Here is a 230,686-nt window from a genome sequence, read left to right as displayed (position 1 = left end):
GCGGCGTACGACGCGCTGGGACTCAGTCCGACAGGCGGCGGAGTGATTGTGTTTTTGCTACTTTTTTCGCCGATATTCGGATTTTTATTTTCGCCGGTTAGCTCGTATTTTAGCCGTACAAACGAATTTGGCGCCGATAAATTCGCAGGCGACGTCTCAAACAAAGCCGACATGATAAGCGCGCTAAAAAAGCTAGGCTCCGAAAACAAGGCCTTCCCGAAGGCTCATCCGCTCTATGCGTTCGTCTATCACTCACATCCAAGCCTCTTTGAGCGTATAAACGAGCTGGAAAATGAAAATTGAAGAGGCTCTTAAAGAGGCTAGTTTAAGGCTAAGCCCGCTTTGTCAAAATCCAAGCAGAGTGGCTAAAATTTTGCTTATGAACTATCTTGACGTAAGCATTGAATGGATATTTTTAAATCAAAAAAATGAATTTGATGAGAGCGGCTATTTTGCTCTAGTTAAAAGGTATGAAAACTACGAGCCTCTTGAACATATAACTGGTAAAGCTAGCTTTTATGGGCTTGATTTTTACGTGGAAAGCGGAGTGCTGATCCCAAGACCTGAAACAGAAATTTTAGTGGATAAAGTAATAGAAATTTCACGCGAATATAATGAACCAAAGATCGCAGAAATAGGCACAGGAAGCGGAATTATTAGTATAATGCTAGCTCTAAAAACAAAGGCAAATATCGTAGCGACAGACATCAATGAAAAAGCTTTGATGCTTGCTAAAAAAAATGCAGATAAATTTGATGTAGGTGGGAGGATCAAATTTTTAAACTGCTCTTATGTGGATGAAATTTTAGAAGATATTGATATTTTGGTTTCAAATCCACCATATATTGCAAGAAGCTATAAACTTAGTAAATTTGTGTTAAATGAACCAGAAAGTGCACTCTTTGGAGGCGAAGTAGGAGATGAAATCTTAAAAGACATTATTCTTATAGCCAAAGATCGCAATATCAAAAACGTTGCTTGTGAGATGGGATACGATCAAAAAGCAAGTATGCAAAAATTTTTAGAGGCCAATGGTTTTGAGTATAGTTTTTACAAAGATTTGGCTGGCTTTGATAGAGGCTTTTGTGCGAAGTTAAAAATATAAAGGAGAGAGTTTGAGAGGAGTTTATTTTTTGCTTTTGGCAGTACTTATAGGAGCTGAGCTAACGCTTGGTATTTTAGTGGCGCCAGTCATATTTTTCCCACAAAGCATCATAGGAGACGGCATACTTACGCATTTTATGAGTGGTCAAATGATGACAAAGATATTTTTGAAATTTAATTATATTTTGCTTTTTGTAAGCATAGTTGTAATGATTGGTGAGCTATTTGATCTTAGAAAAAAGCTTATTTTTTCACTAAAATTTAGCATGTTAATGCTTGCTTTTTTAAATTTAGCCTTAGCTTTTAGCTTTGTATTTTTCTTTACGCCTTTTATAGTTTATGCTCAAAATTTGGGTGTTGACGCGACACAGACGGCTGAATTTGCCAAAATGCATAGTGCGAGTGAATATGTGATGAAAATCATGCTTGTTTTACAAATTATTTTATTTTTTGTGAAATTTAAGATTAGCCAAAATGAACGCAAAGCCTGATATTCAAGTTTTAACAAATTTTCTAGCCGAATACACGACGGCGATGGTGAGTGCTGGCACCTACACCGCACGCGTAGAAAAGTGCGTAGATCGCATAGCTAGACACTACGGCTACGACGTTAGCGTGACGATTTTCGTGAAATATTTTACCATTAGCGTCATGGACTCGGCCGACAACTCCCTGCGCCGAACCTATGTGAAAAAGATCCCGTTTGGTCATGTGAGCTTTAACCGTATTTCCGAGCTTTCGTCGCTTAGCTGGCGGATTTTGGATGAAAATTTAAGCTTGGACGAGGCCAAAGAACAGTTTGAGGGGGTCATGCGAATAGGGGCGAATAAATTTGCAAGCTCGCTTATTTTGATCAGCCTTGCAAATGCGGCGTTTTGCAAGCTTTTTGGCGGTGATATGGGCTCGGTAGCTTGCGTATTTTTTGCGACGCTCGTGGGATATAGCCTTAGATTTGCGCTTGCTAAAATGGGCGTAAATTTAAAAATCCAGTACGTCCTAGTTTCGTTTGTCGTCTCTTTTATCGCCTATCTTGGCGTATTTTACGGCTTTACGCATACTAGCGACGTGGCGATCGGCTCGTCGATACTATTTTTGATGCCGGGCGTTTTTCTCATAAACTCGGTCTTTGATATCATAAACGACAACACGCTTGTGGGTATCAGCAGGGCCGTGAGCACGGGCATCCTGATACTTTGCATCGCGGTGGGCGTCTATATCACGCTCTCGCTTAGTAGCGCGGAGATTTTACATGTTTGAGCTTTTGACCGCGACTCTCATAGACGGCGCTTTTGCGGCAGTGGCGGGGCTTGGCTTTGCCTACGCTAGCTCTCCGCCTAAAAGGACTCTCGCATTTTGTGCGCTGCTTGCGGCGTTTGCGCACGCCAGCCGTTTTTGGATCATGCAGATGGGATTTTTTAACATCAGCGTCGCCACTCTCATAGTATCATTTTTAAGCGGGATTTTAGGTATGCTCTTTGCCAAACGGCTCAAAGTGCCCGCTGAGATCATCGCGTTTCCCGCACTTTTGCCGATGGTGCCTGGAGTTTACGCGTATAAGGGCATCTTGGCGCTATTTTCGTTTCTAAACGAGCCTGATATCGCTAAGAAAAACGAATATCTAATCATATTTTTCGATAACGCGATCACGACTACGACTGTCTCGTTAGCGCTTGGCGTCGGGGTTTCGGTTGTGCTTATTTTATTTTACGATCAGTCGCTGATGATTACTCGCGGCGCTAAGTGCGATCTGGCGACGATGAAGACGCACGAGTAATTTTAACTTTTGGCATAGAAATTTATATGGCTTTTTGATAGTTTTTATTATTTTTACTAGATATTTTTTCAATTTTGCCGATGTAGCTTAAAACTAAATTTCAAAAGGATTTGTGATGTTAAGCGGTATCGGTAGATTTTCTAGCATCGCTAAAAATTTTCAGCTAAATGAAAAAGATAGCATAAAGAGTCAAATCATATATAAAAATGAAATCTCGCAGCCTGACACAGTCGAGCACAAATTTAACGAAGTTTTAGGCTATAAAGTAGGTGCGGACGGATATTTTACGTCCGAATTTAACGAAGCCGCAGGTATCCCGAAGGACTACAAAATCCACTCAGATACCTTAAAATCGCTCGTGAACGTAAATGATAAGGCTATTGCATTTAATAAAATGTTTTCAAAAATTGACATAGCAAAAACCGTCGGCAATGCATATAAAATTCTCTCCCAAGTAGCGGGCGACGAGCTACTAAATTCAAAAGAGAGCTTTACTAAAGAAGACCTTGCCAAATTTCCTCAAGGATACGAATACGAGAAATCAAGTCTAAAAGTAACTAAAGTAAATAAAAACATCTACGACTATGCGTCGGCACGTAGCGCCTTTGACGATAAGTCCGGGAAAACCAACATGGAAACGCTATTTTTTAATAGCTCGTATCATGCGTTTACAACAACGCCGCAATATAAGCCGTCAACCAATATCTTTGATAACAATAACGGCGGCAAAGAGAGCGAAAATGTGAGCGTGTTTATAAATCCTCATGGCGAAAGATACACTAACTCTGACGGTAGTATAACCAAAGGAGGCTTGATAGCAGCCGTAATAAACTCAAATTTAGACGTACGAGAAGGCGAAACTACGGTTTGGGGTAAAATGCAAGGTTATGACAAAAACATAAGCGGCAAAGAATACAGACAAAAGCTGGACGCCTTTATTGATTCACGCAACATCTACGGCATCAAAGGAAGCGAGCTTGACGGGCTTAGCAAGGATTACCGAGAATATGTACTAACGTTTCAAAAAATGCAAGAGTCGCTTTTGCCCGGTAGCACTGCCTTAAGCGGCAACTCTAACATAACTTCTGACGGCAAAGAATCAAAAAGCCTTTTTGAAATAATGCAAGAGGATATGAAAGAGGCGCAAAAACGCCTAGAAAAGCTAATCGAGCAAGAAAAGCGAACACAAAAGATGCTGGATAAAAACAGAAAATACGACAAAGAGATAGAGCAAAATACTAGAAAAAATTTAGAAGAACTTGAGGCGATGATTAAATTTAACGCTAAGAGCGTGGATATAAAGGCTTAAAAGGATTAATATGGTAAGTGGCATAAACGGATTTAGCGCAAACGTAAATTATGATTTTAGTAGCGCTCATGGGCGAAATTTAAAAGCTCACGAGGAAAAAGAGGCGTATATAATGGGGCTTTTAAGAAAATTCAGTAAAATTGGGCTTAATGTAAAAGTCTAAGGAAATACCGTGAAAATACGAATCTACTACGAAGATACCGATGCTGGTGGCATAGTTTATCATACAAACTACATTAAATTTTGTGAGCGAGCTAGGAGTGAAGCATTTTTTCAGGCTGGATTAAATTTCACAAAAGAGGGTGGATACTTTGTAGTTTCATCGCTTGAGGCTAAATTTATCGCTTCTGCCGTACTTGGAGATGAAATTTTTGTGCGAAGCAAGGTATTGGAGATTAAAAAAGCAAGTATTGTTTTAGAGCAAGAAATTTATAAATTTGATGACAAAAATGCCGAAAAACTACTTTTTAGAGCAACAATTACTTTAGCTTTCATGAAAGAAGAAAAGCTTGCTAAGATAAATGACGAGATAAAGAAATTTTTGGAGAATTCTAAATTTTAGATCGTGGCTAAATTAAAAATTTAACTTTAGCCACTTTGTGCTTTTACATCGAGCTATTTTGATCGAGCAAAATTTCTTGATTTGCTTCGTCAAAGTGGTCGCCTTTTGCGTTATAAATTTTAACTCCATATAAAACTTGTGAGTTTTCAACCCTTTCGGTAAAAATTCTATCAGCACTTTTATCTATAAAATTTGTATATATATACTCGGCACCAAAAGCACTTGAATAGCCGATTTGCGAATATCTAAAATCTACATCAAAAAGATCACCAAGTCCTAAAAACAAGTCGTTAATAGGATTTAGTGAGTTCGCGATGAAAAGATTTTGTCTATCTCTTTGTGCGATGGCATTAAAGATATTTGGTAAAAAATTTATCTGTGTGCTTAAAAGCGCATAAGGCTTTATCTCAAAGCCCCTCATCTGCGTTGCTACAAGAGAAGCTTTGACGATTGGGATGTTTAAAAATATACTTGCGTCATCAAACTTGGATTTTTTACTTAAAGTGTCGTTTAAATTTATATCTTTGCCTACAATAGAGGCTTCATGATAATCGGTACTTTGCATGCGGACATATTCATTTAGCTTTTGCCCTAATGAACTGCCATCATCAAATGCAACTATCTTTTCATTCGAGTAAGCTAGCAAAGCTGAAATTTGCTCTTTATAATCAATGCCACCAAAGATCAAATTTGGCTTTGGATTTATGATAAAAGAGCTATGAACGCTTGGAATGTAGATAAGCTCATTTGATAGAACTAGTGAATTTATAATGTTTGCACCATTTGATGTAAGGACTGCGATAAAATAATTAAAGCCTTGGGCTCTAGCCATTTGCATAGCATTTGTAAGACTTTGTGGGCTTTCATCGTTGCTATTTATAAATTTGATCTCGATATCCGCATCTTGCTTTAAGACATAGCTTAAGACCGCGTTTGATACAACATTTGCATAAGATTTTATAATCTTTTGTGGGATGATTACAGCGATTTTGCCGCTTTTATTAATTTTTAAAATAGCTTCACCACCAAGAGAGATATAAAGCTCTAAAAGAGCGTTATCATCTATTTTTGCTGGCTCAAATCTCGCCATAAAGCTAGCCAGTAAATCAGACTTAATAAGCTCATTTAAGCAGGCATTATCACAAAATTCTGGTTCTAAATTTATATAAGTAATCTTTGCTGGAGGTATGCTTGATAGACTTTGGTTTTTTGTAATATTACTCTCAAAATTTATCTCATCTTGCGATGCAAAAATAGTCGAAAAAATGGCTAAAAAAAGTAAAATTTTTCTCATATCACTCCTTTGATCTTTCTTAAATCATCTATAAAAATATTTTCAAAACTAGGGTTTTTGCTGATCCACTCTGGCGAAAACGTTGGTAAAATAAGGCTATTTTCATTTTTTAAAATACTACCTCTTATACTTGAAAATCCGCCTTTTAGCAATAAATTTGGATATAAATGCATAAAAGCTTTTTCACCTAAAGTCACTATTATCTTTGGTTTTATCAGTCTAATCTCTTCAAACAAATAAGGACGACAAAGTTCAATAGAACGGCTTAAAATCGGACTTTTATCATCATTTTGTGAAATTTCACACCGAAGTAGAGAACTTATATAAATTTCTTTTATATCTAAATTTAAACTATTTTTTATAGCATTTTCTAAAAATTTTTTACTGTTATTTTCATAAGAATCATTTTTTTTAGAAAATAATATAAACATGATTTTGCTATTTTCATTGCCGATACCGGCTGTTACGCCTTTTGAGCTGTTTCGCAAAGAACAAAGAGAACATTTTTTTACTTCGCGGTTTAGCTCATCAATATTGTTGTAATCATGATAGTTGCTTAGACTAAGAAAATTTTTATCAATAAACTTATAGCCAATTAGTTTTAAGAAAAATAATTTTTTTAAAAGCCTATTGTCTTTATTAAAATTCATTTTTGGATTATAACTTGATTTGCTTAAAGTTTGAGTTATGGCTTTTTAAGCTAAGTTATTCAAAGGAATTTAAGTATTGCTTTGATAAAATCCCACTTTTTATATTAACTTTAAGGATAGAAATGAAAAGGACTTATCAACCTCATAAAACCCCTAAAAAACGCACTCATGGCTTTCGCTTAAGAATGAAAACTAAAAATGGCCGCAAGGTAATAAACGCTAGACGTGCCAAAGGTAGAAAAAGATTGGCTGCTTAGCTGGTTTTGAGTCGTTAAGCGGCTCAAAAGAATTCTCTCAAGTTTATAAAGAGGCTAGCAAGTGGCATTGTGATGCTTGCATTGTTTTTTATAAACCAACAAATGAAAAAAAAATAGCAGTAGTTGCTAGTAAAAAAGTAGGAAAAGCGGTAGTTAGAAATAGAGCTAAAAGACTTTTGAGAGCCGCTTTTTTTAACATTTCTAGTGAATTAAAAGATGGCACATATATTATGATCGCAAAAAATGGAATTACAGAAATTTCATTTGAAAAAATTTGTAAAAATTTAAGTTGGTCTACAAAAAAAATGGGATGTTTAAAATGAAAAAAATTGCGATTAAAGCTATCGCTTTTTATCAAAAATATATTTCCATACTTCTACCAAAAAGCTGTCGCTATTACCCGACTTGTTCACAATACGCGATTTGGGAATTTCAAACAAATAGTTTTTTTTCTGCTTTTTTTGCAACCTTCATGCGAATTTTAAAATGTAATCAGCTTTTTAAAGGTGGTATAAACTACCCAATTATCTACAAAAAATTTAACTTATGTTTTATATCTCAAAAAAGTGACACTAGAAATATAAATTTTTGGTTTGTCCCTTGTCAGAATAGTAAATTTTATGTTGTAAAAGTATTAGATAAATTAAAGGAAAAAAAATAAAATGGAACAGATGTCTATGCAAAAAAGGTTGCTTCTTGCAGCGCTTTTATCTATTGTTTTTTTTATAGTGTATGATTTTTTTATGCCAAAAAGGGTGATACCTGAGCAAAACCAAACTACAATGTCTCAAACAATAGATCAAAATAAAGCTCCAAATATAAATCAAAATACACCAGAATCAAATGAAAATTTGGCCTCAAATGAGATAATCGCTACTATCAAAGCTCAAAGCTACGAAGCAAAAATAGATAAGCTAGGAAGAATTTCAAAATTCTATCTAACTGAAGATAAGTATAAAACAGAAGATGGTAACAAAATTGAGCTTGTTTCACAAAATCCATTGCCACTTGAGCTTAGATTTAACGATAGTACTTTAAATACTGATGCTTTTAAGGTTGCATATAGCAGTGATGCTAGCGAGATAGATGCCAGCAGCGAGCCTAAAACTATAAAACTTACTCAAAATTTGGATGGAGTTACTGTCACAAAAAATATCAAATTTTACCCAAATGGTAGATATGAAGTTGAAGTAAATTTAAGTAAAAATGTTGATTATTTCATCACTCCTGGTTTTAGACCAAATATCGCGATAGATAGCTACACAGTTCATGGCGTTATGCTTAGAAACACAGACGATAGCCTAAATATCATAGAAGATGGCGATGCAAAAGAGGTTAAAAACTATGCAAATACCACAATAGCGGCCGCATCTGATAGATATTATACAACGCTATTTTACTCATTTGAAAAGCCATTTGAAGTAGCCGTAGATAAAGATTCTAACAATAATCCTATTCTTTTTGTAAAGGCAAATGATAATTTAAAATTAGGCGCATATATCGGACCAAAAGAGCATAAAATTTTAAGCTCAATGGACGAGAGACTAAACGACGTTATTGAGTATGGTTGGTTTACATTTATAGCAAAACCGATGTTTGCATTTTTGAATTTCTTACATAACTACATTGGCAACTGGGGTTGGGCGATAGTTGTGCTAACGCTTGTTATAAGGATAGTTTTATTCCCGCTTACATATAAGGGTATGTTATCCATGAACAAGCTTAAAGAGCTTGCTCCAAAGGTAAAAGAGCTTCAGACAAAATATAAAGATGATAAGCAAAAAATGCAAGTTCATATGATGGAGCTTTATAAAAAGCATGGTGCAAATCCGATGGGTGGCTGCTTACCGATCTTGCTCCAGATTCCGGTATTTTTTGCGATCTACCGCGTCTTACTAAATGCGATCGAGCTAAAAGGTGCTCCTTGGATACTTTGGATACACGATCTTTCGGTAATGGATCCATATTTTGTATTACCTATTTTGATGGGTCTTACGATGTTTTTACAGCAAAAGCTTACACCAACGACATTTACTGATCCTATGCAAGAAAAGGTGATGAAATTTTTACCTCTTATATTTACATTTTTCTTCGTGACATTCCCAGCCGGTCTTACACTTTACTGGTTTGTAAATAACGTTTGCTCGGTTGTTCAGCAAGTATTTGTAAACAAACTTTTTGAAAAACATAAAAAAGCTACGGAGGTAAAGGCTTAATGAAAATAGAAGCAAATACCCTTCAAGAGGCATTTCAAAAGGCAGCTGAGCAACTTAACTGCTCAGTAACTCAGCTTGATATAAAAGTTTTACAGCATCCAAGTAGTGGTTTTTTGGGATTTTTTAAAAGAAGTGCGATCATCGAAGCAAATTTAGAAAATCAACCAAAACCACAACACAAGCCAAAAAATGATAAAAATTTTATTAAAAAAAATGATGAGAACGAGGCTATAAAAGAAGATAAAAAGCAAGCTAAAAAACACGATCATGGTGATAAAAGGCGAGGCCCTAAAAAACATAGAGATGAAAAAAGCGAAACTAAATTTGAGCAAAAAGAACATAAAAATGAAAAGTCAAATTTAAGTGAAAAAAATGAAGCTCTAGCTAAAGATGCATTTGCTCAAAAGAGTGAAGAAGAAGCTGAACCAGGATATGTGATAAAGAGACTTGATGAGGCAAAAGAAATAAAGGAGCCACAAGCTAGCAAAAATGCTCCTAAAAATATTTTAGATAATTCTATTATTGAAAATTTTAACCAAACTGATGAAGAGAGTGCGGCTCAAGCTTTACAAAAAGAAAAAAAAGAAAAAGCAACAATCGACTTTGATAAAATTTTACCTGAGATCAAAGATGGCATGAACCGTCTTTTTAAGGCAAGTTGTTTTGATATTAGTAAAATTGAAGTTAGCAAATTTGACGATGAAACGGTGCTTATAGAGCTTGATGGAGCTGATGCGGCTCTACTTATAGGTAAAGAAGGTTATAGATATAAAGCGATATCTTATATGCTTTATAACTGGCTAAACTCAAAATATAATCTTGCTATCCGTCTTGAGATCGCACAATTTTTGCAAAATCAAGAAGCGATGATGGATCAATATTTAAATGGCGTGATCGAGCGTGTGCAAAATAGCGGTAGAGCCCAAACGAAGCCACTTGACGGGGTTTTGGTCAAGATCGCACTTGAGAAGCTCCGCGAAAAATTTCCAGATAAATATGTCGGCATAAAAAGTGGCAATGACGGCAAATTTGTCGTCGTAAATGACTTTTTTAAAAAATGAGTGAAACTATCGCAGCCCTTGCCACAGCTTATGGCATCGGCTCAGTTTCTATCGTAAGGCTTAGCGGCAAGGATGCTCTAGTCACCTCTTTAAAACTTCTTAAACTTTCAAATTTAGAGCCAAGATACGCAAAACTAGCCAAAATCTACTCCCTTGATGATGAAATTTTAGACGAGGGCATCGTTATATATTTTAAAGCTCCAGCAAGCTTTACGGGCGAGGATATCGTTGAGTTTCAAACTCATGGCGGCGTGATGGTGAGCGAGAGAATTTTAAACGAGCTAATAAGAGCTGGTGCGAGGCTTGCAATGCCGGGTGAGTTTAGTAAGCGAGCATTTTTAAATGGCAAGATGGATCTAGCTAAGGCTGAGGCTATGCAAGGGCTCATCACTTCAAAAAGCGAGATCGCTGCTAAAATTTTGACCCGCCAGATGCAGGGCGATCTTAGTAAATTTGTAGGCGAGATCAGAAGTGAAGTGGTCAAAACTCTTGCCTTTGTTGAGACGATGATTGATTATGCTGATGATGATCTGCCAGCAAATTTACTAGAGCAGACTAAGCAGATGCTTTTAAAAAATATCGAGAAGCTAGACCGCATAGCCACACTTAGCGAGCAAAGAAGAGGGCTAATAGATGGCTTTAAGATCGCTATCGTTGGTAAGCCAAATGTTGGCAAAAGCTCTATTTTAAACTCATTTTTGGCATACGAGAGGGCGATCGTTAGCGACGAAGCGGGCACTACTAGGGACAGGATAGAAGAAAATTTCAAGATCGGCTCACATCTAGTTTGTATAATAGATACCGCTGGCATCAGAAAAGATGCTGGGAAGATCGAGCAAATCGGTATAAACTATTCTATTTCTGCCATAAACGAAGCTGACATCATCCTGGCTGTCTTTGATTGCTCAAATCCAAGTGATGAGCAAGACAGAGAGATAATTAGACTCGTTTCCAGCTCAAACAAAAAAGCCTTTTTTATCTTAAACAAAAGCGATCTTGCATTTAAATTTGACATAGAGCTAGAGGGTGCTATCAAAATTTCAGCAAAAAATGACACGAGCATAGTTTTAAAAGAGCTTGAAGCTTATCTTAAGACACAGGATACTGATGAGATCATGCTAAGCTCAAACCGCCAAATTTTAAGCTGTAAAGAGGCTAGTGAGGCTTTAAAAAGAGCCTTTTTAAGACTCAGCGAAGAGGAGCTAGAAATTTTTGCTTATGAGCTAAATAGTGCGATAAAGGCGCTTGCAAGCATCACAAAGCCATTTGAGAGAAGTGAAATTTTAGACGAGATGTTTAGCCATTTTTGTTTAGGAAAATGATAGTTTTTTTGGTTAAAATTTTCGTTTTTTAAAGGAGATACGATGAAAATTTTACTTATAAATGGTGGTAAAAAATTTGCCCACTCAGATGGTAGACTAAATCAAACACTTCACGACCTTGCATGCGAGAAGCTCGCAAAAATGGGTCACGAGATAAAGCAAACCAAAATAGATCATGGCTATGATATAGAGGCTGAAGTCGATAAATTTATATGGATGGACGCAGTAGTTTGGCAGATGCCAGCTTGGTGGATGGGTGAGCCTTGGATAGTTAAAAAATATATCGATGAGGTCTTTACCGCAGGTCATGGCAAGCTTTATACGAGCGATGGCAGACACAGGGTCGATCCAACTAAAAACTACGGCAAGGGTGGCTTGCTAAATGGCAAGAATTTTATGCTAAGCCTTACTTGGAATGCCCCAGCTGAGGCATTTAGCGATCCAAATGAGTTTTTTGATGCGCGTGGGATTGATGGGGTTTATTATCATTTCAGAAAGGCAAATGAGTTTTTGGGCATGAAGCCACTTTCATACTTTGTCTGCTACGATGTTATCAAGATGCCAGATGTGCCAAGATATCTAAAAGAGTACGAAGCGCATCTTGAAAAAGTTTTTAAAAATACGAAATAGAAATTTAAAATAGAAACAAAACTGCAAATATAAATAAAAGTGGCAATAAAATAGCTACGAGCTAGGTTTGAAAATTTTGCCACTTTTTATTGCTATGCTAGTTAAAATAAAACACTGGCATAAATTTTAAAATGCTAATATAAAAAGGCCTTATCAAAGTAGGCAAATTTCTCTCAATAATGCTTTATTCTACTAAATTTCAAAAGGCTTTTTAGTAACTTTTTATAAGCAAGATTGTAAAATGGCTTAAAATTCTTAAAAGGTTACATCAATGGATAAAGCTACCATACAAGCACATAAAATCAGCGACGAAGAGTATGAGGAGATCTTAAAAATTTTAGGACGCGAGCCAAATTTACTAGAGCTTGGCATATTTTCAGCGATGTGGAGCGAGCACTGCAGCTACAAATCAAGCAAAAAATACCTAAACGGCTTTCCGACAAAGGCGCCTTGGGTCATCCAAGGACCTGGTGAAAATGCCGGCGTCATCGACGTTGGAGACGGGGTTGCTGCTGTGTTTAAGATGGAGAGTCACAACCATCCAAGCTTTATCGAGCCGTTTCAGGGCGCTGCAACTGGCGTTGGTGGAATTTTAAGAGATGTCTTTACGATGGGCGCAAGAGTCGTTGCGAATATGAACTCGCTTCGTTTTGGCGAGATAAGAGGCGATGGCGAGCTAGCCAAAAAGCATAGATATCTACTAAAAGGAAGCGTCGCTGGTATAGGACACTATGGCAACTGTATGGGTATCCCAACGATCGGTGGCGAAACTACCTTTGATCCTAGCTTTAATGGCAACATCCTAATCAACGCTTTTGCGCTTGGTCTTTGCAAAAGTGATGAAATTTTCTACGGCAAGGCTGAAGGTGTGGGCAACCCAGTCATTTACGTGGGTTCAAAGACCGGTAGAGACGGACTTGGTGGCGCTGTGATGGCGAGCGATAGCTTTAACGACGAGAACAAATCGCTTCGCCCAACGGTGCAAGTAGGCGACCCATTTGCTGAGAAACTGCTTATGGAAGCTTGCTTGGAGCTCTTTAAAAAAGACTACATCATCGGCATCCAAGATATGGGCGCGGCAGGACTTACAAGCTCTAGTTTCGAGATGGCTGGCAGAAGCGGCAGTGGCATGAAGATGTATTTAGAGCGCGTACCGATGCGTGAAGTTGGCATGACGCCTTATGAGCTAATGCTAAGCGAGTCTCAAGAGCGCATGCTAATATGTGCCAAAAAAGGCTATGAGCAAAAGGTGCTTGAAATTTTTAGAAAGTGGGACCTTGACGCTGAGATCATCGGCGAGGTCACAAGTAGCGGCGTGATGCAGCTTTACTGGCATGGTGAGCTTGCAGGCGAAATCCCTATCGGCCCACTTAGCGAGGCAGCTCCGGTGCTTGATCGCCCAGTTGCACGTCCAAAATATCTTGATGAGATAGCAAATTTAAAAATCCCAAATAATGTTGATAACAAAAGCGCATTTTTTAAGCTTTTAAAAGAGCCAGAAGTGCTAAATAAAAGCTTTATCTACGACCAATACGACGCAAATATCCAGACAAACACGATAAAACAGCCAGGGCACTTAGGCGCTGCAAGCATCAGAGTAAAAGGCACTAAAAAGGCTGTCTCTATGGCTGCGCAGTGCGATCCTAGAGCAAATTTTGTTGATCCAAAAATTGGCGCTGCAAGAGCAGTTGCTGCAGCTGGCAGAAAGGTAGCGATGAGTGGCGCTGTGCCACTTGCGATCACCGACTGCCTAAACTACGGCAACCCGCAAAATCCAGAGGTTATGTGGCAGTTTAAAGAGGGATGTGAAGGTATAAAAGAGGCTTGCCGTGAGCTAAATACACCAGTTGTTAGCGGCAATGTGAGCCTTTATAACGACACTGACGGCGTAAGCGTCTATCCAACGCCAGCCATCGTAACGGTTGGTGTAAATGAAGATGCAAATTTAAACCTAAAAAGCACATTTTTAAGCGAGGGCAGGGCGATTTACTTGCTTGGCGAGACAAGCGGGGAATTTGCTGCTTCACTTTACGCAAAGGCGCTATTTAACGTGGTTGGCGGAAAGCTAAAAGAGGTTGATTATAAAGTTGAGCGAGCTCTTTGGGACCTAGTGATAGAGGCAAATAAAGAGCAAAATTTAGAGTTTGCAAATAGCATAGGCGTAGGCGGTCTTGCTATCACGCTAGCAAAAATGGCTAGCATCTCAAACATCGGCGTAAATTGCGAAATAAAATTTAAAGAGCCAAATTTCATCTTTGATGAAAGCTTTTCAAGAGCAGTCGTAGGAGTGAAAGACGAGGCTAAATTTGAAGCACTTGCGGCCAAATTTGGTGTGAAATTTGAAAAGATTGGCGTTAGTGGTGGCAAGAGATTTAAACTAAATGATATCGATGAGAGCGTGGATGAGATAAGAGAAATTTATCTAAATGAGTTTGCAAAAATAGTTAGAAAAGAGGATTAAGAAATGGCTTTAAAAAAGAGCAAGGTCGCTGAGGCTGAAAATGAGCAAAAGGAAACAGAACAAGTTGAAAAACGAGGCGTAGCAAAGCCGCCAGTACTTTTTAGTAAGACACAAAATTTAATAAAATCAATCGAAAAAAGACTAAACGCTACTTTGATAACTTACTATAATTCAAACGCTGGTAGCGTTTGCGGTAACGATGCAAGTGCTATGTATGAAATTTTAAAGGGTAAAAAGATAGATACTGCCTATCTTTTTATAAAAAGTGACGGCGGAAGTGGTATCGCCGCTCTTAGGATCATCACTACACTTAGAAATTACTGCAAAAATTTAATAGCTCTAATACCTGCAAACTGCGCCTCAGCTGCTACCATGATGGCACTTGGCGCAAATGAGATCGTCATGGGCCCACTTGCCTATCTAACGCCTGTTGATACTTCACTCAAACACGAGCTTAGTCCGACAAACAAAGGCAATGAGCTTGTGAGCGTTTCGATGGACGAACTTAGTCGTGTTGTTAAGCTTTGGAAAGAGCAAGACAAAGATAGGCCAAACGACACAAACCCTTATAACTCGCTTTATGAGTATATTCATCCGCTAGTCTTTGGTGCAGTTGATCGTGCTAGCTCACTATCGCTTAAGATTTGCACCGAGCTTCTTAGGTATCACATCGATGATGATAAAAAGATCGCAGAAATTTCTGAAAGGCTAAATGGCGACTATCCAGCTCATGAATATCCAATCCTATTTAGAGAGGCGCATGAGATCGGCCTTCATGTAAAAAAGATGGATGATGATCTAAATGAAATGCTTCAAGAGCTAACGCTACTTTACTCTGAGATGGGTCAGCGGGCTTTTACTGACTACGATGAAAATAGCTACCACGATAACAATATCGCAAACATCATCGAAACAAATGGCAAGCAAATTTATTATCAGATAGATAAAGACTGGTTCTACCGCCCTGAAGAGCGTCGCTGGAATGTGATGAACGACGAGAGCTCTTGGCGTAAAAACGAACTAGTAAATGGCAAAATAAAAAATACTATCTATCACTTGTGGTAATATGTCTGGAGTCCTGTTTTTACTGATATTAGGCGGTGCGATATTTCTCTTTATGAATGTCCAAATAGGTAGTAACCGCAAGAAACAAGCAGATGTAGATGAGGCTAAATTTCTAGTCTCACTGCTTGCAAAAGTAGCTAAAAGTGACGGCAGAGTTAGCGAGCTAGAGGCTAGGCTGATCACTCAAGTGCTAGATGATCTAAGCCAGAAAGTTAGCGGCGTTAGCGGTGTGCGTGAGTATCTAAAAGAGATTTATAAGAGCCAAAAAGAAAATGTAGATAACGCCTATGAAACCGCTAGAAACTACAAGAGTGCATTTAATCTAAACTACGATATATGCGTCGCTAGGCTCACATTTTTTCTAAATTTAGCCTACATCGATGGAGAATTTAACAAAAATGAGCAAGATGTTATAAGAAATATCGCTTATGGATTTGGCATTGATAAAGAAACGCTTGATGAGATCATCTCAAAATTTGATGGCTTTTATGGCTCAAGATTTGAGGCAAATCCCGATGAAATGGTCCAAGAAAAAGATGCGTTTGAGGTTTTAGGGCTTAGTAAAAATGCAAGTCTTGAAGAGGTAAAAGCTCGTTATAAAGAGCTTGTAAGGCAGTATCATCCCGACATTTTAATGGGCAGGGGAGAGAGTAAAGAGGTGATCGAACGCTCAACTAAAAAGCTTCAGGAGATAAACGAGGCTTATGGGCGATTAAAAGAGAAATTTGGAGTTTAGATGAAGAAATTTATTATTTTGCTGCTAGCGGTGGCTGGCTTTTGTAATGATTTTAAAGTGGTAAATGTCGATGGAAAAGAGATAAAATTTAAGCTTACGCAAAGTGAGCTTTATCAAGATCAAAAGTTAGTCATCAGCAACTACGATGTTAAAGATAGCAATGTGAGCATAATATTTATCGATAAAGATGGCAACAAGAGCGACATTATGTCAGTTCAAGCAAAAAAATTAAATGAAATTAGTGAGTATATCTTTTCGTATGATCGCGGCATAAAGGTGATGAAATTTAGCTCGAAAAAGCCGATATGCGAGGCACTTGAGAAAGAGGAACCTGTAAATTTAAGCGTATTAGATGCGAGATATTTTGATGGCAATCAAATTTCAAGCTATGCCTTTAGCGTTGATATTGTTGGTCAAAAGCGTGAAAACTTTGTAGAGAGAAAAGACTATTATATAGATGCAGCTGCAAATGTTATGGTTACGCTAGAAGCCTTATCGATAAAGAATATCGCAAAGGATATAAAAATGGGGCAGCTTCTGCTTGTAAAAGGTATGTGTTTAACAAAAAGATAAAAATTTAATAAAGGAGAAAAAATGAGAGCATTGCTTAGCGTTAGCGATAAAGAGGGCATTGTAGAGTTTGCAAAGGGGCTAGAAGAGCTTGGCTGGCAGATACTTTCAACTGGCGGTACATTTAAGCTTTTAAAAGAAAATGGTGTCAAAGCGACTGAAGTTAGCGAATTTACGGCGTCGCCTGAGATGTTTGAGGGCAGAGTAAAGACGCTTCATCCAAAGATCCATGGTGGCATCTTGCACAAACGTGACGACGCTACGCACGTGGCGCAGGCAAAGGAGTATGGCATCGAGGGCATAGACTTGGTTTGCGTAAATTTATATCCATTTAAAGAGACTACCATCAGGACCGATGACTTTGCTGAGATCATCGAAAATATCGATATCGGCGGCCCAGCTATGGTAAGAAGTGCAGCTAAAAATTTTAAAGACGTGCTTATCGTTACAAGCGTGCTTGACTACGATGAAATTTTAAAGCGCCTAAGAGAAAAAAGTGATGATTACGAGTTTAGAAGATCGCTGATGATAAAGGCTTACGAGCACACAGCGGCTTATGACAGCACGATAGCAAACTATATGAATGATAGATTTAATGGTGGTTTTGGCGATGCTAGATTTATCGTTGGAAGCAAGGTTTTTGACACGAGATACGGCGAAAATCCACACCAAAAAGGGGCACTTTACGAGTTTGATTATTTCTTTTCAAACAACTTTAGAGCCCTAAAAGGCGAGGCAAGTTTTAATAATATGACCGACATAAATGGCGCGCTAATGCTTGCAACTAGCTTTGAGGATGCGCCAGCAGTGGCTATCATCAAACATGCTAATCCTTGCGGCTTTGCGGTAAAAGATACGTTACTAGAGAGCTACGTGGCAGCGCTTAAGTGCGACCCGATCTCAGCATACGGCGGCGTGGTGGCGATAAATGGCACGCTTGATGAGGAGCTTGCTAAAAAGATAAATGAAATTTATGTTGAGGTCATCATCGCTGCAAATGTCGATGAAGCAGCGCTTAAGGTCTTTGAAGCTAAAAAACGTATCAAAATTTTCACTCAAGACAATAAATTTTTAGTTCGCTCAAATGATAAATTTGACTTTAAGCACGTTGATGGTGGATTTGTATTTCAAGAAAGAGACTATGTAAAGGACGAAGAGCTTGAAAATATGAAGCAAATGAGCAAAAAATTTGCAACTGGTAGTGAGCTAAAAGATGCCCAGATCGCGTGGAAAGTGGCTGCACTAACGAAGAGCAACTGCGTAGTTTATGTAAAAGATGGCGCAATGGTAGCTATTGGCATGGGTATGACAAGCCGCGTTGATGCTGCTCGTGCAGCCGTGGCAAAGGCAAAAGAACTAAAGATCGATCTAAGCGGTTGCGTACTTGCAAGCGAGGCGTTCTTTCCGTTTAGAGATAGCATCGATATCGCTAGCAAGGTTGGCGTAAAATGTGTCATCGAACCAGGTGGCAGCATCAGAGATGATGAGGTGATAGAGGCTGCTGATGAGCATGGCATGTCGCTATACTTTACTGGCGTTAGACACTTTTTACACTAAAATTTAGGGGCGCTTGCCCCTTTCTTCACACTTTATAACTTTAATTTTCGTATAATCTTTCAAAAATGAAAGGAGATAGAATGAAAAAGATCTTAAAATTTATCTTAATGGCAGCAGTGTTTTTTGGTTTAAATTTGATGGCAAAAGATGAGCTTATAAAGGAGCAGACGATGGCAGGGCAAAATTTAAAAGAAATTTATCTAGCAGGTGGTTGCTTTTGGGGTATGCAGGGATATTTTAAAAAGATATTTGGCGTAGTGGATACAAAGGTAGGCTACGCAAATGGTAAGAGCGAAAATACTAGCTACCGCGAGCTTCATGAGAGCGATCATGCTGAGACACTTTATGTAAAATACGACGAAAATAGAGTCGCTTTGGCTGAAATTTTGGCTCATTTTTTTAGAGTAATCGATCCGACCTCTCTAAATAAACAAGGCAATGACGTCGGTAGGCAGTATAGAAGCGGAATTTACTATGTGAGCGAAAGTGATCTGCCAACGATAGAGAGCTTTATGAAAATAGAGCAAAAGAAATTTAAAGATAAGATCGTGGTTGAGGTGGCGCCACTTAAAAATTTCGTCTTAGGCGAAGAGTATCATCAAGACTATCTTGATAAAAATCCTTTTGGATATTGTCACATTGACCTAGGTTTAGCCGATAAACCGCTTTACGATGAGGCGAAATTTAAGCCGCTTAGTAAAGATGAGCTAAAGAAAAATTTAAGTAGCGAGCAGTATGCCGTGACGCAAGAAGCTGCAACTGAGAGGCCATTTAGCAGTGAGTATGATAAATTTGATCAAAAAGGCATTTATGTAGATATAACGAGTGGAAAGCCACTTTTCTCAAGTGCAGATAAATTTGATGCAGGATGTGGCTGGCCAAGCTTTACAAAGCCTATAACGACAACAGCTCTTTCATATAAGGAGGATAACTCGTTTATGATGAAAAGGGTCGAAGTTAAGTCGCAAAATAGCGATGCGCACCTTGGGCATGTTTTTGACGATGGCCCAAGCGATAAGGGTGGGCTAAGATATTGCATAAACGGTGCGAGCCTTAAATTTATACCGCTTGAAGATATGGCAAGGCTGGGATACGAGGAATTTATACCTTATGTAAAATAGCTTTTGTTGAAGCAAATCAATAGTTTAAAAAGTTTAATCAGAGTATAATTCTCCAAAATTAAAAGGAGAAAAAATGAGTGATTTTTTTAAAAATGCGGAGCAGTTTAATGTCGATGGTGCAACCGTGCCATTTTATAAATTTAATGAAAATGGTGTAAATTTTGTTGGCTTTGACTCACGTCCTTGCGTGCCGCCAGAGCCAATGGTCAATGCATTAATCGCTATTAAATTTGCTGATAAAAACACAAAAATTATGATGCTAAATCATAAATTTCCAGCCGGTCTTATACCAAAGATAGATAAGAGCTTTGACATAGAGCGTGAAGATATAGATGGTGGGGCAGTAAAGATGATTTTTAGCCTAAAAGACGGTGCAAACATAGAAGACGTAGATATGAGTCTTTGCCACTAAGATGCTTTTAAATACTTACGCACCACCATTTAAGTTAGTCGGTGGATATTTTATTGCTGGAATTTTCTTTTTAGCATTAAGTGTGCCAGCATTTTTTTATGCAGATTTTGATGCTATCAGCTCACTAAATACAGCTGGTTTTTTGCATATATTTTTTGTTGGCTTTGTTATGAGTATTATTATCGGAGCACTCTATCAGCTAACCTCAGTCATCTTAGAAAAGCCGTTTTTTACAGCAAAAGGTGCTATTTTAAATTTGGCTATTTTTTGTCTATCATTGCTGAGCATGTGCTACGGGATGTTATTTGCTGAAGCTAAAATTTTACAAATTAGTGGAGTTTTGCTTTTTTGCTCACTTGCCTTTTTTGCTACGACTTACGCATTAAGCTTTATGGATAATGAAAAAAAGAGCTTTGCGGCCTTTACGCTTTTTGTTTCAGCTATCTTTTTGGTAATTGGAATAACGCTTGGTTTTTGCTTGCTTATGATACTTAGTGGCACGCTGATGCTTGATTTTGAGATGACGCTAAAATTTCACGTCTATTTTGTGCTGGGATTTGTATTTCTTGTGATACTTGGAGCTGCTAGCGTACTCTTGCCTATGTTTGCATTGGCTCACGATCTAAAATTTACACTTAGCAAGGCCTCACTAGCATGCTATATTTTGGGTGGTATCTTACTAGCTTTTAATGAAAATTTGTCTGTTTTGTCAATATGCGTGGCGGCTTTACTTTTTATAGCTCAAGCATTTTATATTTTAAAAAAGCGTGTTAGAAAGGCGTATGATTACTGGAATGTAAATATCGTGCTTTCATTGGTGGCTTTGCTTGGTGCTGCTATTTTTATAGCTTTGGGCAAATTAAATTTAGCTGCATATTTTTTAATATATGGCTTTTTATTTGCTTTTATCGTAGCTCATCTTTACAAGATCGCACCATTTCTAATATGGTATCACTACGTAGCACCTTTTGTCGGAAAGGTAAAAGTGCCACTTCTTGATGCCATGATACTAAAAAAGATAGCTTATTTTGGTATAGCTTTTAATGCTATCTCGCTTCTTTGCTATTTTCTCTCAACTTGCTTTGAACTAGAAATTTTAGTGCAAGCAGGTATGATTTTTATAGCTCTTAGTATAGTTTTGCTATCGATAAATATAATAAATATTTTTAGATTTACTGGTTTTAAAGGATAAAAAATGAAAGAAAAAATTTATAACGCACTGTCAAATATCGTTGATCCAGAAGTTGGCTTTGATATCGTTTCGCTTGGGCTTATATATGATGCGAGCTGCGATGAAAATGGCAAAGCAAAAGTTACTATGACGCTTTCAACTAAATCTTGCCCACTGCACGAAATGATACTTGGCTGGGTAGAAACTGCCGTGCTTGATATAGAAGGTGTCAAAGAGTGTGAGATCGATCTTGTCTGGGAGCCTGAGTGGAATATACAAATGGCAAGCGATTTTGTAAAAGCCCAACTTGGAGTTTAAATTTTAAGTTTTTAGATTTGAAAGTTTGTAAATTTCTAATAAGCTAGAGAGCAAAAGCTCTCTAGAAATTTTAAGGAGTTTGTTTTTTGTTAGTCCATTTGATGACGCATAAATGATGGCACATCAAGCTGTGACATATAGTCTTCGTCATATCCACCACTAACTTTTTTAAGTCTTAATATACGTTCTTTTTTTATGATATCGTTTACATTAGAAGTTTGCACTTCATCTTTTTTTTCAGTTTCTTTTTGTGAGCTTTGAAAACCTGTGGCTATTATTGTAACTTCAACCTTATTATCTTCTATTTTGTCATCAGTTGTTGTACCAAATATAATTTCAGCATCTTCATCTGCTGCCTCATGAATAATGCTCATCGCATTATTGATATCAGCTAGTGGGCAACTAGGGCTTATTCTAAAATGAACTAAAATACCAAATGCGCCATTTATTGTCATATTATCAAGAAGTGGTGATTGTATAGCATTTTTTATAGCTTCTTGTGCTGCATCTTCGCCACTTGCTTCGCCAACACCCATTAAAGCTAGTCCTCTATGGCTCATAATCGTTCTAACATCTGCAAAGTCTAGATTTATATCGCTTTTTCCTGAATCAAGCACGATCGTGCTCATACCATTGACGGCTCTTGCAAGTACTTCATCAACCATTTCAAAGCTTTCTTTTATGCCAGCATTTTTATCAATTAATGTTAGGAGCTTATCATTTGGAATGACAACAATAGAATCGCTTTCTTTTCTGAGCTCTTCAAGACCACAATCAGCCAGTTTTCTACGTTTTTTTCCTTCGAACATAAAAGGCATAGTAACAACCGCAACTGTTAGTGCGCCAATATCTTTTGCAGCTTGAGCAACTACTGGAGCAGCACCTGTACCAGTTCCACCACCAAGTCCTGTACCGATAAAAACTATATCTGATGTCTCAAGTGCACTTTTTACTTCATCGTAGCTCTCTTCAGCAGCAGCTTTTCCTATTTCAGGTCTCATGCCTGCACCTAGACCTTTTGTTGTTTTCTCACCTAGTTGAATTTTCGTATGTGCAAGAGAATTTTCAAGAGCCTTAGCATCTGTATTGGCAACAATAAGATCTATATTTAAATTCGGATTAACTCTTATTATATGGTTGACCATATTGCCACCACCTCCACCTACACCTACGACCTTTATCTTTGCACCATAGATGCTTTTATTTTCTTCTACTGTGAAGCTACTCATTTTTGAAATTCTCCTTAAAATAATTGTGTAATACTATACCAAAATTTTGCAAAAGCATTTGGCTTTTTTTCTTGTTTGCTAATATCTGCAATATTGGCAAGCTCTTCTTTATTTTTTGATTTATTTGCTATCTCTAATTCAAAATCTTTATCAGAAAAACTATCCTCTTTTTCATTTGGATCCTGCACCTCTTGTCCAAAATTTCGTACATTTTCTTCTTCTACAAAAACATTTCTAAAATTTGCTTTTGGTTTTGAGGCTATTTCCCCTTGGTATCTCATTTTTTTCTCAGAATCAATCTCGTATGGGCTAAAGTTGCCAGCACCATATAAACAAAGTCCTATAGCACAAGAATTTGCTGGATCTCTTAAAATTTCAAATAATCCATCCATTTCTTTTGGTTTTGCTATACGAACTGGCATTTTATCAAATATCGCAGATGCAAGATCCCTAATACCTTCTAGCTTAGTCATGCCGCCAGTAAGTATTATTCCAGCACCAATGCTATCTTTATAGCCGCTATCTTCTAGCATCTTAGCAAGTACCATAAGAGTTTCTTCTGCTCTGGCATATATAACATTTGATATTATGTCTAGTGAAACTTCGTGGCTTTTTGTTTCATCTCCAAGGATCGGGAGCTCTATTAAATCAACTGACTTATTTATTAAAGCACCATAACCTAATTTTATCTCTTCTGCCTTTGGAAGAGGTGTATGCAGAGCCATAGAAAGATCATTTGTAATGTTTGCTGAGCCAACAGGTAAAAATTCATTGTATCTTATAGAATTTCCAGAATGCACTACAAGATTACAAGTCGCACCACCCATATCAACAAGTGCAGCACCAAGTTCTTTCTCATCTTTTGTTAATGTTGCTATTGCAGAAGCATATCCTGAAAGGACTATGTTATCTAGTTGAACGCCTGCTAAATTTACAGCTTTTCTTAGGTTGCTAATAGATGACTTTTGTACTGTAACAATATGTGTTTGAACTTCTAGTCTACTACCATTCATGCCTATTGGATCTTCAATATGTTCTTGTCCATCTACTTTAAAGTTATAAGGAAGAACATGTAGTTTTTCATATTCATGAGGTATATCGGCTGTATGATCGGCCATTTGCATAGCACGTTCGATCTCTTTTATACCTATTTCATGATTTGGTATATTCACTACACCACTACTATCAACACTTTTTGTATACGCACCAGAAATAGAAACTATAACTTTTTCATAGCGTGTTCCTGCAACTCTTTGTGCTTCTATCAATGCATTTTTTATTGACTTTGCAGCTTGCTCAATATTGGTTATAACGCCTTTTCTTATTCCCTGCGTTTTTTCAGTTCCAATTCCAATTATCTTAATACCGTTTTCATCATGTTGTGCTATTACTGCACAAATCTGGAAAGAGCCGATATCTATACCTAAAATTTTTGTACTCAAGATAAATTACCTTTTGATATATTCTTTAATTTCATAGTATTTTTTAAGTTTGTTTGTTAAATCTTTTATTAACTCATTATTTTTAAGCATTGTAACGTTTTGCTGTGTTATTTGCTTATAGTTATTATCTATATTATCTACAAGCAACCTTTGTTCCAAAATGTCGTATATAACGGCCTTATCTTCTAATATAACATAATCTTTTTTGTTGTTAGTTTCAAAAAGTTGAGAAACAAAAGCTCTAGTTTCGCTTTCATTTAGTCCTGAGATAGAGCTATTTATATCTCTACTGATAAAGCCTATATCAGTTCCTTTGAAATTTTGTAAAGACTCTTTTGCTATGGTTGTTAAGTTTTCTTTTTTCTTTTTATCTTTGTAAATTTCAAGCACCATTGCTCTTGCTTGCTCAAAGCTCATAGGTTGTGGAGGAGTTATACTTTTTACTCTAACTATCAAATATCCATCTTTATATGTAAACGGTTTTATCACCTCACCAACTTTTGCCCCTTTTATTTCATCGAGCGAGAATGTCGCATTATCTTCATTTATACTAACAAATTCATTTGTTGCAAGCTCAGCTTTTTTGATAGAGGTATATTTTTTTAAAGCATCGGTCTTACTTTTCTCAATATTGTAGTCTTTGACAACTTCAGTCTTTACTTCGTCAAATGATTTGATTTTATCATCAGAGCCTTTGTATCTCTCCTTGTTTTCGTTATAGTAGTCACTCAAAGTAGTTTGATTTACATCATTTTTATTTGACTCTATAAAGTATGTTTCTAGACCGTATATAGTCTTTGTCATATAGTTGTTTTTATTTGTTTCCCAAAGATTCTTTAGCTCTTTTTCATCTATTTTTATATCGCTTTGATTAGCATTTATTATCTGTATTGCTAATTTGTCTTGCATAAAAAAGCTTGCTTCCATCATTGCAATGTCTTCTTTGCTAGCTGGTAAATTTAAAATAGTTCTAAGCTTATCAAGTAGTATTGTTAGTTTTAAATTTTCTTCAAAATCAGTTGGATTTATTCTAGCTCTTCTTAAAATATCGTAGTATAAATTTTTATCAAAAGCACCATCTTTTTGAAATGTTGGATCAGCGATTATATATTTTAAAATATCATCTTTACTAACACTAAGACCTATATCGTCTGCAAAATTTAATAGTAAATTCTCTTGAATTATAGCCTGAAGTGCAGCATTTTGTAAGCCTAACTCATTGGCCTTTTCTTGTGTTAATTTACCATCAAAAAGATTATTGTAGTATTGATACAAATTATCGTATTTTTGTTGTAGTTCTTGAATGCTTATATTTCTGTGTCCTACTTTTGCTACCGAAGTGGCTCGATTGCTGTTTAAATCATATGCTCCCCAGCCTACAAAGCCTGCTCCAACAAAGGCTATTGTACTTACCCAAATGGTAACAACTAGGTATTTTTTATGTTTTTGCATCCAAGACAACATTAAATTTTCCTTTAAAAGACTAACGAAATTTGTATGATATATTATATAAAATTGCCTTAAATAAGCTTAAAATAGGGGCTTTAAAAATATCTTTGTGGAGGATTTCGCTAACAATTTTTTAGTATTGTTAGCGAAATTTTTAAATACTATAATCGCTATAACCACTAGTTAAATGAAGCAATTTGCAGCTATTTTCTAGCAAAGCTATCTCTTTTGCAAGAAGCTGAGGGCTTCTACTGTAGGCATAAATGCCATATCCTTTAACGATAATAATATTTGTGTTTTTTTCTAACATATATCTATAAATTTCAGTTTCTGCACGTTCATACCAGTCATCATATTGTTTTGGATCATAGACTGAAATTTTATCAAATCTCATATACCCAAAATAATCTTTTGGTACTATTTTTTCATGTTTCATTGCGTAGGCAGTTGCGTATGGTGGCATTGCGTAGCAAACAAATCTCGCCTCATTTATATTTTTATAAATATTTAAGTGTATATCAGCATCAAGACTAGCTTCATTCCAACGATAGTCTTTTTTTGATGAAAGAAGCGTCAAGTCGTCATCTTTTAAATTATCAAAAATGGCATTTTGTTTATTGATTATAAATTGATTTTTTTCGACTCTTGCTGAAATTGAGCCGTGAAAGACGCCAAAAAAATTCTTTCTAAACATAGAAAGTGATATCGTTTTTATCTCATTTATTGAGTGCTCTAGCTCCATTTTTTCTCCTACGTTTAAGCGATTATATTTAAGCTATCTTAAAATTTATGTAAAATTTTGTGTAATGATAGCTTTTTAAGTAAAATTTCGATAAATTTTCCACACTATTTACTATAAAGAGGCAGTGTTGCAAAGTCCACATATCAGTGTTTTACTTGATGAAGTTCTATCCTTTTTTAAAAATCTAAATGGAAATTTTATAGATTGCACGCTTGGATATGCCGGACATTCTAGTACCATTTTGTCTCAAAATAAAAATTTAAATTTAATTGCCTGTGATAGAGATAACGAAGCTATAAATTTTTCACTAAAAAAACTTGAGCCATTTGGTAGTAGGGTTAAAATTTATAAAAGTAATTTCTCTGAATTGATTAGCAAGCTAAGCCAAGAAGAAATTTTAAGTGTTAGAGGAATTTTGGCTGACATCGGTGTTAGCTCACTTCAGATAGATAAAGATGATAGGGGCTTTAGTCTTGGCTCAAGCACGCTTGATATGAGAATGGATAAAGAGCAAAATTTTAGCGCATATGACGTTGTAAATGATTGCTCTTTTGATGAGTTGGTTAGAATTTTTAGAGATTATGGTGAACTAAAAAATGCTGCTGGGATTGCAAATAAAATTATAAATGCTAGAAATTTTGGCAAGATAACGAGTGCAAAAGAGCTTGCAAATTTAATAGGTACAGCCCAGATAAAAGGGCGCGGAGTTAGCCCTGCAATACTTGCCTTTCAAGCGATCAGGATAGAGGTAAATGGTGAGCTAGATGAGCTGACAAATTTACTTGATAGTATAGAAAAATGTGGGTTTAAAGATTGTCTTGTGGCGATTATTACATTTCACTCGCTTGAAGATAGGATCGTAAAAGAGCGCTTTAAAAAATGGGCAAATAGCTGTATCTGCCTACCTGGCGTCTATAGATGTGAATGCGGAAACAATCACGAACTAGGAGAAATTTTAACCAAAAAGCCACTAACAGCAAGCCAAAATGAGTTAAAGGTAAACTCACGAAGCAAGAGCGCAAAACTGCGAGTTTTTAAGATAAAGGGATAAAAATGCAAGAAAAAGAAGAGCTACTAACGCTTCACGACGAGGAGCAAAAACGTGAGGTAAATTTAAGCTTTAAGACATTAGTGATGGTCTATTTAGCTGTTTTTATAGCTCTAGCTATATTTTTGCCAAAAATTTACATAGCAAATCAAATTTATTATATAAGTAGAGATATAGCTGACATAAGCGGTAAACGAGATATGCTTTTAGAGGAAAATAGAGCTCTTAATATAAAGCTTGAAAATTTACGTTATAAAAATCAAATTTTAAATAATATGCAAGAGCGTCAATGGAAATAACGAAACATTTAAAGCTTTATTTATTCTCATCTAAATTTTTGCGATTCAATTATATTGGCAAATAATATAGCCATTTTGTATATAACTGCACAAAAATAAAATTAACTCAATAAATAAAGCCTATTTTTAACTTGCTAATTACTTTCTTTCTGAGAGATTAGCTTTTCATATATATATTGTTCTAAATCTTTTTTTGATACGTCATTTTTTATAGCAGTATTATAAATTTCTTCAACCTTGCTTGAGTATTTATCATAGCTAAAATAGGGAAAATGAACACTCCAAGCTTTCTTGATAAGATCGTGGCTTATCTCTCTTCTTGCCCAAACTTTAAACATATCAAAGCCAATGAAAACGGCCGAAGTAACGACAGCAGTCGCTATTATCGATATGTGTGCATCAGTTTTTGCTAAAAAATGATGCGTGATGATTAACAATGGAAATAAAATGACAAAACAGATAAGTACATAAATCTGGTAGAGCTTGATGTGATTAAATCTAAAATTTAGCTTTGCTCCATCTATTAGCATACCTTCGTTAAAAAGGGCATTTGCTTCAAGTAGATCCCTGAATAAAACTGGCTGTTTTGAAACAAAAAAAACGTTTTTTATGATTCTATCTTTTAAAGTTTCTTGCATTTTTTATAAACTTTTTACCTTTGAAATTTTGGCTCATTATATCTAAGAATCTATAAATTCAAACAAAATTAGATACAATTTGCCCAAAATTTAAGGAGCTAAAAATGGCAGATCAAGCTTTACAAACCGTCTTTTTAAATGGAGAATTTTTGCAAAAAGACGAGGCAAAAGTTAGTGCTTTTGATAGAGGATTTATATTTGGTGATGGAATTTATGAGGTTGTGCCTGTGATAAATTCAAAAATGGTTGATAAAGATGGATTTTGGGCGAGATTTGAAAGAAGCTTAAACGAGATAGATATAAGCTTGCCCTACGAAAAGGAAAAATTTGAAGCGATTTTAAACGAGATAATCGCTAAAAACACCTTAAAAGAGGGCGGAATTTACATGCAAATAACAAGAGGCGTGGCGTTTAGAAATTTCTATTTCATAGAAAATTTAACACCAAGTGTCTTTATTTTCTGTTACGAGAGTGAAATTTTAAACAATCCTGCTGCAAAAACTGGCATAAAGGTCGTAAGTGTCGAGGATATAAGGTGGAAAAGGCGTGACATCAAGTCTATCTCACTTCTGGCTCAGTGCTACGCTAAAAATGAAGCTCACAAAAAAGGCGCAGACGAGGGCTTTATGGTGGAAAATGGCTTTGTCACAGAGGGCTGTAGCTCAAGTGCTTTTATTATCAAGGATAAAACACTCATAACCAAACCACTTTCAAATGAAATTTTGCCAGGAATTCGCCGTATGAGACTTTTAAAGATCGCCAAAGATATCGGCCTTAAGATAGAGGAGCGAAAATTTAGCATGGATGAAGTTTATAATGCTGATGAAGTCTTTATCTCGGCCGCGACGCTCATACTCTTACCAGTTGTTTATGCTGATGGCAAGGCGATAAACGGTGCAAAAGTGGGAGAAATTTCAAGTAAACTTCGTGAAATTTATGCTGGTGAACTTTTAAAAGAAGCCGGGCTTTGAGAGAAAAAATCTTAATAAGCGCTTGCCTAGCTGGAATAAACTGCAAATTTAACGGCGAAAATAATCTCTTGGATAGAGCTATTTTAGATGAAATTTCAAAGAGATATCATCTGCTTTTTGTTTGTCCTGAAGTTTATGGTGGACTTAGCACACCAAGAGAGCCAGCCGAGATGAAAAATGGCTCAATCGTATGCAAATTTTCAGGCAAAGATGTGAGTAAAAATTTTAAAAGTGGAGCAGAAATTTGCCTAAAGATAGCTAAACTAAATGGTTGTAAAAAGGCTATTTTAAAATCAAAAAGTCCAAGTTGTGGAAGTGGGCAAATTTATGATGGAAGCTTTAGTAAGAGGCTTATTTCAGGCGATGGCATCACAGCAAAATTGTTAAAAGAAAATGAAATTTTAGTTTACAGCGAAGATGAGATAGTAGGGCTTGATGTTTGATAGGCTAAAAGACAACATTATGCTTGAGGTGATCTTTAAATATATCATCTTGTTGCTGCTTTTTATCTGTGTGGCTGGGCTTTTTGCAAGCGGCGTTCTATTTTTGAATGGAGAGATGAGTGAAAATTCGCTAAATTTACACATTTTCTTTGGCTTTAGTTTGGTTGTTTTGACGATTGTTCATAGTTATGTTAAGAAGAAAAAGTTAAAGAAACTAAGCCTTGAGTTTAAAAATATCTTAAACCACAAGCCAGTGCAGATGGACTGCAATACAACCAGGTTTTTAAATGCTTTAAATGATGTGAAAGTGGGCGAGCTTTCAAAGAAATTTGGCTCTGATATTGTAGAAATTTTAAGGTCAAATGACATAAAAGTAAAAAGCGAGAATGAGACTATGAAACAAATTTGTAAAAACAACGATGAAAAGATGTTTTACATTTTTGTTTTGATCGTCGAAGCTATTTTTAAGGATAAGGAAAAAAGTTGAAAAAAGGTATATTTTTAGCGTTTGGTGTTGCTTTGTTTTTGGGATGTTCGCAGACCCAGCCAAAGTCAAGTGTGCAAAATCCTTTACCAGATGAAAATGTATATAAGCCAAATGAACGCATTAGTTTGCTTGATTTTGAAATGAAGCAAGATGCCTCGTCGCTACCGCAAAATATACAAAGTGCAAGCTTTGACCAAGAGGAAATTTTAAAAAGAAGGTTTAAAGTTTTTACGTTAAGGGGCGTAAAATTTAATCCAAACGATGTCTTTTGGGCATTTAATATATATAAGCCAAGCGAAAAGAGAAAGTATTTTGGCTCAAATTTTAGAGAGATACCTCAAAGCTGGTTTGATGCACAAAAGGACAATGCAAATTTTTCAGCTCTTTCGAGTATCTCTGCTTATGCTCTAACTTCGGCAAACACAGCTTTAAGAAATTTTCCAACCGATGAGCCGATATTTTTAAATCCGCAAACTCCAGGCGAGGGCTATCCTTTTGATTATCTGCAAGAATCAACCCTAAGCATCGCTCATCCACTTTTTGTGTCACATCTTTCTAAAGATAGGGCATGGGCGTTTGTTAGCGATGATGCGGTTTGGGGCTGGGTAAAGGTCGAGGATATAAAATTTATAAGTGACGATGAGGCAAATGCCTATCAAAAGTCAAGTTTTGTGACTATAAAAACGGACAAGATGCCAGTTTATGACAAGGGTGGAAACTTTTTATTTTACTCACGTGTCGGCGTGATACTGCCAGTTTTGGCGCAAGACGACAAAAACTACTACGGCAAAATTTATGTAAGAAATATGCTTAGGGAGTTTGTCCTCCCAAAGTCTTTTAGCGCCCTTTTTCCACTTAAATTTAATGACTCAAATTTAAAGACAATTCTTAGTTCGCTTCTTACTCAGCCTTATGGCTGGGGCGGGGTGGATAAGCTAAGAGACTGCTCGCTTTTTACAAAAGACTTGCTAGCAAGCTTTGGCGTGTGGTTACCTAGGAACTCAAGGGCGCAAGCAAATATGGGAGAAAAGATCAATCTAAAAGGTCTTAGTAACGCTGCAAAGAGCAAAGAGATAAAAGAAAAGGGCGTACCATATCTCACGCTCGTGCATCTACCAGGTCACATCATGCTCTATGCTGGATATAAGGGCGATGATATCTACGTCGTGCATGATGCTTGGGGGCTAAAGACTGCAAACAACGGCCGCGCGCTTATCGGAGCGACTGCGATAACTACGCTAAACATCGGACAAAATAGAAGCGATATACAAAACTCAAATTTGCTCATTTCAAAGGTAGATTCTATAAATGTAATAAAGCCCGAAAATGTAATAAGCGACAAAGCGAGGAAAATTTCAGCTTTACAAAGGGCTTATGATGTTAAGGTTGAGGATAATTTGGTCAAATTCGGTGATGGAACAATATTTGTCTATGATGACTTTAAACAAAAAGATGGTGAGTGTAGCACTGGGGCCGACATAGAGGATATGAATGCGCTTGATTATGCTGCATTTTCGCCACTTAGCACTGCACTAAGTGATGCTGGCAGATGTAGAAATTATGAATTTTTAGGCAAAATTTATGGCTCAAGCGAGAGCGAGGTAAAAGCAAATTTGATAGATGTCGTTTGGCTAAAAGATAGCCTTGCGCTAAAGTTACCATTTAACTCTAAAAATGGCGCTGCGGCTGCCTTGCAGGATGTGAGCAATGAACTAAATGAGATGGCAAAGAGCGATCCAAATTTACTTGAATACCTAAAAGATCCTGGTGGGACATTTAAGTGGCGCATTATTGCTGACACAAACCGCTTAAGTGCGCACAGCTACGGCATCGCGATCGATATAAATGTGAAAAAGAGCCACTACTGGCAGTGGAGCAATGGCTACCAAAACCTCATCCCTGAAAAGATAGTGCGTGTTTTTGAAAAACATAAATTTATCTGGGGTGGACGCTGGAAGCACTTTGATACGATGCACTTTGAGTATCGCCCAGAGATGTTTGAGTAGATGCTAGATCAGATTTTAAAAATTTTATCTCGCTCAAACGTCTTTTTAACTGGTGGCGGAGGTGTTGGCAAGAGCTATCTAACTGCCTCCATCATCAGACACTACAAAGAAAATTTCAAAAACGTCATAATCCTTGGCTCAACTGGCATAAGCGCTGTTAGCCTTGGAGGAGTTAGCTTACATAGTTTTTTTAAATTTGGCTACTGCAAGGACTATGAGGAGCTAAGGCGCTTCGACTATCATCAAAAAGATAAACTAAGCAAGCTAAGAAATATGCTTAATGCATGTGATCTGCTTGTAATTGATGAAATTTCAATGGTGAGCTCAAATCTAATGGAGATGATAAGATACCGACTACTTACTTCCAAATTTAAAGGTAAGGTGCTTATAGTGGGTGATTTTTATCAGCTTCCACCAGTGCAAAAGGAGCAAAACGAAAATAGGCTTTTTAATTTTTTATACGCTTTTAACTCCAGTGCGTGGGAGGATATGAAATTTACAAATGTTGAGCTACTGGTCTCAAAACGTACAAACGATCTTAAATTTTATGAGATTCTCTCTCGTCTTAGAGTAGGCGAGCTAGATGATGAAATAATGGGCTATATAGAGAGTTTAAGAGTGACCAAGATAGAGCCAGATGATGATACGAGCGTGCTTTTTGGTAGAAACGCCGAGGCTGAAATGCTAAATCAAAAAAGGCTTTCAGAACTTGACACGCCACTTGAAATTTCAAACTCGGACGTGCTTGTTATGGATGAAAATTTAGATAAAAAAGAGTTTGAAAAATGGGCAAATACACTAAATATCTCAAGAGATTTGGAGATGAAGATAGGCGCTAAGATCATCTTTACGTCAAATAAATGGGGCGAGTATTATAACGGCGAGCAGGGCAAGATCATGCAAATTTTAAAAGAAAACGGAGTTATTTCAAGCGTGATTGTAAAAAAAGATAGTGGCGAAATTTGTGAGATAGAAAAAGCTGCTTATATATTTAGTTCGTTAAATTTAAACGAAGATGAGATCGAAGAAAATGTACAAGCCTCGCTCCATCAGTTTCCATTTAAGCTTGCTTACGCTCTAACCATCCATAAATCTCAAGGAATGAGCATAAACTCGCTCATTTGTAATATCAACCATATTTTTGCCAAAGGACAACTCTACGTCGCACTTTCTCGTGCAGTAAGTCCTAAAAATTTAAAACTTTTTTATGATAAAAAAAGTGATTTTAGGCAGCATTTAAGAAAAGTGGTTAAAATTGACGACGAAGTTAAGAAATTTTACCAAGAAAACGTATTTTTGCATATTAAGGAGAATTTATGAAAAAGCTATTTTTAAGCCTTACTTTTTGTATTTTTGCATTTGCAGACGTGCTTAAAGTAAGAGATTTTCAAACAGATATCTACTCAAAAGCTGGACAAAATTTAACAAAAAAGATAAATATGAACCTTGAAGTCGTCGGACGTGATGTTGAAGAAAATGAAGCGTATGTGCTTGATGCTTTAAACATAATAGTTGGCAGCTTTTACGTGGAAGATATTTTAACCTCAATGGGAAAAGAGAAATTTAAAGAGCTTTTCATAAAATATGCAGCCAAAAAGCACTCTCTTGATATTGATGATGTGCTTATCTTAAATATAAAAGTGATAAATAATCTTGAGCTAAGCGAGATCATAAAAGCAATAAAAAGCCAAAATTTATGCTCCGATCCAAGTGTTAATGAAGAGATTGTAACAAAACCAGAAAAGAAGAAAAAGGGCAATGAGATCATCATCTCGCCAGATCCAAATGACGTAGTTCAAAAGCCTATTGATCTAAATAACGTGCAGGAATTTGGAAAAGATTTTGGAGAGAAGTGAGTAAATTTGGCTAAAGCTAGCCAAATTTATTGATTTACTATATCGTAACCTTGCGGGATAACCGGAGTTAGCGTCTCTTGTGGTATGAGCGCGTCTTTTACTGGGTTGCTTAGAGTTATTTTTATCTTATTTGAAAGCTTGTCTTTGTAGTCAATCGTCGTTGGAAGTGTGTTTTTAATAGTTATAAAATATTCAACTCCATCATATATCGCTTTGTAAAGTGTTGGTTGAATTTGCTCTGCATGAGCCAAGATTTGTGTCAAATTTGGCGTATCATCAAGCTTTGAAATGATGGCTTGCTCAAGCTCGTCCTCAATCACGATCACACGCTCTTTGTTAAAATAAATTCTCTTTGGTGTTGGACTTTCATATATCCAAAGTGCAGTATTGTCGTTTTTTGCGTAAAATCTACCTTTGTAATTTATGCTTTTGCCTTCGCTAAATACAGTTTGTGTAAAGTCACTTTGCAAGCTTTTGAAATTTAATCCAGCACCAAATGAGCAAACTGCAACGAGAGATGCAACTAGAAATTTTCTCATTTTTTATCCTTTTTTGGCGTATTCTAGCCCAGTTTAATTAAATAAATAGTTAAACTATGCTAATATCCAAAGTTTAAAAATTTAGGAAGGTAAAATAATGATTTCATCGGTATTTAGAAAGATTTTTGGCACGAAAAACGATAGAGAAGTCAAAAAATACATAAAACGTGTGGCGCAGATAAATGCGCTTGAGCCAATGTATGAGAAGATGAGCGATGATGAGCTTAAGATCAAATTTAATGAGCTAAAAGCCCAAGTAGTAGAAGAGAAAGTCACTTTAGATCAAATTTTAAATGATGTCTTTGCGATCGTTAGAGAGGCTAGCAAAAGGGTGCTTAAGATGCGCCATTTTGACGTGCAGCTAATCGGCGGTATGGTGTTAAATGAGGGCAGGATCGCTGAGATGAAAACAGGCGAGGGCAAGACCTTGGTAGCAACTTTGCCAGTTATATTAAACGCGATGAGCGGCAAGGGTGTGCACGTAGTGACCGTAAATGACTACCTTGCAAAGCGTGACGCTACGCAAATGGGCGAGCTTTATAACTTTTTAGGCTTAAGCGTCGATGTGATACTAAGCGGTGGATACGATGATAACGTAAGACAAGCTGCTTATAATGCCGACATAACATACGGCACAAACTCAGAATTTGGCTTTGATTATTTACGTGATAATATGAAATTTGAAGCTGGTCAAAAGGTGCAAAGAGGTCATAACTTCGTTATCGTAGACGAGGTCGATAGTATCTTGATAGATGAAGCAAGAACACCACTTATAATATCAGGTCCAACAAATCGCACACTTGATGGCTACATAAGAGCCGATCAGGTTGCAAAACAGCTTACTAGAGGCACTCCAGCTGATCCAAATGTGCCAGGCTCAAAGCCAACAGGGGACTTTATAGTCGATGAAAAAAATAGAACGATAATGATCACAGAAGCTGGCATAAGCAAGGCTGAAAAATTATTTGGTGTTGAGAATTTATATAACCTTGAAAACGCCATATTAAGCCACCATCTAGATCAAGCTCTAAAGGCACACAACCTCTTTGAAAAAGACGTTCATTATGTCGTAAAAGATGGCGAGGTGGTTATTGTTGATGAATTTACTGGACGTCTAAGCGAAGGCAGACGCTTTAGCGAGGGGCTTCATCAAGCGCTCGAGGCAAAAGAGGGCGTGAAAATCCAAGAAGAGAGCCAAACGCTAGCCGATACAACCTACCAAAACTACTTTAGGATGTATAAAAAGCTTGCAGGTATGACTGGTACGGCTCAGACTGAGGCCACTGAGTTTTCTCAAATTTATAACCTTGAAGTTATCTCGATCCCTACAAATTTACCAGTTAAAAGGATAGATCAAAACGATCTTATCTATAAAACTCAAAATGAGAAATTTAAAGCAGTTATTGATGAGGTTAAAAAAGCTCACGAGAAAGGTCAGCCAGTGCTTGTGGGAACTGCAAGTATCGAGCGCAGTGAGGTGCTTCACGAGATGCTTAAAAAAGCTGGCATCCCACACTCTGTGCTAAATGCTAAAAATCATGAAAAAGAGGCTGAGATCATCGCGCAAGCTGGTGTAAAAGGCGCTGTGACTATCGCTACAAACATGGCAGGACGCGGTGTTGATATCAGGATCGATGATGAGGTTAGAAATTTAGGCGGACTTTATATCATAGGTACTGAAAGGCACGAGAGTAGAAGGATAGACAATCAGCTCCGTGGCCGTGCTGGACGTCAGGGTGATCCTGGTATGAGTAGATTTTATCTAAGCTTAGAGGATAATCTTTTAAGAATTTTTGGTAGTGACCGCATAAAAGCGATCATGGATAGGCTCGGTATCGACGAGGGCGAGAGTATCGAGAGTCGCATGGTGACAAGAGCTGTTGAAAATGCTCAAAAGAAAGTCGAGAGCTTGCACTTTGAGGCTAGAAAGCACTTGCTTGAGTATGATGACGTGGCAAATGAGCAAAGAAAGACTATCTACAAATACCGCGACGAGCTACTTGATAAAAACTATGATATGAGCGAAAAGATAGCTCAAAATAGAAAAGAGTATGCTGCAAATTTACTTGATACGGCTGAAATTTTCCATGGTGGCTTGAAAGATGACTTTGATATTAAAAATTTATGCTCTATCATCCTTGCAGACTGTGGTGAAGAGATGGACGAGAGTGAGTTGAAAGGTCTAGAGTATGATGAGCTAATAGAAAAGCTTGCGCAAATTTTTGAAGTAAGATATAACGAAAAAATGAGCGTGCTAAATGAAGATCAAAGAAAAGAGATAGAGAAAATTTTATACCTTCAAGTGCTTGATAATGCGTGGAGAGAGCACCTTTATCAAATGGATATCCTAAAAACTGGTATCGGCCTTAGAGGGTATAATCAAAAAGATCCGCTTGTTGAATACAAAAAAGAGAGCTATAACCTCTTTATGGAGCTAGTTAGCAGGCTAAAAAGTGAGAGTGTTAAGACGCTTCAGGTTGTAAGATTTAAGAGCCGTGAAGAGCAAGAAGAGCAAGCTAGAATGATGCTTGAAGCTAGTCAAAATGCTGAAAATGAAAATTTAAGCTACAACAACCAAGGTGAGGATGATAAATTTACACCTGAAAAAAAGATACCAAGAAACGCTCCATGCCCTTGTGGAAGCGGTAAAAAATATAAAGATTGCCACGGAAAAAGTGGCCCTAAAAAAGGCATATTTGCTTAAAATTTCTACTTTTAAGGCGCCAAAAGCGCCTTAATCTTTTAAAGGCTATTTGATGACAAGCTTACCAAAGTACCTACTTTTTAAATATTTAAGATTTGATAAAACTCAGCCATTTATCACTCTAAGTGCCTTGCTTGCCTTTCTTGGCGTTAGCATCGGACTTATGGTTTTGATCGTTGCAATGGCGATTATGAACGGGTTTGATAAAGAATTTGAGCGCAAACTTTTTACGATGAACTATCCAATAACCATTCAAAGTGCCTTTAAAGGCTCTATTGATGATGACTTTGTTGATGAGCTAAAGGCTAGATTTAGTGATCTTAAATTTAGTCCATTTATAAGCACACAGGTCATTTACCGCTCGGCAAATGCACTTGAGGGCGGACTGGTTTATGGCGTAAATTTTAAAGATGAAAAGCAGATAAACTCAGTCGTAAATGAAGCTTTAAAAGATAAAGAGCTAGATGGTTTTGAGATACTTGTGGGAAGTGGCATAATGAGCGAGTTTAGACTAAGAAACGATGAGAAATTAACGCTTATCTTTACAAAGGCCGATCCAGCTGGCTTTTCGCTAACGCCAAAGATGAAGCGCTTTGATATCGGTGGCTCATTTACATCTGGGCTAATCGCCTATGACAAGGCGTTTTCATACACTTCAGTCGATGCTTTGAGGAAAATTTTAGACTATCCAAAAGGCGTTTATGATGGAATTCATATCTTTTCAAGTAAGCCATTTGATGATATAAAAAGAGTGCGTGAGGGCCTGCCAACTGGCATGGTTGCTATTGGCTGGTGGGAGCAAAATGGTAACTTTTTCTCAGCACTCGCACTTGAAAAACGAGCACTTTTTATAGTTTTGATGCTAATTATCCTTGTGGCGTCGCTAAACATCATAAGCTCGCTGCTAATGACAGTGATGAACCGCAGGCAAGAAATTGCCTTGCTTCTTGCACTTGGTGCTAGCAAAGGCGAGATAAAAAGAAGCTTTTTCTATCAAGGGCTAGTAATCGGCGGTGGCGGCATTATATTTGGCTTAGCGCTTGGCTTTTTAGGGCTATTTTTACTTGGAAATTTCAACATTATAGACTTGCCAGCTGACGTTTATGGCTCAAGTAAACTTCCATTAGAACTTTCTTTGATTGACTTTGTGCTTATAATAGTTGGAGCTATTTTTATCGTGGCTATCTCGTCTTATTACCCAGCTAAAAAAGCCACAGAAGTAAATGTGCTTCAAACTTTAAGAAATGAGTAGAGCCTAGAGACTTAGGCTTACTCATTGCTTGTAAAAGTTATTTTTAAAAGATTATTTTAAAACTGAACATAAACTCGTAAAATTCTAGGATAAATTTATACTTTTACGCTCTTATATCATGATCGATTTTGCATTGAAGAGCCTCGTGTACGAGTGTTTTTGCCATGACGCGCTCTTCGTTTATTAGGTGGAAATTTTTACTTAACTCACCAAAAATATCTTTATTACCCTCACCATTTATTTTTATTATAGTTTGGGTATTTACGCCGTAGTCTTTTATCTTTTGCGCGATGAGCTCCACTCTTTGCTCATTGTTAACAGTTATAATAACAGCAGCTGCATCGCTTAGGCAGGCATTTTCAAGTGTGTGACTTTGAAGAACGTTACCTAAAAATACATTTTCCCCGCGGCTCCTACCAAGCTCAACTAGACTAATATCATTATCAAGCACAAGATATAAAAGCTTTGTCTCTTTTAGTCTCAAAACGACCTCTTGCCCAAGCCTTTCATAGCCAAAGACTACGATGTGATTTTTTATTTTTTGCGGCTTTAGAGTTTCATTCGGTTCAACAACGATCTCACGTTCTATGAGGTCTGCTATCGCGTCTAGTTTTTTAAGTATAAAAGGCGTAGCAAACATCGACACAACTGAGGCTGCGATAAAAATTTGAGCAGTTTGTATATCAAGTAAATTTCTAGTAGTCATTAGTCCAAAAACAGCTAGTGCAAATTCGCCTATTTGACAAACACTAAGCGCGGTTTTTGCAGCAACTCTTCGCTTTAAGTAGATGTTTAAGATAGCAAAAACGACAACTGCTTTTATCACCATGACACTAAATACTAGGCCAAGAACAAGCCAGATGTTTGAGACGACGACAGCAAAATTTATCTGCATACCAACGGTTATGAAAAATAGCCCAAGAAGTAAATCTCTAAAAGGTATGAGATCAACTTCGATTTGGTGTTTATACTGTGTCTCTGCCATCATCATACCGGCTAAAAACGCACCCAAAGAGTATGAGAAGCCAAAAAAGTGAGCCAAAGTGCTAGAGCCAACGACCATAAATAAAATCGTAGCTATAAAAACCTCTTGCGAATTTGTTTGAATAACTTTATAAAATATCCAGTTGATGACATATTTGCCAAGTAAAAATAGCACAACAATAAGAATAATCGCACTTGTAAATGTCTTTAGCAAAAGCTCATTTATTGAAGCATCTTGCGAGCTAAACATATCTATCATAAGCAAAATAGGAATGACTGCAATATCTTGAAATAGTAAAATTCCAAGTGCTTTTCTGCCGTAAATTTTACTCACATCGCCACTATCGTTTAGTGTCTTTAGCACGATCGCAGTTGATGAGAGTGCAAGCGCAAGACCTGCAATAAGTGCTGTTTCGTCTTTTAAGTGAAGGGCATAATAAAGCATCACACCCATTATAAAGCCACTTAAACAAACCTGTAAGCCGCCATTTAAAAAGACCTCTTTTTTCATACCCATTAAGTGTTTAAAACTAAACTCAAGCCCAATGGTAAACATCAAAAATGCGATACCAAATTCCGCGATATGGGAAATTTCATCATTGCTTTTTAGGTTGAAAAATTCTGATATAAGCGTACCTGTTACGATGTAGCCGATGATGGTTGGTATCTGAAATTTTTTAAAAATGACGTTTAATGCGACTGAGATCGCTGCAACAAGCAAGAAACCTTCTAAAATTTGTTCCATAAATTATTTTTTACCTTCATAAAAGACTAGATCAAAGCTATTTTTTCTCTTTACGAGCGATCTTTTTGTGCTAGTTTGGCTGGTAGCTTCGTGCAATTTTTTATTTAGCTCATCAATAGTTGATTCTAAATCGTCAATTTTTTCTTTCAACTGAAGTATCACATCAACGCCGGCTAAATTTACACCTAGTTCGCGGGTTAAATTTAGTATAGTTTTTACGCGATCAACGTCTTTTTGTGAGTAGAGCCTCATCTTGCCATCTGTTCTTGATGGCTCGATAAGTCCCTCTCTTTCATACTGTCTTAAAGTTTGTGGATGTATGCTTAAAACCTTTGCAACAACGCTTATTAAAAAAAGTGGTTCTTCATAATTTTGCATTTTTTTACTCCGGTAATTTCTCTTTTAACTCTTTTACTAAGCCTTCATCAAGCTCACTGATATTTGGAAGTTTTACCCTGGCTTTTAAGTAAAGATTCCCATAAATTCCGCTCTTTCTATTTTGCACACCATATCCTTTTAAGCGGATCTTTGTGCCTGTTTTTGAGTTCTCAGCGATTTTAATCGTGACATCTTTTTTGTAAGTATGTACATTGACTTTTCCGCCAAAAAGCATAGTTTTTAGTGGAATTTCTATATCTTTATAAAGATCGTCTCCGACTCTTTCATATTCGTCGCTTGGCTCAACGCTAATAGCAAGTATAAGATCGCCTTTTTGACCACCAGTACTCTTGCCTTTGCCTTTTACACGAAGCTTCTCGCCGCCTTCTATGCCGCTTGGAATTTTTATCTTAATGCTTTCGCCATTAAAATTTATCTTATGTTCACCGCCAGTTACAGCTACGTCAAATGGTATAGAAATTTTTGCATTTACGTCTAGATCAGCTCCGCCAAAGCCAAATCCACCACTACTAAATCCGTCAAATCCTCCAAAATTGCTACCAAATCCGCTGCTAAATTTAGCTCCACCGCCGCCAAAGCTACCTGAGAAGATATTCTTTAAAATTTCATTTAGATCGCCCATATCGGCTGAACTACTAGCAAAGTCGTGGAAATTTTGACCGCCAAACATAGTATCGCCGTACTGGTCGTATTGAGCTCGTTTTTTATCGTCGCTTAAAATTTCATAAGCAGCATTTATCTCTTTAAATTTATCTTCTGCTCCGGGGTCTTTGTTGATGTCTGGGTGATATTTTCTGGCAAGTTTTCTATAAGCTTTTTTTATCTCGTCGCTTGAGGCACCCTTTGAAACCCCTAAAGTCTCATATAAGCTTTCACTCATATATTCTCCTTATATTCTTTTGATACGGATTATATCATAAAGCTTTAGTCTATGCAAGTCAAGTTTATTTTTGTTTAATAACAAGAAAAAGTGTTAAGATTTTATTTTTTCACTATATTTATAATTTGCAAAAATTTTTAGATTAAAGGAAAAAAATGAAAAAGATTGTGCTAATTTCATTAGCAGCAGCTTCTTTTTTAGTGGGGGCTGATATTAAATTTAATGAAGCTAACTCTAATATCACGAGAGTCTCGCCACTTAGCGATAAAAATAGCGTACTTTCTTATTATGACTCGATCGCTCAGGCAAAGCTTTCAGTTGTAAATATTTCAACTACAAAAACGGTAAATAACGCTGGTATTGAGCAGATGTTTAATGACCCTTTCTTCAATGAATTTTTTGGATTTAACTTTGCAAAACCAAAAGAAAAAGAAAAAACTACTTCGCTTGGCTCTGGCGTTATTATCTCAAATGATGGATATATCGTTACAAATAATCACGTTATAGAAGACAGTGATCAAATAGTTGTAACTCTTGCAAATGGCGGCAAAGAGTATAAAGCAAAGCTAATAGGAAGTGATCCAAAAACCGATCTAGCCGTCGTAAAGATAGAGGCAAACGGACTAAATGTGATCACTTTTGCGGACTCATCAAAGCTGCTTGATGCAGACGTCGTATTTGCAATAGGTAATCCATTTGGCGTTGGTGAAAGTATCACTCAAGGTATCATTTCAGGGCTAAATAAAGATAATATCGGCCTTAATCAATATGAAAATTTTATCCAAACAGATGCTTCGATAAACCCAGGAAATTCAGGTGGAGCTTTGGTTGATAGTAGGGGATATTTAGTCGGAATAAACTCAGCCATACTTTCAAAAAGTGGTGGCAACAACGGCATTGGTTTTGCAATCCCATCAAATATGGTCAAAGATATCGCTAAAAAGCTGATAACTGACGGCAAGATCGAACGTGGCTTTATCGGAGTTACGATTGCAAATTTAACTGATGAGCAAAAAGAGCTTTACACAAATAAAGAGGGTGCTTTAATAAGCGGCGTAGAGCAAGGCATGCCAGCAGATGAGGCTGGGCTAAAAAGAGGCGATTTGGTTATATCAGCTAATGATAAAGCTATTAAAAACGCAAATGATCTTAAAAATTTCATCGGTTCACTAACTCCAAATAGTAGTGTTGATATAACTTACGAGCGATCAAATAAAATAATGAATGCAAAAATCAAGCTTGCAAACGCTGATCACAATTCAAAAGACATAGCAAAAAGCATTATAATCGAAGGACTTAGCGTTAGTAATCTAAGTGATGAGATAAGATATAAATACAAAATCAGCCCAGATACTCAAGGTGTGCTAGTAACTGATGTAAAATCAGGCTCAAAGGCTGAAGACTTTGGCTTTGAAAGAGGCGACGTGATCGTTCAAGTTGGTGAAGAGAGCATAAAAGATCTTCAAACATTTGCAAATACGGTCAAAAACACAAAAGGTAAAAAGACACTAGTGTGGATAAATCGCGGTGGTATTATACAAGGCCTTGTTATAAAATAATCATCTAAGAGCTGAAATTTCAGCTCTTAACCCTTTTAAATTTTTAAAATCTTAATCTGCTATAATCCTTAAAAATAAATTTACAACAGGAAAGATCATGACTAGAATTTTAATGATAGAAGATGATATGGAGCTTGCTGAAATTTTAACCGAATATCTAGAAAACTATGATATTGAAGTAGTGACTGCCGAAGAGCCATATATCGGACTATCTACGCTAAATACAAGTAAATTTGACCTAGTTATACTAGATCTTACATTGCCTGGTATGGACGGATTAGAAGTTTGTAAAGAGATCAGGAAAAATCACAATATTCCTATTATCATATCAAGTGCAAGACATGATATAACGGATAAGGTAAATGCTCTTGATAATGGAGCGGATGATTATTTGCCAAAGCCATATGACCCACAAGAGCTTTTGGCTCGTATCAAAAGTCATCTAAGAAGGCAGAGTATCACCCCAGCAATTGAGGCGAGAAATTTAAATAAGGACCTGGTTTTAAAAGAGTTTGAACATGAAATTTTATTTAAAGGAAACGTGCTAAATTTAACTGCCGCAGAATACGACATCTTAAAATATCTACTTTTAAAAGAGGGCGGAGCGGTTACTAGAGAGGAACTCATCTATAACTGCGAGAGCATAAATGAAGATAGCTCAAACAAAAGTATTGACGTCATCATCGGCAGGATTCGCCAAAAACTAAATGAAAATCCAAAAGAGCCAAAATACATCCACGCGATCCGTGGTATCGGCTATAAATTGGTTCTTTGATGCCAAGATCGTCTATTTTTATAACCATAACTTTTATCTTTGCCCTTGCGCTTGTTTCGATATTTCTAGCCTTTTTGTGGCTCATGGGCTTTGATAAGCAAAACTATACAAGAGAGCTAAATAACAAATACTCAAACGTCGCTAGGACAAATTTGTTTTATATGGGTGGCATCATAAATAAAACTCAGTACGACCGCCAACTTTCAAATATCGATATGCCAGAGATAAAAGACGAGAAGAAAAAGGATGAAATTTTAAAGCAAGCAACCGTTTTAGAAGAAATTTCAAGCGATCTAGGCTCAAGTGCGATCTTGCTTTATGACAAGCACCACTACTTAAGGATTGAGCATTTAGACGAGCTAAAGCTTTTAATGGATAAGGAATTTCAGCCTTACAGATACGAGGTGATAAAGGCTGTTTTTTTGGTGGTTGCGGTCATTTTGTTAGGTGCTTACATTTTTGTTATCTATAAGATAAAACCGCTTAGAAAGCTAAAGCGTCAGATCGTAAAATTTGCAAATGGTGAGCTTGACGGCGTACAAAATGTTGGCAACGGCAAGGATGAAATTTCTGAAGTTTCAGAGGCATTTTATGAGGCAGTTTGTCAGATCAAGGCGCTTAATGACTCAAGGCATCTTTTCTTAAGAAATATCATGCACGAGCTAAAAACTCCTATCACAAAAGGCCTAATAGCAGCTCAAATGATAGAAAAAAGTAAAAATCAAGAAAGGCTAATCTCTGTCTTTCACAAGCTTGAAAATTTAATAAACGAACTTGCAGCGATAGAGCAGATAACATCAAAAATAGGACTTAGCAATAAAACTCCATGTTTTATGAGGGATCTCATCGATGAGGCTATCGATATAGCCATGGTAGAAAAAGAGTGTGTTGGTATCAGTGAGCTTGATGAGGTTAGGGTGCTTGTTGATTTCAAGCTATTTTCAGTCGCTATAAAAAATATGATAGACAATGGCATAAAATATTCAACTGATAAGCATGTAAATATCGTTGTTAGCAAGGATCATATGAAATTTATAACTCAAGGTGAGAAGCTAAAAAATGATCTTGACTTTTATGTCCAGCCATTTATCAAAGGAGAGGATACTCAAAAGAGTTTTGGTCTTGGTTTATATATAGTTAGCAATATACTTGAAGCGCATGGGCTCAAATTTAGATATGAATACAAAAACGGAATGAATGTCTTTGTTTTTGAAAATTTACAAGATATAATAGTGACTTAAATAAAACATAATAAACAAAAGAGGGCTAAAAATGGCAGCAAAAATTTTCTCACCAGTTGATATCTTATCAATAATAGATCTTGAGATAGCTTTTATAAATCGTTATAAAAATGTAAAAGATTATGCAAAAAATTTATCTTTGATATATTTTTCTTTGCCAAGTACTAAAGAGTATAGTGAACTATTTGAAAAATTTTTAAGACAAACTGACGTCGTTGTAAGAGAGAATGAACATTATGTGGTCGTGCTTCATGGAACAAATGAAAGAGGAGCTAGCGAACTATTATCTGGTATTCAAGAGTTTTTAAACGCTGAGCCAATTGATTTGATAGTAAGCTATCCAAAAGACGGAAGAAACGCTAAAGAGCTTACTACTAAGCTTCAAGATGAGATAAAAGATAATTACGGTGTATTGCTTGAAATGCTTTCAAATCAAGAAAAATTTGAAGCTTTTGAAAGCATGATTTAATATAATTTTGTGGAGCTTGTTTGGAGAATTTACTACTATTTTTTGCAGTTTTGCTTATAACTAGTATTCTTCTTAGTAATATCTCTGATAAATTTGGAATTCCATCTTTAATAATATTTTTAGGTGTTGGCATGCTGGCTGGCTCAGACGGGCTGCTTGGTGTAAATTTTGACGACCAAGTAATCGCTCAAAATGTCGGCATGCTGGCACTCATATTTATACTTTATGCTGGTGGGCTAGATACTGATTTTGCAGCGATTAAACCGATTTTTGGTAGAGGTTTGGCTCTTGCAACACTAGGTGTTTTTTTAACTGCACTAGCTATCGCTCCAGTAGCAAAATATCTGCTTGATTTTACTTGGGCAGAGGCATTTTTGCTAGGTTCCATCATCTCTTCGACAGATGCAGCAGCAGTATTTGCCATACTAAGAGCCAAGAAAATTTCACTTAAAAATAGCATTGCGCCATTGCTTGAACTTGAATCTGGCTCAAACGATCCAATGGCAATATTTCTAACTATGACGATCATTCAAATGATCTCACTAAATACCACGCCGACAGTATCTGAGTGGGCTATTACACTAGTTAAGCAGTTTGGCATAGGTATCGCTATGGGCTATTTATTTGGCGTTGCTTTGCCAGCCATCTTTAATAGACTTCGCCTAAAAAGCTGGGGCCTTTATCCAGTTTTTTCTATCGCTTGGATATTGCTTTTATACACACTTTGCTTTAAGGTTGGTGGCAATGGCTATTTGGCTGTCTATATAGCTGGAATTTTTATAAATAAAAAAGAGTTTTCTCATAAGAAAAATTTAGTCGGTTTTCATGACGGTATCGCTTGGACGATGCAGATAGTTGTCTTTTTGACGCTTGGTCTTTTGGTAAATCCTTCCGAACTTCCAGCAACGGCACTAATGGCGCTTGTTTTGGCCTTATGGCTTATGTTTTTTGCAAGGCCACTTGGTGTTTTTGCATCGCTTGCTTTTTCAAAATTTAAGATAAATGAGCAAATTTTTATCTCTTGGGTTGGGCTAAGAGGCGTTGTGCCAGTTGTGCTAGCTACCTATGTTTATGTCGATGGCGTACGTGATGCGGATATGATTTTTAACATTATATTTTTTATGGTTTTGATTTCTATTTTGATACAAGGTATGTCACTTGGCTTTGCAGCTGATAAATTTAAGGTTAAAGAGAGTGAGCAAGAGGATACTAAACTGGTAGAAAACTCGCCGATCTTAAGCTACACACTTCACCAGCATACCATTCACTATGGCTCAAAACTAATTGGCAAAGATTTGGCTCAGCTTGAGCTTCCAACTGAGTTTTTAATAATCCTAATAAAGCGTAAAAACGAGTATCAAAAGCCGACTGGCTCAACAATCTTTGAAGAAAATGACTTGCTGCTGATACAATGTGAAAATCAAGTGCTTTACCAAGATACTATTAAGTATTTAACGTATTAATTTTTAAGTTTTGTCATCGTTTGATGCTGAATTTTGATTTTATAAATTTATAACACACGATAAATTTTAAAAAATAAAACTGCATGCAGTGCGAAGCACTAAAGCATGCACCTCTAACGTGTGAGGGGTTTGGGGGATTTAAAAAGGGGGATAAGGGGACGGCTTTGCTTCGCAAGCTCGCAACTGCAAGCAGACCGTAACTTGAGTCCCCTTGTCTCCCTTTTGATAAATTTACACCTCAAAGCAAATTTTAAAACTTTCATTCACTCACAAGAATTGACTACTGATTTTAGGCCTCGCAAAGCTTGCCACTAAAATCAGAGCCGAAATTGCTTGTTCATGAAATTTTAAAATTTGCCTGAGCTTCATATATGCAAAATTACCTACTAAAATTTAGCTTCGCTTATCGCTTAGCTCAAATTTTAAGGCCAAAACAAATCCGTTCAGTCTCATTTTATTTTGCTTTTTATAAAATCACTAAAACACTAGCAAAATGGGAGGCAAAATGCTTGATAGTATCATCCTTGCAGTCCTGGTATATTTTGCAACATTCTTATTTATGTTTTTTCTGCTCGCCTTTTTTGCCTTTTGGTATATAAGCGTGCCGCTACTTGTCATCTTTTTCGTTATAAAATTTATAAGGCAAGCAAAAGAGTGCGAGAGGATACATGGCAAGCTTGAGTAAAATTTAAATTTCTAGCCCAAATGAGCTAGAAATTTCTTTATTCTAAAGCTTGAGCCAGATCAGCTATCAGATCCTCAGCATTTTCAAGGCCTATGCTAACTCTTATCAGCTCTTTTGTGATGCCAGCTTTGATGAGCTCTTCACTGCTTAGCTGTTGGTGCGTAGTCGATGCTGGATGCGTGATGAGCGACTTTGTGTCGCCGATATTTACCACGATCTTAAAGAGTTTTACGCGCTCTAGCATCTTTTTTGCGCGCTCAAAGCTATCGGTTTCAAAGCAAAATAGCCCGCTAGCCATGCCGTCTTTAAAGTATTTTTGAGCCTTTGCGTGATCTACGTTGTCAGCAAGTCCTGGGTATGCTACGCTTTTTATATGCTTGTGAGAGTTTAGAAATTTGGCCACTTTTAGGGCATTTTGTGAGTGCCTCTCAACTCTAACAGCAAGCGTTTCGAGACCTTGTATGAGCTGCCAAGAGTTAAACGGAGATATCACAGCGCCGATGTCACGCACGATAGCAAGCCTCATTCTTAGTGTATAGATGTCGAAGTTGTCCGTCATATCGGCATAGACGATGTCGTGATAACTCGCGTCTGGCAGGTTAAAGTGCTCATATCGTTTGTTGCCTTTTAGCTTTTCGTTTAGGTGATTTGCGCTTACGACCACACCTGCTAGGCTAAGACCCTGACCGCTCATATATTTGCTAGCGCTATGCACGCAAACATCGACGCCGTGGCGAAGTGGCTGAAAGATGATAGGCGTTGGCACTGTGTTATCGGTGATGCTGATGATGCCATATTTGTTTGCGATTTCTACTATTTTCTCGATATTTGGGATGGAAATTTGCGGATTTGAGAGCGTTTCAAAAAATATAGCCCTCGTTTTATCATCTATAAAGCCCTCTAGATCATCAGCCGTGTCGCTGTCAAAGACTCTAGCCTCTATGCCAAATCTTTTTAGTGTGTGCGTAAAAAGCACCGTCGTGCCGCCATAAATTTTCTTAGCAATGATGATGTTATCGCCTGCTTGGGCTAAATTTATTATGCTGTAAAACAACGCTGCCTGACCGCTTGCAGTCGCTATCGCAGCGGCTCCACCCTCAAGTGCAGCTACTCTTTTTTCAAAGACGTCTGTCGTTGGGTTGGCAAGCCTAGTGTAGATGTGGCCGCCATCTTTTAGCTCAAACCTAGCAGCCGCAACCTCGGCGCTTCCAAAGTCATAAGCCGTGCTTTGAAAAATAGGCACAGCCATCGTGCCAAAGCCCTCGTTTGTGTCGTAGCCTACGTGGATCGCAGCGGTTTCTTGCTTCATTTTTGCTCCTTGTTTGGTAATTTTTACGTAAATTATACATTAGTAAAGCCAAAATTTAGGGGATAAAATCAAATTTTGATATAATTTCGCCAAAAAAAGGAAAAATTTGAACCAAGTTACGGACAAATTTAAACGCGTAAAGTATCTTCGTGCGCTAGAAAAATTTGCAAAATCAGCGATAAATGGTCTAAAAAGAGATGACTTTGACGAGGCTGAATTTCGCCAAAGAGTGGAGAAAAACGCAAAAGTCATCGAAAAAGTAGAGGCTGTCTATCTTGATCAGCCATACTCAAAGGCGCTAGAAAATTTTATAAATTTGCTTATCAAAAACGCCCCAAAAGAGGAGCTTTTAAAGGCGGCAAACCTGCTTGATAAGCTCAAAAATCAAAAGACATATAAAAAAGAAAAACATAAAAATAGATTTAAGGATGAGGATTGAAAGCAGTTATTTTCGATATGGATGGCACTGTAATCGATAGTGGCGAGGCGATATATAAAACGGTAAATGAAGTAAGAGATGAGCTAAATTTATCGCCACTTGAAAAAGAATTTATCATAAAAGCGATCAATGAACCAGGTAGAAATTTAGCCCTTGAGTTTTATGGCATCGACACGCCAAGCAGGAGCTTAAAAGAGGGCTTTGAAGAGAAATTTAAGAAATTTTACGATGAGTGTGCGACTACCTATGAGGGCGTAAAAGAGCTTTTACAAAAGTGCAAAGAGGCTCACTATAAGGTCGTTTTGGCAAGCAATGCACCGCACGATACGCTAGAGAAAATTTTAAAGAAAAATGAAATTTATGAGCTATTTGACGAGGTCATCGGCGCTAGCAAGGAGATACCGCAAAAGCCAGATCCTGCGATGCTTCACCTAGCTGTCAGTAAAACAGGAGCTGATAAGGCGATCTTTGTAGGAGATAGCCTAAAAGACGAGCTAGCGGCTAAAAATGCAAATATACCTTATGTGCAAGTTTGCTGGGGATTTGGCGAGGAGAGCAAAACTGCCACGTATAACGCCAAAAATGTTAGCGAGGCGTGGGAGATAATATTAAATTTTTAACTTAGTTTTAATTGGCTATAATCTTAATAAATTTTCAAAGAAACAGCGATGATAGATATATTTGAGGGCAGTGCGAGGGATAAATTTTATGACATTTTGTTTAACGCAAATGCCGTTTTAGTTAAAAACGAGATAGATAAAATTTTTGAGAAATTTGTGGCTATGAGCGAGCTTTGCGAAAAGCATGGCATTGGCGAAGATGAGATCAGAAATTTTATGGCCTTAGAGCAAGATAAAGTTTATAACGGAGTAAATGACCTATATATCGAGCTTAGCGGAGAAATTTTAAGCCAAAATGAGTAGAATTTTTGCGCTCATTGCTTTGCTTGCTGCTCTTGTTTTTGCAAAAGAGCCAAATTTTGACCCAAGCTCAGTGCATACATTTGAGCTTAAAAAAGATGAGTGGGCTAGGGTCTTTATAACTGAAAAGCGAACCCAAAGGGTTGAGACTTTTGACTTTCGCTGGACGCTGTTTGATAGCACAAATATCACTGTGCAAAGCTTTTTTAGGCGCTATCCAAGGCAGATAGTCTTTTCGCTAAGACAAGGACAAAACACCTACATGCAGCGAGTTTTGCCTGATTTTATGATGCCGCCAAACGAGAGCGTGAGCCTTTACATATCATTTATTGATTTTAGGGATAAAAAGGCGCATTTTAGGGTTGCGTTGCTAGATGAAAGCAAGCGCGTGGATGTGGGTTTTAGAGATCCAGATGAGGCTAAATAGAAGGATAAAAATGGATAAAATCGATGAAATAATGGGTAAATTTATAAGCGAGCTTGGCTACAAAGAGGCGTTTGAGATGTTTTTAAAGATAAGCTCAGGCAAGAAGCTACGCTCAAAACTTCTTTTAAAAATCGCAGGAGAGAGCGAAATTTCACTTAAACTTTGCGCTATCATCGAGCTCATCCACCTTGCAAGCTTACTGCACGACGACGTCATAGACGAGGCAAATATAAGGCGTGGCAAGCCAAGTATAAACGCACTTTTTGGTAGTAAAAACTCGGTTATGTTGGGCGACATCCTCTACTCAAAGGCTTATTTTGAGCTTACAAAATTTGATCCAAGTATCGCGGCTATCATCTCAGATGCAGTCAGCAAGCTAAGTATCGGCGAGATGATGGATGTGAAAATGGCTGAAAATTTTAATGAAAACGAGCAAGAATATTTAAAAATGATCTACTATAAAACAGCTGTTTTGATAGAAGCCACGGCTATTTGCGGGGCAAAGCTAGCTGGCAAAGATAGTGAGAAATTTGGAATTTATGGCAAAAATTTAGGTCTTGCGTTTCAGATCGTTGATGACATCTTAGACATAACTCAAGATGAGAAAACGCTTGGCAAGCCAGCACTCAATGACTTTGTCGAAGGCAAAACTACACTTCCTTACATTTATCTTTATAAGAGCTTAGACGAAGCTGGTAAGACAAAGCTTAGATCGCTTTGGTCAAAGAAGCTAAATGCTGGCGAAATTTCATGGCTAAAAGAGGAATTTATTAAGACAAATTCTCTTCAAAAAGCAGTAAATGAAGCAAAAAGGCTTGGAAATGAAGCGATAGAAGCGATAAAAGAGTATAAAAACGCTGAGCTTGAAGGGATCATAAAAAGCATGATAGATAGGGAATTTTGATGCACTATTTAGATATAAGTTTTACATATAAAAATACTGATATTTCAGTTAGAGAAAAGCTTGCATTTGATAGCGATGAGAAAAAAGAGCAAATTTTAAAACTACTAAGATCAAACAAAAGTATAAACGAATGCATGGTTTTAAATACATGCAACCGCGTCGAGATAATTGCAAGCGTTAGTGATCTAGAAAGTGCAACGACGCATGCATTTAGGTGTATGTCTGTATTTTCAGGTGTTTTTGAAGATGAGCTTTATGAAAGGGCTGATATTTATGAAGATAGCGGAGCCGTGCACCACCTCTTTGCCGTGGCAAGCTCGCTTGATAGCCTAGTTGTCGGCGAAACACAGATCGTTGGACAGCTAAAAAATGCCTTTAAATTTGCTTACGATAGCTCAGCTTGCGGCGAACAAATCAGTAAAATCATCCACTATGCATGTAAATGCGCTGCTAAAGTTAGAAATGAAACTCAAATTTCTAAAAACCCGATCTCTGTTTCAAGCGTAGCTGTGGCAAAAGCAAAAGAAATTTTTGGCACGCTTGAAGGTAAAACGGCTATCGTTATAGGCGCTGGCGAAATGGGCGAGCTGGCAGCAAAACACCTAATCTCAAGTGGCGCAGAGGTGATCATTATAAACAGAAGCTCCGAGCGTGTTGAGCAGCTAGTTGATAGCCTTGGTGACAACGCTAGCTGGGATAGCATTTTAAAATTAAAAGAGTATGTGAATAATTATGATCTAATATTTTCAAGCACCGCAGCCCCGCACGCTATCATCACAAACGCTATAATCGAACCAAGAGAATTTCACAGATACTTTTTTGATATTGCCGTACCAAGGGATATTGACCTTATAAATACGGAATTTATTAGCGTCTATACGGTCGATAGTTTAGAGGAGATAGTAAGGAAAAATTTAGCCCTAAGAGAGGAGCAAGCACAAAAGGCTTATTCGATCGTAGGTCAAGGCACAAGCGAATTTTTAAAAATTTTAAAAGAAGATATGAGTGTGCCACTCATAAAATCGATCCGCAAACAAGCTGAAATTTGTGCTAAAAACGAGCTAGAAAAGGCGATAAAAAAAGGATATTTAAAGCATAGTGATTATGAGGAGGCACAAAAGCTCATTCATCAAGTTTTTAAAGCCTTCTTACATCAGCCAACGATGAAGCTAAAAAGTCTTGCGGATGAGGAGAGATCTAGTGAGCTTTCAAATGGGGTTAGATTTTTATTTGATATAAAAGAAGAGCAAAATTTTCAAGTGGGAGATATAGATGAGATTTAGTAAATTTTATGCACCAACTACCAAAGAAGCACCAAAAGACGCCTCTTTACCAAGTCATAAATTTTTAATAAGAGGTGGATTTGTCGAGCAGATAGGCTCAGGGCTTTACAACTATCTACCGCTTGGAAAGATCATGCATGAGAAAATTTCTCGCATCGCGCGAGAGGAGATGGATGAGGCTGGTGCGCTAGAGGTGAGCTTTAGCGTGGTCACTTCAGGCGAGCTTTGGAAGCAAAGTGGACGTTACAATGTCTTTGGCAAGGAGCTTTTGCGTTTTAAAGATAGAAAGGATAATGACTTTGTTATAAGCCCGACAAACGAAGAGGCAGCCGTTGCTTTGGTACGTGGCAAGGTGACTAGCTACAAGCAGCTACCGCTAAATTTATACCAGATAAACACCAAATTTCGTGACGAGGCGAGACCACGCTTTGGCTTGCTAAGAGGGCGCGAATTTACGATGAAAGATGCTTATAGCTTTCACTCGAGCAAAGAGGATCTAAAGCGTGAGTTTGACCTTATGGAGGCAACTTATAGTAAGATTTTTACCCGTTTGGGGCTAAATTTTAGAGCTGTTGAGGCTGATAGCGGAGCCATTGGCGGTAGCGGCAGTAAAGAATTTATGGTGCTTGCAAGTAACGGCGAGGACGACATCCTTTGCTGTGAGGCTTGCAGATACGCTGCAAACGTTGAGGCTGCAAGACGCAAACCAAGAGTTAGCGAGGCTGAGGCGCCAGAGGCGGACGCGGCTAAATTTCTAACGCCAAATGCAAAAACGATAAAAGATGTGGCAGAGTTTTTCAAAGTTAGCGAGTTTTACTGCATAAAAGCTGTTATGAAAAAGGCGATCTATGAGGATAAAGAAGAAGTTGTGGTCTTTTTTGTAAGGGGCGATGATGAGCTTCAAGAGACAAAGGCACAAAATGCTTGCAAGGCGCTCGAACTTGTCGATGCTAGCGAAGAAGAGATTATAAAAGCTGGGCTTGTGGCTGGATTTTGCGGGCCAGTTGGGCTAAAAGATGTGAAATTTTACATAGACAACGAGCTAAAAGGCGCAAATAATATGATATGTGGTGCCAACGAAAAGGATTACCACTTTGTTGGCGTTAGTGTTAGCGGATTTAACGAAGAGAGATTTAAAGACCTTGTAAAGGTAAAAGAGGGTGATAAATGCCCAGAGTGTGGCGGAAATTTAAAACTTAGCAAGGGTATAGAAGTTGGTCATATCTTTCAACTAGGCGATAAATATTCAGCTGCTATGAATGCGACATATCTTGATGAAAACGGCAAGGCAAAGCCATTTTTGATGGGCTGCTACGGCATCGGTATCAGTAGGCTGATTGCCGTAATGATAGAGGCTAGCCACGATGAGAAGGGCTGCATCTGGAAAAAAGGGTGCGCACCGTTTGACGTGGAGATCATCATTTCAAATTTAAAAGATGAAGAGGGCGTAAAATTTGCATTTGAGCTTTATGAGAGCCTTAAAAAAGCTGGCGTTAGCGTCATCATCGATGATAGAAACGAGAGATTTGGCGTTAAGATGAATGACTTTGAACTCATCGGCTTCCCTTATGCGCTGCTTGTGGGTAAAGAATTTGCAAATGGCAAGGTTGAGTTTATAACAAGAGATGGTTTAAGCAAAGAAACGATCGGCGTAAACGAAGCCTTTAAAAAGATAAAAGAAAGCTTATGAGATTTTTTGCATTTTTGTTTTTTTTGATAGAAGCGATATTTATCTATCTTTTTGTTGATAAATTTGGCTTTTTAAACTACTTTCTTGAGGTGCTGGTCTCTGGATTTGTTGGCATCGCACTTCTTTTTAATGCTGGATTTTCTAGTTTAAATTCGCCTCAAGTGGCGTTTAAAAGCTTTCTTGGCGGAAATTTATTCAGCCAGTTAGGGCTTAGCTTTGGTGGAATGCTTTTATTTTTGCCAGGAATTTTAACAGATATTTTTGGCATAGCCGTAGTCGTTTTTTCTTTGATATTTAAGAAAAATGTAGCAAAAAACGAGAGTTATCAGGAGTTTAAATTTCAAAATTTTAGCGAGCAGAGTGCTAATAAAAAAGATGATGGCGAGATCATCGATGTTGAGGTCATAGAAGAGCCAAAAAGAGTAAATTAGGAGAGATGATGAAAGAGATAAAAATAGCAACTAGAAAGAGTATCTTAGCTCTTTGGCAAAGCGAGCATATCAAAGCTAGAATAGAATCAAAGCATAATGATATAAAAGTTGAGCTTGTTGGCATGAAGACAAAGGGCGACGTGATCCTTGATACGCCACTTGCGAAGATCGGTGGCAAAGGGCTTTTTACAAAAGAGCTTGAAGATAGCATGCTAAAAGGCGAGACTGACATCGCCGTGCATAGCCTAAAAGACGTCCCTGTAGTCTTTCCAGAAGGACTTAAACTTGCTGCCATTTGCTCACGTGAGGACACAAGAGATGCGATGATAAGTGAGAAATTTGCTAAATTTAGCGACTTGCCACACGGCGCAAAGGTTGGTACAACGAGCCTACGCCGCAAGATGCAGCTACTTATCATGAGGCCTGATCTTGAGATCATTTCGCTTCGTGGAAATGTGCAAACTAGACTTAGAAAGCTAAAAGAGGGTGAATTTGACGCGATCATTTTGGCGATGGCTGGCATAAATCGCTTAAATATCAAGGCTGAAGTGGCACATATCTACACATTTGGCTTTGACGAGATGATACCTGCGATGGGTCAGGGTGCTCTTGGTGTCGAGGCTAGAGATGAGAAGCAAATTTTAGATGAGATCTCTTTTCTAAACGACGAAAATGCAGTTATAGAAACGACTATCGAGCGTGATTTTGTAAGCGTTTTAGAGGGTGGCTGCCAGGTGCCAATAGGCATAAGTGCAAGGCTAAAAGGTGATGAAATTTCTATCGATGCGATCGTTGGCCTGCCTGATGGAAGCGAGTATATAAAAGATAGCTTAAAGACTAGCAAAGATAAATTTCAAAGCATCGGCAAAGAGCTAGCGCATAAATTTATAGAAAAAGGGGCGAGAGAGCTTTTAAAGCGCGCTGAAGAGATGGCGTAAGCGTGTTTTTGCTAAATTTTAAAGCAAAAGCCATAAGTGCTACAAAAAATAGCAAAGACAACTACTATATGATCGGTCTTGCAGACGACAAATATGACTACAAAAACTACATAATCTTTCAAAGACCGATCAAACTAAAAAAGGGCGACGACGAAAACGCCGAGATAAACGGCCTATACGCCGAGTGCAATGGCGACATTTGCTACAACGCTTGCAATCGGGTGAAGATCACTGATAAGAGTATCATTTTTGAGGTGCAAGATAGTCTTATTTGCGTAGATGTCGAGGGTGTAAAGCTTAATGAGCGCTTTATGAAATACTGCAAAGAGATATTTGGCGAACTACTAAAATGTAGCATATCGAAGTAATTAAAAAAATTACTGCCGTTTTCAAAACTACGATGGCATCAGTGTTTAACCTAACAAAAAATTTGCAATGAATTACTTTGAAAAGACGTAAGTATGCCGGCCATGTGCGGCTGTGTGTTGAGCGCAAGTTTGCGGACGTTATGACAATGGAGTATAACTTAGTGCTTGCGTCTATTTAAACGGCGAGCAACATCGTAAAGACTGCGTCCAAAACAGCGATTGATACTCTGATAGCTATCGGTGCGTGCGGTAAATAATAGCCATCCGCTTTGCTTCGCCTTTTTCAGCTATTTTTGGCTAAAATCGCCCAAAAATCAAAAAGGCGACATATGGACTACATCAAGCTTTTAAAAGAAAATAATCTACTTCGCGTCATCGACGAGCCAGCAGATATTGATCTTGAGATCGCGCACACAAGCTATATCGAGGTCAAGCGCGAGGGTTCGCAAGCGCTACTTTTTAAAAACCCAGTTTGCAAAAAAACTGGGCGTAAATTTGCCCCAGTGCTTACAAATATTTATGGCTCAAAACACGCACTTGAGCTGATATTTGGCGTGCAGCCTGATGAGATCGCAGCCGAGATAGAAAAGCTTTTAAAGCCCAAAAAACCTGAAAATTTCAAAGAAAAGCTTGATTTTTTAACCTATCTTTTTAATATGAGAAAAATTTTCACTAAGAGATTAAAAGGTGAGGGCGAGTGCCAGCAAGTAAAATTTATAGGCGAAGAGGCTGACCTTTTGAGCCTACCTGCGCTAAAGACATGGCCGCATGATGGCGGTGCTTTTATTACGATGGGACAGGTCTATACGCAAAGCTTGGATGGAAATTTGCAAAATTTAGGCATGTATAGACTGCAAATTTATGACAAAAATCGCCTTGGCATGCACTGGCAGATCCACAAAGACGGCGCAAATTTCTTTCACGAGTACAAGCGTGCAGGCAAAAAGATGCCAGTCTCTGTAGCCATTGGCGGCGATCCACTCTACATCTGGTGTGGGCAAGCACCGCTTCCAAAGGGGATTTTTGAACTTTTGCTTTATGGTTTTATCCGCAAAGAGCCAGCCAAACTTGTAAAATCCTTAACGAATGAAATTTACGTCCCGCACGATGCAGACTACGTGATAGAGGGCTTTGTGGATACGACTAAGTGCGAGCTTGAGGGGCCATTTGGCGATCATACCGGCTTTTATACGCCTATCGAGCCTTTTCCAGTGATGGATGTAACGGCGATAACTAGCAAGCATGAGCCGGTATTTCACGCGACTGTGGTTGGAAAGCCGCCACTTGAGGATAAATATATGGGCTGGGCGACTGAGCGGGTTTTTTTGCCACTTTTGCGAACGACCGTGCCTGAACTACTGGACTACAATATGCCTGAAAATGGCGTTTTTCACAACCTAATCTTAGCCAAGATAAATACGCTCTATCCAGCTCATGCAAAGCAGGCCATGCACGCATTTTGGGGCGTTGGGCAGATGAGCTTTGTAAAACATGCCATTTTTGTTGGAGCCGATGCGCCTGAGCTTAAAGACTATGATGAATTTACTAGCTTTGTTTTAAATTATTTTGGTAGTCAGAGTGTGCTAATAAGCCAAGGTGTGTGCGACCAGCTCGATCACGCCAGCCCAAACTCGTGTTTTGGTGGCAAACTCGGCGTAGATGCGACGCAGGATTTTTGTAAATTTAACCCTATGGTTTTAAGCGACAGCGAGCTTTTGGCTAAGTTTCAAAGTATAGCGCCAAATGTAAAAGAGCTTAAGCAGTTTAAATCGGATACTAAAACACCTATTTGTGTGGTGAAATTTGAAAAAGATTGTGTGGTAAAAGAGCTTTTTGACAAGCTTTTGACATTTAGAGAATTTTTCAAACTCCTTATCGTTGTAGATATGCAAAATCACCTTGAAAACCCATATATGCTACTTTGGCGTGTGACAAATAATATCGATGCTTTGCGTGATATTTTCATAGATGGTGAAAATTTCTGCGTAGATGCGACGAGCAAGGACGAGCTAGAGGGATATACGCGTGGCTGGCCGTTACAAACGGATTGTGACCGCGAAGTAGTTGCTGATCTAGTTAAGCGCGGTATAGTAAAAGATGACCCAGAATTATTTAAAAAATTTGAAATATTTGGTTAGCTTTAAAGTGCTCAAGTAAATTTATAAATTTTACTTTTTGCTGCGGATTTAAAATTTTTAATAAGACTTGCTTAATCAAATGCTAGTGTTTTTATGCTGATTAAAAAATAGCTTTTAGACTAGGTCTAAAAGCTTAATTTATTTTTAGCTCTCTTTTAAGAGCTTGCTTGCGAGCATATCGGCTTTTGCTTTATCTGTATCTTTTTTTACGGATTTGTAAATTTTAGATATATAATTTTCCAAAACTTCGTGGCAAGATATTACTTTTTCATTTTCACTTCTTGCTACTTTTACGTATTCGCCGCTATTTTGTAGCTCAAAAGCTAGGTCGTTATCGCTTAGCTGAAGCTCTAAAATTTCAAGTAGTCTCTCTTGAAGTCTTGGCTCAAAAATAGGCGTCATAAGCTCCAAGCGACGCTCTAAATTTCTTGGCATCCAGTCAGCACTTGAGATATAAATTTTTGGCTGAGCATGTTTAAAATATAAAATTCTAGCGTGCTCTAAGTATTTGCCAATTATTGAGCGAACTTTTATATTTTCGCTTTTGCCTTTTATGCCAGGCCTGAGTCCGCACACACCACGAACTATGAGATCGATCTTCACACCTGCGGTTGATGCGCGGCTAAGCTCATTTATCACATCTTCGTCGATTAGCGCATTCATTTTGGCAATGATCCTACCCTCGCTGCCTTTGCTTGCTTCTACTCTTATCTTTTCGATGATGCGCTCTTTTATCTGAAAAGGCGACATGCTAAGAGCGTTTAGACGGCGATTTTTATTATATCCTGAGAGGATGTGAAAAAACGAAGTCGTATCTTGGCTAAATTCTTCTTTACTTGTAAATAGGCTCACATCGGTGTAAATTTTAGCTGAACTGCCGTTATAGTTGCCTGTACCAAAGTGCATATAAAATTTAAGCTTATCGCCGATTTGGCGGATGACCTGGCTAACTTTTGCATGCACCTTAAAGCCTGTGATGCCATATATCACGTGCGCGCCTGCGTCTTCAAGCGCCTTTGCCCAGTGCAGGTTGTTTTCCTCATCAAACCTTGCCTTTAGCTCAACCATCACGGTTACTTGCTTGCCGTCACTTGCGGCGTCTATTAGACTTTGAATTATTGGTGAGCTTTTATCGACTCTATAAAGTGTCATTCGAATAGATATGACTTTTGGATCTTTACTAGCTTCTTTTATAAAGCTTACAACTGGATCAAAACTCTCAAATGGATGCACTAAGAGCACATCTTCTTTATCTATGGCGTCAAATACAGATATGCCATTGCCAAATGGTGGTAGCGTTTTTGGAACATAAGGTGCATTTGCCAGGTGGGTAAAATTTTTGCTTCCAGCTATCTCCCAAAGTGAGCTAAGAGTGAGCGGAATGCTTGAAAAATAGACATCTTTATGAAAAATTTTCATATGAAAATTTAAGAAGTCCAAGATGTCAGTATCTACGTTTTTATCGATTTGCATACGAACAAAAGCCCCTTTTCTGCGAAGCTTTAGCCCTTGCTCAAGTATCATCATAAAATCATCCGCTTCTTCTTCTTCGATGACGATATCAGCGTTTCTTGTCACTCTAAAAGCAGCCGAGCTAAGTAGCTTATACCCTGGAAAAATTTCTTCTGCGTGGCGATGTACGATCGTTTCAATCGGTACAAAAACATTGCTGCTTGGCTGTGTAAAACGTGGCAAGACTCTTGAAATTCTTATCATGCCGTATTTTAAAATTTCAGGATGCTCAATGTCAGCAAGCTTAACTGCAAGCGAGAAGCTAAGGTTGTTTAAGTGCGGAAACGGGTGAGTCGCATCGACAGCGATAGGCACGATGACTGGCAAGATATTTGAGAAAAAGTATTCGTCGCACTTTTGCTTCAAGCTATCATCAAGCTCGTCATAATTTTTTATAAAAAGTCCCTCTTTACTAAGAGTATTTACTGTTTTTTTATAGTGATCTTCTACTAAATTTTGCTCATTTTGTAAATATTTTCTAATCTCTCTTAGCTGATCAAGTGGGCTCATACCATCGCCACTGCTTGTAGTAGCTCCAGCTGCAAAAAGCTGCTTTAAGCCAGCGACTCTGATCATATAAAACTCGTCTAGATTTGTCATATAAATGGCTATAAATTTTAGCTTTTCAAGTAAAGGAATTTCCTTTTCACACTGAGCGAGCACCCTTGAATTAAAGCGTAGCCAGCTTAATTCTCGGTTTATAAAAAGAGTTTCATTTTCGCTCATCATCTTCTCCTTGTGCGTTTTTGAGTTATTTTACGATATGTGCGGTTATAAAGTTCTTACTTTATTTAAAATTTTGGTTACAATAAGCCAAAACTTAAATTTAAAGGCTTGTTATGTCTGATTATGTGATATTAGTTGGTATCTTTTTAGTGGCAGTCGTTGTTTTTGCGCTTATTAAAAAGATATCGTTTTAGCTTTTAAATTTCTCCCACCACAAATAAGCAAAGATGAGCCCAAAACCCTTGACTTTGCTCTCGTCGAAGGCAAATTTCATCATATCTTCTCGTTTTATGAAAACAAGCTCGATATCTTCGCCATCGACGCCACCGCCAGAATTTACCTTCATGCTCTCATCGATCTTTGCGTAAAACATAGTTTGCATGTTGCCTCCAAAGCCAAAAGCACCGTATGTCATCGTGATACGCTCTATCTCTTTTAGCTCATAGCCCACTTCTTCGATCGCTTCTTCTCTAGCTGTTTGCTCTTCGCTTAGTCCTTTATCCATAAGTCCTGCGCAAAGCTCGTAAGTAAAGCCTTGCTCATTTGTTTTGATGCCTTCTTTTTCTTGTGAGTACCAAACAGCCGGGCGAAACTGCTTTACGAACAAAAAGGCATCTTTTTGCTCGTGATATAAAAAAATACTAACGCTATTCATCACTTTTACGCAGTCCCAATCTCTTTGGACACCATTTTGCATAAATTTCATCTTAAATGGCTTTAGATATTTTGACTCACCAAGAGGCAGAATTTCTAAATTAGTTATAGTAGTATCCATTTTGCAAGTCCTAAAAAGCTAAAAAATCCTATCGCATCAGTAAAAGTAGTAAGAATGACGGCTGAGCCGACTGCAGGATCTATGTTGAAGCGCCTTAGCGTCAAAGGTATGATCGTGCCAAAAAAGCCAGCAAAAAATAAATTCGTAACCATGCTAAGCCCGATAACAACGCCAAGCATACCTTTGTCAAACCAAACAGAGGCGATTATGCCCATTACCACACCAAAGATTAGTCCATTTATGAGTGAAATACTAACCTCACGTTTTAGGACATTTTTGGCATCTTTAAACTCGATCTCACCAAGTGCCAGACGGCGAACCGTAACGGCAAGCGCTTGCGTGCCGGTATTCCCACCCATTGACGCAACTATTGGCATTAAAACAGCAAGAGCGACGTAGGCTGCGATTGTCTCGTCAAAAAGTCCGATTATAGACGAGCTAAAAAGAGCTGTTAGCAAATTTACACCAAGCCAAACCGCACGACCACGACCCGCTTTAAATAGCGTATCATCCTCTTCTGACTCGTCATCAACGCCGGCTAGGTTATAAATTTGCTCAGTTGCACTCTCTTGAATGTAGTCGTGGATGTCATCAGATGTGATACGACCAAGTAAAATCCCAGTACTACTAGTAACTGCAATAACGTTTAGATCGTACTCTTGAAACATATCAGCGACATTTTGCATAAGGTCCATATCATTTGCAACATGTGGCTTGTAATGATCGATCTGTGCTGACTCGATATTTTGCTTTAGCGTCTTTGTAAAATCAAAAAGTATAAGATCTTCAAGCGGGATAGCGTATTGTAAAACGCCATTTTTATCGATAATAAAAAGCTGCGAGATATTTTCTAGCTTGCCTTCTTGCTTTTCTCGTCTAAGCCTTGCTACTGCACTGCCAAGCTTTTCTTCAAGGTGAGCCGAGAAAAGCTCTGTTTGCATGTGAGCACCGGCTCTATCTTCTTCGTAACTTCTAAGTCTTAAAATTTCATTTTGGTTTTCTCTATCAAGCTCATTAAAGAGCTCTCTAGCTTTATCCTCGTCAATATCCTCGATATATTGAAGCAAGTCAGTCGCATCATCACTCTCTAGCTCTTCAAGCGCCTCTACTATCTTTTCGGCTGGTAGTGTGTCGATCACGTCTTTTAGCATGTGATCAGGTAGCTCGATAGCAACATCACCTAAAATTTCAGGATCTAGCTTCTCAAGATACTGAGCAAAAAGCTCTTCGTCATGCTTTTTAAGTGTTTTTAGGTGTTGGGCTAGCTCATAAGGTGAGAGTTCATTATCTTCTAAATTTTCATCTAAATGCTGGTCTATCAGCTCTTTTGCTTCTTCTAGTTCTTGGCTCAAGTTTTACCTTTAAAATTCTATTACGTTAGGGAAAAATTCCACTTTGTGATACTCTTTTTCATTACTTAAAGCATTTTTTATTAGCTCGTCATTTTTACTAACAACTGCTTTAAATTTAGCTGATTCTTTCTTGTCTTCTAGGCTTTTAACAACCTTTATTGCACTTTCTGGATTGATAGGTTTATTGTCTCTATAAAGACCAAAATGAAGGTGTGGTCCTGTGCTCATACCGCTTGTGCCAACGTAAGCTATAAGCGTGCCTTGCTTGACTTTTAAACCACCTTTTATGCCTTTAGCAAAGCCATTTAGGTGAGCATAAAGTGTCTCATAGCCACCAGCGTGAGAGATGATGACGGTTCTGCCATATCCACTTTTTTGTCCGACAAATTTAATCGTGCCATCGCCTGCGGCTTTGATTGGTGTTCCTTTTGGAGCACCGTAGTCAACGCCAAGGTGCGCTCTATATCTTTGTAAAATAGGGTGCCATCTTTTTAGGGTAAAAGCTGATGTGATTCTAGCGTTTGCAAGAGGGCGAACTAGTAAAAATTTATCATTTTTCTTACCATTTTTATCATAAAATTTGTCTTCAAATTTATACATAACATATCGTTTATTTTTTGTTTCTATCATCGCAGCATAAATTTCTGGAGTTCCAAAAGAGCGGCCCATGCGTATTTTTTGATTATAAACGATAGCGATCGTATCGCCTTTATTTATCTTTTTAAAATCAATGCCACTTCCTTTAAAAATTTCCTTAAAGCCAAGAGCTAATGTGCCAGAGCCAGTGTAGTCAAAAATGTCTTCTGAGACTGATTTGTCCACCTTTAAGGCTAAAAATTTATCTTCGCTTTGATAAGAGATGGGAAGAAATTCGAGCTTAAATTTATCATTATCATCTCTAAAAATATGCATTTGAAGCTCGTCACTAACAGGGATTAGCACTTGTTTGGTATTGCCGTTGTCGTCTTTATAAATTTGATACTTTGTGCCAGCGATGATCTCTTCTGTTAGTTCTTGATCTTCGGTTGCTAAGTTATAGTAAAGTGAAAGTGGGATTTTATTTGTCTCTAAGAAATTTAAGAAGTTACTTCCATTTGGCCAGCTAAGCTCGTCGACACTTGGCTTTATAGCGTATAAATTTATAGATAATATTGCAAAAATTATAAAAATACGAGGCATTAATGTCCTTTTAAAAAGCTGGTGGGATTTTAACTAAAACTTGCTTTAATTTTGCAAAAGATAAAGCATTTTAGGCTATAATCGCTCTAAAAATTTAAACTTAGGAGATATTTTTGAAACGTATATTTGTGATTTTATCGCTAGTTTTTGGCTTTGCTTTTGGGGCCGATTTTTCTTTAAATGAGTATAGAACTCCTATAATTAGTGTCGATAGTGATGGCACAGCGACGATAGTTGATAGTCCAGAAATTTTAATCGGCTCAAGCGGCGTTGTACTTCATAAATTTGATACTGATAGCTCTATCATCGCAAGAGTTAGTGTTATCTCAAAAAATTCTGGCTTTGCTAAGATTAGATTTGAGGTGTTTGATCTGCTTGAGCAAAAGGCGCTCCCACTTCCAGGCATTGCACCTGCAAATGGCGATATGGTCGTGCTAAACTATCTTTATAACCGCTCATTAATCATCGTGCCAAATAAAGAAATTTATGAAGAGATCACATCTGCGTTTCCAAATATGATATTTATCCACCCAGATATTATAGGAGCATATCTAAGCTACGAATACAAGCCAAATCCAAGCAGAGATGACTTTAGAAAAATGTGTGCTCAAAGTGCAGCTGGTCTAATTTTCGTAGCGATGGATGGCAGAAGCGTTTTTGCTGATTGCCAAAGCTTTAAAGTGCTAAAAGAATTTAAAAGTGGCGAGGTTGAGTACTATCAGCTACCATTTTATACAAGAGTTAGCGACATAGACACTGTGTTTTGGAAGCTAAATAGCGAGCACATCAACAACTACGACGCTCACTACGAAAAACTTTTCGAAGAAGACAACTGATAAATGAGCCGTTTGTCCTTAAGTAAGCAAAATTTAAAGGAGCTTTTAAATTTGCTCCCAACGCTTAAGGACAAAGAGCTCTTTCACTACGCAGCAAGCCTTAGTTTTCATACGATTTTATCGATCATACCTATACTTCTTATATCGTTTTCTATCTTTACAAAACTGCCTAGCTTTGAGGATTATTACGCCAAGATTCAAGATTTTATATTTTCAGCTCTTTTGCCAAGCAACCAAGAGATCATCTCAAACTACTTGCAAAATTTCTTACAAAATAGCGGAAATTTAGGCTTAGTTGGCTTTGTAGCGATGATATTTACATCGGCTATGTTTTTTAGCGACTATGAATATGTAGTTTTAAAAGTGACACGTGCAAGTAAGGCTAGAGGATTTTGGTCGGCACTTAGCTCGTATTGGACGCTTATCACGCTCGCGCCACTTGGTCTTGCTGGTAGTTTTTATCTTTCAAGCCTCATTCAAGAGATGCTAAACTCAAACGTGATCACAAACTCGATAAATTTTTTAAGCATATTCCCATATCTCATCATTTGGGCGATATTTTGCATCACATATCTCATCTCAGTAAATGACGAGATAAAGTTTAAAAATGCATTTTTTAGCTCATTTGTCGCCTCGCTTGTTTGGTATATTGGCAAGTCGGCCTTTGTCTATTATGTCCTTTATAATAAAACCTATCTAAGCGTTTATGGCTCGTTTTCAGCCGTACTTTTCTTTTTTGTCTGGATCTATATATCGTGGATCATCTTTTTATATGGGCTAAAGCTTTGTGCTTATCTCTCAAACAGCTCAAAATTTAAAAGATAAATTTAATAGTTAGTACCAGCTGGCAATCTATTTTTATAAAAATTTACCAGCTAGCGTGATTTGTATTATTTTATGTAAAATCTTATGTAAAATCAACGTTTAAACTCGCAAATTTCTATCTTTACGCCAAGCTCTTTACTAAATTCTTTAGCCTTTTTCTCTAGCTCATATTTGTCAAAGCAGATAAGATCTATATAAGATCTCATCTCGCCATTTGCTTCACCTATAATCTCGCAAATTTCACTCTCTTTTAGCGCATCTGAAATTTTGTTTTTGCTATCAACGCCAAATTGTATGTCGCCACTGTGAGATATGGCTAAAAAGCAAAAATTTATGCCAAGCTCAAAAGCTTCGTTATAAGTATCGCTTGCGCCGTCGTAGTACTCGTTTAGTAGCTCGCTAAGAGATGTAAATCCAGTGAAAATGTCGTCACGTAGCTTATTTGAGCGAGGCTCTAGCTCATAGACCATAAAATTCTTAAGCGGCTCATTTGAGGCTTCTTTACCAAATTTATCATCTATAAGATCGGCAAAGTCGATCAGTGGCACGCCTTTTTCTCTTGGCTCGTCTATTATCTCAAACTCTCCAAGCATATTTATCATGATCATCTCGCCAACTACGTTGTCACAAAGTATGAGCGATAATGTATAAGCCTTATTTTCATCTTCGCTTTTAAGCTTACTTAGAGTCTCGTTATATAGGCACATATCTACGCTTTTGTCGTTGAAATTTGCATAGACCATGACCTCATTTGCATCAACGCTTACGCCATACATTTGTATAGTGGCGACGTTTCGTGGTGCACGTGGCTTACCAAGTGTGCAAGTAAGCTTTGCCTCATACTCTTTTGGCATGCGCGATTTTATAAATTTAAGCCACAAAAGCCTATGTTTAAGTCCTTCTGGAGTGAGTACTAGATCGATCTTTCCATCAATAAGGCCTATCATAAAAGTTGGATCAACTAAACATAAATTTAGCGCTTCTTCGGTCATTTTGCTTGCAGCTTCAAAATTTTTATCTTCTAAATTTTGTTTGATGGTGTTTAAATTTTTGCCAAACTCGCTCCAAAATTTATCAACTCTGCTTGCAAAGCTAGAGCTCTTTTTAGAAAACCACATTTTTATCCTTGTTTATTAAAATTTTCAACATTTTTTTGCGTATAAATTTTCATCGATGGAAATTCTAAGGCACTTAGCTTATCATATCCTTCTTCGTTGAAAACACATCCTGTATCGATATTGGCGCTATTTGTATAGAGCTTAGCCTCACGCACTGGCGTGTGGCCATAGACATTAAATATGCCTTCTACTTGCATCGTATCGCCTCTGCCTGATAGTACATGCCTTCTAAACTCATCTCTTGAACTATCATCATCTCTTAAGCCCCAAAATTTACCAACAGCCGAGTGCGAAACGACCAAATGCTCGCCATTTTGGTTTTTATGGTCTTTAAACTCTAAATATACTGGGCTACTCTCTAAAAATTCTATGTGTCTTTGTTTAAAATTTAGGCTTTGAGCTAGGTATGATCCATATGTCGCCACGCCACCATTGTTGAAAAACCAACTCGTGTCAAATGGTGCTTGGTTGTTTAAAAATTCATATTTATTGCTTAGTAACCTTCTTTCGTGGTTTCCCATTACCATTTTATAGTTATTTTGCATGATAAGCTCGACTACATCGCAACTAAAAAGCCCCCGATCTATCACATCTCCGACAAAGCAAATTTGTGATTTTTCTTTATCTGGAAACTGCTTGATAAGCTCTAAAAGTGTGTTAAAACAGCCGTGCACATCGCCTATGATATAAATTTGCTCGCTCAATTTTTCTCCTTTATGTCAAATTTTAGTCTATTAAGCTTAAAAATGTAGTGTTAAGAAAACACTTTTGTATAGCTGTACTATATTGGCGTAATGCTAGCGATATATAAAGTTAAAACCTAGTAAAAGATATTTAAAATTTAAGGAATTTAAAGCAGAAGGGAGCCTAAGCTCCCTAAAATCATTGTGCGTAAAAGCCGCTAACCTTGCCGGTTAGGTCAATCATGATGTTTTTCATTTGAGTGTAGTGCTCAAGGATGATCTTGTGAGTTTCTCGGCCGATACCTGAGTTTTTATAGCCACCAAATGGGCTGCCTGCTGGGATTTGATTATAGGTGTTGATCCAGACTCTGCCAGTCTCCATAGACCTTGCAACGCGAAGTGCTTTTGTGATGTCTTGCGTGAAAATTCCGCCACCTAGGCCGTATTCGCTGTCATTTACCATTTTGATAAGCTCGGCTTCATCTTTAAATTTAATGACAACGCCAACCGGGCCAAAAATTTCTTCTTGCGCCACTCTCATATCATTTGTCACATCAACTAGCAACGTTGGCTCGACAAATGCGCCCTTGTCGCAACCATTTGCTGTGTAGGCTTTGCCACCGACTGCCACTTTTGCACCTTCTTTTTTGCCGATCTCGACGTAGTTTAGAATTTGCTCAGCTTGTTTTTTATTGATTTGTGAGCCCATTTGAGTGCTAGGATCGAGCGGATCGCCAACTTTTATGGTACTAAATTTCTTAACCGCAGCCTCTATAAATTTGTCATAAAAGCTCTCTTCTACGAAAATTCTTGAACCTGCGCAGCAAACTTGACCTTGGTTAAACAAAATTCCAAGCTGAAGGCCATCAAGCGCTTTGTCTAAATTTGCGTCGCTAAAGAAGATATTTGCGCTCTTTCCGCCAAGCTCAAGTGTGGCTGGGATGATACGACGAGCCGCAGCTATGGCGATATCTCGGCCGATCTCGGTTGAGCCAGTAAATGCTAGCTTGTCAAGGCCTGGATGGTTTTTGATCCACTCGCCGCTCTTGCTGCCTTTGCCGGTTATGATGTTTATTAAACCTTTTGGCAAAATTTTATCTATCAGCCTAAATAGCTCAAGCACGCTTAGGCTTGTCTCGCTTGATGGCTTAAATACACTCGCATCGCCTGCTGCGATCACTGGAGCTAGCTTCCAAGCTGCCATCAAAAATGGAAAATTCCAAGGCACTATCTGACCCACGACGCCTATTGGCTCGCGTAAAACGATAGAGAGTTGCTTCTCATCAAGCACGTTTGCGCTGCCTTCTTCGCCCATGATAACGCCAGCAAAGTATCTAAAATGCTCTGCTGCAAAAGGGATATCAACATTTAGCGTCTCGCGGATCGGCTTGCCGTTATCCATGCTCTCAACTTTTGCCAAGTGCTCTTTGTTTTCATCAATGATGTCAGCGATCTTATTTAAAAGCTTTGCACGCTCACTAACTGTGGTGTGTTTAAATTTCTTAAAAGCCTCACGTGCAGCACGAACTGCGTCATTTACATCTTCTTCAGTCGCATCTGCAATCTTTGCAAGGTGCTCGCCGTTTGCTGGATTTTTTGCATCAAGTGTAGCGCCGTCTTTTGCGTCACGCCACTCACCATTTATGAAAAGCCCATATTTTTCTAGTAGTTTCATACTTTTCTCCTTGATTAAGATTTTGTAAAAGGATTATAATATTAATAAAATTTATCAAAAATAAATTTTGGACATAAATTATCTTTTTTAATAAATTTTATTATTTAAAGTAGGATTATTTTAAAATTTAACTCTGCCAAGAGAGAGAAAACGTAGTCTCGCCATCAAGTTTGCTTTGGCATTTTACGACGATATCATTTTTCTTGCAGCACTCTTTAACTAAATTTAGCCCTATGCCAAAGCCGCCTTGATCGTCGTTAAATCTCGTGTAGCGATCAAAAATTTGTAGTTGTTGCTCTTTGCTGATACCGTGCCCAATATTGCTTATGCTAAAGAAATTTGGCTCTAAAGCGATGCGTACTTTTGAATTTGGCGCTGCATATTTGGAGGCGTTGCTAAGAAGGTTGTCTAAAATTTTACTCACATCCCCAAGATCTGCATTTATAAAGCTTGGCTTTAGGCTAGTATCTATCTCAAGCCCACGTTTGGCAAAAAATGGCGAGAAATAGTTCAGTCTTTGTGTGGTTAGTAAATTTAGGTCTATGAGCTCTTTTTTGCCAGGCTTATCTAGGTTGAAGCTTAGGTGAACGAGCGCGTCATAAATGTTATTTAGGCTCTTTGCGGCAAGGCTGATATTGTTAAAACGCTTTAAATTTCTCTCGTTTAAATTTTCAAGATCAGCTGTCTCAATACTCATAGAAATGACGCTTAGAGGCGTGTTTATCTCGTGTGTTGAGTCTTTTATAAAGCGGTTTAGCGTATCTATCTTTTCATAAAGCGGTCTTAGGCTTAGTTTTGCTAGGTAAAAGGCAATAAAGAGCAGGGCAAAAAAGAAAAAGAGTGCCTTTAGTGTGGTCGAAATTTGCAAGGATAAAATTTCGCCGTTGATATCTTTGCCAACTAGAAAAATATCTGCGTGTGAGAGTTCGTCTGTGGTGTTGTCCTCCATGTACTGGATCTTTTCAAATATCGCGACCTTGCCGCCGATCAAATTTACATTTTTGCTTTTGTCTATCTTTTGACAGTCAAAGTCTTTATAAATTTTCTCACCATTTTTTAGCACGATGCAAGCATGCACGCCTTTTTCTTTTGTTAGACTTGAGATTGAATCAAGTCCATTCATTCTAGCTTTCATGTAAATGCCCATTTTTATCTCTTTTAAAGACTTCACCTCGTTTAAAATGAGCGTTTCTTTTTTGTTTTTATAGTCATGTATGAAAAAATATCCTAAAAATAGCACAGTGCTAACAAGATAAAGGGATAAAATTTTAAATAAAATTTGTGTCTTTTCAGACATATACATAGCCGTCCCCACGCCTGTTTAATATGGCGTCTTTGCCTAAAATTTGACGTAAATTTTTGATATAGACACGAAGGCTAAGCTCGCTTGGCTCCTCGTCAAATTTCCAAATTTTATTAAAAATTTCATCTTTGGTTAAAATTTTGCCTTTGTTTTGCAAAAATAGCGCGAGTAGGTCGCTCTCTTTACTCGAGATATTTACATTTTTACCATCTTTGCTTAGTGTTTTGCTCTGTGGATGAAAGCTAAATTCGCTTGAAATTTTGATCGCATCTCCACTGTGATGTGAGAAATTTCTCTTTAGAAGTGCTTGTATACGTATGAGTAGTTCTTTTAGCTCAAATGGCTTTTTTAGATAGTCGTCGCAGCCACTTTTGTAGCCTTTTTCAAGATCGTCTATGGTATTTAGCGAGGTGGTAAAGATGCTAGGTGCGCTAACACCTAGCTCTCTTAAGGAAGAAAGAAGTGAAAAGCCATCTCCTTGTGGGAGTTTGACGTCAAGTATAAGCAGGTCGAAATTTTGCTCGTAGGCGAGATCAAGCGCTTCTTTGGCATTATCTGAAGTAGTGACCTCATAGCCATTTTCAACTAGATACTCACTGATGAGATCAAGTAAAATTTCATCATCTTCAACGAGCAAAATTCTAACCATTAAGCACCTTTACATGCCTTTTTTCATTTCGTCTTTCATGCCCATGTCATCTTTTTTCATTTCGTCTTTCATGCCCATGTCATCTTTTTTCATTTCATCTTTTTTTATCATGGGTTTTTTGCCCATGTCATCTTTCATCATCTGCTCTTTCTTCATCATCTCGTCTTTGCCCATGTCATCTTTTTTCATCATTTCAGTAGCATTTGCAAGACCACCAAGCATAAACATAGCACCAAGTGCAACTAGTAGTAATTTCTTCATAACGTCTCCTTTAAATGAAATATGATGAAATACTATCTCCTTAGTGTGAAGTGAGCGTGAATTTATGCAAATACAAAATAGATAACTGGAAGCGTGATAAATGAAAACAGCACGCCTATGGCCACTGATGAGATGGCTAGCGAGCTATCAAGCCCAGCTTTTATGACCATTGCACTTGCAAGGGCTGATGTTGGCATCGCACATTGAAAGAGACCAACGACCCAAGTTTTGCTCATCTGGATACCTGAGACTTTTAATATGATGAAAAATACGATCGCTGGCAAGATCATCTTACATAAAAGCACGACGCTAACGCCCTTATATGTGCTTGTGATGCTATTAAAATTTAATCCAACACCGATAGCAAAAAGTGCTACTGGAGTGACGCTGCCTTCAAACATCCTAAGTGGAGCAAAGATAAACTCAGGCAAAGGGACTTCTTTTAAGATAAGAGCCATAATAAGCGCGATAAATGGCGGAAATTTTAAAATTTTCATCGTATTTTGAAATAGTGAAACCTTCTCTGGTGCAGCAAAAGAGAGGATAAGTGGCCCAAGGATCGAAAGTGGGATACCAGTGGCTATTTGATCGTAAAAGATGACTTCATTTACCATCGCATCACCAAAGAAGCCTTGAATGACAGGCATACCGACAAATAGGGTATTACCAAAAAGGCTTAACATGACCATACTAACAGTTGTTACTTTAGTAAATTTAAAGATCTTACCAAGCACCAATGCCATGACAGCACTGATAGCTGTTGAGCCAAAGCCAATTAAAATTGTATTTATAAGCGAAACATCGACATTTACGTGATAAATTTTGTCAAAGATTAGCGCAGGCATTGCAAAACAAAGGACAAAATCCACAAAAGGGATCGAGTGCTTTTGCTCAACAATGCCGACTTTTTTAGCAAAAAAACCAGTTGCGATTATGAAAAAAATTGCAAAAAGTGGAGTGAAGTTCATAGCATTCTCTTTTAAATCTAAATTTTTACGGAAAATTGATTATAGGACCCATAAGATTAAATTACAATAAACCTTTTTTAAAATTTGCTCTCAAAATTTATGCCTTAATATCAACCTTTTTATAAAATTTATCTCTCTCATCTATCTTTTCTTTGCTCTTTAAATCATTTTCAAGATAGCTGATATTATAAATTTCTCTTGTAGATATGCTTTTGCCATTATTTAGACTGATTAAAAATTTACTCTCAAATTTATTAGATAGATTGGCAATAGCGATCGCTCCAGCATCTTTTAGACTTACGATTTTATCACCTTGCATGAAGCCAATATCTTTAAAATCCAAGCTATTTAGCTGCACATTATTCATCTCTTTTGCCTCTAAATTTGTGCTAGTTTTTAGCTCACTTGATGTATTTAGCTTGCCAGTATCGTTATAAAGCTCTTTTACGTCTATTTCTCTTCCACTATCAAATTTTAGCCTTATGGTGCCATCTTTGTTTAGCTTCATAGCTATGACGCTATCGCTATCTTGCAAAGATGCGGCAGCTGTGGCTTCATTTGTTATAAAAGCCTTTTTTACCTTTTTTAAATTTGAGATACTAAACTCAAGTCCAGTTGCTTGTTTAAATTCATTTTCCATCAAGATCATTTTGGCTGATTTTGTCTTCTCAAACTTTGATATATAAGCGTCCGCATTTTCATCAAATTTCTTTAAACTATCGCCAAGATTTTCTATCATCTTGTTGTATGCGTCAAACTCAGCGTTATAATCTTTGTAAAATTTCATAAAACTATCTTTTTGAAATTTTGTATATGAGAAATTTTCATCTTTTTTATAATCTTTGTCTGGCTCAATGATCGGATTAAACTCGCTTAGCCTTGCAGTATCATCAAAACCCACTTTAAGATAGGCAAAATTTTTAAAAGAGCTATCTTTGCCAAAGATATTATTGTGTCTTAGGTCGACCCAGCCATCTTTTTGGGCATATTTTTTAAAGAAATTATTTATATCATTTTTCTCTATCTTTTCATATCTGTTTTCTGCAGCGAACAAAGTATTTGGATCTGAGGCGTAGTAAGAGTGCCTATAATCAATATCTTTTGTATCCACGTAAAGATCGGGATTATTTGTGATCGTTGCTTTACGATTTAGCTCTTCTCTTTTTATTTGGTTGTGATTTATGACATTTGTGCTGATAAACTGCCTAAGGTCAACCCTTGGCATCACATCGCTTAAATTTGCTATTTTTTCATTTCCATCTTTGTCGTAACCCTTTACTTTTAGCTTATCAAAGAGTATATCTTTTTGATCTAGCACGCCGTCATTGTTGCTATCAAAGCTAAAAAGATAGCTATTATTTTCTAATTTTGTAGTGCCAAGTTTATCGTTATCGCCGTAAATATCTAAAAATACTTCTACTTCTCCATATTTTGTTTTTAGAGTGTTTGAATAAGCGTAATCGTTTAAATTTTTAAATTTTGTATTTTCTAAGTATCCACTTTTTAGTGTAGATAGCATGCTGCTACTATCTGAAGCTTTTATATTTTTAAAGTAGGCATTTTCACTAAAATGATAGCCTCTAGAAAGTTCATCGGAGTGAATTTTATTGTTGCTGTAGATGAGATTTTTTGAGTAGTTGTTTAAAATTTCTTCTACTTTTTGTAGGATTTTGTGTCTATTTTGCTCTTTTATCTCAGCATCAGTGATATTTATAACTTTGCTTACTTTGATACTTTCTTTTAAATTTGAAATTTGTTCGTTATTTATCTCTAAACCTTGTTTATCCTTAAAGGCATGGAGCATATCTGTAGGATTTTTTAAATCTTTTAAATTTATAAAGTTATATTTTAATGATGTGATATTCATCTAAAATCCTTTTTAAAGATGTTGCAGATAATATCGGATAAATTTAGAAAGTATTTAGGCGTATAATGGTGCCCGAGGTCGGACTCGAACCGACACAAGGTTGCCCTTACCAGATTTTGAGTCTGGCGCGTCTACCAGTTTCACCACTCGGGCTAAGTTAAGATTGAAATTTTAGATTTGTGAGAAGAAAGAAAAAAAAGGGAGACTTGCTCTCCCCCCTAAAAAGAAATTATTTCTTTTTACCTTTTTTAGCAGCACCAGCAGCAACCGCTTCTTTAAGTTTTTTGCCAACTTTGAATTTAACTGCTTTGCTAGCAGGAACGTCGATAACTTTTTTAGTTCCAGGAACTCTAGCTTTTCTTGCAGCTCTGTCAGCAGTACCGAAAGTACCAAAGCCTATAAAGCTAATTGTATCGCCTTTTTCAAGAACTGCTTGGATTGTCTCCAAAGTAGCATCAACAACTTTTAGAGTATCTTTTTTTGAAAGACCAGCCTTATCGGCAACAGCTTGAATAAATTCAGCTTTTTTCATGAACCATCCTTTTAAGAAGTTATGTGGCTATATTACACTCTTTTAAAAAAAAATACAATACTTTTTCCCTAAATTTAGCTCTTTTTTACGTTTTTTTAACAAAAAATGCTATTTTTTTAAAAATTTACTCGCAAATTTCAAATGTGATTTCATTTTTTAACCCCATCTTCTTCATATCAATAAGCTTTAAATTTTTAAAATTTAAGCTCATTAGTTCATCTTTATTTTTTATAAGTTTATTTGCTATCTGGCGCAAGACTTCGCCTCTATACGCTTTTGCGTGATGACTCACTATTTTTTTATTTTTTACAAAACAAAAAGTTATGTATTCTTTTTTTATAGTGTAAAATTTTTCATAAAACTTAGCTCTAAGGTCTAAGATCTCATCATTTTGCAAAAAATTATCAACCGCTTTACTAAAATTTTTTTCATAAAATTTTGAAATTTCAAAGCCACCCAGCTTTTCACCTTGCTTTAGTTTGTATTCTGGTATCTCATCTTTTGCTAAGATAGGCCCAAATAAATTTGAAAATATTAAAACATTATTATCTATATATTTTTGTGCCTTATTGTCTAAACCACGATAGTTTAGATGTTTATAAGCCACTCCATCATACCTTAAAATAGCTTTTATGCTGCCTTTTTGAGATAAGCTTTCTCGCAGCTGTTTACTCTCTTCAAGCTCTTTTAGTCCAAAAAGCTTTTTTATCTCGTCTAAATTTGCATTTTTTAAAAATTCATCGTATCTGTTTAAAATTTCAACTCTTTTGTCAAAAAGCTCTGGAAATATCAAATCCTTACCATTAAATTTATTATTCGTATTTAGAGAAATTTTACTTTCGCTTGGAGAAAAGAGAATTTTTAGTGCCATTTTTCTTACCTATTTTATATGTAAATTTTTGTTGGATTATACAATAAACTTTTTATGCTAAAAAAAATCAAATTTTTACCGATATAAAAACAAGCGGAATCATTTTTGCTTAGAGTGAATAAAAATTTAGGAAAAAATTATGAGAATAACAAACCAACTACGTTTTAGTCAGACTTTGCATGACTACCAAAAAAATATGACTGGTGTAAATAAAAGCTATAAGCAGCTCTCAAATGGTTTGAAAATTCAAGATCCATACGATGGTGCTGCGACTTATAATGATGCGATGAGGCTTGATTATGAAGCGACTACTCTCACTCAAGTAGTTGATGCCACTGGTAAATCTGTAAATTTCTCAAAAAATACAGATAATGCGTTGCAAGAGTTTGAAAAACAGCTTGAAAATTTTAAGACAAAAGTAGTCCAAGCGGCTAGCAGCGTGCATAGTAAGACATCGCTAGAGGCTTTGGCAAATGATCTTCAAGGCATAAAAAATCACCTTGTGAATATTGCAAACACTTCGGTTAATGGGCAGTTTTTGTTTTCTGGAAGCGCTGTTGATACAAAGCCAATAGATGGTGCAGGAAAATATCAAGGCAACCGTGATTATATGAAAACATCGGCTGGCGCTCAGGTTGAGCTTCCTTATAATATCCCAGGATATGATCTATTTCTAGGAAAAGATGGCGATTACAGTAAAATTTTGACAACAAATGTTCGTTTAGCTGATCAAACTAGAACCGATATCTCTTATGCGCCAAAATTTCTAAACGATAATAGCAAGATAAAAAATATGATCGGGCTAAATTACGCTAGTGATTCAGTGGTTAGAAGTGACGGCTCTTATAATGGCACAACAAATCCTGATTATGATTTTTTAGATAATTCAAATGTAAATTTTCCAGATACATATTTTTTCATGCAAGGCAAAAAGCCAGACGGCACGACATTTACCAGTAAATTTAAGATGAGTGCAAATACAACAATGGCTGGGCTTATGGAAAAAATCGGAATGGAATTTGGCAATACAAAAACAACAAAAGTTGTTGATGTAAGCATAAATAACGATGGACAATTTAATATAAAAGATCTTACTAAAGGCAACCAGACTATTGACTTTCATATGGTTGCGGCCACATCAGTAGCACCAAATCGCGGCGCAATCGCTCAAAACAACGCGCTTGATGCGGTAAATTCTCTTGAAGGTCTTGAAACAATGGCAAATAATGTTCCAAAAACGGTTCATATCACTGAGTTTGTAAAGAGCAAATATACTGATAAAGATGGAAATGCGACAAATGCATTTGACTATGATAAGGTTAGATTTGAAAGAAAGGATAATGAGCTAATCGCAAATTTACCTCAAGTAGCTAGAAGAACGGGCGAATATGCAACAGATCAGACAAAGCTAAGTGAAGTCTCTGGTACAAAGGAGAGCTACGATAGAAATTTATATCCAAAAGATGTTGATGCTAGAAAGAGAGAGCTCTTTAATATCGACAACCAAGAGATAAATTTACAAGTAAAGTCAATCACTGGTACAAAATATGATATAAAGGTAAAAATGGGTACAGCAGGGGGTACAAATACTCCAGTGCAATTTGAAATAACATCTACACCACCAGGTGGCACGCCTTCTGCACCTAGGACTTTAACTGTTTATAACTCAGATGAGTTTGGAAGTTACAGAACTTATGCTAGTGATTTTACTTATAGGCAGCTCATGGATATCGTTGCTATGGCAGCAAGCGATAATATTCCAAACCCTCCACATGCAGAAAACGCAAATTTTGATACAGATATAGAAAAAGTAAAAAGAGATCAAAACTATAATGCCTATAAAGAGGCTTTATCAAAAACAAAGGGCGCGGTAGAGACGACTTTGGATGATAAAGGCAGAATGGTTTTGACTGATAAGACAAAATCAGTAACAAACATAGAAGTAACTATGCATGATGCAAAAAATAGCGATAAATTTGATGGCGATAGTACTGGTAGAGATACAGCTGGTAATGCTGGCCACCCTCAAGGAAAGGGTTCTGTATTTAGTTTTAATGAAAATAATGCTTTAACTATTGATGAGCCAAGTACGAGCGTTTTTCAAGACCTTGATAATATGATCGAAGCTGTTAGAAAGGGATATTATAGAGCTGATGCAAATAGTAATGATCCACGAAATACTGGCATGCAAGGCGCATTACAAAGGCTTGATCATTTAATAGATCATGCAAATAAAGAGCTTACAAAGATCGGCTCTCAATCAAGACTTTTAACTGCTACAAAAGAGCGAGCCGAAGTAATGAAAGTGAATGTGCAAACTGTTAAAAATGATGTAATTGATGCAGACTATGCGGAGTCATATCTGAAATTTACGCAGCTTTCACTATCTTATCAAGCAACTCTACAAGCAAGCGCAAAGATAAATCAACTAAGCTTACTAAATTATTTAAATTAAAATTTAAATCAGCAGGCCACCTAGCTTGCTGATTTTTTAAAATTAAACTCAAGCGTGCTATAATAAGCCTTTTTTATAAAGGATCTAAAATTTTACGACATATCTTATTTACAATTTTTGTTTGCATTTTTATATATTTTGGTATCGCTACAGCTGCTCCAACTGCTGATTTTGTTGGCTCGCTTGGACAAAGCCTTGGTATTTTAAATATCAAATATTTTGGACTTATTGCGTATGTTTATCCATTTTTATTGATCATTTTGGGCTATTTTGTCTATAAAAATTTTAAGAAATTTGACTTTGATTTTGCTCAGTTTTTGGTAGGAATTTTTCTCTTTTTTATAGCTTTTTTGATGTTTCAAGCCTTGAGTGCTTCAAGTGCAAATGGCGGTATAATTGGAAATTTCATAGTTAGTGCCTTAAAAGAGGTGATCGGCTCTATCGGCACTGCGGTTGCTATACTTATGATGTTTATTATCTCACTTGGGCTTGCTTTTAGGGAAAATTTTATAATTGTTTTAAGAAAGGCATTTGTGGATAAAGAGATAAAAGTCCATGAAGAGAGAAATTTAAAAGAGATAAAACAAAAGCAACTTCCAAAAATCGAACGCAAAAGACAAAAGAATAATGATATAAAAGAAGAAGAGCTTATAGAAGCTCAGGTACTAAATGATGATGAACAGAATTTAGATGAAGAGATAGAGCCTGAGCCAGAAAAAGAGAGTAGGGCCTCAACTATAAACGGAGTTGAAATTTTAAACGAAGTGGCTGAGAATAAGAAGCTGCTTGATCAAATAGAACGAGGAAATGTGGAAAAGCCAAAGAATTTTGTCTTACCACCGCTTAAATTTTTAAACGATCCGCCAAAACGCTCGCATAGCGTAAATGAAACGGAAATCGATCAGCAAATTTCTAATTTGCTTGATAAACTCCGTAAGTTTAAAATAGACGGAGATGTGGTTAGAACTTATACTGGGCCTATCGTCACGACATTTGAGTTTCGTCCAGCTCCACATATCAAGGTAAGTAAAATTTTAACACTTCAAGATGACCTAGCGATGGCACTAAAGGCTCAAACGATCCGTATCCAAGCGCCGATCCCTGGTAAAGATGTGGTAGGCATCGAGGTGCCAAATCAAAATTTAGAAACAATATACCTAAAAGAAATTTTAGAGAGCGAAGTCTTTAAAAATGCAAGTAGCCCGCTAACTATGGCGCTTGGCAAAGATATCGTTGGTGCTCCTTTTGTGACTGACCTTAAAAAACTACCTCATTTACTTATCGCTGGAACTACAGGATCTGGCAAAAGTGTGGGTATAAACGCGATGCTTTTAAGCTTGCTTTATAGAAATAGCCCACAAACTTTGCGTCTAATGATGATCGATCCAAAAATGCTTGAATTTAGCATATATAACGATATCCCACATCTTCTAACTCCAGTTATTACAGAGGCTAAAAAGGCGATCACTGCACTTGCTAATATGGTCGCTGAGATGGAGCGAAGATATAAGATAATGAGCCAAACTCGCACAAAAAATATAGAGAGCTACAATGAAAAGATGAAAGAGGAGGGCGGTGAGCAGTTTCCGTATATCGTTGTGATCATCGACGAGCTTGCTGATCTGATGATGACTAGTGGCAAAGACGTGGAGCTTTATATCGGCCGTCTAGCACAGATGGCAAGGGCTAGCGGCATACACTTGATAGTGGCAACCCAGCGTCCAAGCGTTGATGTCGTGACTGGCCTCATAAAGGCAAATTTACCAAGTAGGATAAGCTATAGGGTAGGGCAGAGGATCGATAGTAAGGTCATCCTTGATCAAATGGGAGCTGAGAGCTTGCTTGGACGAGGAGATATGTTATTTACACCTCCTGGAAGTCCTGGTGTGATCAGACTTCATGCACCATTTGCTAGCGAAAAAGAGATAGAAACGGTTGTAAATTTCTTAAAAGAGCAACAAGATGTAGTTTATGATGAGAAATTTTTAATAGAAGAAGGTACAAGCGGAAGTGTGGCTGCTGGTAGTTTAGGAGAAGATGAACTTGATGAGCTTTACGAAGAGGCCAAAGAGATCATTTTAAGTGAGCAAAAAACGTCGATAAGTTATCTGCAAAGACGTCTAAAAATAGGTTACAACAAAGCTGCAAATATAATAGAGCAAATGGAAAAAATGGGTGTTTTAAGCCCAATGAATGCAAAAGGTCAAAGAGAAATTTTGTAGCTAAAGTCATAAATTGCTTTAATTTTAGAATTTTAATTTTTATTAAAATTCTAAAAAGTCTTGACAAAGCACATTAAAATCTATATAATTACAACTCTTAAAAACATTGGGGTATCGCCAAGCGGTAAGGCAACTGGTTTTGGTCCAGTCATTCAGAGGTTCGAATCCTCTTACCCCATCCACTTTTTAAATCCAAAATAATACTTATCGCGGAGTAGAGCAGTGGTAGCTCGTCGGGCTCATAACCCGAAGGTCGGCGGTTCAAATCCGTCCTCCGCAACCAAATGCCCATTTTATCGATATTTGAAACACTTTTTAAAATGCTTAAATTATTCTGAAATTGATTTTAGTAAATTTTCGATAGTTTCTTTAGATTTTTTAACGTTTGCAGTAATATATTTTTGTGTTGTAGTTATATTTGTATGCCCTAATGTAAATGATACTTGCTCGATGGGAATTTTTAAATAATTAATTGAATATGTGCCAATTAAATGCCTTATATCATGAAGCCTGATTTTAGGTAAGTTATTCTTTTTAAGAAGTGAAGCCCAGCTTTTACGCAAGTCTTTAAATTTATCGTTAGTCATAGGATTAATAAAGACATAATCGTTTAGCTTATTTTCTTTCTTAGCTATCAAAAATCTTTTATAAAGACGATTAAAAAGCTCATCGCTCATTTTATAAATCATATTTCTTTTGGCCTTATTAATTTTAAAGGGGATAATGTAAGTCCTGGTCTTAAAATTTATATCGCTAAATTTTAAGCTTAATACTTCATTCTTTCGTCTGCCGTGAAGTAGAAAAAAGAATATATCAGAGCTTGCATCGGTATTTTCACTAATGGCCTTAATAAAGCGTTTTTGAATAGCGATCGAGTAATCAAAATACCTTTTATTATCAAACTTTGGTAGCTCAATAAAATCGCAAGGATTTTTATTTATTAACTCCAGCTTTATACCTAGCTTGAAAATAACCTTTAGCTTTGCAACGATATTCTTAATAGTCTTTATCTTGTAATCTTGCTTGATAAGATCATTACAAAACTTTTGTATATCGATAAAATTTATATCTTGTATATCCTTTAAGCCAAGTGAGTTTTTAAAATGCTTATTATATGTAGCTATATCACTTCTTAGAGTGGTTGGACTTAAAATAAGCTCGTAAAAGCTAATGTAATTATTAAAAAGCTCATTTAAACACATTTTTAAAACTCATTACAAATCAAAAATCTATCTACAAAGCTATCAATATCAGGGGCATTTAAATCGTGCCTTTCATGATAGTGTGTAAAATTATCTAAATTTCTATCAAGCATTAAATTTTCAACATAGGCTAAATGCTGGGCATTTACATCACCGCCCAAGCTTTGATAGTAATTGACTAACTCGTAATCTTTCATTCTGCTTACTGGTTTAGGCTTTTCATCGCTTTTAAAAAGCTCATCGCAAAGCTTTAAAATTTGTCTTTGTTTTAAATTAGTGCCAAAGCTTTTTATTTCATCTTGTGCGTTTTCATCTTTTTGGCTATTAATTTTCAATCTATCGTAAAAATTCATAAGCCTACCACTTATATAATGCTCCAATCTGCCATTTAAATAAATAATCTCTTCTTTATTGAAAGGCAAATTTATATATATGTAATCATCTTTTTTATTCCACTCAAGTATTGCTCTATGATCGTTTGTTAAGTCGTTTAAGTGATAAAAGTCTTGCATCGTGCTAATAAAATTAATCTTCCTATATACCCATAATGGTACTTTAGTGCGTGAGCTTATAAATCTTCTTACTTTGTGCTTTACATACCAGGCTGAAAGCTCGTCAAAATCTTGCGTTTCTTTTAAATTAATGAAAGTCTTTTGGATATATTTCATAACATAGCCACTAGGATTATTAATACTAGTTTGAAAGCCATTTAATTCGCCATTTTTCTCTTGCTCGCTTGTAATAGCATTTGTTTTTAGGTTTTGCGGAGCATAAAAAATATCAGTATAAATTCTTTTCATAAAATCTATTGTGTGAGCTGGGACATAAAATAAAGCGTGAATGTGTGGCACGCCGTCTTTTTTGTGTGGCTCAAAGCACCTTATATAGCTTCTGTCGATATTTTTAAATTTTCTTGAATATCGCATAATAAATAAATTCCATTGATGATTAAGAACGGCTACTAAATCAGAAATACTTAAAGGCGCTGAATTTTTAGCCTTATACTTAACTTCATCAGGCAAATATCTATAATCAATCGGCATAAATTTAGAATAATCGCTATTTAATGCACCCCTAAAGCAGCCGTTAAGAGTGATAGTTAAAAATACTGGGACTTGAAAATAATCGATTGCAAAAGAGCTAAACACATTCACGCGATTAGACACTTCGGCGTAATATTTATCGCTAAAGTTAGCCGACATTGAAATATCTAGCAAATTTCTAACCTGGCCATTAACATTAACAAAAGAGAAAGAGCGCATATATTCCCTTTGGCTATCAAGCTTTGCTTGGCAAAGCTCAACGTCAAGGGGAGAAACACCATATAAATTTCTCGCTCGCATAATCGCTTCCTTAAACGTAAGAGTTTTTTATTAATTTGACAAGGGCAGCCATTGTGGCGGACTTCGTCCGCCCAAAGGCAGCCTTTTTTGGCTACGCCAAAACACATATAGGCGAAAGGAGTGTTTTAAACCCAAAAAGCATATTAGCTGCACGGCTCGATTAAGCAGAATGTGCCAATAAGCTTTATTTCTCGCCTTTTGTAGGGGGAAATCCCCTACACCCCTAAAACATTAAATAATTTGAATTGTGAGCGTTAGAACAGAGTTTATTTCGCTGTCTTGCTCAACTAAAAAAGATACTTTAAAAACCATATATCTTTAAGGATAGGCACGCCATTACGTTGCTTAGAAGTAGTCGTTTTATTAATACCGCTAAGAACTAGAACGTCACCACGCTTTAAAGAATACGAGCTTTTAAGCTCCTTTTTTGAAACAATGGGCGTTAATGATGTACTTTGAGAGAGAATATCTTCAAGTATTAAATGTAAGTCAAAATCAATGTGATCTGATAAGATGATAGGTTTTAAATTTATCTTTAGACCAATATCTTTATATTCATAACTATCAGTCTTTTGATAGTTTAAGTTTGATATATCAGTTTTTGAAACCAAATAAGGGATGTTTTGAACGGAACTAAAATAAACTTCAGTGTGATTTTTTGCCGTCAATACTGGCGATGAAATAATTTTTGTAATGCCGTTTGTATCAAGAAAATTTAATATGCCAAAAAAGGCTCTATCATCGTTTTTAATAATATTTGAATTAGAAATATAAGGGGAAGTAATCAGATTAATATAATAAGCTAAATCGCCGTGATTAAGTGGCTTAAGCAAGCCTTTTAAATTTGTGCCTAAATCTTTAATGTCTTTTAGATTTGTTTCGGTGATAGTCAGTTTAAATGTTACTTGCTCCAGGCTCTTATCAATCTTTGAAATGGCTTCTTTAATCTGATCAAATATATAGTCATCAGCTCTAAAGAAAACCGAATTAGAAGACGTCGAGTAAGTGGCATTTAAATCAAACTGGCTAAGAATTTTATTAACGTCATCATAAACATAATTCTTTAGCTCGATACGCCTAAGATCATAATCAGGCAATTTTTGAGAGCTTACGTAGTAGAAATTATCCTTTTTATAAAGATATAAATTCTTGGCTTCAAGCATTTTTCTAAACATTGCAATAGTGATCTTAACTTCGTCTTCATAAATGAAATAATATTCGCCCTGGTGTATGCTTTCATCGGTTACAATGGCTATATTATTAGCCCTACTAGTAAGACGTGCGAAATCTAAAAGATCAGTATAAATTTCAGCAGCAAACAAGCTATTTAAAAACAGCAGCGGAAGAATTAGAAATTTGATTAAGATTTTCATCGGAAACACCTTTGTTATTTTTTGAAATTAAATTTTGGAAAACTGGCTTGTCAAATACATAGTAATATTTGACAAGCTCGTGAGATTTTGGCTCATAATAAAAATATAATGGCGTATACATTGAAGATATGTAGCTAAGTAATGATAATGGATATAGATGATAATCTTCGTCAAAATGGCAAGATGAATTAACGCAAGTAATGTTATAAATATAAATTTCTGGAATATCGGAGCTAATTTTATTATTCTTTTTAGAAGTATCTTTAAATATATCTGGAAAATCAGAAATAGAATATTTTTGTGAACCAGGATCGGAAATTTTATTGGAAGTAGATAAATTATTTTCGGTTGGAGTATTGCTTTTAAAAATAGACATAACAATAAAATAAAAATAAAAAATAAGAACAATAAAAATAACAATAGCTAGAAAAAAGTAAAATCTTACAAATGATTTTTTATTTGAACTTTGTCCAGAGTGGTATAAATTAAATACTTCTTCAAGATATGGAATATTAATAATCTCTAATCTATCTTTTTTATAAAGCCTATAAGATGCAAAAACTTCATAACGAAATTTCTTTGAAAATAATCTTTTTGCGCTATCAACAGCCCTATAAAATTTCTCTGCTATACGTTTATATTCGTTATTGACTAAAGTTAAATCTTGGGTAATTAAATAAATATCCTGGTATAAATGGCGATGATAAGTAAGCCACCAAACTAAAATTTCGTCTTTTTTGTCTTTAAAAAAGTTATGGCACTCATCAAGAACAAATATGCAACCATATAAATTTAGCTCTTTAGCTTTTTCATTAACTTCGTTATCGGTTGCACCAGTCTTATATAAAGCATATAAATTTCTTAAGCCTAAATAGAACTCATCAAAATCGAACTTTTTAAATTTATCTGATAACTCAAACTTGAACTCATTTATATTTGTGTAGCAAAATGAATAACTAGGCTTTTCTTTTGGCTTTGCAAATTTAGATAAAAATGTTTTCTTTGGCTCAAATAAAAAGGTCTGATAAATCATATATACTGCGTAATATGTTTTACCACTTCCAGGGTTGCCAACTAAATAAGTAATCATTTTTAAAGCTTTGCAAGAATAAACGTAACAAGAGTTTCACGAACAAATCTAAAAACAGTAATACCGATTTTTGTCGCATAAATTACAAAGAAAGAAAGAAAAATAGGCGAAAATATAGAAAACACATCACAAAAGGCATTCCAAGCACCAAGAGATTTTAAAATAGAAAAAGCAATCGTAACGATCTTTTCATTGCCTACTGAAAGATTATTAACATAATCAATAATATAGTTAAATTTAGAATAGATGAAATTAATAATATAAATAACAGCAGCGGCATAAGATAAAACAAGAGCACCTAAAATTACGTTAATAACAACCATTTTAGAAAATGTAACTGCTTTAAAAACAAAATTAATAGCATTTTCCCATTTAAAAAAGCGAAAGAATAAAACAATAGTAGCTATAATTGCTTGCATATCTTACCACCCCATAAAAGTAAAAATAAATAGCTTGGCTATTAAAAATAAAAACAACAAAAAGAAAGCTACAAAGAAAAAGACATAAAGAGAAGAAGCAATAGGCGAAAGAATACTGCAAAAATCAAAGACAACTTTTTTACTGAAAAAAACCATATCTATATCAAAACTTAAAAGACAAGTATTAGGAATACCACCTTTTTTTAAGCTCATTAGATTGCCATCTTTGATTTTTGAGATAGTATCATTTAAGCTTTTTTTAATACCATCAATAGGCTCAAAAAGATTATTAACATTTTCCTTATACATATTTGCGAGATCAGCGGTTCTTTCTTCAAGCTCGCCATAATCTATATTGCCAGGTGTAGCATTTTCAGGGTCTTTGCCGTTACCTTGTCCGCCACCAGACGAACCGCCACCAGTGCCACCGCCTGAGCCACCACTCGAACCGCCATTATTGCCACCGCTTGAACCACCGCCAGATGAACCGCCATTATTGCCATTGCCTGGAGTAGAATTGTTATTGTCTTTGTCTTTATCCTTGTTTGGATCTTCTTTGTCTTTATCTTTATCTTTGTTTGGGTCTTGTTTGTTTTTATCCTTATCTTTGTCAGAATTTTCTTTACTTTTATCAAATTTGAAAGTAATTAATGTTTCATTTTTGCAATGTGCTTGAACAATATTAGGTTTGTTAGGATCCCAAGAATAACCAGGATTATAAGAAGAACCAATACCAGCGCAATAACACCTTGCAATATCATCTATTGTTAAAGCACTCGAGCAATCTATACAAGTATAATCAGAAGTAAAGAATTTATGATTATCTTCATCAGTGCAATCAACTACACAAGCATTAGTTTGAACATTCCATAATTGACCAGCTGGGCAAGAATCAACGCACTGCATTGTGTCAGTGTTAAATTCTTGATTTAGCTTACATCTTGCAACTTCTTTGGAATTAAAAACAATAAAATCATAATAATTAAAAACAGGGTCTTTAGGATAATCAGAAAAAACAAAATAATCAAAAATACCACCACCACCACGCTGGCCAAAGCGGCCAACTCTACGCTCGCCACCTATATAAACATGACCATAGCCAAACCCAACATAAAAACCAGGAGTTTTTGAGCCTAAAAAATAATAAGCTTCTTGAGTAATTGTAAAAGAATAGATATAGTAATAGCCAGTTTCTGGCGATCTAAGACCGTAATAATTATTACCTTTTAAAAATTTGCCATCGATAGGCTTAAAACCGCTATCAAAGTCTTTATCACGAATAACCGAACATAAGCCATCGCCAGCACAATTTTTAGAAAAAGCAAGAGAGCATAAAAGAGATAAGAAAATGAAAGATCTAATTAGAAATTTCATTACAAAGCCTTAAAAAAATCTTTTTGTTAAAAGAGTTAAAGCAGCACAAATCGGTAATGATAAGACCAAAAACCATATAAAGATAGAAAAGAAGTAATCAAAAGCAGGGATACCAATAACACTAAACATTTTAAACACCTTTTTTAAATTCTCGAAAGAATTAAGAGAATAAACAAACAAAGCAAGAAACCGCATAAAGTCCCAGTGGTAGACATCAAGAAGTTATATTGCTCTATTGTTAAGTTAAGAAAGACTTTATCCATAAATTTAAACCCCAAAAAACTACTGACGCACTTCGTTTGTCAGCTTAAAGCTTTGCTTTGCACTCTGCTTTAAGCTTTAAAATTTATGTGCTAATTTTTAAAAAGACTAAAAGCAGAAGTAATGGCAGTAACACAAGCAAAAAAGACAATTACAATAGCAAAGAAAGAATTTAGAAAAAATCCTAATTTAGTAACGTCTATAAAATCAAAATACACTTTTAACCTTTTTAAAAATTAGCCCCCAATAAAGGGGGAACAAGCTATTTTAAAAGAGAAAGACCTTTTTTAACAGCAAAAATTGCAGCTAAAACAACAATAACCGCACCAGCTACGCCCATAAATGGAGTAATATTAAGATCGCCAGTTACTGTGCCATCTGCACCCATTGTTATACCAGCTGCAAGAGCATTGCTTGACATTGCACCAACAGCAGCAACACCACCTAAAACCTTAGCCTTAGTAGAAGAAAGAAATTTTTTCATCTCTAACCCTTTTTGTTTAAATTTAGTAGCCTTTAACTACTTATTTAAGGAAACACGGACTTAAATAAGTAGTTAAAGGGGATAAACCCCTTTATTTATTTATTTTCAGGTTTTTTTGCAGGCTTTGTGTCGTATAGGAAGTATTCGATTGGATCAGCAATCGTAATTATTCTTTGATCGTTAGGGAAGCCACCTTGAACCGGTATTTCTTCGCCTTTTTTAAATTTTTCTTTTATTGCAGCCGCTACAAGTCCAGCGGTATTATTATCTGGGCAGATAATTTTAAAAACTACTTTTTGCTCTACTTCATCAGTAAAGCCAGTCTTTTCATTAACAACGTCATAGATATTTGATGAAGAAATACGAACAGAAGAAGAGTAATCATTACCTTCAAACTTACCAGAAGCCGAACTTCTAACAAGACCACCCCTAAGAACATACTTTAAATCATATTCAGATTTAACGATTTGCATTTTTAACACCTTTTTTAGTTTATTTTTTGTTTTTGAAACACCATTTAACTTGGCTCCGAAAAGGTGTTTCGTCCAAACGGAGCCAGAATAGTTTAATGCCATATTCAGGGCAAAACCTATGCAATTTTTGATATAATTTTGTTGCGAACAAAAAAACCAAAAAATTTATGCACAATTATTGTGCATTTGGATAGTGAAATGTTAAATAAAAAAACCTTAAAAATTAATAAAATGCAAAATAATTTGTCAAAAAGTATGAAAAATGACTAGACAAGAATTAGCAGACAAATTAAATATTACTAGAAATACACTCACAAATTGGGAAAAAGAAAAGCCAGAATTAATACGATTAATAAATCAAGGTTTAGCACTAGATGAACAAATTTTAGAAACCAAAAAATTTCTAGAAAGATTAGAAAAAATAAGAGAAAAAGCGAACAATGGAAAAATAAATACTAAGATAAATAAATCAGAGGAATAATGTTGGAACAAAATTTAAATCTAATTATTCCACTCATAAAAATTTTTATATCTGTAATGCCTATTTTATTATTTATATTTTTAATAAAATTAATAATAAATTTTATAGAAAAACAAGTAAGAAAAACAAAGTTTAAAAAAAGGAATTTTATGCAAATTATAACAGCAAAACAAATAGCAGAAGCATTTAATAAAAATTCAAAAGAGATAAACGAAGCTTTTGTAAATATAGGTTATGCCGAAAAATGTAGTAATGGATATACAGTAACACAACTTGGAAAAAGTAAAGGCGGAGAACAAAATTTTTATATGGGAAAAGCAAATATTAGATGGACAGAAGAAATACTAAAAGATGATATCTTTATAAACGAAATAAAAAAAGAACAAAAAGAAGAAAAAGAACAGAAAGAAGAAAAGCAAGAAAAGCAAGAAAATTTTAGAGATAAATTTAAGGCAGAGTATAGAACTAATGATGGACACTATGTAAGAAGCAGGGCTGAAGTAATTATATCAAACTGGCTATTTGGGGAGTGTATAGCACACGCTTATGAAAAAAGAGTTCCAATAGAAGAAGATATGTATTGCGATTTTTATATACCAAAAGGAAAAATTTATATAGAATTTTGGGGATACGAAGAAGATGAAAAATATTTAGCGAGAAAGGAAAAGAAGAAACACCTTTATAAAAAATATGGTTTAAATTTAATAGAAATAGATAATGAAATAATAAATAATATAGATGACTTTTTACCAAAAGAGCTTTTAAAATTTGGGATTAAATTAAACCTTGATTAAGATATATTAAGCATAAACGAGCTTAATATCAAGGGCATTTACAACCTTAAATATACTTTCAAATCTAGGTTTTGAATTTTCTTTAAACATCTTATAAAAGCTTTCCCTATTTAAATTTGCTTTTTTTGCAACTTTCTCAATACCTTTTGATTTTGCTATATAAAATAAAGCCCTTTTAAATTCTTCGATATCGCCATCAGACAAAACCTGATTTAAATACTCTTTTCTTAACTCATCGGTTGTTAAATAGTCTTCTAAATTAAATTTTGTAAATTCTTCTTTCATTTATAATCCTTTAATATCTCTTTTGCTTTTTTAATATCATCGCTTTGACTGTCTTTATCACCAGCATTTAACAATATAATTATTTCATCGCCATTAAAAGTAAAAAATATTCTTATTCCACCACGATTAAAAAACCTAAGCTCATATAAATCGGTATCAATAAATTTATAATCTCCTAAATGATCTTTAGTTTCTATTTGATCCAATCTTCTTAAAATGGAAATTTTAACAACCGGATTATTTAATTTATTTAACCATTTATCAAACGTAGTACTTTTCAATATTTTCATGAAATAGATTTTAAAAAAATGTAGCTTAATGGCTACTTATAAAAAGACCCTAACGCTCATAACCCGAAGGTCGGCGGTTCAAATCCGTCCTCCGCAACCAAATGCCCATTACTTTTATCATCTTTTCACTAAGCACCAATCCCCACACCATCACGTATACATCAACATTGAGATGAACGTAGTGTAAGCTACTTTTAATGTCCGTATGACCCATAAAAGCCATCAGTTTATGAGCATTAAATCCCTTCAAACTCACTAACCTAGAAGTACTGTATGGCGTAATACGTATAGTCCGTGAGTATTGTTTTCTCCCTTATATCCTAGATGGTTTCTTACAGCCCACCACATACGATTTGCTGTGTCGTGGTTTAGATGAGTTATAGGGCACTTGTTTAAGGGTAGGTCTTTGCAGTTGTCATAAGCCCCTTGAGATACCCAGTAGTAAGCCATGCGAAGCACTTGGTCGTCTTTTGTTTCAGTAAAGAGTTTGCGAGCCTCTATTTTACTTACACTCTTAGCTATCTCTAAGCGTTGTTTTATGGTTTTAAAGACCAGAATGGTTTTATTTTAATATGTAAAAAGGAAGATTGGTAAAAAATAGACATCATCTCTTTTAAATACAAAAAGTAAAATTTTGTATTAACTCTTGGCAAAATATTTCATAGAAATATAAATGAGAATTGTCACCTAGTATTGTTTTATGGATTATTGGTATAAATTTAAAAATACAGGAGGGGCGAATGCCCCTAATTATTATTTTAAAGTTTGGATGTATTCAGCTACTGCTTTTGCATCTTCGTCGCTCATTGGAGTAGCGATTGGTTTCATCATAGCACCAAGACCAAATTTATTTGCTCCTGTTTTATAACCCTTTAGTGCCTCTTCGATAGCTGCTACATCAAGAGATGTTAAAGCCGGAACTTTATTATTAAACACTTTTTCAGCTTTTGCACCATGACAGGCGATGCATTTTTTGTAGATAGCAGCACCATCTGCAGCAAAGGCAGCAGTTGAAAGTAGAGCCGCAACGCTAGAAACAATTAGTAATTTTTTCATTTTTCATCCTTTGTAAAAAAGTTTATGCATTATAGTACAAAAAGGTAAATTCGCAAGAAGCTATAGTTAAAATATTTTGGCTATAATCACCAAATGAACAAAAATGAGCCTATTAAAGCACTTTTTCTAGATCGAGATGGCGTAATAAACGAAGATGCTGGATATGTTTACGAGATAAAAGATTTTAAATTTATCGATGGTATTTTTGATGCGTTAAGAGAATTTGCCAAGGCCAGCTACAAGCTCTTTGTTGTGACAAATCAATCAGGTATTGGCAGAGGCTACTACACGCAGGAGCAGTTTGACGCTCTAAATAAATTTATGCTTGAAATTTTCAAAAAAGAGCAAATTTTCATCACTAAAGTCTATTTTTGCCCACATGCCCCAGAGGTGGATTGCGCTTGCAGAAAGCCAAATCCAAAGATGATACTTGATGCCTGCAAAGAATTTAACATAAATCCTAAAAACTCGCTCATGATAGGTGATAAGCCAAGCGACGTCGAGGCTGGCAAAAGGGCAGGGGTTGGTAGAAATTTCTTGCTTGATGGCATAAATTTTAAAGATGTAAGAGATGTTTTAAATAAGCTAAAAAAGGAAAAATCACTATGAATTTAAACGGAAAAAAGATAGTTATAACTGGCGGTGCTGGCTTTATCGGCTCAGCTTTGGCGCACTATTTTGATGAAAATTTTAAAGATGCTCACGTGCTTGTCGTGGATAAATTTAGAAACGACGAGACATTTAGCAACGGCAACCTAAAAAGCTTTGGTCATTTTAAAAATTTACTAGGCTTTAAGGGTGAAATTTACGCCGGCGACATCAACGATTCTAGTACGCTTGAAAAGATAAAGAGCTTTCGCCCAGACGTCATCTACCACGAGGCAGCGATCTCAGATACGACCGTAAAAGAGCAAGACGAGCTAATAAAAACAAATGTAAATGCCTTTGTAAATTTGCTCGATATCTGCGAGAGTTTGGCCGCAAAGATGATCTACGCTAGCTCTGGGGCAACTTATGGCAACGCAAAGAGCCCACAAACCGTTGGCGAGTGCGAAGCGCCAAATAACGTTTATGGCTTTAGCAAACTAAGCATGGATAATATCAATAAAATTTACGCAAAGCGTGGCGTGAGTGTGGTTGGACTAAGATATTTTAACGTCTTTGGTAAGGGCGAGTTTTTTAAAAACAAAACTGCCTCGATGGTGCTTCAGTTTGGCTTGCAAATTTTAGCTGACAAGACCCCAAGACTTTTTGAAGGTAGCGACCAGATCAAAAGAGATTTCGTCTATATAAAAGATATCATTGACGCAAACATAAAAGCGCTTGATGCGCCAAGTGGTGTCTATAATGCAGCTACTGGCAAGGCTAGAAGCTTTCAAGATATCGCTGACATCTTGCAGCGAGAGATCGGCGTAAACTTAGGCAACGAATATATCAAAAACCCATTTATCGGCTCATATCAGTTTCACACCGAGGCCGACGTTGCCCCAGCTCGCGAAGCATTTGGCTTTAGCGCGACTTGGAGCTTGGAAGAGGCGATAAAAGACTACTTACCAGAGATAAAGAGAATTTATAAGGAAGAGCTAAATGGCTAAGAGAGTTAAAATTTTAGTTGTCGGCGATCTCATGTTAGATCACTATATCTGGGGTAGCTGCGACCGTATCTCGCCAGAAGCGCCAGTGCAGGTTGTAAAGATAAATAACGAAACCTACACGCTTGGTGGCGCTGGCAACGTGGTGAGAAATTTGCTCTCACTTGGCGCAAACGTGAGCGTGGCTAGCGTTTTGGGAGATGATGAGGCTGGCAAAAAGATAAAAGAGAGGCTTGCTGAGCTAAACGTAAAAGATGAGTTCATACTCACCGAAAAAGGGCGTGAAAGCTCAATAAAAAGCCGTATCATGGCATCGCACCAGCAAGTTGTCAGGATCGATAAAGAGAGCGTTGTCAAGATAAATTTAGAAGATGAGCTCATCTTAAAAGTAAAAGAAAATCTTGCAAATTTTAAAGCCGTCTTGTTAAGCGACTACGGCAAGGGCGTGCTTAGCGAAAAGGTCTGCCAAGAGATCATAAACGAGTGCACAAGACTAAATATCCCAGTGCTTATCGATCCAAAAGGCAGTGACTACTCAAAATACAAAAACGCGACCCTTCTAACGCCAAATAAAAAAGAGGCGAGCGAGGCTACAAATTTAAAGATAAAAGACAAGGCCGAGCTTGAAAAGGCGATAAAACAGCTAAAAGACGAGCTAAATTTGACCTATTCGATCATCACAATCTCAGAAGAGGGTATCGCGCTATATGATGACAAATTGCACATCTTTGCCGCTAAGGCAAAAGAGGTCTTTGATGTCACTGGCGCTGGAGATACGGTGCTTGCCACACTTGGCTACATGCTAGCAACTGGGGCTGACGTAAAAGAGGCGATAAAGATAGCAAACCTCGCAGCAGCCGTCGTAGTGGCAAAGATAGGTAGTGCAACGGCTAGCTTTAGCGAGATCGAGCAGCTGCTAAATAGCTCGTTTGGGGCAAATTTCGAGCATAAGCTTAAAACTGTTGAAGAGTTAGAAGAAATTTTGAGTCAAAAGGATAAGAAAAAGGTTGTTTTCACAAATGGCTGCTTTGATATCTTGCACGCTGGGCACGTAAAATACCTAGCGCGCGCAAGGGAGCTTGGCGATCTTTTGGTTGTCGGGCTAAACTCAGACGCTTCAGTTAAGAGGCTAAAAGGCGAGGCTAGACCTATAAACTCGCAAGATGATAGAGCCTGCGTGCTAAGTGGGCTTGGGTTTGTCGATTATGTCGTGATATTTGATGAGGATACGCCATTAAATTTAATAACAAAGATAAAGCCTGACGTGCTTGTAAAAGGGGCTGACTACAAGGGCAAAGAGGTCGTTGGCAGCGAGATCGTAAAAGAGGTCAGGCTGATTGACTTTGTCGAGGGCAAAAGCACAACAGGGATAATAAAAAGGATAAAAGATGCTAAAAACGATGATAAAAAATGAGCTTGAGGCTCACCAAAAGACCTTTAGCGAGCATGTAAATTTGCTAGGTAACTTGGAGCGTGCTTGCCAGATGGTGGCTGATACACTAAAAAATGGCAAAAAGGTGCTGATATGTGGCAACGGTGGCTCTGCAGCGGACGCTCAGCACTTTGCAGCCGAGCTAACTGGCAGATATAAAAGCGAGCGCCAGCCACTACCTGGCGTCGCGCTAACCACTGATACTTCGGCACTTACGGCCATTGGCAACGACTACGGCTTTGACTATGTCTTTTCACGTCAGTTTGAGGCTTTAGCGCAGTCTGGCGACTTACTCGTGGCGATCTCAACAAGTGGCAACAGCAAAAATGTACTTGAAGCTATAAAAAGTGCCAAGAAAATGGGCACATCGGTACTTGGGCTTAGCGGCAAAGGCGGTGGTGCTATGAATGAGGGCTGCGATCTAAATTTAGTCGTTAGCTCAAGCGATACCGCAAGGATACAAGAGTCGCACATATTTTTTATTCACACGATCTGCCAGGCCGTAGATGAGGCTTTTAGGAGCTAAGATGCAAGAAGCGATGGATAAATTTTTAAGTGATCCAAGCCAGCAAAATGAGATAAATTTGATATCGGTTTTAAAAAAGGCTACTTTTTTTGCTCCGGTGCTTTTAAACCAAGCGCTTGCAAAGCCTGATGGTGGCGTAGTTTATGAGGAGGAGGGCTCAAATATCAAATTTATCCTTCTTGAAGATGAGGGCGAGAAGCTTAGTTATTTTCCAGCATTTACTAGCAAAGAGGCGATGAAGCTTTGGCGAAACGACAGTGAGCAAGAGAGCATTGAGATAGGGCTAAAAGAGTATCTTGCGATGCTAAAAGAGAGCAGTTATGCTGGCGTTGTGGTGGATGCTTTTAGCTATGATTTTATTCTTAAAAAAGAGCAGATAGCAAGAATTTTAGACTAAAATTTTCATAGCACTATTGCCAAAGTCGCTGATTTGCTATTTAGCAAGTTTTTATTAATTTTAAGCTAAAATCAGCCAAGCTAAATTTAAGGAAAAAAATGAAAGACAATCTACTTGAATTAACCCAAGATATCGCATCTGTTGATATCGAAGAGTCTATAAAAACTAGCTATCTTGACTACTCCATGAGCGTTATCGTCGGTCGTGCTTTGCCTGACGCTAGAGACGGATTAAAGCCAGTTCACAGAAGAATTTTATACGCTATGGATAATCTTGGCGTTGGTAGCAGAAGCGCCTATATGAAGTCAGCTCGTATCGTTGGTGAAGTCATCGGTAAGTATCACCCGCACGGCGATACGGCGGTTTATGACGCACTTGTTCGTATGGCTCAGAAATTTTCTATGCGTTATCCAGTCGTTGACGGACAAGGAAACTTTGGCTCGATAGATGGCGACAGCGCAGCTGCGATGCGTTATACCGAAGCTAGAATGACAATGCTTACTGAAGAGCTTTTAAAAGATATCGACAAAGACACGGTTGATTTTGTGCCAAACTACGATGATAGAGAGGTTGAGCCAGATGTACTTCCAAGCCGTGTGCCAAATTTATTGCTAAACGGCTCAAGCGGTATCGCTGTTGGTATGGCGACAAATATCCCACCACACAGCCTTGATGAGCTAATAGATGGTCTTTTGCTCCTTCTTGAAAACAAAGATGCGACGCTTGAAGAGGTGATGGAATTTATAAAAGGTCCAGACTTCCCAACTGGCGGTATCATCTTTGGTAAAAAAGGTATCATAGAGGCCTACCGCACAGGTCGTGGCAGGGTCAAACTAAGAGCCAAAACTCATATAGAAAAAAAGCCAAACAAAGACGTCATCGTCATCGACGAGCTACCATATCAAACAAACAAAGCTAGGCTCATTGAGCAGATCGCCGAGCTTGTAAAAGATAAGCAGATAGATGGCATCAGCGAGGTTAGAGATGAGTCTGACAAAGACGGCATCCGCGTAGTCATAGAGCTAAAACGCGACGCTATGAGCGACATCGTGCTAAATAATCTCTTTAAATCAACCACGATGGAGAGCACTTTTGGCGTTATTATGCTTGCTATTAATAACAAAGAGCCAAAGGTATTTAACCTTATCGAGCTACTTAAGCTATTTTTAAATCACAGAAAAACGGTCATTATTAGAAGGACGATATTTGAGCTTGAAAAAGCACGCGCAAGAGCCCACATTTTAGAGGGTTTAAAGATCGCACTTGATAATATCGACGAGGTGATCGAGCTTATTAGAAATAGTGCCGATACAGCGGTTGCTAGAGAAGGCTTGATGAGTAAATTTAACCTCTCAGAGCTTCAAGCAAACGCTATCCTTGATATGCGTCTAAGCAAGCTTACAGGCCTAGAGAGAGAAAAACTAGAGGCCGAGCTAGCTGAGCTTATGGCTGAGATCGCAAGACTTGATGAAATTTTAAAGAGCGAGACATTGCTTGAAAATTTGATCAAAGAAGAGCTTCTTGAGATCAAAAATAAATTTAAAGTACCAAGAGTTACTGAGATCGTTGATGACTACGATGATATCGATATCGAAGATCTCATACCAAATGAAAATATGGTCGTAACTATAACCCACCGAGGTTACATCAAGCGTGTGCCAAGCAAGCAGTACGAGAAGCAAAAGCGTGGCGGTAAGGGCAAAGTAGCGGTCACGACATACGATGATGACTTTATAGAGAGCTTCTTTACTTCAAATACCCACGATACGCTTATGTTTGTGACTGACCGCGGACAGCTATACTGGCTAAAAGTCTATAAGATTCCAGAGGGAAGCCGAACAGCAAAGGGCAAAGCGGTTGTAAATTTGATCCAGTTGCAGCCTGACGAGAAGATCAAAGCGATCATCCCAACGACTGATTTTGACGAGGGCAAATCGTTAGCGTTCTTTACTAAAAATGGCATCGTAAAACGCACAAATTTAAGCGAGTTTAAAAATATCCGCTCAGTTGGTGTAAGAGCTATAAGCCTCGATGAAAACGACGAGCTAGTAACTGCGCTCATCGCTCAAACATACGATGATATGCCAGTGACTGACCCTGAAAATGAGCTAAGCGTAGAGACAGAGGTGCTTGAAGTTGAAGAGCTTCAAAACGAGATCGATGAAGATAATGTAAATGCCGAGGAGGACGCAAACTCAAGTGATGAGACAATGCTATTTGTCGTTACTAAAAAGGGTATGTGCCTTAAATTTAAGATCAGCAAGGTTCGCCAAATGGGAAGAACTGCACGCGGCGTAACTGGTATTAAATTTAAAGAGCCAGGCGATGAGGTCGTAGGCGCAGCAGTCATCGAAAGCAATGACCAAGAAATTTTAAGCATATCTCAAAAAGGTATCGGCAAGCGCACAACTGCTGATGAGTACCGCTTGACAAACCGCGGTGGCAAAGGTGTCATCTGCATGAAGCTAACAAGCAGAACAGGCGATCTAGTGGGTGTTGTGATGGTTGATGAAGAGCAAGATCTTATGGCTCTAACATCAAGCGGCAAGATGATAAGAGTAGATATGCAAAGCATCCGCAAAGCAGGACGTAATACAAGCGGCGTGATCGTCGTAAATGTCGATGGCGATGATGTTGTAAGTATCGCAAGATGCCCTAAGGCAGATGATGGCGAGGACGAAGATGAAGCACCAAGCGAAGATATGGGGCTTTTGGAATAAATTTTGCTATTAAATTTTAAATAAAAGCATAAAAAAGGTTGTTTATGAAGGTTAAAATTTTATCTTTTGCTTTGATGATTGCTGTTTTTGGCGGTTGCTCATTTAACGGCTTTATGGGCGAGCCAACTAACACATCAAATCGCAACGTAGTCATCCAAAAAGTCGATAAAGACGATCTTAGAGAGGTGATGAAAAAAGAGAAGATGATATATGATAGTGCTCCAAAAGAGACCACTTTTAGAGCCACAGGCGAGGGCATAGCTCCGCTAAATTCGCTCTCATACGCTCAGTCAGTCACTCTTGCAAAAAGAGCAGCTATGGCTGATGCTTATTCTCAGCTTGCTGGTAAGCTTTATGGCGTAAAGATCAACGCTGAAGACACCGTAAGAGACGCTATGCTAAACGATTCATCTATCACTTCAAAGGTTCAAGGTCTTGTCAAAAACGCAAGGATCGTGAATGAAAATTTCAAAGACGGGCTTTATAAGGTAAATATGGAGCTTAAGATAGACGAAGATAAGTGGCGAGAAGTCTTTTCTTACTAACGATACTTTTAAATTTCGCCTTTTGCCTAGAGGAGTTTATCTTTTGGGCAAAGGTCGATACAAAAAACCAAATAGTTGCCTTTGAAGAAATTTCATTTTCAAAGGCGATGACCCTTTCGCCAAATCCAAAACCAAAATTTCTTTGCCAGATAGACGCTTTTAAAGATGAAAATACCACAACTCTTGGCTTTTTAAATTTGCACAAAGATGAAATTTTTGACTGCTTTGCTTTAAAAAAAGTGATGATAAAAAATGAGCTTAATATCAAAAACTCACAGATCTCAAACGCTTCAAATTTGAAAATTTTGCCAGTTAGGTTTATGGTGGAATTTAAGCCAAAATCCGCTATCATCGGCACACTTCAATAAAAAAGAGATCAAATGAATATCGTCATAGTAGAAGATGACATCAATATGCGAAAGTCGCTTGAGATCGCACTTGGCGAGTATGAAGAGCTAAATATAAAAAGCTATAAGAGCGCAGTTGAAGCCCTAAAAAAGCTAAGCGACGACACTGATCTAATAATCACCGACATAAACATGCCAAAGATGGATGGACTTGAGTTTATTAAAGAGCTAAACGGCAAATTTGACGTCATCATAATGACAGGAAATGCGACGCTTAATAAGGCGATCGAAAGCGTTAGGCTCGGCGTAAAGGACTTTTTAACCAAGCCATTTGACGTCTCAACGCTATATGAAGCGATAAAAAGGGTCGAGCTTCTTAGGCAAAAAACTCCAAAAACTATAAAAAAAATAGAAACAAAAAGCGAAAATAACGGCTTTTTAGTCACTTCAAAGGCGCTTGAAGCCACGCTAAATATCGCACTAAAAGCTGCAAGAACTGACGCCTCAATAATGCTTAGCGGAGAAAGTGGCGTTGGCAAGGAGGTCTTTGCTAAATTTATCCACGCAAACTCACCAAGAAAAGACGCTGCATTTATCGCTTTAAATATGGCTGCGATCCCTGAAAATTTGATAGAAAGTGAGCTTTTTGGCTTTGAAAAAGGCGCATTTACTGACGCAGCTACTACCAAAAAGGGGCAGTTTGAGCTGGCAAATGGCGGAACGCTATTTTTAGATGAGATCGGCGAGATGCCTATAAATTTACAGCCAAAATTGCTTCGTGCCTTGCAGGAGCGCGAGATAACAAGACTTGGCGCCACAAAGAGCGAAAAGATAGATGTTCGCATTATCTGCGCTACAAATGCAAATTTAGAGCTTGCGATGAGGGAGGGCAGATTTAGAGAGGATCTTTTCTACCGCTTAAATACGATCCCGCTTTTCATCCCGCCGCTTCGCGAGCGAAAAGATGAAATTTTACCTATCGCGCAGGATGCTTTGGACAAATGCTGCAAAGAGTATGGCTTTGAGGCTAAAAATTTCTCAAAAGCAGCCAAAGAGGAGCTTTTGGGCTACGACTACCCAGGCAACATAAGGGAGCTCATCTCGGTCGTGCAGCGTGCAGCGATACTAAGCGAGGGCGATGAAATTTTGCCAAAAGATCTATTTTTGCAAGCCAGAAGCAAAAAATAGCCATAAATTTAAGTAAAATTACGAAAATTAAAAAAGATAAGGAGAGCAGATGAGAAAATTTAACGTAGCAGTCGTTGGTGCTACTGGGGCCGTTGGCGAAGAGCTTTTTAGAGTGATGGAAGAGGTTGAGTTTCCAGTTGGAGAGCTTTTGCCGCTTGCTAGTGCAAAAAGTGCTGGTAGTGAGATCGAATTTAATGGCAGATATTACAAGGTAAAAGAGCTAACTGAAAAGGTTTTTAGCGAGCACGAGATAGATATCGCATTTTTTAGTGCGGGCGGTTCAGTCTCAGAGAAATTTGCCAAATTTGCAGCTGATAGTGGCGCAGTAGTTATCGATAACACCAGCCATTTTAGGATGGATAAAGACATCCCCCTTGTTGTGCCAGAGTGTAATCCAAGTGATATAGCTATGTGGAAAAATCGCGGTATCATCGCAAATCCAAACTGCTCAACCATCCAAATGGTGCAAATTTTAAAACCACTAAACGACGCTTTTAGTATCAACAGAGTTGATGTCTCTACTTACCAAGCAGCAAGCGGTGCTGGCAAAGAGGGTATGGAAGAGCTTGTCGTTCAGATGCAAAAATTCTTTGAGTTTAAACTTGATGAGTGCGAGCCAAAGGTATTTGCACACCGTCTAGCACTAAATGTAATCCCTCACATCGACATCTTTTTGGACAATGACTACACAAAAGAAGAGATGAAAATGGTCAATGAGACGCAAAAAATTCTTCACAAAGATATCGAAGTTAGCGCTACCTGTGTGCGTGTGCCAGTGCTTAGAAGCCACTCAGAGGCGATCACTATCCACTTTGATAAAGATGTAAGTGCGGATGCAGCAAGAGAAATTTTAAGTAAAGCTCCAAGCGTCGTTGTAGTCGATAATCCAGCAAATAAAGAGTATCCGATGCCTATCATTTCAAGCGATACAAATGAGACTTATGTTGGTAGGATCAGAGTTGATAATTATAGACCTAATGTGCTTCACCTTTGGTGCAGTGCCGATCAGATCCGCGTAGGGGCTGCTACAAATGCTGTCAGGATCGCACAAAAATGGATCGCGATGCAAGAGTAAATAAAAAGGATTTTTATTGCGTAAGATATTTGAAAAAATTTTGCTTGCTAGCAACAGCTTTACACTTTTTCCAGTAGTTTTTGGGCTTTTAGGTGCGATCGTGCTTTTTATCATCGCAAGTTACGACGTCGGCAAAGTACTTTTAGAGGTTTATAAATATTTTTTTGCCACAGATTTTCACATTGAAAATTTCCACTCAGAAGTCGTTGGCGAGATAGTTGGAGCGATCGATCTATACTTGATGGCACTTGTTCTTTATATATTTAGCTTTGGAATTTACGAGCTTTTCATCTCAGAGATCACTCAGCTAAAGCAGTCAAAGCAGAGCAAGGTGCTTGAAGTGCATTCGCTTGATGAGCTAAAAGACAAGCTTGGCAAAGTGATCGTCATGGTTTTAATCGTAAATTTCTTCCAAAGGGTGCTTCACGCAAACTTTACAACACCGCTTGAGATGGCATATCTTGCGGCTTCTATCCTAGCACTTTGCCTTGGACTTTACTTCCTTCACAAGGGAGATCACTAAAATTTTAAGCGTTTTTACGCTTAAAATTTCTCCTACATCTTTTCTTTAGCTATTTTTGGATAATATCCATTTAAAAATTTAAAGGAAAATTAATGATTTTCATAGACGCTTGCCTTAAAAAACCGACCCCATATACGCCTGTTTGGATGATGCGCCAAGCTGGTAGATATTTGCCAGAGTATATGCGAGTACGCGCGCAAGCAGGGGATTTTTTATCGCTTTGCAAAGACTACAAAAAGGCTAGCGAAGTCACACTTCAACCAGTTGAAATTCTTGGCGTTGATGCGGCGATTTTATTTAGCGATATCTTGGTTGTGCCTCTTGAAATGGGCATGGATCTACATTTTGAAAAGGGTGAGGGTCCAGTTTTTAGTGAGCCTTTACGTGATAAAGCCGCGCTTGACGCACTAAGTATCGAAAAATCGACTAAAAATTTAGCATACGTCTATGACACGATCAAACTTACAAGAGAAAATTTAACCAAAGATAAGGCGCTCATTGGCTTTTGCGGCGCACCTTGGACGATAGCTACATATATGATCGAGGGTTGTGGCAGTAAAACTTATGCGATCTGCAAAAAAATGCTCTATCAAAATCCAGAATTTTTACATCAAATTTTAGAAAAAGTGACGCAAGCTCTCATCCTTTACGTGAAAGAGCAGATAAAAGCTGGTGTAAATGCGGTGCAAATTTTTGACAGCTGGGCAGCTGCGCTTGAAGAGCAGGCATATTTTGAGTTTGGATTTAGCTATATAAATAAAATAGTTGATAGCGTCAAGGCTGAATTTCCAGAAATTCCGGTCATCGTTTTTCCAAAGGGGATAAGTGGCTATTTGGATAAAATTTCAGGCAAATTTGATGTTTTTGGCGTTGATTGGAGCACACCGATCGAGCTAGCCAAAGCAAAACTTAGCCCAAGATATGTCCTTCAAGGCAATATGGAGCCAACAAGGCTTTATAGTAAAAAGGCGATCGATGAGGGCGTGGATAAAATTTTAAGCACTATGAAAGGCGCGCCTCATATTTTCAATCTTGGTCATGGAATTTTGCCTGATGTGCCAGTTGAGAATGCAAAATATTTTATAAAACAGGTACAGACAAAAAGTGCAAGGTAACGAGCCTTGCATCGTCTTTGGACCGATAAATTCTCGCCGTTTTGGCATGAGCCTTGGCATAGATCTAAGCTCTAAACAAAAATCATGTAATTTTGACTGTGTTTATTGTGAGTTAGGTGGCGCAAAGACTGTTGAAACAATAGAAAATCCGCCAAGTGTTGACGAGATTATAAGCGATTTAAAAGAAGCTTTAAAAACTTATCAAAACATCGATGTCATCACGCTTACAGCAAATGGCGAACCAACTCTTTACCCACACCTAAAAGAGCTGATAGCAAAAGTAAATGAGCTAAAAGGTAGCGCAAAAACACTTATTTTGAGTAATGGCTCAGGTGTGTGTGATCCAAAAATTTGTGAAGCCTTGCAAGGGCTTGATATAGTGAAATTTAGCCTTGATAGCGCGGTGCAAAGCACATTTAAAAAGATAGACCGCAACAAAAGTGGCATAGAAGTAAATGAGCTTATAAAAGCAATGGCTAAATTTCGCAAGGAATTTACTGGCGAGCTTGTGCTTGAAATTTTGGTTGTGGCTGGATTTAACGACAAAGAAGAGGAATTTATAGCACTCAATGCAGCGATAAATGAGATAGCTCCGCACCGAGTGGATATTGGCACGATAGATCGTCCGCCAGCCTATAATGTAAAGGGTGTAGACGCTAAAAAACTAGAGGAACTAGCCAAGCAGATAAGTGGCGTACCGGTTAATATAGCTAAAGCTCACAAAATAGAACAAAAGTATAACTTTAGTGAGGATGAAATTTTAGAAATGCTAAGACGTCGTCCGCAAACTATCGCAAATGTCGAAGAAAATTTCTCAGAGCACTCAAGGCAAATTCTAAACAAGCTCTTGCAACAAGATATGGTTTATCTAGCCGATGTTGCTGGAGTAAAATTTTATAAATTAAGAGCATAAATGAAAAGAATCCTTACAATACAAGACATCTCGTGCGTTGGCAAATGTTCCCTTACTGTCGCACTTCCCATAATCAGCGCTCAAGGCATCGAGGCGTGTATCTTACCAACGGCACTGCTCTCAACTCATACTGGCTTTAAAAATTTCACATTTCGTGATCTGACTGATGAATTTGACGAGATAACACAAGTATGGCACAAGGAAAATATCGCATTTGATGGAATTTATACTGGATTTTTAGGCAGCTTTAGCCAGCTTGAGCTGATAGAGAAAATTTTTAATGAGTTTAATGACTCTGCTCCACTAATACTTGTAGATCCTTGCATGGGCGACAATGGCAAGCTCTATCACGGATTTGATGAAAAATTTGTTATGAAAATGCGTGAGCTTTGCACAAAGGCTCACGTCATCACACCAAACATAACAGAAGCAAGCTTTATGTGCGGGATGCCGTTTTTTGGCAGTGACTATACGCAAGATTATATTTTAGAGTTGCTTGAAGGCTTAGCTAGCTTTGGAGTTAGAAAGATTGTGCTAAAGGGCATTAGATACAAGCAAAATGAATGTGGCATCATAGCTTACGACGCAAAGACAAAAGAGAAAGTAGAGTATTTTCACGAATTTTTGCCATTTCACACGAGTGGAACCGGAGATATATTTGCTTCTGTGCTTTTTGGCTCGCTAGTAAATGGCGAAAGCATGCAAAATGCCATCAAAAAGGCAGCAAACTTTGTGCTTAGCAGCATTAAAATCACGCTAAAAGATAAGAGCCGCACATGGTATGGTGTGCAGTTTGAAAAGATACTTGGCACTCTTGCAAAATAGGCTGGCAAACTACTTATTTAAAATTTTTAATAACACAACGATATGGCAAAGATTTATATCTTTGCTAGCTGTTAGAAGTGCTATATCGCCATGCTCTTTTTCTAGTTTTTTTAGCATTTTAAAGCAAGATTGCGCTTTTTCATTATCAAGCTCGAGCTCAAATTTCTCACAAAACTCATCAAATCTAGCTTCTCTATCTTCATGAAACCACTCTCTTAAAGTAGTGCTTGGTGTAATATCTTTTAACCAAAGGAAATTTGAAAATATCTCTTTTTTTATACCTCTTGGATAGAGTCTATCAACAAAAGCCGCCTTCATATCCAAACTATCATCTTTGATAAAATCATAAATTCTATAAGCTTTAAACATGTTGTGATTGTAGTCCTATAATGTTTATAAATAAAAAAATATTCTTAGTTATCTTATATTTTTTATACTTGTTTAAATTTTAAGGTTTGTAAAATTAAAGTTCAAATTTTTGATTGTGGCGATAAGAATTAAACTAGGGCTAGAAATGGTCCTAAAAATAAATTTAAATTAAAGCTCGTTTTGATAAAATCCCAACATAAAAATCACTAAAAAGGTTATCATTATGAGAGGCTATAAAATTTTCTCAGGAACGGCTAATATTGAGCTTTCAAAGAAAATTTCGCAATATCTTTCACTTCCTCTTAGCGAGGCAAGTATAAAAAGATTTAGCGATGGAGAGATCAGCGTGCAAATCGGCGAGAGCGTGCGTGGAAAAGATGTTTTTGTCATTCAGCCAACATGTGCACCGACAAATACAAATTTAATGGAGCTACTTATCTTAACTGACGCTTTAAGACGCAGTAGTGCAAGCTCGATAACAGCGATCGTGCCGTATTTTGGCTACGCCAGACAAGATAGAAAAGCAGCTCCTAGAGTGCCGATCACTGCAAAACTAGTGGCAAACATGATGCAAACAGCAGGTATCGATAGAGTCGTCACCATGGATCTTCACGCAGGACAAATTCAAGGATTTTTTGATATTCCGGTTGATAACCTTTATGGAAGCATCATTTTTAATGACTATGTAAGAGCTAAAAATTTACCAAATCCAATCGTTGCAAGCCCTGATGTAGGCGGCGTGGCTCGTGCTAGAGCCTTGGCTAAAAATCTAAATCTTGACATGGTTATCGTAGATAAACGCCGCGAAAAAGCAAATGAAAGCGAAGTGATGAATATAATCGGTGACGTAAATGGTAAAGATGTGATTTTAGTCGATGATATGATCGATACAGCTGGTACGATCGTAAAGGCAGCTGAAATTTTTAAAGAGCGTGGTGCAACTAGCGTTATGGCATTTTGTACGCATCCAGTCCTTAGTGGACCAGCTTACGATAGGCTAAGACTAGGCTTTTTAGATGAGCTAGTGGTAACAGATACGATCCCTCTAGCTGAGGAGCTTCCTTGTATAAAAGTGCTAAGTGCAGCTTCTTTATTTGGCGAAGTGATACGCCGTGTATATCACAATGAAAGCGTAAATAGCTTATTTTAATTAATCTTGGCTTTTGTTTTGAGTGTTTCAGGCAAAAGCCAAATCTTTCAATATTTATTAGAATTTAATTTTTGATAAATCAAAATTTATAGCAAAAAGATAGCCTCTATTTATAGCTGGAATTTTTAAAATTCTAGCCTTCTCTTTAAAAATTTTTGGCATTATGGTTTTACAAAATGGAGTTATTAGAAGGTAAACATCTGCGTATCCGACAGCGATCTTACCACTTAGCACCACGCTTGTTTGTTTTGCTAAATTTGTGCTTAGCTCATCTTTTTGAGCTTTGCTTAGAAGCACGTTTAGCTCTTTTGCCGCCATATCAACGCCCCGTATCGCATTACTATCATTTTTTATGATAAAAATTTCATTACTTATTTTTGTGATATTTGGCATTAAAATTTGTCTATCGGCTTCTAAAAACTCAAAGCTTTTTTTTACGCCATTAAAATAATTATCTAAAAATGGCTCACTAAAATTTAGCCTCATGAAGCTTCTTTTAAACTCACCTTTTAAATTTGTCTCATCGATAAAATAGTGTAAATTTCTCTCGTCAAGATAGCTTTGAAGCTCTTTTTTGCGTAAATTTAAAAGCGGCCTAGCTAGCCAGAAGTGCTTTCTCTTTTCAAGCTCGCTCATACCAAAGAGCTCTTTTAGTCCAGCACCCTTGCTAAGCTGCATCAAAAACCACTCAAATTTATCATCAAACTGATGCGCTAGGATTAAATTTTCGTAGCCAAATTTTTGGCAAATTTCTCCAAAAAACTCATATCTTACCTCGCGCGCGTTTTTTTCAAAATTTGACTTATCTAAAAAAACGCTTTTAGTATAAATTTTTTTACCAAATTTATCTGCGAGCTCTTTTGCGCTTTTTATCTCGCTTTTACTTTGCTCTCGAACATTGTAATCAACCATCGCTAGATCAAATTTGATCCCAACCTCTTCTAAAATGTAAAAAAGTGCAGTACTGTCTATACCGTGCGAGAAGGCTAGTAGATTTGCACCTGAGCTTAGCTTTTCTCGCACATTTTGGCTTATCATTTTGCTTTTTTGATGATTTTAGCGATCAGTTTTTGATCGACCACATCGCTTACTTCACAAAGATAGAGCGAGCCTATCTCAAGCTCTTTTACATCGCTCTCGTTTATTAAAATTTCGCCGTCTATATCTTTATCCCAGATGTCTTTTTTGGCTGCGTAAAACATCTCGCCCTCGCTACTTTCGCCCTCAAGAGAAGCATAAATTTGCTTGCCAATCTCTTTTTGCAAGCTCTCATTTATCGATTTTTTAGTGATCTTTTCTATCTTGTTTAGTCTTTTTGAGATGATTTTAGCTGGGATTTGCTCCATTTCAAAAGATGCCGTATCTTCTTCTTTCGAGTAGGCAAAGGCTGAAATTCTATCAAATTTAAACTCTTCTAAAAATTCGCAAAGCTCCTCAAAATCCTCCTCGCTCTCTCCTGGATGACCCACGATGACACCGGTTCGTAAGAATGAATTCTCGGCATTTCTCATTAAATTTAAAAGCTCTTTTATCTTTTTAGCGCCACTTCCACGCTTCATTATCTTTAGCATGTCTTCGCTGATGTGTTGGATCGGCATGTCAAAGTAGTTGTGAAAGATAGGCGAGGCGATGATGCGTTCAATTAGCTCCTTGCCGGTCGTACTTGGATAGAGATAAAGTATCCTAGCACTCCTTACGCCTTTTATCTTTTCTATCTCATCTATCAAATTTATTAGCCCGTCGCTAACGCCTTGATCGCGCATATATGAGCTTGAGTCCTGAGATAAAAAGCTAAAGTCGTAGTAGCCTTTTTTGACTAAATTTCTGACCTCGTTTACGATGTTTTCAAGCGAGCGTGATTTTAGCTTGCCTTTAAAAGTTGGAATGGCACAAAAACTACATTTTTGGTTACAGCCTTCTGAAATTTTGATGTAGGCATGGTAGTTTGAGCCAGTTATCACACGCTCTTCATTTGCTTGCAGATAAGTTTGCGGGCTAAATAAATTTTGCTTTTTTAAGATGATCTCATCGATCTTGTCATAGTCAGCCACGCCGGTAAAGAGATCGACCTCTGGCAACTCTTTCATGAGTTCGTCTTTGTAACGCTGCATAAGACAGCCAGTTACTACTAGCAAAGAGCCATTTTTACGAGCTTCATGCATCTCAAGTATGGTTTGTATGCTCTCTTCTTTGGCGGATTTGATAAAGCCGCAAGTATTTACGATGATAACGTCAGCGTCGCTGATATCATCCGTGATATCGTAGTTTTGCAATCTACCAAGCATTATTTCTGAATCAACTAAATTTTTATTACAGCCAAGTGAAATTAAGTGAAGTTTTGGCATTTTTATATCCAGATATTATCTATTAGCCTAGTTTTGCCAACATAAGCTGCTACTAAAATGATGGTGTTATTTTTTTCTATTTTGGAAATTTCATTTAAATTTCTATCCGTAATAGCGACATAATCAACCTTTAACGGCTCTAGCACTTCAAGCATTTTTGTTTTGATCTCACTTGCGTCTTCCTCGCCGTTTTGGATCAAATTTTGTGCTTTATTTAGCGATCTTGAAAGCCTTAGAGCATTACATTTATCTTCGTCGCAGATATAGATGTTTCTGCTTGAAAGCGCTAAACCGTCTAGCTCTCTAACGATATCGCAGGCAACTAGCTCGATGTTTAAGAAAAATGTCTTTATCATATTTTGCACGATGATTAGTTGTTGCGTATCTTTTTTGCCCATATAGACGCTATTTGCATGAGTTAGGCGAAACAGCTTATTTAAAACTCTTAGCACGCCATCAAAGTGTCCTGGCCTAGTTTTGCCCTCTAAAATGGTTGAAAGCTTCTTTGGAGCGACTATGAGCGGCTCATCTTCAAAGTAAAGTTCATTAGCATCTGGGATAAAAATAGCACTAACGCCATTTTGCTCACAAATTTTAATGTCATTTTGCTCGTTTCTTGGATATTTGTCTAGATCTTCGCCTGGTAAAAATTGAGTTGGATTAACGAATGTTGAGACGATACTTATCTCATTTTCGCTCACACATTTTTTGATAAGGCTAACGTGTCCGTCATGAAGTGCGCCCATGGTTGGCACAAAACCGATCTTTGCGCTTGCGTTTGAGACGAAATTTTCAAGTTCTTTTATGGTTCTTATGATTTGCATTTTGACTCTTTTTGTTTGAAATTTTAACTTGGCATTGTAACAAAAAAGGATTAAAAGGGCGTAAATTTAAAAATGTAAGCAACTTTTGGCTAAAATCGGCAAAAATTTTTGGAGAAAAACTTGGATAGTTACGAATACAACGAGCTTTTAAAGAAGCTACAAACAAAAGTTGAAAACATAGGCTCTATCGTAAAGCCTGAAGATATTAAGGCTAGACTAAAAGAGATCGAGGCCACAGAGCAAGACCCTAGCTTTTGGCAAGATATCGCTAAAGCAGGGGCGCTAAATAAAGAAAAGACAAAAATTTCAAATATGCTTGCAAAATTTAACGACGCTAATCAGGCAGTAAGTGACGCAAAGGAGCTTTTTGAGCTAGCAAATTCTGAAAATGACGAAGAGACTATAAATTCTCTTTTTGATGACGCTAAAAATTTAGATGAAAAGATAGTAAATTTAGAAATTTCTATGCTTTTAAGTGGCGAGGATGACGGCAAAAACGCGATCGTATCGATCCATCCAGGAGCTGGTGGCACTGAGAGCAACGACTGGGCGAGTATGCTTTATAGGATGTATCTTAGATTTTGCGAGCGTGAGGGCTTTAAGGTCGAGACTCTTGACTTTCAAGAGGGTGATGAGGCTGGGCTAAAGGACGTGAGCTTTATCGTAAAAGGCGAAAACGCTTATGGGTACTTTAAAGCAGAAAATGGCATCCACAGGCTCGTTCGCACAAGTCCATTTGATAGTGCAGGGCGTCGACACACTAGCTTTTCAAGTGTTATGGTAAGCCCTGAAATAGATGATGACATAGAGATTGAGATCGAGGAAAAAGATCTAAAGATAGATACTTATAGAGCAAGCGGTGCAGGCGGTCAGCACGTGAATAAAACTGAATCTGCCATTCGCATCACGCACATACCAACTGGCATCGTCGTGCAGTGCCAAAACGACCGCAGTCAGCACAAAAATAGAGCCACAGCGATGAAAATGCTAAAGTCGCGCCTTTACGAGCTTGAGCTGATGAAACAACAAGAAGCGAGCAACAGCGTCGAAAAAAGCGAGATCGGCTGGGGTCATCAGATAAGATCGTACGTACTTTTCCCGTATCAGCAAGTAAAAGACAACCGCAGTGGCGAGGCATACTCACAAACTGATGCGATACTTGATGGGGATATCAAAAAGATGATAGAAGGCGTTTTGATCGCTCAAAAGGCTGAGGCGTAATAAATTTATGAAAAGAGATGAGAGTTAAAATTTCATCTCTTTTAGCTTTGTGCAGGCTTCTTCTTTGCCTTTAAAGCAAGCCTCATCAAGATAAATTCTCGCTTTTTTATAGTCATTTTTGCCTAGATAGATAAGTCCAAGATCGTAGCTGGCCTCGCTTGAGCCAAGGCTTGTGGCTTTTTCGTAAAAATATATCGCTTTTTCTAAATTTTTATTGACCCCAAGGCCGTACTCATAGATATATCCAGCGCTTCTTAGTCCGTCTATGTTGCCATATCTGCCAGCTGTTTCAAACCAAAAAAGTGCTCTTAAGATATCTTTGCTAAAGCCTTTGCCGTCACGAAAACAAACGCCAGTTTGTTGCATGGCAAGCACATTTCCATCTTTTGCGTAGTCGTAAAATCTCTTGCAAGCTTTTGGATAGTTGCCTTCATTGTATAGATAGATGGCGTCTGCTATTTGCTCGACCTCTGGATCAAGTGGTGGCTCACTAAGGCCAAAATTTTGTGAAATTTGATCTAGCGAACATCCCCAAAATAGCAAAATACTAAACACAAAAATGATAAATTTTTTCATATTTGTCCTTGAAAATTTAGGCGATTTTATCCAATTTTATCTTATAATGCCTGCAAATTTTAAGCAAAAGGAACGATATGGATCATAATGCACTTTTAATCCAGCTTGGCTATAACGTCAATGAAACGACCACTGCTCAAATGTGTAGAATTTTAAACAATACTGATGGTCTTTTGCCAAAGAGCATAATTGAACTAAACGATCATTTAAAGCCGCATCTTTGTTTTGTGGCGATGAGTGGAAGTGAAGATAGACTAAAGATAAAAAATGTAGCTACCGTTAATGAAATAAAAGAGCGAGTTGATGAGATTATAAAGAACTGGGCTAATAAATATAAAATGGAGCTAAAAAAGATAAATGAAACAACTTACTATCTAATGGGAAAGATAAAGGGCTAAAAAATGAAATATGATATTGTAATTATTGGTTTTGGAAAAGCTGGCAAAACACTAGCGGTTAAAGCTGCCGCACTTGGCAAAAAAGTGGCTCTTGTAGAGAGATCGCCAAAGATGTATGGAGGCACTTGCATAAATGTTGGCTGCATACCAACCAAACGTCTAATAACAGCCGCTAAAGAGGCAAAATTTGTAAATAATAGCGTTGAAAGCGAATATTACACGCTTAGTGTGGAAAATAAAAATAAGCTAATTTCAGCTTTGAATGCTAAAAACTATGCGATGCTAAATGATAAAGAAAATATCGATGTGATCGATGGTGTTGGCTCATTTGCTAGTGAAAATAGCGTACTTGTAACAACGCCAAGTGGTGAGAAAAAGATAATAGAGGGCGACTTTATCATCATAAATAGCGGCTCAAAAGAGGCAGATGCTCCTTTTGAGGTTGTAAGCTCAAATGTATTTTCAAGCCAAACTTTGCTTGATCTAAAAAATTTACCAAAGCATTTTGTCATTATCGGTAGTGGTTTTATCGGTATAGAGTTTGCATCGATGTTTGCAAATTTTGGCTCAAAAGTGACTATCGTAGGACGTTCAAAACTACTTAAAAACGAAGATGATGATATAGCTAATAGCGTAAAAGAAGCTCTTAGAGTCCAAGGCGTTGAAATTTTAGAGGGTTGCGAGATAGGGTGCATTAAAGAAAATGTATTAAATTTCAAGCAAAATGGTGAGCAAAGATGCCTTAGAGCTGATGCATTTTTGATCGCACTTGGCAGAGTAGCAAATGTAGATGATTTAAATTTAAAAGCTGCTGGAGTTGAGCTAAATGAAAAAGGCTTTATAAAGACAAATGAAAATCTTCAAACAAATATGCCAAACATCTATGCGGTAGGCGACGTGCGCGGCGGAGAGCTTTTTACTTATACGAGCTTAGATGATTTTAGGATAGTTTATTCACAAATTTTTGGTGATAAAAAGAGAAATACTAAAAATAGAAGTATTCACGCAAATGTGCTATTTACCGACACTCCACTTGCAAGAGTTGGAATGAGCGCCAAAGAAGCAAGTAAATTTGGGTTAAATTTTAAAGAGCTAAAGCTTAGCATGGCAACAGTACCAGGCGCAAAAGTACTAAATCACGATGTAGGTATGCTAAAAGCTATCGTTGATGCACAAAGCGGCGAAATTTTAGGTGCTAGCTTTCACTGCATCTATGCAAATGAGCTGATAAATGAAGTCGCAATTGCAATGAATTTAAAAGCAAATGCAAATTTCTTTAAAAATCAAATTTTCACTCATCCAAGCATCAGTGAAGCACTAAATGACTTATTTGGACAATTTTAAAAGGAAAAGAATGAAAAAATATTTATTGCTTTTATCGGCTTTATTTTTCACTGGCTGCTTAAACGTGATTGGTGTAGGACAAAAACAAGATGATTCGTGGCAGCAACCAAAGGATGAAAAAATAGTGCAAAATAAAGAGCAAATTTCAAGAAATGCGATCGAAATTTTAATACCAAAATGCGAAGAAGGTGATGCGGAAGCTTGCAACGATTTGGGTGTAAATTACGAGCTTTTAAAAGAATATGAAAATGCTTTAACAAATTATAAAAAAGCTTGCGATGCTAAGGTGCAAGTTGGTTGTGCAAATTTGGGCACTCTTTATGAGCTTGGACTCGGAGTTAAAAAAAATCCAAAAAAAGCAATTTCAATTTATAAAGAAAGCTGCAATGGCGGAGGTATGCAAGCTTGCTATCACTTAGGCAATGCTTACAGAAAAGGCGAGATCGTTAAGCGAGATTATTACTTAGCAATGCAAGCTTATACAAATGCATGCAATGCTGGCGATTTGCCAAGTTGCGCCAATATCGGAGCGATGTATGAGCTTGGTCTTGGTGTCAATAAAGACGAAAAAAGGGCTTATGGAATTTATAAAGTCGCTTGCTTTCGTGGGCTAAGTAAGGCATGCCCGCAGATGAAAAGACTAGGCACAAAGCTGGGAATGTAAGTGAAAAAGGTCTTAAATTTTGGTCTTATTTTGGCCATGGGTTTTATGCTTAGTGGTTGCTGGTCTTGGCAAAAGATGGTAAGCTTTGGCTTTTGGCAAAGTGATGAAGAGGCGAGGGCAGAGCGTCTTGAGCTTGAAAAAGAGAAGATGATGCAAAACTGCGAGGGTGGAAATAGCATCGACTGTAACAACCTAGCTGTAAATTTTAGCAACGAAAAAGACTTTGTAAAAGCAAAAGGCTACTACGAAAAAGCTTGCAATGCTGGGCTTGCAACGGCTTGTTCAAATTTGGGTCAAATTTATGAGCAAGGGCTGATTGATGAGCAAAAAGATATGGAAAAAGCTCTAAAACTTTATAAACTAGCTTGTGATAGTGGCGATGGTGTTGGCTGCTATAATGAGGCTATGGGGCTAAAATCCTACATCGAAAGTGAAAATTTAAAGACTCATAAGATAGATAGAACTAAGGCCGAGGCTAGAGTGCTAAGGCTTTTGGCAAAGAGTTGTGAGCTTGAGTATGCTCAGTCATGCTTTTTGCTTGCAAAGCTAAGCGGCAATGAAGCAAAGGCAGACGCACTTTACAAAAGAGCCTGCCAACTTGGCAAATGTGTGGATAAAAAGTAATACTAGTCAAAATACTGTTCTAAAAATTCGTAATAAATCAACAAAGGCTCTTCTTGAGTCTTTTAAAATTTGATGTTTTATTCGAGAAATTCTAAAAATACCTTCAAATGTGTGCAAATCCGGACAACATCTTGTTTGGAGCAGTCAGTTTCAAGACTCATATAGCTTACACCAGCTTCTTTACTGACTTCTTTTATCTTGTTTGTTTCTATTACGTAAGTGTAACAGCCACTTAAAACGATGTCTATTGCGCTATCTGTTTTATATTCATCTACAAATTTTTAATAACATCAGGTCTTACATTGTTTTTGTACATTACAGAAGAGGGAGTGTCTTTAAGTAACGTTTGGCGATATTTTCTACAAGGTCGCCTTATGTACTCATATTATTTTTAAATTTTTAGTTCCTATACAGTTTTCAAAAACTACTACATCCACTTCTACACTTACTCTTCCATACCCAGTGGCTGTGATTGAGGCATACTGATAGCCTTTTTGTTCTAAAATTTCTTTTATATCGCGTACTATTTTTATGGCACTAAAACTACTTGATAACAAAATAGATTACAAAAATTATCTTGATCATCTAGTATCACTACTTTTGTAGATGTTGAGCTTATATCAATACCGATGAAATACATAAATTTATGTCTATAAAAATATAATTTCTATAACTAAGAACTTTAGAGAAATGTTATCTATTTGTGGCTTTTTTAAATAAAATCTAAAATTTCACTTCAACCCAAAAACTTTTATATTAAAAGTAGTATGGATTTTATCCTTTTCGCCTTTCATGACGATAGGAAATTCGGTCTTTACGATACTGTCATAGCTGCTAAGCGCATCTAAAAAGTCATAAAATTTTTGTGGTGTCCTTAGAGAGCTAGTTACATTTAGGCGAAATCTAAAAAATTTCTCACTAGCGTTATTATCACTTTCTTCTATTTTACTAAGGCTCACTTCACTGAAAAATTTGGAGGCAAATTCTATAAATTTATCTTTATCAAATTTATTCTCAAAAGCTGAAATGATAGCTCCATCTTTTTGTTTGGTTGCTTCAAGGTTTTTAAATTTGGCTTCAAATTCATTTTTTACTTTTGTATAAGATGAGGTCTGTGAATAATTTTGTCTAGTTAAGCTTTTAAATTCTTTTATATTTGGCACGATAAAACCAAATATCATAATGAAGCAAACTACAATAAAAGCAAATATAAAAAGTAAAAGCTTGACAGGATCTATTTTTTCTAAGCTCGTATCTTTTTTACTCATTATATCCCTCAGAATTATCAATTTTATTTGTACTTATAAAGCCATACCAGCCGTTTTTACTTTGATAAAAGCTAGTATTTGAAGTTGTAAAAATAGATCTTAAAGGTGAAGCTAGAAGCTGATTAAATACATCTTTTGTCGGCGTTATACCACGAATGATGAGTGAGTTTTTATCCATAAAAACCTCTTCAAGCGTTATACTGTCAGGCACTAGATCAAAAAGATTGTGCAAGCTTTGCTTGAGAATAGAATTTGATGTGAAAATATCATTTGCAGATTCTATTTGTACGGCGAGTTTAGCTGAAATTTCATCTGTTGTGACTATTTTTTGACTAAGTTCTTTTTGCTCATTTGATAAAAAATTTATATTTTTTTCAATTGAATAGTTTTTGTAAAATATAAAGAAATTTGTTGCCAAAAGAACTACAAACACAAAGCTTATAAGGCTTAGCCAAATTTTGCTAAAGATAGATATAAGTGGTCTTGGTTCCGGAGCAATAAAACTAAATCTCATAATATTATCTCTTCTTGCATGATTTCATTCATAATATGATTTGTATTCACTGGATACACTGAAGTCTCCACTAAAAGCTCGGATTGCAGATATTGTAAAAAGGTTGCACTTGTTTTTGTATTTTCAAAAACAACTATCTGTTCAATAAAATCGCCGCCGTAGAGAGGATTTTCGTAAAATTCTTTTACAGCCTTTACGATGTAATCAAACATCTTCATGTCATACCCAAAAATAGCAACCGATTTTTCTACATTTGTAGAAACCGGCATGTTTAGTTCATAATTTAGGTCTTCAAATTCTTTTGGTTTATCATCACTTAAAAAATCGTCTAAACTTTTAAAATCATCAAGTGATGTTGCGTCATTTTCTTCTTTAATGATTAAGTTGTCAATATCTGTTATATCTTCTTCTTTTAGGCTTTCAGCTTCCTGGTTGGTTTCTTCAACGCCAGACATATTTAAAAAAGTAGATAATTTCATTTGCTTATCTTTAAAGATCGCAAGTGTAAACGAATGTGCATGGATATAAAGATAAAGTGTAGTTTTTGGAGAAATTCCGCGTTTTAAAAGCTCGTGAAAGAGCAGGGCGATAGGTGAGTAGATGAGATCTACACTATCTTGTCCAAATAAATTTTTATATTTTTTTATAGCATTTAAATTTGCATAAATACTCCAGCTATCCTGCATGATAAGGCTTGTAAGATTTTTAGTATTTATATTAAATTTTTTGTATTCATCGAAGCTAACACTAGGAAGCGCGCCTTGTGAGTCGTCGTTAAAAAAAACTGAAACATATACGCCAAAATATGTTTTTTCTTGCTCTTCTATGTATTTTATGATTTTTTCATCAATATTATCGATATTTATATCTGTAAATTTAGCGTTTATAGTTTTTAAAAGTTTGCCATTTCTAAAGACCTGACCGAAAAATATGCACTCATTGCCCTCCAACACGACGCTTAAAAAAAGGTTAGAAAAAAGCTTTTTGACGCTAAAAGACATAAATCTCCTAAATTTAGTGCATAATTTTCGTTATGGTAGCTAAAAAGGGATTAAATAAGTTTAAAACAGCTCATTTTTAAGCTTAACGAAAATCTCTTTTGTATTTAAAGCTTCATTTTTTAGCTCACTATCAAGTAGGGCCGAGTTTTTAAGGTCGTCAAAATCCTCTATCATCACATCACACATCATCTTAATGCGTTCGCTATCAGCCTTACTGACGCTACTTTGGCTCATTTTTTTGATACGCTCAAGATACTCTTTGCCATTTTTTATGTATGAACTAAATTTGATAGCAGCCTTGCTTTGGTTTAGTATAGTATTTGCCATTTTGTTATAAATATCTATATCAAGTGCTTTTTGGCTTAAATTTAAGGCCTTTTCGTATTCTTTGTTTTTGTATAAAAATTTCGCTTCAAGGGCGAGCTTGTAGGAGTTGTCGCTATAAAAAAATAGTCCAAATAAAATAATTAGAAAGATGGCTATAAAGATAGAGAGCTTATTTTTCATAAATTTCATCCAAAATTTCTTTTATCTCGTCGCTTATTTGTGGATTTTTATGCGCATACTTTTTCCACCAAATTTTTAAATTTGCTCTAAAGTCCTCTTTGTTTTGCAAAATGCTCTTGCCTCCGTCATTTTGTGAGGCTTGCCAAAGTTCGTTTTGTATCTTTTCTTTTGCCTCTTTTTGCTCTAAATTTGCCACGCTAAATGGGGCTGAGAGGCTAAAATTTATAGTTGAAAATGGCTTAGGAAGTATCATCTTATCCCAGCTTTTAAACTCCCAAAACGAGCTTGCTTCAAAATTTAGAGCATAAATTTCACAAGATGACTTTTGTGCGATCACTACTGCTCCGTCTGCTACGCTATGTCTTGGCCCTCTTGGACCATCTGGCGTGATGATGACGTCGTGACCTTGCTTTATCTCTCTTAGAGCTTCTATAAGTGCCCTTGCACCGCCTTTTGAGCTGCTACCTCTAATGGTGCCGATGCCAAAAAAATTAATTATTCTAGTGATTAGCTCGCCATCTTTGTGGTCGCTTATTATCACCTTGCCTTGTTTTCTATTTTGCTTGCTCCACCAGCGTCTATAAGCAAAGCTCATAAAGCTAAGTCTGCCGTGCCAAAAGACGACGACGCAGCCATTTTGCGGTAAGAAATTTGAAGTGTAGCTCTTTTTGCAGGTTAGAAAAATGAGCCACATCAAAATGTAGATGAAAAAGACGCCAACGCTTAGGGCGAGCTTTTCAAGGGTGTTTTTAAATTTGCAGCTCACCATACAAAACCATTCGTTTTGGGTTTGTGATCTTGATTTTTTGTGTAGTGCCAAGAAGCTCTTCACTGCCATCAACTTGAACTAAAAAGTTATTAAAACTTCGCCCAGCAACGCCGCCGTTTGCTCTTAGCTCTTCAAAATATACATCAAAAATTTTATCTTTTTGTACCGCCACGATCTCGTCTAAAATTTCATTATGGCGATTTTGTAGGCGCGTTAGCCTTGCTGAAGCGGTTTTATCATCTATTTGATTTGTGAAAGTAGCTGCCTTTGTAAGCGGACGAGGCGAATACTTAAAGCTAAAAATTTGCTCAAATCTAACTTGCTCAAGCACGTCCATCGTATCTTCAAATTCACTATCGCTCTCGCCTGGAAATGCGACGATGATATCAGTTGAGATGCTCACATCAGGACACATCTTTCTAAGCCTTAGCGCACGGTCTAAAAACCACTCTTTTGTGTATCCACGCTTCATTTCACGCAAAACTTTGGTATTTCCGCTTTGAAGTGGCATGTGCATAGACTTGCAAATTTTTGGATTATTAGTGAAAATTTCAAGAAATTTATCATCCATGTGAAGTGGGTGTGGGCTTGTAAATCTTATCCTCTCAACGCCCTCTATCTCGCTTATCTTTACTAGCAGGTCGCTAAAATCGATATTTTCTTGCACACCTGAAAATCTTTTGCCGTAGTTATTGACATTTTGTCCTAGTAAAAATATCTCTTTTGCGCCGCTTTTTGCAGCCTTTTCTACCTCTTTTAGGATGAGGCTTGAGGGGATAGAAATTTCATCGCCTCTGGTGTGTGGGACAATGCAGTAGGTGCATTTTTTATCACAGCCGATCGAGATGTTGATATGGCTTTTATATGGCGAGCCTCTAAATTCGCCAAATGCGTATTCGCTCTCGTCGTGATTGATGTCGGTTGAGATAAATTTAGGCGTATTTACCGCCTTTGTGATCTTGCTAACATTTCTTGCACCAAGGACAAAATCAACATAAGGCGCGCGCTTGAAAATTTCACTACCCAAATGGCTAGCAGTGCAGCCACAAACGCCTATCTTTGCCCCTCTTTTTTTAGCTTTTTCAAAGGCTCCGACCTCGCTAAAGAGCTTATGAACTGGCTTTTCACGAACCGAGCAAGTATTTATAAGGATTAAATCAGCTTCTTCTATATTTTGTGTTAAGGAGTAGTCTTCTTTTTGTGAGAGCTCAGCTATGATATGCTCGCTGTCACGAACATTCATAGCACAGCCTAAAGTTTGGATAAAGAGTTTTTTGCTCATTAAAGTATATGCACTTCATACATGTAGTCGCTATCATCAAGTCCGTATTTTACGGTTCTGTGATAGACGCTTAGCCCTTTTTCTTCAAAATGCTCGACTAAGGCGATTAGTTGTTTGTGTGTGTTTTCTTTATCAAAATAGAAAATTTTCTGACCCTCTTTTTCGACAGCCGCCTCTATTTTTTCTAGTGAAATCGTTTTTGGTTTTGCGTCTAATTCAGCTCTTGCAAGTTTTAGCTCCATTTTTAATCCTTTCAAAATCTTAAATTTTAATCGGTCAATATATCCAAAACATCATAAAAAAAGGATTAAATAAAAGTTAATAATAAGCTTAAAGTTATTAAAAGTATGGCTTATGTATAATTTCAAAACTTCACGAAAAATCCCCGAAATTTATCGTTACAATGGAGAAAAAATGGAAAGAATTTCAGATATCATCGAGTCAATTGCAAATGAGAAAAATTTAGAGATAGAAGATGTAAAAGAGCGTGTTATAAGAGCCTTGATAAATACTGCAAAAAGAGTTTATGGCGAAAATTATGAGTATGATGTGAGCATCGATGCAAATAAAAATTTAAAGCTTTATCAAAAAATTTCAATCGTAGCAAACGACGATGAGAGGCTTGAAGAGGATAATGAGCACTTTTTAAGCTTAAAAGAGGCTAAAAAGATAGATAGTGGCGTAGAGATCGGCGATGAGCTCACTTACGAACTAAGCCTTGATAACCTTGGCAGAACCGCAGCTCAAACGCTTCACAAGGAGCTTGAGTATCACATCCAGCGCCTAGTAGAAGAGAAAATTTTACAAAAATATAATGAGATGAGCGGTCACATGGTCTTTGGACCAGTTGTCAGAGTCGATAACGATGAAAACACATTTATCGAGATAGACGAGCTTCGTGCCATCTTACCACGAAAAAATCGCATAAAAGGCGAGAAATTTAAAGTGGGCGATGTGGTAAAAGCGGTCATTAGAAAAGTTTTTACAGATAAAAATTTAGGCATAAAGGTCGAACTTTCAAGGACTTCGCCTAAATTTCTTGAAGCGCTACTAACTTCAGAGGTGCCTGAGATAAAAGATGGTGGCATCATAATTCAAGGAAGTGCGAGAATTCCTGGCGAAAGAGCTAAAGTAGCGCTCATCTCAACCACTCCAAACATCGATCCAGTCGGTGCAACTGTTGGCACAAAGGGCGTTAGGATAAATGCCGTAAGCAAAGAGCTTCACGGTGAGAGCATCGATGCGATTGAATATACCACAGAGCCAGCAATCTTTGTGGCTCGCGCCATGGCGCCTGCGATTATTATATCTGTAAAGATCGAAGAAAATAAGGCGATCGTGACACTTGCTAGCGAACAAAAGAGCAAGGCGATCGGCAAAAACGGTATAAATATCCGCCTGGCAAGCATGCTAACTGGCTATGAGATCGAGCTAAATGAACTTGGCTCAAAAACTAGTAGTAATGCAGAAAATAATGAGCCAATCAAAGACTTAAAAGCACTTTTTGGTGATAACTAATGAAATTTCAAATAAGAAAAGCGACTATTGACGATATTGACGTGATATGCGAGCTTGTAAGAGAGCTAGCAAGCTATGAGAATTTAAGCGATCAAGTCACTTTTACAAATGAAATTTTTGCAGACTCCATCTTTAATAAAAAACACGCAAAAGCCCTTATCTGCGAGAGTGAGGGCAGGGCTATTGGCTATGCTATCTATTTTTATACATTTTCTACATTTTTGGGGCTTGGTGGGATCTATCTTGAGGACATTTACGTCAAAAAAGAGTTTAGAAATCAAGGTATCGGCAAGGCATTTTTTAAATTTTTAGCTCAAATTTGCAAGGATGAAAATTTAAAAAGGCTTGAGTGGTGCTGCCTAAACTGGAATGAGCCAAGTATTAAATTTTATGAAAGTATGGGTGCTAAAAATCAATCACTTGAGTGGAGAAACTACCGCTTGGACGGCGAAAATTTAGAAAAACTTTTAAATTTATAGTTCGTTTTTAAATAAAAAGCTCAAATTTACTCTTAAATTTGAGCTTGTGAGCGATTAAAATTTATATGTATATCCCATGTAAATACCAACGTTTGTCTCTTTTATTTTTGCATTATCATATTTTGCTATAGAGCAACATTTTGTTCTATTGGCTTTTAAACCAAATTCAACTGCATTGTTTTCGTTGATAGAGTATTCAACACCAATTCTTGCACCTAGCATCCAGCCATTTGTATTAGCTTTTTCCGAGCCATCATGAGTGTCAAATACATCCATTTTAAGCTTTGAGTAGCCAGTGTATCCACCAAAAACTAGCTTTATGTCTTTTGTCAATTCTGGTGTATAGTCTGCGCCTACTAGAAATTTGTGTGTACTCCATTTTATTACTGTACCACCTTCATCGCCAAGTGATTTCTTTGCTTGAAAGTCGTAAATGTAAGCTCCATATACTTTAAAACTATCAAAATTATAGCCAGCTTTTAGTCCGATACCTGGTCGAGCCTTTTTGACTTTTGATTTACCATTGTCGCTTTTTGCTGTTAATTTTGAATTAAAAGAGCAATCTCCTTCGATTCCAATAAACGCTCCTTGTGCTAAAGCAGCGGCATTAGCTAGGCTTAAGTCTAAAGCAACTTTTAAGACTACATTTTTCATTTTTACTTCTTATTTAAAAAATGTTTGACTGGTATTCTAAATTTTATTGGATTAAATAAAGTTTAAATATTCAATTAAATATATAAAAAACATAAAATAATTCAATTGTTTTCTTATCAGAATAAAATTTATAAAATTACTCGAAAAAAAGGAGTGTAAAGTGGCTAAGATGACAAAACGTGATATGGCTTATCATTTAGACGTTGATGTCGCAACGCTTTACAACTGGCGAAAACACAAGCCCAACCTTTATCGTATTGTGATGCTTGGATTTAAATTTGATGAGCTTATAGAGCAGAGCAAAAAGACTTGTAATGAGCTTTGCGAATATGAAAATTTGATCAATCAAGACATAGAAAAATTTAGTAAATAATCGTTTAAAAATCGTAAATTCTTTTATAATTGCAAGAGCTAGAAAATTTAAAATTTCTAAGATATTTTTAGCTGGATATTTTAAGTGAAGAAATTTGAGCTCAAAGCAAGCGCTTCAAGCTCAGTTAAATTTACTCGTTTAGGATAGAGAGAAGCTCTTTGTTATCTTTTGTTTTTAGCATTTTTGCATATAAGAATTTAAGCGCTTCAACATCATCCATTGTCGCAATCGCAGAGCGGATAGCCCAAATTTTTTGAAGCTCGTCAGGTTTTTGAAGTAGTTCTTCTTTTCTGGTACCTGATTTTAGTACGTTGATAGCTGGGTAAATTCTGCGGTCAGAGATGTTGCGGTCAAGCACGATCTCGCTGTTTCCAGTGCCTTTAAACTCTTCAAATATCACTTCGTCCATGCGTGAGCCAGTGTCGATTAGTGCGGTTGCAATGATGGTTAGTGAGCCGCCGTGTTCGATGTTTCTAGCTGCACCAAAGAAGCGTTTTGGCTTATGAAGTGCATTTGCATCAACACCGCCTGTTAGTACCTTACCGCTTGGTGGGGTTACTGTGTTGTAGGCACGTGCTAGACGGGTTATACTATCAAGCAAGATGATGACATCTTTGCCCATCTCAACTAGACGTTTTGCCTTTTCGATGACAAGCTCTGCTACGCGGACGTGATTAAGCGCTGGTAGATCAAATGTCGAGCTAAATACCTCGCCTTTTACGCAGCGCTGCATATCGGTAACTTCTTCTGGTCTCTCATCGACTAGAAGCACCATGAGCTGGGCTTCTGGGTGATTTTTAGCGATGCCGTGAGCTAACTCTTTCATAAGCTCGGTTTTACCACTTCTTGGAGGTGCGACGATTAGACCACGCTGACCTTTACCGATAGGCGTGAAAAGGTCAAGTACGCGGCCAGTTAGCTTCATTGGATCGTACTCTAAATTTAGCTTTTCAGTTGGAAAAAGCGGGGTTAGGTTGTCAAAGAGTGGCCTCTCTTTTGCGTCTGCTAGAGGCATATAATTTACCGCTTCGATCTTTAAAAGAGCGTAGTATTTTTCTTGATCTTTTGGCTCTCTCACTTGGCCGGTGATGATGTCGCCCACGCGAAGTGCAAATTTGCGGATCTGTGAGTTTGAGACGTATGCATCGTTTGAACTGTCGCTTAAATTCGCATCAACAGCTCTTAAAAAGCCGTAGCCCTCGTTTGTGATCTCTAAAATTCCAGTAAATAGTATAAAGCCGCCTTGTTTTGTCTGGGTTTTTAGTATCTCAAATATCAAATCCTGCCTACGAAATTCTCGTGGATTTTCGACACCAACGCTATTTGCGATCTGTACTAGCTCATCTAAACTAAGCGTTCTTAGCTCTTCGATCTTGTGTCCGTCTACTGGTATGTGTGTTCTTGATGCTTGATGTTTTTTTGTAGTTTTTGTGTTTTGAGCAGCACTTTGCTCGGTTTGGTTATTTTCCATTTTTCCTCTTTAAATGCGGGGATAATTTTGCAGAATTTCTAGGTTTCAAAAAGAAGTTTTTGAAAGTTTTGGCATTTTATAAAAATAAAACTTTGTTGTCAAGAAATGGTATAAAATAAAATTTTTGCTCAAAAATGGTTGATTTGCTATAATCTCGCCATTTTATAACGATAACAAAAGAAGAATTTGTGCCTATTTTTGCAGTTTGCCTACCATAAATTTATATGGTGTGTAATAGGCATGTGATGCAATAATATTGGTAAAAATTTTAGATAAAAGAAAGTAAAAATGCCACAAAGTAGATGTGCTCATTGTAGATTAAAATTTGATGAAAGCGTGATGATCTCAAATGAAGGCGGACTTAAATTTTGCTGTGTTGGTTGCAAAGGCGTTTATGAAATTTTAAATGAAAATGGGCTTAGCGAGTTTTATGAACGTCTTGGTAAAAATACACTTACACCGGCAAGCAACGGTGCAAATATCAAAAATTTAGCAGCAAATTTTAGCGAGCTTGTGACAAAAGAGGGCGACTTTAGTCAAATTTCATTTTTAATCGATGGCATCACTTGCTCAGCTTGCATCTGGCTACTTGAAAAGGCACTTTTTAACTTGCCTGGCGTCTTGGAGGTAAATATCAACTCGCTTAATCAAAAAGCGGTCATTGTTTTTGATGAGCAGGAGCTTTTGGTAGAGCAAATAATTGAAAAAATTTATGCCGTTGGCTACGTTCCAAAGCCTTATGCTACGAGTCAAAAAGAGGACGAGCTAGCCAAGAAAAGAAGAAATTTTTACACAAAAGCGCTAGTTGGTATCTTTGCTACGATGAATATTATGTGGCTAGCCATTGCTCAGTATAGTGGGTATTTTAGTGGCATAAGAGGCGACATAAAAGATATTTTAAGCTTTGCGCAGTTTGTATTAGCGACGCCTGTACTTTTTTATACTGGTAGCGAGTTTTTTAAAGGGGCGAAGATAGCCATAAAAAACGCTTCACCAAATATGGATTTGCTCGTTATCACCGGAGCTAGCATAACCTATATCTACTCCATTTTTGCGATGTTTACGAGGAGTGGCGAGAGCTATTTTGACTCGGTTGCGATGATCATTACCTTTGTTTTTATCGGTAAATTTTTAGAAATTTTGGGTAAGAAAAAGGCGCTTGAGACTTCAAATTTCTTAAATGATATGCTGCTTACAAAGGTGTGCGTTTTAGAAGATGGTAAGGATATTTTAAAAGAGCCAAGAGATGTAAATTTGGGCGAAAAGATCATGCTTAGATCAGGTGAGAGGGCGCTACTTGATGGAGTGGTGCTTAGTGGCGAGGCAAGCGTGGATAGCTCAAGTCTAACGGGAGAGAGCCTGCCTGTGACCTTGGGAGTGGGGCAAGAGGTTAAAAGTGGTGTCATTTGTCAAAATGGACAAATCATCTACGAAGCAAAGGAAATTTTTAAAAATTCTTATCTAAATCAGCTTATAAATTTACTCCAAAATGCAGAGCTAAAAAAGCCAAATATCGAGCTAGTAGTCAATAAAATCGTTTCTAAATTTTCTCTTAGCGTGCTGACTTTGGCATTTTTTACATTTTGGTTTTGGTACTTTAAATATGGCTTTTCAGAGGCTATTGTCACGGCTGTTAGCGTCATCGTGATCGCTTGCCCTTGTGCGCTTGCGCTTGCCACGCCAGTTAGTAGTGTCTGTGCCCTTGGTGTGGCCTTTAAAAATAGAGTACTTTTTAAAGAGGCTAAATTTTTTGAAAGCCTTGCAAAGTGCGATGTAGCGGTATTTGACAAGACTGGCACGCTCACAAAGGCAGAATTTGAAGTTAGTGATTTTTTCATAAAAGAGAGCATAAGTTTAGATGAAATTTATTCGCTAGCTCTTATATCAAATCATCAAATAAGCGTGGCAGTGGCTAAATTTCTAAAGCAAAAAGGCGCAAGGAAAATAGAGCTTAAAAATATAAATTTAAGCGTGGCAAAGGGTGTTGAGGCTGAAATTTCAGGTAAAAAATTTTATGCAGGAAGCAAGCGATTTTTAGTTGAAAATGGTATTAGCTTTGATGAAACTGAAGAAAATGTGAGCTTTTTTGTGGGGCTTAATGGTGAGTTAGTGGCGAAATTTTATCTAAAAGATAGTGTAAAGCCCGAGGCAAAGACCTTGATAGACGAGCTAAAGAGCGCTGGCATGAAAGTGTGTATCTTAAGTGGCGACGTGCAAAAAGTGGTAAAAAATGTGGCAGATGAGCTTGGCGTGAGTGAGTTTAGAGCAGAGATGTTGCCTGAAACGAAAGCTAAATTTATAAGCGAACTAAAAGAGCAGAGCAAAAAGGTTCTAATGGTAGGGGACGGCATAAACGACGCAGCAGCGCTTAGCCTTGCTCATGTTGCTATTTGTATGGGAAGCGGGGCGGCAATAAGCCTAGAAAAAAGCGATGTAGTGTTACTTGATGATAGTTTAAAAAGTCTAGCAAAGGCCATAAAAATCTCAAAATTTACTTACAAAACGATAAAGCAAAATTTGCTCTTTTGTCTTCTTTATAATGTTCTTGCTGTGCCATTTGCTGTGTGTGGCTATGTCATTCCGCTATTTGCTGCACTTTTTATGTCGCTTAGCTCGCTAAGTGTTATATTAAACTCGCTTTATATTGTTAGAAAATTTAAGGAAAAATAATGGATAGCGCGACACTTGCGATGCTGGTTTTTATCTCGGTTTTGATGGGGGCATTTTTGCTTTTTGGCGTGCTTTGGGGGATAAAAAATAAACAATTTGAGGACTACCGAAAATTTTTAGACGGAGCAAATTTGGACGATGAAGATGCACTAAATGAAGCTTATGAGCTAGAGCTTCGCAAAAAAGAAGCGCTAAAAAAGAGGCTAGAGGCTAGCAGTAAAGATAAGGCTAGCTCTCGATAGTTGGCTCGCCAAAGAGTCTATTTGCCTCTTTTAGAACCCCTTGTTCTCTTTGCCTTTGAAGCTCTTCTGGTGTTTTTGGCTCTTTATTTAGCATCAAAGAAAAGTTATTTTTCTCGTTTTGTAGCTCGCTTTTTATCTCAGTTTTTGGCTCATTTTTAGTTTCAATGTTATTTGCATTTAGTCTTGAAATTTCCTCATCAAGCTCGTCTAATTCGCTTTTTTCATTATTTTCTAAAGAGGCTTTAGGCATCTTAGTTTGTGCTTTTTGCTCATCACTCTTTGCATTTACTATCTTCGCATTTTGTCCAAAAAGCGTACGCAATATCTCGTTTAAAATTTTCCAATTTTTCTTAAAATATTCAAGATTTTCATCTTTTGCATTTACTATCAGTCCAAGCTCATTGTTATTAAAGAAGCTAAATTCTACAAATTCTTTAAAAAACTCGCCAAGATCGTAATTTCTATCATAAATTTTTGTTAAGAAGAGTTCGTATGGACCTTGCATTTTAGCAGGAGCTACTTGGCTTTTTTGAGTGATGACTTCTGTGATTTGAGTGGAATTTTCGCTATTTTTTGAGATCACTTCATTTATAGCGTCATCGATATCTTGTAAATTTAGCGCTTCTATCATCATAAAAAGCATTAGCATTAGTACAAAGCCATTGTCGCTACTTACGTTTAACATACCTTTAGCTTGTGCCAAAATCCTAAAAAATCTCTCATAAACAAGTAGTGAAATTTTTGAGTCGTTTTCTATAAATTTTTGCTTTAAATTTGCCAAAATTTCATCTATTATCATCTCTGGATCGTAGCTTTCAAGTTCGCTTACAAGCACTCTGATAGCATTTTTATCATGATTTAAAACATGAGTTATTATCTCTTCGATCTTTTCTGGATCAAGAAGTCCTAACATCGATGCTACGCCATTTGCCGTGACATTATTTGCCCCGTAAATGATAGCTTGATCAAGAAGTGTCAAAGTATCTCTTAGCGATCCTCCGCCACTTCTTGCTAAAATTTCAAGCGCCTCTTTTTCGTAGCTAATGCCTTCTTTGCTTAAAATAAACTCAAGATGTTTAATGATGCTGTATCTGCTTATTTGCTTAAACCTAAAATGCTGCGTTCTTGAAAGTACCGTTGTTGGGAGTTTTAATGGATCAGTCGTCGCTAGGATAAATTTTACATAGCTTGGCGGCTCTTCAAGCGTTTTTAAAAGAGCATTAAATGCCTCTTTGGTTAGCATGTGGACTTCATCGATTATAAAAATTTTGTATCTTGCCATTGCTGGAGCATATTTTGTTTGCTCTATTAGCTCTCTTATGTCATCTATCTTTCTGTGGCTAGCAGCGTCCATTTCGATGATGTCCATATGTCTTGACTCATTTGCCATTATGCATTGTGGGCATACTTCACATGGTTTTGAAGTAGGTCCTTTTTCGCACACTAAAGCTTTTGAAAATATCCTAGCACTTGAAGTTTTACCACTTCCTCTAAGCCCAGAAAATAGATATGCGTGGCTTATGCGACCCTCGTCAAGTGCGTGTATTAGGCTTTTGCTAACTGCTTCTTGACCTATGAGCTCGTCAAAATTTTTAGGGCGATATTTTAAAGCTAGTGCTTGCAATGCGGTATCCTTTTTATAAAGTTCAAGGATTTTATAAAAAAAGGCATAAATTTATGATTATTTATCCTTTTCATATAGTTAAAATTTTCGATCTTTTAGATTGCTTTTAGTTAAATTTTAGATAATTGGTAATTTAAAAAGGATGAAAATGTCTGCATTTTGGAGTGGATTTTTTACAAGTTTATCTTTAATATTGGCTATCGGCGCGCAAAATGCATTTGTTTTGAAGCAGGGTATAAAAAAGGAACATGTTTTCGCAGTTTGCTTAATATGCGCACTTGGTGATGCCTTGCTTATATTTGCTGGAGTTTTTGGTTTTGCAAAAGTGCTACAAAAATTTGAGTTTTTTAAACAGGTTGCCATATATGGTGGCTTTATCTTTTTATTTGTCTATAGTCTAAAGAGTTTGTATGGTGCATTTAAAAATCCCAAAAGCCTTCTTCCTAGTGCGCAACACGAGTCAAAATTTAGCAAAATAGTGCTTTTGACGCTTGCTTTTACTTGGCTAAATCCTCACACATCTATCTTGATACGATGCTTTTAATAGGATCTATTTCAACAAAATTTGGAGATGAAAATATAATTTTTGGCATCGGTGCTAGTCTTGCATCGCTATTTTTCTTCTTTTCTTTAGGATATGGAGCAAGAGTTCTCGCTCTAGTTTTTGCAAAAGAATTTTCATGGAAAATTTTAGAAATTTTTGTTGGGATTATTATGCTTCTAGTCGCTTTTAGTTTACTTTTTACTAAAGTATAGATAAGATACATAAAATTTTACGCTAAATATTTTGTATTTTTGTATGTATTAAAAATTTACATATTATCAATGTAAGATGCATTGATATGTACGACGGAGATTTTATATTTTAAATTTGATTAAAAAAGTTTCCAAGCCCAAAATGAGCTTGGAAATGCGTTTTAGCAAGAGAAGCAGGTTTTAAACTCATAAGCGGTTGGGCGTGCTTCGTAAGGCCAAACCTGAGTTTCAAATTTCATATGCTGATAAGTGTCGATGAAAAGATCGCTCATTATCGGTTTTAGATATTCGTTATCGCGGATAAGCGCTTCAAGGCTGCCACGAAGTGTGTGCGGTAGCTGCTCGATGCCACGCTCTCTGATCTCATCTAGGTGAAGTTTAAATAAATTTTCATCCATCGGACCAACTGGCTCGTATTTGTTTTTAACGCCGTCAAGGCCCGCCATTAGCATCGCTGAGAAGGCTAGATAAGGGTTTGCTGTGCTATCTGGAAATCTCATCTCAGCCCTAACTGACTTCTCGCCAGCTCCGTAAGGTATGCGGATGCTCGCTGAGCGGTTTTGGCTTGAGTAAGTTAGGATAGATGGCGCTTCAAAGCCTGGGATTAGGCGTTTGTAGCTGTTTGTGCTTGGGTTTGTGAAGGCTGCAACGCTTCTTGCGTGTTTTAAAACGCCGCCGATGTAGTGCCTTGCAAAGTCACTTAAATTTGCATAGTTGCCCTCTTTGTAGAATAAATTTTTGCCATCTTTCCAGACTGATTGATGCACGTGCATGCCGCTGCCGTTGTCGCCATAAAGCGGTTTTGGCATAAATGTAACTGTCTTGCCGTTTAGGTGAGCGACCATGCGAACGACGTATTTATAAATTTGGACATTATCGGCGGCTTCGACTAGATTGCCAAATTTCACGCCGATCTCACCTTGTCCTTGTGCGACTTCGTGGTGACCCAAAAATACTTCAAGGCCAACTTGCTCTAGAACTTGCATCATCTCGGCTCTTAGATCGACCATGCTGTCGATTGGCTGAGTCATCAAATAGCCGCCTTTTCTGCGTGGGCGATGACCTGTGTTGTAGCTATCTTTGAAGTCAGTAGCATCGTTCCATTCACCTTCCTCGCTATCTACTTGATACATCGCGCAGTTTGGGCTATCGATGATTTTGACGTTGTCAAAGACAAAAAATTCATTCTCAGGGCCAAAATACGCCTCGTCACCAAGACCGCTATCTTTTACGTACTGCATTGCTCTTTTGGCTATTGAGCGAGGGCATTTTTCATAAATTTGACCCTTGTAAATGTCGTAAATATCGCAAAAAACAACAACTGTAATATCGGAAGTAAATGGATCTAAAAATGCAGTTGTAGCTTCTGGCTTCATTATCATGTCGCTCTTATCAATTGGTTGCCAGCCATGCATAGAGCTAGCGTCCATTGGTATGCCATTTATAAAATTTTCTTTCGTAACAGCTTTTATGTTGTAGCTAATGCTATGCCAAGCACCACCTAAATCAGTAAATCTAAAATCTACAAATTTGACTTCATTTTCTTTACAAAAATCAAAAAAATGATCTATATTTTGGACGAATTTTCCCACTTTTTTCTCCTTTTAATTTTTAAATTTTTCGTATTCTATCATAAAACCTAATATTTAAGATTAAATTTATATTTTATTTGAACCCAATCTAAAATTTTACTAATTCTCTATCTCTGTTTTTAAAAATAGCACATTTTGAATAACCTAAATCTCTGGCTATTTGTTCGCAAATTTCGCCATTTTTACCGATATCTTCTTTTGTGTGAGCATCTGAGCCAAAGGTGATTGTTATATCTTTTTCGGCTATTAGTTCAAGTAAATTCAGGCTTGGATATTGCTCGCCGATAGGCTTTCTAAAGCCAGCAGCATTTATCTCAACAACTAAATCTGCTTCTTTTATCGCATTTACTGCATTTTTAGCTAAAATCCTAACATCCTTTTTTGGCAAAAATTTAAAAAGTTTTAAAAGATCAATATGCCCCATAATGTCAAATTTGCCAAGCTTGGCCGATCTTTCTACATGATCAAAATACTCTTGCCAAATTTGATCCAAGTCTTTGCCCTCGTAGCCACCGATAAATTCTGGATTGTCAAATGCCCAGCCATTAAAAAAATGCACAGAACCTATTAGATAATCAACCTTTCTAGCAAAAACTCGCTCATCCATAAATCCATCTAAAAAATCCATCTCATAGCCAAGCAAAATTTCTATTTCACCTCTAAATTCATCTCTTAAATGTAAAATTTTGTCTTCATAGCCTTGCATTTCATCAAAGCTCATTCTGTAAGCTTCATCGTAGTTCATCGGTGCGTGATCGCTAAAGCCAAAGTATTTTATGCCAGCTTTTATTGCATTTTGTACATACTCTCTTGGCTCTCCAACTGCGTGCTTGCAAAGTGGCGTGTGGTTGTGAAGATCGACGGTCATTTTTAGCCTTTTAAGGTCGTTTATTTTTAAAAATGCTATCTAAAAATTTATAAATTTAAAGATAAAAGCATTGCCTTTAAACTTACTTTTTATTTAAATCCTATATAATCAAGCCAAATTTTATTAGGAGCTTTTATGACTCAAGAGGAACTTGACGCACTTATGGCAGGTGGGCTAGATGATGCTAAAGAAGATGCTGGCCAAGAGGTTGCGGACGTCAAAGAGGAAACAGACGAGGTAACAGAAGTTGCAGAAGCAATTGATACTAAAGATGAGCCACAGTCAAAATCAGAAAGTAATTCAAAGAATGCAGAAAATTATAGAGTGAGTGCAGATGGCGTTTGGCCACCACCACCACCAACGGAAGATCACAAAATGGTTCATCAGCTTGACGATGTAACAAGAGATAGCGAAGAAAAAGCTACTCAGATGTTTGATAAGCTTGAGACGATAAATAACTTTTTTATGGACGCTGAGAGCGACTCAAATAGCCTAAAAGGCACAATAAACTCAAATATTGAGCTATTTACGACGCTAAGTGAGAAATTTCCAAATATTGCTGCATTTAGCGAGGCTTTGGAGAAAAATAACTCACTTCTTGGCACGATCGATAATATCATCGGAAATTTACAAATGGGACAAGATGAGATCATGATGGCTATGGATATGATGCAGTATCAAGACATCCATAGACAAAAGATCGAGCGTGTTATTAACGTTATGAGGGCACTTAGCAAATATATGAATACCTTGTTTGAAGGTAAAATTGACGATGATAAGCGTGTTAGCTCCGCTGTTCACATCGCTGGTGATACAACGACTGAAAATCTTGTGAGCAACGACGATATCGAAGCCTTGATAGAAAGTTTGGGTAAAAAATAGTGCTAAAAAGGCCTGAGCTTTTATCTCCAGCTGGAAATTTAACAAAACTTAAAATCGCCCTTGAGTATGGAGCTGACGCTGTTTATGGCTCGGTGGCTAGCTTTTCGCTAAGGACTAGATCGGCAAGGGAGTTTAACCTTGAAACATTCAAAGAGGCAATAGACTACACACATGCAAAGGGAAAGAAATTTTATGCGACCATAAATGCTTTTCCTTTTAACTCTCAGATCGAGCCACTAAAAAGGCACTTGCAAACCATCTCAGCGATGAAGCCAGATGCCTTTATTATCGCAACTCCAGGAGTCATGAGTCTAGCAAAAGCCATCGCTCCTGATATCGAGATACATCTCTCAACTCAGGCAAACGTTATGAACGTGCTTGATGCAAAAATTTATCATGATATGGGCGCAAAACGAATAGTTGTCGCTCGCGAGATGAATTTAAAAGATGTCATAAGGATAAAAGAAGAAATTCCAACTCTTGACATTGAAATTTTTGTCCATGGCTCGATGTGCTTTGCCTACTCTGGCAGGTGTTTGGTAAGCTCAGTGCAAAGTGGACGTATGTCAAATCGCGGCAGCTGTGCAAATGATTGTAGGTTTAAGTATGAACTTTACGCTAAAAACGAAGAGAGTGGCGTGCTTTTCCGCTTAGAAGAGGATGAAAACGGCACTCACATCATGAACTCAAAGGATCTTTGCCTCATCTCACACATCAAAGAGATCGTTGATAGCGGCGTAATAGATAGCCTAAAAATAGAAGGTCGCACAAAGAGCGAGTATTATGCAGCCTGCACAGCAAGAGCCTATAAAATGGCGATAGATGATGCCATGGATGATAAATTTGACGCACAAATTTATGAAAATGAGATAAATACACTAAAAAACCGCGGCTTTACGGATGGATATTTGGTGCATAGGCCTTATGAGAGAATAGATACACAAAATCACGTTATCAGCCTAGAAGAAGGCACACATCAGGTAAATGCAATAAGCGAAGATGGCGAATTTTTTAAGTGTAAATATAAAATTTTTCCAGGCAACAGCTATGAGATCGTGGCTCCTATTGGATCGGTTATAGAAGATAGTGAAAATGAAATCTCAAAGATTTATTCACAAGATGGTAAGAAATTTATCAAATTTAAACAGCTCATTACCAAAAAAGGCAAGGTTATGAGTGAAATTCATAGCGGCAATGAAAACGAGATAAGTCTTGGTATTAAGCTACCAAAATTTAGCTTTTTAAGGGAGAAAATATGAAATTTGTTTCTATTATAATGGGAAGTAAAAGCGACTATGAGATCGTTAGCGAGGCGGCAAAAACTCTTGAAAAATTTGGCGTAAAATATGAACTGATAATCAGCTCAGCTCACAGAAGTCCAAAAAGAACTAGTGAGTACGTCGCAAATGCTGAGAAAAAGGGTGCAAAAGTCTTTATTGCAGCTGCTGGTATGGCGGCTCACCTAGCTGGTGCGATCGCTGCAAATACAACAAAACCAGTAATAGGCATACCAATGGCAGGCTCGGCTCTAAGTGGCGTTGATGCACTTTACTCAACTGTGCAAATGCCAAGTGGCATGCCAGTGGCAACTCTAGCTATCGGCAAGGCTGGTGCTATAAATGCGGCCTATTTGGCGGTGCAAATTTTAGCTCTTGAAGATGATGGTCTGGCAAGTGCTCTAAAAGCTGACAGAGAGGCGAAAATAAAGGCTTTAGAGGAAGATTCTTCAAAGGTTGAAGTGATACTGTAAAAAGGAGAAGCGGTGCAGACCTATCTTGGAGTTGATGAATTTTGCAAACTTGTGCACTTGGAGCGTGAAGTTATCGAAGATATGATAAATCGTGGCGTTTTGAAAACCAAAGAGGAAAATGGAGAAATTTTGATAGAAGCGAGCGAAGGAACAATGAGTGTGGTGCCTAGTGTTTCGCAAAATTTATCCTTGCAGCCGCAAAGCCAAGATGGTATCAGCTTTGTTGAAAAGACGATTGGAACGATATTAAATTTACACGAAAAAGTGCTTGACGCAAAGGATGAGACGCTTGAAACCCTAAGAAATGAGAATAAATTTTTAAAAGAGGCGCTCATTTCGATGCAAGAGCTCTATGACGAGGATAGAAAAACAGTCGAGACGCTCACAAAACAGCTTAAAATTTCACAAGATGAAGTTGAATTTCTAAAACGAAAATACAAGCTCATGTGGAACCAAGCGGTTGAAAATTTTAACGGGCAAAAGTAGTTTATGAAGATTATAAATTTAGAGGATAGCTTTGAAATTTACGGAGTAAAAACTCGCACTAAAAATGAAGATGAGATAGGCGGCAAGGGTAAAATTCCAGCTTTATGGTCTAAATTTATGAGAGAGTACTATGATGGCAATAGTGAAATTTATAGCGTTTACTGCAACTATGAAAGCGATCTTAACGGACATTACGATAACTTCATCGGCACAAGATTAAGTCACAAAAGTGATGAAATTCTAGAGATAAAAAGTGGCAAATACGCCGTTTTTAGTTTTGCAAGAGAGCCACAAAATGTTGCAAAATTTTGGGGTGAAATTTGGAAGTATTTTGAAAGTAGTGAGTCAAAAAGAGCTTATAAAACGGATTTTGAGCTTTACGGCAGCGACGAGATAAAAATTTTTATATCTATTTTGGGTTAGGAAAAATGAATAAAAAAAATAATAGTTCAATCTTAAGTTTTATCGAAAATTTTGGTAACAAATTGCCAAATCCAACTATGCTTTTTATCTATCTTTCGATTATTACGATAATAATATCGTTTGTGTTAGAAAAGATGGGCGTTGGCGTAAGCTATCAGGCTATCAAAGATGGACAAATATCACAGCTTAATGCAAATGTTATAAATTTGCTTTCTGCTGATAGTCTTAGATCTTTTGTTTCATCTGTACTTAAAAATTTTACTAGTTTTTATCCTTTGGGAGTAGTCTTTGCGATTATTCTAGGTATTGGTATCGCAGACAAGTCCGGACTTTTATCAGCACTTATGACAAAGATTGCCTTAAAATCTTCCAAAATATGGGTAACTCCAATCGTTATTTTTCTTGGTGTAATGTCAAATGTTGCTTCCTCGGTTGGCTATGTTGTGCTAATCCCGCTTGGAGCTATTTTATTTGCTGGATTTGGTCGTCATCCAATTGCTGGACTAGCTGCTGCTTTTGCTGGTGTTAGCGGTGGCTGGTCGGCAAATTTATTAATCGGTACAAATGACCCTATGTTTGCGGCATTTTCTATGCAAGCAGCTAGCGTGTTAAATCCAGATTATGTGGTACTAGCAACTGCAAATTGGTACTTTATGATCGCTTCGACATTTTTGATCGTATTTGTTGGCTGGTTTGTAACGGATAAAATCGTAGAGCCTAGGCTTGGTAAATTTGATTTTTTAGGTGATTTTAGCCTAAAAGAGCATAGTGAGATAAGTGCAGAGCAAAAACGTGGCTTAAAATTTTCACTAATAGCATTGATCGTTTTTGTGATTTTACTGCTTGTGGCTATTTTGCCTTCTGGCTCTTTATTTGGAGCAAAAGGCAATGAAAGCTTTATGAAATCTACTTTTATGCATTCTATTGTCGTTTTTATGATGTTACTTTTTATAGTGGTAGGCGTAGCTTACGGTGTAGGCGCCAGGAGTATAAAAAGCAGTAATGATGCCATAAAATTTATGGAACAATCTATTTCTGAGCTATCAGGATTTTTGGTTTTGATATTTTTTGCAGCTCAGTTTACATATCTTTTTAATACCTCAAATATTGGGCTAGTACTTTCTATTAAAGGTTCTATTTTTCTAAAAGAGATCGGGTTGACTGGACTTAGCCTTATTATAGTTTTTATTTTCTTGATCGCTTTTATAAATTTATTTATAGCTGTTGATTCTGCAAAGTGGGCGATGATGGCTCCGATTTTTGTACCAATGTTTATGAATCTTGGACTTTCACCAGAGCTTACGCAGGCTGCTTTTAGAATAGGCGACTCTACTACAAATATCATAACGCCCTTGATGCCGTTTTTTGTTTTGATAGTAGCTTTTATGCAAAAATACAATAAAGAGTTAAAAATTGGATCAGTAGTTTCCATTATGCTTCCTTATACGGTTGCATTTTTAATTTCTTGGACAGTGCTAATGTCATTTTGGTACATTTTTGATCTACCACTAGGACCTGGCGCAGTTATACACTATGTAAAGTAAAATTTTAAAAGGAAAGCAATGACATTTTCACAAATAATATTAACCCTTCAAAACTATTGGCAAGAGCAAGGCTGCGTGATACTTCAACCATACGACATGCCAGCTGGTGCGGGCACATATCACCAAGCGACATTTTTAAGGAGCCTCGGACCAAAGCCGTGGGCGACTGCATATGTAGCTCCAAGCCGCCGTCCGACTGATGGCAGATACGGCGAAAATCCAAACCGCCTAGGCGCTTATTATCAGTTTCAGGTGCTCATTAAACCGAGCCCGGAAAATATCCAGGAGCTTTATCTAAAAAGCCTTGAAAAGCTTGGGTTAAATTTAAAAGATCACGACATCCGATTCGTCGAGGATAACTGGGAGAGCCCGACTCTGGGCGCTTGGGGGCTAGGCTGGGAGGTCTGGCTAGATGGCATGGAAGTGACGCAGTTTACCTATTTTCAACAAGTGGGTGGCATCGCATGCGAGTTGATTTCTGGTGAGATAACATACGGACTTGAGCGCTTAGCCATGTATCTCCAAGACGTAAATAGCGTCTATGACATCGTTTGGGACGACTCTAATGGCAACATCGTAACCTACGCCGACGTGCATAAACAAGGTGAGTATGAGTGGAGTAAATATAACTTTGAAGTAGCAAACGTCGATATGCTTTTTAACCAGTTCGAAAACGCATTTAACGAGTGCAAACGCTGCTTAGAGGCTAAAATTTCACTGCCAGCGTATGATTATTGCATGCTTGCGGCTCACACATTTAACGTCCTTGATGCGCGTGGGGCGATAAGTGTTACACAAAGGCAAGACTACATCCTAAAAATCCGCGAGCTGGCCAAAGAGTGTGCGCTAACTTATAAAGAGAGCCTAGGGCAAAAGTAAAATTTTATGAAAATAGCTGAAATTTATAAAATTTTAGATGAAATTTGCCCATTTGCGAGCCAAGAGTCCTGGGACAATAGTGGCCTACAAGTTGGCTCATTTGATAGCGAATTTGAGCGAATTTATCTAAGTCTTGATTTGGATAGCGAACTTTTGCAAAATGTCTTGCCAAATTCGCTCATCATCACTCACCATCCGCTCATTTTTAAGGGGTTAAAAAGCCTAGACTACAGCCTTTATCCAAGCTCACTCATAAGAGAGATGATGATAAAAAATATCTCGCTCATCTCGCTTCATACAAATGCCGACCTTGCTTTTTTAAATGAAAAATTTGTGATGCAGGTTTTGGAGCTTGAAATTTCGAACAAAGAGGGCTTTTTGATCTATGCTGATGTGAAGATGAAATTTAGCGAGCTTTGCAAATTTGTAAAAGAAAAACTTGGGCTAGAAAATTTAAGAGTGGTTCATGCAAAAGATGAAATTTCTAAAATTTGTATCTGCACCGGAAGTGGCGCAGATCTCATCCAAGATGTAAAAGCAGATGTCTTTTTAACGGGTGATCTAAAATATCACCAAGCCCTTTATGCGAAGGAAAATGGGCTAAATTTAATCGATATAAATCACTATGAAAGTGAACGTTGTTTTGGTGATTTTTTAGCAAAATATTTGCAAAATCTGAAAATTGAAGTTATAATACGCAATTCTAAAAATCCATTTACATATTGCTAACAAAAAAAGGAAACATTATGAATAAATACTTACAACAATTAGTTGAATTATCTGACCTTGATAAACAAATAGATGGCTTTATACCACGCATTCAGGATATAGAAAAGGCTTATAAAAATATAGAAGAAGAGTGCGAAACTATAACGGTTAATATAGAAAGACTAGATGAAGAGGTAAGTGACTTAAAGTCTCAAAAATCAGGTACAAATGCTCATATTGCCGAGTTTAGTGCAAAGATAAAAGATGTAGCTAAAAAAAGCTCAAGTGCAAAAAGCGAAAAGGAGATAAAAGCTCTAAGTCTTGAAGAGGATATTGCAAAAGAGCAACTTGAGGCTGCAAATGAAGAGATTGCTAGACTTGAGAAGCTAATAGATGGTAAAAATAGTCAAAAAGATGAGCTTGGTGCAAAAAAAGCTGAACTTGAAGAGAATTTAAAAAATATAAAAAGCAAAACTTCATCTGAACTTGAAAATATCGAAAAAGAACGTAAAGAAGTTTATGCTAAAAAAGACAAGCTTATCGCCACTATGAATCAAAAAATTCTCGCATTTTATGAAAAAATTAGAAAATGGGCTCATAATACGGCTGTTGTTCCTGTAAAAAAACAAGCTTGTTATGGTTGCTTTATGCAGATAAACGACAAAACTTTCTCTGCTGTTATCAAGGGCGAAGATATCGTTACATGTCCACATTGTGGCAGAATTTTGTATAAACAAGAGCAATAACACATTTCGTGATAATAATATATTACTTTCTAGCCTCAATACTCTATCTCTTTGGGGCTATATTTCTAATTATTTTAAGTTTTAAAAAAAAGTATCATAAATCAATTCCGGCACGTTTTTTCCTCTTTAATAATCCTAAATTTCAAGATGCAGATGTGCATTTTCACGCTTGTTCATTTGGCGAGGTGCAAGCACTCAAACCTTTGATGCAAAAATTTGATAGTAAAGCTATAAGTGTGGTGACAAATACGGGCTTTGAAGCGGCAAGTAAAATTTGCTCTAACACGAGATTTTTGCCATTTGAAATTTTCTTGCCATTTTGGCTAAAAAAGAGCAAAATTTTAGTTATTTTTGAGGCTGAGCTTTGGCTTATGCTAGTTTTAATGGCAAAGCTAAAGGGTAGCCGAGTGATATTAATAAATGCGAGAATTTCAGACAGAAGCTACAAAAGCTACCTGAAATTTGGCTTTTTTTATAGATATCTTTTTAAATTTATAGACAAAATTTACGCTCAAAGTGAGCTTGATAAAGAGCGGCTAAAGTCACTTGGTGCAGGTGAAACAGAGGTCGTTGGTAACATAAAAGCTGCATTTTTGCCAAGCGTGAGTAAAATTTATGAAAAGCCAAAAGCTAGAGTGATCGTGCTAGCAAGCACGCATACAGGCGAAGAAGAGATGATTTTGCAAAATTTAAATTTAAAAGAAAACGATCTCTTGATCATCGCTCCACGCCATCCTGAGAGGTTTACAGAGGTTGAGAAGATAGCAGGCGACTACGCTAAAAAGCATGATTTTAGCTTTGCGAAATTTAGTCAAACGTATAAATTTGAAGCTAAAGTAAATTTGCTTGACACTTTAGGCGAGCTTGTAAATGTCTATGCTATTAGCGATATAGTAGTGCTTGGAGGCAGTTTTGTACCAAATATCGGTGGGCATAATCCAATCGAGTGCGCACAATTTAACCCAGTAATAATAAGCGGTGAGTTTATATTTAACCAAAAGGCGTTATTTAGCCTAGTTGAAAACATCTACATCGCAAAAGCCAGCGAGATTGGCGGTATAATAGATAGTGATGCCAAAAAGAGCAAGATCACTGTGCAAGCAAGCTCTGATGCGATCATAGAAGATATAAGGAGCACTTTATGAGTGAAGAAAAAGCGTATAAAATTTTAGCCAAACAAAAAAATATCTCAAACAACGAGGCAAAGGAGCTAATTGACAGCGGCCTAGTTTATGCCAAAGGGCAAAAGGTGATGATAGCTCGTGCTTTGATGAGTGAAAATACTAAATTTAGCGTCGAGGAGATGCCAAAGCCAAGCATTATCTTTGAAGATGAAAATTTAATAGCCATTAGTAAACCAGCTGCCGTGACTAGCGAAAAAATCAGCCAAATTTATAAATTTCCACTCCTTCATAGACTCGATAAAGACACGAGTGGCGTGCTACTTCTTGTAAAAAATGACGAATTCGCAGCACTTGCGATAAATGAGTTTAAAAAGATGAAGGTTGAGAAAATTTATGTGGCCGCAGTTAGGGGTATCATGAGCGAAGAAGTGGTTGTAAATGAGCCGATCTTGACGATAAAAAATAAAAATGGTGCTTTTTCAAAGATATCAAAAGACGGCAAAGAGGCGATCAGTGAAATTTCACCACTCATGGTTGCAGGTAAAAAAACGCTTGTAAAAGTTGCAATAAAAACAGGCAGAACGCACCAGATAAGAGTGCATTTGGCTAGTTTAAATTTACCTATCGTTGGCGATGAGAAATACGGCAAAAATAGGGCAAATAGAATGTTCTTGCATGCCTATTCTATCGCTCTTTTAGACTATAAATTTAAAGCGCCGATCCCAAAAGAATTTAACTCTCTTGGATTTGAGCTATCTAATAAATTTGAAATTTAAAGAGCAATAAAGAAATTATTTAGTAATATACGCCCTTTAATAACAACTTAGAAAGGTGATTAGTGTTCGAACAAATTAGCGAGTCTTTTAGATTAGCCGTTAGCAAGATACGTTTTGTAGATGACGAAAAAGCTATAAAAAACGCACTTGACGTGTTAAAAAAAGCTCTTTTAAAAGCTGATGTTCACCACAAAGTCACTAAAGATCTACTCGCGTCTATTGAAAGCGAACTAAAGCAAACTGGCGTTGGCCAAAAGAATTTCCTAGATGCGATCAAGTCAAATTTAACGACTATCTTAACAGCTCCTGGCAATCAAGGCTTTGTCTATGCGCCAGTTGCACCGACAATTGTTTTGATGGCTGGTTTGCAAGGTAGCGGTAAAACAACAACAACTATCAAGCTTGCAAACTATCTAAAACTAAGAAAGAAAAAAGTTTTAGTTGCGGCTTGTGACTTGCAAAGATTAGCGGCAGTTGAGCAGCTAAGACAGCTCTGCGTTGCAAACGAGATCGATCTTTTTTATATAGAAAATGAAAACAACCCTATAAAAGTAGCAAAAGAAGCACTAGAAAAAGCAAAAAGTGGTCTTTATGATGTGCTTTTAGTGGATACTGCTGGTCGTCTTGCAATTGATGAGAAGTTGATGCAAGAGATAAAAGATATAAAAAATGCGATAAATCCACATGAAATTTTCTACGTAGCTGATGCTATGAGTGGTCAAGATGCTGTAAAAACAGCTACAAGTTTTAATGAAATTTTAGGAATTTCTGGAGTTATCCTTTCTAAATTTGATTCTGACTCGAAGGGTGGCGTAGCTATTAGTATTGCAAAACAGCTAAATATTCCACTTAGATTTGTCGGTACTGGCGAGAAAGTAGCTGATATTGAGAGTTTTATACCAGATCGTATTGTAAGTCGTATAATGGGTGAGGGTGACTTGGCCACTTTGGTTGAGAAAACATCGACAATTATTGATGAAAAAGAGGCAAAACGTCTAAATCAAAAGATAAAAAAAGGTCAGTTTAACTTTAATGACTTTTTAGATCAAATGGAAAGCGTTAAAAAGCTTGGTAGTATGAAGTCTTTAATGGGGATGATACCTGGTCTTTCAAATATTGCAAATCAGATAAAAGATATAGATCTTGATAATTCAAAAGAAATTTTGCATATTAAGGCTATGATAAACTCTATGACACAAAAAGAGCGTGAAAACCCAGACCTTTTAAATAATAGTAGAAAAAGACGTTTAGCGACTGGTTCTGGACTTTCTCAGGTAGAAGTAAATCGTTTTTTAAAGCAGTTTGAAAATGCCTCAAAACTTGCTAAGAAATTTTCAGGAAAAGGTGGAGCAAAAGGACTTGCAAATATGCTTTCTCAAGCAAATTTAAAAAGACCTGTTTGATAAAAGGGTTTAAATTTGGATATTTGTTATCTAAATTTAAGCTTTATTTAAAAACAAGAGGAGAAATATAATATGGCAACAGTAGTAAGACTAACAAGAATGGGACGTAAGAAAAGACCTTTTTATCGTATAGTTGTTACAGATAGCAGAAAAAGGCGTGATAGTGGCTGGATAGAAAGTATTGGCTATTACAATCCTATGGTTGAGCCAAATGTTATAAATTTCAACAAAGAGAGATTAGATTACTGGAAAAGCGTTGGTGCTAAACTTAGCGACAGAGTTGCACAAATTACAAAATAATGGTTGAAAATTTTTTATACGAATACGCCAAGTTAATAGCTGACTTTCCTGAAAAGGTAACTATAGAGCGTCAAGAGCTTGGTGAAAATTTTGTTGACATTATCATAAATGCTGACAAGATTGATACTGGAAAACTTATCGGTAAAGACGGCAAAATGATAAATGCTATAAAGACCGTTATTATTGGTTGTAAAGCCAAAGATAATACAAGCTATAGGGTAACGGTAAAAGCTATTGAATAGTGATATTGTTGAAGTCGCTACTATCGGAAGATGTGTTGGTTTAAGGGGTTATTTAAAACTTCACAACAAGAGCGACTTTCCAGAACAGTATAAAAAAGGTGCAACCTTTTTTGATAAAAACAATGATCAGCTGACCATAAAAGACTACGATAGACAAAAAGAGCTGGTTTTGTTTGAAAATTTTGATGACTTAGACCTTGCTAAAACACTTGTAAATAGAACTATATATACTACAAAAGAGCTCACTAGAAAAAACTGCAAATTAAGAAAAAATGAATTTTTTCAGTTTGATATTATTGGCTTAAAAGTTGTAGAAAACGGCGAATTTTTGGGGATCGTAGAAGATATTCAAGATAATTTTGCAAATTCACTTTTACATATAAAAACAGATGAAAAGCTTATTATAAGCGGCAATCCGAAGAATTTTTACATTCCATATTTAGAGCATTTTATCATAAGTGTAAATTTAGATAATGAAGAGATTTTGGTAAAAGGTGCTAGAGCCATTTTAGAAAATTCATGACATTTACGTTTATTACACTTTTTGAAAATTTAGTTAAACCTTATTTTTGTGATTCTATTTTAAAACGTGCAATTGGTAATAAATTTATTGAAATTGATTTTATAAATCCAAGAAATTTTACTAAAGATAAGCATAATAAAGTTGATGATTATATGATCGGAGGTGGAGCAGGGCTTTTGATGTTTCCACAGCCTTTGGATGATTCGATCAAATTTCTAAAAGAAAAAGATAAAAATACTCACGTGATATTTTTGACACCAGCTGGTAAAAAATTTAATCAAAATGATGCAAAGAGGCTTTCTAAAAAAGATCACATTTGTTTTGTTTGCAGTAGATATGAAGGCCTTGATGAACGAGTTGTTGAGCTTTGGGCAGATGAAGTTTTTTGTATAGGTGATTTTGTTTTAACTGGTGGAGAGCTTCCTGCGCTTTGTATGAGCGATGCAATATCAAGAAATATACCTGGAGTTTTAGGAAACAATATGAGCCTTGAAGTTGAGAGTTTTGAGGATAATTTGCTTGAAGCCCCATCTTTTACAAAGCCTGATAATTTTAGATCAATTTTTGTGGTTTCAGAGTTTTTAAAGGGTAACCATGCTAAAATCCACACTTTAAAAAATAAGATGGCTCACTGCAAAACAAGGTTCTTTCGCCCTGATTTATATCAAAAGCTTAAGCCACATAAATAAGGAAAAACATGAGAAATAAATACATTGAAGCATTTGAAAATGCTCAAATTGCTAGTAAAAATATTCCTGACTTTCGTGCAGGAGATACGTTGCGTGTTGCTACTCGTATTCACGAAGGCGATAAAACTAGAATTCAAAATTTTGAAGGTATTTGTATAGCTAGACGTGGTAGCGGTACTGGCGAAACATTTATCATTAGAAAAATTGGCGCTAATAGTGTTGGCGTTGAGAGAATTTTCCCAATTTTTAGTGACTCAATCGAAGAAATAAAAGTTCTTAGAAAAGGTCGTGTTAGAAGAGCTAAATTATTCTATCTACGTGATCTTCGTGGTAAAGCTGCTAAAATCCGCGAACTTAGAAAATAATCTTACTATCTGTCCTGAAGCCTATTCAGGACTTTTCAATTTTTCTTTAAATCTAATTTCTATTTTTTATTAAATATTTTTATCGTTTTAATATTAATAAAAATCTAATTATTTTTATTGTTTTTACCGCTAGGCTATAAAAATTTAAAATATGTAGAAAAATTTCTATATAGAATTTCAAATACCTTATATATCAGATATATTCGTTTTTCTACTTCTTCTTATTTGTATACCAAAATAAAAAAACAACACAACAAAGAATTACTCCAAGCATTATTGATACAACTATCATAGTGGCATTTTTAGTTTCATTAAATGGCAAACCTTGTGTATTCATACCAAAAAACCCAGTTATCAGATTTAGTGGCAGCATTACAGCTGATATCATTGTCAAAATGTAAATATTTTGATTGATTTTGTCGTTTTTTATACTTTGTATAAATGTATAAATATCATCGATTCTGCAGGCATATTCATTGGCCATTGTTCTAAAAACATTTGCCTCATGAGTACTATTTTTAAGCTCTTTTTTTAAATTTTGTTGCTCGCTTTGACAAATCGAAAGGGTTTCATAAAAGTGAGATATCTTATTTTGAAATTTTCTAATCTCATATTTTAAAAAGTGGTGTCTTTTGATAAATTTATTAAAGTTTTTTCGACTAGCGTAAATTTTTTCATACTCGTTTAGTTCTTCTTGATGTTCTAAAATTTTGTTTGCATATTCATTACATAGTTTTTTAAGAGCCGCTTCAAACTCGTTTTTATCGCATTCGTGATCAAAGTCTTCTTTGTAAATTTTGCCATTTTTAAATAAAAATTTATAGCTTTGCTTTTGTGTGAAAGAAACAAGCAAAATATAGTCGTATTCATCGCCATAAAAATATCCACAAACTGAACTTTTATAGCTCATTTTTTACCCTTTTAGCATAAAAATTTTTCTTAAATTTGGCAAATTCGTCTCTTTCTATCGCCTCTCTCATCTCTTTCATCAAATTTAGATAGTAGTGCAGGTTGTGAAGGCTTGCTAGTCTAAAAAACGTGAGCTCTCTTGCCTTAAAAAGGTGGTTTAGATAGCCTCTGGAGTAGCGCTTGCAGGTGTAGCACTGGCAAGCTGGGTCTATCGGCGCGTGGTCGTTTATAAATTTGGCTGATTTTATATTTATCTTGCCAAAGCTAGTAAATAGCGTGCCGTTTCTTGCGTTTCTAGTTGGCATGACGCAGTCAAACATATCAACGCCTCTCTCCACGTTTTCTACAAGATCTTCTGGTGTGCCAACGCCCATTAGATAGCGAGGTCTAAGCTCATCCATAAATGGCATAACTGCCTCAACCGTGTCATACATCGCCTCATTGCTCTCGCCAACGCTTAGCCCACCTATCGCAAGGCCGTCAAATGGCATCTCGTTTAGCGCCTGCGCGCAAAATTTACGTGCCTCATAGTCGGTGCCGCCTTGGACGATGCCAAAGATATTTTGCTGCAAGCCAACGCCCTTGCTTTGCATAAATTTGTGATAATCAATCGCCTCTTTTGCCCATTTTATCGTTCGTTTTATGCTTAGATCGATTCTTTTTGGCTCAGCAGGCAAGGCGACCAGATCATCAAGTATCATCATAATGTCGCTACCTAGATCGTACTGCGTATCAAGAACGGATCTTGGCGTAAAATAGTGCGTGCTGCCGTCGATATGGCTTTTAAATTTTATCCCACCATCGTCGTTTTTGGTGTTTGATCTAAGCGAGAATGCCTGAAATCCACCGCTATCTGTTAAAAAAGAGCGCTCAAACTTAGAAAATCCATGAAGTCCGCCAAACTCGCGCACGACCTTGCTTCCGGGGCGCAGATACATGTGGTAGGTGTTTGCTAAGATTATCTTTGCGTCTAAAATTTCACTCATATCAAAGGCGTCTAAGCTTTTAACCGCGCCAACCGTGCCAACTGGCATGAAAACTGGCGTTTGTATAACGCTATGGGCAGTTGTTAGGATACCACGCCTTGCATTTCCATCTTTTTTTATAACTTCAAATTTCATCTAAATCCTTAAAATTTTTGATTTTTTATTTTAACAAAATTTATAATATAATCCAGAAATTTTAAGGCAAAGGAACTTTTTGCAAAATAAAAATGATGTCATTTTTGTAGTGGCAAATGGCGCTCAGACTATAAAATTTATAGGTGAGTTTAGCTATAAAGACGCAAAAAATTTACAAAGCATTTTTAAAAAAATCCAAAAACTTAGCGGCAATGTTAAATTTGACTTTAGTGAGCTAAAAAGCATTGATTACGCTGTTTTGATACTTTTAAGAAATGCGCTAAATGGTAAGAAATTTGAGATCATTACAAATGATGAAAAGATAAAGGCAATGGGCGATCTTTTAAATGATGAAAAGATCGATTTTAACTACATGCCGCCGCACAATAGTCTAAATTTCTTCTCACGACTCGGTGAAAAAATTTGCGAGGGATTTGTAAATTTGCTTGAGTTTGGCTCGTTTTTGGGTGAATTTTTAATAAAAAGCGTAAAAATTTTATTTAATCCAGCTAGTCTTAGATTTAGAGAATTTAGTAACTACATAAAAGATGGTGGCGTGAATGCTGTTTTTATCGTATCACTCACCGCTTTTTTGATAGGTGTCGTGCTTGCATATCTTGGCAGTGCGATGCTTGCAAGCTTTGGAGCAAGTATATTTATAGTAGAGATCATGGGCATGCTAACGCTTAGAGAGGTGGCTCCGCTCATCGCTGCTATCGTTGTGGCAGGCAGGTCAGCCTCTAGTTTTACCGCACAAATTGGCGCTATGAAGCTAACTGAAGAGATAGACGCGATGAAGACGATGGGCTTTGAGCCCTTTAACTTTTTGGTGCTGCCACGCATCATCGCCATGGTGCTTTGTGTGCCTGTCATTATCTTTATAGCTGATGCGATAAGTATTTTGGGGCAGATGATCATTTGTCAAACGATACTTGATATCAGCTTTAGCGACTATCTAAATAGATTTCGCGAGATGGTCGAGCTTAGGCATTTTGCTGTTGGTATGATAAAAGCTCCATTTTTTGGCGCGGTAATAGCGATCATTGGCTGCATGAGGGGATTTGGCGTTAGTCAAAACGCTCAAAGCCTTGGAGCAATGACAACAGTTAGTGTTGTAAATGCGATATTTTGGGTCATTGCGCTTGATGCATTTTTCGCGATAATTTTTATGTGGCTAAAGATATGAACGAGATAATAGTTGGAAAAAACATAACTACGTGTTATGGCGATAAGATAATGCACGATAATGTGAGCTGGAGCGTCAAAGAGGCTGAAATTTACGGCTTCTTAGGCGGTAGCGGCGCTGGTAAAACGACGCTTATGAAGACGATGATATATCTAAAAAAGCCAAGCGAGGGCGATATTTTTTTTGATGGCGTCAATATGTGGAAAAGCAGCTCTGAGGAGCAGCAAGAGATCAAGCTAAAAAGTGGGACGATGTTTCAGTTTGGAGCGCTTTATAGCTCGATGACGATACTTGATAACGTGGGCGTTTTGCTTCATGAGTACTCTAAATTTAACAAGCGTCAGATCGATGAGATAGCGATGTTTTGGATACAAAAAGTGGGGCTTAAAAAAGAGGTTTCAATGCTTTATCCAAGCGAGCTAAGTGGCGGTATGAAAAAAAGAGCTGCACTTGCAAGAGCCTTGGTGCTAAGTCCAAGGGTGCTATTTTTAGATGAGCCAAATAGTGGCCTTGATCCTGTTAGCTCACGCCAGATGGACGCGCTCATAAAAGAGCTTCGTGATAGCATCGGCGTAACTGTCGTCATGGTGACGCATGATGCGGATAGTATTTTTGATATTTTGGATAGATTTTTGATAATAGATAACAAAAAAATAGCCTTTGAGGGGAATATAAAAGAGCTTGAATATCTTAAAAACAACCCACTTGAAGAGCTATTTAAGATGAGGAAAAAGTAGATGGAAAATAGAAATTCTTATACTATTGTTGGCATGTTTTTTATGGCTTGCCTTACAGCATTTGCGATATTTATCTGGTGGATGACTAGTAAAAATAATACAAAGGTTGATTTTAAAGAGTACTACATCCACACGACTGAGCTACCAAGCGGTCTAAAGGTTGATTCAACAGTTAAATTTATCGGTGTGCCAGCCGGAAGTGTTAGTGATATAAATTTTGTCGATGATAAAAACGCTCTTATAAACATTACGATGAAGATAAGAGAAGATCTGCCGATAAAGGCTGATAGCGTGGCAAGTATAGAAGTTCAGGCCATCAGCGGTGTGGCTAGTATAAATATAAGCCGTGGTACAAAAGACTTTACATCAGGTCAAAAGCCTATCTTGCAGCTTGAAGAGAGCCTCTTTTCAAAGCTTGGAAACAACGCTGAAAACATTACTTTAAAGATAAATCAAACACTTGATAAAGTCGATAACTTTTTCTCGCCTGAAAATATTGCTCACGTAGAGTCAGTCCTTAAAAATATTGATAAATTTACACAAGTTTTAACAGACGAAGAGGGGCTAAGTGAGGTTGATAGTATCGTTAAAAATGTAAAAAATTTTACAGATACTTTAAACAAAACCGATACAAAAGAACTGGTTAAAAATTTAAATAGACTAATTTCAAATGCAAACCAAGTTTTTGTATCAGCAAATTCGGCTATTACCGGATATAATTCTCTGCAAGAGCTCATCACAAAAAAGGCTAAAGATGGCGAATACGACCTTAGAAATACAGTTAGTCCATTATTAAGAGAAGCGAGTGATTTTTTAAATGGATTTGACAAGACACTTCGTGAGTTTAGAGGCGCGCTTCAAAGGCTTGAAGATAATCCTTACGAGTTTTTCTTTACAAATCCAGTGCCAAACGACAAAGGAGATAAAAAATGAGAAATTTAATCTTTCTAACGGCTACGCTTTTATTTCTTGGCTGCTCGCTAAAGACGGATGTGCCAGTTGCAACGATGTATGAAATTCACTATTCAAATAAGGCTTGCTCAGCTGAAAACAAGCAAAAAGAGCTAAAAAATGTCTTCATCGAAAATGTAAGTGCTCTTGATATGGTCGATACTAGAAAAATTTTGATCGTAGCTGAAAATAATAAAATCAGATATCTAAGCGACGCTAAATTTGTATCTGAGCCAAGCGAAATGGTCTATAAATCGCTTGTAAAAGGGCTTTATTCAAACTGCGCTGCAAAGCCGATATTTTCGCCAAATGCAAAAGATCTTAGGCTAAAAGTTAGCATCATCTCACTTCAGATAAGAGGCGACAAGGCCGAAGTTTCACTAGCTTATGAGCTATTTAATGCAAACACTTCGCTAAAATCAGGCATGATCACAAAAGAAATTTTCTGTCCAGATCCAAGCTCAAGTACTATTTTTGATACGATAAATAAGGCTACAAATTTAGCAATCGATACACTAATCTCTGAAATAATCTCTTAAATTTTCTTGGCTGTAAATTTCTAAATTTATAGCCAAAATAGCTTATTTTAAAGACCTTTTGTTATAATGTGAGCTTTAAAATACGGAGAATTAATGAAGAAAATTTTAATAATCGCAGATGGAACTTTCGCAAGAAATTTTTTAAACAGACTGCTTGAAACAAAATCAAATTTGCATCACTATATCGTTGTTTCAAGTGAGGATTACAGTCAAAAATCAAATTATGAAAATTTTACGTTTTACCAGTTTGACCCAACTAGTCTTTCAAAGCTAAAAAGCGTGAGCGATGGCTATTTTAGTCAGTTTTGTATAGTTTGCGATGATAAAAATGAGGCGATTGCTGTTTATGAAAATTTAAGACAGATCAGCACAAAGACCGAGACTGTTTTTATGAGCTCATGGGAGCTTGATGAAAAATGCAAAGAAATATTTGCAAGCGATAAACACTTAAGCGTGGTTGATATCAGAGATATTGCAGCATCAAGGCTTATGGACTATTTACCAGATCTACCAGTTTTAGCTGATAATATCGGGCTTAGTGAGGGTGAGATCATGGAAGTTAAGGTGCCAATAGGTAGCTCTTATATGTATCGTCACATCAGCTCAGTAGCTCAAAAAAAATGGCGAATAGCCCTCATATATCGAGGCAGCGAGATCATCTTGCCAAAGCCAAATGTAATGATACAGCCAAGCGATATATTACTGATTGTTGGTGATCCAAATGTGCTTCAAAATGTTTACCGCTCAATTAAGCGTGAAAGTGGGCAGTTTCCAAGTCCGTTTGGTAGCAATATCTATGTGCTGATTGATATGATCTCAATGGATAAAGAACGTGTTAGCAAGCTCATAAAGGATAGCTTGTATTTGCATTCAAAGCTAAATAATAAACGACTTTTTTTTAGAGTGATAAATCCAACTTTAGGTGAAAATTTAGATACTTTAAAAGCGATAAAAGAGAAAAATATCATCGTCTTGATGGATTATTTTAATAGTGATAACAAATCTATAAAATATGACGTTTTAAAGCACGATATCGGTCTAATCTTAAGCGATGATAAATACTTTTTTAAATTTAAGAAGCTATTTTATGAGCTAAAACTTCCAGTGCTAAAAACAGGCAAAATTTTGCTTTCAAATATAAAAGAGGGCGTGATACTAGGCGATCAAAGTCAAGAAGTGGAGAATCAATCAGCCGTGATAACAGACTGCTGTGCACAGCTTGATTTGGAGATGAAATTTTACTATTTTGATAATAAGCATAGCGATGATGAAGCGTTAAGAGAGCATTTTGAGAGCATTAGTGCGCTATTTTCTAAGCGTATAAAGATAGAAAATCACAATCTTAAAAATCCGCTTGTAAAACTAAAAAATACAAAAGATTTGCTTCATTTTGTGATGTTTAGCAAAAGCGTGGCAAATGGTGGGGCATTTGCCTTTTTATCGACAAATTTAAATAGGCTTTATAAAAAACTAAGCCAAAATGCACAGCTTTTTGTGCCAGTAAGTGAGTAAAAATGCAGATAAATTTAAATCTTAAAGAAAAAGCATCAGGTTATAAAATTTATATAAACGAGCTTGAAAGACTAGAACTAAAAGGCAAGGTTGGCATAGTTACAAACGCTAAAGTAGCGGGGCTTCATCTTGAAAAGCTACTTAGTATTTTGAAGTGTGATGAGAAATTTATCATAAGTGTGCCTGACGGCGAAGAGTATAAAAATTTAAAGACGTTAGAGCAAATTTTGGAGCAGCTTTTTGTGAGTAAATTTGATCGCTCATCTACGCTAATCGCCTTTGGTGGTGGCGTCATAAGCGATATGACTGGCTTTGCGGCGAGCATCTATGAAAGAGGGATAAATTTTATAAATATCCCAACTACGCTTCTAGCGCAAGTCGATGCGAGTGTTGGCGGAAAAACGGGTGTAAATAACACATTTGGCAAAAATTTAATAGGCTCTTTTTATCAGCCAAAGGCAGTTTTTTGTGAGATAAATTTCTTAAAGACATTACCAAAGAGAGAATTTGCAGCTGGTGTTGCTGAGGCTTTAAAAATGGCGATAACATTTGATAAAGAGATGTTTGATTGGCTAAAGAGCGTAAATTTAGATGATGAAAATTTAGCCAAGCTAGTTGAGAAGTCGGTAATTTTAAAAGCAAAAGTGGTTGAACAAGATGTGAAAGAAAAAGGGCTAAGAGCCATCCTAAACTACGGCCATACCTTTGCTCACGTTATAGAAAATGAGACAAATTATAAAGAATTTTTACACGGCGAAGCAGTGGCGATAGGTATGAATATGGCAAATCGCTTAAGTGTAAAACTAGGGCTCATGAGCGAGGTAGAAGCAGAGCATATCAAACAGGTTTTGGTAAAATTTGGCCTTCCAGTAAGCTACAAAATAGAAAATGAATATGCATTTTACGAGGCATTTTTTATGGATAAAAAGACAAAAGATGATAAGATAAATTTCATCATTGCAGATAAAATCGGCAGTGCGATCATTAAAAATGACGTCAAAAAAGAAGACGTTTTAAAAATTTTAAGAGAATTTAAATGAAAAAGATCATAGCTTTACTACTTTTTTGCTTTGCCCTTTATGCTGAGGAGAACGTTACGCTTGAGCAAAATGGCTCACAAAATTTACAAAATAACGAGCTTATTAAAGATATTTCGAATCTAGATAACTCCTTAAAAAACAATATCTGGATCACAAGGTATGCTAACTATAACACTTATCAAAGACTTATTGATGAGCTTGAAAAAAATGAAAATGAACTAAAGAAACTGGATAAAAGCTCAAGAAGAGGCAGCGATATCATAAAAAGAATCCAAACTCTAAAAGAGCAGATAAATTTACTAAAAGAGTATGAAAAAACGCCATTTTCAAATATGCTAGCAGCTCCTGAAATGGATACTCCACCAAGGATAACAAGTCCCGTTGCACTTATATCTGGCTTTTCGTATATCAAAAAGATAAAGAGTGATAAGATCGAGTATCAAAGGCATATAAAAGAGCTTGATACGCTTTTGGAAAAGCTTGAAACAAAAGAAAATTTACTAAATAGACTAAATTTGATCGAAGAAAATGAGCAAAATAGGGAAAGCTTAAACTTGGTAAAACAAGAAATAGGCGACTTTAAAGCGGCAAAACAGATCGCTGATACAACTTATAATGTCTATGAAAAAAGAGCTGATGAGGCTATAAATTTAACCACCTCTGATATAAAAGCTCAGTTTTTAAGTATGGGCTATACGGCTATCATTATCCTTTTGACGATTGGACTAACATTTATCGCTAAATTTATAGTTAAAAGAACGATTACTGATAATGAGAGATTTTACACGGTCAATAAATTTTTAAACGTTCTAAATATAACCGTAATCATCATAATCTTGCTTTTTTCGTATATAGAAAATGTCACTTATCTCGTAACTGTGCTAGGTTTTGCTTCAGCTGGTATCGCCATTGCGATGAAAGATATGTTTATGAGTATGCTTGGCTGGATGGTGATCATGTTTGGTGGCTCTATACATGTTGGTGATAGGATTAGGGTATTTCATGATGGGAGCGAATTTGTAGGCGACGTCATTGATATTTCGCTACTTCGCTTAACTGTTTTTGAGGATGTTAGCTACTCAACCTATAAAACAAACCGCCGTGCAGGTAGGATCATCTTTGTACCAAATAACTATATTTTTACAGACCTAATCGCAAACTATGCTCACTATGGCATGAAGACCGTTTGGGACGGTATAGATATCATGATAAGCTTTGATAGTAACCATAAAAAGGCTGTCTATCTAGCAAGAAATGTCGTTAAGAAATACTCAAAAGGCTACACTGATATCGCAAAACGCCAGATGAATAAATTAAGAAGTCAATACAGCATCAAAAATCCAAACGTCGAGCCAAGAATTTATACGTTTTTTGAGCCTTATGGCATAAATATCTCATGCTGGTTTATGTCAAATTCCTATGCCACGTTGGCACTTAGAAGCACGATAAGTGCTGAGATCATCGAGGCTTTTTTAGCTCAAGATGATATAAAGATCGCTTATCCAACACAAACTATGTTTATAGGCAAAAAAGAAAATCCAAGCGATCACACCGCTCACAGCGAGCAAGAGAGTGAAAATTCTTAATGCAAAAGATATTTTTTAAAACATTTGGGTGTCGCACAAATATCTATGATACTGAGCTTTTAAAAAGCTACATCAAGGACTACGAGATCACAAATGATGAAGAGAGCGCTGATATCGTGGTCATAAACTCGTGCACTGTTACAAATTCTGCTGATAGTGGTGTTAGAAACTACATAAACGGCGTAAAAAGGCGTGGGGCGAAGGTGGTGCTGACCGGATGTGGTGCGGTTAGTAAGGGTAAAGAGCTATTTAATAGCGGTATATTTGGCGTACTTGGAGCTAGTAAAAAGAGCGATCTAAATGAGCTTTTAAAGCAAGAAAAGCCATTTTTTGAGCTTGGAAATTTAAACTCAGTTGATAAAAACATTGTCACAAATTATGAAAATCACACAAAGGCTTTTATAAAGATTCAAGAAGGCTGCAACTTTAGCTGCAGCTACTGCATCATCCCTTCAGTTCGTGGTAAGGCTAGAAGCATGGATGAGGCTATGATATTAAAAGAGGCAAGAATTTTAGCCCAAAATGGCTATAATGAGCTTGTCCTAACTGGCACAAATATAGGTAGCTACGGCAAAGATACAAATAGCTCTCTTGGTAAGCTTTTGGCAAACTTGGGTAAAATTTCTGGCATAAGACGCATTCGGCTTGGAAGCATTGAGCCAAGCCAGATAGATGAGAGCTTTAGAGAAATTTTAAAAGAAGAGTGGCTGGAGCGTCATTTGCACATCGCACTTCAGCACACGAGTCAGGCTATGCTAAAGATTATGCGAAGACGAAATAACGCATTTAGTGATTTGGAACTTTTTAATGAGCTTAGCTCACTTGGCTTTGCGCTTGGCACGGACTACATCGTGGGTCATCCTGGTGAGAGTGAGGAAATTTGGGCAGAGGCTGTGGAAAATTTTAAAAAATTTCCTATCACACATCTGCATGCTTTTGTCTATTCGCCAAGGCGTGATACGCACTCAGCTACGCTAAAAAGCGATGTTAGCGGCGATGTGGCAAAAAGTAGGCTAAAAATTTTACAAGGCATTACTTTGCAAAATAATGAAAATTTTAGGAAAAAGCATAACGGAGCTTTGAAAATTTTAGTCGAGCAAAAAAATGGTGAGTTTTACGAGGGCTTTGATCAGTTTTACAACAAAGCTAAAATTTTAAGCCAAAAAGATATAACAAAAGAGTGGGTGGAGGTAAGCGAATATGAAGTTAAGCCAGATGCCAATTATGCAAAAATTTAAATTTAATAAAAAAAATATCCTAATAATTGCAGCTGTCGCATTAATCAGCGTACTGCTATTTGCTGTTAGTAAAGAGCCACGAAACATCACATATTCGCAATATATGCAGCTAATGGATGGAAATTTTATAGACCGCGCTGTAATCGATGACGATGAAGTCGTGCTTTATGCACAAAACAATCGTTTTTATATTATAAAAGATGGCATCGATCTAAAAGAGCTTATTAAAAAAGTGCCTGTTGAAAAGACTAAGCAATACATCACTCCTGGCATGATCTGGGGATTTATCATCTTTGTCTGCTTCGTGCTTTGGTATGCTTATATCTTTAGAAGTATCAGGAAAAAAGAGGAGAGCTTGCTTAGCAAAAAAGAGGGCGCATTTGAGATAGAAAGCGTACTAAATCAAAATACTATGCCAGTCATCTCAAATGTGAGATTTAGCGATGTGGCTGGTATTAGCGAGGTTAAAAGCGAGCTTAGTGAGATAGTTGATTTTCTTAAAAATCCACAAAAATATAGAAATTTTGGTATCAAAATGCCAAAAGGCGTGCTAATGATCGGCCCTCCAGGCGTTGGTAAAACGCTTGTGGCAAAGGCAGTTGCAGGCGAGGCAAATGTGCCGTTTTTTTACCAAAATGGCGCAAGCTTTGTGCAAATTTACGTCGGCATGGGCGCAAAAAGAGTTAGAGAGCTCTTTAGTAGAGCCAAATCCTACGCACCTTCAATCATCTTTATCGACGAGATAGACGCCGTTGGCAAGAGCAGGGGTGGCACTAGAAACGACGAGCGAGAAGCCACGCTAAATCAGCTGCTAACCGAGATGGACGGCTTTGAAGATAACTCAGGGGTCATCGTCATAGCTGCAACAAACAGGATCGAGATGATCGACGAGGCGCTACTTAGATCAGGGCGCTTTGATAGGCGTATATTTTTGTCAATGCCTGATTTTAACGACAGGGTGGCTATCCTAAACACATATCTAAGAGATAAAAACTGCGAAGTGCCAGCTGAAGATATCGCCAGGATGAGTGTTGGCTTTTCTGGTGCGGCACTTAGCACGCTTGTAAATGAAGCAGCGATAAACGCTCTAAGAAACGGCGAAAGCGTGCTTAGGATGAGGGATTTTGAGGCTGTTTTAAACAAGGTCTTGCTCGGCAAGAAAAAGGTGCTAAGCTACAGCGAGAGCGAGAAGAAAATTCAAGCCATCTATCAAGGCGCAAAGGCGCTAAGTGCTTACTGGTTTGATGTGAAATTTGAAAAAATTTCGCTCATTGAAGACCGCTTTATGGCGACTGAGCAAGAGATCGAGTCAAAGTCACAGATGCTCTCACGCATAAAGGTTTTAATCTCTGGCATGTGCAAGCTTGAAATCGATGAGAACGACATCTTTTCAAACTCAAGTAACGATCTAAATTTAGCAAAAGAGATCGCCTCAAAGATGGTTTATGAGTATGGCATGGGAAATTCTTTCGTGCCAAATCCAAACGATGTGGAAGAAATTTTAAAACAAGCAAAAGATGAGATAATGTCCTTTTTAAAGGGCACGAACGAGCAGATCGCAAGGATAAGCTCATATCTGCTTGCTTATGAGAGCGTAGATAAAGAGACGCTTGCTAAAATTTTAAATGAAAACTACTAATAAAGGAGAAAAAATGAAAGCAAAAATAGGAATTCTAACTATGTCCGATCGCGCAAGTGAGGGCACATACGAGGACAAATCAGGCCCAGCGATCAAAGAGGTGCTTGATGGCTGGATAGTAAGCGAAAGAGAGTATTTTTACGAGGTGATCCCTGATGAGCTTGATCTCATAAAAGAGAGGCTCGTGCACATGATAGACGTGCTAGGATGCGACCTTGTGCTAACTACTGGAGGCACAGGACCAGCAGTGAGAGATGTCACCCCAGAGGCTACTGAGGCAGTTTGCGAGAAGATGATGCCAGGCTTTGGCGAGCTAATGAGAGCTGCGAGCTTAAAATATGTCCCAACAGCGATCCTATCACGCCAAACAGCAGGCATAAGAGGCCATGCGCTCATCATAAATTTACCAGGACAGCCAAAGGCGATAAAAGAGTGCTTAGAGCCTGTATTTCCAGCGGTGCCATACTGCATCGATCTTATAGAGGGTGCATTTATAGAAACTGATGAAAATGTGATGAAAGTTTTCCGCCCAAAACAAAAGAAAATCTCGTAAATGGGTTTGACAGATAGCCTAAATTTAAAAGCCACTGCCTTTGCAAATAGGTGGCGATTTGTTATTAAAATTTGGCTTGTTTTTTCTTTTTTATCCTATGCGCTGGCCTACTATCTTGGGTTAGAGGTTTTTGGCTTTATCTCTGCCATTTCTATCTTTGGCTGTGTTTGCCTGCTAGCCTTTAGCTCACTTCTTTGGTTTATCGCTAGCCTTGTATTTTTGCAACCTTTGGTATTTTTACTACTTGAAAAATTTGATGAAAGCATTACTGTTTATGCTTTAGCCTGCTCAATTTGGCTGCTTGGCTGGATCACTTTGTCGCTTGTGGTCGATGATAAATTTGCAAGACCGGGAAATGACATCTTGCTAAAGATCACTCGTATAGTTCTTGTTGGCGAGTTTGCCTTGCTATATTTTTTTAACTACAACAGCAGCCTTGGCATAGAGACTTTAATAAAGTCAAATTTGACAAAGTCGCTGCTTTTAGTGCTAAACTCCTATATGCTGCCATCGCTTGTGACGCTACTTATATTTGATATAAAAACATATATCGCTAGCAAAAATGAGTAAAATTTTACGTATTATTTTATGTAATTTATACTAAATTTAGCCGTTTTTGCTCTTTACTATCTTTTTTATAAGCTCCATATCGCTGTTCATCGCTAAACTCATGAAGCAAATGCCGTTTGCGCCAGCTTTTATGGCCTCTTTGTAGTTCCCACTGTCTAGTCCGCCAAGTGCGTAAATTTCTTTGCCAAAGCTTTTTAGTTCGCTTATGAAATTTAGCCCTTTTGGCTCTAAGCCCGTCTTGCAAGAGGTAGCAAATATATGAGAAGCTACGAATACGTCGGCAATTGTGGCTGAAATTTTAGCCTGCTCTAGGTCGTGAGCTGGGGCGTAAATTTTAGCTGTTTTTCTAAATTCATCCAAAAAAATGCTGTGATTTTTAAAAAAATCAAGCTGTGCCGAAGTGAGCCAAAAGTCGCTCTTTAGCTTGCAGGCTACGTCAAAAAATTGATTTATGATAAATCTTTTGCGGTAGTTTTCACAAATTTGAGCCACAACTCTAGCAAGATCATAAAATTGAGCCTCGTTTAGCCCCTTTGCACGAAGTAAAATTTCATCCACGCCAGCCTTGCAAAGTAGCTGTATCCTCTTTAAAAAGTCATCGCCCTCATAGTTTTCAAAGTCGGCCACGCAGAGAATTTTAAACATATACATACTCGCTCATCAAGGGATCTAGGCCGTTTGCTTTTATCATAGCCTTGATCTCATCTACGCTTCTATCGTCGCTTATTTCAAACTGCTCGTCGCCCTTTTTCTCTTCTCCGTGAGCGCCGATACTCACTTTTACGCCAGCGCTTATCTTGTTTGTTGCGATCTTTACGGCGTTATCACGAAATTTCGCTTTTTCTCTGGTTGAGATCGTTATACTAGCTGTTGGCATGAAAATTCTATATGCGCAGATCACTTGCAAAAGCTCGCGCTCCCCCACGTCGCGTGGATTTATGCGGTTATTATTTATGATAGGGCGAAGTCTTGGGCATGAAAATGCGATCTCAGCGTGCGGATACTTTTTCTGAACTAAGCTTGCGTGAAGTGCCGTAGCAAAGGCATCAAGCCTAAAGTCATCTATGCCAAGAAGTGCGGCAAAGCCAACCCCTCTCATGCCTCCAAGAAGTGCTCGCTCTTGCGCATTTAAGCGGTATGGGAAAATTCTTTTGTTGCCGCCAAGGTGGATTTTTTCGTATTTTGTGGGATTATAAGTCTCTTGAAAGACGGTCACGTAGTCTACACCACTTTTATGAAGCAGGGCGTAGCCATCTGAGTTTAATGGGTAAATTTCAACCCCAACGACTTTAAAAAATTTCTTTGCCAAAGCGCAGGCATTTGCGATGTAAGCGACACTTGAGTTTGTCTCGCTCTCGCCAGTTAGGATCAAAATTTCTTCTAAGCCACTCTTTGAAATTTCTCTTAGCTCTCTTGTGATCTCCTCATTGCTTAGCTTTGCCCTTTTTATATTATTTTTAGCGTTAAAACCGCAATAAACGCAGAGATTGTCGCAGTAGTTTGCTATGTAAAGCGGGGTAAAAAGCGTGATGTTTGAGCCAAAATTTGCCCTTGTTTTTGCCTGGGCGAGCTGGGCTATTTGCTCTAAAAATGGCGCTGCAGCAGGCGAGAGTAGGGCTTTTAAATTTTCAAGCGAGCAGTGCTTTGCATTAAGAGCTGCCTTTACATCTGCTTCGGTGTAAATTTCAGGCTTGTAGCTAGTGCGCTCTTTTAAAATCTCATCCATAATGTCGCTGCCAACATCCTGCATGTGTGGTAGCAGCTGCATGTGGTCGGTTCTTGTAAATTTCATCAGTCTAAAAATCCAGTGAGCGGAGATGAGGCGTTTGCGCTTTTGCTCTTTGCGCCAAGGCCTGCTAGGTAGGCATTGCGACCAGCGATGATAGCCTCTTTGAAGGCTTTTGCCATGAGTGGGATATTTTTAGATGAGGCGATGGCTGTGTTTGCCATGATAGCAGCTGCTCCCATCTCCATTGCTTCGCACGCTTGTGAAGGCCTGCCGATGCCTGCATCAACTATGATCTGCGTATCAAGCTCATTTATCAAAATCTCAATAATATCTTTAAAAACTAGCCCTTGGTTTGAGCCAATGGGCGCAGCTAGAGGCATTATGCAGCTAGCTCCTGCGCTTAGCATCGCTCTTGCAGCATTTAGATCTGGAAACATATAAGGCATTGGCACAAAGCCGTCATTTGCCAAGGCTTCGCACGCTTTTATGGTTTCAGCGTTGTCAGGAAAGAGAAATTTAGAGTCAGTTATGATCTCTATCTTAACAAGCTCCCCACAACCAAGCTCACGTGCGAGCTGGGCGATACGAACGGCCTCTTTGGCATTTCTAGCGCCACTTGTGTTTGGCAAAAGCGTCACGCCTTTTGGGATAAAGTCAAGTATATTTCGCTCTTTGCTTTCGTTTATGCGCCTAAGAGCAAGGGTTAAAATTTGCGCGCCAGCCTCGTTTATGGCTGAGTCGATGAGCTCGTGTGAATACTTGCCAGAGCCAAGGATAAAGCGGCTTTGAAACTCCTTGCCGCCAAGGATCAAACTATCATTTTGCACTTACGCCTCCAAGCCCATAAGCAGTCTAATAGCTAAATTTGCCTCGTGATTTGCGCAGACTGCGACGCGCGGCGCCATTAGCCCTTGACCGATCTTTGCCTCGTTTGTGAGGTCGCCGCAAAGATAGACATTTTTGGCAAATTTTATGGTTTTTATGAGATTTGAGCTAAAGTATCCTGCCATGCCAGAGGCGCCGATGATCTTTTTATCTTTTAAACTTGCCCCAGCTTCGTTTAGTATCATCGCCTTGCCAGCGACATTGTCAAAGGCTTCGCATAAAATTTCGCACTCGCCAAAGACGCTAGCCACGTTTTTTTCATCTAAAAATATATCGTGAGTTTCGACCTCGACAAAGGGATTGACGTCATTTATCAGCTCTTTAAGCGCCTGCGTCTTTTTCAAGCCGATGTGGCGGACGAAATACTGCTGGCGGTTTAGGTTGCTTGGCTCCACGACGTCAAAGTCGGCAAGCACTAGCTTTTTTACGCCAACTCTAGCTAGGCTTAGTGCGATATTTGAGCCAAGACCGCCAAGTCCAGCTACGCCGATCACTGCCTTGCTTAAGGCTAAATTTAGCTCAGGGCTGTTTCGTGAGGCGATCATCGCGCGTAAAACTTCACGCTCAGGCATCATGCCACGCCTTATAAATACGACGTTTGAGCCATCTTTTAGCTCGCTATCTTCTTTTATAGCAAAGCCATCAACGATAAAAATGTCTGGCTTTGTCGCGTTAAATTTCTCTAAAAATTTATAAATTTCACTCTCTTTATTGCCAAGCGCAAGCTCTTTTAGCTCGCCAAGGCTTTTTACTGGCACCTTAAATTTTGCGCCATTTAAAACTATCTCTATCATTTTCTCCTCATCCACCGCCAACTAAAGTGACGATCTCATAAGCTTTGCCCTCGCTCATAAAGCTCTTACGCCAAAGCTTTTTTGGCAAAATTTCTCCGTCTCGCTCAAGGGCTATAAATTTAATCTTATAGCCATTTTGAGCTAAAAAATCATAAACATTTATATCGTTTTCAAGCTCGAAAATTTTGCCATTTACTCTAAATTTGATCATTAAATTTTGTAGCTTTTTACAAAATTTGCGATCCTCTCGATCGCTTTTTTTATGCTCTCGATGTCGGTTGCAAAAGAAATTCTAAAATATCCCTCCATACCAAAGCCTACACCTGGCACCGTCGCTACGTTCGCCTCTTCAAGCATTTTTTGGCAAAATCTAAGCGAGTTGCCGTCTACTTCTTTACATTTTACAAATAGATAAAACGCACCATCAGGCTTAACTACGCTTAGCCCAGGGATAGCATTTATCATTTCAACTGCCACGTCGCGTCTTCTTTCGTACTCTTTTCTCATGTTTTCGATGTCTTCATCAGTTTCGCCTAGAAGTGACGGGATAGCGCCTATTTGTACGATCGAACTGATGTTGCTTGTGCTTTGGCTTTGAAGCTTTTTGATGCCAGCAATTAGCCAGTCCATCGAGCTTGCTATGTAGCCAAATCTCCAGCCAGGCATCGCGCCACACTTGCTTAGCCCATTTATCGTGACTGTTCTTTTAAAAAGATCCTCGCTTACGGAGGCAACTGCGTGAAATTTCTTGCCGTAGATCACTTTTTCATAAATTTCATCACTTGTGATGATGATGTCGGTGCCCTTTAAAACCTCGCCAAATGTCGCGATCTCCTCTTTTGTATATACAGCTCCAGTTGGGTTTGTCGGGTGATTTAGCGAAAAAACTTTTGTTTTTGGTGTGATCGCTTTTTTTAGCTGCTCGGCTGTGATTTTAAAATTTGTGCTCTCGTCCGCCTCGATAAATACAGGCACACCGCCACAAAATTTAACTATTTCAGGGTAGCTTACCCAATATGGAGAGGGGATGATGACCTCGTCGCCTGGGTTGATAAGTGCTTGAAATACATTAAAAAGCGAGTGCTTTGCGCCGATGTTTGTGACGATTTGATTTGCTTTATAGTCAAGTCCGTTATCTCTTTTTAGCTTTGCTCTAATGGCATCAATGACTTCAGGCAAACCTGGTACTGGCGTGTATTTGCCACTTTTGCTATCGTTATCAAGTGCGTTTTTTACAGTTTCTCTTATCTTTTTTGGAGTCATAAAGTCAGGCTCACCAGCTGAAAGCGAGATCACGTCGATGCCAGCAGCCTTCATCTCTTTGGCCTTTGTGCTGATCGCGATTGTGATTGATTCGCTTAATGTTTGCATTCTGTTTGCTAGTTGCATTGTTTTCCTTTTTAGTTGATTGTCTTTAAGTAGCTATTGTCATTTAAAAATAGATAAAGTTCGCCCAAAATTTGCTTCTTTTGTGTTTCGTTTATCAGAGTTGATTTCACTAAGCGCTCGTTTAGAGTATCTTGGATCTCGTAGATATCATAGTCCATATCCTCCATGATATCAAGGATCGACTGGCTCTCTAGTAAATTTGTGATCTTGTAGCCATCATTTGAAAGCTCTATCGTGGCCTCTGTCGGATGGGTAAAGAGGTTGTGTTTCATGCCGATCACCTCTTGATATGCGCCAACTAGGAAAAATCCCAAGAAATAATCCTCCTTCTCCACGTCCACGTCGTGCAAAAGCAGCGGGTTTTTCTCGTCATCATAGCTGATCTCGCCGTCGCTATCGCAGGTGATATCCCAGATCGAAGCCGGCAGGGTAGGGCGCTCATCGAGCCTGTCAAGCGGCATGATAGGAAAATTTTGCTTTAGCCCCCAAAAGTCTGGCAAGCTTTGAAAGATCGAGAAATTTAGTAAGTATCTCTCTTGGACCTCTTTTTGAATTTTGGCCAGATCGCTTGAGTTGCTCTTGTTACCAAGCATCACGACAGCTTTTTTGCTAATTAGCCTTAAAAGCACCTCGGCGTTTGATCTATCTTGAAGATCAACATAGCCTAGATCAAAGAGTGTTAAAACGCTTTCTGTGTGATGGATGGCGTCGTGTAGGTATTCTAGGGCGTTTGAAGGCTTGATTGATTTATAAAGATCGACTAGCTCGGTTATCAAATTTGGATTATTTTTCTTTAAATTTAGCTTCTCTTCGGTATATTCTTGAGAAAATAGCTCAAGCACAGGGGCGACTAAAAGTGCATGAGAAGCGGCGATGTAGCGACCTGACTCTATAAATATATCTGGCTCGATCTCCTTTTTTTGCTCACTTATGGTTTTAAGCATATAAACAACGTCGTTTGCATATTCGTTTAATGTATAGTTTCTGCTGCTCTCTTCTTTAAACTGCGAGTACTCGATCGCAAGGCCACCGCCTAAATTTATCGCTTTTAAATTTGAAGCGCCCATTTTTCTAAGCTCAGCGTAGATATTACCAGCTTCGATGAGTGCTTTTTTGAGCGGGTGGATCTCGCTTATTTGAGAGCCGATGTGAAAGTGTATCATTGTGAAGTTTTCAAGTAAATTTGCCTTTTTTAGCATCTTTACAGCTTCTATTAGCTCGGTTGATGTTAGGCCAAATTTAGAGTGTATGCCACCACTTTTAGCCCAAAGCCCCGATCCTGTCGAGTGTAGTCTTACTCTAAGTCCGATCTTTGGTTTTGGTTTGAAGCGCTCTTTTGCGATGGCGATTATCGCTTCAAGCTCGTTTAAGCCTTCAATCGTTAGTGTGATGTTGTGCCCCATTTCAGCGGCGATAAAGCCTATATTTATCATCTCTTTATCTTTAAAACCATTTACGGTTATGGGAGCTTTTTCGTTATTGTAAGCCATAGTTAAAAGTAACTCAGCCTTACTGCCAGCTTCAAGGCCGTAGTTGTAGGGTTTGCCAAGGCGGACTAAATTTTTTACAAAGCCAGGATATTGATTGACCTTAAGTGGAAAAACGGCATTAAAGCTGCCTTTGTAGGCAAATTCTTTCTTTGCTTTTGCAAAGCTTGCGTGGATCTGCTCGATCTGCTTTTGGATAAGGTGCGGAAAACGAAGCAGTAGTGGCCCTCTATATCCATCGTCTCTTATCTCTTTTACGATGTCAATGATCGCTGGTTTGCTGGCTGCATTTATACAGACTTTGCCATCTTCTATAACAAAATTTGAATTGCCCCAAATACTAAGTCCAAAATCATTCATCCCAGCTCCTTTTCAAGCTCATCTAAATTTATCGTTTTTTCATCTTTGGTTTCTAAATTTTTATACCAAATTTTATTCTCTTTCATCTCATTTTCGCCCACGCAAAGGAAAATTTTTGCATTTTTATTGTCGGCATTTTGTAGATGTTTTTGAAGTTTTTTGGCTTCATAAGAAATTTCAACCTGATATTTTTTGCGAAGCTTTGAGCCAAGATTATAGATAAAATCAACATTTGCCGTATCAAGCGCACAAAGATAAACTCCGTCTCGCTCATCCTGGGCTTCACCTAAAATTTCCATTATCCTCTCAACACCCATCGCAAAGCCAACGCCGTAACTTGCTCTACCGCCAAGGTACTCTACGAGCCTGTCGTATCTGCCGCCACCTGCGACTGCACTTTGTGAGCCGATCTCATTGCTAATAAACTCAAACGCCGTCTTGCAGTAGTAGTCTAGCCCACGAACAAGCTTAGTGTCTATCTCAAATTTAACGCCATTTGCCGTTAAAATTTCTTGCAGTTTTTCAAAGTCAGCCTGCGCCCCATCGCTTAAGCTATCAGTGATAACTGGGGCATTTTTATAAATTTCTTGGCAGCTCTCAACCTTGCAGTCAAGCACGCGGATAGGATTTAAAAGCTTGCGTCTTTTACAGTCCTCGCAAATTCTGTCGTCATTTTCATCTAAAAATTTAACGAGCTTTTCTTTGTAAGACTTCATCGAGCTCTCGTCGCCAAGGGAGTTTATTTTTAGGGTTGTTTTTATGTTTAGTCTGTTAAAAATTTCGCTCACCATCAAGATAATGCTCGCATCCTCATAGACGCTGCCCTCGCCAAAGCACTCACAGCCAAACTGGTGAAACTCTCTCAAGCGGCCTTTTTGTGGGCGCTCATAACGAAACATCGAGCCGTGATAAAAGCAGCGTTTTGTCACATTTGCCCTGTCGAGTTTCGCCTCGATAAAGGCTCTAACCACTCCAGCCGTGCCTTCAGGACGCAAACAAACGTCGTTGCCGCCCTTGTCTTCAAACTGATACATCTCTTTGCCCACGATGTCACTGCTCTCGCCAACACTTCTTTTAAAAAGCGCCGTCTCCTCGAGGTGCGGGGTCAAAATTTGCTCATATCCGTAGTTTTCTGCGACTTCCTCGCAGGTTTTTATTATCTGTGCATAAAGTTTTGCGCGAGCTGGAAGCATATCTTTCATGCCACGAAGTGCCGTTATCATCGCATTATCCTTTTTTTATTTTTTGTGATTTTACTTAAAATTTATAAAATTTTCTATCTCTTTTGAAATTAGCTCTATGCTTTTAGATGCGTCTATAAAAAGCGTTTCAAAGCCATTTTTGATAAGAATTTGTTTCATCAGGCTTTGCACTTTTAAAAGATACTCTAGACCGCGAGCCTCGATCTTATCGCTTGTGCCTCTATTTTTTAGCCGTGCATTTATTAGTTCAGCACTTGCTTCAAAAAAGATGATCTTGTCTGCAAATTTATCATTTAGTGCAAATTTATTAAGCTCTAAAAGCACGCTTTCATCTAAGTTTTCATCATTTGCTAAAGCGTAGGCGATGCCTGAGATAAAGCCTCTATCGCTTAAAATGAGCTTACCTAAATTTGGAGCGACTAACTTTTCAAAATGCTCAGCTCTGTCAGCCAAAAAGAGTAAAATTTCAGTCCTTTTGCCGATTTTTATGCTCGAGCTTAGTAAAATTTCTCGTAAATTTTCACCAAGCTGCGTGCCGCCTGGCTCTTTTGTGACGATGGCATCACTAAATTTAGAAGTTAAAATTTCTATCTGCGTGCTCTTGCCAACGCCGTCAATGCCTTCAAATAAAACATACATTTTACGCCTTTAAATTTTTTAGAATTTTTACTGGCACTAGATTGCTTACATCGCCGTCGTGGCGCAAGACTGAGCGGACGATCGAGCTTGAAATAAAGGCGTTATTTAAGCTTGGCATAAGATAAACCGTCTCAAATTCGTCCCAAAGTGCAGCGTTTGCGTAGCCTATTTGTAGCTCATACTCGAAGTCACTAACCGCGCGAAGACCTCTGATGACGGTGTTTATGCCGTGTGATTTAGCAAAATCAACGAGTAAGTTATCAAAGCCAAGAACGCTTACGTTTTTTAGCTCGCAAACTGCCTCTTTTGCCATCTCTATGCGCTTTTCATGTGCGAACATCGGCTGTTTGCTGTCACTTTTTGCGACTGCGACGATTACCTTGTCAAAAATTTTTGTAGCTCTTATGATAACGTCCAAATGGCCGTTTGTGATCGGATCAAAGGTCCCTGGATAGATGCAAGATTTTTTCAAATTTGCCACCTTTTATAAAGATTATTTTCGATTTTTAAAGCATCAAGCCACTTGCCGATGACGAAATTTTCCATATCAAGAAGGCTCTTTATACCTGCGTAGTAGCCCAAAACTGGCGGAGCGATGATAGTTCCAAGAGATGAGAGAAACTGCATCTGTGAAAGTGCGATCGCAGAAAATGGCATCTCTCTAACACCCAAAACTAGCCTTTGTCTCTCCTTTAGTGCGACACTTGCAGCTCTTGTGATGAGCGTGTCACTTATGCCGTTTGCAACTTTTGCTAGCGTGTTGGTAGAGCAGGGCGCTATGATCATAGCATCCGTCCCAAATGAGCCTGACGCTGGGCCTGCGCCAAGATCCAAATCATCATAAATTTTTACGCCAAGATCATCTAAATTTAGCTTCAAATTTTCTTCAGCCTTCAAGACTTTTAAGGCATTTTTACTAACTATGACATGCGCCTCGCAACTATCTTTGGCAGCCTTGACAAGCTTTAAAAAGAGTCCAGCCCCGCTTGCTCCAGTGGCTGCAAATACTATCTTTTTCATCTTATCACTGCCTCATCTTTGCCTGAAACTGTGGCCTGTAAAATTTTATTATCTTTTGTTCTTATCTTTATCATATCACCTAAATTTCCATCCTCAAGTGCCTTTACTTCAGCTATTATCTTAACGCCATCCTCGCTTAAAACCGCATTTAGCATTTGACCTTTTTTGACTAAGCTTATGGCGTTAAACTGACGCTTGGTTAAAATTTCACCGCTTTTTATCTGCACTTTTGTTATAAGAGCCAAGTTATTTGAGCTAGAAAGCGCATCTTTTGGCCATTTGCTAAACTCTATCATCGTTGGTTGGTAGTCAAGCAGGCTTAAAATGTGGTTTGTATTCATTGAATTTATAGCGATAAAAACTGGCATTTTAGCATTAAAACTAAATTTAAAATAAAGGCTCTTTAAGCTTAGATCAACGTCCTCAAATGAGGCTCTAAAGACGCCTTTTTGGCTATTTTGATCGTTTAAAAATATATTTTTAAAAACTAAGTCTTTGAAATTTGCAGGGAGTTTGTTTTGTGGGCTGATGCTAAGATCGCTCACACTAATGCCTGGGTACTCGTTGCTGATCTCTCTTAGAAATTGCATCTGAATTTCATCCATGATAGAGCAGTTTTTCACAAAAGCCACGCTACCACCGCTTTTGTCATTATATGTTTTAAAATTTGCTGTTAGAATTTCATAGAGCTTTTTGCTATCTATCTTGGCAGCTCTTTTGCCATCTAAGTTTAAAATTTCATTGTCTTCGCCTTCAAAGCCAAAAGTACTAAGTGAAATTTGATCATTTAGAACGCAATACATCGGATAGATGCTGACTTCATTTGCAAAAAGTTTTGTGGAAAATAAAAAAATGAGTATAAAAAAGATGGAGCGGGAAACGAGATTCGAACTCGCGACCCCAACCTTGGCAAGGTTGTGCTCTACCCCTGAGCTATTCCCGCAGTTAAAATGAAGTCCGCATTCTATCAGATTGTTTTTCATTTGTCAAGATTTTATGGAAGTTTTATAAGAGAAATTTCACTATTTTGCAAAATTTCGCTTTGATCTGGGCTAGTTAAAAACATAAAAGTGCTTTTTAAAATATGATCTATCATGCCAGAGCCGTATTTTCCACCATTTGTTGCTATAAATTTATCATTTTCAATATTTCCAAAAATTGTATTGATCCTACCTGATTTTACCTTTAAATTTTGCGCATTTGTAGCATTTTGCATCACAAAGCAATCCTCTTTTAAAAGAGGTAAAACAAGCATCATCATGCAAACATAAGCTGCCATTGGATTTCCAGGAAGGACAAAAATAAGTTTGCCATCTTTTTCATAAGCCTTGCAAGGTTTGCCAGGTCTTATATCAATATGTGAAAAAATTTCATTGTATCCAAGCTCACTTAGAGCTATTTTCATATAGTCAGCCTCACCAGCGCTTGCTCCGCCAGAACAGATAACTATGTCGTAGTTTGTGGCATTTAGAAATGCCTGTTTGACAGCACTTAGCTCATCTTTTATGATGCCAAGATATGAGCTATCTTGCTCAATGTACCTTAAAAGTGCAGCGATACCAAAGGCATTTGCATTGTAAATTTCATCCTCGCTTGCTCTTTGCCAAGGCTCGATGATCTCATTTCCACTTGAATAAATTCCAACACTAGGCTGTTTTTTAACATTTATAAAACTTATGCCCTGTGTTGCTAGCATCATTATGCCTCTAGTGTTTAAGACCTCGCCACTTTTTAGCAAAATTTCACCAATCTTTACCTCTTCGCCTTTAAAGCGATATCCATCACCTTTTTTAAGATTATTTGGTGCTTTTATAAAATTTCCATCAACTACACAATCCTCAATCTTTATTATTGTGTCAGCACCCTTTGGCATCTTTGCACCTGTCATTATCTTCACGCACTCGTTTTTGCCGATAGCTAGCTGCTCTTTATCGCCTGCAAAGGCACTTGCGATGATCTTATAAGGTTTATCTTTCTCGTCAAATTTAACCGCAAAGCCATCAAGCGCTGAGTTATCAAAACATGGCAGATTTTTTACTGCCACTACATCATTTGCCAATGTTCTACCAAGAGCCATGCTGATAGGCAAAATTTCACTATCTGTTTTTAGTTTAAACTTAAATTTAAGCGCATCTAATGCATCATTTAGTAGCATTTTTACTCCTCAAGCCTAGTAATATTTGCACCAAGGCCTTGAAATTTCTCTTCTAAATTTTCATATCCTCTATCAAGGTGATAAATTCTATGTACCAAGCTTTCGCCATTTGCTATAAGAGCAGCTAGTATCAGCGCTGAGCTAGCTCTAAGATCTGTCGCCATCACATCGGCTGCATTTAGCTTAGCTGGTGCATAAACACTTGCAATATGTCCATTTAATTTAATATCCGCTCCCATTCTAGCAAGCTCACTAACGTGCATAAAGCGGTTTTCAAAAAGCCTCTCATCTATCGTGCTAACGCCATTTGCTGCAAGGCAAAGCGCCATAAATTGAGCTTGCATATCTGTTGGAAAGCCCGGATACTCGGTGGTTCTTATCTCCACTGGTTTTATCTCTTTTGCTGGCAATATCGTGATCTTATCGCCGTCTACTTCGATACCAAAGCCCATCTCTTCAAATTTATTTAAAATAGCCGTCATATGAGCTGCATTTGCCTTTGTTACCGAAATTTTGCTATTTGTTATAGCTCCAGCACAAAGGTATGTGCCAGCCTCGATCCTATCAGGGATGACCTCGATATCGCAAATTTCAAGTAATTTTTGGCCGCTCCCGGTTATCTTTAGTTCACTTGTGCCGATGCCTTCTATTTTAACGCCACTCTTAGCCAAAATTTCACAAATTTGCACCACTTCAGGCTCAAGCGCTACGTTAAAAAGCTCTGTCGTACCGTGCGCTAGAGCTGCAGCCATGATGATATTTTCACTGCCAGTTACGGTGATCTTATCAAAAACAATCTTTGCGCCTTTTAGGCCATTTGGTGCTGTTGCGACGACGTAGCCTTGCTTTATTTCTATATTTGCGCCCATTTTTTCGAGTGCATTTAGATGCAGATCGATAGGTCTTTGTCCGATCGCACATCCTCCAGGTAGGCTCACTTCGCAGTGACCAAAGCGTGCAAGAAGCGGTCCAAGCGTTAAGATCGATGCTCTCATCTTTCTAACGATATCGTAATTTGCAGTAGTTGAGCTTACACCACTTGTGTCTATGCTTAGTGAATTTTTATCTTTAAATTCACACTTTGCTCCTAGATTAGTTAGCAGTTGGCAAAGCGTTTTTATATCAGCGACATTTGGGATATTTGTTAAATTTACACTTTTTTTTGCAAGTAAGGTTAGGGCGATGATCGGTAGAGCAGCATTTTTGGCACCGCTTATTTTTACTTCGCCACTTAATTTGGCATTTCCTTTTATCTTTAAATAGTGCATCATTATTTTTTGCCTTAAGAAAATATATTTTTTGCCGATATTATATTGCTTTTTAACTTAGAATAAAGAAAGCAAAGCACTATTTCCGGTTCATTTACGTTTAAAAGTTAAAATTGCAAACACTAAAATTTTGGATATAAATATGTCAAATTCAATAAATAAAAAAATCTTTTTTATTCTTAGCATTATATTTTTTACAGGTTGTTCTTTTACTTCTAATCAACCGACAACTCCGCAAAATGAAACAAATCAAACCGTAACTTCAAGTGTTGATTTTAGTGAGCAAATGATTGGTGAAATCATAGATGAAGATAATGATAGAGAAGATAAAAAATTTGGTTCTTTTTTTAAAAAATACCTAAATACAAGAGCTGGCGGTGATTGCTCAGGATTTGTTTCTATCGTAAATGCAAAGTATCAAAATATGTATTTTGATGAAAAGACAATAAATCGCTACTACGATAATGGCGGTAGAAAGTCAAAAGCGATCTATAATTTTTATGAAAGTAAAAATTTAATTACTCATAAAAATCTAAAAATAGGTGATCTTGTATTTTTCTCAAATACTCTTGGCAAGGGTGTTCAGAAAAATAAAGATAAGAAAAATATCACTCATGTTGGCATAGTTACGGCTGTCCTTGGCGATGAGACAGTAAAATTTATACATAATTCTGGCGGAAAGATAATTCATAGCTATATGAATCTAAAACAAAAAAATGTGCATCTAAAAGGAAATCAAGAGATAAATAGCTACCTTGTAAGATGTTCAAACTCAAGTTGCTTAGCAGCAAATAGATTTGCTGGATATGGCAAAGCAAAATAAATCAGAAATTTTTATTAAAAACCTTTTAAAACAAATACTAGGCTCAAATTTTAAGCATTATTTATATAAATTTACATTCGTAAATACAGATTTAAATAAAGAGAAAATATGAATTTTTATGATGAAATTTGGGAAATTTTAAATGAAGGCGAGATTGGGCTTAAATTTTTAAAATTTGAGCTATTTTATGAGAAATTTAAACGAGATTTTAATATAAATTTTTGTGAAAGCTCTAAACCAAATGAGTTAATAACACCTAGCTATGCAAAATTTTGTGAAGTAGTTAGCATGAAAGAGCTAAACAAAAAAGTAAAGCCAAAGGATAAAAATTTAAATTTTATCCATTCGGTAGCTCATATTGAATTTAGTGCTATTGACATCGCGCTTGATGCTTGTTATAGATTTAGAAATTTGCCAAGAGAATTTTATGAAGACTGGCTAGAAGTGGCTGAAGATGAGATCAGACACTTTTGTATGATAGAAAATTTGCTCTTAAAACAAGGCGGTAGATACGGCGAGCTAAGTGTACATGATGGACTTTTTATCGCACTTCAAAAGACTTCAAGTAGTCTAACTAGCCGTATGGCGCTACTGCCAAGATATATGGAGGCAAATGGGCTTGATGCAAACGCTCATATTATAAAAAGGCTTGAAGGCGAGGGTGGAAATGAAGAGCTCATTGAGTGCCTGAAAGTCATCTTAAAGGAGGAAGTCTCTCATGTTTATAAAGGCGATAAGTGGTTTAAATTTGCTTGCAAAAAAGAGGACATTGACGAAAATAGCTACTTTGACATTATCTTAAGTTTATATCCAAATTCATTTAAAAATGTTAGAGAGATCAATGAGCAAGATCGCTTAAAAGCTGGATTTAGCAAAGAAGAGCTTTGCTTGATAAAGAATTTCTCAAAGGAGAGATAGTGAGTAAAATTTATTTCATAAGACATTCAAAAGCGGTTGATGAGAATAAGGACGGAGCTAAAGATGCTTTAAGGGAGCTTAGTCAAAAAGGCAAAGAGGACGCTAAATTTATGGCAAATAGACTAAAAATGTATGATGTGATGCCAGGGGCTATCTTTTCTAGTAGTGCCAAAAGGTGCGAGCAAACAGCAAAGATTATCGCTAAAACTTTAAAATTTAAAGAAGAGACCAGTCTTATAGATGAGCTTTATGATATAAGCTTTGAAGATCTTTTAAAATTTGTCAAAAATATAGATGAGAGTTTGGATGAAATTTTTATCATCACACATAACCCGAGCATTACCGAAATTTGCGAGTATTTAAGCGATTCATCAATAGACAATATCCCAACTTCTGGAATATTTTGCGTTGAGTTTGGATGTAAATTTAGTGAGTTAAAAGAGGGTGGTGCAAAAGCGTTATTTTTTGACCACCCAAAAAAAACATCAAAGATAATTTAACACTTTAGTTTTTATCTTTAAAAATTTCGTTATACGAAGTAAAAATTTGCTCGCTTAGATCTTCTATTTTTTTAGACTTATCAACAAAATAATTTAAATTTTGTTCGTTGTAACCAGAGGCTGACTTCTCGAGCAAGAGTTTGATTTCATTATTTAGCGACGTTGCAAGCTCTTTTGACTTATCAAAATTTTTATTTTGCTTGTGTTCGCTTATACTCTCGTTCTCATACCAATCTAGCAGACTTTGCGCTAAATCACGTATTTCCTCACTATATCCTTGCTCGTTTATAAGGTCAGAGTACACTTTAGTTTTGTAAGCGATTTGCGAAATTTTTGCGATTATAGCAAAGGTTTTATTTTCGACATATTTTGATGTTTGAGCAGTATTTTGTGCGTTTGCATTAAACTCGCTCAATACCTTTTTGAAATTTTCTACATTTTGTGTCGTTAGCTTAGAAATTTCATCGATTTTTTTAGAATTTTCATCGATATCATTTACCTCTTGCTGGAGTGTTTTTATATTGACTTCTATGTCGCTTGCGGCTTTTTGTGTGTTTTCGGCTAGCTTTCTTACCTCATCAGCGACTACCGCAAAACCACGTCCGTGCTCTCCTGCACGAGCAGCTTCAATGGCGGCGTTAAGAGCAAGTAGATTTGTCTGATCGGCAATATCTTTTATTAAATTTAAAACAGAGCTTATTTCAGAAGCCCTAGTGCTTAGCATGCCAGTAGCATTCGAGCAGCTTTGTACTAGACCATCAAGCTCTCCCATATTTTGACTAAGCTCGGCGATATTAGACATATTTTCTTTTGCTGTTTGTGCAGTTTGTTTAGCATCTGTTGCTGTTTGGCTTAAATTTTTGATACTTTCATTTAGATCATCTCTTACATAATTTATACCATTTATACCGTTTCCAAGTTTGTCAAGCTCGCTTGATAGAAGACCTCTAACCTTGCTTTTTTGGCCGTCTTTTATACCTGTGACACCCTTGCTCATAGATATGGCATTTCGTTTAAATAAACCCCTAAACCCTTCTACAAATATATTTCTATATGTTTTTGAGTTTTGTGCAGCTTGGACTGAGGTTGAAATTTCACGTTGAAGCGCCTCAACCTGATCTAATAGATCATTTATGCCAAGGGCGACTTCATACATCTCGTCCTTTTCTCCAACATTTACAATGCGAGGCTCTAGTATGCCATTGCTTGCCGATTTGACAACACTTAAAATCTCATTTATTGCATTTGATTTTTTCTTAAACATATCTAGAACCTTTGTAAGTTGTTTATAAATTCATCATAGCTTGTTGATTTTTCTTCTAAGAATTTTAATAAATATTTTTTAGACGCTTCAATACCGCCATCTCGTTCTAGCTCAAGTAATTTTGCATAAAGTGGTTTTATGGTCTCTATCGCTTTTGCGTTTGGCTTACGTCTAACAGAATAGTAGCCAACGATATTATCTTGCTGATCAAGCGAGGCTGTGATATTGCCAAATACCCAGTAAAATCCACCATTGAGAGTTTTATTTTTAATAAAGGCAAAAATTTCCTCTTTATTTTGTATGCGTTCCCAAAGTAGCTTGAAAATAACTCTTGGCATATCAGTGTGCCTTATTATATTGTGCGGTTTTCCCAAGAGATCACCTTGTTTTACTCCTACGATATTTAAAAAAGGCTCGTTGCAATAAGTAATCCTTCCTTTTGTATCCGTTTTTGAAACTAAAAATGCGTTCTCATCAACGCCATATTCTCTTTCTATAGGCATTTTACTCCTTTAAATGTTGATTTAATTTTTAACAGCTTTTGCCATATCCCACATTGGCATAAATATACCAAGGGCGAGCAAAAGCACCATAGCTGCGATAAATATTAGTAGTATCGGCTCAATATAGTTTGAAATATTATCAATAATATCATTAAATTTCACTCTATAATAATCAGTAACTTTTTGTGTCATGTCATCTAAGCTACCACTTTGTTCGCCAGCACCTATCATCTGTATAAGCATACCCTCATAAAGTCCAGTTTGCCTAAAGGCCTCGGTTAAGCTTATGCCACGACCAACCAGTACTTTTACAGCAGTTAGCTTATTTCTTATGTCTTGATTTGAAACAGTTACAACGGCAGTATCTAGCGCATCAGCGATAGGAAGTCCCGCGCGAACAAGCTCTGTAAAGATTAGATTAAATCTACTCATATTTGCAAAAAATATTATCTTGCCCACAAGATAGACTTTTAGTAGGTATTTATCGACCTTATCCCTAAAATTTTCATCATTTGAATATTGCTTTTTTAGCAAAAAAGCAAATGCAATAAGAACAACTATTATATATATGCCGTAATTGCTCATTATGTATTCAATGTTTAGTAAAATTTTAGTAGGAAGAGGGAGGTCGGCATTAAGCTGGCTAAAAATTTCTCGAAATTGTGGAACAACTGATGTCATGAGCACAATAAAAGCCAAAATTATAGAGCATATTACGGTTATTGGATACCTTATAGCTTTTTTAAATTTTTGTTGGTTATCCCAGACTTCTTGCAAGATAGAAGCTAGCTTTGATAATGCATCAGCCATATTACCAGTGCTCTCTCCAAGCCTTACCATAGCGACAGTGACATCGCCTAGCTCTTCTTGAAAATTTTCTATACTTTGAGTTAAACTTGCACCTTGATTTAGGTCTTCATCTAGCGTTTGAAATATTGTTTTTAGCCTTTTATCCTCAGTAGCATTTGCTGTCTCTTTTATGCCATCATGTATTGATATACCAGCATTAGTCATAACGCTAAGTTGCCTTATGGTAGCAACTAGAGCTGGAATTTTTACTTTTGAAGAAGAGAAAAATTTGTTAAATTTTTCTTGTAAGTCCAAAAAATCATTGTTAATGCTTGAAACCTGAGTTTCTTTGATCTTTACTATCATGCCTTGAATATTTGCACGATTTTTTACATCATTTTTGCTATTGGCCTTTAGGCTCATCTTTTGGCGTTTGCCATCTTTTATATATTCTATTTCGTAAAATTTCATATCTTGGCAACTCTATATACTTCTTCGATTGTTGTTACACCATTTGCTGCGCGTATAACGCCATCGTGGAACATATCTATAAAGCCTTCGTCATAGGCAGCCTTTTTAAGCTCTTCTTTTGAAGCGTTATTTGCTACGATGCTTGCTATATGATCGCTGATAGATAATATTTCACTTATCATTTCACGCCCTAGATATCCAGTTTGCGAGCAGTGCTGGCAACCTACGCTTTTATAAAATTGATAATCTTCAGGAAGAAATTTCTTAATCTCATCAAGAGCTTTTTGAGATAGCGTGACTTTTTGTTTGCAATACGGACAAAGCTTTCTTACAAGCCTTTGAGCCTCGATGCAAACTAGTGCGCCACTTACTAGATATGGCTCAATACCCATATCAACCATACGAGGTAAAGCGCTAATAGCATCATTTGTATGAAGTGTAGAAAAAACCAAGTGGCCAGTTAGTGCCGCTTGAATTGCGATCCTAAGCGTCTCTTGATCTCTGATCTCGCCTATCATAATAATATCTGGATCTTGCCTCAAAATAGAGCGAAGAGCCGAGATAAAAGTAAGCCCAGCCTTCTCATTGACATGTACTTGTTGGATCATATTTAGCTGATACTCGACCGGATCTTCAACGGTAATAATCTTAGTTTTTACACTTTTTATATCATTTAATGCACCATAAAGTGTAGTCGTTTTTCCTGATCCTGTCGGACCAGTAACTAGGATGATGCCATAAGGAGCTTTCATGCTCTTTTTAAATTTAGCAAAGTTGTCTGGATGCATACCAAGATCTTCAATGTTTATGATAACTTTTGATTTGTCCAAAATTCTTAAAACTATGCTCTCACCATTTAAGATAGGTAGCGTAGAGATACGAAAATCGTACTCTTTGTCTAAAATTTGAGCTGAAAACCTACCATCTTGTGGGCGGCGGCGCTCCGCGATATCCATATTTGAAAGTAGCTTCATTCGGCTTACCATCGGCGGATAGATATCTTTATCAAATATAAATGTCTCACTTAGCATACCATCTATCCTGCTTCTTACGATACAGTTTGTCTCAGTTGGCTCGATATGAATATCGCTTGCTCTGCTTTGAATAGATGTTTTTAAAATTATCTCAATTAGTTTTAAAATTCCAGAGCTTTCCGTACTTTGCCCTTGACTGCTAGAGCTTGAAAGCTCTTTTCTGATCTCTGTAATAACGTCCTTTATGCTTTCATTAAGAGCTATTTTGTTTATATATTTTTCTATCTGGGCTGGATCGGCGCAAGCTACTTTTAATAGCTTTCTGTTAAATAAATTTTGAACTTTATCTTGAATGATCACATCAAAAGGATTTTTAAAAGCTACATAAACACTTATCTCGTCTTCTTTTACTGGGATAGCGTTATATGATTTTAGCTGAGAGGTGCTCAGCTTTTCACTGATACGGTAGTCGATATCTATATCATCAAGGTCAAAAAATGTGATTTTAAATTTATCGCACACATATTGAATAAAGCGCTTTTGATCTATCTGAAGACTAGTCGAAATTTCATCAATGTCAGTGTGTCCTCTTCTATAAATATCAGATAGAATTTCAAAAAAGATCTCTTCTTCTAGCATATTTTCTTCAAGCAAAATAGCCAAAAGACTTTTTTCGTTTATTTTTTTTATCTCTATAATCTTTAAAATTTGCTCATCATTTAGTTTATTAAGTTGTTCTAATGTTTTTAGCGTTAAATTTTCTAAATTATTCATCTCTTCTCTTTATCTATACTCAATCTGCGAAGTAAGATCGTCATTTTTAAAAATTTTTAAAATCATTTTTGCAAAATTTGAGCCAACGATTGCACTAAGCTCATATCTTGTATCTGAATTTGGCTCTTCAAAAATAAATACGCCAAGCTCCTCAACGTATTCTTTTTTGACAAATTTATCAAATATAAATGAAAGAATATAATCGCTCTTTGGAAGCCTAATATAGCTTATATCAGCCCCATCCAAGATAGCATGAAGCAATAGCTTTTTTTTAAGCAATATATCAGCAAAATATGCTGCATTTTCTCTTGAGCTTTGTGTTTTTGATAGCTTGCTTGCTGGAAGAGCGAGCCTATCTATATCATTTGTTTTTAAGCAAGATATACCAAAGATATTAAGAAATTCTTCATTTTGTGAATCTTTTAAAAGATCTTGTATTTTTTGATTACAAATTTTAGGATATTCAGCTTTTTCAAAATAACTTTTAATGTCAGCCGTCCCAATAGCAAAGGCATTTAACGATAAAAATATAACAAGTAAAAATTTCACAACGTATCACTTTTTATCTTATTTATTAGCTCATTTATCTCGGGCTTATTTTTATTTTTATTATATTCTTCTAATGCACGCAATGCGTCATCTTTTTGCTTTAGCATATATTTTGCCTTAGCAAACATGACCCAAGACTCCTCAATGCTACTATCTAAATTATTTGCCGATAGTGCCCATTTTATAGTGTCGCTATATCTTTTATCTTGATAGCATTTTCTCGCTATTTTAAGGGCGATTTCTGGATTTTTACTTTTATTAAAATTTTCTTTTAGCATAGAAATTTCATTGTTTTCACTTGAAATTTGAATATCAATTTTAGGCTTTGCCTTTGGTTCCAATTCTATTATCTCTTCATTTGGTAGAGGCTGTTCATTTTGCATATTTTCATTTTCAGTTGGTAAATTTAGCTTTAGCCAACCGCCACCACTTCTTTGTTTTTTATCTGATGCTTGTTCTTTACTATCTTCATTCAGCTTTATGGATTGTTCTAGCTTTTTAGCTATTTTCTCGGCGAGTTCATCTTGTTTTTTATCTGATTCAAATCTCTCTTTTGCTTGCTCGCTTTTTTGTTTGCCATCTTCTAAAATATTTTTGCTGACATTAGTTTCAGCAAAGGTTATGTTCTTTTCTTTTATATCTGTTTGTATTGTTAAATTTTTCTCAACTAAAGTTGGAGTATTGGTTGTCTCTTTTTTGTTTTTAGCATTTGAGAAAAATAAAAAAGCACCAAAGATAAAAGCAATTAGCAAGATCGTAATTATTAAAAGGCCTAGCTTTTTATGTGATAATAATTTTAAAAGGCTATTTTTATTCTTTTTTTTGTACTCTTCATAGAGCTTTTCTAGTCTTTGAATTTCTTGTAATTCAAGCATGAATTATTCCTGTATCAAGTGCAGACATTGTCAAAATTTTAATATTTGCATCCTCGCTACTTAATTTTGACGGCTGATTTTGTTCGTAATATTCACAAATTTCATAAAATTTATACATGATTTTATTTAGTGTGCGTAGATTTCCGCAACAAAGCTCATAGGCTTTGTCATAGTCTTTTTTCTGAAAATTTAGGTATTTATCGTAGCCTTTTTGTCCTATTTTTCTTTGCAAATAAACTATGATTTCATTCGTGTTTGCACTTCCAAGCTCTATACTCTCCCAAATTCTAGTTTGAAAATAGTCTTTTGCTAACACATCTTCATTTTCAGTTTTATGAATAGTAAATAGAAATTTAAATAATCTTGTATCGGCCATTAGCCTTATTTTTTCGATCAATTCAGTAGGATAAAGTTGTGCTTCATCCAGGATGACAACTATTTGGTTTTGTAAAATTTCATCTTTATTTTTAAATTCTTTTGAGTAGTGTGCAACAAAACTTTCAAAATTATTTATATTATCAAGCTTATTTCCGTATATATCTTCACAAAGAGCTTCTATAAATGTAGCTTCGCTAAAAAAAGGATGTGGGAAAAAAATTAATTTTTTATCCTTTTGAAGGTCAGAGGCTATCTTGTTTAACAAAAAGGTCTTTCCACTACCAGGCTTACCATAAAAAAGTATAAGCTTTAATGGCTTTTTTAGAGCCGAGACAATCTTATTGTAACAAGTGATCGAGTTATCTAGATTAACAAAATCAGCTACTTCGTCTTCGTTGATAAAGATATCTTTTATATCTGTATAAATATTCTTGTTATTCATAGATCGTTTTAGAAAAACCTAAGTCTTTTAATGATTGATTAAGTGGCTTTTTTTTGTCAAAATCAACCACATGAGGAGTGATGACAAAGATAAGCTCTGTTGTTTTTATATTGTCTCTTGTACTTTTAAAGACACCACCTATAAGTGGGATATCAGAAAGAAGAGGTACAGAAGTATTATTTTTACCCTTTGTCTGACCTATTAATCCACCAAGGATAATAGTATCACCGCTATCAACTTGAACAACAGTTGAAAGCTTCTTTTGTACCGTATCTGGAGCGATCTCTCTTAACGCATTTTGTCTTGTGTCGTCTTCAGCATATTTAAAGTTACTAAGCGATGGATTGATTCGAAGCATGATTTTGTTGTTATCAGAGACTTCTGGTAATAAATTTAATAATATGCCAATAAAAACAGAGTATTGTTTGTAGGTAGTTGTTAGCCTATCACTATTGCTGTTTCCATTGTCAGTCTTTTGTTGAACACGGTAGTTTATGTTATCACCAACTGAGATTAGAGCTTGTTGATTATTAAGTGTTGTCACTTTTGGACTTGATATAACCTTTGTCTTTCCATTTGTTTCAAGAAAATTTATCATTCCATCAAGGCTAAAATTTAAATTAGCTGCAATATTTAATGTACGTCCAAATCCATCACTTAGGCTATTTCCCTTATTTGTCCAAGTAGCACTTGAGCTCGGATTGTTTCTTGAATTACCAATGTATGTATTAAACCCAAGTTCAAATTTACTCCAATCAACACCTTGCTTGTATTCATTGTTTAACTCAACTGAAATAATAGAAACATCAATAATTACTTGTTTTTTTAGTCTTTTTTGCATTTCATCTATATATTTTTCGACTCGCTTAAGTTGAGAAGGAGTGGCCGTAACAGTGATAAGGCCTGCGTTTTGATTTATGATAGGATCAGGCGCTGTGATATGTTCGCTACTATTATTTAAAATAGCTTTAAGCTCAGCATCTAGTTTTTCCCAAAAGTCAAACCTTTCAGTAGTTTTTATAAGGTTGCTTGAGCCTTGAGAACTATCATCTTGGGAATTATCGCTACTACTTGAACCACTAGAAATTTCAGATGGAGTAGCATCCACTGAAGCTTGGGTGACAGCAGTTCCTTCTCTAATAGAAGTTATATAATCTAGTTTAAAAATTTGAGTTTTTAAAGATGAAATTTTTAATACATTATTTGAAAACTCGTAGCTTAAATTTTTCTCACTTAAAAGTAGGTCAAAAACTTCGCTAAGACTCATATTTCTGATATTAACGCCAAAAACTTTATCTTTTAGCTCCGTTTTGCTATAAGTGTCCTTTGCAACAATACTAAAGTTACACATCTCTGAAAGCTGATTTAACACATCTACTAGTGCAACATCATCTGAAATTTTCATATTAAAATTCTTGCTTAAACAACTACTCTCATTAGCACTAGCATAGTTCATATTTAAGCAAAATAGTGCACCTATTATTAATATTTTATTTAATTTTAATCTCAACATTTTTACTTCCATTTTTTAAAATTAGCTCTTGTTTTTCATCGCCTTTTACTAAAAAAACACCATTTTTAGTAATGTTGGTTATTTTGTAACCATCAACAATATCACCGACAGCATACCACTTGGAATCAATATTTGCTTTGCTTAATAAAATTGCTTTTAAACTAAGCCCTTTTGAAGCTTGAGTGATAATTGATAAATTTTGATCTGTTATCGTCTTGATAGGTTCTTGCTTAAAAGGATTTTTTATGCTCGAAAGCTCAATATCGCTAAGACCGCTTCTTTTTTCCTTTATTTTTTCAAAAATTTTATCATAAGAGTCCATTTCCTCTTGAAGCTGATTAGCAAAAGCAATATTTAAAAATAAAAAAGCCAATAAAATTTTTATTTTCATTAGTATTTCATCCCCCAAACAGATATTGAGATCTTAGCGCCAAGCTCTTTTTGGGTAGAATTTACATCCATTTTATGAAGATCCACTACTAGCTTTGATTCTTCAAGGCCATTTATATATGAAAGCATATCTTTAAAACCTCCCAAAAATGTCAAGTCAATATTTAAAATTTGCTCAATCTTTTGGAAATTTGGCTCTTTTATATCACTTTTTAACTCTAAAATTTTTATATTATTTTGCTTCGCTAAAGATACGATGTTGTCTAAAAAATTTGCCCAATTTTGATCGTTAAATAATAAAAATGATAGTTCTTTTAGCTTTGAGTCAAAATGGGCATTAAATTTTAAAACGCTAGAATATTTGCCTTTAAGCGTTTCAAGTATTTTGGTCTCTTCATTTATTTTAAAATTTTTATCCCCACTAGGTGAGCTAGTCGATCTTAAATAATCTCTTGTTCTTGAAAGATCATTGCTAATTTTAGTATGCGCATTAAGTCTTTCATCATAAAAATCTTGCGACGGATCAAAGCAAAGCATATAAACAATATAAATAATAATTAAAGCTGAACCCAAAAAAATTATATTTGTTTCACTTTGTTTTTTTGCGTCAAAATACTTATCTATTTTACTTAAAACGTCTTGTCTCATTGTCTAATCTCTATACTTATATTACTTTCATACTCGTTATTTTGTTTATCTTCTTTAATTTTTTTTGTATTTACTGAATATTTAGGCATCTTGCTAATATCTTTTATTAGCTGCGTAATCCTTTTTTCATTATCGCTAACAACGGTTACTGTTAAATTTTTATCGTTATTTTTAATATTTGTTATAAAAACGCTATTATTGTTTATCATATCTGTAATTTCAAAAAGATTTAAACCTTTCATTACGTAGTGATCTTTTTTGTTTTCAATTTCTTGAAGCAATCCTTTTCTAAAATTTAACTTCTCTTCCTCTTTATCAGTTAATCCTTTTATATCGTTTTGCTCTTTTTTTAGTATTTCAAGAGTATTTCTTATTTGTGCTGCTTGTGCATTAAGAACATCAAGCTCATCGCTTAGTCTTTGCGAATCTGCCTCTAAAATACTGCCAGCTATATAATTATAAAATGGATAGGACATGCTTAGGCAAAAAGCAGCGGCACATGTCAGTATAAATTTACCGCTTTTTCTCTTTGTGAACGGATCAGGCCTAAGTAAATTTGAGAAGTTAAAATCGGCATTAAAGGCCTCTTTTTTGTAAAAATTTGCATATAAAGCCATCATGTTATATCGTTCGCTAATGGCTAAATTTTTAGAATTTATTACAGTGCTTGTATTTAATTTCGTAGCATTTGTGCCGAGCTTTGTATTGATAAATTTTTCAAAACGCTCTATTTTATAGTCACAGTCAATATAGATATTTTTTATATTTATGCTATAGATTCTATTGACAACATTTATCGTGTCATTTACGTAAAATATGTAGTCCTCAAAAACAGTATTTAGATCGTAGCTAAAGCCTTCTTCATTGCTATCTAAAAGTCCTCTTGTCTTTAGGATATCTAAAAAGCTTTCTAGGCTTACTCTTTCGCCACTTTGCTCTATAAATTTATCTTTTAGATAATTTAGTGTGTATCTTAAACCTCTTGATGTAAGGTATTCCCCATTTACATAAATGCTTATAAATGCTTCATCGGCCCTAAATGTCAAAAAACAATCACTCTGAGTGCTAGGAAGTAAGCCTTTTTTATATATAGCACTATATAAAAGCGGCTCTACAACGACATAATCTATAAAAGGTACTCTTTTAGAAATATTTTTAAAAATTTTATTTATCGTTTCATTTGTAGCAATAAAAACATTAAAAATTCTATCTTCTTTTTCAACATTGCTTTCAAAATAAACTATTTTATAGTCAATCGCAGGATCAAGAGAGAGCTCTTCGTAAATTTTGATCGAGATATTATTTTCAATATCCTCATCATCTATTGTTCTTGAGATGTTTATGGTAGCTGTTATTATATCTTTGTACTCGATGTAAGATATAAAGAAGTCTCGCTTTAAAATATTCTTTGAGAGACTTAGCGAATCGACATTGCTATTAGAAAATCTAAAACCTTCATATTCATAAGGATCTAGCGTAACGATTGGATTATCGTTAATTTTTCTAAGCTTTAACATAAAAATTTACCTCATAATGCTCTAATTGGGCTGTATTTTAATATTTTTACAATAAAAAATCAATATCCAATTATTTTATTAAGGCTCTTTTCTTCTTTACTCCAGCCTTTTTTAACGATTACATCGAGTTTCAAAAAGACCTTTGATCCGGTTAAATTTTGTATTAACTTTCTTGCAAAAATTCCTATTCGTTTTATCGTTTCACCATTTTTTCCGATGATCATACTTTTATGGATTTCACGCTCAGTGATGATACTTGCAAAAATTTCAGTAATGCCAGGTTTTTCTTTTACGCTTTTTATGATCGCATCGCTAAGATATGGGATCTCATCGCTTAAATTTTCATAGATCGCTTCAAGTATAAATTCTCTAAAAATTTCCTTCTCATTTGTCGGAGTAAGAAATTCTGGATCGTAAAAGTACTCATGCTCTGGCAAAAGCTTGCAAATTTCATCAAGAAGCGGCTTTTTATAGGTAGGCTGCTTGGTGCTAAAAGTAAGTAAGGCTGCAAATTTATCTTGAAATTTTTGATACTTAGTGATCTTTTCAAGTACCTTTGCATTTGAGCTCTCATCGACTTTTGTTAGTACTAAGATGTGTGGTTTTTCAGGATTTAGTGCCAGAAATTTCTCATAGTCTTCTGTATCATCATGGATGGGCGCTAAAAATACGATGAGATCGCAATCTCCCATCGATTTTATCGCTTGGCTAATTAGCAGTTGATTTATCACCTTGTTGCTTTCATGAAGTCCTGGCGTGTCGGTGAAGATGATTTGATCTTCACCATTCATAACGATGCCATTTATCTTTCTGCGAGTTGCGTTTTGTTTATGCGAAACAATGGCGATCTTTTCGTTTAACAAAGCATTTAAAAACGAGCTTTTGCCAGCATTTGTGCGTCCTATGATGCTAACAAAGCCTGATTTCAAAGTATATACCTCGCTAGGTCTTGATCCTCAACCACGTCTTTTAGGCGCTCTTTTACGAGCTCTTTTGTTACATTTATCTTCTCGCCGCTCTTTTCGCTAGCCTCAAAGCTAATATCTTCTATCACGCGCTCGATTACCGTATGAAGGCGTCTAGCACCGATGTCTTCCATCTTTTCATTTGCGGCATGAGCGATCCTTGCTATCTCTTTTATCGCTTCATCGTCAAATTCTAGCTCGACATTTTCAGTTGAAAGAAGTGCGATGTATTGCTTTAAAAGCGAATTTTTTGGCTGAGTTAAAATTTGATAAAGCGCGTCCTCATCAAGGCTATCAAGCTCGACTCTTAGTGGGAAACGACCTTGAAGCTCTGGGATGAGATCGCTTGGTTTGCTTATATGAAAGGCGCCAGCTGCAATAAATAAGATATGATCTGTCTTTAAATTTCCAAATTTTGTATTTACATTTGAGCCCTCAACGATCGGTAACAAGTCTCTTTGCACGCCTTCTTTGCTAGGATCTTGCCTGTTTGAGCTACCTGAGCCAACGGCTACCTTATCGATCTCGTCTATAAAGATGATGCCCTCGTTTTCAGCTCTTCTTAAAGCCTCAGTTTTTACGCTTTCAAGGTCTAAAATTTTATCATTTGCTTCGCTTTGAAGGGCTTTTTTGGCGTCTTTTACCTTCATCTCTTTTTTGATGTTTTTACCGCCGATGCCAATTATCTTTATAAAGCTCTCTTGCATCTGCGCCATATCAGGTGGTACGTTTGAGCCAGCTTCAAGCGGATTTTGCTGCACCTCTATCTCGATGCTTAGCTCGTCAAGCTCGCCGTTTCTTAGCCTATTTAGCATCTTGTCATAGCTCTTTGCATACTCTGCTTGCTTCTCTTCACTAGCACCTTTTGGAAGTGGCGGAAGTAGCTTTGAGACGATCTTTTCTTCGATGTAGGCGTTGATTTTATCTTGATTTTTCTCGCTTTGCTCGTTTTTTACGAGGTTATATGAGGCCATAGCAAGATCTCTTACCATACTTTCAACATCACGGCCAACAAAGCCAACCTCGGTATATTTGCTAGCCTCGACCTTGATAAATGGCAGCCCCATCATCTTTGAAAGACGCCTTGCGATCTCAGTTTTACCAACGCCAGTTGAGCCGATCATCAAGATATTTTTTGGCATGATGTCATCTTGCAAGCTCTTTTCAAGCTTCATACGGCGATATCTGTTGCGAAGCGCGATCGCTATGATCTTTTTGGCGTCCTTTTGACCGATCACATAGTCATCTAAAAATTTAACAATTTCTCTTGGTGTTAAGTTCATTTTCTCTCTTATTCTAAAACATAAGTTTTGATGTTTGTATTTGTATAGATGCAAATTTCTCCGGCGATCTTAAGGCTCTCTTTAACTAGCTCTTCTTCGTCGATATCGGCAAATTTATCTAAGGCACGGGCTGCTGAAAGTGCGTAGTTGCCACCACTTCCGATAGCTGCTATCTTGCCATCTTCTGGTTCTACAACATCTCCAGTGCCACTAAGTAAGAAAATTTTATCTCTATCAAGCACAAGCATCATCGCCTCAAGCTTTCTTAGATACTTGTCTTTGCGCCACTCTTTGCTAAATTCTATAACCGCCTTTAGCAAATCGCCCTTTGTATGCTCTAAATTTTTCTCAAACATATCAAAAAGATTAAACGCATCAGCAGTGCTACCAGCAAAGCCAGCTAGAACTTTGCCGTTATGAATTTTGCGAATTTTTACGGCATTTCCTTTTAAGACGGTGTTGCCAAAGCTCACCTGTCCGTCGCCGCCAATGACCGCTTTATTTTTGCCTTTGTAGGCTAAGATGGTTGTCGCATGAAACATCTACTCTCCTTGCACATCAACCTTCAAGCTCGCATTTATCGAGTGTCCAAGCTTTACATGAACGTCATAAAGGCCTACCGCTTTTAGATGTGTATCCATGTCGATCGCTTTTTTTTCGACAACTAAATGATGAGTTTTTTCAAGCTCTGCTGCGATCTCTTCTTTTGAGACTGAGCCAAAAAGCGAGCCATTTGCACCAAGAGTTTTTTTGATGACAACTGTCACTTTTTCAAGCTCTTCTTTAAGTTTTTCTAAATTTGCGATCTCATATTTTAGCTCTTCGGCCTTTCTTTTTTGGGCTGCTTCATATTGGCGAAGAACGTCTGGAGTAGCTGCTTTTGCAAAGCCTTTACCGATTAAAAAGTTGTTGCCATAGCCGTCTTTTACCTCTTTTATCTCGCCAGCTTTACCAAGCGCCTTTACATCTTTTATTAATAATACTTTCATTTCTTTCCTTTTTAAATTTTATCTTTTAGTCAAATTTTCGCCCATTTTTACGTGCGATGATAAAACGAAGCGCATTTAGTTTGATAAATCCCTCTGCATCTTTTTGGTCATAAACGCTGTCTTCTTCAAATGTGCAGTATGCCTCGCTAAATAGATTATCATCTTTGCTGTTTCTGCCAAGAATAGTCACGTTGCCTTTATAAAGCTCAACTTTAACAGAGCCATTTACGTACTCTTGGCTCTTATCGATGAGAGCTTGGAGCATATTTCGCTCAGGTGACCACCAGTAGCCGTTGTAAATTAGCTCGGCGTATTTTGGCATGATCTCATCTTTTAAGTGAGCTGCGCCGCGGTCAAGCGTGATGCTCTCGATCGCTCTATGAGCTTTTAGCATTATCGTGCCGCCAGGAGTTTCGTAACATCCGCGACTCTTCATACCAACAGAGCGGTTTTCTACGATGTCAAGTCTGCCTATACCGTGTTTTGCGCCAAGGCGGTTTAGCTCGGTTAAAATTTCAGCTGGGCTCATTTTTTTACCGTTTATGCTCACTGGATCACCTTTTTCATAGCCGATCTCGATGATCTCGCTTTTATCTGGAGCATCTTTGGGGCTTACTGTCCATCTCCACATATCATCTTCTGGTGCGTGGCTTGGGTCTTCAAGCACTAGACCTTCGTAGCTTATGTGAAGTAAATTTGCGTCCATTGAGTATGGGCTTTTGCCTGGTTTTTTAGTGATATCTATGCCGTTTTTCTCAGCATATGCCAAAAGTTTTTCGCGGCTATTTAGATCCCACTCGCGCCATGGAGCTATAATAGTTAGGTTGTCGCCGAGCGCGTAGTATCCAAGCTCAAAGCGAACTTGGTCGTTGCCTTTGCCTGTTGCTCCGTGGCTCACGCCATCAGCACCAACAAGTCTTGCGATCTCGCTTTGGCGTTTTGCTATTAGTGGGCGAGCGATTGATGTGCCAAGTAGATACTCGCCCTCGTAGACCGCATTGGCTCTAAACATTGGAAATACATAATCACGTACAAATTCTTCTCTTAAATCTTCAATAAAAATATTTTCAGGTTTCACGCCAAGTGCTAGGGCTTTTTTACGTGCAGGCTCTAGCTCTTCGCCTTGGCCGATGTCAGCTGTAAATGTGACTACTTCGCAGTTATATTCATCTTGAAGCCATTTTAAAATGATACTTGTGTCAAGTCCGCCAGAGTATGCTAAAACCACTTTTTTTACGTCTTTTTTCATAGCTCTTCCTTTTGTTAAAATGGTCGTATTTTAGCCTAAATTGATTAATTTTTAATAAACTAATTTAATAAATAATGTAAGTTTTTTCTTAGAAAATTTTATAAAAAATAATACTATATTAAAATTATGATAATTAATATTGTTTTAAAAGATACTTTGTTAAATTTCAAACTTTTTCAAATTAAATTTAAAAGGATAGTCGTGAGAAAAACAAAATTTATTGCCATCTGCCTTAGTGTTTGTGTGGCAAATTCACTCTTTGGAGCAGAGCATAAAGACAATAACGAAACAAGGCTTGATGGTGTTGTAGTAAGTGCGAGTGGCTTTTCGCAGCAGATAAAAGAAGCACCTGCGAGCATAAGCGTGATAGGTGGTGACGAGCTTACAAAAGATAGCTTTACTTCACTTCACTCAATCGCCCAGAAAGTGCCAGGCGTAAATGTCGTCGGTGGCGAGGATGGTCCAGCCAGCGGTATCTCGATACGCGGTATGGAAAGCTCTCAAACGCTAGTTTTGATTGATGGTAAAAGAGTAAATTCAAGCAGCGCAAATCCAAAGGGCGGAGCAGGGGATATGAACTCAAATTTCATCCCACCAGCTGAAGCAATCGAGCGTATAGAGGTTATCCGTGGTCCTATGAGTTCGCTTTATGGTAGCGACGCAGTTGGAGGTGTGATAAATATCATTACCAAAAAGGATTTTTCAAAATTTAGTGGCAACGTCGGCATTTCAACCACTATAAACACTCACAAAGGCATAGGAGATGGCAGGCAAGGCGACTTTTATCTAAATTTACCTCTTTATAAAGACCTTTTTGCACTTCAGCTTTGGGGATATAAAAAGCTAAGAGATGAGGACAACTATAAAGGCGGTTATCAAAAGAGCGATAAGAGGAATTTAAGTGCAAAACTTTGGATCACTCCAGATGAGCACAATAAATTTTTCATCCTTGGATCAAACGAAAGGCATGATTACTCAAGAACTGTTGGAAAGTCAGCCACTACTAGAACAAATAGACTTCTAAATGCCTATGACTACGAGAAAAAGAGCTATGGTGTGGGCTATCTTGGCGAATTTGATAGCCTAAACGCTGATCTTAGCTACATCTATGATCAGACACAAAGAACGAGCCTTTTTGATAAATTCATACCTGCAAAAGCTAAAAATCATAACTTTAACTCTAAATTTACAACGTTTTTTGGTGCGCATACACTCACTTTTGGCTATGATTTTAGCAAGCAAAATGTCGGCACTACCTTCATCGTTTCAAACGCCTCAAAAAATGGCCTTGAAAGCCCAAAAAGTTACTCGATGAGCGAGCATGCAGGATTTATCGAGGATGAGTGGCAAATTTTAGAAGAGAAGCTATTTTTAACGCTTGGCTCAAGGCTTACGCACAACGAATTTTTTGGCAACCACCTCTCGCCAAGAGCCTACCTAGTCTATAACGCCACAGATACGCTAAGTTTAAAAGGTGGCGTGGCGACTGGCTATAAAACGCCAAATGTAAATCAAATTTCTCCTGCGGTCGGCACTATCCAAGGCGGCTGGAAAATAGTTGATTTTGGAAACAAAGATCTAAAGCCAGAAAAAAGTATAACTTACGAAGTTGGTGCATATTATGACAATCAGGCTGATTTTAGAGGCTCGGTAATGTTTTTTAAAAATGAATTTAAAGATAAGATCTTAGACACTGACGGCAGTAATGTAAATAGAATTCCAGCTTTTGGTACTTGCTCAGGTGCGCCAAGTGTTAATTGCCCTGGTTGGGGAACTTACTTTAATATTGAAGGTGCGACTGTTTGGGGCGTTGAGTTAAGCGGCGACTATGACATCCTTTCAAACCTAAATCTAAGCTCAAACTACACCTATAATAAGTCAAAAATAAAAACTGGCAACCCAACGATAAACACGCCAAATGGTCCGATGAAATTTAGTGAGACAAATCTTGGCAGACTTGATGCAAAAAGCCTAACAGCAACCCCAGAGCATGCATTTCATGCAACACTTGCTTATAAACCAATTAAGAGTGTAAAAACATTCTTCACCACAAACTATGAGAGTAAGCTTACTAGTGTGAAATTTGGCCCTGGCAATAAGGTGAGTGAAAATAATAAAAATTTACTCACATTTGATACAGGCGTAAGCTGGGACGCAAACAAGCACCTAACACTTAGCCTAAATGCCTACAATATCTTTGATAAAGTAAGATACGATGAGGCGCTAGCAGACGACGGCAATTACTACTGGTATCCGCAAGAGGGCAGGAGATTTTGGTTTAAGGTCGCTGCAAAATGGTAAGAGTGTTTAAATTTTTGCTTTTTACGCTTGGCGTGACGCAGGCTTTGCACGCAGGACCTAGTCAAACGCCTGAGCCACTTAGCCAAAAATCTGCTAGTAAATTTGAAATTTCAACCTTTAAAATGAGTGCAAATGATGAAATTTATAAAATTTTCACAGCCAAGCTAAAGGGGCAAAATGAGTTTAAAAACGTGCTTTTCTTGCTTGATGCAAATGCCCAGTTTAACATGCTCTTAAATGAATTTGATGGCAAGGCTGCACCACTAATAATAGGCATAGGATATGACACAGATAAAAGCTACGAGGTAGAAAAACGCACAAGAGATCTCACGCCAAAGGCAGATGGCGAGGAGTTTAGTAAAGGTGGTGGCGCAGATGCGTTTTACTACTTTTTGACTAAAAATTTAGTGCCGCTAATTGATGAGAAATTTAAAGTGCAGGGCAGCCAAAAGAGCCTTTATGGTCACTCTTTTGGCGGGCTTTTTACGCTCTATGCTTTGCTTAAAAACGAGGGTATATTTTCAAATTTCTTTATCGCTTCGCCATCTCTTTGGTGGGGCGAGTCTGAAATTTTAAAGCAAAATGTGAGCGAGGGTAAATTTAAAGAGAAAGTAAAGGCTAAATTTGTCTTTCTTAGCGTTGGCGAGCTTGAAAAAAGAAAGGGCAAGACTGACAAAGCTGGCACTTTAAAGACGAGCGATTTAGCCAAAATTTTAAAACAAAGTGGCGTAAATTCTCACTTTGAGTTTTACAAAGGGCAAACCCATGGCAGCGTCATACCTCTAAATTTAAAAGAGCTTTTAAAATATCTAAAGGATTAAAAATTTAAGGCTATTTTTGTTAAAATCCGCCGCATGAGAGTAGATAAATTTTTAAACGTAGTAAATATCACCAAAAGGCGTGCCGTTAGCGAAGATATGTGCAAAAGCGGCGTTGTGAGCATCAACGGCGTGCAGGCAAAAGCGGCAAAAGATGTTAAGGTTGGCGATGTGGTTAGCATCAAATTTCTAACGCGCGAGGCGAGATACGAGGTGCTAGCGATCCCAACTACAAAAAGCATACCAAAAAGCGCTCAAAGCGAATATGTAAAAGAGCTTTGATGGTTTTTGAGCTTTTAGAAAATGAACTTAATGAGCTTGTGCGGGTACTGCCAAAAAGTGGCGTGGTGCTACTAAGTGGCGATCTAGCAAGTGGCAAAACGACGCTTGTAAAGGCGATCATCAAGGCTCATGACATAGATGAGAGCGTGACGTCGCCTACATTTTCTTTGATGCAAATTTATGGTAAAGATATCTACCACTACGACATTTACCAGATCGGATTTGACGGGATGGCAAAAAACGGCCTTTTTGAAAATTTATTTGAAGATGGGCTTCATCTAGTAGAGTGGGGCGATGAAAATTTAGAAAAAGCTCTAAAGAAAAATGGCGAGAGCTATACGTTAGTAAAAATTTCTCCTAGCAAAAACGGCAGAAAATACGAGGTTATAAGTGCATAAACTAGAAGTAAAAGATCTAAAAAAGACGATTAAAAAAACTGAGATCATAAAAGGGATATCTTTAGAGGTAAATAGTGGCGAAGTAGTAGGGCTTCTTGGGCCAAATGGTGCTGGAAAGACGACTACTTTTTATATGATCTGTGGACTCATCTCGCCAACTAGCGGAGATGTCTTTTTAAATGACGAAAAGATCACAAACGTCCCACTTCACAAAAGGGCACACCTTGGTATTGGCTATTTGCCGCAAGAATCAAGCATATTTAAAGAGCTAAGTGTCGAAGAAAATTTGCTCCTTGGGGCTGAAATTTTAAATCAAAGCGAAGAAGAGATAGCAAAAAGAGTAAATGAGATGCTAAATATGCTAAATATCGAGCCTATCCGCCTAAGAAAGGGCGTTAGCCTAAGTGGTGGCGAGCGCAGACGCTGTGAGATCGCTAGAAGCCTCATCATAAAGCCAAAATTTTTACTGCTTGATGAGCCATTTGCAGGCGTCGATCCTATCGCAGTTAGCGACATCCAAAGCATCGTTAGAGACCTTAAAAAGCTAGGTATCGGCGTTTTGATAACTGACCACAACGTCCGTGAGACGCTGGCCATTTGCGACAGAGCTTACGTCATCAAAGACGGCTCGCTACTAGCAAGCGGCAGTGCTAGCGAAGTGGCAAATAACAAGCTCGTTAGAACGCACTATCTTGGCGAAGAATTTAAGCTACTTGAGTAGATGATGCTAAGGCAAAAGCAAACTTTAGCGCCAAAGATCAAACTAAACCAAACGCTAAGAAGCTGGCTTCCTATCCTTCAAAGCGGGCTTGATGAGCTAAAAGAGACGCTTGAACCTTTTATAAAAGAGAACCCATTTGCCACGATCGAACATAAAAATTTAGAAAAAAGCGAAAAAAAGCGAAATTTTTTCGAGCAAGTTAGCAAAAACTCGGTTAGCGAGAGTATCGAGGCTTTAAGTATTTACAAAGAAAGCCTCTATGAAAAGCTAATTAGTCAAATCAATCCGCCACTTTTCCCCACGCAAAAGTCACAAGATATCGCATATAAGATCATCGAGTGTTTAGATGACGAAGGTTATTTTTCCTATGATAATGAAATTTTTTCAGGCTTTAATGAGGGCGAAGTAGAGCGGGTTAGAGCGAGATTTGCCTACCTTGAGCCTTGTGGCGTGGGTGCAAAAGATATCAAAGAGAGCTTTTTGTTTCAGCTAAGCGAGGCAGAGGCAAGCGATGAGATCATAGAGTGCGCAAGAAAAATCATCTTAAATTTTGAAAATATAGAAAAACTTAGAAAGCTAAAATTTTACGACGACGCGCTAAAGATCATAAAAAAATTTAAAAATCCACCGGCCATTGAGTATCTCGAAGATGAAAAAGAGGCGGTGCCTGATATCTTCGTGCTAAGCACAAGCAGTGGCATAAGTGTACAGATAAATGATGAGTACTATCCAGAAATTTTGGTTGATACCGATGGATTAGACGAGAAAGAGGCCTTTGTAAGCTCACGTATAAAAGAGGCGAGCGAGCTCATAGACGCCCTTGAGATGAGAAAAGCGACGCTTTATAAGATAGGGCTCATGATAGTTGAGTATCAGTATGACTACTTTTTGGGTGGTGACATAAAACCTATGAAGCTAAAAGACCTAGCAGACGAGCTTGGGCGTAACCCTTCAACCATCTCAAGAGCGATCGCAAACAAATATTTAAGCTGTTCAAGAGGCACGGTCGCACTTAAAAATTTCTTTTCAACTGGCTTTGACGAGGAGACTTCAAACGCTGCAATAAAGGAATTTTTACTAGAGCTCATTAAAGGCGAAGACCACAAAAAGCCACTTTCTGACCTAAAAATTCAAGAGCTAATCCAAGCTAAATTTAACATCCAAATCGTTCGCCGAACCATCACCAAATACCGCAAAATCCTAAACATCGGCAGCTCAAGCCAGCGAAAAAAGATCTATCAGATAAACGGCTAACTACCACTCATTTACAGCAAAAAGTATGGCCTTACGCATCTGCGTAAAAAGCTCGTTACTAAGCTCTTCGTACTCTTTGCCACGTTTTTTATATTGTGCCATACCTGCTGCGTCGTCGTTCCAAGAGCCCATACCACCAAAGACATCAGCCAAGCTTGCCGCAGCAAAAAGGGCTAAATTTTTCTTTGGCATAAGCGGTGCATTAAATATCTTTTGATTATCATTGTTTGAAGATCTAAGTGATTTTAAAGCCCTGCGAAAACACTCACCAAAATTCTCACACTCTATCTCATCTGCAAAGGCCGCTATCTTGGTAAGTGTGTCCATAAAAGCCTCTGTGTTGTCACTAAAATTTTCTAAATTTACATCTTTTTCAAGACCAAATTCTTTATATATTATGTCCCAGCCTCTTTGATCTTTGTTGTATTTCCAGTAGGGTACGAAGCAGCTCATGTGCTCTTTAAAAATGCAGATGATCGATTTTGCGGTAGAGTTTGAAAAGCTAAGCAATAAACGTTCATCTGATGAGTCAGTTAAATTTGCAGTAAGTCTTACATCGCTTAATCCAAGTTTTAATGCGTGCTCAAACCACTCATTTACGCCATTTGCCCTATGGCCTGAGAGAAAGTGAAAATTTATACTATTTTCGTAGCTAGTGCCATTATATAGGATAGGAGAATTTGACTTTATGGCCTGCTTTGCAGCAACAATAATGGCGCATATATTAAACATTTCACCATTCATTTTGCTCCCTTAATAGCCCTTGTGGCAAGCCGTGCTCTAGCCAACCATCACAAAATTTTCTTGATTTTTAAAGTATGGTTTTAGGCTCTCATAAGCAGATTGAATATTTTTAAATTTCTTTGCGTATTCTTCTTGTATGAGAGGACTTTTGTTGGCGTGCCTGTCTGGGTGATAGATATTTACGAGCGAAAGGTAGCTCTGCCTGATAGTTTCAAAGTCATCATCTTTTTTACAACCCAAAATCCCAAAATTTTCCTCAAGTAAATTTGCAAGCACAGAAAATCTGCTTACAAATTTAGATGAGCTTTTTATTTTTATGCCTTGTTTAAAGGCTTTGTAGTCTTTTTCATCATAGATAAAATTTACGCTAAATTTTGGATAGCTTCTTTTGTAAAGCAGTTTGTTTAATGTGTTTATGTCGTTGTCGTTTGAGATGGTGATGTTTAAAAAATCATCATTTTTGCTAAAAGCAACATTGCTTTTTACTAGACTCTCACTGATGTAGCTAGCAAAATCTCTGCAAAGTGTATCTTTTAGTTCAAATTTGACTTCATTTTTTACAAAATTTACATTTAGGCTAATGACTGGAGTTAGGGTATTTTTTTGAACAAAGCCAAGTTTTATGGTTTTATAGTTTGCAAAACGAATATCGAGCTTATCATCACTTTGCTTTTCATAAAGTTTTTTTATAAATTTTAAAAAGCACTTGCGTTGTGGGATCTCGCTCTCTTCATAAAACGAAATAACCTTATTTTTATTAGATAAAATTTTTGTAAAATTTCTGCTTATCATATCTCTAAGCTCACGAAACAAAATGTCATTATCGGTTAAAATGCTTAGAGATTCTAATGTTTGCGTAACTTTCATTGCCTACTCCACATAAAATATTACATGTTTTAGCAATAAGCATTCCAAATTTATATTTTTCTTATATCTTGGCCTTTAATGTACTCTGCAAATTCGTTTTTTAGTTTATTTTCTTTATACGAGATCGCCTCTTCTTTTGTATGAGAAACGGCTTCTTTTTGAGTTTTTTTGATCTCACCTTGCTCTTTAGTAAGTTCTTTTTTTATCTCTTTTAAACTATCGAAAAAATCATTCATTTTTGCTCCTTTTGTTTTATTGGATTTTACTAAAACAGTTATAAAATTAAAATGAATACAATTTTTCTTTAAGGAAAGTTTGGCTAATATCTCGACTTAACTTTCTTGTGCGCTCGTAGCTCAGCTGGATAGAGCATTTGATTGCGGTTCAAAAGGTCAGAGATTCGAATTCTCTCGGGCGCACCATCTTTTTAATTCTTAATGACAAACTTCATAATTTTTATAGTAAAATAAGCAAAAAAATTAAAAGAGAAAAAATGGATTTTCAAAATATTCAAAAACAAATTTTGGTACTAAAAGAAAGTTTGACAGCATTAGAACAAAATAGTGAGCACGAGATCGGCTTGGCAGTTGGGGTTGTTGAGTTTAATAAAAATGCTGATGAACTTAAAAAAAAGCTTACAAATTTAAAAGGTGAAAGCGATTTCTTTAAAAGTGTCTTCAACACAGAGGACTATTATGAAAACATTAGTACTTATTTGGAACAGATAAAGAGAAGCTTAAATTATAAAATTGAGAAAAACGGTGTGAGCTTTAAGGCAAATGAAAATTTACAAGAGAGCTATGTCACCATTTTAAATATAATAGAAATTTTAGTAGCAGAATATCAAATACAAAACAAAAATAAAGCAAAAAATCTCTTTTCTAGGACAACAGATACTACTCAAATAAAATCAATACTTGCGGAGCTAAATACTCTACAAGAGCGTATACATAATGTTTTACATATTCATTCTAGGATAGTTTCAAATGTTATTTTGCAAAATTTTAAGATAATTTATACGTTCTTTTATAATTGTATTAAGGCAGCGAAACAACGCAAAGATGAACTTTTACTGGTGGAGATTGCGGGTATAACTGATAAGATAATAACTATGATAAAACCAGTCTTTAGTGCAAAAATTTTAAATACAAATGAGCTTATTTATCACTACTTGATCTTTGAGCTAAAAGAACTAAAAGCTTGTGCGATAGGCGAGGAGCTAGTTTAAAATTTTATCAATTATCTCTTTTGCTCCATTTGGCAAAAGGATCTCTTTTAGAGCTTTACTGCTTTTGTTTAGATCAAAATTTTCTATCATTCTTATAACTTCGTCTTTGTCTAAAATTTCTCCATTTTGCAAGCAAATTTTAGCAATGCCCTTATCTTTTAAAAATTTAGCGTTATAAAACTGATGATTGCCAGCAGCATAAGGAAATGGCACAAAGATAGATGGCAAAGCATTTGCGCAAAGCTCCCAAAGTGAGCTAGCTCCTGCTCTTGATATGGCAAGGTCGGCCTTGCTCATCTTATTTTCTATCTCTTTACTAAATTCAAAAATTTCTAAATTCGTTTCATTAAAGCCAAGTTCATCATATCTTTTTTTAAGTTCATCAAAGCCATTTTTACCACATTGATGAATTATTTTTATGCCTTTTTCTTTAAGATATGGAGCTAAATTTATAGCTAGCTCGTTTATCGCTTTTGCACCTTGCGAGCCTCCTAAAAACAAAATAGTCTTTAGCTCCTCTCTCACTCTTGCACTATCAAAAAATTTCTTTGCTACAGGGTAAGGGTAGGGCGAAGCTTCATCATAAGAGCTAAAAAAGCCTTTTGCGTAGGGCTTTAAAATTTTATTTAATTTGCCCATTACAGCATTTTGTTCGTGGATAAAAAGCGGCACTTTTGAGATAATGGCTGCAATGGCTGCTGGAGCTGCTGAATAGCCACCAACGCTAATGACTTCCTTAACGTCATTTTGCTTAAAAATTTTTCTACATTTTAAAGCAAGATTTACGATATTTGTTAGTGATTTTAGTTTAGCAAAGCCTCTCTTATTTACCACGCCACTACTTGGCAAGAAAAATTTTTGTAAAAAATTCTCGTCATTTTCAAACCAAAATTTATCTTGACCGCTAGTTGAACCAATAAAAATGGGCTTAATATCTCTTCTATTTAGCTCCTCGCAAAAGCTTCTTGCGATCGCTAAATGCCCACCAGTGCCTCCACCGCAAATAACAATCATAATTTTGCCTTTTTACTAACCATCAAAACCATGCCGATACCGATACAAATCGCAAGCACAGAGCTACCACCGTAACTAAGAAATGGCACAGCAATACCCTTGATAGGCGTGATCGATGTGATACCATAGCTATTCATTAAAAATGAAAACGATAAGATAAGCCCGACACCAAGCGTAAATAGATGATAGACCTTATTTTCGCTTCTAGCTGAAATTCTAAAAATTCTATAAAGTAGCGTTATAAATATAGCTACTATACACAAAATACCAAATACACCGACCTCTTCAGCGATACCAGCTAATACAAAGTCAGTATGAACCTCGCTTAAAAAGCCGAGCTTAAAGATACCAGCGCCAAGCCCTTCGCCGAAAAATTCGCCATGCTTTATAGCGTTTAATGAGTGAGAAATTTGATATGGCTCTGGTGCATCAGCCACTCTTAATACATCTGCAACGCTGTCAGGCAAGAAAGAAAGCACCATATTTTGTATCGTGCCCCACCATGACTTTATACGTAAAATTCTATGCTCAGAGCTGACTATCGCTACTGTCATAACAAAAGCAGCCCCTAAGATACCAATACTAAAAAGTCTCGCACTTGCTCCTGCGAAAAGTGCCATCGTCACAAATGTAAGCGCCAGCACGACCACTTGACCAAGGTCATTTTGCATAACAGCAATAAGAAAGATAGCAACACCAAAAAGAATAATATAAGGCATAAGTATCTTAATCTCATCTAGCAGGGTCCTTTTGCCTTCACTAAATTTTCTAGTAAAACTCCAAGCCAAGAAGTAGACAAAACCGATTTTAAAAAACTCAACTGGAGCTAGTGAAAAACCAGGTAGCCTTATCCAACGCCTGGCACCACCAGCATCAGTTACCATTGAAGCTGGCAATGCATGCATTAGCCCCATGGCGATACCGCAAGATATAAGAAGGCCAAACCCTATCCAAACAAGCGTCTTTTCAGGATTGAGCCTAGAGAGCCACCACATAATGAAAATTCCGATACAACCAACAACAAACTGGCGGATGAAAAAGTGAAACTCGTCGTAATTAAAAAATAAAACTGTAAAAACTGGCAAAGATAGTGAAAAAATAATGCTTATAGCGATCAAAGTCGAACAAAGATAGAAAATGATCTTATCAACTGCCAAAATTTAACTCCAAGTTTAAAAAGTGCCAAAGTATAATAAAAAACGGCTTACAAAGATATTATTTGCTATAATTGCAGGCTTTAAGGATGGGCATGAAGATAGGTATATTTGACTCAGGACTTGGCGGACTGAGTGTCTTAAATGAAGCTTTAAGCAAGCTTAGCGAGCATGAATTTTTATATTACGCAGACGTTAAAAATGTCCCATACGGACAAAAGAGCAGGGATGAGATCTTAAAATTTAGCTTTGATGCGGTGAAATTTCTCATAGAAAATGGCGCAAACGCCGTTGTAGTAGCTTGTAATACGGCAACAAGCGTGGCGATAAAAGAGCTTAGAGCAAATTTAAATGTACCCATAATCGGCATGGAGCCAGCTGTAAAAAAAGCTCATGACTTAAGCCATAATGATGCCTTAAAGACGCTTGTCATAGCCACTCCGGTCACCGTAAATGGTGCAAAACTAAAAGAGCTGATCGCAAATTTACACGCAAAAGATAAAACTGAGCTGCTCGCTCTACCACGCCTTGTAAATTTTGCTGAAAATGGGGAATTTGACACCGAGAATGTAAAATCATATCTAAAAGAAGAGTTAGCTAAATTTGATCTAAGCAAATTTAGCTTTTTGGTGCTTGGCTGCACGCACTTTAACTATTTTAAAGATAGTCTAAGAGAAATTTTGCCGCCAAATATAAGCATAATTGATGGCAACGAAGGGACAATAAACCGCCTTATAAGTGAGCTTGGAATAAAAATTTCTACTTTAAATAAAGCCCCAAAAGTTAGATTCTTCTATTCTGGTGATGAAGTATTCAGTAAATTTGAGCTAGATAAAATTTCAAGGAATTTAGCTAGATTAGAGAAGATGAGGGCGATTTGTTAGGTTAAATCTAACTAAATATCACAAGTAAAAATTTTATAAAATACACTAAATTTTACATATTTTTATATGTATTTAGGCTTTTCTTTGCCTTATTATATAAACCACACTTATTACTGCAACAACAGCCAAAAGAGCGATCGTGATTATTAAAAGTGTTTGTTTGCTAGGATTTGAACCTAGAAAATAGCCAACTCCAAGCAAAACAGCACACCAAATCCCAGCTCCAAGTGTGGTAAATAGACAAAATCTAAATATATTCATCTTAGCAAGTCCGGCTGGTAGGCTGATGTATTGGCGAATGCCAGGAATCAGACGTGAGTTAAATGTAGAAATTTCGCCGTGTTTATTGAAAAATGCTTCAAATTTATCCATTTTTTCGTGAGTAATTCCCACAAATTTGCCGTATTTTAAAACGATCTCACGTCCAAAAAAGTAGCAAAGATAATAGTTAAAAATAGCTCCAAGTAAGCTACCGAGCGTACCTGCAAGAAAGGCCAAAATTAAACTCATTTCACCTTTATGTGCCAAATAACCAGCTGGTATCATCGCTACCTCGCTTGGAAATGGAAAAAATGAGCTTTCTAAAAACATCATCACAAATATGCCAGCATAACCCCAGCTACTTACGCTCGCAACTATAAAATCAATAACATCATGCAGCATTTAAATTCCTGAAAAATTTTAAAGTGAGCCATTTTAGCAAAGCATAGCTTAAGCTTTTTGACAAAAATAAAGAGAGTTTGTAGCTTGTAAAACAAAATAAAATTAGAAACAAAATAGGGCGAAAGCTCGCCCCATTTTTAAAATGCAGGTATAACTTCACCTTTATAGCGAGTAATGATGAAATTTTTAGTATCAGGGCTAAGTACCGCATCAATCAAAGCTTTGATCTTAGGGTTATTTTCGTTGCCAGCCTTTGTGACGATGATGTTAGCGTAAGGACTATTGGCGTCTTCAAGCAAAAGTGCATCTTTTGCCACACTCATACCAAGATCAAGGACGAAATTTGTACTAATGGCAGCGATATCGACATCGTCAAGCGTTCTTGGTATCTGAGCACCCTCAAGCTCTACAAATTGTAAATTTTTAGGATTTTTAGTTATGTCATTTATAGTTGCGACTTTTACGTTTTTATCGATCTCAATAAGACCAGCCTTTTCTAAAATTCTAAGCGCTCTATTGCCATTTGATGGATCATAAGCGATCGCAACTTTTGCACCATCTTTTAACTCTTTTATGTTTTTTATCTTTTTAGAATAAAAGCCAAGTGGCTCAACATGGACATTTGCAACACTTACAAGATGCAAGCCTCTAGCCTTGTTTTGCTCCTCAAGATATGGTAAATGCTGAAAGAAATTTGCATCCAAACTGCCATCTTCTGTCGCGACATTTGGGATAGAGTAGTCTGAAATTTCAGAGATAACAAGGTCGTAGCCTTTATCTTTTAGCTTTGGCTTTACAAATTCTAAAATTTCAGCGTGTGGTACTGGCGAGACGCCGACTACGATAGTGTGGTCTTTGTCGGCTGCGTGAAGGCTTAGAGCAACTAAAGATGCGGTTAAAAGTTTGATAAATTTCATTGTTTTTCCTTTTTTATTTGGTTTAAGCGACGCTAAAAAGGTAAAAGCTTTCACGTCGCTTATTTAAATTTTTAATTAAAACGCTGGAAGAATCGCGCCATTGTATTTGATCTCGATAAATTTCTTAACTTCTGATGAGTTTATAGCCTTATCAAGAGCCTTTATTTTAGGGCTATTTTCGTTGCCAGACTTTACTACAACGTAGTTTACATACGGGCTATTTTTGCTTTCAAGCACAAGTGCGTCTTTTACCGGATTAAGATTAGCATTTAGAGCGTAATTTGTGTTGATAACTGCAATAGTAACGTCATCAAGCGTTCTTGGCACTTGAGCAGTCTCGATCTCTTCAAATTTAAGCTTTTTAGGGTTATCAACTATATCAAGCGGAGTTTTTAGTGGATTATCGTTTAGCTTAATAAGTCCAGCATTTGCAAGGATATCTAAAGCACGGCTTTCATTTGTCGGATCATTTGGGATAGATACAGTCGAACCATCTTTTAGATCTTTGATATCTTTTATCTTTTTAGAATAAACTCCCATTGGCTCAAGATGAACGCCAACTGTTTTTATAAGATGAGTGCCCTTGTTTTTGTTAAATTCGTCCAAATATGGAAGGTGCTGAAAGAAATTTGCATCTAAATCGCCATCTTCTGTTGCAAGGTTTGGCGTAGTGTAGTCGTTAAATTCTTTGATTTCAAGCGTATAGCCATCTTTTGCCAAAATAGGCTTTACAACCTCTAAAATTTCAGCATGTGGGATAGGTGTAGCACCAACGATTATTGTTTTTGATTTATCAGCTGCATTTGCACTTACACTAAGACCAAGAGCAACTAAAGAGGTAAGAAGTAGTTTTTTCATTTATTATCCTTTTTTAAAATTTGCCAAGCACCAAAAAAGGATAAATTTAAGCTAGAGGGTTAAATTTCTTTTTAAGCGCTTAAGCTAGTTCTAAGCACTTAAAAAGAAATTTTGTACTTAGAGATTAGTCTTTCGACAACGCGTTTTTTAATAGGCGGCACATGTGGCACATATCTGATTTCATCTTTTATCCTTTCAGCTAAAAATTAATTCGGGCAATTTTAAGGAAAAAAGCTTAAAATCAGATAAAAACAAAGGCCTATTTTTTAGAAATTTTATATAAGTAGTTACCTAAAACTTGAAAAATTTGAACCATAATGATAAGAATAACCACGGTGTAAAGCATGATATCTGGGCGAAATCTTTGATATCCGTAGTTTATAGCAACAGATCCTAGTCCGCCACCGCCAACCGCACCAGCCATCGCTGAAAAGCCGATATTTACAATAAGCGTTAGCGTAAATGCCGAGATAATGCCAGGAAGTGCCTCTACAAACATCACGCGAAAGATGATCTGAAATTTCGAACTACCAAAACTTTGAGCGGCTTCAATTATGCCTTTATCAACCTCTTTTAGAGCATTTTCAATGAGCCTTGCTACAAACGGAGCCGCGCCAATAGTTAGCGGAACGATCGCAGCCGTAGTGCCGATACTTGTGCCTACGATCATTTTTGTGACAGGAAAGAGCACGATGATTAAAATGATAAACGGAAAGCTTCTAAGCACGTTTATAACGATATCAAGTACAAAATAAAGTTGTTTGTTTGGCTTTAGTCCATCTTTGTCTGAAAGGATGAGCAAAACCGCAGGTATGAGGCCTATGGCAAAGGCGAGCAGGGTAGAGACGATGCTCATATATAGTGTCTCGCCGATAGCTGGCAACAGTATCCTCGAAAACACATCTGGAAATTTAGAAAAATCAATACCAAACATCAAGCAACCTCCCATAAAACGCCACTTTGCTTGATGTAGTTAAGCACGTTTTCTTTATCTTTTTCATCTATGTTTATGACGAGCGAGCCAAGAACATTTTCGTTTAGCTTCTCAAGCTTGCCCCAGACTATGTTAAAGTCGATATTTAGGCTTCTAGCCATATGCGTGATCACGCTATTTTGGGCCACTTCTTTTGGGAAAAATAGCCTGATATTTGTGCCAGTACTTGGCAGAATTTCAACTTCGCCCAAAAACTCTTTCATCTTCTCATCTGGCTTTAAAAATAGCTCTTCGATGCTTCCAGAGCCTATGATCTTGCCACCTTCAAGCAGTATTGCACGTTTTGCGATCGATTTTACAACCTCCATCTCGTGCGTGACGATGACGACGCTGATGTCTAGCTCTTTGTTTATCTTTTCAAGCAGTTCTAAAATTTGATTTGTCGTGTTTGGATCAAGAGCCGAAGTCGCCTCGTCGCTTAGTAAAATTTTTGGATTTAAAGCAAGCGCTCTGGCGATCGCCACACGCTGTTTTTGACCGCCACTTAGCTCGCTTGGATAGCTTTTTGCCTTATTTTCAAGACCGACTAAATTTAAAAGCTCTCTCACTCTTTTTTCAGTTTCATCGCTTTTGTAACCCCAAAATTTAAGCGGAGTAGCGACGTTTTCAAAGACGTTTTTTCTAGCCATCAAAGCAAAATGCTGAAATATCATCCCAACATCTCGCCTTAAATGTCTCTGCTGCGTCTCATCTAAATTTTTTATCTCTTTATCAAAGACTTTTAGGCTGCCACCTTGGTAGCTCTCAAGTCCGTTTATGCATCTTAAAAGCGTTGATTTACCAGCACCGCTATGACCCACGATAGCAAAAATTTCACCCTTTTTAACCTCTAAATTTATATCAAAAAGGATTTGCGTATCACCATAAAATTTGCTTAATTTCTCTATTTTTATCACTATTTTTCTCCAAGAGCTTCTAATTCTTCACATACTTTTTTAAATTTAGCCTCAGCGCTCTCTAGCGCCTCTTTGTTTGTCTCTATGACCTCTTTTGGTGCGTTTGCCACGAAATTTTGGTTATTTAGCATGCCTGAGAGTTTGGCTATCTCTTTTTCAAGCTTTGTCTTTTGAGACCTTAGCCTTGTGATGATACCGCTCATATCAAGCCCTTCAAGTGGGACAAATGCCTCTAAATTTTCGCTCACATCTCTTATTGAATTTTCTATTTTCTCATCTACAAAGCCGATCTCTTCGCATTTTGCAAGCAGCTTGATATACTCTTTAACCTCATCAAGATCTATTTTTTCATTAAATTTAACAAAGGCTTTTGTGATCTTTGAGTTGCCAAGATCGATAGTCGCTTTTGCACGGCGAATAGCCACGATTGCTTCGATAACTAGCTCAAATTTCTTCTCAACCTCTAAATTTCGCTCTTTTATCTCTGGATAGCTCATAACCATTATTGATTTTGCATTTTCAAGCTGTGTGCCGCTAAGCTCTTGGAATAGATACTCTGAAAGAAATGGCATGAAAGGATTTAGCAGCTTCATCGCCTCTTTAAATATACTTCCAAGCTCTTTTACACTCGCTTTATCAGCCTTGCTAAGCTCGATGCCCCAGTCACAAAACTCATCCCAAAGGAATTTATAAAGTGTGTTTGCTGCGTCATTAAAGCGGTAGGCGTCGATGTTTTCGCGCACCTCTCTCACGCACTCGTTAAAGCGACTATTCATATAAATGCCAAGCTTTGTTTGAAGCTTGATATTCTCTAAATTTACAAATTTGCTCTCATTTAGCATGAGATATTTGCTCGCGTTATAAAGCTTGTTGGTGAAATTTCTTACCTGCTTCATCTTGGCGTCGCTTAGCTTGATGTCGCGTCCTTGAACAGCTAGAAGCGTTAGCGTAAAGCGCAAGATATCGGCGCTATACTCATTTATGCTATCAAGCGGATCGATGACATTGCCAAGGCTTTTGCTCATCTTTCTACCAAACTCATCCTTTACAAGCGCGTGCAGATAAATGTCGTCAAACGGCAACTTACCAAGGGCATTTTCACCCTGAAACATCATCCTAGCAACCCAGAAAAATAATATATCAAAGCCAGTTATGAGAAGGTTGTTTGGATAAAATTCAGCCAAATCGCCTTCAAACCATTTTTCATTTTTTAGCTCATTATCATTACCCCAGCCAAGTGTGCTAAAAGGCCAAAGACCAGAGCTAAACCACGTATCTAGCACATCTGGGTCTTGGTGGAAATTTTTACTTTTACACTTTTTGCACTCGCATGGCTCGTCCTCGTCAGCCCACATATGACCGCAATTATCGCAGTAAAATACTGGAATTTGATGTCCCCACCAAAGCTGGCGTGAGATACACCAGTCTCTTAGCTCTCTCATCCATGCGTTAAAGCTGTTTATCCAGTGTGGCGGGTAAAATTTAGCAAGGCCTTCAGAGACCTTTTGTATCGCCTCGTCTGCGATCTCTTTTTTTACAAACCACTGCTTTGAGATGTATGGTTCGACGACGTTTTTGCAGCGGTAGCAGTAACCAACTTGGTTTTCGTAGTCCTCTATCTTTTCAACATTGCCAAGTTTTTCAAGCTCGGCTACGACGATATCTCTAGCCTCAAGCCTCTCAAGACCTGCAAATTTATCGCACTTATCGTTTAAAATGCCCTTTTCGTCAAATACAGTAATAAACTCAAGGTTGTGCTTTTTGCCAACCTCGTAGTCGTTTTGATCGTGTGCAGGTGTGACCTTAACAAGGCCCGTTCCAAACTCCATATCAACGTGCTCGTCCGCGATAATCTCGATCTCTCTATTTATGATAGGTAGCACCACTTTTTTGCCGATTAAATTTTTATAGCGCTCGTCGTTTGGATTTACCATTACGGCGGTGTCGCCAAAGTAGGTCTCCGGGCGAGTTGTTGCCACTACAACGAAATCGCTTGGCTTATCTACAAAATAATATCTCAAATGATAAAGCTTGCCTTTATTCTCTTTGTGCTCGACCTCGATGTCAGAGAGTGCGCCATCGTGCGTACACCAGTTTATCATGTAGTTCTTCTGAACGATCAGTCCTTTGTCGTATAAATTTACAAAGGCTTTTTTTACAGCTTTTCTTAAGCCCTCATCCATAGTAAATCTCTGGCGTGACCAAGCCGGAGTGATGCCAAGCTTTCGCATCTGATGTACGATCATGCCACCGCTTTTTTCTTTCCACTCCCACACTTTTTCTACAAATTTCTCGCGTCCAAGCTCTTCTTTTTTGATGCCTTGAGCTAAAAGCTGCTTTTCAACGACATTTTGAGTGGCGATGCCAGCGTGGTCAAGTCCTGGCTGCCAAAGTGTCTTATAGCCGTCCATTCTCTTGTAACGAGTCATGATATCTTGGAGTGTGAATGTTAGGGCGTGTCCGATGTGAAGCGAGCCAGTCACGTTTGGAGGTGGCATCATAATGCAAAATTTACGTCCATCTTTTTGGATATCTTTGTTTGCGTCTATCTCGAAGTATCCACGTTCTTCCCAAATTTTATAAAATTTGTCTTCTATCTCTTTTGCATTGTAAAATTCTGCCACTTTTATCTCCTCAGTTTCGTTTAAAAAATGCTTAATACTATCCAAAATTTGTTTAAAAAAATCTTTGCAAAAGTGGGAAATATGGGCTTGGGGCGTTTACCGCCCCGGAGTTTAAATAGCCTATTTGACGTTAAAGCTTCGCTGAGCTAGGTCGTAGTCGTTTTGTCTTTCGTTGTACATATTTTCAGTTGTGACTGCACCAAGAGAGCATTTGCCACCAAGTCTTACCCTATAAGGTGTGTAAAGCACGGCGTCTTTTTGATCACTGCTTAGTGTGTAAAAGCTTAGTACGCGGTCATCTTTTATGCTTTTATATTCTACTTGTAAGCTACTTTTTAGGCTCTTTGTAAAATTACTTAAATTTTCGTTTATCGGCTCAAAGCAGCTACTTACGATCTCGTTTATAACGCCATTTTTAACCATAGCTTTAGAATTTATCACTATTTTTGAATAGATAACATCATTTACTCTTAGGCTGTCAAGACCTAGCTCTTTGCCTTTTTCATCGACAAACGTTCTATAAACATCAAGCTCTTTTGGCTCTATTTTATGCTTGATCTCAAGTGGCACATAAGCGTAGCTTAAAATAGTGGCATATAGCTTGTTTTCACCAAGCGGTGTAATGGTAAAATTTCCATCTTTTGCTGTAAATGATACGCTTAAAAGGCCATCAAATTCTTTGCTTTCGCCATTGTAGCTAAGCTTAAATTTATTATTTTTCTCGCCAACATCTTTACCAAAGTAAGCATTTAGCGCTCTAAGGGTAAATGCACGCTCTTGTGTTGAGCTTAGCTCATTTAAATTTGTGATCAAGAAATTTGCAAGATCATCTGAGTAGTCGTTTTTCTCAAAATATTTTGCATTCAGATACAAGATAAATGCATTATCTCTCATCTTTGAGCCAAAGCTAGAATAATCCCTGCTGTAATCAGTCACCTGAGCTTTTTTGATATCTTTTAGCGCCACCTTTGCTTCGTCATTTAAGCCGTTTAGCTTTAGAGCCGCTGCCATTAGATATTTATTAAGTGCGGTCGTATTGTAAGCTTTATGGTCATAAATTTTATTTAGCACCGATTTATCAGCAACATTTGCGCGGGAGCTTACATAAATAGCATATAGAGCTTCAATGTCTGTGTTTGTATACTTTAAGAGCGAATTTAATGCTCTTTGCTTTACATTTTTATTTAGCTCATATCCAGCCTCTTCAAGATCAAGCAGCACATCAGTTGCATAGATCGAAGCAAATGCATTAGTACTACTTAGATCGCTCCAGTAGCCAAAGCTACCATCTTGTTTTTGCATCTTAATTAGCTCACTCATACCGCTTGCAATAAATCTCTTTTGATCATTTTTTTCAAGCTCATCTTTTGGCTTTAAATTTAAAAGCGCAAGCAGTCTTGAGCTCCTTTGCTCTGCACATCCGTAAGGATACTCGACTAAATTTTTAGAAGCTGCTAATAGCACGCTTGAGACCGAGCTTGACGCATCTATACCAACATTGTGAAAGCCTTTTGGAAGCGAGATCATGCTCTCTTTGTCAAAGACGCTACTTTTTGCATAGGTGCTAATCGTATAAGGATTAACTACATCAAGTAAATTTTGAGCTGTTTTTGAGCTATTTTTGTCGCTTATTGTTATATTGTATTCGCCAGCTCCAGCTTCAAGAGCTGAAATTTTAAATGTAAAGGCTTTATTTTCAAGCGGCTTTAAATTTATATTTTCTTTTGTTTTGATGCTTAAATTTTTACTGCTAGCCACTTTTATGGTTAAATTTTTATCATCATTTGTTGTGTTTATGAGTCTTAAGTTCGCATTTAACTCATCGCCTTTTAGCAGATAAACTAACGCGCTTGGCTTAATAATCACATCATCTTTTACTAAAATTTCTTTATTTACTGCATTCATACTATTTTCATTATTTGCCACGACATCTACTCTAATGGCAGAGTTAAAGCCATTTGGCGTTTTAAACTCGTATGAAATTTCACCATTATCGTCAGCTTGAAGACTTACCAAATTTGCGTATGTTTTTATATTTTTGCTATCAACCGGGCTAGCATGTTTTGCCATCTTTGCCTCCATGGCAAGTGCCGCCATATCGCCACCAAAGCTTAAAGTTTTGCCCTCAACCTTATAGTTTGTGAGCATATTATAAATGTCATAATCAAAAACGCCATCTGGTAAAATTTTGTCAAAAAATTTAAGTGGATCAGCTGGCTTTTGTGACGTTATATCAAGCACGCCAACATCTGTGATAAATAAATTAACATAAGCTTTTGGCTTTGTTTTTAGAGAAATTTTTATATTTTCATCGCTTTTTGCCGTATTTGGTGCATCAAGACTTAGATTAAGTATCCTTGATGACTTATCAGCTTTAGCATAGACCTTACCGTAAGTCCTAAACGGAGTTAATCCCCCATCTGTCATGCGGTAGATATTTGCACTCACGTAAAGTCCACTAAAATCAAAATCAAGTTTAAATTTCACATTTGCTGAATTATTTTTTATCTTAACGACCTTGTAGGCTTTCACGCCACCATCTTCAAGTGTAACAAGAGCGATGCCTTCTTTTATGGCTGAGCTTATATCAGCACTTAGTTCATCGCCTTTTTTGTAGATATTTTTATTTAGTTTGATTTGAGATTTGCTAAGCTCTTTTGTAGGCGCTAGAGTTGAGTAGTTGTAGCCACTTACGTCCATATCAAGGCTTGTGCTTGCTCCACTTACTAGATTTGTAGCGATGATCACATATGAGCCACTTTGTGTAAATTTGTAGCTAAACTCGCCATTGTCTTTATAAAAATTATCCACATCTTCTAGAGTTTGAAACCACTTTATATAGCCATTTGCATCTCTTTGGTATTGCCAAGTAACACGTTTTATATCAAATTTTAAATTTGATTTTACGGCCTTTTGACTTGACATATCTACTACAACCGTTCTTATTTTTACATCTTCGTTTGGCTCAGCAAATGTCGTGCTTGCTGCGATACCGACCATATCTTTGTAAGGATAGAGCGTAAAGCTTTTTGTGTCGCTTACATTTTTGCCATCATCATTTACATTGAAATTTATCACGCCTGTTATGATAGAAGAGGCATTTTTAGTGCTAAAGCTAAGATCTATCATTTGGCTTGATTTACCATCTTTTGAAAGAGTGAGATCGTTTTCAAAAGATGGATAAGCGCTTGGTTTTAGCGTATTGTTTTTAAATTTATACTCTTTGAACTCGCTATTTTTATATTCATCATCAAAAAAGCTAACCTGCATGCTGCCATCAAGCTCGCTAGCAGCGCCACCAAAGAGATAGTTACTAGCCAGATTGGCTCTAACAAGCTCATTTGCGAAAAATTTATCCCTCTCAAGCGTTATCTCATTTTTTATCCTATTTGGTATAAAACTCTCAACAAAAAATGGCACATTTGAGATCACTTTGCTTGCGTAAATTACTTGCATATTAAATCTACCGCTTAGATCACTTAGTATCTCTTTTTCAAAATTTACCATGCCAACGTCATTTGTATTTTTTGAAATTTCAGCACTACTTTTGCCTTGTGGATCGAAAAATTTTATCTTTATAGGCATATTTTTTAAAGGATTAAAATCTCTATCCCTTAGATAGATTGCACCCTTTAAACTCTCATTTGGTCTTATGATATTTGAAGCAAAATGAACATACGCATCGATACTCTCACTGGCATTTTGGCTCATAAATTTTGCTTCATTTAGCGCTTCGTCTTCTTTTAAAATAAGAAAATTTTGCTCTTTTCCAAGAGAGACAACCACTGAGGAGATATCTTTGTAAATATCTTTTTTATTGAATTTAAAAACACCTATATCATTTGTCGCACCAACTGCGATCTCTTCGTTTTTCTTACCATAAATTTTTACATTTGCATTTGGAAGCATTGTATTTTCGCCAAGACGATTTGCAAATACGAAAATTTCATCCTTGCCAAGCTTTGCATTTACGGCGATATCACTTAGGTAGACTACTTTTGAGACGCTCTTATCTTTGCCGTAGTTTAAATTTATCTTATAAACGCCGTCTCCAGCTCCAGCAAAGTCAAGTTTGATTTTATTTAGTGAAATTTCATTTAATGCGCCATCAAGCTTATAACTTTTGCTTGCTACTTTTGTGCTGAAGTTGCTTAACTCTTCGTTATTGTCATTAAAATTTAAGAAATATCTAAAATTTTGATCACTTAGCTTTTCAATGCTTACATTTAACTCAGGCAAATTTGCACTTCTGATACCGATTTCGCCAACACTTGAGATATATGGCTCATTATTTATAAAATTTGCAAATGGAGTAAAATTGCCAGCTACTACTTCATAGCTACTTTCTTCTCTTACTACATTTCTATCATCGCCAAAACCGGGTTTAATTGTGATTTCATAACTATTTTGTGGCTTAAAATCGTCACTTGTAATATCAATGTAGTAATAATACTCGCTAAGTTCTGAGTTTTCTTCATAGTTGTCACTATATTTAACGTCACTAATGCTAAAGTTTTTTACGCCTTTAATATTTATAAATTTTTTTAAGTTAATATCGTCATCAAGCCAATTTTTTAGATAAATTCTAAAGCCCAAGATGCCATTATCAAGGCTCACTGGATAAATTTCTGGTATCTCAAGACTCTTTGCATTATCATTTATATTTACGCTTTCTTCGCTTATTTCATCGGCAAAATTTACTATCGTTTCACCTGAAAGCGTCGCGCCAAATTTGCTCTCAAATTTTTCACCAAAATCAAAAACTGGATTGCTTAAATTTTTATCAAGATTAAGCTCAAAGCTATTATTAGAAAGCTCAATTGCTTTAAATTTCGCATCTTTTACAGCAATATTTTTAACAGCTTCAATATTTACTTCATCATTAAATTTAAGTATATATTTGCTGTCGCTTATTTTTTCTATCTTTGTTAGCTCAAATTCTTTCGTGGCAAAACTAGCAGTGCTTCCGTTTTCAAGCTTGCAGCTATAATCCAAACCAGCATGCATATCTTTTGTAAAAAGCAGCAAGCTTTGACTATTAAATCTAACCGTACCATTTAATGCTGGTTGGCACAAAAGTAGCTTTTTATCACTTAGCATACCAACAAAATTTTTATCGACTTTATCTTCTAGCCCAAACTCTACGCTTAGGGGCGATTTTATCTGCGCAGTGCCATTTAGGCTCAAAGCATATAAATTTGTCATTCCCAAAAGTGCTAGAAGTGCTACTTTTTGCCACATTTTATCTCCTTATTTTTATTGTTATTTCACTTTGATTTGAGTTTTGATCAAGGCATTTTATGCTGTGCTCGCCAAGAGTTAGATCAAACTTTTTTTCGCTTGCATTTTCTATCTTAGAAAAGTTCAAATCATCTATTTTTAGGTAAATTTCATCGCCTAAAAACGCGTAGCATTTTACCATAACTTGTGTAATATTTTCATCTGTCACTATCTCTTCACCGTCATACGGATAGGCAAAAGCTGGCTTTTTATCTTTAAAAATTTCAGCACAAGGACTTTTTTGTATCTCATCTTTATCCAAAAGCTCATTTTTAACCAAAAAATCAAGCTCTTCGCCTCTTAAACTTTCGCATTTATCTTTTAAATCTACACCCTTTATCCTATCATCAAGCGCCATTTTTTTGCACTTTTCATAGTTAAAGGCATCAAGGCAGGTTGACAGCTTTTCTATGCCATCTGGCTCACTCATAAATCTTAACTTCTCTTTTTGAGCGATTATCTTAAACATATTAAAAAGACTCTTTGATACGTCATTTAGTCCTGTTAATTTATCGGTTTTACCGGCATTAAAATTTCCAATCCAAATAGCAATTGTGTAATTTTCATCAACGCCTATGGCGTAAAGATCACGTGAGTTTGCGCTTGTGCCAGTTTTAAAAGCAATCTTTGGCGTATTTTGGGCGTACTGCCAAGCATTTTTTAGATACGATCTTGAGGCTTCACTTAGCATTTTAGCAGTCAAATAGGCACTTTGAGGCGAGATGAGAGTTACATTTTTCTCCTCATTTTTGTAGTTTTTGCCAGCAAACTCAAGCGGCCTATAAATGCCGTCATTTGCATAAATAGTATAAAGATGAGCAAGATCAAGCAGGCTCATTTCAGCACTTCCAAGCGTTATAGAAGCTCCATAATACTCCTTATTTTCATCTACTAAATTTACCTTTTCGAGTAGCTCATAAAGCGAATTGTCTTTTAGTTTTAAGTTTAAATTTATAACCGGAATATTTAGGCTGAAATTTAGAGCATCTTTTGCGCTTACGATACCTAAAAAATCATTACTAAAATTCTTTGGAGCATACTCTTTTATATAAATTTGCGTGTCTATTAACTGCGAATTTGGCGTTATAAGCCCGCTATCAAGAGCAAGCGAGTAGATAAAAGGCTTTAGTGTGCTGCCGGTATTTCGTTTCATATTTAGGGCTGAGTTTTTGCCATCACGTGCGTGCTCATCGTGCGAGCCTATGAAGGCAACAACGCTCATTTTTTTGTTATCAATGACCACGGCAGCAGCGTTGTTTGCATTTTTAGCCTTTAGCGAAAACATCGCATCTTTTAAAATTTTAAGCATATCTTTTTGTAAATTTAGATCCAAACTCGCCTTTGAAATTTGGTTTTTAAAAGCGACATTTGCATAATCTTCCGCGGTTACGATAGCTTTTGCTCTTACATTTTTAAATGGCTCAGCTTGGGCCCTTTTAAATGCGCTAAGATCAATTAAATTTGCCTTGTAAAGCATCTTTATGACTCTGTTTTTTAGAGCATTTATGTTTGAGACGCGGTCAAGTCTATTTTTATTTGGATTTTTAGGTATTGTGCTTAAAAGTGCGGCCTGAGCGTAGCTTAGCTCATTTAGCTCCTTGCCAAAATAAAAAAAACTTGCCGCCTTTGCACCTTCGATATTGCCACCATATGGAGCTAAATTTAGATAAAAATTTAAAATTTCATCCTTGCTAAAGTGAAGCTCGAGCTGAAATGCTCTAAAAATTTCTCTTATCTTATTTTTATAGCTCCTCTCATTTGGTTCAAGCATCCTTGCCACTTGCATCGTGATAGTGCTAGCACCTATGCGGTTGTCGCTTCTTAGGTTGTGAAAAAATGCTCTAAAAATGGAGGCAAAATTTACTCCAAAATGGTAGTAAAAATACCTATCTTCAAAGAGCACGACGCATTGTTTTAGCGAGTTTGGGAAGCTTTGCTCGTGAAATCTCCAAATTCCATCGCTACTAAGCTTCATATTTATGATCTCGCCATTTTTATCAAGCAAAATTTTGGCTTCATCTTTTTTAAGCGCCTCTAAATTTAGTGGATAAATTTGATCTAATATCAAAAAAATAGCAACCACTAAAGCCAAAAATAAGGCAAGGAATTTTAGAAATTTAAACTTTTTCATCCGCGTGATTATAGCTGTTAAAGTTTAAGTAGCTATAATTAGGCCTTTTTAAAAAGAGGAAACAATGCCCTTATCTAGGTTAAACAAAGAACAATATACTGCCGCAACTGCGCCATTTGGACACAATCTCATCATCGCTTCAGCTGGCACTGGCAAGACTAGCACCATAGTCGCTCGCATCGCACATCTTTTAAATTTAGGCGTAAAGCCAGAGAAAATTTTGCTTCTAACATTTACCAACAAAGCAGCCAGCGAGATGATAGAGCGCTTAAATAGGTATTTTGACAAACAAATCACCTCCAAAATCACCGCAGGCACCTTTCACTCGGTCTCATTTTCGCTTTTAAAAAGCCTTGATAAAGGCGTCACGCTAAAGCAGCCAAGCGAGCTAAAGACGCTTTTAAAAAGTCTTGTTGAGAGGCGTAAATTTTACCATTTAAGCGATGTCAAGCCTTACGGCGGAGCATATTTATACGACCTTTACTCGCTCTTTCAAAACAGCGAACAAGGCACAACATTTGGCAAATGGATAAGCGATAAGAGCGAAGAGCAGGGCGTTTATGCTGAAATTTATGAAGATGTTTTAGAGGAGTTTGAGGCTGAAAAGGCTAAATTTTCTTATGCTGACTTTAACGACCTTCTTATAAAAATGCGCGACGAGCTAAAAAAGGGAGCAAATTTAGCTTATGATGAAATTTTGATCGACGAGTATCAAGACACAAACACGCTTCAAGGCAGCCTAATAGACGCATTTGCGACAAAGAGCCTATTTTGCGTGGGCGATTTTGACCAGAGCATCTACGCATTTAACGGCGCAAATATCGAGATAATAGGTTCATTTAAAGATCGCTTCCCAAACGCAAATATCTACGCTTTAAATGTAAATTACCGCTCAAGCTCAAGCATACTTGCCCTTGCAAATAAGGTAATAAACAACAATCCAAGGCTTTATAAAAAGCACCTAACCGTGAGCCGTGAGGGAAATTTCAAGCCTCCAAGGCTGCTTGTCTATAACGAGCTTTTTGATCAGTATCAAAACATCGCTGATATCATCTCGCTCTCGCCATTTAATAGAGAAAATATCGCCATAATTTTTAGAAATAACTCATCAGCCGATGGCATAGAAGTCGCGCTAAAAGAGCGAGGCATCGGCTCAAAGCGAAAGGGTGGGGTGAGCTTCTTTGAGAGCCGTGAGATCAAGGCGCTCATTGACATCATGGGAATTTATGTCAATCCAAAAGATATAATGGCGTTTATCCACATTTGCGAATACGCAAAGGGCGTTGGTAGCGCAGTTAGCAAGGAAATTTTTGACGCGCTGCTTAAGCTTGGGCATGGAAATTTAATAAAAGGGATAGTTGAGCCAGACGAGAGCATAAATATCTCATCAAATAAAAGGCGAAACTACCAGCTAGGCCTTTTTGACGACCTTGATGAATTTGCCGAGGTTTCAAGGTTTTCTAAGCTTGGCTTTAGTGATAAATTTCTAGGCCATCCAGTGCTAAAACTACAAAAGCTAAGCGAGAGTGGGGCGCAGTTTTTATATGAAATTTACAACTTTTTAAAGGGCATGAGAAATATCTCAAAGCCAGCCACGATGATAAATGAGATAAAAACTAGTAAAATTTACTCTCTCATCGTTGAAAATCTCAGTACAAAAAGGGCAACTCTAAAAAATGGCAACATCGATCTTGCTCTAAAAGAAGAGGTCAAAGAGCGCATAATGGCAAAGAGTGTGGTGCTAAGCGAGCTAGCTAAAAAATATCAAGATATCAGTAAATTTTATAACTTCTTAGCCCTTGGAAGCAATGAGATGAGCGAAGGGCAGGGTGTTAGCTTGCTTAGCGTGCATGCGAGCAAGGGGCTTGAGTTTGACCAAGTTTTTATCGTCGATCTTGCGCAAAACCGTTTTCCAAATTTAAAGCTAATGAGCATGGGCGGCAGCCTAGAAGAAGAGAGGCGGCTCTTTTACGTAGCTGTAACTCGTGCAAAAGACGAGCTCTATCTTAGCTACGCAAAATACGACAAGATAAAGAAGGTGAATTATCAGCCAAGTAGGTTTTTGATAGAGGCTGGCATGGCAAAAGAGGAAGTTTAAAGAGAATTTTAATCTTATTAAGTAAAATTGACCAATTTTTTACAAAGAGAAGTAATGAAAAAATCTAAAATTTTAATAATCCTGCTTATTTTAAGCGTCGGCGGATATTTTATCTATGATAATTTTTTTAAGATAAAAGATGAAAAGGTGGAGTTTATCACCAAAAAGGCAAAGAAAGGTTCATTTAGCAAAAAGGTCGATGCGACTGGAGAAATTTTCGCTACCGAGCTAGTTGATGTGGGTGCCCAAGTGAGCGGCCAGATAAAAAAACTCTACGTTAAGCTTGGAGATCAGGTCAAAAAAGGCGATATGATCGCAAGCATCGATAGCTCGACCCAGCAAAATAGCATAGACAATAAAGAAGCTCAGCTTGCTATCTACAAAGCTCAACTTAAAAGTGCAAAAGTGGCTCTAAATATCGCTAAAACGCAGTTTGATAGAGAAAATGCACTTTTTGCCAAAAACGCCACTTCAAAACAAGAATTTGAAAGTGCAAAAAATACTTTTAGCGCAAATAGTGCCAAGATAAAGGAGCTTGAGGCTCAGATAAAGCAGACAAATATCGAGCTAAGTACGGCCAAGATAAATTTAGGCTACACAAAGATTACCGCTCCAAGAGATGGCATAATAGTAAGTGTACAGGTCGAAGAGGGACAGACTGTAAATGCTAATCAAACTACGCCAACTATCGTAAAGATCGCAGATCTTAGCTATGTCAAGATGAAGATGCAAATAGCAGAGGGCGACATCACAAAGATAAAAGTCGGCACGCCAGTTGAATACTCGATCCTATCTGAGCCAACGAAAAAATTTCAAACAACGGTTAGCTCAATTGACCCTGGCTTAACGACATTAAGCGATGGTAGCTATGGCTCTAGCAGTAGTAGCAAATCCACAAGCTCAAGCACTTCAAGCAACTCAGCTGTTTATTATTACGCGCAAAGCATAGTTGAAAATAAAGATAAAATTTTAAGAATAGGCATGACAACACAAAATGAGCTTTTAATAGCAAACGTAAAGGACGCTATCATCGTACCAAGTATCGGCATTAAAAGAGATGAAAATGGCACTTTTGTCTATGTTCTAAAAGATGGCAAAGCGGTAAAAACAGCGGTCAAAACCGGCATAAAAGACAACCTCGATACGCAGATCATTAGCGGCATAAACGAAGGCGATGAGATCATCACATCTCAAGGCTCAGCAAGCGAGATAGCCAAGATGATCGAAAAAGAAAATAAGAAGTTTTAAGTGATAAGTCTAAAAAATATCACAAAAAGCTTTAAGCTTGGCGATAATGAGATAGAGATCTTGCATGGTATAAATTTAGAGATAAAAAAGGGCGAATTTATAGCCATTATCGGTCAGTCTGGCTCTGGCAAATCAACGCTGATGAACATCCTTGGCTGCTTAGATAGCCCAAGTGGCGGGCAGTACTTGCTAGACGGCAAAGATATATCAAAATTTGATAGCGACGCACTTGCTAAGCTGAGGCGAGATAAATTTGGCTTTATCTTTCAAAGATATAACCTTCTTAGCACGATGAACGCCCTTGAAAATGTCGCGCTTCCTAGCATCTACGCAGGTGCAAATAAGAGCGACCGAGAAAAAAGAGGAATGGAGATTTTAGACTCTCTTGGACTTAGTGAAAAGGCTAAAAATTTACCAAATAAACTCTCAGGCGGACAACAGCAAAGAGTCTCCATAGCAAGGGCGCTGATGAATGGTGGTGAGATCATCTTGGCTGACGAGCCAACAGGCGCGCTTGATAGCAAAAGTGGTCTAAGGGTGATGGAAATTTTAGTGGATCTTTACAAAAAAGGCCACACTATCATCATCGTCACGCACGACCCAAAGATCGCAGAGTACGCGAGTCGTGTGATCGAGATAAAAGATGGCAACATCGTAAGTGATAATGTAAAAAACAGTGAAATTTTTGAGGCCAAAAAGCAAACTCAGCCAGAAAAGAGCAAATTTACCTACTATAAAGATCAGCTAATTGAAAGCTTTAAAATGTCGGTAAATGCGATGCTAGCTCATAAATTAAGATCGCTTTTAACGATGCTTGGCATTATAATTGGCATCACGGCGGTCATTAGCGTCGTAGCTCTTGGCAAAGGCTCACAGGAGCAAATTTTAGCTGGCATCAGAAAGATCGGTACAAATACGATCGATATCATGCCAGGAAAAGGCTTTGGCGATATGCTCTCAGGCAGGGTAAAAACGCTCTCTATAAGTGATGCAAATATGCTCTCAAAGCAGTCGTTTCTTGACTCAGTCACTCCAAACACAAGCACCTCAGGCGTGCTAACTTATGAAAATATCTCGCTAAGTGCGAGCTTAAAAGGCGGTGGAGTAGGGAGCTTTGATGTAAATGGGCTAAAGCTAGAAGAGGGCAGAATTTACGATGATGACGAGGTTTTAAACTCAGATTCAGTCGCACTAATCGATCAAAACACCAAAAATAGCATCTTTAAAAATGATGATCCTATCGGCAAGATCATACTTTTTAACAAAAAGCCACTTCGCATTATCGGCGTTTTGCAAAAGGATGATTTTAAGATGGGCGATTCAAGCACGCTTAAAATTTACGCCCCATACACGACTGTGCTAAACAAGGTCACTGGAGATAAATTTATAAGTTCGATAACCGCCAAAGTAAATGAGGGCGTCAATGCGCAAATCGCCGAAAAAACACTAACTGAGCTTTTAGAGATCAAGCACGGCAAAAAGGATTTTTTTACAAGAAACTCAGACAGCATCAAGCAAACGATCGAAGAGACCATCTCAACCATGCGCCTTCTCATCTCAAGCATAGCAGTCGTCTCGCTCGTAGTTGGGGGCATAGGCGTCATGAACATCATGCTAGTTTCAGTCACCGAGCGCACCAAAGAGATAGGCATAAAAATGGCGATCGGAGCTAGACAGAGCAACATCTTGCAGCAGTTTTTGATAGAGGCGGTGCTACTTTGCCTTATCGGCGGAGCCATCGGCATCGTCCTATCCTACGCGATCGGCTATATCTTTAACAACTTCTTAAACGGCTTTAGCATGATCTTTTCAAACGGCTCGATCGTGCTTGCACTTGTCACGTCGATGGCTATTGGCATCATCTTTGGCTACATGCCAGCTAAAAACGCCTCAAAACTAAATCCAATAGATGCGCTTTCAAGGGAGTAATATGAAATTTCTAAGCCTAGCTTTAGTGCTCGTTTTAAGCGGCTGCGCTGTTAAAAATATAGATGAAAACTACAAGCACATTTTACTTGAAGATAACGCCAGTGGTGAGCTAAATTTAGACACTTCTTGGTGGAAGCAGTATGAGCAAAGCTACCTTGATGAGCTTGTAGAGCTTGCGCTTAAAAACAACACCGATCTTGCAAAAGCGGCAATAAATGTAAATAAAGCACTCGCTCAAGCTGGCGTTTTAGAAGCAAATCTCATCCCAAGCTTTAATGCTGGCATCGAGGTATCAAGCAACAAAAATATAAAAGAGGGTGGTGCTTCTAGCAGAAATTTTGGCTCAAGCATAGGGCTTAGCTACGAGCTTGACCTTTGGCAAAAGCTAGCAAATAGCAAAGATGCAGCGATGTTTGAAGCTAGAGCTACTAAATTTGATCTGGAGGCTAGCAAACTAAGCGTGATAAACTCCGTGACAGACGTTTATTTTCAAATTTTATATCTAAACGAGAGTATCAAAACTTATGAGCAAATTTTAGAAATTTATAACAAGCTAAATGAGATAGTTGGGCTTAAATTTAAGCTTGGCAAAGAGGAGGCGCTAAGTCTAAAACAGATGAACTCACAGCTTTTGAGCGCTCAAAATAAGATAGAAAGTGCCAAAAAGGAGCTTGTGAGTGCTAAAAAAACGCTTAGGATTTTACTAAATGAGAGGCCAGAATTTGAGCTTAAATTTGAAGGTCTCACGCTAAGTCCCGTTAAAAGAGCGGGCGTTGATCTAAATGTGCCAACAAGCGCTATAGCAAACCGACCTGATCTAAGAGCGGCCATTTTCCGCATAGAAGAGGGTATCTTAAACTATAAAGCTAGTCAAAAAGAGTTTTATCCAAGCATCACGCTAGGAGCTAGCCTCAAAAGTAGCACCGACAAAAAAGATGAAGCCTTTAACCTTAAATTTCTAAATGGCAACATCGCTCTAAATTTACCATTTTTAAACTACCACAAGCTAAAGTCAAATTTAAAAGTTAGCGAGGCAAATTTCGAGCTTGCAAAGCTAAACTACATAAGCACTCTAAATAGCGCATTAAACGAGATAGACGCATTTTACAAAGGCTATTTATCCGACGAAGCGCTACTTACAAACTACCAAGAGCAGATAAAAAACTATGAGGAAATTTCAAAAATTTACGAGCTAAAATACTCCTACGGCAAAGTCGAGCTAAAGCAGTTTTTGGAGGCTAAAAACAGCGAGCTAGAGGCTAAAATAGGGCTATTAAAAGCAAAATACACGCTTTTACAAGACGAGCTAAATATCTACAAAGCCATGGCAGGCAAATTTAATAGGTAAATTTATGAGCTCGGCTTGGGACTATGAGGCAAATGCGTGTAGCAGTGATTGCAAATTTAGCGCCAAATTTGAAGGCTGTGAGGTCGCTATGGGCGCTCCAACCCTTGGCGAGCTACGACTTTTTATAAATAGCAAGCACTGTCTAAAATTAAAAAATGAGCCTTCAAACCACGAAAAAAGACTATCAAATTTTGATCAAAATTTAGTTAAAGATGACGATGCGCTTCAAATTTTACTTAGCGAAAGGGCGACTGCTTGCTTTTTGTTTTCAGAGGACTCTAAATTTCTAGCTTTTTCCGAATGGACGGCAGATAAAATGCAGATCATAAAAATAGTGCGCCTAGCCGATATAAGCATAAAAACCGTCGGAAAGCCAAAAAGAGTAGTGGAATTTCTCTCGTTTGATGATGGCGTGCTTTTTGAGGATAAAATTTAACTCACGCACTTTAGCTTGAAAAATAGTTTAAATAGTTTTCAGGCATGTTTTCATAGTAAATTTAACTACTAGCTCTTAAATTTATCACTCAAGATCGCTTAACTTTAAAATTTAACGCAAATTTTGGTTTTATAGTTGCGCTGATATCAAATTTAACTCTTTGCTTCAAAATTTAACGCACAAGATCGCCTTATTAGCTTTTTATAAAAAAATCGCTTTGGATTAAATTTACATCCAAAAACGCCAGCTTGAGCGAGCGTTATACTTAACATTTATCAACTGCTTTTGCAAGATCGGTGCTCTGCGTTTAAAAGCAAGAACCACAAACCCCAAAGATAGCTCTTGATCACATTTTCAAAATAGGGTAGATCAAATTTTGAAAAGTGTAAAATTTAACTAATTTTCTTACAAATATTTTTATGTCAAATTTAATGGATAAATTAAAATCATACAAAAGATAAAATCCAAAATAAGCCTATAAATCAATATTTAAATTCATATAAAAGAAAAAATAAAAAATTAAAATAATAATTTGAAAATTATAGTTTTCAATACAAATATATAAAAAAGCTTGTATTTTACCTTTTAACATATTCATATAAGTATTATGCTTTTAAAATTATCTTTTTAAAATGAAAGTCGTATTTGATTTTTTGAAAACTTACAACATTTAGAAGTAAGTTTTCAAAATTAGAAGTTTTATAAGATTGTAGATTTTAAGCCAAAAGCTCTTTTGCGATCATACTTATGCGTTTTGCTTCAGCACTTGCTCCGATCTCATCTTTTGCCATTTTCATTACAGCGCCTAAATTTTTGCCAGCTCTTTCAATAATCTTTTTTATTTTCTCTTTAAGCTCTTCATCACTTAGTTGTGCTGGCAAATATGCCTTAATAAGCTCAATCTCACCCTGCTCTTTTTTAGCCAAATCCTCCCTAGCGCCTTTTATATAAAGCTCAACTGAGTCAGCCCTCTTTTTGATCTCTTTTTGAAGTAGTGGAAGTACCACTTCATCAGTCATTTCGATCCTTTGATCTACTTCAACTTGCTTAAGTGCTGCATTTAGCGTTCTTAAAGTATCTCTTTTAAACTCATCTTTTGCTTTCATAGCCTCTTTTATATCAGCTAAAATTTGCTCTCTTATACTCATTTCCTCTCCTTTAAATTTTTGAAATATTAACTAAAATTTTGTGATAATTTCTTGAAATATGCCTTTTAAATAAGCCACTCCAACACCCTCTCTAAGCCCATCATCGATAACTAAAAATTTTGCTTCTTGCTCGCTTAAAAGTTCCCTTAAAAGCAGCGTTCCAGCGATGAGTGGATATTTTCTACTTCTTCCAACCGCTGCGTCAGCACTCTTGTCGTCCATCTTTAAAAGCTCATCCATAAACCAAACAAGATCATCATCTCTAAGCTCAAATCCGCTTACTTTTTTTGGATCATAATTCTCGTAGTTAAGTCCAAGTCGTAACGCTGCGATAGTGGTTGGTACACCAGAAGTCAGCACGATAAATTTATTTTTTAAGCTATTTAAAAATTCTCTTGCATCTTTTGTATAAATTCTTGCATTTTCTTGCATTAAATCAAGTGTTTTAAATTTCTCAAAAAATGTAATAATGCCAAATTTAAAACTCATAAAATTTCCATCTTCACCGATCTCTGAGCTTGCTCCACCGATGTCAATGACGCTAAAATTTTCATTGATTCCAAGCTTTTTAAAAGCATTTTGAACACCCAAAAATGTAAGCTTTGCTTCTGCTTTACCGCTAATGATATGAAAATTTATGCCAAATTTCTCTCTTATCTCGCTAAAAATTTTCCCGCTATTTGACGCTACCCTAAAAGCCTCAGTCGCGACTGCTGCGCATTTAAATTTATCAAAGTCAAATTTACTTTTAGCCTCTGTTATCGCTTCAAAGAGCCTATTTTTGGACTCATCTGCTATCTTGCCACTTTCATTTAGCCCTCTAGCAGCTCCTACTATATTTTCATAAATTTGCTCGTTACTAAAGCCATTTTCCTCTTTTTTGACAAGTGCTACACGAAATGTGTTTGAGCCAAGATCGATCGCTATAACCAAAATTTATCCTTAAAAATTTTTGCAGATTCTAACATATGATAATTTAGTATCATTTAAAGTTGAAAAATTCTAAAAACTTTAATATTTTTCAAGATATAATCCCTATCAAAAACCTTATAAGGGGGCTTGATTGCTTCGAGATAACTTATTGGCATTTGTTATTTTTGCAATTTGTAGCGTTGGATTTTTCGTTTGGGGCTATCAATACATCCCGACAAATAACTACTTTTTATTCTTGATCGCTGGCATGTTTGGTCTTTTTATGGCGTTTAATATCGGTGGAAATGACGTTGCAAACAGCTTTGGCACAAGTGTTGGCGCTAAGACTCTTACGCTTAAGCAAGCTCTCATCATCGCAGCCATTTTTGAGCTTAGCGGTGCTATATTTGCAGGATCAGAAGTTACTAATACGATTAGAAACGAGATCGTGAAATTTCCAAGCGATCTAAACCCGATGAAATTTGTCATTATCATGATCTCAGCCCTTCTTAGCTCTGGGCTTTGGCTCTTTTATGCGTCTAAAAAAGGTCTACCAGTCTCGACCACTCACTCGATCGTTGGCGGCATCGTTGGCGCAGGACTTGCTATGGGTTTTATGATAAAAGATCCAGAACCATTTAATATGGTCTCTTGGGGTGAGATCGGCAGGATCGCCGTTAGTTGGGTCATCTCACCACTGCTTGGCGGCGTGATGTCTTACATTATATTTGGTTACGTAAAAAGTAAGATTATTGAGCCAACACATGAACTTAAAATGAATCTAAAAGCTCTAAAGGCTGAGAGAAAAGCATATAAAGAAAGCTTTGTAAAAGCACTAAAAACAAAGCCGGCTGAGGAGCAAATAGCTACTCTTTCAAAGATCGCAGTTATCGACGAGGACGAGATCGAAACCACTGAATACAGCGAGTATCGCTCAAAAATTCGCATCATGAAAGATAGCGAAAAAGAGATAGATACTTTTAAGGCAATGAAAAAGCATATCCCGATCATCGCTGGATTTGCCGCAATGGTCATCTCATCAATGATGCTTTTTAAAGGGCTTGAGCATATAAATTTAGCCTTTAGCATCATCCAAACAGTCTGGATCATCTTCGTCATCGGAGCTCTAGCATATCTTGCAAGCCTTGCTATCATAAACGTCATGAGTAAAAACGATAGTGAAAAGAGCATCAATAGAATTTTCTCATGGTTTCAAATTTTTACCGCTTCATCTTTTGCATTTTCACATGGTGCAAACGACATCGCTAACGCAGTTGGACCTTTTGCAGCCGTGCTTGATGTGCTAAAGACTGGCTCTATAAACGAAAGCTCGCCGATCCCAAGCATCGCAATGGTAACCTTTGGAATTTCGCTTGTCGTTGGACTTTGGTTTTTAGGCAAAGAGGTGATCACCACTATCGGCTCAAAACTAGCCGAAATTTTGCCGACAACTGGCTTTAGCGCTGAGCTTGCCTCAAGTATAGTCATCCTTTTAGCTACAAAGCTTGGTATACCAGTAAGCTCGACGCATATCCTAATAGGCGCAGTTTTAGGCATCGGCATCGTAAATAAAAATGCAAACTGGAAAATGGTAAGACCTATTATCCTAGCTTGGCTCATCACGCTTCCAGCAGCTGCTATCTCATCAGCTATATTTTATTTTGCCCTTGCTAAATTACTAGGCGTTTAGTTATATTTTTAAATAGCTAAACCGCCCTATTTTTTAGATATTTTTTGTATAAATTTTATATGAAAGCTTGGCAAGTTGATTCAACCTGCCAAGTAAATTTGAAGTTATTTTTTCTTAATGATGATCTTCTCAGCATCGCTATCAATGGTGATCTCATCGCCACTTTCAAGATCATCTTTTAAGATCATATCAGCGATCTTGTCTTCAACCAGCTCATAAAGCGCTCTTCTAAGAGGCCTTGCGCCATAAACTATGTCAAAGCCAGCTTTTGCGATAAATTTCTTAGCCTCTTCGCTTAAAATTGCCTTGATACCGCGGTTATGAAGGGTTTTTTCAAGCTCTTTAAACATGATCTCAACGATAGAGATTAGACCTTGCTCGTTTAGAGGATTAAAAATAATAGTATCATCAAGCCTATTTAAAAACTCAGGTTTAAAGTAGTTTTTAAGCTCGTTTTTAACAGCCACATCACGATCTTCGCCCTTTAGCTCCATGATGAAATTTGAAGCAATGTTTGAAGTTAAAATAATGATAGTGTTTTTAAAATCAACCGTTACACCTTTATTATCAGTCGCACGTCCGTCATCTAAAATTCCCAAAAGTATGTTAAATACATCTTTGTGAGCCTTTTCAACCTCGTCAAAAAGTATGACCGAGTAAGGTCTTCTGCGAACTGCCTCTGTTAGCTGACCGCCTTCATCGTAGCCTACATATCCTGGAGGCGCACCAAGAAGTCTGCTCACGCTATGTTTTTCCATATATTCGCTCATATCAAAGCGGATAAGCGCCTTTTCATCGTCAAATAAAAATTTAGCCAAAGCCTTAGCAGACTGAGTCTTACCAACGCCTGTTGGCCCAAGAAATAAAAATGAACCGATCGGCCTTTGACCATCATTTAGACCAGCTTTGTTTCTCTTAACAGCACGTGCAAGTGCGTGTAGTGCGTCATCTTGACCGACAACGCTCTCTCTTAGATGCTCTTCGATGCGCAGATATTTCTCTTTTTCGCTTGTTAGCATCTTCTTGACTGAAATTCCAGTCCATTTGCTCAAAATTTCAGCTACAAGCTCTTCATCGACTTGATTTTTAAGAAGCACGCCCTCTTTTTTCATGCTCTCCCATTTTTCTTCAAGCTCGTGTTTGTGCTTTTTAGCGTCAGCTATCTTGCCGTATTCTATCTCGGCAGCCTTTTGAAGATCGCCATTTCTTTTTGCTATCTCAGCTTGTGATTTTAGGCTATCGATCTCTTTTGTTGCTTTTGAAATTCCGCCAAAAACGGCCTTTTCGTTTTCAAATTTAGTATCAAGCGCTAGCTTTTTCTCGTTTAGGTCAGCTATCTCTTTTTCGATCTCGCCAAGTCTTTCTTTATTTTTATCCGCATCCTCCATCTTTAGAGCTTCTTTTTCTACTTGAAGCGTTACGATCTCGCGTTTTATCTTTGAAAGCTCATATGGTTCGCTTTCTATTTGCATCTTAAGCTCAGCTGCTGCCTCATCTATAAGATCTATCGCCTTATCTGGCAAGAAGCGGTTTGCGATGTAGCGATCACTTAGCCTTGCAGCGGCAACTAGTGCACTATCTGTTATTGTGATACCATGGTGAACTTCAAGACGCTCTTTTATACCACGTAAAATTTGAAGCGCCTCATTTACGCTTGGCTCTTTAACGTCTATTGGTTGAAAACGCCTTTGAAGTGCTGCATCTTTTTCAAAGTATTTTCTATACTCTTTTAATGTCGTAGCACCAACAGCATGAAGCTCGCCACGTGCAAGAGCTGGTTTTAGGATATTTGCAGCGTCCATTCCGCCCTCGCTCGCACCAGCTCCTACTATGGTGTGAATCTCATCTATAAAAAGTATGATGTTACCAGCTTTTTTTACCTCGTCGATGACAGCTTTTAGCCTATCTTCAAACTCACCTCTATACTTTGCACCAGCTACAACTGCACTCATATCAAGCGCGATGACACGCTTGTTTGCAAGGCTTGTTGGCACATCACGAGCCACTATCTTTTGAGCCAAGCCCTCAACGATGGCTGTCTTACCAACGCCTGGCTCACCGAGCAAGATAGGGTTGTTTTTGCTCTTTCTTATTAAGATTTGCATCATTCTAGTGATCTCTTCATCACGGCCGATGACTGGATCAAGCTCTTTATTTAGCGCTTTTTGCGTCAGATCGATACCAAATTTCTCTAAGCTATCAAGAGTATCATCGCCAGTTTGGCTATCTATCTTTTTACCGCCTCTTATGCTCTCAAGATTCTTTTTGATCTCTAAGATGTCGCAAAATTTGCTTAAAATTTGTTTGATCTCACTAAGCTCAAGAGATGAGATGATCCATGTATCAACAGCTATGTAGCTATCTCCCATGCTTACCATCAACGCTTTTGCATTTTCAAGAGAATTTATAAGCTCTCTTGAAACTGAAACGTTATCTTTTGTAACGTTTGAGCTGCTTGGAAGTGAAGAAATTTTACTTTTTACTTCAAGCTCGACAGCATCTTTACTTACATTCATTTTATTAAACACTTGGTTTAAAATAGAATTACTATCTGCAAGCAAAGCCCAAAAAATATGAAGCGGAACAACTTGCGGATTTTTAGAAAATATCGCTAAACTAATACCTTTTTCAAGAGTTTCTTGCATCTGAGCTGTTAAATTTTCTGTTATATCAGCCATTAAATCTCCTTGGATTATTTTATATGGTTGCCATTATATAACTTTAGTCTTATATTGTCAAGTATTTTTATAATGCTTGTCACTCTTTTTATTTAATTGCTAAAATTTGCTGTTATAAATTTGTATCAAAAACTATCCAAAAGCAAAAATATAAGCTTAAATTTATACTTTTTTTAGCCAAAAGCTAATAGAATTGAGCCAAAAATTATAGGAGAAATTTTGAATAAATTTAGTAGATTTTTTGCACTAAAAATTACAGGTGCCTTGCTTATCTCAAGCGTAGCAGTGAATGCACTTTTTGCAAAGGGTGAAGACGAAGCAAGTGCGAAGCTTGAAGCACTTTCAAAGCTTACAAAAACAATTTCAACCGTTGAAAAATACTATGTTGATGACATTAAATTTAAAGAGATCATCGATAAAGCTATCGCTGGTTTAATGCAAAATTTAGACGCTCACTCAAGTTTTTTAAATGAAAAAGCCTACAAAGATATGCAGGTGCAAACAAGCGGAGAATTTGGTGGCCTTGGCATAACAGTTGGCATGAAAGATAGCGCACTAACCGTTATCTCACCGATAGAAGATACCCCAGCTGATAAAGCAGGTATAAAATCGGGCGATATCATCTTAAGAATAGATGGTAACTCGACTATCGGCACAACGATAGATGAAGCTGTAAATAAAATGCGCGGTAAGCCAAAAACTCCAATAACTATCACAATTTTGCGAAAAGGTGAGCAAAAACCATTTGATGTAAAGATCATAAGAGATCTTATAAAGGTTGAGTCTGTCTATGCAAAAATGATAGAAAATGACAACATTCTTTACGTACGTGTTACAAATTTTGATAAAAATGTTGTTACAAAGGTAAAAGATGCGATCAAAGAATATCCAAAAGCAAGTGGCATCATACTTGATCTTAGAAACAATCCTGGCGGACTTTTAAATCAAGCTGTTGATCTAGTTGATCTTTTTGTAGATAACGGCGTCATCGTCTCTCAAAAAGGTCGCGACGCATCTGAAAATGTAGAGTATAAAGCAAGTGCGAGTAAAACTCTTTCAAAACTACCGCTTGTTACACTAGTAAATGGCGGAAGTGCTAGTGCTAGCGAGATCGTAAGCGGCTCACTTCAAGATCATAAACGTGCTGTAATAATTGGCGAAAATACCTTTGGCAAAGGAAGCGTTCAAGTAATCCTTCCAATAGACGATACAGAAGCATTAAGGCTAACTATTGCAAGATACTACTTGCCAAGTGGCAGAACTATCCAAGCAGTTGGCGTAACACCTGATGTAGTCGTGCATCCTGGCAAAGTGCCACAAAGCGACGATAGTGCATTTAGTATCAAAGAGAACGAGTTAAAAGCACACCTAAAAAGCGAGCTAAACAAGATAAATCCTACAAGCGAGGGCAATAAAACTGAAGCAAAAGATGATAAAAAGATAATCACGCAAAAAAAAGTTGATGAAGATATTCAATTAAAAACAGCAATTGATACGATCAAAATTTTAAAAATAAAACAATAAATTTAGAAGGAGATCTCCATGCAAAAAAGAGAGCTTATTTACGAGGGAAAAGGTAAAAAAATGTATGCCACAGATGATGCAAATCTGCTTGTGGCTGAATTTAAAGACGATCTAACAGCATTTGATGCTCAAAAAAGAGGCAACGAAGCTGGTAAAGGCGCATTAAATAATAAAATTTCAACACAGCTTTTTAAGCTTTTGGAGAGTAAAGGCATCGTGACTGACTTAGTTGAGACTATTAGCGACACTGAGCAAGTAGTCAAAAAATGTGAGATCATACCTCTTGAAGTTGTTGTTAGAAATATCGCAACTGGCTCACTAAGCAAAAGACTTGGCATAAAAGAAGGCACGGTTTTACCTTTTACTCTTGTTGAGTTCTACTACAAAAATGATGATTTGCACGATCCATTAGTAACCGATGAGCACTGTATAATTATGGGATTAGTAAAGAGTGAAAAAGATCTTCAAACTCTAAGACACACAGCAAGAGAGATCAACTCTATATTATTTAAATTTTTTGCCGAAAGAGATCTAAAACTAGTTGATTTTAAAATAGAATTTGGTATCGACAAAGATGGCAATATCATTCTAGCTGATGAAATAAGCCCTGATAGTTGTAGATTCTGGGATGCTAAAACCAATGAAAAACTTGACAAAGATAGATTTAGGCAAGATCTTGGTAGCGTAAAAGTCGCTTATGAAGAAGT

At 37.1% G+C, this 230,686-nt stretch carries 231 protein-coding genes, 5 tRNA genes and 4 pseudogenes (2 of these 240 cut by a window edge); 135 read left to right on the top strand and 105 right to left on the bottom strand.

Annotated elements, in window-relative coordinates; translation table 11 throughout:
* From A3223_RS01735 to A3223_RS01705, 8 genes are all read left to right on the top strand, one after another.
* Positions 1–303, top strand: partial view of a M48 family metallopeptidase gene (locus A3223_RS01735; protein WP_084108277.1) — the 3' portion only. Its footprint begins 900 nt before the window's first position; 303 of the gene's 1,203 nt are visible here — the last part of the coding sequence; its start codon lies beyond the left edge, outside the window; the stop codon is at positions 301–303.
* The gene (gene prmC, locus A3223_RS01730; protein WP_084108275.1) at positions 293–1,105 is read left to right on the top strand and encodes a peptide chain release factor N(5)-glutamine methyltransferase; all 813 of its coding nucleotides are present in this window, start codon (positions 293–295) and stop codon (positions 1,103–1,105) included. Before A3223_RS01735 ends, prmC begins: the two co-directional genes overlap by 11 nt.
* 10 nt (positions 1,106–1,115) lie before the next feature.
* Positions 1,116–1,595 (top strand): DUF4149 domain-containing protein, encoded by a 480-nt coding sequence (locus A3223_RS01725; RefSeq protein WP_084108274.1) that lies wholly within the window; start codon positions 1,116–1,118, stop codon positions 1,593–1,595.
* Positions 1,579–2,361: a threonine/serine exporter family protein gene (locus A3223_RS01720; protein ID WP_084108272.1), complete on the top strand. Its 783-nt coding sequence runs from the start codon at positions 1,579–1,581 to the stop codon at positions 2,359–2,361. Before A3223_RS01725 ends, A3223_RS01720 begins: the two co-directional genes overlap by 17 nt.
* Positions 2,354–2,878, top strand: coding sequence for a threonine/serine exporter family protein (locus tag A3223_RS01715; RefSeq protein ID WP_084108270.1), 525 nt, complete (start codon positions 2,354–2,356; stop codon positions 2,876–2,878). Before A3223_RS01720 ends, A3223_RS01715 begins: the two co-directional genes overlap by 8 nt.
* A 115-nt stretch (positions 2,879–2,993) precedes the next feature.
* Entirely contained in the window at positions 2,994–4,187 is a 1,194-nt protein-coding gene (locus A3223_RS01710) for a Cj0814 family flagellar-dependent secreted protein (protein ID WP_084108268.1), read from the top strand.
* A gap of 10 nt (positions 4,188–4,197) precedes the next feature.
* Entirely contained in the window at positions 4,198–4,350 is a 153-nt protein-coding gene (locus A3223_RS09580; protein WP_180378680.1) for a hypothetical protein, read from the top strand.
* 9 nt (positions 4,351–4,359) lie between these two features.
* Positions 4,360–4,749 (top strand): YbgC/FadM family acyl-CoA thioesterase, encoded by a 390-nt coding sequence (locus tag A3223_RS01705; protein WP_072594906.1) that lies wholly within the window; start codon positions 4,360–4,362, stop codon positions 4,747–4,749.
* 43 nt (positions 4,750–4,792) lie between these two features.
* Here the strand turns inward: A3223_RS01705 and A3223_RS01700 are convergent, their stop codons facing one another.
* Positions 4,793–6,043: a hypothetical protein gene (locus A3223_RS01700; RefSeq protein WP_084108266.1), complete on the bottom strand. Its 1,251-nt coding sequence runs from the start codon at positions 6,041–6,043 to the stop codon at positions 4,793–4,795.
* Entirely contained in the window at positions 6,040–6,693 is a 654-nt protein-coding gene (locus tag A3223_RS01695) for a uracil-DNA glycosylase (protein WP_084041496.1), read from the bottom strand. The genes A3223_RS01700 and A3223_RS01695 overlap by 4 nt, the downstream gene beginning before the upstream one ends.
* Positions 6,694–6,815: 122 nt before the next feature.
* On the opposite strand from A3223_RS01695, the gene rpmH reads away from it, so the two are divergent.
* From rpmH to A3223_RS01615, 16 genes are all read left to right on the top strand, one after another.
* On the top strand, positions 6,816–6,950 hold the full coding sequence (gene rpmH / locus A3223_RS01690) for a 50S ribosomal protein L34 (RefSeq protein WP_002940373.1): 135 nt from the start codon (positions 6,816–6,818) through the stop codon (positions 6,948–6,950).
* Entirely contained in the window at positions 6,938–7,273 is a 336-nt protein-coding gene (gene rnpA, locus A3223_RS01685) for a ribonuclease P protein component (protein ID WP_072594909.1), read from the top strand. Before rpmH ends, rnpA begins: the two co-directional genes overlap by 13 nt.
* Positions 7,270–7,611, top strand: a complete 342-nt coding sequence (gene yidD / locus A3223_RS01680; protein WP_084108264.1) for a membrane protein insertion efficiency factor YidD — start codon at positions 7,270–7,272, stop codon at positions 7,609–7,611. The genes rnpA and yidD overlap by 4 nt, the downstream gene beginning before the upstream one ends.
* A gap of 1 nt (position 7,612) precedes the next feature.
* The gene (gene yidC, locus A3223_RS01675; protein ID WP_084108262.1) at positions 7,613–9,166 is read left to right on the top strand and encodes a membrane protein insertase YidC; all 1,554 of its coding nucleotides are present in this window, start codon (positions 7,613–7,615) and stop codon (positions 9,164–9,166) included.
* Positions 9,166–10,227, top strand: coding sequence for a Jag N-terminal domain-containing protein (locus A3223_RS01670; RefSeq protein ID WP_084108260.1), 1,062 nt, complete (start codon positions 9,166–9,168; stop codon positions 10,225–10,227). The genes yidC and A3223_RS01670 overlap by 1 nt, the downstream gene beginning before the upstream one ends.
* Positions 10,224–11,549, top strand: a complete 1,326-nt coding sequence (mnmE, locus tag A3223_RS01665; protein ID WP_084108258.1) for a tRNA uridine-5-carboxymethylaminomethyl(34) synthesis GTPase MnmE — start codon at positions 10,224–10,226, stop codon at positions 11,547–11,549. The genes A3223_RS01670 and mnmE overlap by 4 nt, the downstream gene beginning before the upstream one ends.
* Before the next feature lie 42 nt (positions 11,550–11,591).
* Positions 11,592–12,179: an NAD(P)H-dependent oxidoreductase gene (locus tag A3223_RS01660; RefSeq protein WP_084108256.1), complete on the top strand. Its 588-nt coding sequence runs from the start codon at positions 11,592–11,594 to the stop codon at positions 12,177–12,179.
* 271 nt (positions 12,180–12,450) lie between these two features.
* On the top strand, positions 12,451–14,640 hold the full coding sequence (purL, locus tag A3223_RS01655) for a phosphoribosylformylglycinamidine synthase subunit PurL (RefSeq protein ID WP_084108254.1): 2,190 nt from the start codon (positions 12,451–12,453) through the stop codon (positions 14,638–14,640).
* Positions 14,641–14,643: 3 nt separating this feature from the next.
* Positions 14,644–15,705, top strand: a complete 1,062-nt coding sequence (locus A3223_RS01650) for an SDH family Clp fold serine proteinase (protein WP_021090859.1) — start codon at positions 14,644–14,646, stop codon at positions 15,703–15,705.
* A gap of 1 nt (position 15,706) precedes the next feature.
* Positions 15,707–16,441 carry a TerB family tellurite resistance protein gene (locus A3223_RS01645; protein ID WP_084108252.1) on the top strand — a complete coding sequence of 245 codons (735 nt, stop codon included), beginning with the start codon at positions 15,707–15,709 and terminating at the stop codon, positions 16,439–16,441.
* Complete coding sequence (locus A3223_RS01640) at positions 16,442–17,014, top strand: hypothetical protein (protein WP_084108250.1); 573 nt, start codon at positions 16,442–16,444, stop codon at positions 17,012–17,014. It abuts the gene before it with no gap.
* A gap of 21 nt (positions 17,015–17,035) precedes the next feature.
* A complete protein-coding gene (purH, locus tag A3223_RS01635) occupies positions 17,036–18,568 on the top strand; it encodes a bifunctional phosphoribosylaminoimidazolecarboxamide formyltransferase/IMP cyclohydrolase (protein WP_084108247.1) in 1,533 nt (510 codons plus the stop codon).
* Positions 18,569–18,648: 80 nt separating this feature from the next.
* Positions 18,649–19,689: a peptide-methionine (R)-S-oxide reductase MsrB gene (gene msrB, locus A3223_RS01630; RefSeq protein WP_084108245.1), complete on the top strand. Its 1,041-nt coding sequence runs from the start codon at positions 18,649–18,651 to the stop codon at positions 19,687–19,689.
* A gap of 73 nt (positions 19,690–19,762) precedes the next feature.
* Positions 19,763–20,101, top strand: a complete 339-nt coding sequence (locus A3223_RS01625) for a hypothetical protein (protein WP_054196468.1) — start codon at positions 19,763–19,765, stop codon at positions 20,099–20,101.
* Position 20,102: 1 nt separating this feature from the next.
* Positions 20,103–21,293 carry a peptidase M50 gene (locus A3223_RS01620; protein WP_084108242.1) on the top strand — a complete coding sequence of 397 codons (1,191 nt, stop codon included), beginning with the start codon at positions 20,103–20,105 and terminating at the stop codon, positions 21,291–21,293.
* Between the two features lie 3 nt (positions 21,294–21,296).
* On the top strand, positions 21,297–21,590 hold the full coding sequence (locus tag A3223_RS01615) for a metal-sulfur cluster assembly factor (protein ID WP_021091019.1): 294 nt from the start codon (positions 21,297–21,299) through the stop codon (positions 21,588–21,590).
* An 89-nt stretch (positions 21,591–21,679) separates the two neighbouring features.
* On the opposite strand, the gene ftsZ is transcribed toward A3223_RS01615, so the two are convergent.
* From ftsZ to A3223_RS01595, 4 genes are all read right to left on the bottom strand, one after another.
* Positions 21,680–22,819 (bottom strand): cell division protein FtsZ, encoded by a 1,140-nt coding sequence (gene ftsZ / locus A3223_RS01610; RefSeq protein ID WP_084108239.1) that lies wholly within the window; start codon positions 22,817–22,819, stop codon positions 21,680–21,682.
* 14 nt (positions 22,820–22,833) lie between these two features.
* Complete coding sequence (ftsA, locus tag A3223_RS01605) at positions 22,834–24,261, bottom strand: cell division protein FtsA (RefSeq protein WP_084108237.1); 1,428 nt, start codon at positions 24,259–24,261, stop codon at positions 22,834–22,836.
* A 6-nt stretch (positions 24,262–24,267) separates the two neighbouring features.
* Complete coding sequence (locus A3223_RS01600) at positions 24,268–25,725, bottom strand: peptidylprolyl isomerase (protein ID WP_084108234.1); 1,458 nt, start codon at positions 25,723–25,725, stop codon at positions 24,268–24,270.
* 139 nt (positions 25,726–25,864) lie between these two features.
* Positions 25,865–26,452, bottom strand: coding sequence for a class II aldolase and adducin N-terminal domain-containing protein (locus tag A3223_RS01595; RefSeq protein WP_084108231.1), 588 nt, complete (start codon positions 26,450–26,452; stop codon positions 25,865–25,867).
* A gap of 127 nt (positions 26,453–26,579) precedes the next feature.
* Here A3223_RS01595 and rsmH point away from each other — a divergent pair, with 127 nt between their 5' ends.
* Entirely contained in the window at positions 26,580–27,503 is a 924-nt protein-coding gene (gene rsmH, locus A3223_RS01590; RefSeq protein WP_084108228.1) for a 16S rRNA (cytosine(1402)-N(4))-methyltransferase RsmH, read from the top strand.
* A gap of 2 nt (positions 27,504–27,505) precedes the next feature.
* On the top strand, positions 27,506–27,799 hold the full coding sequence (locus tag A3223_RS01585; RefSeq protein ID WP_021090986.1) for a hypothetical protein: 294 nt from the start codon (positions 27,506–27,508) through the stop codon (positions 27,797–27,799).
* A 134-nt stretch (positions 27,800–27,933) separates the two neighbouring features.
* Here A3223_RS01585 and A3223_RS01580 read toward each other — a convergent pair whose 3' ends face one another.
* The gene (locus A3223_RS01580) at positions 27,934–28,437 is read right to left on the bottom strand and encodes a hypothetical protein (protein ID WP_084108225.1); all 504 of its coding nucleotides are present in this window, start codon (positions 28,435–28,437) and stop codon (positions 27,934–27,936) included.
* Positions 28,438–28,541: 104 nt separating this feature from the next.
* On the opposite strand from A3223_RS01580, the gene A3223_RS01575 reads away from it, so the two are divergent.
* The 6 genes from A3223_RS01575 to A3223_RS01550 are packed head-to-tail and all read left to right on the top strand — an operon-like array spanning position 28,542 to position 34,200.
* The gene (locus A3223_RS01575; protein WP_084108223.1) at positions 28,542–29,408 is read left to right on the top strand and encodes a D-amino acid aminotransferase; all 867 of its coding nucleotides are present in this window, start codon (positions 28,542–28,544) and stop codon (positions 29,406–29,408) included.
* Positions 29,405–29,851, top strand: a complete 447-nt coding sequence (locus tag A3223_RS01570; protein WP_084108221.1) for a DUF523 domain-containing protein — start codon at positions 29,405–29,407, stop codon at positions 29,849–29,851. The genes A3223_RS01575 and A3223_RS01570 overlap by 4 nt, the downstream gene beginning before the upstream one ends.
* Positions 29,844–30,338 (top strand): chemotaxis protein, encoded by a 495-nt coding sequence (locus tag A3223_RS01565; protein WP_084108219.1) that lies wholly within the window; start codon positions 29,844–29,846, stop codon positions 30,336–30,338. Before A3223_RS01570 ends, A3223_RS01565 begins: the two co-directional genes overlap by 8 nt.
* Complete coding sequence (locus A3223_RS01560) at positions 30,335–32,344, top strand: bifunctional C40 family peptidase/M15 family metallopeptidase (RefSeq protein ID WP_084108217.1); 2,010 nt, start codon at positions 30,335–30,337, stop codon at positions 32,342–32,344. The genes A3223_RS01565 and A3223_RS01560 overlap by 4 nt, the downstream gene beginning before the upstream one ends.
* On the top strand, positions 32,345–33,664 hold the full coding sequence (locus A3223_RS01555) for an ATP-dependent DNA helicase (protein WP_084108215.1): 1,320 nt from the start codon (positions 32,345–32,347) through the stop codon (positions 33,662–33,664).
* Positions 33,661–34,200: a hypothetical protein gene (locus tag A3223_RS01550; RefSeq protein WP_054196480.1), complete on the top strand. Its 540-nt coding sequence runs from the start codon at positions 33,661–33,663 to the stop codon at positions 34,198–34,200. The genes A3223_RS01555 and A3223_RS01550 overlap by 4 nt, the downstream gene beginning before the upstream one ends.
* Before the next feature lie 26 nt (positions 34,201–34,226).
* On the opposite strand, the gene lolA is transcribed toward A3223_RS01550, so the two are convergent.
* A complete protein-coding gene (gene lolA, locus A3223_RS01545) occupies positions 34,227–34,739 on the bottom strand; it encodes a LolA-like outer membrane lipoprotein chaperone (RefSeq protein WP_054196481.1) in 513 nt (170 codons plus the stop codon).
* Between the two features lie 97 nt (positions 34,740–34,836).
* On the opposite strand from lolA, the pseudogene secA reads away from it, so the two are divergent.
* From secA to A3223_RS01535, 3 genes and pseudogenes are all read left to right on the top strand, one after another.
* Positions 34,837–37,233, top strand: a pseudogene (secA, locus tag A3223_RS01540) (preprotein translocase subunit SecA); the annotation flags it as partial.
* 108 nt (positions 37,234–37,341) lie between these two features.
* A pseudogene (locus A3223_RS09965) lies at positions 37,342–37,443 on the top strand (SEC-C metal-binding domain-containing protein); the annotation flags it as partial.
* Positions 37,444–37,495: 52 nt separating this feature from the next.
* A complete protein-coding gene (locus A3223_RS01535; RefSeq protein ID WP_084108210.1) occupies positions 37,496–38,695 on the top strand; it encodes an ABC transporter permease in 1,200 nt (399 codons plus the stop codon).
* 103 nt (positions 38,696–38,798) lie between these two features.
* Here A3223_RS01535 and A3223_RS01530 read toward each other — a convergent pair whose 3' ends face one another.
* Genes A3223_RS01530 through A3223_RS01520 form a run of 3 tightly spaced genes read right to left on the bottom strand, consistent with a single transcriptional unit; the run spans position 38,799 to position 41,703 of the window.
* A complete protein-coding gene (locus A3223_RS01530) occupies positions 38,799–40,424 on the bottom strand; it encodes a cation:proton antiporter (RefSeq protein WP_084108207.1) in 1,626 nt (541 codons plus the stop codon).
* A gap of 3 nt (positions 40,425–40,427) precedes the next feature.
* On the bottom strand, positions 40,428–40,802 hold the full coding sequence (locus A3223_RS01525) for a heat shock protein transcriptional repressor HspR (RefSeq protein ID WP_072594938.1): 375 nt from the start codon (positions 40,800–40,802) through the stop codon (positions 40,428–40,430).
* A 4-nt stretch (positions 40,803–40,806) separates the two neighbouring features.
* On the bottom strand, positions 40,807–41,703 hold the full coding sequence (locus tag A3223_RS01520) for a DnaJ C-terminal domain-containing protein (protein ID WP_084108204.1): 897 nt from the start codon (positions 41,701–41,703) through the stop codon (positions 40,807–40,809).
* 155 nt (positions 41,704–41,858) lie between these two features.
* Here A3223_RS01520 and A3223_RS01515 point away from each other — a divergent pair, with 155 nt between their 5' ends.
* The 6 genes from A3223_RS01515 to A3223_RS01490 all read left to right on the top strand — a co-directional run bounded on the left by A3223_RS01515 (position 41,859) and on the right by A3223_RS01490 (position 47,895).
* Positions 41,859–43,262: a Do family serine endopeptidase gene (locus tag A3223_RS01515; protein WP_084108200.1), complete on the top strand. Its 1,404-nt coding sequence runs from the start codon at positions 41,859–41,861 to the stop codon at positions 43,260–43,262.
* A gap of 97 nt (positions 43,263–43,359) precedes the next feature.
* Complete coding sequence (locus tag A3223_RS01510; RefSeq protein ID WP_084108197.1) at positions 43,360–44,037, top strand: response regulator transcription factor; 678 nt, start codon at positions 43,360–43,362, stop codon at positions 44,035–44,037.
* Entirely contained in the window at positions 44,037–45,278 is a 1,242-nt protein-coding gene (locus A3223_RS01505; protein WP_084108188.1) for an ArsS family sensor histidine kinase, read from the top strand. Before A3223_RS01510 ends, A3223_RS01505 begins: the two co-directional genes overlap by 1 nt.
* A 31-nt stretch (positions 45,279–45,309) precedes the next feature.
* Positions 45,310–45,747: a hypothetical protein gene (locus A3223_RS01500; RefSeq protein ID WP_021090991.1), complete on the top strand. Its 438-nt coding sequence runs from the start codon at positions 45,310–45,312 to the stop codon at positions 45,745–45,747.
* A 20-nt stretch (positions 45,748–45,767) separates the two neighbouring features.
* A complete protein-coding gene (locus tag A3223_RS01495) occupies positions 45,768–47,210 on the top strand; it encodes a potassium/proton antiporter (protein ID WP_084108186.1) in 1,443 nt (480 codons plus the stop codon).
* Between the two features lie 505 nt (positions 47,211–47,715).
* Positions 47,716–47,895 carry a transformation system protein gene (locus A3223_RS01490; RefSeq protein ID WP_072594944.1) on the top strand — a complete coding sequence of 60 codons (180 nt, stop codon included), beginning with the start codon at positions 47,716–47,718 and terminating at the stop codon, positions 47,893–47,895.
* Positions 47,896–47,932: 37 nt separating this feature from the next.
* On the opposite strand, the gene A3223_RS01485 is transcribed toward A3223_RS01490, so the two are convergent.
* The gene (locus A3223_RS01485; RefSeq protein ID WP_084108184.1) at positions 47,933–49,204 is read right to left on the bottom strand and encodes an O-acetylhomoserine aminocarboxypropyltransferase/cysteine synthase family protein; all 1,272 of its coding nucleotides are present in this window, start codon (positions 49,202–49,204) and stop codon (positions 47,933–47,935) included.
* A 106-nt stretch (positions 49,205–49,310) separates the two neighbouring features.
* Between A3223_RS01485 and A3223_RS01480 the strand changes: the two genes are divergently transcribed.
* From A3223_RS01480 to A3223_RS01430, 11 genes are all read left to right on the top strand, one after another.
* Entirely contained in the window at positions 49,311–49,643 is a 333-nt protein-coding gene (locus tag A3223_RS01480) for a hypothetical protein (protein WP_084108183.1), read from the top strand.
* Positions 49,640–50,263 carry an HAD family hydrolase gene (locus A3223_RS01475; protein WP_084108181.1) on the top strand — a complete coding sequence of 208 codons (624 nt, stop codon included), beginning with the start codon at positions 49,640–49,642 and terminating at the stop codon, positions 50,261–50,263. Before A3223_RS01480 ends, A3223_RS01475 begins: the two co-directional genes overlap by 4 nt.
* A gap of 48 nt (positions 50,264–50,311) precedes the next feature.
* A complete protein-coding gene (locus A3223_RS01470; RefSeq protein WP_084108179.1) occupies positions 50,312–50,566 on the top strand; it encodes a DUF2018 family protein in 255 nt (84 codons plus the stop codon).
* Positions 50,559–50,990 (top strand): hypothetical protein, encoded by a 432-nt coding sequence (locus tag A3223_RS01465; protein WP_084108177.1) that lies wholly within the window; start codon positions 50,559–50,561, stop codon positions 50,988–50,990. The genes A3223_RS01470 and A3223_RS01465 overlap by 8 nt, the downstream gene beginning before the upstream one ends.
* A 10-nt stretch (positions 50,991–51,000) precedes the next feature.
* Positions 51,001–51,894: a polyprenyl synthetase family protein gene (locus A3223_RS01460; RefSeq protein WP_084108174.1), complete on the top strand. Its 894-nt coding sequence runs from the start codon at positions 51,001–51,003 to the stop codon at positions 51,892–51,894.
* Entirely contained in the window at positions 51,894–53,177 is a 1,284-nt protein-coding gene (gene hemA, locus A3223_RS01455) for a glutamyl-tRNA reductase (RefSeq protein WP_084108171.1), read from the top strand. Before A3223_RS01460 ends, hemA begins: the two co-directional genes overlap by 1 nt.
* Positions 53,167–54,867 (top strand): proline--tRNA ligase, encoded by a 1,701-nt coding sequence (locus tag A3223_RS01450; RefSeq protein WP_084108168.1) that lies wholly within the window; start codon positions 53,167–53,169, stop codon positions 54,865–54,867. The genes hemA and A3223_RS01450 overlap by 11 nt, the downstream gene beginning before the upstream one ends.
* Positions 54,864–55,298, top strand: a complete 435-nt coding sequence (locus tag A3223_RS01445) for an FxsA family protein (RefSeq protein WP_084108165.1) — start codon at positions 54,864–54,866, stop codon at positions 55,296–55,298. The genes A3223_RS01450 and A3223_RS01445 overlap by 4 nt, the downstream gene beginning before the upstream one ends.
* 8 nt (positions 55,299–55,306) lie before the next feature.
* On the top strand, positions 55,307–56,236 hold the full coding sequence (gene hemC, locus A3223_RS01440) for a hydroxymethylbilane synthase (protein WP_084108154.1): 930 nt from the start codon (positions 55,307–55,309) through the stop codon (positions 56,234–56,236).
* A gap of 2 nt (positions 56,237–56,238) precedes the next feature.
* Entirely contained in the window at positions 56,239–56,604 is a 366-nt protein-coding gene (locus A3223_RS01435; protein ID WP_084108151.1) for an Imm10 family immunity protein, read from the top strand.
* Positions 56,605–56,933: 329 nt separating this feature from the next.
* Positions 56,934–58,742, top strand: coding sequence for a menaquinone biosynthesis decarboxylase (locus A3223_RS01430; RefSeq protein WP_084108149.1), 1,809 nt, complete (start codon positions 56,934–56,936; stop codon positions 58,740–58,742).
* A 144-nt stretch (positions 58,743–58,886) separates the two neighbouring features.
* Here the strand turns inward: A3223_RS01430 and A3223_RS01425 are convergent.
* The 4 genes and pseudogenes from A3223_RS01425 to A3223_RS01410 form a co-directional block, all read right to left on the bottom strand.
* Positions 58,887–60,992, bottom strand: a pseudogene (locus A3223_RS01425) (RNA degradosome polyphosphate kinase); the annotation flags it as partial.
* A 178-nt stretch (positions 60,993–61,170) separates the two neighbouring features.
* The gene (locus tag A3223_RS01420) at positions 61,171–61,755 is read right to left on the bottom strand and encodes an NUDIX domain-containing protein (RefSeq protein WP_021090636.1); all 585 of its coding nucleotides are present in this window, start codon (positions 61,753–61,755) and stop codon (positions 61,171–61,173) included.
* Positions 61,740–63,107, bottom strand: a complete 1,368-nt coding sequence (mgtE, locus tag A3223_RS01415) for a magnesium transporter (RefSeq protein WP_084108144.1) — start codon at positions 63,105–63,107, stop codon at positions 61,740–61,742. Before mgtE ends, A3223_RS01420 begins: the two co-directional genes overlap by 16 nt.
* A 9-nt stretch (positions 63,108–63,116) precedes the next feature.
* Positions 63,117–64,286: a peptidoglycan DD-metalloendopeptidase family protein gene (locus A3223_RS01410; RefSeq protein ID WP_084108141.1), complete on the bottom strand. Its 1,170-nt coding sequence runs from the start codon at positions 64,284–64,286 to the stop codon at positions 63,117–63,119.
* Between the two features lie 113 nt (positions 64,287–64,399).
* Between A3223_RS01410 and A3223_RS01405 the strand changes: the two genes are divergently transcribed.
* On the top strand, positions 64,400–65,122 hold the full coding sequence (locus A3223_RS01405) for a plasminogen-binding N-terminal domain-containing protein (RefSeq protein WP_021090557.1): 723 nt from the start codon (positions 64,400–64,402) through the stop codon (positions 65,120–65,122).
* Positions 65,123–65,125: 3 nt separating this feature from the next.
* Complete coding sequence (locus A3223_RS01400) at positions 65,126–65,947, top strand: YihY family inner membrane protein (protein WP_084108138.1); 822 nt, start codon at positions 65,126–65,128, stop codon at positions 65,945–65,947.
* A gap of 92 nt (positions 65,948–66,039) precedes the next feature.
* Here the strand turns inward: A3223_RS01400 and A3223_RS01395 are convergent, their stop codons facing one another.
* The 11 genes from A3223_RS01395 to A3223_RS01345 form a co-directional block, all read right to left on the bottom strand.
* The gene (locus A3223_RS01395) at positions 66,040–67,065 is read right to left on the bottom strand and encodes a hypothetical protein (RefSeq protein ID WP_084108136.1); all 1,026 of its coding nucleotides are present in this window, start codon (positions 67,063–67,065) and stop codon (positions 66,040–66,042) included.
* 2 nt (positions 67,066–67,067) lie between these two features.
* Positions 67,068–67,769, bottom strand: coding sequence for a metallophosphoesterase (locus tag A3223_RS01390; RefSeq protein ID WP_084108134.1), 702 nt, complete (start codon positions 67,767–67,769; stop codon positions 67,068–67,070).
* Positions 67,770–67,947: 178 nt separating this feature from the next.
* A complete protein-coding gene (locus tag A3223_RS01385) occupies positions 67,948–69,423 on the bottom strand; it encodes an aldehyde dehydrogenase family protein (protein ID WP_084108132.1) in 1,476 nt (491 codons plus the stop codon).
* Between the two features lie 127 nt (positions 69,424–69,550).
* Positions 69,551–70,720, bottom strand: a complete 1,170-nt coding sequence (locus tag A3223_RS01380) for a sensor histidine kinase (protein WP_084108130.1) — start codon at positions 70,718–70,720, stop codon at positions 69,551–69,553.
* On the bottom strand, positions 70,713–71,375 hold the full coding sequence (locus tag A3223_RS01375; RefSeq protein ID WP_084108128.1) for a response regulator transcription factor: 663 nt from the start codon (positions 71,373–71,375) through the stop codon (positions 70,713–70,715). Before A3223_RS01375 ends, A3223_RS01380 begins: the two co-directional genes overlap by 8 nt.
* 9 nt (positions 71,376–71,384) lie before the next feature.
* Entirely contained in the window at positions 71,385–71,636 is a 252-nt protein-coding gene (locus A3223_RS01370; protein ID WP_084108127.1) for a pyruvate kinase, read from the bottom strand.
* A gap of 62 nt (positions 71,637–71,698) precedes the next feature.
* Entirely contained in the window at positions 71,699–72,604 is a 906-nt protein-coding gene (locus A3223_RS01365; RefSeq protein ID WP_084108126.1) for an AEC family transporter, read from the bottom strand.
* Positions 72,605–72,701: 97 nt separating this feature from the next.
* Positions 72,702–74,471 (bottom strand): response regulator, encoded by a 1,770-nt coding sequence (locus tag A3223_RS01360; RefSeq protein ID WP_084108124.1) that lies wholly within the window; start codon positions 74,469–74,471, stop codon positions 72,702–72,704.
* 66 nt (positions 74,472–74,537) lie between these two features.
* A tRNA-Leu gene (locus A3223_RS01355) sits at positions 74,538–74,624 on the bottom strand.
* A gap of 76 nt (positions 74,625–74,700) precedes the next feature.
* Positions 74,701–75,003, bottom strand: a complete 303-nt coding sequence (locus A3223_RS01350) for an HU family DNA-binding protein (RefSeq protein ID WP_012001719.1) — start codon at positions 75,001–75,003, stop codon at positions 74,701–74,703.
* A gap of 124 nt (positions 75,004–75,127) precedes the next feature.
* Positions 75,128–75,874 carry a YaaA family protein gene (locus A3223_RS01345; RefSeq protein WP_084108122.1) on the bottom strand — a complete coding sequence of 249 codons (747 nt, stop codon included), beginning with the start codon at positions 75,872–75,874 and terminating at the stop codon, positions 75,128–75,130.
* 139 nt (positions 75,875–76,013) lie between these two features.
* Here A3223_RS01345 and flgL point away from each other — a divergent pair, with 139 nt between their 5' ends.
* The 4 genes from flgL to A3223_RS01325 all read left to right on the top strand — a co-directional run bounded on the left by flgL (position 76,014) and on the right by A3223_RS01325 (position 80,834).
* A complete protein-coding gene (gene flgL, locus A3223_RS01340) occupies positions 76,014–78,329 on the top strand; it encodes a flagellar hook-associated protein FlgL (protein WP_084108121.1) in 2,316 nt (771 codons plus the stop codon).
* Between the two features lie 131 nt (positions 78,330–78,460).
* Positions 78,461–80,551 (top strand): FtsK/SpoIIIE family DNA translocase, encoded by a 2,091-nt coding sequence (locus tag A3223_RS01335; RefSeq protein WP_084108120.1) that lies wholly within the window; start codon positions 78,461–78,463, stop codon positions 80,549–80,551.
* A gap of 107 nt (positions 80,552–80,658) precedes the next feature.
* Positions 80,659–80,733 (top strand) — tRNA-Gln (locus tag A3223_RS01330).
* Between the two features lie 26 nt (positions 80,734–80,759).
* Positions 80,760–80,834: transfer RNA gene (locus tag A3223_RS01325), tRNA-Met, on the top strand.
* 46 nt (positions 80,835–80,880) lie between these two features.
* Here the strand turns inward: A3223_RS01325 and A3223_RS01320 are convergent.
* The 8 genes from A3223_RS01320 to A3223_RS01285 form a co-directional block, all read right to left on the bottom strand.
* Positions 80,881–81,753: a tyrosine-type recombinase/integrase gene (locus A3223_RS01320; protein WP_084108119.1), complete on the bottom strand. Its 873-nt coding sequence runs from the start codon at positions 81,751–81,753 to the stop codon at positions 80,881–80,883.
* 2 nt (positions 81,754–81,755) lie between these two features.
* Complete coding sequence (locus A3223_RS01315) at positions 81,756–83,096, bottom strand: rolling circle replication-associated protein (protein WP_084108118.1); 1,341 nt, start codon at positions 83,094–83,096, stop codon at positions 81,756–81,758.
* Between the two features lie 287 nt (positions 83,097–83,383).
* Entirely contained in the window at positions 83,384–84,469 is a 1,086-nt protein-coding gene (locus tag A3223_RS01310; protein ID WP_257639220.1) for a type II secretion system protein GspD, read from the bottom strand.
* Positions 84,420–85,559: a zonular occludens toxin domain-containing protein gene (locus tag A3223_RS01305; RefSeq protein WP_084108117.1), complete on the bottom strand. Its 1,140-nt coding sequence runs from the start codon at positions 85,557–85,559 to the stop codon at positions 84,420–84,422. Before A3223_RS01305 ends, A3223_RS01310 begins: the two co-directional genes overlap by 50 nt.
* A 2-nt stretch (positions 85,560–85,561) precedes the next feature.
* Positions 85,562–85,978 (bottom strand): hypothetical protein, encoded by a 417-nt coding sequence (locus A3223_RS01300; RefSeq protein ID WP_180378685.1) that lies wholly within the window; start codon positions 85,976–85,978, stop codon positions 85,562–85,564.
* A gap of 3 nt (positions 85,979–85,981) precedes the next feature.
* On the bottom strand, positions 85,982–87,352 hold the full coding sequence (locus tag A3223_RS01295) for a hypothetical protein (RefSeq protein ID WP_084108106.1): 1,371 nt from the start codon (positions 87,350–87,352) through the stop codon (positions 85,982–85,984).
* A 523-nt stretch (positions 87,353–87,875) separates the two neighbouring features.
* Positions 87,876–88,097, bottom strand: a complete 222-nt coding sequence (locus tag A3223_RS01290; RefSeq protein ID WP_084108104.1) for a hypothetical protein — start codon at positions 88,095–88,097, stop codon at positions 87,876–87,878.
* A gap of 95 nt (positions 88,098–88,192) precedes the next feature.
* A complete protein-coding gene (locus A3223_RS01285; RefSeq protein WP_084109251.1) occupies positions 88,193–88,570 on the bottom strand; it encodes a hypothetical protein in 378 nt (125 codons plus the stop codon).
* A 262-nt stretch (positions 88,571–88,832) separates the two neighbouring features.
* On the opposite strand from A3223_RS01285, the gene A3223_RS01280 reads away from it, so the two are divergent.
* Positions 88,833–89,051 carry a helix-turn-helix domain-containing protein gene (locus A3223_RS01280; protein WP_054196526.1) on the top strand — a complete coding sequence of 73 codons (219 nt, stop codon included), beginning with the start codon at positions 88,833–88,835 and terminating at the stop codon, positions 89,049–89,051.
* 2 nt (positions 89,052–89,053) lie between these two features.
* On the top strand, positions 89,054–89,845 hold the full coding sequence (locus tag A3223_RS09765) for a hypothetical protein (protein ID WP_257639219.1): 792 nt from the start codon (positions 89,054–89,056) through the stop codon (positions 89,843–89,845).
* A 6-nt stretch (positions 89,846–89,851) separates the two neighbouring features.
* On the opposite strand, the gene A3223_RS01270 is transcribed toward A3223_RS09765, so the two are convergent.
* From A3223_RS01270 to A3223_RS01255, 3 genes are all read right to left on the bottom strand, one after another.
* Positions 89,852–90,130 carry an addiction module antidote protein gene (locus tag A3223_RS01270; protein WP_054196527.1) on the bottom strand — a complete coding sequence of 93 codons (279 nt, stop codon included), beginning with the start codon at positions 90,128–90,130 and terminating at the stop codon, positions 89,852–89,854.
* Positions 90,127–90,411: a type II toxin-antitoxin system RelE/ParE family toxin gene (locus A3223_RS01265; RefSeq protein ID WP_167496253.1), complete on the bottom strand. Its 285-nt coding sequence runs from the start codon at positions 90,409–90,411 to the stop codon at positions 90,127–90,129. The genes A3223_RS01270 and A3223_RS01265 overlap by 4 nt, the downstream gene beginning before the upstream one ends.
* A gap of 762 nt (positions 90,412–91,173) precedes the next feature.
* Positions 91,174–91,476, bottom strand: a complete 303-nt coding sequence (locus tag A3223_RS01255) for a c-type cytochrome (RefSeq protein WP_021090501.1) — start codon at positions 91,474–91,476, stop codon at positions 91,174–91,176.
* 93 nt (positions 91,477–91,569) lie between these two features.
* Between A3223_RS01255 and A3223_RS01250 the strand changes: the two genes are divergently transcribed.
* The 14 genes from A3223_RS01250 (at position 91,570) to A3223_RS01185 (ending at position 104,674) form a co-directional block, all read left to right on the top strand.
* Positions 91,570–92,085 carry a D-glycero-alpha-D-manno-heptose-1,7-bisphosphate 7-phosphatase gene (locus A3223_RS01250; RefSeq protein WP_084108098.1) on the top strand — a complete coding sequence of 172 codons (516 nt, stop codon included), beginning with the start codon at positions 91,570–91,572 and terminating at the stop codon, positions 92,083–92,085.
* Positions 92,082–93,071 (top strand): ADP-glyceromanno-heptose 6-epimerase, encoded by a 990-nt coding sequence (rfaD, locus tag A3223_RS01245; RefSeq protein ID WP_084108096.1) that lies wholly within the window; start codon positions 92,082–92,084, stop codon positions 93,069–93,071. The genes A3223_RS01250 and rfaD overlap by 4 nt, the downstream gene beginning before the upstream one ends.
* Positions 93,064–94,482, top strand: coding sequence for a D-glycero-beta-D-manno-heptose-7-phosphate kinase (rfaE1, locus tag A3223_RS01240; protein WP_084108094.1), 1,419 nt, complete (start codon positions 93,064–93,066; stop codon positions 94,480–94,482). The genes rfaD and rfaE1 overlap by 8 nt, the downstream gene beginning before the upstream one ends.
* A complete protein-coding gene (gene gmhA / locus A3223_RS01235; protein WP_084108092.1) occupies positions 94,457–95,026 on the top strand; it encodes a D-sedoheptulose 7-phosphate isomerase in 570 nt (189 codons plus the stop codon). Before rfaE1 ends, gmhA begins: the two co-directional genes overlap by 26 nt.
* A 1-nt stretch (position 95,027) precedes the next feature.
* Complete coding sequence (locus tag A3223_RS01230) at positions 95,028–95,423, top strand: SseB family protein (protein WP_084108090.1); 396 nt, start codon at positions 95,028–95,030, stop codon at positions 95,421–95,423.
* A gap of 98 nt (positions 95,424–95,521) precedes the next feature.
* Entirely contained in the window at positions 95,522–98,143 is a 2,622-nt protein-coding gene (gyrA, locus tag A3223_RS01225; protein ID WP_084108082.1) for a DNA gyrase subunit A, read from the top strand.
* A gap of 44 nt (positions 98,144–98,187) precedes the next feature.
* Positions 98,188–98,688 carry an LPP20 family lipoprotein gene (locus A3223_RS01220; RefSeq protein ID WP_084108080.1) on the top strand — a complete coding sequence of 167 codons (501 nt, stop codon included), beginning with the start codon at positions 98,188–98,190 and terminating at the stop codon, positions 98,686–98,688.
* Positions 98,664–99,056 carry a hypothetical protein gene (locus A3223_RS01215; RefSeq protein WP_084108078.1) on the top strand — a complete coding sequence of 131 codons (393 nt, stop codon included), beginning with the start codon at positions 98,664–98,666 and terminating at the stop codon, positions 99,054–99,056. The genes A3223_RS01220 and A3223_RS01215 overlap by 25 nt, the downstream gene beginning before the upstream one ends.
* Positions 99,057–99,068: 12 nt before the next feature.
* Entirely contained in the window at positions 99,069–100,223 is a 1,155-nt protein-coding gene (locus A3223_RS01210; protein ID WP_084108076.1) for a sigma-54-dependent transcriptional regulator, read from the top strand.
* Positions 100,224–100,272: 49 nt separating this feature from the next.
* Positions 100,273–101,298: an aspartate-semialdehyde dehydrogenase gene (locus A3223_RS01205; protein ID WP_084108074.1), complete on the top strand. Its 1,026-nt coding sequence runs from the start codon at positions 100,273–100,275 to the stop codon at positions 101,296–101,298.
* A gap of 16 nt (positions 101,299–101,314) precedes the next feature.
* Positions 101,315–101,821 carry a YqhA family protein gene (locus A3223_RS01200; protein WP_084108073.1) on the top strand — a complete coding sequence of 169 codons (507 nt, stop codon included), beginning with the start codon at positions 101,315–101,317 and terminating at the stop codon, positions 101,819–101,821.
* Positions 101,822–101,913: 92 nt separating this feature from the next.
* A complete protein-coding gene (gene hemE / locus A3223_RS01195; RefSeq protein ID WP_084108071.1) occupies positions 101,914–102,936 on the top strand; it encodes a uroporphyrinogen decarboxylase in 1,023 nt (340 codons plus the stop codon).
* A gap of 46 nt (positions 102,937–102,982) precedes the next feature.
* Positions 102,983–103,849, top strand: a complete 867-nt coding sequence (locus tag A3223_RS01190) for a radical SAM protein (protein WP_084109247.1) — start codon at positions 102,983–102,985, stop codon at positions 103,847–103,849.
* Complete coding sequence (locus A3223_RS01185) at positions 103,850–104,674, top strand: pyridoxamine kinase (protein ID WP_084108070.1); 825 nt, start codon at positions 103,850–103,852, stop codon at positions 104,672–104,674. It begins immediately after the preceding gene.
* Positions 104,675–104,683: 9 nt separating this feature from the next.
* On the opposite strand, the gene A3223_RS01180 is transcribed toward A3223_RS01185, so the two are convergent.
* Positions 104,684–105,043 carry a DUF488 domain-containing protein gene (locus tag A3223_RS01180; protein ID WP_084108069.1) on the bottom strand — a complete coding sequence of 120 codons (360 nt, stop codon included), beginning with the start codon at positions 105,041–105,043 and terminating at the stop codon, positions 104,684–104,686.
* A 223-nt stretch (positions 105,044–105,266) separates the two neighbouring features.
* On the opposite strand from A3223_RS01180, the gene A3223_RS01175 reads away from it, so the two are divergent.
* On the top strand, positions 105,267–106,193 hold the full coding sequence (locus A3223_RS01175; RefSeq protein WP_072594149.1) for a ribose-phosphate pyrophosphokinase: 927 nt from the start codon (positions 105,267–105,269) through the stop codon (positions 106,191–106,193).
* A 57-nt stretch (positions 106,194–106,250) separates the two neighbouring features.
* Here A3223_RS01175 and tilS read toward each other — a convergent pair whose 3' ends face one another.
* The 3 genes from tilS to panC are packed head-to-tail and all read right to left on the bottom strand — an operon-like array spanning position 106,251 to position 109,362.
* Positions 106,251–107,231: a tRNA lysidine(34) synthetase TilS gene (gene tilS / locus A3223_RS01170; protein WP_084108068.1), complete on the bottom strand. Its 981-nt coding sequence runs from the start codon at positions 107,229–107,231 to the stop codon at positions 106,251–106,253.
* Positions 107,228–108,538, bottom strand: coding sequence for a 30S ribosomal protein S12 methylthiotransferase RimO (gene rimO / locus A3223_RS01165; protein ID WP_084108067.1), 1,311 nt, complete (start codon positions 108,536–108,538; stop codon positions 107,228–107,230). Before rimO ends, tilS begins: the two co-directional genes overlap by 4 nt.
* 2 nt (positions 108,539–108,540) lie before the next feature.
* Positions 108,541–109,362, bottom strand: a complete 822-nt coding sequence (gene panC, locus A3223_RS01160; protein WP_084108066.1) for a pantoate--beta-alanine ligase — start codon at positions 109,360–109,362, stop codon at positions 108,541–108,543.
* A 120-nt stretch (positions 109,363–109,482) separates the two neighbouring features.
* On the opposite strand from panC, the gene prfB reads away from it, so the two are divergent.
* Positions 109,483–110,583: a peptide chain release factor 2 gene (prfB, locus tag A3223_RS01155; protein ID WP_084108065.1), complete on the top strand. Its 1,101-nt coding sequence runs from the start codon at positions 109,483–109,485 to the stop codon at positions 110,581–110,583.
* 24 nt (positions 110,584–110,607) lie between these two features.
* On the opposite strand, the gene A3223_RS01150 is transcribed toward prfB, so the two are convergent.
* Positions 110,608–111,159: a tetratricopeptide repeat protein gene (locus A3223_RS01150; RefSeq protein ID WP_084108064.1), complete on the bottom strand. Its 552-nt coding sequence runs from the start codon at positions 111,157–111,159 to the stop codon at positions 110,608–110,610.
* Positions 111,160–111,236: 77 nt separating this feature from the next.
* Here A3223_RS01150 and A3223_RS01140 point away from each other — a divergent pair, with 77 nt between their 5' ends.
* From A3223_RS01140 to A3223_RS01125, 4 genes are read left to right on the top strand one after another with little or no spacing between them, the layout of a single operon-like run.
* Positions 111,237–111,557 (top strand): type II secretion system protein, encoded by a 321-nt coding sequence (locus tag A3223_RS01140; RefSeq protein ID WP_084108062.1) that lies wholly within the window; start codon positions 111,237–111,239, stop codon positions 111,555–111,557.
* 3 nt (positions 111,558–111,560) lie between these two features.
* On the top strand, positions 111,561–112,901 hold the full coding sequence (locus A3223_RS01135) for a dihydrolipoyl dehydrogenase family protein (protein WP_084108060.1): 1,341 nt from the start codon (positions 111,561–111,563) through the stop codon (positions 112,899–112,901).
* A gap of 10 nt (positions 112,902–112,911) precedes the next feature.
* A complete protein-coding gene (locus A3223_RS01130) occupies positions 112,912–113,565 on the top strand; it encodes a tetratricopeptide repeat protein (RefSeq protein WP_021090816.1) in 654 nt (217 codons plus the stop codon).
* On the top strand, positions 113,566–114,189 hold the full coding sequence (locus A3223_RS01125; RefSeq protein ID WP_084108058.1) for a tetratricopeptide repeat protein: 624 nt from the start codon (positions 113,566–113,568) through the stop codon (positions 114,187–114,189).
* A 77-nt stretch (positions 114,190–114,266) separates the two neighbouring features.
* Here the strand turns inward: A3223_RS01125 and A3223_RS09960 are convergent.
* The 8 genes and pseudogenes from A3223_RS09960 to A3223_RS01090 form a co-directional block, all read right to left on the bottom strand.
* Positions 114,267–114,455 (bottom strand): annotated as a pseudogene (locus A3223_RS09960) (2-hydroxyacyl-CoA dehydratase); the annotation flags it as partial.
* Positions 114,456–114,920: 465 nt separating this feature from the next.
* The gene (locus A3223_RS01120) at positions 114,921–115,457 is read right to left on the bottom strand and encodes a hypothetical protein (RefSeq protein ID WP_084108056.1); all 537 of its coding nucleotides are present in this window, start codon (positions 115,455–115,457) and stop codon (positions 114,921–114,923) included.
* The gene (locus tag A3223_RS01115) at positions 115,450–115,971 is read right to left on the bottom strand and encodes a hypothetical protein (protein WP_084108054.1); all 522 of its coding nucleotides are present in this window, start codon (positions 115,969–115,971) and stop codon (positions 115,450–115,452) included. The genes A3223_RS01120 and A3223_RS01115 overlap by 8 nt, the downstream gene beginning before the upstream one ends.
* A complete protein-coding gene (locus A3223_RS01110; protein ID WP_084108052.1) occupies positions 115,968–116,972 on the bottom strand; it encodes a hypothetical protein in 1,005 nt (334 codons plus the stop codon). Before A3223_RS01110 ends, A3223_RS01115 begins: the two co-directional genes overlap by 4 nt.
* Positions 116,973–117,032: 60 nt before the next feature.
* Complete coding sequence (locus tag A3223_RS01105; RefSeq protein ID WP_084109245.1) at positions 117,033–117,479, bottom strand: hypothetical protein; 447 nt, start codon at positions 117,477–117,479, stop codon at positions 117,033–117,035.
* Entirely contained in the window at positions 117,469–118,248 is a 780-nt protein-coding gene (locus A3223_RS01100; protein WP_084108050.1) for a lysophospholipid acyltransferase family protein, read from the bottom strand. Before A3223_RS01100 ends, A3223_RS01105 begins: the two co-directional genes overlap by 11 nt.
* Positions 118,229–119,530: a tRNA (N6-isopentenyl adenosine(37)-C2)-methylthiotransferase MiaB gene (gene miaB, locus A3223_RS01095; RefSeq protein WP_084108048.1), complete on the bottom strand. Its 1,302-nt coding sequence runs from the start codon at positions 119,528–119,530 to the stop codon at positions 118,229–118,231. Before miaB ends, A3223_RS01100 begins: the two co-directional genes overlap by 20 nt.
* A complete protein-coding gene (locus tag A3223_RS01090) occupies positions 119,530–119,772 on the bottom strand; it encodes an HP0268 family nuclease (protein WP_002941786.1) in 243 nt (80 codons plus the stop codon). Before A3223_RS01090 ends, miaB begins: the two co-directional genes overlap by 1 nt.
* Before the next feature lie 172 nt (positions 119,773–119,944).
* Here A3223_RS01090 and nusA point away from each other — a divergent pair, with 172 nt between their 5' ends.
* Entirely contained in the window at positions 119,945–121,048 is a 1,104-nt protein-coding gene (nusA, locus tag A3223_RS01085; protein ID WP_084108038.1) for a transcription termination factor NusA, read from the top strand.
* The gene (locus tag A3223_RS01080; RefSeq protein WP_084108036.1) at positions 121,048–121,527 is read left to right on the top strand and encodes a GNAT family N-acetyltransferase; all 480 of its coding nucleotides are present in this window, start codon (positions 121,048–121,050) and stop codon (positions 121,525–121,527) included. The genes nusA and A3223_RS01080 overlap by 1 nt, the downstream gene beginning before the upstream one ends.
* Before the next feature lie 54 nt (positions 121,528–121,581).
* On the opposite strand, the gene A3223_RS01075 is transcribed toward A3223_RS01080, so the two are convergent.
* Positions 121,582–122,181 (bottom strand): outer membrane beta-barrel protein, encoded by a 600-nt coding sequence (locus tag A3223_RS01075; protein ID WP_084108034.1) that lies wholly within the window; start codon positions 122,179–122,181, stop codon positions 121,582–121,584.
* A 160-nt stretch (positions 122,182–122,341) separates the two neighbouring features.
* Here A3223_RS01075 and A3223_RS01070 point away from each other — a divergent pair, with 160 nt between their 5' ends.
* Positions 122,342–122,554, top strand: a complete 213-nt coding sequence (locus tag A3223_RS01070) for a transcriptional regulator (protein ID WP_002941953.1) — start codon at positions 122,342–122,344, stop codon at positions 122,552–122,554.
* A gap of 130 nt (positions 122,555–122,684) precedes the next feature.
* Here A3223_RS01070 and rho read toward each other — a convergent pair whose 3' ends face one another.
* The gene (rho, locus tag A3223_RS01065) at positions 122,685–124,025 is read right to left on the bottom strand and encodes a transcription termination factor Rho (RefSeq protein WP_021090510.1); all 1,341 of its coding nucleotides are present in this window, start codon (positions 124,023–124,025) and stop codon (positions 122,685–122,687) included.
* Positions 124,026–124,313: 288 nt separating this feature from the next.
* Here rho and A3223_RS01060 point away from each other — a divergent pair, with 288 nt between their 5' ends.
* Both A3223_RS01060 and ccoS read left to right on the top strand, forming a co-directional pair.
* On the top strand, positions 124,314–126,695 hold the full coding sequence (locus A3223_RS01060; protein WP_084108032.1) for a heavy metal translocating P-type ATPase: 2,382 nt from the start codon (positions 124,314–124,316) through the stop codon (positions 126,693–126,695).
* On the top strand, positions 126,695–126,937 hold the full coding sequence (ccoS, locus tag A3223_RS01055; RefSeq protein WP_084041397.1) for a cbb3-type cytochrome oxidase assembly protein CcoS: 243 nt from the start codon (positions 126,695–126,697) through the stop codon (positions 126,935–126,937). Before A3223_RS01060 ends, ccoS begins: the two co-directional genes overlap by 1 nt.
* Here ccoS and A3223_RS01050 read toward each other — a convergent pair.
* Positions 126,924–128,561: a DNA polymerase III subunit gamma/tau gene (locus A3223_RS01050; protein ID WP_084108030.1), complete on the bottom strand. Its 1,638-nt coding sequence runs from the start codon at positions 128,559–128,561 to the stop codon at positions 126,924–126,926. The genes ccoS and A3223_RS01050 overlap by 14 nt on opposite strands.
* 148 nt (positions 128,562–128,709) lie before the next feature.
* On the opposite strand from A3223_RS01050, the gene A3223_RS01045 reads away from it, so the two are divergent.
* Positions 128,710–129,105, top strand: coding sequence for a LysE/ArgO family amino acid transporter (locus A3223_RS01045; protein ID WP_307781514.1), 396 nt, complete (start codon positions 128,710–128,712; stop codon positions 129,103–129,105).
* Complete coding sequence (locus A3223_RS09905; protein ID WP_307781513.1) at positions 129,096–129,317, top strand: LysE family transporter; 222 nt, start codon at positions 129,096–129,098, stop codon at positions 129,315–129,317. Before A3223_RS01045 ends, A3223_RS09905 begins: the two co-directional genes overlap by 10 nt.
* 161 nt (positions 129,318–129,478) lie before the next feature.
* Here the strand turns inward: A3223_RS09905 and glnA are convergent, their stop codons facing one another.
* Together glnA and A3223_RS01035 are read right to left on the bottom strand one after the other, a co-directional pair.
* The gene (gene glnA / locus A3223_RS01040) at positions 129,479–130,909 is read right to left on the bottom strand and encodes a type I glutamate--ammonia ligase (protein WP_084108028.1); all 1,431 of its coding nucleotides are present in this window, start codon (positions 130,907–130,909) and stop codon (positions 129,479–129,481) included.
* Positions 130,910–130,997: 88 nt separating this feature from the next.
* Positions 130,998–131,777 (bottom strand): histidinol-phosphatase, encoded by a 780-nt coding sequence (locus tag A3223_RS01035; RefSeq protein ID WP_084108026.1) that lies wholly within the window; start codon positions 131,775–131,777, stop codon positions 130,998–131,000.
* A gap of 135 nt (positions 131,778–131,912) precedes the next feature.
* On the opposite strand from A3223_RS01035, the gene A3223_RS01030 reads away from it, so the two are divergent.
* From A3223_RS01030 to rplS, 17 genes are all read left to right on the top strand, one after another.
* Positions 131,913–132,659: a chemotaxis protein gene (locus A3223_RS01030; protein WP_084108024.1), complete on the top strand. Its 747-nt coding sequence runs from the start codon at positions 131,913–131,915 to the stop codon at positions 132,657–132,659.
* Positions 132,659–133,918, top strand: a complete 1,260-nt coding sequence (locus tag A3223_RS01025; RefSeq protein WP_084108022.1) for a peptidase U32 family protein — start codon at positions 132,659–132,661, stop codon at positions 133,916–133,918. Before A3223_RS01030 ends, A3223_RS01025 begins: the two co-directional genes overlap by 1 nt.
* Complete coding sequence (purE, locus tag A3223_RS01020) at positions 133,915–134,409, top strand: 5-(carboxyamino)imidazole ribonucleotide mutase (RefSeq protein WP_021090775.1); 495 nt, start codon at positions 133,915–133,917, stop codon at positions 134,407–134,409. The genes A3223_RS01025 and purE overlap by 4 nt, the downstream gene beginning before the upstream one ends.
* A gap of 12 nt (positions 134,410–134,421) precedes the next feature.
* Positions 134,422–134,895 (top strand): DUF3972 domain-containing protein, encoded by a 474-nt coding sequence (locus A3223_RS01015; protein WP_084108020.1) that lies wholly within the window; start codon positions 134,422–134,424, stop codon positions 134,893–134,895.
* Positions 134,896–134,898: 3 nt separating this feature from the next.
* The gene (locus tag A3223_RS01010; RefSeq protein WP_084108018.1) at positions 134,899–135,318 is read left to right on the top strand and encodes a GyrI-like domain-containing protein; all 420 of its coding nucleotides are present in this window, start codon (positions 134,899–134,901) and stop codon (positions 135,316–135,318) included.
* 5 nt (positions 135,319–135,323) lie between these two features.
* Entirely contained in the window at positions 135,324–136,862 is a 1,539-nt protein-coding gene (locus A3223_RS01005; RefSeq protein ID WP_084108016.1) for an AbgT family transporter, read from the top strand.
* A gap of 18 nt (positions 136,863–136,880) precedes the next feature.
* Entirely contained in the window at positions 136,881–137,741 is an 861-nt protein-coding gene (gene glyQ / locus A3223_RS01000; RefSeq protein ID WP_084108014.1) for a glycine--tRNA ligase subunit alpha, read from the top strand.
* 6 nt (positions 137,742–137,747) lie between these two features.
* Positions 137,748–138,470: a Nif3-like dinuclear metal center hexameric protein gene (locus A3223_RS00995; RefSeq protein ID WP_084108012.1), complete on the top strand. Its 723-nt coding sequence runs from the start codon at positions 137,748–137,750 to the stop codon at positions 138,468–138,470.
* A gap of 17 nt (positions 138,471–138,487) precedes the next feature.
* Positions 138,488–139,195: a zinc ribbon domain-containing protein gene (locus tag A3223_RS00990; protein WP_084108010.1), complete on the top strand. Its 708-nt coding sequence runs from the start codon at positions 138,488–138,490 to the stop codon at positions 139,193–139,195.
* 8 nt (positions 139,196–139,203) lie between these two features.
* Positions 139,204–140,340: a lipid IV(A) 3-deoxy-D-manno-octulosonic acid transferase gene (gene waaA, locus A3223_RS00985; protein WP_084108008.1), complete on the top strand. Its 1,137-nt coding sequence runs from the start codon at positions 139,204–139,206 to the stop codon at positions 140,338–140,340.
* Entirely contained in the window at positions 140,337–141,095 is a 759-nt protein-coding gene (locus A3223_RS00980) for an RluA family pseudouridine synthase (RefSeq protein WP_084108007.1), read from the top strand. Before waaA ends, A3223_RS00980 begins: the two co-directional genes overlap by 4 nt.
* Positions 141,096–141,157: 62 nt before the next feature.
* Positions 141,158–142,498, top strand: a complete 1,341-nt coding sequence (ffh, locus tag A3223_RS00975; RefSeq protein WP_084108005.1) for a signal recognition particle protein — start codon at positions 141,158–141,160, stop codon at positions 142,496–142,498.
* A 72-nt stretch (positions 142,499–142,570) separates the two neighbouring features.
* Complete coding sequence (rpsP, locus tag A3223_RS00970; RefSeq protein ID WP_009293992.1) at positions 142,571–142,798, top strand: 30S ribosomal protein S16; 228 nt, start codon at positions 142,571–142,573, stop codon at positions 142,796–142,798.
* On the top strand, positions 142,798–143,040 hold the full coding sequence (locus A3223_RS00965; RefSeq protein WP_084108003.1) for a KH domain-containing protein: 243 nt from the start codon (positions 142,798–142,800) through the stop codon (positions 143,038–143,040). The genes rpsP and A3223_RS00965 overlap by 1 nt, the downstream gene beginning before the upstream one ends.
* Positions 143,033–143,563 carry a ribosome maturation factor RimM gene (rimM, locus tag A3223_RS00960; protein WP_084108001.1) on the top strand — a complete coding sequence of 177 codons (531 nt, stop codon included), beginning with the start codon at positions 143,033–143,035 and terminating at the stop codon, positions 143,561–143,563. Before A3223_RS00965 ends, rimM begins: the two co-directional genes overlap by 8 nt.
* Complete coding sequence (gene trmD, locus A3223_RS00955; protein WP_084107999.1) at positions 143,560–144,252, top strand: tRNA (guanosine(37)-N1)-methyltransferase TrmD; 693 nt, start codon at positions 143,560–143,562, stop codon at positions 144,250–144,252. The genes rimM and trmD overlap by 4 nt, the downstream gene beginning before the upstream one ends.
* An 8-nt stretch (positions 144,253–144,260) precedes the next feature.
* A complete protein-coding gene (gene rplS, locus A3223_RS00950; protein ID WP_021090978.1) occupies positions 144,261–144,617 on the top strand; it encodes a 50S ribosomal protein L19 in 357 nt (118 codons plus the stop codon).
* A gap of 211 nt (positions 144,618–144,828) precedes the next feature.
* Here the strand turns inward: rplS and A3223_RS00945 are convergent, their stop codons facing one another.
* Both A3223_RS00945 and tgt read right to left on the bottom strand, forming a co-directional pair.
* Positions 144,829–145,527, bottom strand: coding sequence for a CorA family divalent cation transporter (locus tag A3223_RS00945; protein WP_084107997.1), 699 nt, complete (start codon positions 145,525–145,527; stop codon positions 144,829–144,831).
* Positions 145,517–146,647 (bottom strand): tRNA guanosine(34) transglycosylase Tgt, encoded by a 1,131-nt coding sequence (tgt, locus tag A3223_RS00940; protein ID WP_084107995.1) that lies wholly within the window; start codon positions 146,645–146,647, stop codon positions 145,517–145,519. Before tgt ends, A3223_RS00945 begins: the two co-directional genes overlap by 11 nt.
* A 79-nt stretch (positions 146,648–146,726) precedes the next feature.
* On the opposite strand from tgt, the gene A3223_RS00935 reads away from it, so the two are divergent.
* The 11 genes from A3223_RS00935 (at position 146,727) to A3223_RS00885 (ending at position 158,198) form a co-directional block, all read left to right on the top strand.
* On the top strand, positions 146,727–147,833 hold the full coding sequence (locus A3223_RS00935) for an MlaE family ABC transporter permease (protein WP_084107993.1): 1,107 nt from the start codon (positions 146,727–146,729) through the stop codon (positions 147,831–147,833).
* Positions 147,830–148,570: an ABC transporter ATP-binding protein gene (locus A3223_RS00930; RefSeq protein ID WP_084107991.1), complete on the top strand. Its 741-nt coding sequence runs from the start codon at positions 147,830–147,832 to the stop codon at positions 148,568–148,570. The genes A3223_RS00935 and A3223_RS00930 overlap by 4 nt, the downstream gene beginning before the upstream one ends.
* On the top strand, positions 148,571–149,503 hold the full coding sequence (locus tag A3223_RS00925; protein WP_084107989.1) for an MlaD family protein: 933 nt from the start codon (positions 148,571–148,573) through the stop codon (positions 149,501–149,503). It abuts the gene before it with no gap.
* The gene (locus A3223_RS00920; protein ID WP_021090524.1) at positions 149,500–150,060 is read left to right on the top strand and encodes an ABC-type transport auxiliary lipoprotein family protein; all 561 of its coding nucleotides are present in this window, start codon (positions 149,500–149,502) and stop codon (positions 150,058–150,060) included. Before A3223_RS00925 ends, A3223_RS00920 begins: the two co-directional genes overlap by 4 nt.
* A 93-nt stretch (positions 150,061–150,153) precedes the next feature.
* Positions 150,154–151,572 carry a COG3400 family protein gene (locus A3223_RS00915; protein WP_084107987.1) on the top strand — a complete coding sequence of 473 codons (1,419 nt, stop codon included), beginning with the start codon at positions 150,154–150,156 and terminating at the stop codon, positions 151,570–151,572.
* Positions 151,573–151,574: 2 nt separating this feature from the next.
* The gene (aroB, locus tag A3223_RS00910; RefSeq protein WP_084107985.1) at positions 151,575–152,612 is read left to right on the top strand and encodes a 3-dehydroquinate synthase; all 1,038 of its coding nucleotides are present in this window, start codon (positions 151,575–151,577) and stop codon (positions 152,610–152,612) included.
* A complete protein-coding gene (locus A3223_RS00905; RefSeq protein ID WP_084107983.1) occupies positions 152,609–154,198 on the top strand; it encodes a mechanosensitive ion channel domain-containing protein in 1,590 nt (529 codons plus the stop codon). Before aroB ends, A3223_RS00905 begins: the two co-directional genes overlap by 4 nt.
* Positions 154,198–155,436, top strand: a complete 1,239-nt coding sequence (gene mtaB, locus A3223_RS00900) for a tRNA (N(6)-L-threonylcarbamoyladenosine(37)-C(2))-methylthiotransferase MtaB (RefSeq protein WP_084107981.1) — start codon at positions 154,198–154,200, stop codon at positions 155,434–155,436. The genes A3223_RS00905 and mtaB overlap by 1 nt, the downstream gene beginning before the upstream one ends.
* A complete protein-coding gene (locus A3223_RS00895) occupies positions 155,423–157,075 on the top strand; it encodes an ATP-dependent metallopeptidase FtsH/Yme1/Tma family protein (RefSeq protein ID WP_084109243.1) in 1,653 nt (550 codons plus the stop codon). Before mtaB ends, A3223_RS00895 begins: the two co-directional genes overlap by 14 nt.
* 13 nt (positions 157,076–157,088) lie before the next feature.
* Complete coding sequence (gene mog, locus A3223_RS00890) at positions 157,089–157,628, top strand: molybdopterin adenylyltransferase (RefSeq protein WP_009293784.1); 540 nt, start codon at positions 157,089–157,091, stop codon at positions 157,626–157,628.
* Entirely contained in the window at positions 157,629–158,198 is a 570-nt protein-coding gene (locus A3223_RS00885; RefSeq protein WP_084107979.1) for a nitrogen fixation protein NifR, read from the top strand.
* Positions 158,199–158,234: 36 nt separating this feature from the next.
* On the opposite strand, the gene A3223_RS00880 is transcribed toward A3223_RS00885, so the two are convergent.
* The 15 genes from A3223_RS00880 to murA all read right to left on the bottom strand — a co-directional run bounded on the left by A3223_RS00880 (position 158,235) and on the right by murA (position 171,129).
* The gene (locus A3223_RS00880) at positions 158,235–158,843 is read right to left on the bottom strand and encodes a thiamine phosphate synthase (RefSeq protein WP_084107977.1); all 609 of its coding nucleotides are present in this window, start codon (positions 158,841–158,843) and stop codon (positions 158,235–158,237) included.
* Positions 158,836–159,990 carry a 2-iminoacetate synthase ThiH gene (gene thiH / locus A3223_RS00875; RefSeq protein WP_084107975.1) on the bottom strand — a complete coding sequence of 385 codons (1,155 nt, stop codon included), beginning with the start codon at positions 159,988–159,990 and terminating at the stop codon, positions 158,836–158,838. The genes A3223_RS00880 and thiH overlap by 8 nt, the downstream gene beginning before the upstream one ends.
* Positions 159,990–160,754 carry a thiazole synthase gene (locus tag A3223_RS00870; RefSeq protein WP_084107973.1) on the bottom strand — a complete coding sequence of 255 codons (765 nt, stop codon included), beginning with the start codon at positions 160,752–160,754 and terminating at the stop codon, positions 159,990–159,992. Before A3223_RS00870 ends, thiH begins: the two co-directional genes overlap by 1 nt.
* Complete coding sequence (thiF, locus tag A3223_RS00865; RefSeq protein ID WP_084107971.1) at positions 160,755–161,606, bottom strand: sulfur carrier protein ThiS adenylyltransferase ThiF; 852 nt, start codon at positions 161,604–161,606, stop codon at positions 160,755–160,757. It lies immediately after the preceding gene.
* 7 nt (positions 161,607–161,613) lie between these two features.
* Positions 161,614–161,817: a sulfur carrier protein ThiS gene (thiS, locus tag A3223_RS00860; RefSeq protein WP_084107969.1), complete on the bottom strand. Its 204-nt coding sequence runs from the start codon at positions 161,815–161,817 to the stop codon at positions 161,614–161,616.
* Complete coding sequence (locus tag A3223_RS00855) at positions 161,817–162,995, bottom strand: pyridoxal phosphate-dependent aminotransferase (RefSeq protein ID WP_084107967.1); 1,179 nt, start codon at positions 162,993–162,995, stop codon at positions 161,817–161,819. The genes thiS and A3223_RS00855 overlap by 1 nt, the downstream gene beginning before the upstream one ends.
* Positions 162,996–163,006: 11 nt before the next feature.
* Complete coding sequence (gene speA, locus A3223_RS00850) at positions 163,007–164,842, bottom strand: biosynthetic arginine decarboxylase (RefSeq protein ID WP_084041350.1); 1,836 nt, start codon at positions 164,840–164,842, stop codon at positions 163,007–163,009.
* Positions 164,839–166,065 carry a histidine--tRNA ligase gene (hisS, locus tag A3223_RS00845; protein ID WP_084107965.1) on the bottom strand — a complete coding sequence of 409 codons (1,227 nt, stop codon included), beginning with the start codon at positions 166,063–166,065 and terminating at the stop codon, positions 164,839–164,841. The genes speA and hisS overlap by 4 nt, the downstream gene beginning before the upstream one ends.
* Positions 166,066–166,095: 30 nt before the next feature.
* Complete coding sequence (gene tmk / locus A3223_RS00840; RefSeq protein WP_084107963.1) at positions 166,096–166,683, bottom strand: dTMP kinase; 588 nt, start codon at positions 166,681–166,683, stop codon at positions 166,096–166,098.
* 1 nt (position 166,684) lies between these two features.
* Positions 166,685–167,155, bottom strand: coding sequence for a pantetheine-phosphate adenylyltransferase (coaD, locus tag A3223_RS00835; RefSeq protein ID WP_002940900.1), 471 nt, complete (start codon positions 167,153–167,155; stop codon positions 166,685–166,687).
* On the bottom strand, positions 167,152–167,703 hold the full coding sequence (locus tag A3223_RS00830) for a UbiX family flavin prenyltransferase (RefSeq protein WP_084107961.1): 552 nt from the start codon (positions 167,701–167,703) through the stop codon (positions 167,152–167,154). Before A3223_RS00830 ends, coaD begins: the two co-directional genes overlap by 4 nt.
* Complete coding sequence (gene flgA, locus A3223_RS00825; RefSeq protein WP_084107960.1) at positions 167,700–168,506, bottom strand: flagellar basal body P-ring formation chaperone FlgA; 807 nt, start codon at positions 168,504–168,506, stop codon at positions 167,700–167,702. The genes A3223_RS00830 and flgA overlap by 4 nt, the downstream gene beginning before the upstream one ends.
* A 65-nt stretch (positions 168,507–168,571) precedes the next feature.
* Positions 168,572–168,646, bottom strand: a tRNA-Gly gene (locus tag A3223_RS00820).
* 51 nt (positions 168,647–168,697) lie between these two features.
* Positions 168,698–169,858 (bottom strand): molybdopterin molybdotransferase MoeA, encoded by a 1,161-nt coding sequence (locus A3223_RS00815; protein WP_084107959.1) that lies wholly within the window; start codon positions 169,856–169,858, stop codon positions 168,698–168,700.
* Between the two features lie 2 nt (positions 169,859–169,860).
* Positions 169,861–171,129 (bottom strand): UDP-N-acetylglucosamine 1-carboxyvinyltransferase, encoded by a 1,269-nt coding sequence (murA, locus tag A3223_RS00810; protein WP_084107958.1) that lies wholly within the window; start codon positions 171,127–171,129, stop codon positions 169,861–169,863.
* Between the two features lie 139 nt (positions 171,130–171,268).
* On the opposite strand from murA, the gene A3223_RS00805 reads away from it, so the two are divergent.
* The 3 genes from A3223_RS00805 to A3223_RS00795 all read left to right on the top strand — a co-directional run bounded on the left by A3223_RS00805 (position 171,269) and on the right by A3223_RS00795 (position 173,367).
* Positions 171,269–171,949 (top strand): NlpC/P60 family protein, encoded by a 681-nt coding sequence (locus A3223_RS00805; RefSeq protein ID WP_084107957.1) that lies wholly within the window; start codon positions 171,269–171,271, stop codon positions 171,947–171,949.
* Between the two features lie 108 nt (positions 171,950–172,057).
* Complete coding sequence (locus tag A3223_RS00800; protein ID WP_084107956.1) at positions 172,058–172,867, top strand: ferritin-like domain-containing protein; 810 nt, start codon at positions 172,058–172,060, stop codon at positions 172,865–172,867.
* Positions 172,867–173,367, top strand: a complete 501-nt coding sequence (locus tag A3223_RS00795; RefSeq protein ID WP_084107955.1) for a SixA phosphatase family protein — start codon at positions 172,867–172,869, stop codon at positions 173,365–173,367. The genes A3223_RS00800 and A3223_RS00795 overlap by 1 nt, the downstream gene beginning before the upstream one ends.
* A 4-nt stretch (positions 173,368–173,371) precedes the next feature.
* Here the strand turns inward: A3223_RS00795 and A3223_RS10040 are convergent, their stop codons facing one another.
* From A3223_RS10040 to A3223_RS00715, 16 genes are all read right to left on the bottom strand, one after another.
* Complete coding sequence (locus tag A3223_RS10040) at positions 173,372–174,139, bottom strand: methyl-accepting chemotaxis protein (protein ID WP_413784285.1); 768 nt, start codon at positions 174,137–174,139, stop codon at positions 173,372–173,374.
* A 494-nt stretch (positions 174,140–174,633) separates the two neighbouring features.
* Positions 174,634–175,134: a PAS domain-containing protein gene (locus A3223_RS00785; RefSeq protein ID WP_084107953.1), complete on the bottom strand. Its 501-nt coding sequence runs from the start codon at positions 175,132–175,134 to the stop codon at positions 174,634–174,636.
* A 21-nt stretch (positions 175,135–175,155) separates the two neighbouring features.
* Positions 175,156–176,394: a type II secretion system F family protein gene (locus tag A3223_RS00780; protein WP_084107952.1), complete on the bottom strand. Its 1,239-nt coding sequence runs from the start codon at positions 176,392–176,394 to the stop codon at positions 175,156–175,158.
* On the bottom strand, positions 176,391–178,142 hold the full coding sequence (locus A3223_RS00775) for a GspE/PulE family protein (protein WP_054196613.1): 1,752 nt from the start codon (positions 178,140–178,142) through the stop codon (positions 176,391–176,393). Before A3223_RS00775 ends, A3223_RS00780 begins: the two co-directional genes overlap by 4 nt.
* 9 nt (positions 178,143–178,151) lie before the next feature.
* Positions 178,152–178,691 carry a hypothetical protein gene (locus A3223_RS00770; protein WP_084107951.1) on the bottom strand — a complete coding sequence of 180 codons (540 nt, stop codon included), beginning with the start codon at positions 178,689–178,691 and terminating at the stop codon, positions 178,152–178,154.
* A complete protein-coding gene (locus tag A3223_RS00765; RefSeq protein ID WP_084107950.1) occupies positions 178,688–179,566 on the bottom strand; it encodes a hypothetical protein in 879 nt (292 codons plus the stop codon). Before A3223_RS00765 ends, A3223_RS00770 begins: the two co-directional genes overlap by 4 nt.
* Positions 179,559–180,386 carry an ATP-binding protein gene (locus tag A3223_RS00760; RefSeq protein WP_054196616.1) on the bottom strand — a complete coding sequence of 276 codons (828 nt, stop codon included), beginning with the start codon at positions 180,384–180,386 and terminating at the stop codon, positions 179,559–179,561. The genes A3223_RS00765 and A3223_RS00760 overlap by 8 nt, the downstream gene beginning before the upstream one ends.
* Entirely contained in the window at positions 180,379–181,899 is a 1,521-nt protein-coding gene (mshL, locus tag A3223_RS00755) for a pilus (MSHA type) biogenesis protein MshL (RefSeq protein ID WP_084107949.1), read from the bottom strand. Before mshL ends, A3223_RS00760 begins: the two co-directional genes overlap by 8 nt.
* The gene (locus A3223_RS00750) at positions 181,877–182,290 is read right to left on the bottom strand and encodes a hypothetical protein (protein WP_084107948.1); all 414 of its coding nucleotides are present in this window, start codon (positions 182,288–182,290) and stop codon (positions 181,877–181,879) included. The genes mshL and A3223_RS00750 overlap by 23 nt, the downstream gene beginning before the upstream one ends.
* The gene (locus A3223_RS00745) at positions 182,290–182,937 is read right to left on the bottom strand and encodes a pilus assembly protein PilO (RefSeq protein WP_084107947.1); all 648 of its coding nucleotides are present in this window, start codon (positions 182,935–182,937) and stop codon (positions 182,290–182,292) included. Before A3223_RS00745 ends, A3223_RS00750 begins: the two co-directional genes overlap by 1 nt.
* Entirely contained in the window at positions 182,934–184,454 is a 1,521-nt protein-coding gene (locus A3223_RS00740; RefSeq protein WP_084107946.1) for a C4-dicarboxylate ABC transporter, read from the bottom strand. The genes A3223_RS00745 and A3223_RS00740 overlap by 4 nt, the downstream gene beginning before the upstream one ends.
* Before the next feature lie 59 nt (positions 184,455–184,513).
* Positions 184,514–185,383, bottom strand: a complete 870-nt coding sequence (gene era / locus A3223_RS00735; protein WP_084107945.1) for a GTPase Era — start codon at positions 185,381–185,383, stop codon at positions 184,514–184,516.
* Positions 185,380–186,702, bottom strand: a complete 1,323-nt coding sequence (hslU, locus tag A3223_RS00730) for an HslU--HslV peptidase ATPase subunit (protein WP_012001741.1) — start codon at positions 186,700–186,702, stop codon at positions 185,380–185,382. Before hslU ends, era begins: the two co-directional genes overlap by 4 nt.
* Before the next feature lie 8 nt (positions 186,703–186,710).
* Positions 186,711–187,244, bottom strand: coding sequence for an ATP-dependent protease subunit HslV (gene hslV / locus A3223_RS00725; RefSeq protein ID WP_002940451.1), 534 nt, complete (start codon positions 187,242–187,244; stop codon positions 186,711–186,713).
* Positions 187,245–187,691, bottom strand: coding sequence for a 50S ribosomal protein L9 (gene rplI, locus A3223_RS00720; protein WP_054196623.1), 447 nt, complete (start codon positions 187,689–187,691; stop codon positions 187,245–187,247). It lies immediately after the preceding gene.
* A 25-nt stretch (positions 187,692–187,716) separates the two neighbouring features.
* On the bottom strand, positions 187,717–188,940 hold the full coding sequence (locus A3223_RS00715) for an argininosuccinate synthase (protein ID WP_084107944.1): 1,224 nt from the start codon (positions 188,938–188,940) through the stop codon (positions 187,717–187,719).
* A 201-nt stretch (positions 188,941–189,141) separates the two neighbouring features.
* On the opposite strand from A3223_RS00715, the gene A3223_RS00710 reads away from it, so the two are divergent.
* The 6 genes from A3223_RS00710 to A3223_RS00685 are packed head-to-tail and all read left to right on the top strand — an operon-like array spanning position 189,142 to position 194,714.
* Entirely contained in the window at positions 189,142–191,241 is a 2,100-nt protein-coding gene (locus A3223_RS00710; RefSeq protein ID WP_084107943.1) for a TonB-dependent receptor domain-containing protein, read from the top strand.
* A complete protein-coding gene (locus A3223_RS00705) occupies positions 191,235–192,062 on the top strand; it encodes an alpha/beta hydrolase (protein WP_084107942.1) in 828 nt (275 codons plus the stop codon). The genes A3223_RS00710 and A3223_RS00705 overlap by 7 nt, the downstream gene beginning before the upstream one ends.
* Before the next feature lie 33 nt (positions 192,063–192,095).
* Positions 192,096–192,341 (top strand): RNA-binding S4 domain-containing protein, encoded by a 246-nt coding sequence (locus A3223_RS00700; RefSeq protein WP_072594226.1) that lies wholly within the window; start codon positions 192,096–192,098, stop codon positions 192,339–192,341.
* Positions 192,341–192,739 (top strand): tRNA (adenosine(37)-N6)-threonylcarbamoyltransferase complex ATPase subunit type 1 TsaE, encoded by a 399-nt coding sequence (gene tsaE / locus A3223_RS00695; protein ID WP_084107941.1) that lies wholly within the window; start codon positions 192,341–192,343, stop codon positions 192,737–192,739. The genes A3223_RS00700 and tsaE overlap by 1 nt, the downstream gene beginning before the upstream one ends.
* On the top strand, positions 192,732–193,460 hold the full coding sequence (lptB, locus tag A3223_RS00690) for an LPS export ABC transporter ATP-binding protein (protein ID WP_072594228.1): 729 nt from the start codon (positions 192,732–192,734) through the stop codon (positions 193,458–193,460). Before tsaE ends, lptB begins: the two co-directional genes overlap by 8 nt.
* Positions 193,461–193,463: 3 nt before the next feature.
* Positions 193,464–194,714 carry an RNA polymerase factor sigma-54 gene (locus A3223_RS00685; protein WP_084109241.1) on the top strand — a complete coding sequence of 417 codons (1,251 nt, stop codon included), beginning with the start codon at positions 193,464–193,466 and terminating at the stop codon, positions 194,712–194,714.
* Here A3223_RS00685 and A3223_RS00680 read toward each other — a convergent pair whose 3' ends face one another.
* The 3 genes from A3223_RS00680 to A3223_RS00670 are packed head-to-tail and all read right to left on the bottom strand — an operon-like array spanning position 194,715 to position 196,561.
* Complete coding sequence (locus tag A3223_RS00680) at positions 194,715–195,458, bottom strand: hypothetical protein (RefSeq protein ID WP_084107940.1); 744 nt, start codon at positions 195,456–195,458, stop codon at positions 194,715–194,717.
* A gap of 36 nt (positions 195,459–195,494) precedes the next feature.
* Positions 195,495–196,325, bottom strand: coding sequence for an adenylosuccinate lyase (locus A3223_RS00675; protein ID WP_084107939.1), 831 nt, complete (start codon positions 196,323–196,325; stop codon positions 195,495–195,497).
* Between the two features lie 50 nt (positions 196,326–196,375).
* Positions 196,376–196,561, bottom strand: coding sequence for a hypothetical protein (locus A3223_RS00670; protein WP_054196631.1), 186 nt, complete (start codon positions 196,559–196,561; stop codon positions 196,376–196,378).
* 109 nt (positions 196,562–196,670) lie between these two features.
* On the opposite strand from A3223_RS00670, the gene A3223_RS00665 reads away from it, so the two are divergent.
* Positions 196,671–196,747 (top strand) — tRNA-Arg (locus A3223_RS00665).
* A 71-nt stretch (positions 196,748–196,818) separates the two neighbouring features.
* Complete coding sequence (locus A3223_RS00660; RefSeq protein ID WP_084107938.1) at positions 196,819–197,553, top strand: imidazole glycerol phosphate synthase; 735 nt, start codon at positions 196,819–196,821, stop codon at positions 197,551–197,553.
* Here A3223_RS00660 and murG read toward each other — a convergent pair.
* Together murG and A3223_RS00650 are read right to left on the bottom strand one after the other, a co-directional pair.
* Positions 197,545–198,567 carry an undecaprenyldiphospho-muramoylpentapeptide beta-N-acetylglucosaminyltransferase gene (gene murG / locus A3223_RS00655; RefSeq protein WP_084107937.1) on the bottom strand — a complete coding sequence of 341 codons (1,023 nt, stop codon included), beginning with the start codon at positions 198,565–198,567 and terminating at the stop codon, positions 197,545–197,547. The two genes, A3223_RS00660 and murG, sit on opposite strands and share 9 nt — an antisense overlap.
* On the bottom strand, positions 198,564–199,724 hold the full coding sequence (locus tag A3223_RS00650; protein WP_084107936.1) for an FtsW/RodA/SpoVE family cell cycle protein: 1,161 nt from the start codon (positions 199,722–199,724) through the stop codon (positions 198,564–198,566). Before A3223_RS00650 ends, murG begins: the two co-directional genes overlap by 4 nt.
* A gap of 92 nt (positions 199,725–199,816) precedes the next feature.
* Between A3223_RS00650 and murI the strand changes: the two genes are divergently transcribed.
* On the top strand, positions 199,817–200,605 hold the full coding sequence (gene murI, locus A3223_RS00645) for a glutamate racemase (protein ID WP_084107935.1): 789 nt from the start codon (positions 199,817–199,819) through the stop codon (positions 200,603–200,605).
* Positions 200,606–200,677: 72 nt separating this feature from the next.
* Here the strand turns inward: murI and A3223_RS00640 are convergent, their stop codons facing one another.
* From A3223_RS00640 to pbpC, 8 genes are all read right to left on the bottom strand, one after another.
* Positions 200,678–201,268: a DedA family protein gene (locus A3223_RS00640; protein ID WP_084107934.1), complete on the bottom strand. Its 591-nt coding sequence runs from the start codon at positions 201,266–201,268 to the stop codon at positions 200,678–200,680.
* A 137-nt stretch (positions 201,269–201,405) separates the two neighbouring features.
* Positions 201,406–202,185: a MetQ/NlpA family ABC transporter substrate-binding protein gene (locus A3223_RS00635; RefSeq protein WP_084107933.1), complete on the bottom strand. Its 780-nt coding sequence runs from the start codon at positions 202,183–202,185 to the stop codon at positions 201,406–201,408.
* A gap of 75 nt (positions 202,186–202,260) precedes the next feature.
* Positions 202,261–203,043 (bottom strand): MetQ/NlpA family ABC transporter substrate-binding protein, encoded by a 783-nt coding sequence (locus A3223_RS00630; RefSeq protein WP_084107932.1) that lies wholly within the window; start codon positions 203,041–203,043, stop codon positions 202,261–202,263.
* Between the two features lie 259 nt (positions 203,044–203,302).
* Positions 203,303–203,977, bottom strand: a complete 675-nt coding sequence (locus A3223_RS00625; protein WP_021086223.1) for a methionine ABC transporter permease — start codon at positions 203,975–203,977, stop codon at positions 203,303–203,305.
* Entirely contained in the window at positions 203,977–204,933 is a 957-nt protein-coding gene (locus A3223_RS00620; RefSeq protein ID WP_084107931.1) for a methionine ABC transporter ATP-binding protein, read from the bottom strand. Before A3223_RS00620 ends, A3223_RS00625 begins: the two co-directional genes overlap by 1 nt.
* Positions 204,933–207,557 (bottom strand): valine--tRNA ligase, encoded by a 2,625-nt coding sequence (locus A3223_RS00615; protein WP_084109239.1) that lies wholly within the window; start codon positions 207,555–207,557, stop codon positions 204,933–204,935. Before A3223_RS00615 ends, A3223_RS00620 begins: the two co-directional genes overlap by 1 nt.
* 120 nt (positions 207,558–207,677) lie before the next feature.
* On the bottom strand, positions 207,678–212,798 hold the full coding sequence (locus A3223_RS00610) for an alpha-2-macroglobulin family protein (protein ID WP_084107930.1): 5,121 nt from the start codon (positions 212,796–212,798) through the stop codon (positions 207,678–207,680).
* Between the two features lies 1 nt (position 212,799).
* Positions 212,800–214,968, bottom strand: coding sequence for a penicillin-binding protein 1C (pbpC, locus tag A3223_RS00605; protein WP_084107929.1), 2,169 nt, complete (start codon positions 214,966–214,968; stop codon positions 212,800–212,802).
* A gap of 64 nt (positions 214,969–215,032) precedes the next feature.
* On the opposite strand from pbpC, the gene A3223_RS00600 reads away from it, so the two are divergent.
* From A3223_RS00600 to A3223_RS00580, 5 genes are read left to right on the top strand one after another with little or no spacing between them, the layout of a single operon-like run.
* Positions 215,033–217,066 (top strand): ATP-dependent helicase, encoded by a 2,034-nt coding sequence (locus A3223_RS00600; RefSeq protein WP_084107928.1) that lies wholly within the window; start codon positions 215,033–215,035, stop codon positions 217,064–217,066.
* 54 nt (positions 217,067–217,120) lie between these two features.
* Positions 217,121–218,314 (top strand): efflux RND transporter periplasmic adaptor subunit, encoded by a 1,194-nt coding sequence (locus A3223_RS00595; RefSeq protein ID WP_084107927.1) that lies wholly within the window; start codon positions 217,121–217,123, stop codon positions 218,312–218,314.
* Complete coding sequence (locus tag A3223_RS00590) at positions 218,315–220,243, top strand: MacB family efflux pump subunit (RefSeq protein WP_084107926.1); 1,929 nt, start codon at positions 218,315–218,317, stop codon at positions 220,241–220,243.
* Position 220,244: 1 nt separating this feature from the next.
* Positions 220,245–221,591: a TolC family protein gene (locus tag A3223_RS00585; RefSeq protein ID WP_084107925.1), complete on the top strand. Its 1,347-nt coding sequence runs from the start codon at positions 220,245–220,247 to the stop codon at positions 221,589–221,591.
* Positions 221,592–221,595: 4 nt separating this feature from the next.
* On the top strand, positions 221,596–222,027 hold the full coding sequence (locus tag A3223_RS00580; RefSeq protein ID WP_084107924.1) for a flagellar protein: 432 nt from the start codon (positions 221,596–221,598) through the stop codon (positions 222,025–222,027).
* Between the two features lie 716 nt (positions 222,028–222,743).
* Here the strand turns inward: A3223_RS00580 and A3223_RS00575 are convergent.
* Positions 222,744–223,175: a GatB/YqeY domain-containing protein gene (locus A3223_RS00575; protein WP_072594244.1), complete on the bottom strand. Its 432-nt coding sequence runs from the start codon at positions 223,173–223,175 to the stop codon at positions 222,744–222,746.
* Between the two features lie 30 nt (positions 223,176–223,205).
* Positions 223,206–224,108, bottom strand: coding sequence for a Ppx/GppA phosphatase family protein (locus A3223_RS00570; RefSeq protein ID WP_084107923.1), 903 nt, complete (start codon positions 224,106–224,108; stop codon positions 223,206–223,208).
* A 130-nt stretch (positions 224,109–224,238) separates the two neighbouring features.
* Here A3223_RS00570 and A3223_RS00565 point away from each other — a divergent pair, with 130 nt between their 5' ends.
* Positions 224,239–225,777, top strand: a complete 1,539-nt coding sequence (locus tag A3223_RS00565) for an inorganic phosphate transporter (RefSeq protein WP_084107922.1) — start codon at positions 224,239–224,241, stop codon at positions 225,775–225,777.
* 104 nt (positions 225,778–225,881) lie between these two features.
* Here A3223_RS00565 and A3223_RS00560 read toward each other — a convergent pair whose 3' ends face one another.
* Positions 225,882–228,455, bottom strand: coding sequence for an ATP-dependent Clp protease ATP-binding subunit (locus A3223_RS00560; RefSeq protein ID WP_084107921.1), 2,574 nt, complete (start codon positions 228,453–228,455; stop codon positions 225,882–225,884).
* A gap of 207 nt (positions 228,456–228,662) precedes the next feature.
* On the opposite strand from A3223_RS00560, the gene A3223_RS00555 reads away from it, so the two are divergent.
* Together A3223_RS00555 and purC are read left to right on the top strand one after the other, a co-directional pair.
* Positions 228,663–229,979, top strand: a complete 1,317-nt coding sequence (locus A3223_RS00555; protein WP_374057431.1) for a S41 family peptidase — start codon at positions 228,663–228,665, stop codon at positions 229,977–229,979.
* Between the two features lie 18 nt (positions 229,980–229,997).
* Positions 229,998–230,686: the 5' portion of a phosphoribosylaminoimidazolesuccinocarboxamide synthase gene (gene purC, locus A3223_RS00550; protein WP_021091373.1), read on the top strand. It continues 22 nt past the right edge of the window; only the first 689 of its 711 coding nucleotides appear in the window; the start codon lies at positions 229,998–230,000; the stop codon falls past the right edge of the window.

It is taken from the genome of Campylobacter concisus (genome assembly GCF_002092855.1).
GTDB lineage: Bacteria > Campylobacterota > Campylobacteria > Campylobacterales > Campylobacteraceae > Campylobacter_A > Campylobacter_A concisus_AI.
The sequence above is the reverse complement of the archived record's forward strand: the minus strand, read 5'-3'. Positions and strand labels throughout refer to the sequence as shown.

Excerpts from the sequence above, each read along its gene's own strand:
- A3223_RS00750 (WP_084107948.1), bottom strand. The coding sequence starts at position 182,290 with ATGAAAATAAAAATTTTATTGGCTTTTTTATTTTTAAATATTGCTTTT.
- A3223_RS01290 (WP_084108104.1), bottom strand. The coding sequence starts at position 88,097 with ATGAAAAAATTTCTTTCTTCTACTAAGGCTAAGGTTTTAGGTGGTGTT.
- A3223_RS01565 (WP_084108219.1), top strand. The coding sequence starts at position 29,844 with ATGTTTGATAGGCTAAAAGACAACATTATGCTTGAGGTGATCTTTAAA.
- A3223_RS01450 (WP_084108168.1), top strand. The coding sequence starts at position 53,167 with ATGAGATTTAGTAAATTTTATGCACCAACTACCAAAGAAGCACCAAAA.
- A3223_RS09580 (WP_180378680.1), top strand. The coding sequence starts at position 4,198 with ATGGTAAGTGGCATAAACGGATTTAGCGCAAACGTAAATTATGATTTT.
- A3223_RS01505 (WP_084108188.1), top strand. The coding sequence starts at position 44,037 with ATGCCAAGATCGTCTATTTTTATAACCATAACTTTTATCTTTGCCCTT.
- A3223_RS01130 (WP_021090816.1), top strand. The coding sequence starts at position 112,912 with ATGAAAAAATATTTATTGCTTTTATCGGCTTTATTTTTCACTGGCTGC.
- A3223_RS01075 (WP_084108034.1), bottom strand. The coding sequence starts at position 122,181 with ATGAAAAATGTAGTCTTAAAAGTTGCTTTAGACTTAAGCCTAGCTAAT.
- A3223_RS00920 (WP_021090524.1), top strand. The coding sequence starts at position 149,500 with ATGAGAAATTTAATCTTTCTAACGGCTACGCTTTTATTTCTTGGCTGC.
- A3223_RS00685 (WP_084109241.1), top strand. The coding sequence starts at position 193,464 with ATGCTAAGGCAAAAGCAAACTTTAGCGCCAAAGATCAAACTAAACCAA.
- A3223_RS00895 (WP_084109243.1), top strand. The coding sequence starts at position 155,423 with ATGCAAAAATTTAAATTTAATAAAAAAAATATCCTAATAATTGCAGCT.
- rplS (WP_021090978.1), top strand. The coding sequence starts at position 144,261 with ATGAGAAATAAATACATTGAAGCATTTGAAAATGCTCAAATTGCTAGT.
- A3223_RS01010 (WP_084108018.1), top strand. The coding sequence starts at position 134,899 with ATGAAGATTATAAATTTAGAGGATAGCTTTGAAATTTACGGAGTAAAA.
- A3223_RS01525 (WP_072594938.1), bottom strand. The coding sequence starts at position 40,802 with ATGCAAAATTATGAAGAACCACTTTTTTTAATAAGCGTTGTTGCAAAG.
- A3223_RS00625 (WP_021086223.1), bottom strand. The coding sequence starts at position 203,977 with ATGTTTGGTATTGATTTTTCTAAATTTCCAGATGTGTTTTCGAGGATA.
- A3223_RS00595 (WP_084107927.1), top strand. The coding sequence starts at position 217,121 with ATGAAAAAATCTAAAATTTTAATAATCCTGCTTATTTTAAGCGTCGGC.
- purL (WP_084108254.1), top strand. The coding sequence starts at position 12,451 with ATGGATAAAGCTACCATACAAGCACATAAAATCAGCGACGAAGAGTAT.
- A3223_RS01285 (WP_084109251.1), bottom strand. The coding sequence starts at position 88,570 with ATGCAAATCGTTAAATCTGAATATGATTTAAAGTATGTTCTTAGGGGT.
- A3223_RS01695 (WP_084041496.1), bottom strand. The coding sequence starts at position 6,693 with ATGAATTTTAATAAAGACAATAGGCTTTTAAAAAAATTATTTTTCTTA.
- A3223_RS01385 (WP_084108132.1), bottom strand. The coding sequence starts at position 69,423 with ATGAAACTACTAGAAAAATATGGGCTTTTCATAAATGGTGAGTGGCGT.
- A3223_RS00575 (WP_072594244.1), bottom strand. The coding sequence starts at position 223,175 with ATGAGTATAAGAGAGCAAATTTTAGCTGATATAAAAGAGGCTATGAAA.
- tgt (WP_084107995.1), bottom strand. The coding sequence starts at position 146,647 with ATGAAATTTGAAGTTATAAAAAAAGATGGAAATGCAAGGCGTGGTATC.
- rplI (WP_054196623.1), bottom strand. The coding sequence starts at position 187,691 with ATGAAAGTATTATTAATAAAAGATGTAAAGGCGCTTGGTAAAGCTGGC.
- A3223_RS01190 (WP_084109247.1), top strand. The coding sequence starts at position 102,983 with ATGAGCCTTGGCATAGATCTAAGCTCTAAACAAAAATCATGTAATTTT.
- A3223_RS00965 (WP_084108003.1), top strand. The coding sequence starts at position 142,798 with ATGGTTGAAAATTTTTTATACGAATACGCCAAGTTAATAGCTGACTTT.
- A3223_RS00830 (WP_084107961.1), bottom strand. The coding sequence starts at position 167,703 with ATGAAAAAGATAGTATTTGCAGCCACTGGAGCAAGCGGGGCTGGACTC.
- A3223_RS01620 (WP_084108242.1), top strand. The coding sequence starts at position 20,103 with ATGCTTTTAAATACTTACGCACCACCATTTAAGTTAGTCGGTGGATAT.
- tmk (WP_084107963.1), bottom strand. The coding sequence starts at position 166,683 with ATGTATGTTTTATTTGAAGGCATTGACGGCGTTGGCAAGAGCACGCAG.
- flgL (WP_084108121.1), top strand. The coding sequence starts at position 76,014 with ATGAGAATAACAAACCAACTACGTTTTAGTCAGACTTTGCATGACTAC.
- A3223_RS00740 (WP_084107946.1), bottom strand. The coding sequence starts at position 184,454 with ATGTTAAAGCTTAGAAAAATTAACGATAATCCAATCGTTACGCTAGAT.
- A3223_RS01005 (WP_084108016.1), top strand. The coding sequence starts at position 135,324 with ATGAATAAAAAAAATAATAGTTCAATCTTAAGTTTTATCGAAAATTTT.
- miaB (WP_084108048.1), bottom strand. The coding sequence starts at position 119,530 with ATGAGCAAAAAACTCTTTATCCAAACTTTAGGCTGTGCTATGAATGTT.
- A3223_RS00925 (WP_084107989.1), top strand. The coding sequence starts at position 148,571 with ATGGAAAATAGAAATTCTTATACTATTGTTGGCATGTTTTTTATGGCT.
- mtaB (WP_084107981.1), top strand. The coding sequence starts at position 154,198 with ATGCAAAAGATATTTTTTAAAACATTTGGGTGTCGCACAAATATCTAT.
- hslU (WP_012001741.1), bottom strand. The coding sequence starts at position 186,702 with ATGAACTTAACACCAAGAGAAATTGTTAAATTTTTAGATGACTATGTG.
- A3223_RS01295 (WP_084108106.1), bottom strand. The coding sequence starts at position 87,352 with ATGAAATTTCTAATTAGATCTTTCATTTTCTTATCTCTTTTATGCTCT.
- murG (WP_084107937.1), bottom strand. The coding sequence starts at position 198,567 with ATGATTGTTATTTGCGGTGGAGGCACTGGTGGGCATTTAGCGATCGCA.
- A3223_RS00675 (WP_084107939.1), bottom strand. The coding sequence starts at position 196,325 with ATGAAAGTTACGCAAACATTAGAATCTCTAAGCATTTTAACCGATAAT.
- A3223_RS00635 (WP_084107933.1), bottom strand. The coding sequence starts at position 202,185 with ATGAAATTTATCAAACTTTTAACCGCATCTTTAGTTGCTCTAAGCCTT.
- A3223_RS00745 (WP_084107947.1), bottom strand. The coding sequence starts at position 182,937 with ATGAGACAAGACGTTTTAAGTAAAATAGATAAGTATTTTGACGCAAAA.
- A3223_RS00660 (WP_084107938.1), top strand. The coding sequence starts at position 196,819 with ATGGATTTTCAAAATATTCAAAAACAAATTTTGGTACTAAAAGAAAGT.
- A3223_RS00780 (WP_084107952.1), bottom strand. The coding sequence starts at position 176,394 with ATGAAATTTTACGAAATAGAATATATAAAAGATGGCAAACGCCAAAAG.
- A3223_RS01550 (WP_054196480.1), top strand. The coding sequence starts at position 33,661 with ATGAAAAAGCTATTTTTAAGCCTTACTTTTTGTATTTTTGCATTTGCA.
- mnmE (WP_084108258.1), top strand. The coding sequence starts at position 10,224 with ATGAGTGAAACTATCGCAGCCCTTGCCACAGCTTATGGCATCGGCTCA.
- A3223_RS00815 (WP_084107959.1), bottom strand. The coding sequence starts at position 169,858 with ATGCTACTAAATGATGCATTAGATGCGCTTAAATTTAAGTTTAAACTA.
- A3223_RS01090 (WP_002941786.1), bottom strand. The coding sequence starts at position 119,772 with ATGGAGCTAAAACTTGCAAGAGCTGAATTAGACGCAAAACCAAAAACG.
- rpsP (WP_009293992.1), top strand. The coding sequence starts at position 142,571 with ATGGCAACAGTAGTAAGACTAACAAGAATGGGACGTAAGAAAAGACCT.
- A3223_RS01080 (WP_084108036.1), top strand. The coding sequence starts at position 121,048 with ATGAAATTTCAAATAAGAAAAGCGACTATTGACGATATTGACGTGATA.
- A3223_RS01530 (WP_084108207.1), bottom strand. The coding sequence starts at position 40,424 with ATGGAACAAATTTTAGAAGGTTTCTTGCTTGTTGCAGCGATCTCAGTC.
- hemC (WP_084108154.1), top strand. The coding sequence starts at position 55,307 with ATGAAAGAGATAAAAATAGCAACTAGAAAGAGTATCTTAGCTCTTTGG.
- A3223_RS01305 (WP_084108117.1), bottom strand. The coding sequence starts at position 85,559 with ATGATTACTTATTTAGTTGGCAACCCTGGAAGTGGTAAAACATATTAC.
- yidD (WP_084108264.1), top strand. The coding sequence starts at position 7,270 with ATGAAAAAAATTGCGATTAAAGCTATCGCTTTTTATCAAAAATATATT.
- panC (WP_084108066.1), bottom strand. The coding sequence starts at position 109,362 with ATGCAAATCATAAGAACCATAAAAGAACTTGAAAATTTCGTCTCAAAC.
- gyrA (WP_084108082.1), top strand. The coding sequence starts at position 95,522 with ATGAAAGACAATCTACTTGAATTAACCCAAGATATCGCATCTGTTGAT.
- A3223_RS01320 (WP_084108119.1), bottom strand. The coding sequence starts at position 81,753 with ATGTGTTTAAATGAGCTTTTTAATAATTACATTAGCTTTTACGAGCTT.
- A3223_RS01035 (WP_084108026.1), bottom strand. The coding sequence starts at position 131,777 with ATGACCGTCGATCTTCACAACCACACGCCACTTTGCAAGCACGCAGTT.
- hisS (WP_084107965.1), bottom strand. The coding sequence starts at position 166,065 with ATGATAACGGCACTTCGTGGCATGAAAGATATGCTTCCAGCTCGCGCA.
- A3223_RS01060 (WP_084108032.1), top strand. The coding sequence starts at position 124,314 with ATGCCACAAAGTAGATGTGCTCATTGTAGATTAAAATTTGATGAAAGC.
- rfaD (WP_084108096.1), top strand. The coding sequence starts at position 92,082 with ATGAATTTAAACGGAAAAAAGATAGTTATAACTGGCGGTGCTGGCTTT.
- A3223_RS01380 (WP_084108130.1), bottom strand. The coding sequence starts at position 70,720 with ATGTCTGAAAAGACACAAATTTTATTTAAAATTTTATCCCTTTATCTT.
- A3223_RS01395 (WP_084108136.1), bottom strand. The coding sequence starts at position 67,065 with ATGTGGTTTTCTAAAAAGAGCTCTAGCTTTGCAAGCAGAGTTGATAAA.
- A3223_RS01555 (WP_084108215.1), top strand. The coding sequence starts at position 32,345 with ATGCTAGATCAGATTTTAAAAATTTTATCTCGCTCAAACGTCTTTTTA.
- A3223_RS10040 (WP_413784285.1), bottom strand. The coding sequence starts at position 174,139 with ATGGGAGAGCTTGATGGTCTAGTACAAAGCTGCTCGAATGCTACTGGC.
- A3223_RS01310 (WP_257639220.1), bottom strand. The coding sequence starts at position 84,469 with ATGAAAATCTTAATCAAATTTCTAATTCTTCCGCTGCTGTTTTTAAAT.
- A3223_RS00805 (WP_084107957.1), top strand. The coding sequence starts at position 171,269 with ATGTCAAATTCAATAAATAAAAAAATCTTTTTTATTCTTAGCATTATA.
- A3223_RS01520 (WP_084108204.1), bottom strand. The coding sequence starts at position 41,703 with ATGAGTGAAAGCTTATATGAGACTTTAGGGGTTTCAAAGGGTGCCTCA.
- A3223_RS01220 (WP_084108080.1), top strand. The coding sequence starts at position 98,188 with ATGAAGGTTAAAATTTTATCTTTTGCTTTGATGATTGCTGTTTTTGGC.
- A3223_RS01710 (WP_084108268.1), top strand. The coding sequence starts at position 2,994 with ATGTTAAGCGGTATCGGTAGATTTTCTAGCATCGCTAAAAATTTTCAG.
- A3223_RS01410 (WP_084108141.1), bottom strand. The coding sequence starts at position 64,286 with ATGCCTCGTATTTTTATAATTTTTGCAATATTATCTATAAATTTATAC.
- speA (WP_084041350.1), bottom strand. The coding sequence starts at position 164,842 with ATGAATGATTTTGGACTTAGTATTTGGGGCAATTCAAATTTTGTTATA.
- A3223_RS01535 (WP_084108210.1), top strand. The coding sequence starts at position 37,496 with ATGACAAGCTTACCAAAGTACCTACTTTTTAAATATTTAAGATTTGAT.
- A3223_RS01270 (WP_054196527.1), bottom strand. The coding sequence starts at position 90,130 with ATGAAAGAAGAATTTACAAAATTTAATTTAGAAGACTATTTAACAACC.
- A3223_RS01500 (WP_021090991.1), top strand. The coding sequence starts at position 45,310 with ATGGCAGCAAAAATTTTCTCACCAGTTGATATCTTATCAATAATAGAT.
- tilS (WP_084108068.1), bottom strand. The coding sequence starts at position 107,231 with ATGATAAGCCAAAATGTGCGAGAAAAGCTAAGCTCAGGTGCAAATCTA.
- gmhA (WP_084108092.1), top strand. The coding sequence starts at position 94,457 with ATGCTAAAAACGATGATAAAAAATGAGCTTGAGGCTCACCAAAAGACC.
- purH (WP_084108247.1), top strand. The coding sequence starts at position 17,036 with ATGAGAGCATTGCTTAGCGTTAGCGATAAAGAGGGCATTGTAGAGTTT.
- msrB (WP_084108245.1), top strand. The coding sequence starts at position 18,649 with ATGAAAAAGATCTTAAAATTTATCTTAATGGCAGCAGTGTTTTTTGGT.
- A3223_RS01210 (WP_084108076.1), top strand. The coding sequence starts at position 99,069 with ATGAATATCGTCATAGTAGAAGATGACATCAATATGCGAAAGTCGCTT.
- tsaE (WP_084107941.1), top strand. The coding sequence starts at position 192,341 with ATGGTTTTTGAGCTTTTAGAAAATGAACTTAATGAGCTTGTGCGGGTA.
- rimO (WP_084108067.1), bottom strand. The coding sequence starts at position 108,538 with ATGCCAAAACTTCACTTAATTTCACTTGGCTGTAATAAAAATTTAGTT.
- A3223_RS00680 (WP_084107940.1), bottom strand. The coding sequence starts at position 195,458 with ATGAATGGTGAAATGTTTAATATATGCGCCATTATTGTTGCTGCAAAG.
- A3223_RS01490 (WP_072594944.1), top strand. The coding sequence starts at position 47,716 with ATGCTTGATAGTATCATCCTTGCAGTCCTGGTATATTTTGCAACATTC.
- ccoS (WP_084041397.1), top strand. The coding sequence starts at position 126,695 with ATGGATAGCGCGACACTTGCGATGCTGGTTTTTATCTCGGTTTTGATG.
- lolA (WP_054196481.1), bottom strand. The coding sequence starts at position 34,739 with ATGAGAAAATTTCTAGTTGCATCTCTCGTTGCAGTTTGCTCATTTGGT.
- A3223_RS00990 (WP_084108010.1), top strand. The coding sequence starts at position 138,488 with ATGAATAAATACTTACAACAATTAGTTGAATTATCTGACCTTGATAAA.
- A3223_RS01400 (WP_084108138.1), top strand. The coding sequence starts at position 65,126 with ATGAGCCGTTTGTCCTTAAGTAAGCAAAATTTAAAGGAGCTTTTAAAT.
- A3223_RS00930 (WP_084107991.1), top strand. The coding sequence starts at position 147,830 with ATGAACGAGATAATAGTTGGAAAAAACATAACTACGTGTTATGGCGAT.
- A3223_RS00585 (WP_084107925.1), top strand. The coding sequence starts at position 220,245 with ATGAAATTTCTAAGCCTAGCTTTAGTGCTCGTTTTAAGCGGCTGCGCT.
- A3223_RS01300 (WP_180378685.1), bottom strand. The coding sequence starts at position 85,978 with ATGCAAGCAATTATAGCTACTATTGTTTTATTCTTTCGCTTTTTTAAA.
- A3223_RS01100 (WP_084108050.1), bottom strand. The coding sequence starts at position 118,248 with ATGGTGAGCTGCAAATTTAAAAACACCCTTGAAAAGCTCGCCCTAAGC.
- thiH (WP_084107975.1), bottom strand. The coding sequence starts at position 159,990 with ATGAAATTTACAAGAACCGACCACATGCAGCTGCTACCACACATGCAG.
- A3223_RS00945 (WP_084107997.1), bottom strand. The coding sequence starts at position 145,527 with ATGAGCTATAAAAGTTCAGTTTGTGGATATTTTTATGGCGATGAATAC.
- A3223_RS01430 (WP_084108149.1), top strand. The coding sequence starts at position 56,934 with ATGGACTACATCAAGCTTTTAAAAGAAAATAATCTACTTCGCGTCATC.
- hemA (WP_084108171.1), top strand. The coding sequence starts at position 51,894 with ATGCACTATTTAGATATAAGTTTTACATATAAAAATACTGATATTTCA.
- A3223_RS01575 (WP_084108223.1), top strand. The coding sequence starts at position 28,542 with ATGGCAGATCAAGCTTTACAAACCGTCTTTTTAAATGGAGAATTTTTG.
- A3223_RS01510 (WP_084108197.1), top strand. The coding sequence starts at position 43,360 with ATGACTAGAATTTTAATGATAGAAGATGATATGGAGCTTGCTGAAATT.
- A3223_RS00915 (WP_084107987.1), top strand. The coding sequence starts at position 150,154 with ATGAAGAAAATTTTAATAATCGCAGATGGAACTTTCGCAAGAAATTTT.
- A3223_RS00580 (WP_084107924.1), top strand. The coding sequence starts at position 221,596 with ATGAGCTCGGCTTGGGACTATGAGGCAAATGCGTGTAGCAGTGATTGC.
- rpmH (WP_002940373.1), top strand. The coding sequence starts at position 6,816 with ATGAAAAGGACTTATCAACCTCATAAAACCCCTAAAAAACGCACTCAT.
- aroB (WP_084107985.1), top strand. The coding sequence starts at position 151,575 with ATGCAGATAAATTTAAATCTTAAAGAAAAAGCATCAGGTTATAAAATT.
- trmD (WP_084107999.1), top strand. The coding sequence starts at position 143,560 with ATGACATTTACGTTTATTACACTTTTTGAAAATTTAGTTAAACCTTAT.
- A3223_RS01365 (WP_084108126.1), bottom strand. The coding sequence starts at position 72,604 with ATGAACTTCACTCCACTTTTTGCAATTTTTTTCATAATCGCAACTGGT.
- mog (WP_009293784.1), top strand. The coding sequence starts at position 157,089 with ATGAAAGCAAAAATAGGAATTCTAACTATGTCCGATCGCGCAAGTGAG.
- A3223_RS00855 (WP_084107967.1), bottom strand. The coding sequence starts at position 162,995 with ATGCAACTAGCAAACAGAATGCAAACATTAAGCGAATCAATCACAATC.
- A3223_RS01470 (WP_084108179.1), top strand. The coding sequence starts at position 50,312 with ATGATAGATATATTTGAGGGCAGTGCGAGGGATAAATTTTATGACATT.
- A3223_RS01600 (WP_084108234.1), bottom strand. The coding sequence starts at position 25,725 with ATGTTGTCTTGGATGCAAAAACATAAAAAATACCTAGTTGTTACCATT.
- A3223_RS01370 (WP_084108127.1), bottom strand. The coding sequence starts at position 71,636 with ATGAAGAAATTACTACTAGTTGCACTTGGTGCTATGTTTATGCTTGGT.
- A3223_RS00640 (WP_084107934.1), bottom strand. The coding sequence starts at position 201,268 with ATGCTGCATGATGTTATTGATTTTATAGTTGCGAGCGTAAGTAGCTGG.
- nusA (WP_084108038.1), top strand. The coding sequence starts at position 119,945 with ATGGAAAGAATTTCAGATATCATCGAGTCAATTGCAAATGAGAAAAAT.
- A3223_RS01700 (WP_084108266.1), bottom strand. The coding sequence starts at position 6,043 with ATGAGAAAAATTTTACTTTTTTTAGCCATTTTTTCGACTATTTTTGCA.
- A3223_RS01595 (WP_084108231.1), bottom strand. The coding sequence starts at position 26,452 with ATGGAGCTAGAGCACTCAATAAATGAGATAAAAACGATATCACTTTCT.
- A3223_RS01580 (WP_084108225.1), bottom strand. The coding sequence starts at position 28,437 with ATGCAAGAAACTTTAAAAGATAGAATCATAAAAAACGTTTTTTTTGTT.
- A3223_RS01280 (WP_054196526.1), top strand. The coding sequence starts at position 88,833 with ATGACTAGACAAGAATTAGCAGACAAATTAAATATTACTAGAAATACA.
- A3223_RS09905 (WP_307781513.1), top strand. The coding sequence starts at position 129,096 with ATGCTTTTAATAGGATCTATTTCAACAAAATTTGGAGATGAAAATATA.
- A3223_RS01650 (WP_021090859.1), top strand. The coding sequence starts at position 14,644 with ATGGCTTTAAAAAAGAGCAAGGTCGCTGAGGCTGAAAATGAGCAAAAG.
- A3223_RS01115 (WP_084108054.1), bottom strand. The coding sequence starts at position 115,971 with ATGAGATTTAGTTTTATTGCTCCGGAACCAAGACCACTTATATCTATC.
- A3223_RS01185 (WP_084108070.1), top strand. The coding sequence starts at position 103,850 with ATGAAAAGAATCCTTACAATACAAGACATCTCGTGCGTTGGCAAATGT.
- A3223_RS01250 (WP_084108098.1), top strand. The coding sequence starts at position 91,570 with ATGAACAAAAATGAGCCTATTAAAGCACTTTTTCTAGATCGAGATGGC.
- A3223_RS01640 (WP_084108250.1), top strand. The coding sequence starts at position 16,442 with ATGAAGAAATTTATTATTTTGCTGCTAGCGGTGGCTGGCTTTTGTAAT.
- thiF (WP_084107971.1), bottom strand. The coding sequence starts at position 161,606 with ATGATAGAGATAGTTTTAAATGGCGCAAAATTTAAGGTGCCAGTAAAA.
- hemE (WP_084108071.1), top strand. The coding sequence starts at position 101,914 with ATGATTTTCATAGACGCTTGCCTTAAAAAACCGACCCCATATACGCCT.
- mshL (WP_084107949.1), bottom strand. The coding sequence starts at position 181,899 with ATGTTGAGATTAAAATTAAATAAAATATTAATAATAGGTGCACTATTT.
- A3223_RS01485 (WP_084108184.1), bottom strand. The coding sequence starts at position 49,204 with ATGAAGCAAGAAACCGCTGCGATCCACGTAGGCTACGACACAAACGAG.
- A3223_RS01175 (WP_072594149.1), top strand. The coding sequence starts at position 105,267 with ATGAGAGGCTATAAAATTTTCTCAGGAACGGCTAATATTGAGCTTTCA.
- flgA (WP_084107960.1), bottom strand. The coding sequence starts at position 168,506 with ATGTATTGCGTTCTAAATGATCAAATTTCACTTAGTACTTTTGGCTTT.
- A3223_RS00760 (WP_054196616.1), bottom strand. The coding sequence starts at position 180,386 with ATGAATAACAAGAATATTTATACAGATATAAAAGATATCTTTATCAAC.
- A3223_RS01585 (WP_021090986.1), top strand. The coding sequence starts at position 27,506 with ATGCAAGAAAAAGAAGAGCTACTAACGCTTCACGACGAGGAGCAAAAA.
- thiS (WP_084107969.1), bottom strand. The coding sequence starts at position 161,817 with ATGATCAAATTTAGAGTAAATGGCAAAATTTTCGAGCTTGAAAACGAT.
- A3223_RS01445 (WP_084108165.1), top strand. The coding sequence starts at position 54,864 with ATGAGATTTTTTGCATTTTTGTTTTTTTTGATAGAAGCGATATTTATC.
- A3223_RS01230 (WP_084108090.1), top strand. The coding sequence starts at position 95,028 with ATGCAAGAAGCGATGGATAAATTTTTAAGTGATCCAAGCCAGCAAAAT.
- A3223_RS00630 (WP_084107932.1), bottom strand. The coding sequence starts at position 203,043 with ATGAAAAAACTACTTCTTACCTCTTTAGTTGCTCTTGGTCTTAGTGTA.
- A3223_RS01460 (WP_084108174.1), top strand. The coding sequence starts at position 51,001 with ATGGATAAAATCGATGAAATAATGGGTAAATTTATAAGCGAGCTTGGC.
- A3223_RS01360 (WP_084108124.1), bottom strand. The coding sequence starts at position 74,471 with ATGAATATCACATCATTAAAATATAACTTTATAAATTTAAAAGATTTA.
- A3223_RS00995 (WP_084108012.1), top strand. The coding sequence starts at position 137,748 with ATGAAAATAGCTGAAATTTATAAAATTTTAGATGAAATTTGCCCATTT.
- A3223_RS00800 (WP_084107956.1), top strand. The coding sequence starts at position 172,058 with ATGAATTTTTATGATGAAATTTGGGAAATTTTAAATGAAGGCGAGATT.
- A3223_RS00880 (WP_084107977.1), bottom strand. The coding sequence starts at position 158,843 with ATGTTTAAAATTCTCTGCGTGGCCGACTTTGAAAACTATGAGGGCGAT.
- A3223_RS01670 (WP_084108260.1), top strand. The coding sequence starts at position 9,166 with ATGAAAATAGAAGCAAATACCCTTCAAGAGGCATTTCAAAAGGCAGCT.
- A3223_RS01465 (WP_084108177.1), top strand. The coding sequence starts at position 50,559 with ATGAGTAGAATTTTTGCGCTCATTGCTTTGCTTGCTGCTCTTGTTTTT.
- prmC (WP_084108275.1), top strand. The coding sequence starts at position 293 with ATGAAAATTGAAGAGGCTCTTAAAGAGGCTAGTTTAAGGCTAAGCCCG.
- A3223_RS01625 (WP_054196468.1), top strand. The coding sequence starts at position 19,763 with ATGAGTGATTTTTTTAAAAATGCGGAGCAGTTTAATGTCGATGGTGCA.
- A3223_RS01350 (WP_012001719.1), bottom strand. The coding sequence starts at position 75,003 with ATGAAAAAAGCTGAATTTATTCAAGCTGTTGCCGATAAGGCTGGTCTT.
- rho (WP_021090510.1), bottom strand. The coding sequence starts at position 124,025 with ATGGAAAATAACCAAACCGAGCAAAGTGCTGCTCAAAACACAAAAACT.
- A3223_RS01345 (WP_084108122.1), bottom strand. The coding sequence starts at position 75,874 with ATGGCACTAAAAATTCTCTTTTCTCCAAGCGAAAGTAAAATTTCTCTA.
- A3223_RS01645 (WP_084108252.1), top strand. The coding sequence starts at position 15,707 with ATGTCTGGAGTCCTGTTTTTACTGATATTAGGCGGTGCGATATTTCTC.
- A3223_RS01110 (WP_084108052.1), bottom strand. The coding sequence starts at position 116,972 with ATGTCTTTTAGCGTCAAAAAGCTTTTTTCTAACCTTTTTTTAAGCGTC.
- A3223_RS00705 (WP_084107942.1), top strand. The coding sequence starts at position 191,235 with ATGGTAAGAGTGTTTAAATTTTTGCTTTTTACGCTTGGCGTGACGCAG.
- A3223_RS00700 (WP_072594226.1), top strand. The coding sequence starts at position 192,096 with ATGAGAGTAGATAAATTTTTAAACGTAGTAAATATCACCAAAAGGCGT.
- A3223_RS00905 (WP_084107983.1), top strand. The coding sequence starts at position 152,609 with ATGAAAAAGATCATAGCTTTACTACTTTTTTGCTTTGCCCTTTATGCT.
- A3223_RS01140 (WP_084108062.1), top strand. The coding sequence starts at position 111,237 with ATGGATCATAATGCACTTTTAATCCAGCTTGGCTATAACGTCAATGAA.
- A3223_RS00610 (WP_084107930.1), bottom strand. The coding sequence starts at position 212,798 with ATGTGGCAAAAAGTAGCACTTCTAGCACTTTTGGGAATGACAAATTTA.
- A3223_RS01180 (WP_084108069.1), bottom strand. The coding sequence starts at position 105,043 with ATGTTTAAAGCTTATAGAATTTATGATTTTATCAAAGATGATAGTTTG.
- A3223_RS01120 (WP_084108056.1), bottom strand. The coding sequence starts at position 115,457 with ATGAGTAAAAAAGATACGAGCTTAGAAAAAATAGATCCTGTCAAGCTT.
- A3223_RS01205 (WP_084108074.1), top strand. The coding sequence starts at position 100,273 with ATGAGAAAATTTAACGTAGCAGTCGTTGGTGCTACTGGGGCCGTTGGC.
- A3223_RS00775 (WP_054196613.1), bottom strand. The coding sequence starts at position 178,142 with ATGAATAATTTAGAAAATTTAACGCTAAAAACATTAGAACAACTTAAT.
- A3223_RS00765 (WP_084107950.1), bottom strand. The coding sequence starts at position 179,566 with ATGCTTGAATTACAAGAAATTCAAAGACTAGAAAAGCTCTATGAAGAG.
- ftsZ (WP_084108239.1), bottom strand. The coding sequence starts at position 22,819 with ATGAGTAGCTTCACAGTAGAAGAAAATAAAAGCATCTATGGTGCAAAG.
- A3223_RS01420 (WP_021090636.1), bottom strand. The coding sequence starts at position 61,755 with ATGGATACTACTATAACTAATTTAGAAATTCTGCCTCTTGGTGAGTCA.
- A3223_RS01615 (WP_021091019.1), top strand. The coding sequence starts at position 21,297 with ATGAAAGAAAAAATTTATAACGCACTGTCAAATATCGTTGATCCAGAA.
- A3223_RS01105 (WP_084109245.1), bottom strand. The coding sequence starts at position 117,479 with ATGAAAAATAAGCTCTCTATCTTTATAGCCATCTTTCTAATTATTTTA.
- A3223_RS00670 (WP_054196631.1), bottom strand. The coding sequence starts at position 196,561 with ATGAATGATTTTTTCGATAGTTTAAAAGAGATAAAAAAAGAACTTACT.
- hslV (WP_002940451.1), bottom strand. The coding sequence starts at position 187,244 with ATGTTTCATGCGACAACCATCTTAGCCTACAAAGGCAAAAATAAAGCG.
- A3223_RS01715 (WP_084108270.1), top strand. The coding sequence starts at position 2,354 with ATGTTTGAGCTTTTGACCGCGACTCTCATAGACGGCGCTTTTGCGGCA.
- yidC (WP_084108262.1), top strand. The coding sequence starts at position 7,613 with ATGGAACAGATGTCTATGCAAAAAAGGTTGCTTCTTGCAGCGCTTTTA.
- A3223_RS01660 (WP_084108256.1), top strand. The coding sequence starts at position 11,592 with ATGAAAATTTTACTTATAAATGGTGGTAAAAAATTTGCCCACTCAGAT.
- A3223_RS00560 (WP_084107921.1), bottom strand. The coding sequence starts at position 228,455 with ATGGCTGATATAACAGAAAATTTAACAGCTCAGATGCAAGAAACTCTT.
- A3223_RS01375 (WP_084108128.1), bottom strand. The coding sequence starts at position 71,375 with ATGGTTAGAATTTTGCTCGTTGAAGATGATGAAATTTTACTTGATCTC.
- A3223_RS00980 (WP_084108007.1), top strand. The coding sequence starts at position 140,337 with ATGAGTGAAGAAAAAGCGTATAAAATTTTAGCCAAACAAAAAAATATC.
- A3223_RS00885 (WP_084107979.1), top strand. The coding sequence starts at position 157,629 with ATGGGTTTGACAGATAGCCTAAATTTAAAAGCCACTGCCTTTGCAAAT.
- A3223_RS01150 (WP_084108064.1), bottom strand. The coding sequence starts at position 111,159 with ATGAAAAAATTTATCATTTTTGTGTTTAGTATTTTGCTATTTTGGGGA.
- A3223_RS01135 (WP_084108060.1), top strand. The coding sequence starts at position 111,561 with ATGAAATATGATATTGTAATTATTGGTTTTGGAAAAGCTGGCAAAACA.
- pbpC (WP_084107929.1), bottom strand. The coding sequence starts at position 214,968 with ATGAAAAAGTTTAAATTTCTAAAATTCCTTGCCTTATTTTTGGCTTTA.
- murA (WP_084107958.1), bottom strand. The coding sequence starts at position 171,129 with ATGATGCACTATTTAAAGATAAAAGGAAATGCCAAATTAAGTGGCGAA.
- A3223_RS01255 (WP_021090501.1), bottom strand. The coding sequence starts at position 91,476 with ATGAAAAAATTACTAATTGTTTCTAGCGTTGCGGCTCTACTTTCAACT.
- purE (WP_021090775.1), top strand. The coding sequence starts at position 133,915 with ATGAAATTTGTTTCTATTATAATGGGAAGTAAAAGCGACTATGAGATC.
- A3223_RS01720 (WP_084108272.1), top strand. The coding sequence starts at position 1,579 with ATGAACGCAAAGCCTGATATTCAAGTTTTAACAAATTTTCTAGCCGAA.
- A3223_RS01515 (WP_084108200.1), top strand. The coding sequence starts at position 41,859 with ATGAAAAAGATTGTGCTAATTTCATTAGCAGCAGCTTCTTTTTTAGTG.
- rfaE1 (WP_084108094.1), top strand. The coding sequence starts at position 93,064 with ATGGCTAAGAGAGTTAAAATTTTAGTTGTCGGCGATCTCATGTTAGAT.
- A3223_RS01315 (WP_084108118.1), bottom strand. The coding sequence starts at position 83,096 with ATGCGAGCGAGAAATTTATATGGTGTTTCTCCCCTTGACGTTGAGCTT.
- A3223_RS01030 (WP_084108024.1), top strand. The coding sequence starts at position 131,913 with ATGACTCAAGAGGAACTTGACGCACTTATGGCAGGTGGGCTAGATGAT.
- A3223_RS00715 (WP_084107944.1), bottom strand. The coding sequence starts at position 188,940 with ATGAAAAAAGACGTAAAAAAAGTGGTTTTAGCATACTCTGGCGGACTT.
- A3223_RS00600 (WP_084107928.1), top strand. The coding sequence starts at position 215,033 with ATGCCCTTATCTAGGTTAAACAAAGAACAATATACTGCCGCAACTGCG.
- glyQ (WP_084108014.1), top strand. The coding sequence starts at position 136,881 with ATGACATTTTCACAAATAATATTAACCCTTCAAAACTATTGGCAAGAG.
- A3223_RS00785 (WP_084107953.1), bottom strand. The coding sequence starts at position 175,134 with ATGCCTATAGAAAGAGAATATGGCGTTGATGAGAACGCATTTTTAGTT.
- A3223_RS01045 (WP_307781514.1), top strand. The coding sequence starts at position 128,710 with ATGTCTGCATTTTGGAGTGGATTTTTTACAAGTTTATCTTTAATATTG.
- murI (WP_084107935.1), top strand. The coding sequence starts at position 199,817 with ATGAAGATAGGTATATTTGACTCAGGACTTGGCGGACTGAGTGTCTTA.